This is a genomic window from Kribbella sp. NPDC050124, from assembly GCF_044460355.1.
GTDB lineage: Bacteria > Actinomycetota > Actinomycetes > Propionibacteriales > Kribbellaceae > Kribbella.
On sequence record NZ_JBITJU010000014.1, the window covers coordinates 55,603 to 219,956 of the forward strand.

At 68.7% G+C, this 164,354-nt stretch carries 157 protein-coding genes and 2 pseudogenes (1 of these 159 running past the window's edge); 94 read left to right on the forward strand and 65 right to left on the reverse strand.

Annotation, left to right across the window (positions count from 1 at the left end):
• A protein-coding gene (locus tag ACIBL3_RS28340) for a bifunctional metallophosphatase/5'-nucleotidase (protein ID WP_396356656.1) crosses the window boundary here: on the forward strand, nucleotides 1-54 show its final stretch. 1,746 nt of this gene lie to the left of the window's left edge; the window shows 54 of its 1,800 coding nt (coding positions 1,747-1,800); its start codon lies beyond the left edge, outside the window; it ends in the stop codon at nucleotides 52-54.
• 93 nt (nucleotides 55-147) lie between these two features.
• Here ACIBL3_RS28340 and ACIBL3_RS28345 read toward each other — a convergent pair whose 3' ends face one another.
• Both ACIBL3_RS28345 and ACIBL3_RS28350 read right to left on the reverse strand, forming a co-directional pair.
• Nucleotides 148-456, reverse strand: coding sequence for a hypothetical protein (locus ACIBL3_RS28345; protein ID WP_396356657.1), 309 nt, complete (start codon nucleotides 454-456; stop codon nucleotides 148-150).
• 100 nt (nucleotides 457-556) lie between these two features.
• On the reverse strand, nucleotides 557-796 hold the full coding sequence (locus ACIBL3_RS28350; RefSeq protein ID WP_396356658.1) for a MoaD/ThiS family protein: 240 nt from the start codon (nucleotides 794-796) through the stop codon (nucleotides 557-559).
• Nucleotides 797-958: 162 nt separating this feature from the next.
• Here ACIBL3_RS28350 and ACIBL3_RS28355 point away from each other — a divergent pair, with 162 nt between their 5' ends.
• Nucleotides 959-1,669 (forward strand): winged helix-turn-helix domain-containing protein, encoded by a 711-nt coding sequence (locus ACIBL3_RS28355; RefSeq protein WP_396356659.1) that lies wholly within the window; start codon nucleotides 959-961, stop codon nucleotides 1,667-1,669.
• A 129-nt stretch (nucleotides 1,670-1,798) separates the two neighbouring features.
• Nucleotides 1,799-3,175, forward strand: a complete 1,377-nt coding sequence (locus ACIBL3_RS28360; RefSeq protein WP_396356661.1) for a hypothetical protein — start codon at nucleotides 1,799-1,801, stop codon at nucleotides 3,173-3,175.
• Here ACIBL3_RS28360 and ACIBL3_RS28365 read toward each other — a convergent pair.
• From ACIBL3_RS28365 to ACIBL3_RS28375, 3 genes are read right to left on the reverse strand one after another with little or no spacing between them, the layout of a single operon-like run.
• Nucleotides 3,138-3,743, reverse strand: a complete 606-nt coding sequence (locus tag ACIBL3_RS28365) for a hypothetical protein (RefSeq protein WP_396356662.1) — start codon at nucleotides 3,741-3,743, stop codon at nucleotides 3,138-3,140. The two genes, ACIBL3_RS28360 and ACIBL3_RS28365, sit on opposite strands and share 38 nt — an antisense overlap.
• Nucleotides 3,740-4,309, reverse strand: a complete 570-nt coding sequence (locus ACIBL3_RS28370) for a hypothetical protein (protein WP_396356663.1) — start codon at nucleotides 4,307-4,309, stop codon at nucleotides 3,740-3,742. Before ACIBL3_RS28370 ends, ACIBL3_RS28365 begins: the two co-directional genes overlap by 4 nt.
• Nucleotides 4,306-4,938, reverse strand: coding sequence for a hypothetical protein (locus tag ACIBL3_RS28375; protein WP_396356664.1), 633 nt, complete (start codon nucleotides 4,936-4,938; stop codon nucleotides 4,306-4,308). The genes ACIBL3_RS28370 and ACIBL3_RS28375 overlap by 4 nt, the downstream gene beginning before the upstream one ends.
• Nucleotides 4,939-4,972: 34 nt before the next feature.
• On the opposite strand from ACIBL3_RS28375, the gene arfB reads away from it, so the two are divergent.
• The 7 genes from arfB to ACIBL3_RS28410 all read left to right on the forward strand — a co-directional run bounded on the left by arfB (nucleotide 4,973) and on the right by ACIBL3_RS28410 (nucleotide 10,347).
• Nucleotides 4,973-5,413 carry an alternative ribosome rescue aminoacyl-tRNA hydrolase ArfB gene (gene arfB / locus ACIBL3_RS28380; RefSeq protein WP_396356665.1) on the forward strand — a complete coding sequence of 147 codons (441 nt, stop codon included), beginning with the start codon at nucleotides 4,973-4,975 and terminating at the stop codon, nucleotides 5,411-5,413.
• A 44-nt stretch (nucleotides 5,414-5,457) separates the two neighbouring features.
• Nucleotides 5,458-5,916: a TlpA family protein disulfide reductase gene (locus ACIBL3_RS28385; RefSeq protein ID WP_396356667.1), complete on the forward strand. Its 459-nt coding sequence runs from the start codon at nucleotides 5,458-5,460 to the stop codon at nucleotides 5,914-5,916.
• A gap of 76 nt (nucleotides 5,917-5,992) precedes the next feature.
• Entirely contained in the window at nucleotides 5,993-6,940 is a 948-nt protein-coding gene (locus ACIBL3_RS28390) for an RDD family protein (protein ID WP_396356668.1), read from the forward strand.
• A 273-nt stretch (nucleotides 6,941-7,213) separates the two neighbouring features.
• A complete protein-coding gene (locus ACIBL3_RS28395) occupies nucleotides 7,214-7,657 on the forward strand; it encodes a DUF4395 domain-containing protein (RefSeq protein ID WP_396356669.1) in 444 nt (147 codons plus the stop codon).
• Between the two features lie 13 nt (nucleotides 7,658-7,670).
• Complete coding sequence (locus ACIBL3_RS28400) at nucleotides 7,671-8,519, forward strand: sulfurtransferase (protein WP_396356670.1); 849 nt, start codon at nucleotides 7,671-7,673, stop codon at nucleotides 8,517-8,519.
• Nucleotides 8,520-8,522: 3 nt separating this feature from the next.
• Nucleotides 8,523-8,819: a DUF1416 domain-containing protein gene (locus tag ACIBL3_RS28405; RefSeq protein WP_360516290.1), complete on the forward strand. Its 297-nt coding sequence runs from the start codon at nucleotides 8,523-8,525 to the stop codon at nucleotides 8,817-8,819.
• Nucleotides 8,820-9,120: 301 nt separating this feature from the next.
• Nucleotides 9,121-10,347, forward strand: coding sequence for a choice-of-anchor P family protein (locus tag ACIBL3_RS28410; RefSeq protein ID WP_396356671.1), 1,227 nt, complete (start codon nucleotides 9,121-9,123; stop codon nucleotides 10,345-10,347).
• A gap of 94 nt (nucleotides 10,348-10,441) precedes the next feature.
• Here ACIBL3_RS28410 and dtd read toward each other — a convergent pair whose 3' ends face one another.
• Nucleotides 10,442-10,867 carry a D-aminoacyl-tRNA deacylase gene (gene dtd, locus ACIBL3_RS28415; protein ID WP_396356672.1) on the reverse strand — a complete coding sequence of 142 codons (426 nt, stop codon included), beginning with the start codon at nucleotides 10,865-10,867 and terminating at the stop codon, nucleotides 10,442-10,444.
• 93 nt (nucleotides 10,868-10,960) lie between these two features.
• On the opposite strand from dtd, the gene ACIBL3_RS28420 reads away from it, so the two are divergent.
• Nucleotides 10,961-11,785, forward strand: a complete 825-nt coding sequence (locus ACIBL3_RS28420) for a 3-keto-5-aminohexanoate cleavage protein (protein WP_396356673.1) — start codon at nucleotides 10,961-10,963, stop codon at nucleotides 11,783-11,785.
• Here ACIBL3_RS28420 and ACIBL3_RS28425 read toward each other — a convergent pair.
• On the reverse strand, nucleotides 11,728-12,156 hold the full coding sequence (locus ACIBL3_RS28425; protein ID WP_396356674.1) for a hypothetical protein: 429 nt from the start codon (nucleotides 12,154-12,156) through the stop codon (nucleotides 11,728-11,730). The two genes, ACIBL3_RS28420 and ACIBL3_RS28425, sit on opposite strands and share 58 nt — an antisense overlap.
• A complete protein-coding gene (locus ACIBL3_RS28430; RefSeq protein ID WP_396356675.1) occupies nucleotides 12,153-13,283 on the reverse strand; it encodes a molybdopterin-dependent oxidoreductase in 1,131 nt (376 codons plus the stop codon). Before ACIBL3_RS28430 ends, ACIBL3_RS28425 begins: the two co-directional genes overlap by 4 nt.
• A gap of 172 nt (nucleotides 13,284-13,455) precedes the next feature.
• On the opposite strand from ACIBL3_RS28430, the gene ACIBL3_RS28435 reads away from it, so the two are divergent.
• A complete protein-coding gene (locus tag ACIBL3_RS28435) occupies nucleotides 13,456-14,013 on the forward strand; it encodes a hypothetical protein (RefSeq protein WP_396356676.1) in 558 nt (185 codons plus the stop codon).
• Entirely contained in the window at nucleotides 14,013-15,446 is a 1,434-nt protein-coding gene (locus ACIBL3_RS28440; RefSeq protein ID WP_396356677.1) for a hypothetical protein, read from the forward strand. The genes ACIBL3_RS28435 and ACIBL3_RS28440 overlap by 1 nt, the downstream gene beginning before the upstream one ends.
• 13 nt (nucleotides 15,447-15,459) lie before the next feature.
• On the opposite strand, the gene ACIBL3_RS28445 is transcribed toward ACIBL3_RS28440, so the two are convergent.
• Complete coding sequence (locus tag ACIBL3_RS28445) at nucleotides 15,460-15,822, reverse strand: DsrE family protein (protein ID WP_396356678.1); 363 nt, start codon at nucleotides 15,820-15,822, stop codon at nucleotides 15,460-15,462.
• A gap of 173 nt (nucleotides 15,823-15,995) precedes the next feature.
• Here ACIBL3_RS28445 and ACIBL3_RS28450 point away from each other — a divergent pair, with 173 nt between their 5' ends.
• Nucleotides 15,996-16,493 (forward strand): FABP family protein, encoded by a 498-nt coding sequence (locus ACIBL3_RS28450; protein ID WP_396356679.1) that lies wholly within the window; start codon nucleotides 15,996-15,998, stop codon nucleotides 16,491-16,493.
• Here the strand turns inward: ACIBL3_RS28450 and ACIBL3_RS28455 are convergent.
• Together ACIBL3_RS28455 and ACIBL3_RS28460 are read right to left on the reverse strand one after the other, a co-directional pair.
• Complete coding sequence (locus ACIBL3_RS28455; RefSeq protein WP_396356680.1) at nucleotides 16,490-17,167, reverse strand: response regulator; 678 nt, start codon at nucleotides 17,165-17,167, stop codon at nucleotides 16,490-16,492. The two genes, ACIBL3_RS28450 and ACIBL3_RS28455, sit on opposite strands and share 4 nt — an antisense overlap.
• Nucleotides 17,160-18,416, reverse strand: a complete 1,257-nt coding sequence (locus ACIBL3_RS28460; protein WP_396356681.1) for a sensor histidine kinase — start codon at nucleotides 18,414-18,416, stop codon at nucleotides 17,160-17,162. Before ACIBL3_RS28460 ends, ACIBL3_RS28455 begins: the two co-directional genes overlap by 8 nt.
• Nucleotides 18,417-18,571: 155 nt before the next feature.
• On the opposite strand from ACIBL3_RS28460, the gene ACIBL3_RS28465 reads away from it, so the two are divergent.
• Nucleotides 18,572-19,951: a cation:dicarboxylate symporter family transporter gene (locus ACIBL3_RS28465; protein WP_396356682.1), complete on the forward strand. Its 1,380-nt coding sequence runs from the start codon at nucleotides 18,572-18,574 to the stop codon at nucleotides 19,949-19,951.
• 62 nt (nucleotides 19,952-20,013) lie between these two features.
• On the opposite strand, the gene ACIBL3_RS28470 is transcribed toward ACIBL3_RS28465, so the two are convergent.
• A complete protein-coding gene (locus ACIBL3_RS28470) occupies nucleotides 20,014-20,835 on the reverse strand; it encodes an LLM class flavin-dependent oxidoreductase (protein WP_396356683.1) in 822 nt (273 codons plus the stop codon).
• Between the two features lie 111 nt (nucleotides 20,836-20,946).
• On the opposite strand from ACIBL3_RS28470, the gene ACIBL3_RS28475 reads away from it, so the two are divergent.
• The 5 genes from ACIBL3_RS28475 (at nucleotide 20,947) to ACIBL3_RS28495 (ending at nucleotide 24,527) form a co-directional block, all read left to right on the forward strand.
• Nucleotides 20,947-21,942, forward strand: coding sequence for a YgfZ/GcvT domain-containing protein (locus ACIBL3_RS28475; protein ID WP_396356684.1), 996 nt, complete (start codon nucleotides 20,947-20,949; stop codon nucleotides 21,940-21,942).
• A 46-nt stretch (nucleotides 21,943-21,988) separates the two neighbouring features.
• The gene (locus ACIBL3_RS28480) at nucleotides 21,989-22,948 is read left to right on the forward strand and encodes an asparaginase (RefSeq protein ID WP_396356685.1); all 960 of its coding nucleotides are present in this window, start codon (nucleotides 21,989-21,991) and stop codon (nucleotides 22,946-22,948) included.
• 77 nt (nucleotides 22,949-23,025) lie between these two features.
• A complete protein-coding gene (locus ACIBL3_RS28485; protein WP_396356686.1) occupies nucleotides 23,026-23,499 on the forward strand; it encodes a helix-turn-helix domain-containing protein in 474 nt (157 codons plus the stop codon).
• Nucleotides 23,500-23,538: 39 nt separating this feature from the next.
• Nucleotides 23,539-24,075 carry a hypothetical protein gene (locus tag ACIBL3_RS28490; RefSeq protein WP_396356687.1) on the forward strand — a complete coding sequence of 179 codons (537 nt, stop codon included), beginning with the start codon at nucleotides 23,539-23,541 and terminating at the stop codon, nucleotides 24,073-24,075.
• Nucleotides 24,076-24,176: 101 nt separating this feature from the next.
• Nucleotides 24,177-24,527, forward strand: coding sequence for a DUF2516 family protein (locus tag ACIBL3_RS28495; RefSeq protein ID WP_360516340.1), 351 nt, complete (start codon nucleotides 24,177-24,179; stop codon nucleotides 24,525-24,527).
• A gap of 4 nt (nucleotides 24,528-24,531) precedes the next feature.
• On the opposite strand, the gene ACIBL3_RS28500 is transcribed toward ACIBL3_RS28495, so the two are convergent.
• A complete protein-coding gene (locus ACIBL3_RS28500; RefSeq protein WP_396356688.1) occupies nucleotides 24,532-25,332 on the reverse strand; it encodes a L,D-transpeptidase family protein in 801 nt (266 codons plus the stop codon).
• A 93-nt stretch (nucleotides 25,333-25,425) separates the two neighbouring features.
• On the opposite strand from ACIBL3_RS28500, the gene ACIBL3_RS28505 reads away from it, so the two are divergent.
• Nucleotides 25,426-25,929, forward strand: a complete 504-nt coding sequence (locus ACIBL3_RS28505; protein ID WP_396356689.1) for an O-acetyl-ADP-ribose deacetylase — start codon at nucleotides 25,426-25,428, stop codon at nucleotides 25,927-25,929.
• Between the two features lie 25 nt (nucleotides 25,930-25,954).
• On the opposite strand, the gene ACIBL3_RS28510 is transcribed toward ACIBL3_RS28505, so the two are convergent.
• Nucleotides 25,955-26,518, reverse strand: coding sequence for a L,D-transpeptidase (locus ACIBL3_RS28510; protein ID WP_396356690.1), 564 nt, complete (start codon nucleotides 26,516-26,518; stop codon nucleotides 25,955-25,957).
• A gap of 236 nt (nucleotides 26,519-26,754) precedes the next feature.
• The gene (gene typA / locus ACIBL3_RS28515) at nucleotides 26,755-28,620 is read right to left on the reverse strand and encodes a translational GTPase TypA (protein ID WP_396356692.1); all 1,866 of its coding nucleotides are present in this window, start codon (nucleotides 28,618-28,620) and stop codon (nucleotides 26,755-26,757) included.
• Between the two features lie 274 nt (nucleotides 28,621-28,894).
• On the opposite strand from typA, the gene ACIBL3_RS28520 reads away from it, so the two are divergent.
• On the forward strand, nucleotides 28,895-29,530 hold the full coding sequence (locus ACIBL3_RS28520) for a TetR/AcrR family transcriptional regulator (protein WP_396356693.1): 636 nt from the start codon (nucleotides 28,895-28,897) through the stop codon (nucleotides 29,528-29,530).
• A gap of 81 nt (nucleotides 29,531-29,611) precedes the next feature.
• Entirely contained in the window at nucleotides 29,612-30,865 is a 1,254-nt protein-coding gene (locus ACIBL3_RS28525; RefSeq protein ID WP_396356694.1) for an erythromycin esterase family protein, read from the forward strand.
• Here ACIBL3_RS28525 and ACIBL3_RS28530 read toward each other — a convergent pair.
• Complete coding sequence (locus ACIBL3_RS28530) at nucleotides 30,859-31,608, reverse strand: SDR family NAD(P)-dependent oxidoreductase (RefSeq protein ID WP_396356695.1); 750 nt, start codon at nucleotides 31,606-31,608, stop codon at nucleotides 30,859-30,861. The genes ACIBL3_RS28525 and ACIBL3_RS28530 overlap by 7 nt on opposite strands.
• Before the next feature lie 95 nt (nucleotides 31,609-31,703).
• Between ACIBL3_RS28530 and ACIBL3_RS28535 the strand changes: the two genes are divergently transcribed.
• The 4 genes from ACIBL3_RS28535 (at nucleotide 31,704) to ACIBL3_RS28550 (ending at nucleotide 35,188) form a co-directional block, all read left to right on the forward strand.
• The gene (locus ACIBL3_RS28535) at nucleotides 31,704-32,630 is read left to right on the forward strand and encodes a hypothetical protein (RefSeq protein ID WP_396356696.1); all 927 of its coding nucleotides are present in this window, start codon (nucleotides 31,704-31,706) and stop codon (nucleotides 32,628-32,630) included.
• Nucleotides 32,631-32,695: 65 nt separating this feature from the next.
• Nucleotides 32,696-33,946, forward strand: coding sequence for a D-inositol-3-phosphate glycosyltransferase (gene mshA / locus ACIBL3_RS28540; RefSeq protein WP_396356839.1), 1,251 nt, complete (start codon nucleotides 32,696-32,698; stop codon nucleotides 33,944-33,946).
• Nucleotides 33,943-34,431, forward strand: coding sequence for a YbjN domain-containing protein (locus tag ACIBL3_RS28545; protein WP_396356697.1), 489 nt, complete (start codon nucleotides 33,943-33,945; stop codon nucleotides 34,429-34,431). The genes mshA and ACIBL3_RS28545 overlap by 4 nt, the downstream gene beginning before the upstream one ends.
• A 10-nt stretch (nucleotides 34,432-34,441) precedes the next feature.
• Entirely contained in the window at nucleotides 34,442-35,188 is a 747-nt protein-coding gene (locus ACIBL3_RS28550; protein WP_396356698.1) for a phosphoglyceromutase, read from the forward strand.
• A 1,049-nt stretch (nucleotides 35,189-36,237) separates the two neighbouring features.
• Here the strand turns inward: ACIBL3_RS28550 and ACIBL3_RS28555 are convergent.
• A complete protein-coding gene (locus ACIBL3_RS28555) occupies nucleotides 36,238-36,471 on the reverse strand; it encodes a hypothetical protein (RefSeq protein WP_396356699.1) in 234 nt (77 codons plus the stop codon).
• 100 nt (nucleotides 36,472-36,571) lie between these two features.
• Nucleotides 36,572-37,279 (reverse strand): phosphate signaling complex protein PhoU, encoded by a 708-nt coding sequence (phoU, locus tag ACIBL3_RS28560; protein ID WP_396356700.1) that lies wholly within the window; start codon nucleotides 37,277-37,279, stop codon nucleotides 36,572-36,574.
• A gap of 208 nt (nucleotides 37,280-37,487) precedes the next feature.
• Here phoU and ACIBL3_RS28565 point away from each other — a divergent pair, with 208 nt between their 5' ends.
• The 3 genes from ACIBL3_RS28565 to ACIBL3_RS28575 all read left to right on the forward strand — a co-directional run bounded on the left by ACIBL3_RS28565 (nucleotide 37,488) and on the right by ACIBL3_RS28575 (nucleotide 40,638).
• A complete protein-coding gene (locus ACIBL3_RS28565) occupies nucleotides 37,488-38,699 on the forward strand; it encodes a sensor histidine kinase (protein ID WP_396356701.1) in 1,212 nt (403 codons plus the stop codon).
• Entirely contained in the window at nucleotides 38,696-39,373 is a 678-nt protein-coding gene (locus ACIBL3_RS28570) for a winged helix-turn-helix domain-containing protein (RefSeq protein ID WP_396356703.1), read from the forward strand. Before ACIBL3_RS28565 ends, ACIBL3_RS28570 begins: the two co-directional genes overlap by 4 nt.
• Nucleotides 39,374-39,621: 248 nt before the next feature.
• Nucleotides 39,622-40,638 carry an iron-siderophore ABC transporter substrate-binding protein gene (locus tag ACIBL3_RS28575; protein WP_396356704.1) on the forward strand — a complete coding sequence of 339 codons (1,017 nt, stop codon included), beginning with the start codon at nucleotides 39,622-39,624 and terminating at the stop codon, nucleotides 40,636-40,638.
• 68 nt (nucleotides 40,639-40,706) lie between these two features.
• Here the strand turns inward: ACIBL3_RS28575 and ACIBL3_RS28580 are convergent, their stop codons facing one another.
• Nucleotides 40,707-41,318: a hypothetical protein gene (locus ACIBL3_RS28580; protein WP_396356705.1), complete on the reverse strand. Its 612-nt coding sequence runs from the start codon at nucleotides 41,316-41,318 to the stop codon at nucleotides 40,707-40,709.
• A 265-nt stretch (nucleotides 41,319-41,583) separates the two neighbouring features.
• On the opposite strand from ACIBL3_RS28580, the gene ACIBL3_RS28585 reads away from it, so the two are divergent.
• Genes ACIBL3_RS28585 through ispF form a run of 3 tightly spaced genes read left to right on the forward strand, consistent with a single transcriptional unit; the run spans nucleotide 41,584 to nucleotide 43,292 of the window.
• Nucleotides 41,584-42,069: a CarD family transcriptional regulator gene (locus tag ACIBL3_RS28585; protein ID WP_012918679.1), complete on the forward strand. Its 486-nt coding sequence runs from the start codon at nucleotides 41,584-41,586 to the stop codon at nucleotides 42,067-42,069.
• Between the two features lie 60 nt (nucleotides 42,070-42,129).
• Complete coding sequence (ispD, locus tag ACIBL3_RS28590; protein ID WP_396356707.1) at nucleotides 42,130-42,825, forward strand: 2-C-methyl-D-erythritol 4-phosphate cytidylyltransferase; 696 nt, start codon at nucleotides 42,130-42,132, stop codon at nucleotides 42,823-42,825.
• Nucleotides 42,822-43,292, forward strand: a complete 471-nt coding sequence (ispF, locus tag ACIBL3_RS28595; RefSeq protein WP_396356709.1) for a 2-C-methyl-D-erythritol 2,4-cyclodiphosphate synthase — start codon at nucleotides 42,822-42,824, stop codon at nucleotides 43,290-43,292. Before ispD ends, ispF begins: the two co-directional genes overlap by 4 nt.
• Here the strand turns inward: ispF and ACIBL3_RS28600 are convergent.
• Entirely contained in the window at nucleotides 43,286-44,263 is a 978-nt protein-coding gene (locus tag ACIBL3_RS28600) for a nitrilase family protein (protein WP_396356711.1), read from the reverse strand. The genes ispF and ACIBL3_RS28600 overlap by 7 nt on opposite strands.
• Before the next feature lie 70 nt (nucleotides 44,264-44,333).
• Here ACIBL3_RS28600 and ACIBL3_RS28605 point away from each other — a divergent pair, with 70 nt between their 5' ends.
• On the forward strand, nucleotides 44,334-45,197 hold the full coding sequence (locus ACIBL3_RS28605) for a LysR family transcriptional regulator (protein ID WP_396356712.1): 864 nt from the start codon (nucleotides 44,334-44,336) through the stop codon (nucleotides 45,195-45,197).
• On the opposite strand, the gene ACIBL3_RS28610 is transcribed toward ACIBL3_RS28605, so the two are convergent.
• The 3 genes from ACIBL3_RS28610 to ACIBL3_RS28620 form a co-directional block, all read right to left on the reverse strand.
• Nucleotides 45,166-46,464: a M1 family metallopeptidase gene (locus ACIBL3_RS28610; RefSeq protein WP_396356713.1), complete on the reverse strand. Its 1,299-nt coding sequence runs from the start codon at nucleotides 46,462-46,464 to the stop codon at nucleotides 45,166-45,168. The two genes, ACIBL3_RS28605 and ACIBL3_RS28610, sit on opposite strands and share 32 nt — an antisense overlap.
• Before the next feature lie 69 nt (nucleotides 46,465-46,533).
• A complete protein-coding gene (locus ACIBL3_RS28615; RefSeq protein WP_396356840.1) occupies nucleotides 46,534-50,457 on the reverse strand; it encodes a Pls/PosA family non-ribosomal peptide synthetase in 3,924 nt (1,307 codons plus the stop codon).
• Between the two features lie 118 nt (nucleotides 50,458-50,575).
• A complete protein-coding gene (locus ACIBL3_RS28620; protein ID WP_396356714.1) occupies nucleotides 50,576-51,661 on the reverse strand; it encodes a neutral zinc metallopeptidase in 1,086 nt (361 codons plus the stop codon).
• Nucleotides 51,662-51,782: 121 nt separating this feature from the next.
• Here ACIBL3_RS28620 and ACIBL3_RS28625 point away from each other — a divergent pair, with 121 nt between their 5' ends.
• The gene (locus ACIBL3_RS28625; protein WP_396356715.1) at nucleotides 51,783-53,483 is read left to right on the forward strand and encodes a DUF2207 domain-containing protein; all 1,701 of its coding nucleotides are present in this window, start codon (nucleotides 51,783-51,785) and stop codon (nucleotides 53,481-53,483) included.
• 62 nt (nucleotides 53,484-53,545) lie between these two features.
• On the opposite strand, the gene ACIBL3_RS28630 is transcribed toward ACIBL3_RS28625, so the two are convergent.
• The 3 genes from ACIBL3_RS28630 to ACIBL3_RS28640 all read right to left on the reverse strand — a co-directional run bounded on the left by ACIBL3_RS28630 (nucleotide 53,546) and on the right by ACIBL3_RS28640 (nucleotide 57,921).
• Nucleotides 53,546-54,541, reverse strand: coding sequence for a neutral zinc metallopeptidase (locus tag ACIBL3_RS28630; protein ID WP_396356716.1), 996 nt, complete (start codon nucleotides 54,539-54,541; stop codon nucleotides 53,546-53,548).
• Between the two features lie 1,130 nt (nucleotides 54,542-55,671).
• On the reverse strand, nucleotides 55,672-56,892 hold the full coding sequence (locus ACIBL3_RS28635; protein ID WP_396356718.1) for a neutral zinc metallopeptidase: 1,221 nt from the start codon (nucleotides 56,890-56,892) through the stop codon (nucleotides 55,672-55,674).
• A gap of 57 nt (nucleotides 56,893-56,949) precedes the next feature.
• Entirely contained in the window at nucleotides 56,950-57,921 is a 972-nt protein-coding gene (locus tag ACIBL3_RS28640; protein WP_396356720.1) for a neutral zinc metallopeptidase, read from the reverse strand.
• A gap of 308 nt (nucleotides 57,922-58,229) precedes the next feature.
• On the opposite strand from ACIBL3_RS28640, the gene ACIBL3_RS28645 reads away from it, so the two are divergent.
• On the forward strand, nucleotides 58,230-59,909 hold the full coding sequence (locus tag ACIBL3_RS28645; RefSeq protein ID WP_396356722.1) for a DUF2207 family protein: 1,680 nt from the start codon (nucleotides 58,230-58,232) through the stop codon (nucleotides 59,907-59,909).
• 56 nt (nucleotides 59,910-59,965) lie between these two features.
• On the opposite strand, the gene ACIBL3_RS28650 is transcribed toward ACIBL3_RS28645, so the two are convergent.
• The 3 genes from ACIBL3_RS28650 to ACIBL3_RS28660 form a co-directional block, all read right to left on the reverse strand.
• Complete coding sequence (locus ACIBL3_RS28650; RefSeq protein ID WP_396356724.1) at nucleotides 59,966-61,255, reverse strand: peptidase C39 family protein; 1,290 nt, start codon at nucleotides 61,253-61,255, stop codon at nucleotides 59,966-59,968.
• 80 nt (nucleotides 61,256-61,335) lie between these two features.
• Nucleotides 61,336-61,896 (reverse strand): GNAT family N-acetyltransferase, encoded by a 561-nt coding sequence (locus ACIBL3_RS28655; protein WP_396356725.1) that lies wholly within the window; start codon nucleotides 61,894-61,896, stop codon nucleotides 61,336-61,338.
• Between the two features lie 94 nt (nucleotides 61,897-61,990).
• Entirely contained in the window at nucleotides 61,991-62,821 is an 831-nt protein-coding gene (locus ACIBL3_RS28660) for a lysozyme (protein WP_396356726.1), read from the reverse strand.
• Between the two features lie 136 nt (nucleotides 62,822-62,957).
• Here ACIBL3_RS28660 and cysS point away from each other — a divergent pair, with 136 nt between their 5' ends.
• The 4 genes from cysS to ACIBL3_RS28680 are packed head-to-tail and all read left to right on the forward strand — an operon-like array spanning nucleotide 62,958 to nucleotide 66,082.
• Nucleotides 62,958-64,406, forward strand: coding sequence for a cysteine--tRNA ligase (cysS, locus tag ACIBL3_RS28665; protein ID WP_396356727.1), 1,449 nt, complete (start codon nucleotides 62,958-62,960; stop codon nucleotides 64,404-64,406).
• A 1-nt stretch (nucleotide 64,407) separates the two neighbouring features.
• Nucleotides 64,408-65,367, forward strand: a complete 960-nt coding sequence (rlmB, locus tag ACIBL3_RS28670) for a 23S rRNA (guanosine(2251)-2'-O)-methyltransferase RlmB (protein ID WP_396356728.1) — start codon at nucleotides 64,408-64,410, stop codon at nucleotides 65,365-65,367.
• A 32-nt stretch (nucleotides 65,368-65,399) separates the two neighbouring features.
• Entirely contained in the window at nucleotides 65,400-65,681 is a 282-nt protein-coding gene (locus ACIBL3_RS28675) for a type II toxin-antitoxin system Phd/YefM family antitoxin (RefSeq protein ID WP_396356730.1), read from the forward strand.
• A complete protein-coding gene (locus ACIBL3_RS28680; RefSeq protein ID WP_396356732.1) occupies nucleotides 65,678-66,082 on the forward strand; it encodes a type II toxin-antitoxin system VapC family toxin in 405 nt (134 codons plus the stop codon). The genes ACIBL3_RS28675 and ACIBL3_RS28680 overlap by 4 nt, the downstream gene beginning before the upstream one ends.
• Before the next feature lie 57 nt (nucleotides 66,083-66,139).
• Here ACIBL3_RS28680 and ACIBL3_RS28685 read toward each other — a convergent pair whose 3' ends face one another.
• From ACIBL3_RS28685 to ACIBL3_RS28700, 4 genes are all read right to left on the reverse strand, one after another.
• Nucleotides 66,140-67,024, reverse strand: a complete 885-nt coding sequence (locus tag ACIBL3_RS28685) for a S1 family peptidase (RefSeq protein ID WP_396356733.1) — start codon at nucleotides 67,022-67,024, stop codon at nucleotides 66,140-66,142.
• A 127-nt stretch (nucleotides 67,025-67,151) separates the two neighbouring features.
• Complete coding sequence (locus ACIBL3_RS28690) at nucleotides 67,152-68,033, reverse strand: S1 family peptidase (protein WP_396356734.1); 882 nt, start codon at nucleotides 68,031-68,033, stop codon at nucleotides 67,152-67,154.
• A 48-nt stretch (nucleotides 68,034-68,081) separates the two neighbouring features.
• Complete coding sequence (locus ACIBL3_RS28695) at nucleotides 68,082-69,752, reverse strand: alkaline phosphatase D family protein (protein WP_396356736.1); 1,671 nt, start codon at nucleotides 69,750-69,752, stop codon at nucleotides 68,082-68,084.
• A 17-nt stretch (nucleotides 69,753-69,769) separates the two neighbouring features.
• On the reverse strand, nucleotides 69,770-70,354 hold the full coding sequence (locus ACIBL3_RS28700; RefSeq protein WP_396356737.1) for a TetR/AcrR family transcriptional regulator: 585 nt from the start codon (nucleotides 70,352-70,354) through the stop codon (nucleotides 69,770-69,772).
• A gap of 85 nt (nucleotides 70,355-70,439) precedes the next feature.
• On the opposite strand from ACIBL3_RS28700, the gene ACIBL3_RS28705 reads away from it, so the two are divergent.
• Together ACIBL3_RS28705 and ACIBL3_RS28710 are read left to right on the forward strand one after the other, a co-directional pair.
• Nucleotides 70,440-71,591, forward strand: a complete 1,152-nt coding sequence (locus ACIBL3_RS28705; protein ID WP_396356739.1) for an acyl-CoA dehydrogenase family protein — start codon at nucleotides 70,440-70,442, stop codon at nucleotides 71,589-71,591.
• Nucleotides 71,588-72,355: a 3-hydroxyacyl-CoA dehydrogenase gene (locus ACIBL3_RS28710; protein ID WP_396356741.1), complete on the forward strand. Its 768-nt coding sequence runs from the start codon at nucleotides 71,588-71,590 to the stop codon at nucleotides 72,353-72,355. The genes ACIBL3_RS28705 and ACIBL3_RS28710 overlap by 4 nt, the downstream gene beginning before the upstream one ends.
• Here ACIBL3_RS28710 and ACIBL3_RS28715 read toward each other — a convergent pair.
• Complete coding sequence (locus ACIBL3_RS28715) at nucleotides 72,336-73,583, reverse strand: glycoside hydrolase family 27 protein (RefSeq protein ID WP_396356742.1); 1,248 nt, start codon at nucleotides 73,581-73,583, stop codon at nucleotides 72,336-72,338. The two genes, ACIBL3_RS28710 and ACIBL3_RS28715, sit on opposite strands and share 20 nt — an antisense overlap.
• A 20-nt stretch (nucleotides 73,584-73,603) precedes the next feature.
• Nucleotides 73,604-74,749, reverse strand: coding sequence for a galactonate dehydratase (dgoD, locus tag ACIBL3_RS28720; protein ID WP_396356743.1), 1,146 nt, complete (start codon nucleotides 74,747-74,749; stop codon nucleotides 73,604-73,606).
• Between the two features lie 119 nt (nucleotides 74,750-74,868).
• Between dgoD and ACIBL3_RS28725 the strand changes: the two genes are divergently transcribed.
• Nucleotides 74,869-76,050 (forward strand): RNA-guided endonuclease InsQ/TnpB family protein, encoded by a 1,182-nt coding sequence (locus tag ACIBL3_RS28725; RefSeq protein ID WP_396356745.1) that lies wholly within the window; start codon nucleotides 74,869-74,871, stop codon nucleotides 76,048-76,050.
• 38 nt (nucleotides 76,051-76,088) lie between these two features.
• Here the strand turns inward: ACIBL3_RS28725 and ACIBL3_RS28730 are convergent, their stop codons facing one another.
• Nucleotides 76,089-77,321, reverse strand: a complete 1,233-nt coding sequence (locus ACIBL3_RS28730; protein ID WP_396356746.1) for an ROK family protein — start codon at nucleotides 77,319-77,321, stop codon at nucleotides 76,089-76,091.
• A gap of 146 nt (nucleotides 77,322-77,467) precedes the next feature.
• On the opposite strand from ACIBL3_RS28730, the gene ACIBL3_RS28735 reads away from it, so the two are divergent.
• From ACIBL3_RS28735 to ACIBL3_RS28765, 7 genes are all read left to right on the forward strand, one after another.
• Nucleotides 77,468-78,253: an NAD-dependent epimerase/dehydratase family protein gene (locus ACIBL3_RS28735; RefSeq protein ID WP_396356748.1), complete on the forward strand. Its 786-nt coding sequence runs from the start codon at nucleotides 77,468-77,470 to the stop codon at nucleotides 78,251-78,253.
• A gap of 21 nt (nucleotides 78,254-78,274) precedes the next feature.
• Nucleotides 78,275-79,645, forward strand: coding sequence for an ABC transporter substrate-binding protein (locus tag ACIBL3_RS28740; RefSeq protein WP_396356750.1), 1,371 nt, complete (start codon nucleotides 78,275-78,277; stop codon nucleotides 79,643-79,645).
• Nucleotides 79,642-80,625, forward strand: a complete 984-nt coding sequence (locus ACIBL3_RS28745) for a carbohydrate ABC transporter permease (RefSeq protein WP_396356751.1) — start codon at nucleotides 79,642-79,644, stop codon at nucleotides 80,623-80,625. The genes ACIBL3_RS28740 and ACIBL3_RS28745 overlap by 4 nt, the downstream gene beginning before the upstream one ends.
• On the forward strand, nucleotides 80,622-81,443 hold the full coding sequence (locus ACIBL3_RS28750) for a carbohydrate ABC transporter permease (protein ID WP_396356753.1): 822 nt from the start codon (nucleotides 80,622-80,624) through the stop codon (nucleotides 81,441-81,443). Before ACIBL3_RS28745 ends, ACIBL3_RS28750 begins: the two co-directional genes overlap by 4 nt.
• Nucleotides 81,443-82,288 carry a family 16 glycosylhydrolase gene (locus ACIBL3_RS28755; protein ID WP_396356755.1) on the forward strand — a complete coding sequence of 282 codons (846 nt, stop codon included), beginning with the start codon at nucleotides 81,443-81,445 and terminating at the stop codon, nucleotides 82,286-82,288. Before ACIBL3_RS28750 ends, ACIBL3_RS28755 begins: the two co-directional genes overlap by 1 nt.
• Nucleotides 82,289-82,388: 100 nt before the next feature.
• Nucleotides 82,389-82,661, forward strand: coding sequence for a type II toxin-antitoxin system Phd/YefM family antitoxin (locus ACIBL3_RS28760; protein ID WP_396356756.1), 273 nt, complete (start codon nucleotides 82,389-82,391; stop codon nucleotides 82,659-82,661).
• Complete coding sequence (locus tag ACIBL3_RS28765; RefSeq protein WP_396356758.1) at nucleotides 82,661-83,062, forward strand: type II toxin-antitoxin system VapC family toxin; 402 nt, start codon at nucleotides 82,661-82,663, stop codon at nucleotides 83,060-83,062. The genes ACIBL3_RS28760 and ACIBL3_RS28765 overlap by 1 nt, the downstream gene beginning before the upstream one ends.
• A 27-nt stretch (nucleotides 83,063-83,089) precedes the next feature.
• Here ACIBL3_RS28765 and ACIBL3_RS28770 read toward each other — a convergent pair whose 3' ends face one another.
• Genes ACIBL3_RS28770 through ACIBL3_RS28780 form a run of 3 tightly spaced genes read right to left on the reverse strand, consistent with a single transcriptional unit; the run spans nucleotide 83,090 to nucleotide 85,931 of the window.
• Complete coding sequence (locus ACIBL3_RS28770) at nucleotides 83,090-84,136, reverse strand: hypothetical protein (RefSeq protein WP_396356759.1); 1,047 nt, start codon at nucleotides 84,134-84,136, stop codon at nucleotides 83,090-83,092.
• Nucleotides 84,136-84,633, reverse strand: a complete 498-nt coding sequence (locus ACIBL3_RS28775; protein ID WP_396356761.1) for a SigE family RNA polymerase sigma factor — start codon at nucleotides 84,631-84,633, stop codon at nucleotides 84,136-84,138. Before ACIBL3_RS28775 ends, ACIBL3_RS28770 begins: the two co-directional genes overlap by 1 nt.
• Before the next feature lie 50 nt (nucleotides 84,634-84,683).
• Nucleotides 84,684-85,931, reverse strand: coding sequence for a DUF4032 domain-containing protein (locus tag ACIBL3_RS28780; protein ID WP_396356841.1), 1,248 nt, complete (start codon nucleotides 85,929-85,931; stop codon nucleotides 84,684-84,686).
• Between the two features lie 67 nt (nucleotides 85,932-85,998).
• On the opposite strand from ACIBL3_RS28780, the gene ACIBL3_RS28785 reads away from it, so the two are divergent.
• From ACIBL3_RS28785 to ACIBL3_RS28805, 5 genes are all read left to right on the forward strand, one after another.
• The gene (locus tag ACIBL3_RS28785; protein ID WP_396356762.1) at nucleotides 85,999-86,991 is read left to right on the forward strand and encodes a LacI family DNA-binding transcriptional regulator; all 993 of its coding nucleotides are present in this window, start codon (nucleotides 85,999-86,001) and stop codon (nucleotides 86,989-86,991) included.
• A 172-nt stretch (nucleotides 86,992-87,163) separates the two neighbouring features.
• Nucleotides 87,164-88,537, forward strand: a complete 1,374-nt coding sequence (locus ACIBL3_RS28790) for an ABC transporter substrate-binding protein (protein WP_396356763.1) — start codon at nucleotides 87,164-87,166, stop codon at nucleotides 88,535-88,537.
• Nucleotides 88,538-89,488 (forward strand): carbohydrate ABC transporter permease, encoded by a 951-nt coding sequence (locus ACIBL3_RS28795; protein ID WP_396356765.1) that lies wholly within the window; start codon nucleotides 88,538-88,540, stop codon nucleotides 89,486-89,488.
• The gene (locus ACIBL3_RS28800; protein WP_396356767.1) at nucleotides 89,485-90,354 is read left to right on the forward strand and encodes a carbohydrate ABC transporter permease; all 870 of its coding nucleotides are present in this window, start codon (nucleotides 89,485-89,487) and stop codon (nucleotides 90,352-90,354) included. The genes ACIBL3_RS28795 and ACIBL3_RS28800 overlap by 4 nt, the downstream gene beginning before the upstream one ends.
• Nucleotides 90,355-90,363: 9 nt before the next feature.
• On the forward strand, nucleotides 90,364-91,905 hold the full coding sequence (locus tag ACIBL3_RS28805) for a glycoside hydrolase family 13 protein (RefSeq protein ID WP_396356768.1): 1,542 nt from the start codon (nucleotides 90,364-90,366) through the stop codon (nucleotides 91,903-91,905).
• A 200-nt stretch (nucleotides 91,906-92,105) separates the two neighbouring features.
• Here ACIBL3_RS28805 and ACIBL3_RS28810 read toward each other — a convergent pair.
• The 6 genes and pseudogenes from ACIBL3_RS28810 to ACIBL3_RS28835 form a co-directional block, all read right to left on the reverse strand.
• Nucleotides 92,106-93,290: pseudogene (locus tag ACIBL3_RS28810) on the reverse strand (HipA domain-containing protein).
• Nucleotides 93,265-93,582 (reverse strand): helix-turn-helix domain-containing protein, encoded by a 318-nt coding sequence (locus ACIBL3_RS28815; RefSeq protein ID WP_396356770.1) that lies wholly within the window; start codon nucleotides 93,580-93,582, stop codon nucleotides 93,265-93,267. Before ACIBL3_RS28815 ends, ACIBL3_RS28810 begins: the two are co-directional and overlap by 26 nt.
• 66 nt (nucleotides 93,583-93,648) lie before the next feature.
• On the reverse strand, nucleotides 93,649-95,889 hold the full coding sequence (locus ACIBL3_RS28820; RefSeq protein ID WP_396356772.1) for a heavy metal translocating P-type ATPase: 2,241 nt from the start codon (nucleotides 95,887-95,889) through the stop codon (nucleotides 93,649-93,651).
• An 18-nt stretch (nucleotides 95,890-95,907) separates the two neighbouring features.
• On the reverse strand, nucleotides 95,908-96,909 hold the full coding sequence (locus tag ACIBL3_RS28825; RefSeq protein ID WP_396356774.1) for a hypothetical protein: 1,002 nt from the start codon (nucleotides 96,907-96,909) through the stop codon (nucleotides 95,908-95,910).
• Nucleotides 96,906-97,124: a heavy-metal-associated domain-containing protein gene (locus tag ACIBL3_RS28830; protein ID WP_396356775.1), complete on the reverse strand. Its 219-nt coding sequence runs from the start codon at nucleotides 97,122-97,124 to the stop codon at nucleotides 96,906-96,908. Before ACIBL3_RS28830 ends, ACIBL3_RS28825 begins: the two co-directional genes overlap by 4 nt.
• A gap of 31 nt (nucleotides 97,125-97,155) precedes the next feature.
• Nucleotides 97,156-97,458 carry a metal-sensitive transcriptional regulator gene (locus ACIBL3_RS28835; RefSeq protein WP_396356777.1) on the reverse strand — a complete coding sequence of 101 codons (303 nt, stop codon included), beginning with the start codon at nucleotides 97,456-97,458 and terminating at the stop codon, nucleotides 97,156-97,158.
• 175 nt (nucleotides 97,459-97,633) lie between these two features.
• Here ACIBL3_RS28835 and ACIBL3_RS28840 point away from each other — a divergent pair, with 175 nt between their 5' ends.
• The gene (locus tag ACIBL3_RS28840) at nucleotides 97,634-98,554 is read left to right on the forward strand and encodes an ATP-binding cassette domain-containing protein (RefSeq protein ID WP_396356779.1); all 921 of its coding nucleotides are present in this window, start codon (nucleotides 97,634-97,636) and stop codon (nucleotides 98,552-98,554) included.
• Nucleotides 98,554-99,546: an ABC transporter permease gene (locus tag ACIBL3_RS28845; protein ID WP_396356781.1), complete on the forward strand. Its 993-nt coding sequence runs from the start codon at nucleotides 98,554-98,556 to the stop codon at nucleotides 99,544-99,546. Before ACIBL3_RS28840 ends, ACIBL3_RS28845 begins: the two co-directional genes overlap by 1 nt.
• Here ACIBL3_RS28845 and ACIBL3_RS28850 read toward each other — a convergent pair.
• On the reverse strand, nucleotides 99,536-102,016 hold the full coding sequence (locus tag ACIBL3_RS28850) for a YfhO family protein (protein WP_396356782.1): 2,481 nt from the start codon (nucleotides 102,014-102,016) through the stop codon (nucleotides 99,536-99,538). The genes ACIBL3_RS28845 and ACIBL3_RS28850 overlap by 11 nt on opposite strands.
• 111 nt (nucleotides 102,017-102,127) lie before the next feature.
• Between ACIBL3_RS28850 and ACIBL3_RS28855 the strand changes: the two genes are divergently transcribed.
• On the forward strand, nucleotides 102,128-103,099 hold the full coding sequence (locus ACIBL3_RS28855) for a glycosyltransferase family 2 protein (RefSeq protein ID WP_396356842.1): 972 nt from the start codon (nucleotides 102,128-102,130) through the stop codon (nucleotides 103,097-103,099).
• A 63-nt stretch (nucleotides 103,100-103,162) separates the two neighbouring features.
• On the opposite strand, the gene ACIBL3_RS28860 is transcribed toward ACIBL3_RS28855, so the two are convergent.
• Complete coding sequence (locus ACIBL3_RS28860; protein WP_396356783.1) at nucleotides 103,163-104,242, reverse strand: ABC transporter ATP-binding protein; 1,080 nt, start codon at nucleotides 104,240-104,242, stop codon at nucleotides 103,163-103,165.
• A 219-nt stretch (nucleotides 104,243-104,461) separates the two neighbouring features.
• Here ACIBL3_RS28860 and ACIBL3_RS28865 point away from each other — a divergent pair, with 219 nt between their 5' ends.
• On the forward strand, nucleotides 104,462-105,481 hold the full coding sequence (locus ACIBL3_RS28865; RefSeq protein ID WP_396356784.1) for a LacI family DNA-binding transcriptional regulator: 1,020 nt from the start codon (nucleotides 104,462-104,464) through the stop codon (nucleotides 105,479-105,481).
• On the opposite strand, the gene ACIBL3_RS28870 is transcribed toward ACIBL3_RS28865, so the two are convergent.
• The 3 genes from ACIBL3_RS28870 to soxR form a co-directional block, all read right to left on the reverse strand.
• Entirely contained in the window at nucleotides 105,478-105,993 is a 516-nt protein-coding gene (locus tag ACIBL3_RS28870; RefSeq protein ID WP_396356785.1) for a hypothetical protein, read from the reverse strand. The two genes, ACIBL3_RS28865 and ACIBL3_RS28870, sit on opposite strands and share 4 nt — an antisense overlap.
• A 94-nt stretch (nucleotides 105,994-106,087) precedes the next feature.
• Nucleotides 106,088-106,753, reverse strand: coding sequence for a snapalysin (gene snpA / locus ACIBL3_RS28875; RefSeq protein WP_396356786.1), 666 nt, complete (start codon nucleotides 106,751-106,753; stop codon nucleotides 106,088-106,090).
• A 235-nt stretch (nucleotides 106,754-106,988) separates the two neighbouring features.
• Nucleotides 106,989-107,462 carry a redox-sensitive transcriptional activator SoxR gene (gene soxR, locus ACIBL3_RS28880; protein ID WP_396356787.1) on the reverse strand — a complete coding sequence of 158 codons (474 nt, stop codon included), beginning with the start codon at nucleotides 107,460-107,462 and terminating at the stop codon, nucleotides 106,989-106,991.
• Nucleotides 107,463-107,811: 349 nt separating this feature from the next.
• On the opposite strand from soxR, the gene ACIBL3_RS28885 reads away from it, so the two are divergent.
• Nucleotides 107,812-109,755, forward strand: a complete 1,944-nt coding sequence (locus ACIBL3_RS28885) for a DEAD/DEAH box helicase (RefSeq protein WP_396356788.1) — start codon at nucleotides 107,812-107,814, stop codon at nucleotides 109,753-109,755.
• A gap of 1 nt (nucleotide 109,756) precedes the next feature.
• Here ACIBL3_RS28885 and ACIBL3_RS28890 read toward each other — a convergent pair whose 3' ends face one another.
• Nucleotides 109,757-110,848 carry an aminotransferase class V-fold PLP-dependent enzyme gene (locus ACIBL3_RS28890; protein ID WP_396356789.1) on the reverse strand — a complete coding sequence of 364 codons (1,092 nt, stop codon included), beginning with the start codon at nucleotides 110,846-110,848 and terminating at the stop codon, nucleotides 109,757-109,759.
• Nucleotides 110,849-110,997: 149 nt separating this feature from the next.
• On the opposite strand from ACIBL3_RS28890, the gene ACIBL3_RS28895 reads away from it, so the two are divergent.
• Genes ACIBL3_RS28895 through ACIBL3_RS28910 form a run of 4 tightly spaced genes read left to right on the forward strand, consistent with a single transcriptional unit; the run spans nucleotide 110,998 to nucleotide 117,372 of the window.
• Complete coding sequence (locus ACIBL3_RS28895; RefSeq protein ID WP_396356790.1) at nucleotides 110,998-114,156, forward strand: penicillin acylase family protein; 3,159 nt, start codon at nucleotides 110,998-111,000, stop codon at nucleotides 114,154-114,156.
• A gap of 42 nt (nucleotides 114,157-114,198) precedes the next feature.
• Nucleotides 114,199-114,789 carry a YbjQ family protein gene (locus ACIBL3_RS28900; RefSeq protein ID WP_396356791.1) on the forward strand — a complete coding sequence of 197 codons (591 nt, stop codon included), beginning with the start codon at nucleotides 114,199-114,201 and terminating at the stop codon, nucleotides 114,787-114,789.
• The gene (locus ACIBL3_RS28905) at nucleotides 114,779-116,131 is read left to right on the forward strand and encodes a GH1 family beta-glucosidase (protein ID WP_396356792.1); all 1,353 of its coding nucleotides are present in this window, start codon (nucleotides 114,779-114,781) and stop codon (nucleotides 116,129-116,131) included. Before ACIBL3_RS28900 ends, ACIBL3_RS28905 begins: the two co-directional genes overlap by 11 nt.
• Nucleotides 116,128-117,372 (forward strand): MFS transporter, encoded by a 1,245-nt coding sequence (locus ACIBL3_RS28910; protein WP_396356793.1) that lies wholly within the window; start codon nucleotides 116,128-116,130, stop codon nucleotides 117,370-117,372. The genes ACIBL3_RS28905 and ACIBL3_RS28910 overlap by 4 nt, the downstream gene beginning before the upstream one ends.
• Nucleotides 117,373-117,399: 27 nt before the next feature.
• Here the strand turns inward: ACIBL3_RS28910 and ACIBL3_RS28915 are convergent, their stop codons facing one another.
• Nucleotides 117,400-118,407 (reverse strand): LacI family DNA-binding transcriptional regulator, encoded by a 1,008-nt coding sequence (locus tag ACIBL3_RS28915; protein ID WP_396356794.1) that lies wholly within the window; start codon nucleotides 118,405-118,407, stop codon nucleotides 117,400-117,402.
• Between the two features lie 195 nt (nucleotides 118,408-118,602).
• On the opposite strand from ACIBL3_RS28915, the gene ACIBL3_RS28920 reads away from it, so the two are divergent.
• The 11 genes from ACIBL3_RS28920 to ACIBL3_RS28970 all read left to right on the forward strand — a co-directional run bounded on the left by ACIBL3_RS28920 (nucleotide 118,603) and on the right by ACIBL3_RS28970 (nucleotide 131,827).
• A complete protein-coding gene (locus tag ACIBL3_RS28920) occupies nucleotides 118,603-119,913 on the forward strand; it encodes an ABC transporter substrate-binding protein (protein WP_396356795.1) in 1,311 nt (436 codons plus the stop codon).
• Between the two features lie 8 nt (nucleotides 119,914-119,921).
• Entirely contained in the window at nucleotides 119,922-120,851 is a 930-nt protein-coding gene (locus ACIBL3_RS28925; RefSeq protein WP_396356796.1) for a carbohydrate ABC transporter permease, read from the forward strand.
• Nucleotides 120,844-121,680 (forward strand): carbohydrate ABC transporter permease, encoded by an 837-nt coding sequence (locus ACIBL3_RS28930; protein WP_396356797.1) that lies wholly within the window; start codon nucleotides 120,844-120,846, stop codon nucleotides 121,678-121,680. Before ACIBL3_RS28925 ends, ACIBL3_RS28930 begins: the two co-directional genes overlap by 8 nt.
• A gap of 21 nt (nucleotides 121,681-121,701) precedes the next feature.
• Nucleotides 121,702-123,063: a glycoside hydrolase family 172 protein gene (locus ACIBL3_RS28935; RefSeq protein WP_396356798.1), complete on the forward strand. Its 1,362-nt coding sequence runs from the start codon at nucleotides 121,702-121,704 to the stop codon at nucleotides 123,061-123,063.
• Nucleotides 123,060-124,331: a glycoside hydrolase family 32 protein gene (locus tag ACIBL3_RS28940; protein ID WP_396356799.1), complete on the forward strand. Its 1,272-nt coding sequence runs from the start codon at nucleotides 123,060-123,062 to the stop codon at nucleotides 124,329-124,331. The genes ACIBL3_RS28935 and ACIBL3_RS28940 overlap by 4 nt, the downstream gene beginning before the upstream one ends.
• A gap of 83 nt (nucleotides 124,332-124,414) precedes the next feature.
• Nucleotides 124,415-125,434 (forward strand): LacI family DNA-binding transcriptional regulator, encoded by a 1,020-nt coding sequence (locus ACIBL3_RS28945; protein WP_396356800.1) that lies wholly within the window; start codon nucleotides 124,415-124,417, stop codon nucleotides 125,432-125,434.
• Nucleotides 125,431-126,354, forward strand: coding sequence for an ABC transporter permease (locus ACIBL3_RS28950; RefSeq protein ID WP_396356801.1), 924 nt, complete (start codon nucleotides 125,431-125,433; stop codon nucleotides 126,352-126,354). The genes ACIBL3_RS28945 and ACIBL3_RS28950 overlap by 4 nt, the downstream gene beginning before the upstream one ends.
• 1 nt (nucleotide 126,355) lies before the next feature.
• The gene (locus ACIBL3_RS28955) at nucleotides 126,356-127,300 is read left to right on the forward strand and encodes a carbohydrate ABC transporter permease (RefSeq protein ID WP_396356802.1); all 945 of its coding nucleotides are present in this window, start codon (nucleotides 126,356-126,358) and stop codon (nucleotides 127,298-127,300) included.
• A gap of 65 nt (nucleotides 127,301-127,365) precedes the next feature.
• Nucleotides 127,366-128,961: an ABC transporter substrate-binding protein gene (locus ACIBL3_RS28960; RefSeq protein WP_396356803.1), complete on the forward strand. Its 1,596-nt coding sequence runs from the start codon at nucleotides 127,366-127,368 to the stop codon at nucleotides 128,959-128,961.
• On the forward strand, nucleotides 128,958-130,805 hold the full coding sequence (locus tag ACIBL3_RS28965; protein WP_396356804.1) for a LamG-like jellyroll fold domain-containing protein: 1,848 nt from the start codon (nucleotides 128,958-128,960) through the stop codon (nucleotides 130,803-130,805). Before ACIBL3_RS28960 ends, ACIBL3_RS28965 begins: the two co-directional genes overlap by 4 nt.
• A gap of 8 nt (nucleotides 130,806-130,813) precedes the next feature.
• Nucleotides 130,814-131,827, forward strand: coding sequence for a hypothetical protein (locus ACIBL3_RS28970; protein ID WP_396356805.1), 1,014 nt, complete (start codon nucleotides 130,814-130,816; stop codon nucleotides 131,825-131,827).
• Here the strand turns inward: ACIBL3_RS28970 and ACIBL3_RS28975 are convergent.
• On the reverse strand, nucleotides 131,784-133,136 hold the full coding sequence (locus ACIBL3_RS28975; RefSeq protein ID WP_396356806.1) for an MFS transporter: 1,353 nt from the start codon (nucleotides 133,134-133,136) through the stop codon (nucleotides 131,784-131,786). The genes ACIBL3_RS28970 and ACIBL3_RS28975 overlap by 44 nt on opposite strands.
• A 111-nt stretch (nucleotides 133,137-133,247) precedes the next feature.
• Here ACIBL3_RS28975 and ACIBL3_RS28980 point away from each other — a divergent pair, with 111 nt between their 5' ends.
• On the forward strand, nucleotides 133,248-134,465 hold the full coding sequence (locus tag ACIBL3_RS28980; protein ID WP_396356807.1) for a pyridoxal phosphate-dependent aminotransferase: 1,218 nt from the start codon (nucleotides 133,248-133,250) through the stop codon (nucleotides 134,463-134,465).
• On the opposite strand, the gene ACIBL3_RS28985 is transcribed toward ACIBL3_RS28980, so the two are convergent.
• Nucleotides 134,419-134,880, reverse strand: a complete 462-nt coding sequence (locus ACIBL3_RS28985) for an EVE domain-containing protein (protein WP_396356808.1) — start codon at nucleotides 134,878-134,880, stop codon at nucleotides 134,419-134,421. The two genes, ACIBL3_RS28980 and ACIBL3_RS28985, sit on opposite strands and share 47 nt — an antisense overlap.
• Before the next feature lie 67 nt (nucleotides 134,881-134,947).
• Here ACIBL3_RS28985 and ACIBL3_RS28990 point away from each other — a divergent pair, with 67 nt between their 5' ends.
• The 5 genes from ACIBL3_RS28990 (at nucleotide 134,948) to ACIBL3_RS29010 (ending at nucleotide 138,318) form a co-directional block, all read left to right on the forward strand.
• Nucleotides 134,948-135,469, forward strand: a complete 522-nt coding sequence (locus tag ACIBL3_RS28990; protein ID WP_396356809.1) for a gamma carbonic anhydrase family protein — start codon at nucleotides 134,948-134,950, stop codon at nucleotides 135,467-135,469.
• Between the two features lie 175 nt (nucleotides 135,470-135,644).
• A complete protein-coding gene (locus tag ACIBL3_RS28995; protein WP_396356810.1) occupies nucleotides 135,645-136,352 on the forward strand; it encodes an HD domain-containing protein in 708 nt (235 codons plus the stop codon).
• Between the two features lie 19 nt (nucleotides 136,353-136,371).
• Nucleotides 136,372-137,502, forward strand: coding sequence for an MFS transporter (locus tag ACIBL3_RS29000; RefSeq protein ID WP_396356811.1), 1,131 nt, complete (start codon nucleotides 136,372-136,374; stop codon nucleotides 137,500-137,502).
• A gap of 66 nt (nucleotides 137,503-137,568) precedes the next feature.
• Complete coding sequence (locus tag ACIBL3_RS29005; RefSeq protein ID WP_396356812.1) at nucleotides 137,569-137,931, forward strand: cupin domain-containing protein; 363 nt, start codon at nucleotides 137,569-137,571, stop codon at nucleotides 137,929-137,931.
• Nucleotides 137,932-138,318, forward strand: a complete 387-nt coding sequence (locus ACIBL3_RS29010; protein ID WP_396356813.1) for an Imm7 family immunity protein — start codon at nucleotides 137,932-137,934, stop codon at nucleotides 138,316-138,318. It begins immediately after the preceding gene.
• Between the two features lie 95 nt (nucleotides 138,319-138,413).
• Here the strand turns inward: ACIBL3_RS29010 and ACIBL3_RS29015 are convergent, their stop codons facing one another.
• Nucleotides 138,414-139,016 (reverse strand): TetR/AcrR family transcriptional regulator, encoded by a 603-nt coding sequence (locus ACIBL3_RS29015; protein ID WP_396356814.1) that lies wholly within the window; start codon nucleotides 139,014-139,016, stop codon nucleotides 138,414-138,416.
• Between the two features lie 96 nt (nucleotides 139,017-139,112).
• On the opposite strand from ACIBL3_RS29015, the gene ACIBL3_RS29020 reads away from it, so the two are divergent.
• Together ACIBL3_RS29020 and ACIBL3_RS29025 are read left to right on the forward strand one after the other, a co-directional pair.
• On the forward strand, nucleotides 139,113-140,507 hold the full coding sequence (locus ACIBL3_RS29020) for an MFS transporter (RefSeq protein WP_396356815.1): 1,395 nt from the start codon (nucleotides 139,113-139,115) through the stop codon (nucleotides 140,505-140,507).
• Nucleotides 140,497-140,964 (forward strand): GNAT family N-acetyltransferase, encoded by a 468-nt coding sequence (locus ACIBL3_RS29025; protein ID WP_396356816.1) that lies wholly within the window; start codon nucleotides 140,497-140,499, stop codon nucleotides 140,962-140,964. The genes ACIBL3_RS29020 and ACIBL3_RS29025 overlap by 11 nt, the downstream gene beginning before the upstream one ends.
• A gap of 80 nt (nucleotides 140,965-141,044) precedes the next feature.
• Here ACIBL3_RS29025 and ACIBL3_RS29030 read toward each other — a convergent pair whose 3' ends face one another.
• Nucleotides 141,045-141,407 carry a nuclear transport factor 2 family protein gene (locus ACIBL3_RS29030; RefSeq protein ID WP_396356817.1) on the reverse strand — a complete coding sequence of 121 codons (363 nt, stop codon included), beginning with the start codon at nucleotides 141,405-141,407 and terminating at the stop codon, nucleotides 141,045-141,047.
• Nucleotides 141,408-141,511: 104 nt separating this feature from the next.
• On the opposite strand from ACIBL3_RS29030, the gene ACIBL3_RS29035 reads away from it, so the two are divergent.
• On the forward strand, nucleotides 141,512-142,165 hold the full coding sequence (locus ACIBL3_RS29035) for a DUF998 domain-containing protein (protein ID WP_396356818.1): 654 nt from the start codon (nucleotides 141,512-141,514) through the stop codon (nucleotides 142,163-142,165).
• Nucleotides 142,166-142,301: 136 nt separating this feature from the next.
• Here the strand turns inward: ACIBL3_RS29035 and ACIBL3_RS29040 are convergent, their stop codons facing one another.
• Both ACIBL3_RS29040 and ACIBL3_RS29045 read right to left on the reverse strand, forming a co-directional pair.
• Nucleotides 142,302-143,588 (reverse strand): esterase-like activity of phytase family protein, encoded by a 1,287-nt coding sequence (locus ACIBL3_RS29040; RefSeq protein ID WP_396356819.1) that lies wholly within the window; start codon nucleotides 143,586-143,588, stop codon nucleotides 142,302-142,304.
• A gap of 114 nt (nucleotides 143,589-143,702) precedes the next feature.
• Entirely contained in the window at nucleotides 143,703-146,726 is a 3,024-nt protein-coding gene (locus ACIBL3_RS29045) for a PQQ-dependent sugar dehydrogenase (protein WP_396356820.1), read from the reverse strand.
• A 244-nt stretch (nucleotides 146,727-146,970) separates the two neighbouring features.
• Here ACIBL3_RS29045 and ACIBL3_RS29050 point away from each other — a divergent pair, with 244 nt between their 5' ends.
• The 5 genes from ACIBL3_RS29050 (at nucleotide 146,971) to ACIBL3_RS29070 (ending at nucleotide 153,130) form a co-directional block, all read left to right on the forward strand.
• The gene (locus ACIBL3_RS29050; protein ID WP_396356822.1) at nucleotides 146,971-148,881 is read left to right on the forward strand and encodes a glycoside hydrolase family 43 protein; all 1,911 of its coding nucleotides are present in this window, start codon (nucleotides 146,971-146,973) and stop codon (nucleotides 148,879-148,881) included.
• Between the two features lie 140 nt (nucleotides 148,882-149,021).
• Nucleotides 149,022-149,804 (forward strand): META domain-containing protein, encoded by a 783-nt coding sequence (locus ACIBL3_RS29055; protein ID WP_396356823.1) that lies wholly within the window; start codon nucleotides 149,022-149,024, stop codon nucleotides 149,802-149,804.
• A 10-nt stretch (nucleotides 149,805-149,814) separates the two neighbouring features.
• Entirely contained in the window at nucleotides 149,815-150,717 is a 903-nt protein-coding gene (locus tag ACIBL3_RS29060) for a GIY-YIG nuclease family protein (protein ID WP_396356824.1), read from the forward strand.
• 27 nt (nucleotides 150,718-150,744) lie between these two features.
• Complete coding sequence (locus ACIBL3_RS29065) at nucleotides 150,745-151,317, forward strand: SecDF P1 head subdomain-containing protein (protein ID WP_396356825.1); 573 nt, start codon at nucleotides 150,745-150,747, stop codon at nucleotides 151,315-151,317.
• 82 nt (nucleotides 151,318-151,399) lie between these two features.
• The gene (locus tag ACIBL3_RS29070) at nucleotides 151,400-153,130 is read left to right on the forward strand and encodes a lytic murein transglycosylase (RefSeq protein ID WP_396356826.1); all 1,731 of its coding nucleotides are present in this window, start codon (nucleotides 151,400-151,402) and stop codon (nucleotides 153,128-153,130) included.
• Nucleotides 153,131-153,670: 540 nt separating this feature from the next.
• Here ACIBL3_RS29070 and ACIBL3_RS29075 read toward each other — a convergent pair.
• Complete coding sequence (locus ACIBL3_RS29075; protein ID WP_396356827.1) at nucleotides 153,671-153,931, reverse strand: hypothetical protein; 261 nt, start codon at nucleotides 153,929-153,931, stop codon at nucleotides 153,671-153,673.
• A gap of 183 nt (nucleotides 153,932-154,114) precedes the next feature.
• On the opposite strand from ACIBL3_RS29075, the gene ACIBL3_RS29080 reads away from it, so the two are divergent.
• Nucleotides 154,115-155,032: a DUF4394 domain-containing protein gene (locus ACIBL3_RS29080; protein WP_396356828.1), complete on the forward strand. Its 918-nt coding sequence runs from the start codon at nucleotides 154,115-154,117 to the stop codon at nucleotides 155,030-155,032.
• Nucleotides 155,033-155,109: 77 nt separating this feature from the next.
• On the opposite strand, the gene ACIBL3_RS29085 is transcribed toward ACIBL3_RS29080, so the two are convergent.
• The 6 genes and pseudogenes from ACIBL3_RS29085 to ACIBL3_RS29110 form a co-directional block, all read right to left on the reverse strand.
• Nucleotides 155,110-155,358, reverse strand: coding sequence for a hypothetical protein (locus tag ACIBL3_RS29085; RefSeq protein ID WP_396356843.1), 249 nt, complete (start codon nucleotides 155,356-155,358; stop codon nucleotides 155,110-155,112).
• 59 nt (nucleotides 155,359-155,417) lie between these two features.
• Nucleotides 155,418-155,642 (reverse strand): annotated as a pseudogene (locus tag ACIBL3_RS29090) (response regulator transcription factor); the annotation flags it as partial.
• Nucleotides 155,643-155,768: 126 nt separating this feature from the next.
• A complete protein-coding gene (locus ACIBL3_RS29095; protein ID WP_396356829.1) occupies nucleotides 155,769-155,945 on the reverse strand; it encodes an RNA polymerase sigma factor in 177 nt (58 codons plus the stop codon).
• Nucleotides 155,946-155,980: 35 nt separating this feature from the next.
• Complete coding sequence (locus ACIBL3_RS29100) at nucleotides 155,981-156,115, reverse strand: hypothetical protein (RefSeq protein ID WP_396356830.1); 135 nt, start codon at nucleotides 156,113-156,115, stop codon at nucleotides 155,981-155,983.
• Between the two features lie 16 nt (nucleotides 156,116-156,131).
• Nucleotides 156,132-156,485, reverse strand: coding sequence for a hypothetical protein (locus ACIBL3_RS29105; RefSeq protein WP_396356832.1), 354 nt, complete (start codon nucleotides 156,483-156,485; stop codon nucleotides 156,132-156,134).
• A 250-nt stretch (nucleotides 156,486-156,735) separates the two neighbouring features.
• Nucleotides 156,736-157,101 (reverse strand): hypothetical protein, encoded by a 366-nt coding sequence (locus ACIBL3_RS29110; RefSeq protein WP_396356833.1) that lies wholly within the window; start codon nucleotides 157,099-157,101, stop codon nucleotides 156,736-156,738.
• 174 nt (nucleotides 157,102-157,275) lie between these two features.
• On the opposite strand from ACIBL3_RS29110, the gene ACIBL3_RS29115 reads away from it, so the two are divergent.
• From ACIBL3_RS29115 to ACIBL3_RS29130, 4 genes are all read left to right on the forward strand, one after another.
• A complete protein-coding gene (locus tag ACIBL3_RS29115) occupies nucleotides 157,276-160,401 on the forward strand; it encodes a BTAD domain-containing putative transcriptional regulator (RefSeq protein ID WP_396356834.1) in 3,126 nt (1,041 codons plus the stop codon).
• 1,274 nt (nucleotides 160,402-161,675) lie between these two features.
• Nucleotides 161,676-162,236: a hypothetical protein gene (locus ACIBL3_RS29120; RefSeq protein WP_396356835.1), complete on the forward strand. Its 561-nt coding sequence runs from the start codon at nucleotides 161,676-161,678 to the stop codon at nucleotides 162,234-162,236.
• 1,072 nt (nucleotides 162,237-163,308) lie between these two features.
• Nucleotides 163,309-163,836 carry a PASTA domain-containing protein gene (locus ACIBL3_RS29125; RefSeq protein WP_396356836.1) on the forward strand — a complete coding sequence of 176 codons (528 nt, stop codon included), beginning with the start codon at nucleotides 163,309-163,311 and terminating at the stop codon, nucleotides 163,834-163,836.
• Between the two features lie 78 nt (nucleotides 163,837-163,914).
• Complete coding sequence (locus tag ACIBL3_RS29130; protein WP_396356837.1) at nucleotides 163,915-164,241, forward strand: hypothetical protein; 327 nt, start codon at nucleotides 163,915-163,917, stop codon at nucleotides 164,239-164,241.
• Nucleotides 164,242-164,354 lie beyond the last annotated feature (113 nt).

Sequence of the window (164,354 nt, forward strand, 5' to 3'; positions counted from 1 at the left end):
GCTCACGACCCGTACACCCCGGTCGCCACGGACCGCATCGACACGGGCTCCTGACCGGACGGATTCGCCGGTACGTCGTCCACCCACGGCGTACCGGCGGTCCCGGGCGGGTGAGCGGTGGCCTGCGCAGGCCTGAAGAGGAACCCTTCAGAGAAAGAACTTGAGCAGGACGAAGGTGAGGGCGACGGCTGTGGACAACGCCGCCTTCCCGGAGCCGAGTCCTCGTTTCACCGCCGCACCGAAGACCGCGATGGTCAACGGCACCAGCATGACCAGCAACGTCACGCCGGCCGCGTGAACACCCACGTGTGATCGCCCGGTCAGCACCAGGCCGAGAATCATCGCGAACGTGAGCCCCAGCCACGTCGTGATCTGGATCGGCCCGTCCTCACTGCGATGCCCGCGATGCGACGCGCGGGTCGCACGGCGATGCGAAGTCGGAGCAACGTGCGCCATCGGTCACCTTCCGTGAAAGACCGAGTACGCAAGGTACCAGCATCCCGCCCAGAACAAAAAAGCTGCCCACTCAACCGCTCAGCCCGAGCGCGCCGCGGGGTCAGCCGCCGGCGAAGGGTGGGAGGGCGTCGACTTGGGCGCCCGCGTGGAGGGGAGTGGTGGGGGTGGCGCGTTCGCCGTCCAGGAGGAAGGTGCAGATGGTGAGGACCCGCGCGAGCTCGGGGCGGTCGACCGAAACGGTGGTGATCAGGTCGCTGATGGAGGTGGCTTCGGCAGTCGCGGAGGACTCGCCGGCCGCCGAGCGGGCGGCGGCGAAGTACCTGATGGTCACTTCCGGCATCTGGAGCAGGCCTCACTAGTCGGCTAAGTCTTCCGCTATTATGTCAGCTTGCTGTTGCTATCCAGTGTGACTCAGGCCCCCGGCAATGACGCCGTCGGGGCCTGACGTGCATAAGGACCGGATCGCTGACCGGGGATCCGCCGACCAGCACAAGGAGACAGCGTGAGTACGTTGCTTCTGCTGACGAACGCGCTACAGGCCTCCACCGAGGTGCTGCCCTCGCTCGCCCTGCTGCCGCACCAGATCCGGATCCTTCCCGCTGAGGTCGCCGCGTTGGTTGACGCTCCCGACGCGGACGCCGTCCTGCTCGACGCCCGCCGTGACCTGGTCGCGGTGCGTGGCGTGTCCCGCCTGATCCGGACCACCGGCATCGACGTGCCGCTGATCCTGGTCGTGACCGAGGGCGGTCTGACCGCGGTGAACGCCGACTGGGGCGCGGACGACGTACTGCTCGACACCGCTGGTCCCGCCGAGATCGAGGCCCGGCTGCGGCTGGTAATCGGCCGGCTGGCCGCGGCGCGGAACGAGGAGCCCGACAGCACGCTGATCCGCAGCGGTGACGTGGTGATCGACGAGGCGTCGTACACGGCGAAGCTGAACGGGCGGGCGCTCGACCTGACCTACAAGGAGTTCGAGCTGTTCAAGTTCCTCGCGCAGCACCCGGGACGGGTGTTCACCCGGGAGCAGTTGCTCCAGGAGGTGTGGGGGTACGACTACTTCGGTGGCACGCGGACCGTGGACGTGCACGTGCGGCGGCTGCGCGCGAAGCTCGGCCCGGAGCACGAGTCGCTGATCGGGACGGTCCGCAACGTCGGCTACCGCTTCGTCATCCCGCCCAGCACCACCCGGGAAACCGCAGACGCCACCGCCTGAAGCACCCTCAACCGCAAGCTGCAGACGCCAACGCGTGACCCAGCCTCAACCACTAGCCGCCGGAACTCGCTACCGGCGGCTTGTTGGTTGTTTGGGGAGGGTGACGCTTTCGGCGGGTAGATTGCGGGCGTGGCGGTGGAGACGGGGAGCCTGCTCACCACGGTGGGGCGGGCTGGGGGACTGTTCGCGAGGGCTTGGCCTCGGTTGCTGGCGGTGTTCCTGATCGCCCAGTTGGCGCATCGGGGGCTGCAGTGGGTGGCAGTGCAGGCGGGCGCGAAAGCTGAGGCGGCCGGCATCGCCGTGCTGGCGTTGCTCGTGCTGGTGTCGCTGGCGATGTACGTCGCGATGTTCCTGGTGCTCAGGGGCGAGCTGCCGTTCCACCAGCGGGCCGTTGCCGAGGGCATGCTGGCCCCCGACGGCGTGGAGCCGGGCAAAGAGAACCGGGCGCTCGACGCGCTCGCGGCGGCGCTGCTGCCGTTCCTGGCGTTCTACGCGGCGTACAAGTTCCTCCAGGCCGAGGCGCTCGATTACGAGTACCAGCTGGCCGTCCACAAGGTGAACGAGACGGTGGCAACCGTCCTGACCGGAGGTACGGCGCCACGGGAGTCGGAGGGCCTGCAGTCCCTCTCGACTTGGCTGTTCATCGGCCTGGGTGCCTCGGCGTACCTGCTCCGCCTGGGCTTCAAGAAGTGGAAGAAGGAAAACGAAGGCCCGGTCCGCAAGCTGTTCGTCACCTATCTCGAGGCGCTGTGGCTGTTCGTGGTCGCGTACCAGGCGTCCTCGTTCATCCCGTCGCCGAAGACCTGGCTGGAGGAGCGGCAGGTCTGGCTGTGGCTGAAGGACGGGTACGGCTGGGTGCTGGACCACGTGCTGGGCATCTCCCAGGTCCGCGAGATCTGGGACGGCGTCACCGGGTTCGTTGCCGCCGGCATCGGTGACCTGTGGAACGCGGCAGTGCTGCCGCTGATGTGGATCACGATGACGGCGGTGATCTACGGCCGGGTCGTGCACAAGCCGGACAGGGCGCAGCTGCGCTGGCGGTTCGACCGGATCACGCAGCGCTGGCAGCAGACGCCGCGGATCGTCCGGGCGGCCGGGAACTCGGTGGTGTCGGACTGGCGGGACCGGTGGACGCCGGTCGTGGACGCGTTTCGGCTGGTGGTGCGGTCCGGGCTGCGGCCGATGCTGGGCTACTTCCTGGCCTGGGCGGTCGTCACGTTCGCCGCGAGCGGAGTCTGGATCGCGCTGAAGCTGTGGGTGCTCGGACCACACTCGCTGCAGTTCTGGCAGGTCATCGACGAGCCGCTGGACCTGGTCACCGACGGCCTGAAGATCATGCTCCAGGTCAGCCTGCTGGCCGCCGCGTACGACCGGATGGTCGGCGGACTCGCCGGCTACCTCACCCCGCGGACGCGCGCCGTCCACGAGCAGCCCGAGGGAGACCAGGGCGTCACCGACCTGACCGCCGCTACCTCGGGAATGCCAAGTACTGAGGGAGCTTCGTAGCCCACGTGATCGTCGGCTGCACGCTGGACGCAACAGCGGAGGGTACGACGAACACGGCAACCGTCTCGAACGGCTTACCGGCCACCGGCTTCAAGTAGTACTGCGCCGAAGTCCCCCGCCAGCTCTGCACCGACGAGTCGTCCCCACCTGTGCACCCCGACGGCCGATCCTGGAAGTCGCCAGCCGTGAACGACTCGTTCCACAGCCGGCCGTCCGGCGCACGCATCTGCACGCGGCATCCGCCAAGCCCCTCGAGCGCTGCGAGGTCGTCGACCTGCAGCCGGAAGTACACGCGAACCCGAGTAGTTCCCGAAGGCGTCGGATCGGCTTCACGACCGGCCCGCGCCTGCGGGTCCTCCTCCACGCTCGCCGCGTACCAGGTGGCTCCGGCGTACGACGTCCCGCCCGCAGCGACCGCGATCGGGTCACGCGGATCGGCGTCGTACCAGGACTTGTAGTCGCTGCGGGTCGTCCACCAGCCGGCGAACGGTACGGCGACGACCAGAGCTGCCAGCGCGGCCGTGTTCTTGCGAAACCACCCCCGGTGGGCCCGACGCGCGCTGCTCATGACTCGCTCGCCTTGGTCATCGTCACCATGTCCTCGACGGCGGGTTCGGTGTCGACCCCGAGCGGGATCGTCGCCTGCGCCTCCAGGTCGTTGAAGATCGACTTCTCCATCACCTGCAAGGTTGCGCCAGGCAACTTGTCGGCGGGCAGTTCGATCACGAACGAACCGCGCACTGGGATGTCCGGGGCGAACTCGATCCCGGTCAGGTCCACCTGGTCGAGGCCATTGCGGTTGGCGCCGAGGTACGTCACTCCGTCCGCGGCCTGGATCCGCACCGAGGCGAGGTGGATCGGCTCGCGGGTGGCGGTCACGACGGCGTCCACGACGACGAAGCTCGACAAGGTGTCACGGGCCTTCGAGGCACCGGGGAGCCGCAGCGTGCGACCGACCCGCACGCCCTCGACGGTCAAGTCGAACCGTGGTGTCTGCACCGCGCGTCCGACGACACCGTTCACCGCGACCGGCTCCTGGATGTCCTTCTGCGTCGGCGTCAGCCGGTACAGCCCGACGATCCCGACCAGTACGGCGACCGTGAGCGCCACGTTGACCACCTTGCGGCCGTTCACTTGGTGTTGTCCTTGACCGTGACGGTGCTTTCGGCGGCGACCTCGCCGGGCAGCCACTTCTCGTGATGGTCGAGCAGCGACTGCTCCTGGTGCTCGTACCCGCGTACCGTGAGCTCGATCGACTTCGGCAACTCGGTGGCCTTGGGCAACTTCCACACATAGGCGACGTCCTCGGCGAAACCAGGCGTGAGGACCGGGTTCATCGTCGCGTCGCGCAGGTTCGTCGTGCCGAGGGGCGCGGCGGTGTCCTCGATTCCCGGTACGCCGACCAGCCGGATGAGATCACTGGACGGCGCCGTACCCAGGTCGTCGGTGACCTTCAGCTTGGTCACCACCGCGATCAGCGCGCCACCGTCGTCCGGTGTGAAGAGCGGCTTCAGGTCGGCGACCGTGACCACCCGCTGGATCGTCACCTCGTAACGTCCCGCATCGATCGCCGTGCCCGCATCGACCTGCGGTGTCTCGTCGGCTGCCTTCTTGAGGCCACCGAAGGCCGCTGAGACCGCCAGCACCAGCGCGCCCGCGCCGATCACCCACGTGCGGACCGATCGGCCGCGCACTCTGATGTCCTTCAGTTCCGGGAGTTCTTCTTCCTCCCGGCCCCCGTCCCCGCTCCCCGTTTCCTGCACGGGCAGAAGCGTAACCAGCCAGGGGTCCGGTTGAATGGTGTGTGTGGACAGTGGCCTGGAGGTGCGCGCCGGGGTGGTGATCCCGGAGACGGAGCTGGCGTGGCGCTTCTCACGGTCCAGCGGTCCGGGCGGGCAGTCGGTGAACACCACGGACAGCCGGGTCGAGCTGAGCTTCGACGTTTCCGGTACGACGGCGCTCTCCGACGTACTGCGGGATCGTGCGCTCGAGCGACTGCGGTCGCGGTTGGTGAACGGCGTACTGACTGTGGCCGCGTCCGAGCACAAGTCGCAGTGGCGCAACCGGGAGGCGGCGCGGACGCGGTTGGCGGCACTGCTCCGGGATGCGATCGCGGCTCCGCCACGGCAGCGGCGACCGACCAAGCCGAGCAAGGGCTCGGTCCGCCGGCGGTTGGACGACAAGAAGCGCCGGGGTGACACCAAGCGCCTCCGGTCGCGGCCGCCGTCCGAGGGGTGAACGGCCGTTCGAGCCCATAGACCAGCGACGTACTCTGGATTGTCATGAGCCTGGGGATGTGGGTGCTGGTCGGTGCAGTCGCCGCCGGCGTCGTCCTCAGTGTGCTCAAGGCCACTCTCGACGGACGCTTCCGAGGGACCCACGTGGTGCGAAAGGCGGACACCGATCAGGTGGACAGCATGGACCGGGTGTCCGCGGCGGACATCGGTGCCGAGCTCGGCGAGCGCGCGACGCTGCTGCAGTTCTCCTCCGCGTTCTGTGCGCCGTGCCGGGCGACCCGGCGGACGCTGGCCGAGGTCGAGGGCATGGTCGACGGTGTCCGGCACATCGAGCTGGACGCGGAGAAGCACCTGGAGCTGGTCCGGCGCCTCGACATCCTGCGCACTCCGACGACGCTCGTGCTCGATCGCACCGGCGCGATCGTCAAGCGCGCGAGTGGTGCGCCGCGCAAACCCGACGTGATCGCCGCCCTGGCGACCGCGATCGAGCACGCGCCGCGCTGAGTCATTTGACCGCCAGTCGCGTCCGTTACCTGCCACTGGTTGGCGAAGAGACCGCCAATTGGGTGATGCTTTGCCGGTGAGCTTTCCAGCCGGTTGGTACGACGACCCCGAAGACCAGGCCCAGGAGCGGTACTGGGACGGCAGCACGTGGACGGACAACCGCCGTCCACGGCAGGGCCCACCGCCGTACCAGGGCCAGTTCGGCCAGCCCGCCCAGCACGGTCAGGTGTACGGCAGCGCCCAGCCGACGCCGACGCAGTACGCCCAGCCCCAGCAGTACGGTCAGCCCCAGCAGTACGGTCAGCCGCAGCAATATGGCCAGCCGCAGCAATATGGCCAGCCGCAGCAATATGGCCAGCCGCAGCAATATGGCCAGCCGCAGCAATATGGCCAGCCGCAGTACGGGCAGCCGCAGCAGCACGGCCAACAGCCCTACGCGCCGCAGCATTACGGCCAGGGCTACGGCTACCCCGGCCAGCGGGTCGCCACCACCCCCGACGGCCAGCCGCTGTCCGGCTGGTGGCGCCGGGTATTCGCCCGCATCATCGACGGGATCATCGTCGGCATCGTCGGGCTGCCGCTCACCGGCTACTTCTACTGGCAGTACTTCCAGGTCATCTGGGACTACATGGAAGACACCATGGACGCCGCCGCGGCAGGCACGCCGCAGTCGTCGTTCGCGCTGCCCAGTGAGGCCTACCAGTGGATGATCCCGGCGGTGTTGATCGGGATCGCCGTCTCGTTCGCGTACGAGTACTTCTTCCTCACCCGCAGCGGCGCCACGCCCGGCAAGAAGGCGGTCGGCATCGCGGTCCGGTTGCGCGACGTGCCCGGTCCGCCACCGGGTTCGGCGGTGGCGAAGCGGTTCAGCGTCTACACCGGTCTCAGCCTGCTGAGCGCGATCCCGGTGATCGGCACCCTGTTCAGCTTCCTCAGCCTGATCAACTACTTGTGGCCGCTGTGGGACGACAAGAAGCAGGCCCTGCACGACAAGGTGGCGCACACCAACGTCGTCCGGACCTGATTGTCCGCAATCTGATCAGTTGTCTCAATTTATGGGACCACGGGTGGCGGGCCCGCCCGCTTTCCGTACTCTCGATCCGTGGCTTACACGACATGGCTGACCAAGCGCCGGGCGGTGGACAACTGCCGGGTGCGCTCGTCGCTGTGTCGTCGCCGCTGACCAGGCGGCGTCCCGAGCGCTGCGGAACCGGTAGCTGAGCACGGTTTCGCGTACGCCGCCTCCCGCGTACCCGGGCGGGTCCGGCTCGATCCACCTCCTGCTTCGGGAGTGTGCATGTCCGAAACGACAGTCAAGGTCGATCCGCGGGGACTCCGGTTCGCCGCGGGAATCACCACTGTGCTGCTCGCGCTGACGCTGATCCTGAACAGCGCCTGGCCGCTCGCGGTCCAGGCCGTGGTGTTCGCGATCTCCGTCGCGTTCGGCGTCCAGGCGTCGCCGTACGGGCAGCTCTTCAAGCGGCTGATCCGCCCCCGGCTGGGTCCGCCCAAGGAGCTGGAGGACGCGGCGCCGCCGCGGTTCGCCCAGCTGGTCGGCCTCGTCTTCGCGGTCGCCGGTCTGATCGGGTACCTGACCGGCGTCACCGTGCTGGGCGTGGTCGCCACCGGATTCGCCCTGGTCGCCGCGTTCGTGAACGCGGCCGTCGGGCTCTGCCTCGGTTGCGAGGCCTATCTGCTGATCCACCGCATTCGTACGCCAACAACCGCTACCAACCACTGAGAGGCAGCACACCATGAGCAGGGAATCCGCGCTCGTCTCGGCCGACTGGGTCGAGGAACACAAGTTCGACGCCGGTGTCGTCCTGATCGAGGTCGACGAAGACGTCTCGGCGTACGACGCCGGCCACATCGCCGGCGCGCTCAAGCTCGACTGGAAGGACGACCTGCAGGACCCGGTCCGGCGGGACTTCGTCAACAAGGAGCAGTTCGAGGCGCTGCTGTCCGACCGCGGCGTCAAGAGCGACGACACGGTCGTGCTGTACGGCGGCAACAACAACTGGTTCGCGGCGTACGCGTACTGGTACTTCAAGCTGTACGGCCACGGTGACGTCCGGCTGCTCGACGGCGGCCGCAAGCGCTGGGAGCTGGACAGCCGCGAGCTGACCGACGAGGTCGTCAAGCGGGACGCAACCGAGTACCAGGCCCAGGACCCGGACCTGAACATCCGCGCCTTCCGCGACGAGGTCCTCGAGGCGATCGACGTGAAGAACCTGGTCGACGTCCGCAGCCCCGACGAGTACGCCGGCCGGCTGCTGGCCCCGGCCCACCTGCCGCAGGAGCAGGCGCAGCGGGCGGGTCACATCCCGACCGCCGCGAACATTCCCTGGAGCAAGGCCGCCAACGACGACGGCACCTTCCGGTCCGACGACGAGCTGCAGGCGCTGTACGCCGACGCCGGAGTCGACTTCGGGAAGGACACCATCGCCTACTGCCGCATCGGCGAGCGGTCGGCGCACACCTGGTTCGTGCTGCACGAGATCCTCGAGCAGCCGAACGTCAAGAACTACGACGGTTCCTGGACCGAGTGGGGTTCGCTGGTCGGCGTACCCGTTGCCCTCGGCGACGAACCCGGAAAGGCCTGACACATGTGCGGAGCAAAGCAAGGCGGTCTCGACCTCAAGGGCGTGGACGTCGACAAGGAAGCGGTGATCCAGGGCCAGGTGCTGCGGGGCGAGGAGCCGGTCGGCGGCGCCTACGTGCGGCTGCTGGACGCCTCTGGTGAGTTCACCGCCGAGGTGCCGACGTCGGCGACCGGGCACTTCCGGTTCTTCGCGGCGCCGGGCAGCTGGACGCTGCGCACGCTGGCCCCGAAGGCCGAGCCGGTCGACCGTCAGGTGGTTGCCCAGTACGGCGAGGTCGCCGAGGTGGCCGTAGCCGTCTGAGCAGTCGTTCGTTACTCATGGTGCCGCCCCCGACCGAGGGCGGCCCACCCTGATGTAAGCCCCGAAGGGTCCGGACCTTGCGCGTCCGGACCCTTCGGCATGTCCGGGATCCAGTTGTCCACAGGGGTTTCGGGCATCGTCGCGGGGTTACGGGTCCGGTCCGGACATCTCGCGGACCGGGCGGTGGTGTAACGGTTTGGTCTCGGAGCGGAACGTTCTCGTCACCTACCGCAACCGGCTGAGTTGTGTCTGTGTCCTGGCCCGCCATCCGGGTCACGTCATCACTCAGGGAGGAGGGGTCATGAGACCCCGCATCGGATACAAGAAGCTCGCTGCCGTCGGTGTTGCGGCGGTTGTCGGCGTGGCTTCTACGATCGCGCTGACCTCGGGCTCGGCGTCCGCGTCGCCCGTCTTCGGGTACAGCGGCTACTCGTTCGGCACCGACGTCCAGTCGGGCCTGGCGAACAGCGGCCCGCAGGTGGTCAGCCAGATCGCCTGCACCACGGACTCGAACCGGTCCGACAAGAACGACCTCGCCGCCGCGAACGTGAACAACCAGGCGATCGCCCGCTCTGTGCGGACCGACACCCACTCGTTCAACGACAAGAGCGGCAACGGTGTCACCAGCAACGCCTCGGCGGTCGACATCAAGCTCGGCAACCTGCTGACTCTGACGGGTGTGAAGACCACCACCACGTCGGTCTACAAGGACGGCAAGCTGTCCTACACCGGCAGCACCACGTTCGCCGGCGTCAAGATCGGCGCCGTCTCGGTGCCGTCGCTGCTCAACCCGGAGCCGAACACCAAGGTCGCGATCCCGGGTCTCGGCTACATGGTGCTGAACCGCGTCGGTGGCGTGAAGACGAACACCGGCATCTACTCGTACGCGCAGGCCGTCGTGCTGCACGCGAACGTGAAGAACCAGTACATCCCCGAGGGTGTCGACGTCGCGGTGCTGAAGACCCGCGCCGAGATCACCAAGCCGGCCACCGCGATGGTGATCGGTGACGCCTACGGCACCAATTCGAACGCGGACAAGCTGGTCGTCTCCGGACCGACGTCGTACCAGTCCACCTGCCAGGGCACTGAGGGCAAGACGATCCGGACCGCGGTCGGCGAGCTGAACATCCCGAAGGTCGCCTCCGTGGGCGCGGTCTACACCACGAAGAACGGCTTCATGAGCCTGGACAAGTCCGCGGTCAAGTTCACCTCGCACGTCGCGGGCGTGAAGGTCGGCACCCTGTCGATCGGCGCGATCGAGTCCTCGGCCGCCGCCTGGAAGACCAAGGACGGCAAGGTCGGCCTGGACCACTCCTCGAGCATCGCCTCGATCCGCGTGGGCAACAAGGTCTACCCGGTCAAGACCGGTGTGAACCAGACGCTGGACATCCCGGGTGTCGCCAAGCTGACCTTCAACCAGGTCGTCAAGCAGCAGCGGTACGTCGCGGTGAACGCCCTGGTGATCGACGTCTACAGCCTGAACACCAAGGTCGTCGTCGGCCACTCGGCGGCCGGCGTCATCGGCTGACAGCACCCTTCTGAGTCGAACCTCACCGACCCAGAACGCACCACACCGGCCCCCGGCCGGGATCCTCGGATCCCGCCGGGGGCCGGTTGTCGGGTCAGGCGTCGAGGATCAGGGTGACCGGCCCGTCGTTGACCAGGGCAACATCCATGTGGGCGCCGAAGCGGCCGCGTTCCACCTTGGCTCCGAGTGCCCCGAGAGCCGTGCAGAAGGCGTCGTACAGCGGTTCGGAGACCGGGCCCGGGGCGGCGGCGTTCCAGGACGGGCGGCGGCCCTTGCGGGTGTCGGCGTACAGGGTGAACTGGCTGATCGCGAGGATCGGCGCCTGTTCGTCGGAGCAGGAGCGCTCGTCGCGCAGGATGCGCAGCGTCCAGATCTTCGCCGCGAGCGCCTTCGCCTTCTGCTCGGTGTCGTCGTGGGTGACGCCGAGCAGGACCAGCAGTCCGGGCTCGTCGATCGCCCCGACCACCTCGCCCTCGACGGTGACCGATGCCTGGCTGACTCGCTGTACGACGGCTCTCATGCAACCATCCTGCCCTGCGGGAGATCGTCCGGTAATCAGGCCGTTCGGCAGGCAAATGTCTCGTGATCTGCCCGGATCTGGCAAGATCTCTTCATGGCCTCGACTCTGATCACCGTTGCACCCACCGGCGCCGAGACCGCCAAGGCGGACTGTCCGGCACTGCCGACCACACTCGAGGAGCTGGTCGAGACGGCCAAGCGGTGCGAGGCCGCCGGCGCCGCGATGATCCACCTGCACATCCGCGACGGCGAGCACCGGCCGACGCTGGACCTCGGTCGGCTGATCGAGTCGGTCGCCGCGGTCCGGCAGAACACGGCGCTGATCGTGCAGCTGTCCACCGGCGGCGCGGTCACCGATCCGCTCGACCACCGGCTCCGGGTGCTGGACGCCGTACCGGACTCCTGCTCGCTGACGATGGGCACGGTCAACTTCGGCGACGACGTCTTCATGAACCCGTGGCCGTTCGTCACCGAGCTCTACCAACTGTCCCAGGAGCGTGAGGTGGTGCCGGAGTTCGAGCTGTTCGACCTCGGGCACGTGGCAGCGCTGCACCGGCTGCTGGACAAGTACGGCCTCCCGTACGGCGGTCGCGTGCACTGCGACCTGGTCATGGGCGTCCCGGGCGGCATGCCTGGTACGACGGACGCCTTGGTTGCCGCGGTCAACGCCCTACCGGACGCCGTCACCTCCTGGTCCGCAACGGGAATCGGGCGTACGGCGCTCCCGGTCGCGCTGACCGCATTGTCGAAGGGCGGGCATCTCCGGGTCGGCATGGAGGACACGCTGACCCTCGCGAAGGGGCAGCCGGTCACCCACAACGCCGAGTTGGTCGAGCGCGCGGCCGCTCTCGCGACGATGGCTCAACGGCCGCCCATGTCCCCGGACGAGGCCCGAGACCTCCTCAACGTGAAGCGCTGAGCGGCGAACACGATCAGGCCGACCGTGATGAGCGCTGCCTCGAGCAGTAGCCAATCGCGAAGGTAGTTCCGCGGCAACACGGTCGGGTTGACGCCGGTGCCTTGCCGGAGCAGCAGCGGAGTCGCGATCAGCGTGGTCAGGCCGACGAACGTCAGCGTGGTCCGGATGGTTCCCAGTCCGGACCGCCGCGTCAACAGCCAGCCGACCGCAAGCGTCAGCGGGACAAGGACGAAGTCGTCGGCGAGTACGGCGCCGCCGAGCCAGAGCGGGAGGCGGAGGAGTGCCGGCGGTTCCAGCGCATCCAGCAACAGCCACAGCCCCCAGAGCCCGAGGCCGACGCCTGTCGCGGCCAGCGCGATCCGGATCTTCACGTCAGAACCTCCAGCCGGTGCACCCACTTGGTCTGCAGTACGCCAGGGCGGTTCGGGGCGATGATCCGCGCCGGGTAGCCGTGGTCGAGCGCGAGCTCGCTGCCGTTGAGGCGCAAGGCGAGCAAGGTGAGCGGGTCGGTGGCGAACTCCGGCGGCAGCTCGCTCGTCGCGTAGAACCCGCCCTGCTCCATCGACACGACCCGAACCCGCGACCCTTCGGGCGCACCGCACAGCTGGATCAGGTCGCGGATCCGGATGCCCTCCCACCGCGCGCCCTGGCTCCACCCCTCGACGCAGGCGATCGGGAGGTCGGAGCGGTTCTGCGGGAGCCGACGCAGGTCCTCCATCGTGTACGACAGTGGGTGCGGACCGTCGACCGTGAACCGCCAGTCCGCGCCGATCGCGCTGACGCCGGCGTCCTTCGCCGTACGGTTGACCGGCAGGCCCTGTGGGCCGATGCCCGGCCTCCGCGGCGCCAGGACGGCGACCGGGGCGAGAGCAGGGACGGACTGACCGACCGAGGTGATGCCGACCAGCGCGCCGGCGCCGGCCACGGTCCGGAAGAGCGTGCGGCGCGTCATCCCGGTGGTTGCGGCTGGCAACGGTTCGGGGATGCGACGCCAGTGTGCGGTGATCAGCGGGAGCTTCACCGCGATGTGCACGAGCAGGGCGCCGACGATGATCCAGGCGAGGGCGTAATGGGTCTGCCGGAAGGGGAACGGCCACGGGTACCACTGCAGGGTGTTCACGAATCCGATGAACAGCTCGAGGGCCAGCGCGGAGACCAGGACCAGGATCGAGAGGCGTTCCACGGCGGTAGCGAGCGCCTGACGGTTCGGTGGCCAGGGGAGCTTGGCGAACAGCTTGGGGTAGACCGTCCACAACTTTGCCAGCAGCAACGGAACCGCGACGATGCCGCTCAGCACGTGCAGTCCCTGCGTGACCCGGTACAGCGACGCCGGCCGGCTCGGGATGACGAGCCAGCCGGGTGTCGTCTGCTGCAGATGGCTGAACAGGCCGGTGAGGAAGCAGACCGCGACTGCGATGGCGAGCCAGCGGCCGATCACGACCGCCACCCGCGGATGGTGCAGCGTGGACCGGAACGACCGCTCCGTCGGGATCTTCATGGTTCCACTAGAACCCAGTTCGGTCCGGGCGTACGGCGTTCCGCGGTTACCGCTCGCGAACAGGCGGATTCCGGCTGCTCGGATCCGGGCGGCGCAGCCGTGCGTCTGTCGGGAGGTGATGGCACCGGTGGGGGCATACGCTTGGCGGGTTGTCGATGAGAGGAGTCGGCGGGTGAAGACGCAGCTGCGGTCGTCCGACGATGACGAGCGCGCCATGGCCGACCTGGCCGAGGTCTCCGACTGGCGATCGCTCTGGGGACCCCCGGGGACCGGCCTGGACGCGATCCGGGCGCTGGTGTCCCGGGTCACCGCGGCCACCGGCTGGCGTCCCTGGGCTCCCGGCAACATCGATCCCGACCGCTACACCTGGGGCCTGGTCACCCCGCGCGAGACCGTGATGCTGGTGCTGCCGGACGCCGTACTGCCGGAGAGCCCGCGCAGTGGCTGGTCGGCGTACGAGATCGGGCCGACCGAGGTGGCCGACGCCGAGGAGGGTCTGGACACGCACTGGCCGGCGCAGCTCGCGCTGGGCCGGAAGCACTGGGGCGATCCGGTGTTCGTCGGCCCGGGGTCGGACCTGCGAGTTCCCCCTGAGTGGCGCGACCGCCGCCGTCACCTGGCGGTGTGGCTGCGGCCGGGCGCCGAGATCCACCTGTACGCGACACAGCCCGGGCCGAACGACACGCAGGCCGGCTTCGGGTACTCCGTCTATGCGAGTGAGGTGGCGTGATGGCCGACGAAGCGGAAGAGATCTTCCAGCAGACCCTGAACGAGGTCCGGCGGCTGATCAACAACCTCAAACTGATCAAGGAGGCGCTCAGCCGGCGCCAGCGGGCGCGCGCGGCGCTGGAGTTCATGCGCAACGCCCGGCAGCAGAACCCGGTCCTCGACCGGCACCTGAACGACAATCCCGACCGGGCCGACCAGTGGAACGAGCACGAGTGGCAGGTCCGGCAGCTGGAGGAGGAGAACGCCCAGCTGGCCGCGCAGAACGCCGAGCGGCGGGCCGAGCTCGACCGGTTGCAGGAGCAGGCCGACCAGCAGGCGGAGCTCAACGGCGACCGTGACCGCGACCTGGTGCCGGACGAGATCGAGGATCGGCACGAGGCGGTCGACGACGCCGAGCAGCGCGAGGAAGACACCGAGGCCGATCGGCAGCGCGGGGACGGGAACGACAACGGGATCGACGACCGGGTCGAGGACGAGCAGCAGACGGCGGACCAGCAGGCTCGCGACGACGAGACCGACCGGCAGCGCGAGGCTCGCGAGCAGCGGGAGCGTGAGGAGGAGCAGCGGCGCCGGGAGCAGGACGGGCAGGCTGTCGATGCGACGGGCCCGGTAGCGGCGGCTGTGGTTGCGGACGAACTCAACGACCGCGAGGAACAGCAGCAGGCGCAGGCCGACCGGGAGCCGGAGCTTGACCAGCAGGCGGAGCAGGTCCGTGACGACCGCGAGCCGGAGCTTGACCAGCAGGCGGAGCAGGTCCGTGACGACCGCGAGCCGGAGCTCGACCAGCAGGCGGAGCAGGCACGAGATGACCGCGAGCCCGAGCTTGACCAGCAGGCGCGGGACGGCCGGGAGCCGGAGCTCGACCAGCAGGCGGAGCAGGTCCGTGACGACCGGGAACCGGAGCTTGACCCGCAGGCGCGCGATGGGCGGGAGCCCGGGCTGGACCAGGAGGCGCGGGATGGGCAAGGGCCGGAGCTTGCTGAGCAGGGGCGGACGGCTGAGCCAGGGGAGCGGCCGCAGCACGAGCAAGGGCAGGATTATCGGGACGTCATGCAGGAGGACGGCTCGATCGACAACGCGACGTTCACCGTGGATGGGCCCGACCAGGAGCAAGGCGGGGCGAGCACCGGCAGCGGCGAGGTGTGGATCGACGGGCAGCAGTACCACCCGGTCGAGCAGAACCTCGAAGGACAGCGGGCCGAGCGGGCCGCTCAGCAGGGTGAGCGCGGACCTGGTCGCGACGTCCCGGACGATGAGCGGCAGCGCAACCAGGCGGTCTCCTTCAGCGGCCGTGCCCCGGCCGACGGCGCGGCGACGCGGCCCGACCCGGCCACGCTCCAAGGTGGCCGTGGCGGCCAGACGGCAGCCCAGGTCCACGCGGGTGCCAGCCGCGGTCCGGGCGGCCGCACCGATGGACCGGGCCAGGAACGGTGACGGCCCAGACGGCTCAGTAGACGATCGCCTGGGCGTTGTCGGCGAGGATCTCCTCGGTGAAGGCAGGCGCTCCGGCGATCCGGGTGCCGGGCAGCAGGTCGGACTCGACCAGCTCCCGGCGCTTCGCGCACTGCGTGCAGACAGTCAGCTGCCCGCCTTCGAGCACAGCGGTCACCAGGTCCGCCAGCGGTGCGGCGTGCGGCAGGTCGAACGCCTCCGCCCGCCCCGGTACGGCGAACCAGACGGCCTCCCCGGTCAGCCACAAGGACACCGTGGCACCGGCCGCGACCGCCGTGGCCGCGACGGTGAAGGCCTGGTTGGCGCGCTCGGCTTCCTCGGCGCCTGCGGTCAGCTTGATCACCAGCGTGCGGGACATCACGCCACGGTAGCCCAGGGACCCCGGTGGTCATCCTCTAGACTGGCCGACGTGCTGCACGTCATCTTCACCACGCTCCTGGTCCTGGTCTGTGTGTTCATGGCCTGGTTCTCGGCGTTCGTCGTCTACCGGCTGTACCGCGGCCGTAGCGCGAGCTGAGAGCCCCCGCTGAGATGGCGTTCGAGATCCCGCAGGACCTGCACCCCGACCTGATGCCGCTGGCCTGGCTGCTCGGTCGCTGGGAGGGCCGCGGTCACGGGGACTACCCGACGATCGAGAAGTTCGAGTTCGGCCAGCAGATCGACTTCAGCCACAACGGCAAGCCGTACCTGCACTACGTCAGCCAGACCTACGTGGTCGGCGCGGACGGCACGAAGGAGCGCCCGCTCGCGGTCGAGACCGGGTTCTGGCGGCCGCAGCCGGGCAACAAGCTCGAGGTGGTCCTCGCGCACCCGACCGGCTTCGCCGAGATCTGGTACGGCGAGATCGAGGGCGCGAAGATCGAGCTCCGCACCGATGTCGTCGCCCGCACCGAGACGGCCAAGGAGGTCAGCGCCGGCCACCGGTTGTACGGCCTGGTCAAGGGCGAGCTGATGTGGGCCTACGACATGGCCGCCGAGGGTCACCCGCTGCAGCCCCACCTCTGGGCCACCCTGGTCCGGTCGAGCTAACTCTCCGCCACCCAGGAGTACTCGACTTTCGGTCGCCCGCTGCGACCGTCGTATCGCTGCGTGCGGAGCGCCTGGCCTTGGTCGGCGAGGTGTTCGAGGTAGCGCCGCGCGGTGATTCGGGACGTCCCGAGCGACGCAGCCACTTCTTCGGCCGTCCAGCCCTCGCGGTCGCCGAGCAGTTGGACGACGCGATCCAGCACGGATCCGGCCAGCCCCTTGGGCACCGAGGAGACGGTTGCTGGGTGCAACAACCGGTCCACCTCGTCCTGATCCGCCACCACCTGGCCGGACTCGGCCGCCTTGCGTTGCCGCGCGTAAGCCGTCAGCCGGTCCCGCAAAGTCTCGTAGGCAAAGGGTTTCAGCACGTACTGCACCACGCCGATCCGGGCCGCCGCCTGCACCGCGGCAACCTCGCGGGCCGACGTCACCGCGACCACGTCGGTTTGATTGCCCAGGGCCCGCATTCGGCGGACCACGTCGAGTCCGTGCCCGTCCGGCAGGTTCATGTCCAGGAGCACCAGGTCCACATCTCCCCGGGCGAGCACCTGCAGCGCGCGGGCCGCCGTACCGGCGACTCCGAGACACGCGAACCCGGGCAGCCGGTCGACGTACGTGCGGTGGGCCTCGGCGGCGACCGGGTCGTCCTCGACGACGAGCACGCGCAGCTCAGGCACTGACGTCCACCGCCCGCGGCAGCCGGACCCGCACGGTCAGCGCCGGTACGTCGTCCAGCTCGGAATCGGGGTCGACCATGAGTGAACCCTGCCAGCGTTCGACCGTGCTGCGCACCAGCACGAGCCCAAGTCCGTGTCCCGGCTCGGCCTTCGTCGTCCAGCCGCGGTCGAACATGTGCGCCAGCTCGGCCGATCCCAGCTCGGCGCCGGTGTTCGTGACGGCCAGGTCGATCGCGTCCGGCGTCGTACTCGCTCTCAGCTCGACGCGGCGGGGTGCGGATCCACCGCGGGCGGCCTCGATCGCGTTGTCGAGCAGGTTGCCGACCACGGTGACCACGTCTTGCGCCGGCAGCCGGGTGTTGAGCGCCTTCTGACCGAGCTCGAGCGTGAGGGCGACTCCTCGTTCCTGGGCCTGGGAGAGCTTGGCCAGCAGGAGCGACGCGAGCACCGGGTCGCCGACCGTGCCGACGACGCGGTCGGTCATCGCCTGCGCGAACTGCAGCTCGGAGACCGCGAACTCACGTGCCTTCTCCGGCTTCCCGATCTCGATCAGGCTGACCACCGTGTGCAGGCGGTTCGAGGCCTCATGGTTCTGTGCCTGCAGGGATTCGGCGAGACTGCGGACCGCGTCCAGCTCGCCGAGCAATCGCTGCAGCTGCGTGTGATCCCGCAGCGTCACGATCCGCCCGGAGCGGGCCGGCTGCTGGTTCACGACCACGACACCCTCGGCGCCGAGGTGGAGTTCGTCGTACGCCGTCCGGCCCGCCGTCAGCAACTCCGACAGGGTGGCCCCGAGGTGGAGCTCTCCGATCGGAGTGCCGGGGAGAACCGTGTGCAGGCCGAGCAACCGACGAGCCTCGTCGTTGACGAGCTGGACCCGGCCGTCCGCGTCGAGCAGGACCAGACCCTCGCGGGCCGCGCGCAGGACGCCTTCGTAGAAGTCGAGCATCCGGGCCAGCGCCTGAGTGCCGATGCCTCGGGTGGCTCGTCGTACCCGCCAGGAGACCAGGGCGTTGCCGGCGATCGCGAAGCCGAGCATCAGGCTCGCGACACCGAGCATCGAGCGGATGTCGAGCCGGACCAGCTCCCACCAACCGGGCGGCGCGACCCCGGCGGCCGCGGCGTCGCGGTCGGCCTGGGTACGGGACTGGGCGATCATCGTTCCCCAGACGACCGCGATCAACACCAGCGCCGTGACGGTCTGCAGCCAGAGCACCTGGCGACGCAGCTCCCACGGACGGCCCTTCATGCGGACAGTGTGCACAGGATGAGCCGGATTTGTGCATTCCAGCGGCGGCACTGGTCCGGTCTTGCGAACGATATGAACGAAATGCGCAGTTCCCCTGTGCGTCACGTCACAGTTACTCAGGTACAGCCCGCCCGGCCGATACAGGAGTGTCCCCCATGTCGAGCCCGTCAGAATCGCGACCGACCCCGGTCCGCAACGATCGCACGCACTTCCTCTACATCGCCGTCATCGTCGCCGTGCTGCTCGGCATCGGTGTCGGTTTCCTGTTCCCGAACTTCGCGGTCGAGCTGAACCCGCTCGGCACCGGGTTCGTGAACCTGATCAAGATGATGATCAGCCCGATCATCTTCTGCACGCTGGTGCTCGGCATCGGCTCGGTCCGCAAGGCCGCCAGTGTCGGCAAGGTCGGCGGTCTGGCGCTCGTCTACTTCCTGGTGATGTCGACGGCCGCGCTCGCCATCGGCCTGGTGGTCGGCAACCTGGTCCAGCCCGGTTCCGGCCTGGACCTGACCGACAAGCTGCGTGAGGCCGGCCAGAAGCAGGCCGCCGGGGCGCACGAGACCACGACGGACTTCATCCTCGGCATCATCCCGAAGACTGTGGTGTCCGCGCTGACCGAAGGCGAGGTGCTGCAGACCGTCCTGGTGGCGCTGCTGATCGGCTTCGCGCTGCAGGGGATGGGCGCCTCCGGACAGCCGATCCTGAACGGCATCGGACACCTGCAGCGGCTGGTGTTCAAGGTGCTGTCGATGATCATGTGGGCCGCCCCGGTCGGTGCCTTCGGCGCCATCGCCGCGGTGGTCGGTGCGGCCGGCTCGACCGCGCTGGTCAGCCTGCTGAAGATCATGCTCGCGTTCTACGTGACCTGCCTGCTGTTCGTGGTGGTCGTGCTCGGGACTCTGCTCCGCGTCGTCACCGGGTTGTCGATCTTCCAGCTGCTGCGCTACCTAGGCCGCGAGTTCCTGCTGATCGTGTCGACGTCGTCCTCGGAGACCGCGCTGCCGCGGCTGATCGGGAAGATGGAGCACCTCGGCGTCGACAAGTCCGTGGTCGGCATCACCGTCCCGACCGGCTACTCGTTCAACCTGGACGGCACCGCGATCTACCTGACCATGGCGTCGCTGTTCATCGCCGAGGCGATGGACGAGCCGTTCTCGGTCGGCCAGCAGATCTCGCTGCTGGTGTTCATGATCGTCGCCTCGAAGGGCGCCGCCGGTGTCACCGGCGCCGGCCTTGCCACCCTGGCCGGCGGCCTGCAGTCGCACCGGCCGGAGCTGGTCGACGGCGTCGGCCTGATCGTCGGCATCGACCGGTTCATGTCCGAGGCCCGGGCGCTGACGAACTTCGCCGGAAACGCGGTTGCCACCGTCCTGGTCGGCCACTGGGTCGGCGAGTTCGACAAGGCGCAGGCCAAACAGGTCTTCGCCGGTGAGGATCCGTTCGACGAGGCCGCCTTCGCAGCCGGTGACACGCACGCCGGCGACGTACCGCTCGAGGACGCTCGCGCTGTCGACACCGGTCCGTCCCACCACTGAGCCACCTCTCCACCCCTCCGGCACTGCCCGTCAGCTCCCTGCGGCTGACGGGCAGTGCTACGTCAGCTACCGGCCAACTTCTCCACGACCGGAGCCAGGTCCTCGACGTACGTCGCGCTGACGGTGATGTACGTCGTACCGAACACGTCCCGTCGGCGCTCGAGCTCGTCGACCATTTGCTGCGGTGTGCCACGGAGCATCATCAGCGAGTCGCTCGCCTCGAGCTCCTCCGGTGCCACGCCCGCGGCTTGCCGGGTCCATGGCGGCAGCTCGCGGGTCCCGGCCGCGAACAGGTTCATCGCCAGCTCGATCCGGTCCGCCCGAGGCCCGGCCAGCTCACGCAGGTCCCGTACCAGCTGCTGAATCTCCGCCCGCGGCGTCATCGCGTCCTTGGCGATCGACACGATGTCCGCCCGCGCCGCGGCCAGCGCCAGCGCCCGCGGTCCACCGGCCGCCAGCATGATCGGGGTACGGCGGTCGCCGTCGAGTCGCTCCAGGATGTCGAGGGTCTCCCGCACCTGGTCGCGGCGTTCCTTGCCCGAGCCGAACGGCAGCCCGAGCTCGGCCGCCTGCTGGTCGGTGCCCGGCCGTCCGGTGCCGATGCCGAAGTCGAACCGCCCGTCCGTCAGCACAGTCAGCGTGTGCGCGTCCCAGGCCGCCTGGCGCGGCGTCCGCAGCGGCGCCGCGGCCACGAAGGTCCCGACCCGGATGTCCGCGAGGGTCGCTGCCATCGCGAGGGAGGCGAACGGCGACGGCAGTTGCAGTCCGTCGGGCATCAGCACGCTCGAGTAGCCGAGGCCGGCCGCCCGCCGTACGGTCGTGGTCCACTGCTCCGCGGTCGCCGGGCTGCCCACCACGCCGAACCGGAATCGCCGGTCGCTCATCGCCTTGCTCCCTTCGAGAAGTTGGTACCTCCAGGCTGTCCGGGACCGGGTGTTGTCCACATCCCACGGTGGGAGGCGATCGCCGTACGCCGCTCGACGTACTCTGGTGACATGTCACTGAAGCGCAGCCCCCTGCTGGACCGGCCCGGCGCGGTCGAGGCCGACGGACTCGATGCCGGGGTCGCGGCCCATTACGGGTCCGACCTGCGGGAGCAGCGGACGCTCGCGGCGGGGGACGGGTTCGTCGACCTGTCGCACCGCGAGGTCGTCAAGATCACCGGTCCCGACCGGCTGACCTGGTTGCACGCGCTCACCTCGCAGTACTTCGAGGGCCTTAAACCGGGAACCTCGACCACCGCGCTGCTGTTGTCGCCGACCGGGCACGTCGAGCACGTGATGTACGGCGTCGACGACGGCGAGACGTTCTGGCTGCACACCGAGCCGGGCGCGGCGGCTGCGCTGGTCGACTGGCTGCAGAAGATGGTGTTCATGTCCCGCGTCGAGATCACCGAGGTGACCGACGACTACGCGATCATCTGGCGCCCGGGGCCAGCCGCTGAGGGTGAGTTCCTGACCCGCAGTGGTGACGACTCGCTCGGTGGGCACGAGGTCTTCCTGCCGCGGGCCGAGCTGGCCGGGCTCGAGGGTCCGGCGGCGGGGATCTGGGCCTACGAGGCGCTCCGGATCGAGGCGGGTGCGCCGCGGCTCGGCCTGGACACCGACGAGCGCGCGATCCCCAACGAGCTGGGCTGGCTCGGTGTCGGCGTCCATCTGAACAAGGGCTGCTACCGCGGTCAGGAGACGGTCGCTCGCGTGCACAACCTCGGTCGTCCGCCGCGGCGGCTGGTGCGACTGCACCTGGACGGCTCGGTCGACCACCTGCCCGCCCACGGGTACGCCGTACGCGTCGGAGAGAAGCAGGTCGGATTCATCGGGTCGGCGGCGCGGCACCACGAGTTCGGGCCGATCGCGCTCGCGCTGGTGAAGCGGAACGTGGATCCGGCGGCCGTGGTCGAGGTGGTCGCCGAGGATCAGCCGACGGTGACCGCGACCCAGGAGCTGCTGGTCGACCCCGAGGTGGGGTTGCACGTCCGCGCCCGGCTGTGAACCGATTCATTCGCAACATGGCATTTTGCACCTGTACAGTTCTGCCGTGACCGAACCTGTGATCCTGGCCGACGTCGTCCGCAGCGGCTTCGTCGAGGGCCACCACCGTGGCTCCGTCGTGGTGACGAACCCCGACGGCGCGGTCGAGTGGTCCGTCGGCGTGGTGGACCAGCCGATGTTCCCGCGCTCGTCGAACAAGCCGATGCAGGCTCTCGGCATGCTCCGCAACGGGCTGCCGCTGGACGGCAAGCTGCTCTCGCTCGCGGGTGCGTCCCACTCCGGCGAGCAGATCCACCTGGACGGCGTACGCGAGATCCTCGCGCTCGGCGGGCTGGACGAGTCGGCGCTGCGGACGCCGCCGGCGTACCCGCTCGAGGACGCCGGTCGGGACGCGTGGGTGCGCGCGGGCCACGGCCAGGAGCGGATCGTCATGAACTGCTCGGGCAAGCACGCTGCGATGCTCCTCACCTGTGTGATCAACGGCTGGCCGCTCGACGACTACCGCGCACCGGATCACCCGCTGCAGCAGGTCATCCGGACCGCGGTCGAGGACACCGCCGCCGAGAAGGTTTCGTACGTCGCCGTGGACGGCTGCGGCGCCCCGATTCTCGCGATCAGCCTGGCCGGTCTGGCCCGGTCGTTCGGCCTGTTCGCCGCCGCGGAGCCCGGCACACTCGAGGCCCAGGTGAAGGACGCGTTCCGGGCGTACCCGGAGTACGCCAGCGGGAGTACGCGTGACGAGGCCGCCCTGATGCGGGCCATCCCGGGCCTGTTCTGCAAGGTCGGCGCGGAGGCTGTGTACGCCGTGGGTCTCGAGGACGGACATGGGATCGCGGTGAAGATCGAGGACGGTACCCCGCGAGCGCGGGCCGTGGTGATGGCCGCCGTACTCCAAATGCTCGGCCTGGACCACGAGGTCCTCCACCACCAGTCCCGCTTCCCCCTGTACGGCGGCGGCGCAGAGGTCGGCGCTGTCCAGCCGGCTAGCGGCTTGTTTCACCGCTAGCGCGTTGTAACCCGCCAGTGAGCGGGCTCACGGTCGACCTGCTTGCAATTGCAAGCACCTGCTAGCACACTGGGGGTATGGCCAGGTTGAGTGATCGTGCGGCTGGGGCGGTGGGCTCCCTCGGGGAGTACCTCGCCGAGCAGCGGCGGCATGCGCAGTTGTCGTTGCGGCAGCTGTCCGACCTGGCCGGTGTGTCGAACCCGTACCTCAGCCAGATCGAGCGCGGCCTGCGGAAACCGTCGGCCGATGTGCTGCAGCAGCTCGCGAAGGCGTTGCGGATCTCTGCGGAGACCCTGTACGTGCGGGCCGGCATCCTCGACCCGGACGACAGCTCGGACGGCCGACGGGCCTCCGGCGTGGTCGACGCCGTACTGCTCGACGCCGCGCTGAACGAGCGGCAGAAGCGTGTCCTGCTGGACGTCTACGCGTCCTTCGTCCGTGAGAACACACCCGACGACGACGCCGCGGTGGAGCCGGAGCCGGAGCCCGTCAAGCCGGCTGCCGCCAAGAAGCCTGCGGCCAAGAAGACCGCTGCGAACAAGCCCAAGTAACACCCTTTCCTGCTGAAGATCATCCCGAGGAGAAGCCTGATGGCTACCCGTACGCCCGTCACCCCGCTGTACGCGATCGCCGGCGCCGGCGACCTGGCCGTGGAGAAGTTCCGCGCGGTCAGCGACGACGTCACCGCCCGGTTCGCCAAGCTGGAGCTCGCCAAGCTGGACCAGAAGGCCCTGCAGACCGAGCTCACCAAGGCGCAGAGCGAGCTCGCCAAGCGGTTCGAGGCGATCGTCGCCGACGCGAAGACCGCCCCGGCCAAGCTCCGTAAGCTGCCGAAGACCGCGCAGGCCGGGTTCACCACCGTCCTGGGCCAGGCCGAGGAGACCTACGAGGACCTGGCCGGCCGCGGCAAGGACCTGGTCGACCGGATCCGCAGCCAGCAGGCCACCGAGGACCTGGCCACCCAGGCCAAGACCACGGTGAGCAAGGCCAAGGCCACCCGGACCACCGCGAAGAAGACCGCCGACAGCGCGACCCGCAACGTCAAGGCGACCGCCACCAGCGCCCGCAAGACCGCGAAGACCGCCTCCAAGGCCGCCGCGGACGCCGCCTCCAAGGTTGGCGACTGAGAGTAACAACACCCACCAGTTGGGTGAATCCTGAGGCCGGGCAGCCCACAATCTGCGCTCAGCAGAGGTAGGCTGCCCGGTCTTTCGGTAGGCTCGTACGCATGGTCCCACTCGCCACGTTCCCGAACCTGTTCCCAGGTTTCGCCGGTCCGCTCGAGATCATCTGGTGGGTGCTGCTCGGGATCAAGCTGGTGGCGCTGCTGGACGCGGCCTTCCGGCCGCGGGCGGTGTTCACCGCGGCGGACAAGCTGACCAAGCCCGGCTGGGTGCTGATCCTGGTCGTGTTCACGCTGAGTCAGATCTTCCAGGGCTGGCTGAGCTTCTTCGGCCTGATCGGCATCGTCGCCTCGGCGGTCTACCTGGTCGACGCCCGTCCGGCTCTGCGCGCCGCCACCGGTCGCGGCCGGGGTGGCTGGGGGATCCGCCGCCGGCGCGGGCCACGCCCCCTGTAAGCAACTACGAGCGGTACACGATCACCTTGTCGCCGACCTTGATCTGGTCGAAAAGGACCTTGATCTTGCCCAGGTCGCGGACGTTCACGCAGCCGTGCGAGGCCCCGTTGTACCCGCGGGCGGCGAAGTCCGAGGAGTAGTGCACCGCCTGGCCGCCGCTGAAGAACATCGCGAACGGCATCGGTGAGTCGTACAGCTTCGACACGTGGTTGCGGCTCTTCCAGCCGACCGTGAAGCTGCCTTCCCGGGTCGCCGTCTTGACCGCGCCGAACCGCACGTCCAACTGCATCTTCACCACACCGTCCACGACGTACCGCAGCTTGCGGGTGGACTTGTCGATGCAGAGTACGACGCCGGTCGCGCAGCGGGCGTCCAGCTTCTTGCCGTTCACCACCGGAGCCGGCGGGTACAGCTCGGTCTGGGTCGGCTCGTGAGTGACCGCGGCCAGCTTGTTCCAGGTGTTCTGGTCGACGTACCCGAGCTCGGGAACGCCCTTGGACTTCTGGAACTTCTTCACCGCGGACCGGGTCATGGTGCCGAACTCGTTGTCCAGATAGCGCTTCTCGAGCAGCTTGAGCTGGACCAGCCGGGCCTCGACCTTGCGGACGTTGGTGCCGGTGGAGCCGTTCTTCCACAGCGCCTTCGGGTAGATCGGCAGCTCGCCGCTGACCTCGAACGGCACCGTCTTCAGGTCGGTGGTGGCGGTCGGGCGCGCGGTGGCGAGACTTCCGGAACTCAGGAGGGCGGCAATGGCGGTCCCGGCGACCAGCCCGGTCACCAGCTTCCGAATGATCAGTCCGCGCATCGGACACCCCTTTGTGTAGACCCCGTCCTACAACAAATAGGACGTCCTCACCGGTCTTTTGGTTGGCGCCTCAGCGTACCGGAGGATGTTCGTATGGACATTGTTCTCAGCACCGCGGACATCACCACGGTCCCCGCGGACGCGATCGTCAACGCGGCCAACGCGGCCCTGCGGGGTGGCGGTGGCGTCGACGGCGCGATCCACCGTGCCGGTGGGCCGGACATCCTCGCGGAGCTGATCGAACGCTACCCACGGGGTGCCTCGACCGGCGATGCCGTGTGGACCACAGCCGGCGCGCTCCCGGCGTCGTACGTGATCCATGTGGTGGGGCCGGTCTACACCGGTGGATCGAAGGAGCCGGCGCTGCTCGAGTCCTGCTATCGCAACGCATTGCGGGTTGCGGACGAGCTCGGTGCCAGGACGCTCTCGCTTCCGGCGGTGTCGGCCGGGATCTACGGTTGGCCGGCGCAGTCTGCGGCGGACATCGCCGTACAGACGCTTCGTCGTACCGCGACGGACGTCAGGACGGCAACTTTCTGCTTGGTGGATCCCAAGCTCTACAAGGCGTTCCAGAACGCGACAGCGGCCGGGGAGTGACTCCCCGGCCGCTGTGTGCAGTGCGTCAGGCGCTGTAGACGACGACCTTGTCGCCGATCTTCACCCGGGCGAAGATCCAGGCGATCTTCTTCTTGTCCCGGATGTTCGCGCAGCCGTGCGAGGCGCCGTTGTACCCGCGGGCCTTGAAGTCCGACGAGTAGTGCACCGCCTGGCCGCCGCTGAAGAACATCGCGTACGGCATCGGCGACTTGTAGATGCTGGACACGTGGTTCTTCGACTTGCGGTAGACCTTGAACACGCCGTTGCGGGTCGGGGTCTTGCGGCCCCCGAACCGTGCGTCGGCGATCTGGATCGGCTTGCCGTTCACCAGGTACACGAGTTTGCGGGTTTTCTTGTTGAGGCACAGCACCCGGCCTCGCGTCATACAGCGCTTGTCGATCCGCAGCTTCCCCGGCACGACCGCGGTCGAGCCGGCCGCCGCCGTCGCGACCTGCGGCGCGACCACGACCTGGGGCGCAACCTTCGGCGCCACCGTGGCCGCCTCGGCCGTCGTGGTGGCGGTCAGAGCGCCCACTCCCACGAACGCGGCAGCCGTGACGGTGGCGCCGAGCTTACGCAGAATGCCCATGTTTTCTTGTCCTTCCCCCAACTGAAGTCTTGCTTGCACATGACAGACGCCGGTACCGCACGTCTGGTTGGTAACGATCCGGAACACTTCCCCCGCACCCCGACCGACCAATGGTGTATCACACCGCTGTAGTTCGTTTCCCCCCACCCAGTCGACCGTTTCCACTTCGTGCTGTTGGTGATCCGGGCAGGCCAACCTCGCGCTCCGGAGGAGCGCACGCGAAGGATGTGTGGGAGTTAGTTCTTGTTCTTGCGGCCGAGTTTTGCGCGGTCTACCTGGTTGAGGGCTACCTTGCGCATGCGGATGGCGTCGGGGGTGACCTCCACGCACTCATCCTCGCGGCAGAACTCCAGGGACTGCTCGAGGGACAGCTTGCGGGCCGGCACCAACTTCTCGAACTCGTCGGCCGTCGACGACCGGACGTTGGTCATCTTCTTTTCCTTGGTGATGTTCACGTCCATGTCGTCACTGCGCGAGTTCTCGCCGACGATCATGCCCTCGTACACCTCGGTGGTCGGCTCGACGAACAGCGTGCCGCGCTCCTGCAGGTTGATCATCGCGTACGACGTCGCCGCGCCGGCCCGGTCCGCCACCAGCGACCCGCTCGGCCGGGTCCGCAGCTCGCCGAACCACGGCTCGTACCCCTCGAAGACGTGGTGCGCGATCCCGGTCCCGCGGGTGTCGGTCAGGAACTCGGTGCGGAACCCGATCAGCCCGCGCGCCGGCACCAGGAACTCCATCCGGACCCAGCCGGTGCCGTGGTTGGTCATCTGCTCCATCCGGCCTTTGCGGACCGCGAGCAGCTGCGTGACCGTGCCGAGGTACTCCTCCGGGCAGTCGATCGTCAGCCGCTCGACCGGCTCGTGCCGCTTGCCGTCGATCTCGCGGGTGACCACCTGCGGCTTGCCAACGGTCAGCTCGTAGCCCTCGCGGCGCATCTGCTCGACCAGGATGGCCAGCGCCAGCTCACCACGGCCCTGCACCTCCCAGGCGTCCGGCCGCTCGGTCGGCAGCACCCGGATCGACACGTTGCCGACGAGTTCCTTGTCCAGCCGGTCCTTGACCAGCCGGGCGGTGACCTTGGTGCCCTTCACCCGGCCGGCCAGCGGCGAGGTGTTCGTGCCGATCGTCATCGAGATGGCCGGCTCATCCACGGTGATCAGCGGCAGCGGCTTCGGATTCTCGGAGTCGGCGAGGGTGTCGCCGATCATGATCTCCGGGATGCCCGCGATCGCGACGATGTCGCCGGGACCGGCCGAGTCACCGGGCACCCGCTCGAGCGCCTCGGTGACCAGCAGTTCGGTGATCTTGACCCGCTCGACGCTGCCGTCGTGCTTGCACCACGCGACCTGCGCGCCCTTCTTCAGGGTGCCCTCGTGGACCCGGACCAGCGCGAGCCGGCCGAGGAACGGCGAGGCGTCCAGGTTGGTGACGTGGGCCTGCAGCGGCGCGTCCTCGACGTACGTCGGAGCCGGCACGTTGGCCAGGATCGTCTCGAACAGCGGCTCGAGGTCCTCGGAGTCCGGCAGGCCGCCGTCGGCAGGCTGGGTCATCGAGGCGCGGCCGGCCCGGGCGGACGCGTACACGACCGGGAAGTCGAGCGCGCTCTGGTCCGCGTCGTGGTCGAGCAGGTCCAGGAACAGCTCGTAGGTCTCGTCGACGACCTCCGAGATCCGGGCGTCCGGACGGTCCACCTTGTTGACCACCAGGATCACCGGCATCTTTCGCGCCAGCGCCTTGCGGAGCACGAACCGGGTCTGCGGCAGCGGGCCCTCGGAGGCGTCCACCAGCAGCACGATCGCGTCCACCATCGACAGGCCGCGCTCGACCTCGCCGCCGAAGTCGGCGTGCCCGGGGGTGTCGATGATGTTGATCGTCACCTGCTCGCCGCTGGCCATCTTGTGCCGTACGGCGGTGTTCTTGGCCAGGATCGTGATGCCCTTCTCACGTTCCAGGTCGCCGGAGTCCATCGCCCGCTCGTCCACGTGCTGGTGAGCTCCGAAGGCGCCGGACTGCCACAGCATCGCGTCCACCAGGGTGGTCTTTCCGTGGTCGACGTGGGCCACGATCGCCACGTTGCGCAGGTCGTTACGGACAGGCATGGGGAAGCGCTCCAAGTAGTCAGAGGGTTTTCAGGCGGTGGCTACGGCTGTTTCACGTGCCACTCGACACAGGGCGCAGCCCGTTCATCCTACCGGTGACGGACTGTGTTCACGAATCGGGCAACCCTTTGACATTGGTTGACTGGACGTCCAGTCTATAGATGGGACGCCTGGGGAGGGGTCCGCAACCACGGGGGTCAGGCCCCGGAGGGCCGAGCATGGTGGGGGGGTTGCTCGGACCTCCAGGGCCCAGACCAGCAACGGGGAAGGAACCGTGCCGCGCTCGGCCGCCGTGAACCAGGAGATGCGGGAACGCTCGCGCGAACGCATCCTCGCCGCCGCGCTGGAAGTGTTCGCCGAGCGCGGCTACGAGGCCGCCTCCATCTCCGAGATCACCGCGCGGGCGGGTGTCTCGCGGGGGCTCGTCGCCTACTACTTCGCATCCAAGCACCAACTCGCCGCTGAGCTGCTGGACCGCTGGCTGGACGGCATCACCGCGATCACGGCCATCGAGGGCACCCCCGACGTACGCCTGGCCGCCATCATCGACGGCGCCCTGATGGCTGCCGCCACCACGCTGCCGATCCAGCGCCTGGCCATCACCTTGATGATGCAGCCCACCACGCACGGCGTCTTCGCCCAGGTGGAGGCCGAGAAGAACGCCCGCCTGTGCCAGGTGGAGGACGCGATCCGGTCGATCTTCGTGGCCCGCGGCGCCGCCGACCCGGCGGTCGAAGAAATGTTGCTCCGGGCAACCTTGGAGGGCGTCACCGTCAAACTCGCGATCTACCCGGACACCTTCCCGCTCGAAGATGTCCGCCGTCGCCTCTACGCCGGCTACGCCCTCCCCGAGCCGGCCGCCCCACTCCCGATCCCGTCACCTCCGGTCCACCGCCTGCGCGCCAAGTAGTACGTCGTACGGCGTACGAGCAGAGCCGCCCGGTGAGGGATGTTCGGCGCAGCCCTCGTCGCCAGGGTGTGAGGTATGGAAATGACTGGGGTTTCCCGAAGAACGTTGTTGGCCGGCTCGCTGGCTGGGGCGGCCGTCGCGGGTGGCGTGACGTCGCCTGCGTACGCCGGCCGGGTGGACGAATCCGTGGCGGAGTGGATCCGGCGGAACGCCGCACCGCTGGGCGATCTGCGGCAGTCCATCGGCGGCGCACAGCTCGTCGGGCTCGGCGAGGCGGTGCACAGTACGGCGGAGATTACCCGGCTGAAGCACCGCGTACTGCGGTATCTCGTCGAGCGGATGGGCTTCCGGGCCATCGCGTTCGAGGAGGACTGGTCGTTGTGCACCCAGGTGAACGAGTACGTACGGACCGGTCGCGGTGATCTCAAGGCGTTGATCGGCCAGATGAGCCAGGCCTGGCGCTCGCAGGAGTTGGCCGACGTGCTCGAGTACGTGCGTACCTACAACGCGAGGCATCGCGACAAGGTCTACTTCGCCGGCGTCGAGTACTACGCGACCCGGCAACTCGCGTACGACGCGATCGACGAGTACGTCGCCCGTCACGCACCCGATCGCCTGGCCGAACTGCGTCGCAGCCTCAAGCCGATCCGCCCGAACACCACGGACATGGGCGCGTACGTCCGGTGGTACTGGAAGGAGGTCGCCGACAAAGCGCCGTACATCAGCAAGGCAAGGGCGGTCTACGAGCTGGTCCGCGATCTGCCGGATCAGGAGATCGTCCATCATGCGCGCCAGATCGTCTCGTTCTACGAGGCGTTCAGCCTGCCCGAGAACGAGATCCCGGCCTATCGCGATGCCCGTGCGGCGGAGAACGTCCGGTGGGTGCGCCGCCACACCGGCGACAAGGTCGTCTACTGGGCGGCGAGCGCGCACACCGCGAACGCACCCGGTCTGCGCGTCACTGCGCCGCCGTACCCGGACACCGTCTTCCCGAGCGCCGGCTCCTACCTGAAGCGTTGGTACGGCGAGCGCTACCGCATCCTCGGCTTCACCTTCGAGAGCGGTACGACGCTAGGCCCGATGGGACCGATCGACATGCCACCGGCGTCGCCGGACTGGTTCGAGTACCAGCTCCGGGCGGGCGGGACCGATGTGTTCAGTCTGGACCTGCGGAGGCCGGCGCATGGCGTCGTACGGGACTGGCTGGAGGCGACGGCGAAGACGCGCGGCTACCCGGAGGTCGGAGCGGCGTCGTGGATGACCGGCGGCAGCATCTCCGAGTGGTACGACGTACTGGTCCACTGCCGCCGGGTCACTGCAGTGCGTGCCTACTGAACTCGGTGCACCTTGTGCTGCGCGGCCTGCGCGCGGGGACGGACGGTGAGCCGGTCGATGTTCACGTGCGGCGGCCGGGTCGCGATCCACGCGACGATGTCGGCGATGTCGTCGGAGGTGAGCGGCTCGGCCACCCCGGCGTACACGGCGTCGGCCTTGTCCTGGTCGCCGCCGAAGCGGGTCAGCGCGAAGCCCTCGCTGCGCACCATGCCCGGCGCGATCTCGCAGACCCGGACCGGCTGGTCGTACAGCTCCAGCCGGAGCGTGTCGACGATCGCCTTGGCCGCGTGCTTGGCGGCGACGTACCCACCGCCGCCCTCGTAGGCGACCTGGCCGGCCGTCGAACCCATCACGACGATCGTGCCGCGGCCGGCAACGAGGGCCGGGAGCAACGACTTCGTGACGGCCGCGACGCCGATCACGTTCACCTCGTACATCTGCCGCCAGGCCTCCAGGTCCGCCTCCGCGACCGGCTCGAAGCCGAACGCGCCGCCGGCGTTGTTCACCAGCAGTTCGAGCCGGTCACCGACCGCGTCCGCGAGGGCGGCGACCTCCTCGGCCGAGGTCACGTCGCACTGGACCGCGCGGCCGTCGATCTCCTTGGCCAGCGCCTCGATCCGGTCCAGCCGGCGGGCCGCGCAGATCACCTCGAACCCCGCGCGGGCCAGGTGCCGGGCCGAAGCGGCGCCGATCCCGCTGCTCGCTCCGGTGACGACGGCTAGAGGACGCGTATTCGAAGTCATGCCTCCGAGTCTCCCAGCCCGGTTGCCATCGGCGGGAACCAGTCCGCACAGTAGAACGTCGGCACTTTGGGGAGCGGACCACAGGGGGCGAGCGCATGGCGACCGAGCCGGACGACGAGACGGCGCGTGGTCCGGTGCTCTTCGCCCCTGACGTACCGACCGCGACCCGGTCCTTGCTGAGCGAGTATCCGGATGTGCTGCTGCCGGCCAGTGCGCCGAAGCAGGACGCCGTCGGTCGCCAGGGGGCCGGCGAGACGATCGGCGGTCTGGTGCTGTTCGCCGGGATCGAGGTCGGCCTGTGGTTCGCCCTGCGCTGGCTGGTCTACGCGATCTTCCCCGACGGCCTCGCCTTCTGGCTGAGCCTCGGCGCCGGAGTGTTCGGCCTACTGCTGCTGGTCGCCGGAGTCGCCGCGATGACAGGTGAGGGCCGAGCCCGGGTCGCTGCCCGCAAGCACCAAGGCAAGTACCTGCTCGCCGAGGACTGGGACGCCGACGCCAGCGCACTGATGGAGCGGGCCCGGCGAGCGGTCGAAACCATCCAGGACTCCGAAGTGAACAAGCAGGGTCTGCTCGACGCAGCCAAGAACGATGTGATCCTGCCCGAGCAGCTGTGGGACATTGGCCGCGTCCTCCAGCAGCTGTCCTCGCTGCGGTCGCGGCAGGCCGACATCGAGGACCAACTGCAGTCCGCCCGCCTGGAAGCCGTCCTCCGCCCGCAACGCGAGGCCCTCGACCTGTCCGCGACCGCGATGGAGACGAAGGTCGCCAAGCTCGAGCGGTACGCCGACCAGGTCCGCGAGGCCGACGCCGTACTCAAGGTCGAGACCTTGCTGGAGGGCGCCCTGCAGGACCGCGACCGGTACGTCGAGCTGCTGTCCAGCACCGAGGTCGCCGGCCACAGCGGCCTGATCGAGGAGCTCAGCCAGGAGACCGCCGACCTGAACGCGACCCTGTCCCGCCGGATCGCGGCAGCCCTCGAAACCGGCCAGACGCTCGCGCTGCCGACCCGGAAGCCGGACTGACCGCGCAGGGTTACGCTGACCGGGTGAGCCTTCCCTCCGCCGACCGGCCTCTCCGGCGGGTCGCGATGATCAGCCTGCACACGTCGCCGCTGGACCTGCCGGGGACCGGTGACGCCGGTGGGATGAACGTGTACGTGGTGGAGCTGTCGAAGCGGCTCGCGGACCTGGGGATCGAGGTCGACGTCTTCACTCGTGCGACCGCCTCGGCGCTGCCCGCCCGGGTCGAGCTGATGCCCGGCGTGATGGTCCGCAACGTCGCCGCCGGTCCCTACGAGGGCCTGACCAAGAACGAGTTGCCCGCCCAGCTGTGCACGTTCGCCCGTGCCGTCCTGCGGGCCGAGGCGATCCACGAGCCGGGCCACTACGACGTGATCCACTCGCACTACTGGTTGTCCGGCCAGGTCGGCCTGCTCGCCCGCGACCGCTGGGCCGTCCCGCTCGTCCACACCATGCACACGATGGCCAAGGTGAAGAACGCCAGCCTCGCGGACGACGACGTACCCGAGCCGCCCGCCCGGCTGCTCGGCGAGGAACAGGTCGTCGAGGCCGCCGACCGGCTGCTCGCCAACACCAAGGACGAGGCGAACGAGCTGATCACCCTGTACGACGCGCAGCCGTCGAAGGTTGGCGTGGTCAACCCAGGCGTGGATCTGGACATGTTCAGTCCCGGCGACCAGGCCGCGGCCCGGCGTGCGATCGGGTTGCCCGAGGATGCCGTCGTACTGGCGTTCGTCGGGCGGATCCAGCCGTTGAAGGCACCCGACCTGCTGATCCAGGCGGCCGCGCGGATGCTCGAGCGGGACCCGTCGCTGCGGGACCGGCTGGTGGTGGCGATCATCGGCGGGCCGTCGGGCAACGGCATGGAACACCCCGAGTCGCACGCCGAGCTGGCCCGGGCGCTCGGGGTCGACGACGTGACCCGGTTCGTCAAGCCGATGGAGCGATCGGGGTTGGCCGACTGGTACCGATCCGCGTCGGTCGTCTGTGTTCCGTCGTACTCGGAATCCTTCGGGCTGGTCGCTCTGGAGGCGCAGGCCTGCGGTACGCCGGTGGTCGCGGCGGCTGTCGGTGGGCTGACCACCGCGGTCGTGGACGGGCAGACCGGGCTGCTGGTGCCCGGGCACGGGGTGGACGACTTCGCCGACGCGCTGACACGGATCGCGACGAATCCACGCACCCGCGAGAGCATGGGCCGGGCGGCGGTCAAGCACGCGCAGGGCTTCGGCTGGGAGCTGACCGCGCAGAAGACAGTGGCCGCGTACCGGGTCGCAACCGAGACGATGGCGGCAGAGTTGGCCGCGGAGGTAGCCGGATGAGGGTGTCGGCGGCGGACGTGATCCGCCAGGTCCTGAAGGAGAACGGGCTCGACTTCACCGAGAGCGAGCCCGGCGCCTTCACCGCGGACCTGCCGGGGGAGCGGAAGCTGAAGACGACGGTCACGCTGACGGTCGGGCCGCAGGCGGTGCACGTGCACGCGTTCGTCGCCCGCCGCCCGGACGAGAACCACGAGGCCGTCTACCGCTGGCTGCTGGAGCGGAACCTGAAGATGTACGGCGTCGCGTTCGCCGTCGACCACCTCGGCGACATCCACCTGGACGGCCGGGTGCCGCTGCACGCGATCACCCCAACCGAGGTGGACCGGCTGCTCGGCGCGGTGCTCGAGTACGCCGACTCGTCGTTCAACACGATCCTGGAGCTCGGGTTCGCCTCCTCGATCCGCAAGGAGTACGAGTGGCGGGTCTCCCGGGGCGAGTCCACCCGGAATCTGGACGCTTTCAAGGGCTGGCTGGAGCCCCAGTAGTCTGGGCGCCATGACCTACCGTCTGATCCTGCTCCGCCACGGCCACAGCGACTGGAACGCCAAGAACCTCTTCACCGGCTGGGTCGACGTCGACCTGAACGCCCAGGGCGTCGAGGAGGCCCAGCGTGGTGGTGAGCTGCTGCGCGACCGCGGGCTGCTCCCCGACGTGCTGCACACCTCGGTGCTGCGCCGGGCGATCCGCACCGCGAACATCGCCCTCGAGGTGGCCGACCGCCAGTGGATCGACGTACGGCGCTCCTGGCGGCTGAACGAGCGGCACTACGGCGGGCTGCAGGGCAAGGACAAGAAGCAGACCCTGGAGGAGCTCGGCGAGGAGCAGTTCATGCTGTTCCGGCGCTCCTACGACACCCCGCCGCCGCCGATCGAGCGCGGCTCGGAGTACGACCAGGCCGGCGACCCGCGCTACGCCGCGCTGCCCTCGGAGCTGCTCCCAGCCACTGAGTGCCTGAAGGACGTCGTCGAGCGGATGCTCCCCTACTGGTACGACGCGATCGTCCCGGACCTGCGCGACAACAAGACCGTCCTGGTGACCGCACATGGCAACTCGCTGCGCGCCCTGGTCAAGCACCTCGACAACCTCGACGAGGCGACCATCGTCGGCCTCAACATCCCCACCGGCATCCCCCTCTATTACGAACTCGACGACGACTTCCACCCGCTGACCCCCGGCGGCGAGTACCTGGACCCCCAAGCAGCCAAAGACGCCATCGAAGCCGTCAAAAACCAGGGCCGCTGACCCCACCCAAAGCACACACCTCCGGCGCGGCTGACTTTGTTTCGGCTGCGCCGGGGCGCGCGGGCCGTGGTCGCACGCAGGCGGGTTCGGCTGGGAGCAACCACGCTGGCGCGGCGGAAGATCACCCCTTCGGCGGTAAGCATCCTGAGGTCGGGGAGTTGGAGATACCCCGCCGGGCTGGGGGATCGGTCGGCGGAACTGTGTCGGCCGACGGGCCGCTATCGCCGGTCCGGCCGGCGCTTGGGTCCGCCCGGCCTGCGGCTGGAGCGGCGCTCGGCTACCGGCCTCCCGTCGACCCAGCAATTCGAGGGGATGTCCCTTCCCGTTGTGGGTTCTCCCCTCGTATGCGAGTAGATAACCCACAACATGAGGGGATATCCGGCGCTTCTGCTGTCTGTGTGGGTGGCGGAGCCTGGAGCCCGCGGCGCGGCGGGACGTGTTGTGGTGGGCGGGGACATGCGATGTCAGGTCCTACCCAACCAGTTCCTGTCCCAGGACACCGAGCAGGACACTGAGGTGGAGCCGCGCAGAGCCACCCCGGCCGGGCACCGGGCGGTGCGGGCACCGGCTAGCGCCGGCCTCGGTGCCGGGTACTCGGCGACCGTCCGGTCGGCTCCCTACACCGATCGAGCGAGGTGCGGTTCGACAGGTAGTGCACCAATGTACGCCGTAGGCGACCGACCGATTCGCGCTCAAGTGCACTAGCCATTCGTCGGACACCTCCTGTCCAAACGCACCCCTGCCCGACAACGTCATCCGGCCGAGCGCCTACCCAAACACCCCCACACGCGAGTCCACCACCGCCACCCCGCCCGCCACGCCACCCCTCGAACACGCCAATCACCCACACATCGAGCAGAAGAGCGGGATATCCCCTCGTACGGCGAGGGAGTGGCGGCGGCCGGCCAGTCCCAACCGCGCCGGCCGGCCCACGCCCTGGCCCCGGCGCGCTCGGCGGCAAGCTTCGTGGGCTAGGGGCGGCGTCCGAGCAAGTGCTCGGAGCCGTCACGAAGCTTGGCCGCTGGGTTTGGCTGTGCCGGGGTGAGCGTTCAACCAGCGGTTCCGGTGACGTCGTTCAGGTCGACGGTGCGCAGGTGGTCTAGGCGCGCCTGCAGGTCGGGGCGGTCGGTGAGGAGGTCGGCGCTGCCTTCCAGGAGGTCGAGCTCGGTCTTCAGGAGCTCCTTCATCCGGCGCTCGACCGAGTCGAGATGGTCCAGCATCTCCTCTCCGGACAAGCCGGCCACATCGGTGCTGATCAACCGCTCGGTCTCTGAATCGTCCATGCCGGGGAAGGTATCCCGCCGCACCCTCCGCACGCGCTCCGGGCACGCGAAGGCGCCCCCGGCAACGGAAGCCGGGGGCGCCTGTCTGACTGGCTGTGGGTCAGTTGCCGTTGGGGTTGGGGGTGGAGGCGCCGGCGCCGGAGCCGGCTGCGGTGCCGCCTACGGCTACGGGGAGTTCGCCGGTGACCAGGTAGACGACGCGCCGGGCCATCGAGACGGCGTGGTCCGAGATGCGCTCGTAGTAGCGGCCGAGGAGTGCGATGTCTACGGCGACCTCGACGCCGTGCGGCCAGGAGTCGTCCATCATCAGGCGGAACTGGTTGCTGCGGAGCTTGTCCATCTGGTCGTCGGTGGCTTCCAGCCGGCCGGCGGCCTCGACGTCGCGGGTCTTGATCACGTCGCCGGCCGCGTCGACCATCTTGCCGGCCACCGAGCCCATCTCCGCGATGACGCTGTGCAGCTCGTCCGGGATCGCCGGGGCCGGGTAGCGCATCCGGGCGATCTTCGACACGTGCGCGGCCAGGTCGCCCATCCGCTCCAGGTCGGCGACCATCCGCAGCGCGGCGACCAGCATCCGCAGCTCGTTGGCGACCGGGGACTGGCGGGCCATCAGCTCGAAGACCTTGTCCTCGACGCCCTCGCCGGCCGCGTCCAGCTGGATGTCGGCCGCGATGACCTCCTCCGCCCGCCGGATGTCGGCTTCGAGCAGTGCCGCGGTCGACCGTCGTACGGCGGTGGACACCGTCCGGGTCATCCGCTCCAGCTCGGCGAGAATGTCGTCGAGCTGCTCGTGGTAGGTGTCACGCATTGTGTTCGTTTCCGATCTGTGGTGTCCGGTGCCGCGGTCCGCGGAGCGGCGGGCACCCTAGCGGGTACCCGGTCCATCGTGACCGTATGCCGTCGAGGTTGCCGGACGGCGACGAGTGGTGAACGCCTGATGAACAGTTAGGTCGTCCCCCGGTCATCCGGTGATCATTCGGTCTTTCCCTGGTGGTTGCCCGCGTAGCATCGTTGCCGTGGACCCCACGCTGGCTGCGGTGCTGGGCGGCGTCATCGGCGCGGCCCTGGCGCTGCTTTCGCTCGGTGCGATGATGCTCAGCGAACGGTCCCAGCACAAGATCCCGGAGTCCCCGGATCCGATCGTCCCGGCTGGCGTCGCCACCGTCCTGTCCGTGCTCCGGTCGTCCGCGGTGGTGATGGGGCCCGAGGACCAGGTGCTCCAGGCCAGCGCCCCGGCGCACGTGCTCGGGATCGTCCGGGGCGAGCGGCTGGTGGTCGACGACCTGCTGACCATGGTCCGGGCGGTACGGCGAGACGGCGAGATCCGCCAGCAGGACCTGGAGATCGTGCGCGGTCGGCTCGGTGCCACGCAGTACGTGAGCGCCCGGGTAGCTCCGCTCGGCAGCCAGTTGGTGCTGGTCCTGGTCGAGGACCGGACCCGGGAGCGCCGGTTGGACGCGATCCGGCGGGACTTCACCGTCAACGTCAGCCACGAGCTGAAGACCCCGGTCGGCGCGCTGATCCTGCTCGCCGACGCGGTCTCGGAGGCTTCCGACGACCCGGAGGCGGTGCAGCGCTTCTCCGACCGGATGCGGGTGGAGGCGTCCCGGCTGAGCCGGCTGGTGAAGGAGATCATCGAGCTGTCCCGGCTGCAGGGTGACGACCCGCTGGAGAACCCCGGACCGGTCGACATCAACGCGGTGATCGAGAGCGCGGTGGACCGCTGCCAGATCGACGCCGAGGACCGCGACATCAAGATCATCGTCAAGACCGAGCCAGAGCTCGAGGTGATGGGCAGCGAGGACCAGCTGGCGATGGCGATCGGCAACCTGGTCGAGAACGCGGTCAACTACAGCCCCGACGGCACCCGCGTCGCGGTCGCCGCGCACCCGATCGGCGACCTGGTCGAGGTGACCGTCAGCGACCAGGGTGTCGGCATCCCGAGCAGCGACCTGGAACGCATCTTCGAACGGTTCTACCGGGTCGACCGGGCCCGCAGCCGTGAGACCGGTGGGACCGGCCTCGGCCTCTCGATCGTCAAGCACATCGCCTCCATCCACGGAGGCGATGTGCGGGTCTGGAGCGTCGAGGGCCAGGGCTCCACCTTCACCGTGAGACTCCCGTTGCGGCTCGAACCCGCGCCGGGCCAGACCGGTTCCCCCAGCCAGGAGGAGCCGGCCCTCCCCCTGACACCGTCAGGTCAGATCGCAAAGGAGACAGCTTCGTGACCCGAGTGCTGGTCGTCGAAGACGAAGAGAGCTACAGCGACGCGTTGTCGTACGTGCTGCGCAAGGAAGGGTTCGAGGTCGCCGTCGCGGAGACCGGGCCGGACGCGCTGGAGGAGTACGACCGGGCCGGTGCGGACATCGTCCTGCTCGACCTGATGCTGCCGGGTCTGTCCGGCACAGAGGTCTGCCGGGCGCTGCGCAGCCGGGGCAACGTCCCGGTGATCATCGTGAGCGCCAAGGACACCGAGGTGGACAAGGTGGTCGGTCTCGAGCTGGGAGCCGACGACTACGTCACCAAGCCGTACAGCCCGCGTGAGCTGCTGGCCCGGGTCCGCGCCGTACTGCGGCGTGGCCAGGACGTCGAGCTGTTGCCGGACACGCTGGAGGCCGGACCGGTCCGGATGGACGTGGAGCGGCACGTGGTGACGGTGTCCGGGACCGAGATCCGGCTTCCGCTGAAGGAGTTCGAGCTGCTCGAGATGCTGCTGCGCAACACCGGCCGGGTGCTGACCCGCGGGCAGCTGATCGACCGGATCTGGGGCGCCGACTACGTGGGCGACACCAAGACCCTGGACGTGCACGTGAAGCGGCTGCGCTCCAAGCTGGAGAAGGACCCGTCGAACCCGCAGCACCTGGTCACCGTGCGTGGCCTGGGCTACAAGTTCGAGTCTTGAGCATGTCTGACAGCTCCCCGCCTACTGCGCGGCACTCGGCACGGCACCTCGCCGCACTGGCCCGAAGGCCACGATGCTCCGCATCGAGACCTTCGCTCCAGCACGCCGATGCACCGCACCGAGCACCTGCTCGCGACGGCGCGGAGCTGCCAGACATGCTCTGAGTCACATCCCCACAGGTCGCGACGGCTCGTGGGGTTAGCTTAGGCTCTCCTTAGTTGAGGCACGTCATCACTAAGGAGAGTCCCATGTCCTGGTCCCGTACCCGGGCCGTCACCGCGCTCGCGACCGCACTGGTCGCGACCACCTCGCTGACCGCCTGTGGGAGCGACGCCGACAAGCAGGCCGACAGCTCGGCCGGTACGGCGGCCGCCGGGTTCCCGGTCACGCTGAAGAACACCTTCGGCGAGACCACCATCACCAAGAAGCCGGAGCGGATCGTCACGCTCGGCTGGAACGCCCAGGACGTGGTCTACGCGCTAGGCGAGACACCGGTCGGGATGCCGAAGGTGACCTACGGCCCGACCCCGGCGGGGGTGACCGCGTGGGACGCCGACAAGTTCGACGCGTCGAAGACGGAGTTGCTGGACACCAGCGACAAGTTCCCGTTCGAGAAGATCGCGGCGCTGAAGCCGGACGTGATCCTGGCGCCGTACGAGGGCTTCGACGCGGCGACGTACAAGACGCTGTCGGACATCGCGCCGACCGTCGCCTACCCGGGCGCGCCGTGGCAGACCACCTGGCAGGACCAGACCCTGCTGGTCGGTGAGGCGCTGGGCAAGAAGGCCGAGGCCGAGAAGCTGATCGCCGGCATCGACGACCGGATCAAGCAGGTCGCGAGCGAGCACCCCGAGTTCAAGGGCAAGACCCTCACGGTCGGCTCGTTCGGCGCGGACAACTACGTCTACATGCCGACCGATCCGCGGGTGCAGATCCTGAACGAGATGGGCTTCGTGAACGCGCCCGGCGTGGAGAAGCTGCAGGCCGGCAACACCAAGAAGGAGTTCGCGCTCACCATCAGCAAGGAGAAGGTGACCGACGTCGACGCCGACGTGGTGGTCGCGTACGTCGACGGGCTGGGCGCCCAGAAGTTCCAGGCCGACCCGGTCTACTCGTCGCTGGCCGCGGTCAAGGGCGGCAGTGCCTACGTGATGGAAGACCAGCAGGTCATCTCCGGGATGAGCGCGGTCAGCGTGCTGAGCGTCCCGTGGGTGCTGGACAAGATCCTGCCGAGCCTGTCCAAGGCCGCTCAAGCCGCGGGCTGACCCGCGACCAAGCCCGGTACGGCGACCGATCCGTCGTACCGGGCTCTTTCCTGTCCGGGTACGGCGGCTCAGCCGTGGCCGGAGCCCTCGTCGGCGCGCGGCGTCGGCGAGTAGTGGTCCTCGGTCAGCACCGGGACGTAGGCGGTGATCGGCGCGGCCTTGCCGAAGGTGATCGTCATGTTGACCATCTGGCCGGGCTTCGCGCCGGTGACGGTGATCGCACCGTCGGTGGGCGCGGGGGTCTCGGTGCTTCCCGGGGTCGGGGTCGCGGTCGGCTCGGCCTCCTCGCCCTCGGCCGGCGGCAGCAGCGTCGAGGTCCCGGCCTTCAGGTCCAGGGGCTTGACGTTGCCGAACGTGACCTCGGCGGGCTGGTCGCCACCGGCCTGGCCGTCCTGGGTCCCGGCCGGCGCCTGGGCGATCCCGACCAGGCTGTCGTCGGTGGAGCCGTTGTTGACGATGACTGCGTGCAACTCGCCCTTGCCGTCCTCGGAGGCGATCACCAGGGCGTTGCGGACCGCGATCGAGCCGGAGTCGGCGTTGGTGCCCTCGGCGGCCTGGTACGGCTGCAGCGTCTGGGCGTTGAAGCTCGCGCCGCAGGCCGTCAGCGCGATACTCAGGGTGGCGGCGGCGCCCGCCAGCGCGGCGCGCCGGACGGACCGCGAGGACAACGTGATCGGCACTGGGATCCCTCTCCTGCAAAGCTGTTCGACGCCCTGAGGCAGCAGCCTCCGGCGCGTCAAAGCGTAGCTCTCGCGTCGTCCGGACCCGACGGCGGGATGGCTGTCACGGTCGGTGGCAACGGTGTCCCGGGCAACCTTTCACGCGCGCACGAGGCACGGCTGAGAGCGTTTGTCAAGGCGGGAAGTGGCCTCTGACCAGCGCAAACGTCCCGGCCGGACCATTTGCCACGTGGTAGGATAGAGCTTGGAAAGGGGCACGTGACATATGACTTTCACAGTCGGCGAGACGGTTGTTTACCCCAATCACGGTGCGGCCGTCATCGAGGACATCGAGACCCGTCAGATCAAAGGTGAGGACAAGACCTATCTGGTCTTGAGGATCGTCGCTCAGAACGACCTGGTCGTCCGGGTCCCCGCGTGCAACCTCGATCTTGTCGGCGTGCGTGACGTCGTGGATCAGGCTGGCCTGGAGCGCGTCTTCGACGTGCTGCGCGCACCGCACACGGAGGAGCCGACCAACTGGTCGCGACGGTACAAGGCGAACCTCGAGAAGTTGCACTCGGGCGACGTGATGAAGGTGGCAGAGGTCGTCCGCGACCTGTGGCGCCGTGAACGTGACCGCGGTCTCTCCGCCGGTGAGAAGCGGATGCTGGCGAAGGCTCGCCAGATCCTCGTCTCCGAGCTGGCCCTGGCCGAGCACACCAACGAGGACAAGGCGGAAGCCATCCTCGACGAGGTTCTCGCTTCCTGATCCACCCGATCAGACCGAGACGGAACACGTGTACCTGCCGTCCTGCGCGGACTGCTCCCGATGAGCACCGCGGCCATCATCCCGGCGGCCGGTCTCGGGCTCCGGCTCGGTGGTGAGACCCCGAAAGCATTGCGAGAGGTCGGTGGCGAATCGCTGCTGGTCCACGCCGTTCGTGGACTGCGGGCAGCGACCGCCGCCGACCTCACGTGTTTTGTGGTCGCCGTTCCACCGGGCACCGAGGACGCGGTCCGCAAGGAGCTCGAGCCGTACGCCGGTGACGCCCGGCTGCTCGTGGTCCCGGGCGGCGCCGAGCGGGCCGACTCGGTCCGGGCGGCCCTGGACCTGGTCCCGGTCGACGGGATCGACTGCATCCTGGTCCACGACGCGGCCCGGGCCTTCGTTCCGGCGGCGGTCGTCGAGCGGGTCGTCGAGGCGGTGCGTGGCGGGGCCGCAGCCGTCGTACCGGCGGTGCCGGTGACCGACACGATCAAGCAGGTCTCCGGGGCCGGCGAGGTCGTGGATACTCCGGACCGGTCGACGCTGGTCGCCGTACAGACTCCTCAGGGGTTCGACCCCGCCGTACTGCGTCGTGCGCATGCGGCCGGTGGCGCCGGGGCGACGGATGACGCGATGCTGTGTGAGCGGCTCGGTGTGACCGTGCTGACGGTCGAGGGCTCCGAGGACGCGTTCAAGGTGACGCGACCACGGGACCTGCTGCTGGCCGAGGCGCTGCTGGCGGACAGGAGGCTGACGTGAAGGTTCCCAGGGTCGGGACCGGCGTCGACGTCCACCCGCTGGAGGAGGGCCGGCCGATGTGGCTGGCCGGGTTGCTGTGGCCGGAGGAGACGTCCGGACCGTCGGGCCACTCGGACGGCGACGTCGCGGCCCACGCCGTCTGCGACGCGCTGCTCAGCGCGGCCCGGCTCGGCGACCTGGGCTCCAACTTCGGTACGTCGCAACCCGAGTGGGCCGGTGCTTCCGGGGCCGCCTTGCTGGCCGAGGCTGCCCGTCGGGTGCGCGCCGCGGGGTTCGAGATCGGGAACGTGTCGGTGCAGGTCATCTGCAACCGGCCGCGGTTCGCCGGCCGCCGCGAGGAGGCCGAGAAGGCGTTGAGTGCCGCGTGCGACACGGAGGTCTCGGTCAGCGCGACGACGACCGACGGGCTCGGCCTGACCGGCCGGGGCGAGGGCATCGCGGCCATCGCCACCGCTCTCGTCTACTGATCGGTCGGCGTTCGCAGCTTTACCGGGTCGGGTGAGAACCGGGCTGCCCGTGGGTCCAGCTCGTCCCCGGTCGGTTGCGTCAGTACGCCGTACAGCTCAGGGCGCCGGCCGCGGAGCCAGCGGCGACCCGTTGCCAGCGGCACCAAATCTAGGTCGAGATCCGCGATCACCACGGACTCGGCCGGCACCGGGGTCTCGGCCACGATCCGGCCGTACGGGTCCAGGATCATGGCGTTGCCGGTGCGGAGCTCGTCGTCGTCCCGGCCGACGCCGTTGCTGAACAGCACGAACAGGCCGTTGTCGTGGGCTCGCGCCGGCAGCCAGCGCATCAGCCAGCCGCGGCCGTTCGGCCCGTTGAAGGCGGCCTCGATCTCGGCCCGGTCCCCGCGTTCCCAGACCTCCAGCGGAATCGGCTTCATCCCGTGCGGACTGCGGGAGTTGGTACCGCCGGTCTGGTGCGGCGCCAGCAGGACGGTTGCTCCGAGCAACGCGGTGATCCGGACGTTCTCGACCAGGTTGTTGTCCCAGCAGATCAGCACCCCGGCCCGGAACCCCCAGGGCGTGTCGAAGACCGTGTACGACGATCCGCTGGCGATCGCCTCGTGCTCGAACGCATGCAGCTTGCGGTGCACGTGGACGTCCCCGGTCGGCAGGCAGACGGCGTACGAGTTGAAGAGCTTGCCGTCGGCATCCTCCAGGAACCCGACGCCGATGCCGGCGTCCAGCTCCTTGGCCAGGGCGCGGACCCGGTCGACGAGCGGCCCGTCCGCGCGGGACGCCAGCTCGCGCAGTCGCTCGGCGGTGTGCCGGCGGAGGTGCCAGTAGCCGAGCAGGCACATCTCCGGGAACACGATCAGGCGGGCTCCGTCGGCGACTGCCTGGCGGGCCAGCCGCTCGACGGTGGCGAGGTTGGCGGCCGGCTGGTCCGGCACCGCCTCGAACTGGACGACGGCGCTGCGAAAGAGGTTCATACCCCTATCGAAACGCCGACCGTTCCATGACGTCCAATAGTTGTTTGGTCAGATTCCATATCGTGGAGTTATGGATCTCCGACTGCTCCGGGCGTTCGTCACGGTCGCCCGGCTGCGCAACTTCGGGGCCGCGGCCGAGGAGCTGTCGACCAGCCAGCCCGCTCTCACCAAGCAGATCCAGGTGCTCGAGCGGCGGGTCGGCTCGGTGCTGTTCAGCCGCGGCCGCCACGGTGCCCGGCTGACCCCGGCCGGGGAGCTGTTGCTTCCTGACGCTCTGGAGTTGCTCGACCGTGCCGAGGCGTTCGACCGCCGGGCTGCGCTGGTCGCCGCGGGTAGCGAGGGGTCGTTGGCGATCGGGTTCGGGCTGTCCGGGATCGACCTCGCGCCGCGGGCTGTCGCGCTGTTCCGTAGCCGCTGGCCTGGTGTCGCAGTGTCACTGGACGACATGTCGTCGGCGGTCCAGTGCGAACGGCTGCTCGCGGGCAGTCTGCAGATCGGGTTCGTCCGGCTGCCGATCCCGGCCGGCCTTGAACACCTGCGGTTACGACGCGACCGGCTGGCTCTCGCGGTCGCTGACGGTGTCGACGTACCGCGTGATGTCGGCGCTTGGCTCGACGGTCGGCCGCTCGTTCGGCTCATCCCGGCGCGAGGTCCGGGCCTGACCGCGCAGATCCAGGGCCTGTACGGCGAGCTCGGGTGTCATCCCGGTGTCCTTCAGGATGCGGCCGACCTGCAGACCGTGCTGGCGCTGGTTGCGGCTGGCGCCGGGCCGGCCGTCGTACCGCTGTCTGCCGAGCGCATCGCGCCGCCGGAGCTCCGCCTCGTGCCACTGAGCGGCCGGGCCGCGACGTGGTGGATCGGTGCGGCCTGGGCGACTCGCACCCCGCTCACCGAGCGCTTCGTCAAGGCCGCAGCCGAGGTCGCCCGCTCTTGAGGGCGGGCAGGTCCGTTGCATCCAGCCACTGGGCGAACAGCTCGCGCACGGAGTCCTCGTCCGAGCTGTAGGACACGGCCAGCGTGATGAAGTCGTCCGTGGTCACCGAGCCGTGCCGATGGGCCCTGGTCCAGGCCCTGAGCAGCTCGAAGAACGCATCGTCGCCGAGGTGCTGGCGCAAGACGTGCAAGGTGATCGCGCCGCGTTTGTAGAGCCGGTCGTCGAACATCAGCTCCGGTCCGGGATCCGAGAGCAGCAGGTCCTGCGGCAGGCTCTTCAACCGCGTGTGCGCCTTCGAGACCTGCTGCGTCGCGGTCAGGCCACCGGATGCCTCGGACCACAGCCACTCGGCGTAGCAGGCGAATCCTTCGTTCAGCCAAATGTGCTGCCAGCTCGCCGGCGTCAGGCTGTTGCCGAACCACTGGTGTGCGAGCTCGTGCGCGACCAGCCGCTCGGATCCGCGGCGGCCGTCGAGGTGGTTGCTGCCGAAAACCGAGATGCCCTGCGCCTCCAGCGGAATCTCCAACGGGTCGTCCGTCACCACGACCGTGTAGGCGCCGAACGGGTACGGCCCGAACAGCCGGCAGAACAACTTCATCATGTCCTGCTGCCGGCCGAGGTCCACGCGCGCGTTGCGTAGCAGGGAGGTCGGCAGCACGGCCCGGGTCGTCACCGGTGACTCGGCCAGCTCGATCGCGTCGTACCGGCCGATCTGCACGGTCGCCAGGTACGTCGCCATCGGCGCGGCCTGGTCGTAGACCCAGGTGGTCCGGCTGGCCTTCACCCGGCGGGACACCAGCCGCCCGTTCGCGATGACGTGGTACGGCGAGTCGGTGGTGACCGTGATCCGGTAGTGCGCCTTGTCGCCGGGGTGGTCGTTGCACGGGAACCAGGTCGCCGCGCCACTCGGCTGACTGGCGACGATCACACCCTCGGTGAGCTCCTCCCAGCCCAGCTCACCCCACGGACTGTCCTCCGGCTTGGGGTTGCCGCCGTACTGGACCTCGACGACGAACTCGGCGCCGTCCATGATGTTCGCCGAGATGTGCAGCTTGCCGGCCCGGTGGGTGTAGCGCTGCGGGCGGCGGCCGTTCACGGACACCTTCGACACCCGCAGGCCGGCCAGGTCGAAGCTGATCCGGGACAGCGCCTGGTTGGCCACCGCGGTGATCGTCGCCCTGCCGGTCAGCCGGTTGCTGTTCACCCGGTAGTCGAGGTCGAGCTCGTACGACTCGACGTGGTAGCCGCCGTTGCCGTGCGAGGGCACATACGGGTCGCCTGCGCTCGACGCACCCGGCTGCCCGACTCTCTGCTGCCTATTGAATGGGGGCAACCATCAGCCCTGCCAGGGTGCGATCGGGTTTCCGGCCCAGCGCGTCCCGGCAGGCACACCTTCACCACGCATCACGAGAGACACCGGCCCGATGGTAGCTGCTGCTCCCACACTCGCGGCCGGCAGGACGATGCCATGGGGCCCGAGGGTCGCTCCCGGCCCGAAGGTGACTGTGCTCATGGAGAGAACTCGATCATGAAACAGGTGCGTCTGCAGCACGCAACCGCGATTCACCGTGGCGCCGTCGCCGAGGGTGACCAGATCGGCCTCCGGCAACCAGTACGTCTCGCACCAGACGCCCTTGCCGATCTTGGCCCCGAGGGACCGCAGCCAGACGGCGAGGATCGGCGTACCGGCGGCGGCGTTGGCGAACCAGGGCGCGGCGACCAGCTCGACGAAGCTGTCCACCACCTCGTTGCGCCAGACGAACGAGCTCCACAGGGGGTACTCGACTGCTTTCGTCCGGCCTACGATGGCCCACTTGGCGACCGTCGCCATCCCGCCCGCGACCGCGCCGGCGACCAGGATCACCGCACCGGACAGCAGCACCGTCAGCCATGGCCCGAGCCACATGTCGAGTGCCTGCAACGCGAACAGCACACCGAGCGCGATCACCACCGTGCACATCATCGGCACGAACCGGCACAGCTCGACCAGGGCCCGCGCGACCTTCAGCTTGAACGGCGGGTTGAACGTCCGGCTCTGGTCGCCCTCGATCGCCTGGCGGCGTAGCTTCACCGGCGGTGCTCCGAGCCACGACGTACCTGCCTTGGACTTCTTCGGAGCCGCGCTCAGGACCGCGACCAGGCCGTTCTTCGGCACGCTGCGGCCCGGTGCCGTCATGCCGGAGTTGCCGAGGAACGCGCGTTTGCCGACCTTCGCGCCGGCCACGTGCAGCCAGCCGCCACCCAGCTCGTACGACGCGATCATCGTGTCGTCGGCCAGGAACGCGCCCTCACCGACCGTGGTCATCTTCGGCAGCAACAGCACCGTCGACGCCTCGACGTCGCGGCCGACCTTCGCCCCGAGCGCTCGCAGCCACCACGGCGTCAGCAGGCTCGCGTACAGCGGGAAGAGCAACGTGCGGGCCGAGTCCAGCAGGCGCTCGGTCGCCCACACCTGCCATCCGATCCGGCTCCGCACCGGGTAATGGCCGGGCCTGATGCCGATACCGAGCAGCCGTACGCCGACCAGAGTCAGCAGGGCCAGGGTCGCGAAGCCGACCAGCGTCATCAGCGGTACGGCTTTGAGTGCTTCGAGAGCTGCAGCCTGCAGTGTGGTCGTGCCTTCCAGCGCATTGCCCAGTACGACGAGGGCCGCCGCGGCTGCGGCCACCGGGATCAGTGACATGAGGGCGGACTGAGCGCCGTACGCGAGAACCCACCATGGTGCTCTGGCCGGGCGGTGGTCCGGCCAGGGGTGGCGGGCGCGGCCGACGCGGGTCGCCGGGGAACCGGACCAGCGCTCGCTCGCGGGCACCTTGCCGGACACGGCCGAGCCGGCGGCGATCTCGGCCTTCCGGCCGATCTCCGTGCCGGGCAGCAGCGTGGTGCGCGAGCCGACGACCGCCTCGGCGCCGACGGTCACCGGACCGACGTGCAACTGGTCGCCGTCGATCCAGTAGCCGGCCAGGTCGACCTCGGGCTCGACCGACGCTCCGCGGCCCATGGTCAGCATCCCGGTCACCGGTGGGAGCGTGTGCAGATCGACCCCGCGGCCGATCTTCGCGCCGAGAGCTCTTGCGTAGTAAGCGATCCAGGGCGCGCCGGCGAGGTTGGCCGCGCCGGCGGCGTCCGCGAGGTTCTCGGCCGCCCACAGCCGGACGTGGACGCTGCCGCCTCGCGGGTACACGCCCGGTTTCAGGTTGCGGAGCAGGATCCGGGCGCCGACGACGGCGATCCCCATCCGCCCGGCCGGCGTGATCAGGATCAGCCAGCCGGCCAGGATCCACCACCAGGACACGGTCCGCAGCCAGGGCAGCGGGCCGGCGAACTCGGCGAGCAGGTTGTTCAGAGTGAACAGGTAGACGAGCCAGCGGACGCCGACGACGGTCTGCAGGATGAGCGTCAGTGCGGTCTGCAGCAGCTGCGTCGCCCTGGGCGTCGGCCGGATCTCGCGGATCTCGACGGGCTCGGCGGTCGTCGTGGTCGCCTCGTCGAGCCGGTCCGCGAGCGCCCCGAGTCTCGGGTACTCGTAGATGTCCGCGACCGTGACATCTGGGTAGCTCTCGCGCAGCGCGGACACGAGTTGTGCGGCGGCCAGGCTGCCGCCGCCGTGCAGGAAGAAGTCGTTGTCCGCGCCGGTGACCTTCGCGCCGAGCACTTTCGTCCAGCGCTCCGCCAGCCATCCCGCCGTACCGTCGAGGTCGGCAGCCGGACCGTCGGTGTCCAGGTTCTCCAGCGGCCAGGGGAGTGCGTTGCGGTCGACCTTGCCGGACGTCCTGGTCGGCAGGGTGTCGACGATGGCGATCAGTGGAACGAGCGCGGCGGGCAGCGCCTTGCGGAGCTGCTCGGTCGCCGCTTGCTGGTCGAACTGCGTGGGGTCTTCGGGTACGACGTACCCGACGAGCAACTGGTTACCCGCGGCGCTCGCACGGACCGCGGCGGCCGCACCGGACACGCTGGGCAATGCCTGGAGGGCAGCGTCGACCTCACCGAGCTCGATCCGGCGACCGCCGAGCTTGATCTGCTCGTCCGCGCGGCCCTGGAAGACCAGTCCCTCGGGCTCGTAGCGGACCAGGTCGCCGCTGCGGTACGCCCGTTCCCAGCCCAGCGTCGGCATCGGGGCGAACTTCTCCGCGTCCTTCGCCGGGTCGAGGTAGCGGGCCAGCCCGACCCCGCCGATGATCAGCTCACCGATCTCTCCCTCGGCAACCTCGTTGCCTTCGGCATCGACTACGGCGAGGTCCCAGCCGTCGAGCGGGAGGCCGATCCGGACCGGTCCCTCCCCGGTCAGCCGAGCACCGCAGGCCACCACGGTCGCCTCGGTGGGACCGTACGTGTTCCAGACCTCCCGGCCGTCCGTCGCCAGTCGCTCGGCCAGCTCGGGCGGACACGCTTCGCCGCCGAAGATCAGCAGCCGCACCTGGTCCAGCGCGTCCGGCGGCCACAGCGCGGCGAGAGTCGGAACGGTCGACACGACGGTGATGCCCTGCGCGACCAGCCACGGGCCGAGGTCCATCCCGCTGCGCACGAGCGACCGCGGCGCCGGTACGAGACAGGCGCCGTACCGCCAGGCCAGCCACATCTCCTCACAGGACGCGTCGAACGCGACCGAGAGGCCGGCGAGGACCCGGTCGTCCGGCCCGATCGGCTCCTTCTGCAGGAACATCCGCGCTTCCGCGTCCACGAAAGCCGCGGCGGATCGATGTGTGACGGCGACACCCTTCGGCACGCCGGTCGAGCCTGAGGTGAAGATGATCCAGGCGTCGTCACTCGGCTCGGGACCGTCGGCTCGGGGTGGTGTGGTCTGCGGGGAGTCCATCCGGGCCGAGTACGGGTAGTCGTAGTACCCGTCGGCGTTGTCGTTGTCCGGCAACGGCCCCGGCTGCGGACGCGTGAAGGTGAGCTCCAGGTCGTCGGTGACGACGGCAGCCACAGAAGCCTCGCCGAACACCAGCTCCGCCCGCTCGTCCGGATCGTCGGCATCCACCGGCACGTACGCCGCCCCGGCCTGCAACGTGCCCAGGATCGCGACGTACAGATCGTTGTGCCCCGACGAGATCCGCACCCCGACCCGGTCGCCCGGCCCGATCCCACCCTCGGTCAACCGCGCCGCGAACTTCCCCGTCTGCTCCAGCAGCTCCCGGTAACTCAGACTCACGCTGCCGTCGTCCAGCGCCGGCTCGTCCGCAAACTTGGCAGCCGTCTCCTGCAACACATCCACCAGCGTCCGCGCGGCCGCCGCCCAATCCCCACGCCGCAACATCACGCCCGGATAATACGCCCCCCAGTTGACCGCCAGGCACCATCGCCGACTCGTGGATTTCTGTCCATCCACAACACTCCCAACGACCGAAACCCACAACTGAGCGCCGGCTCAGCGTCTACTGGACCAGGTCGGAGCGGGCGGCGTAGGTGTTGCAGGCTTTGGTTTCGGTGATGTTGAAGCCGTTTTGGATCCAGAAGCCCTGGCTGGTGGCCAGGCCGTGGGTGCGTTCGTCCGCGGGGGTGCTGGGGGATTCGCCGAAGCTGTTGCTGGACTGCTCGCGGAACTCGGACATCCGGTCGCTCAGCGGGTAGGAGGACGCGACGGCCTTGCTGAAGACGCCGGCGAAGCACGAGGCCTGGAGCTCGTTGCGGCGGGAGTACTCGAGCTTCTTGTCGGGGTGGTCCTGCAGGTACGCCGCTCGCGCGTAGAACAACCCGGTGACGCCCTGGACGTGGTGGCCGTACTCGTGCGCGATCGTCATCAGGTAGGCGAGATCCTGTTGCGGTCCGAACGCCTTGTTCATCTGCTGTACGTCGGTGTACATCACCGAGTTGCCGTAGCAGTAGAACGCGAGCACCCGCCCGGACAGCGGTGCGAAGTTGCCGCACGGGGTGACGACCGGCTTGTCGAACACGACCAGCCCGGGGTCCTCCTTGTCCTCACCGAGTCCCTTGAAGATCGGCCGCCAGGCGTCGTTGAGGCAGCTGAACAGCTTCTCGTAGTACACCTTCTGCGCGGCGAGGTTGCCGTTGCCGAGGCTGGCGGCCTTGCAGTTCTGTTCCGGGAGGGCGCCCGAGCGATAGATCTGGGCGTTGAGCAGGTAGTCCTCGGCCGAGCCCTTCTGCGGGTTGCTGGTCGGTGTCGGCACGATCGACGGGCCGGTCACCTCGGGCTGCGCGGTGGTGTCGCTGTCGCCGCCGGTCAGGATCACGCTGATCGCGGCCAGCGCGCCGCCGACGATGACGAGCATCGCGAAGCCGAACAGGATCAGCCGGGTCGCGCCACCGCGGCGCTTCGGCGGCTGGAACCCGTTGAACTGCCCCGGACCGCCGTAGTACGGCTGCGCCCACTGACCCGGGTACGGCGGCTGTCCCTGCGGCGGACCTGGTTGAAACTGCCCGGGCCGGCCCTGGAACTGGCCAGGTTGCCCCGGCCACGGCGCGGCCTGCGGGGGCGGGAGGACGCCGGGCGGTGGACCCACGGGCCGATCCTGTGGCCGGCCCCCGTAGCCGTATGGGCTGCTCACCGGTGTTGCCCTCCTGCCGCTGGACTGTCCTGACACGAGTTCGCTGGACGAACCGGCACGAGACTACTCTCGACCCATGTCACTGAAGCGCCGCCTGCTGCCGGCTGCCCTGCTGATGTCCCTGACCGCCCCGTTTGTTGCCCTCGGCATGTTGCCGGCCCAGGCCGCTCAGACCCGGACCACCGACGACCGGATCACGGCGTACTCCGCCCAGGCGACGCTGACCAAGGACGGCGCCCTGCAGGTCAAGGAGACAGTGGACCTGTCCGCGGGCAGTACGACGTTCAGTCGCACGCTGGCCACCCGGGTCCGGGCCGACGCCGAGCGGGACCGCACGTACGACGTCCGCGACGTATCGGCGACCGTGAACGGCCAACCGGCCCAGGGGTTCCAGGACGAGGGCATCGACGACGGCCGGCGGCTCACGCTGAACGTGTCGGGCCAGTCGAAGATCGTTTACAGCTACACCGTGGACAACGTGGTGGCCGAGTCCACCGAAGGCCGCGAGGTGAGCTGGCCGATCGTGCAGGGCTTCGGTACGGCGATCCCGACGGCCGCCGTGACCGTCGACGTCCCGTTCGCGACCTGGGTGACCTGCATCGCCGGCCGGGTCGGCTCGAGCATGCCGTGTACGTCGTCCCAGCTGGCCGAGTCGGCGTCGCTGCAGATCGACCAGAACGGCGTACCAGCAGGCGGCCGGCTGACCTTCCTGACTGGGCTGAGTGACCAGGCGACCGTGCAGCCGAACGCGGAGTTCAGCACCCGCTGGAGCCTCGGCCGGGCGTTCACCGTCGACTCCGGCACGCTCGGCCTCGCCGCGCTCGTGCTCGGCCTCGGACTGCTCGGTGCCGCGGCGCTGTGGTTCTTCCGCGGCCGGGACGCGGACAAGGTCGGTGGCGGTGCGCCGGAGCGGCCCGTGCTGGACGGCTCGGACGGACCACAGTTCGCCGCGCCGGACGGCATCCGCCCGGGTCAGGTCGGCACTGTGGTCGACGAGACGGCCGACGTCGTGGACATCACGGCGACGCTGCTGGACCTCGCCGTACGCAACTACCTGACCATCGTGGAGCTGCCGCGGCAGAGCCAGTTCGGCAAGCTGGACTGGGAGCTGCACCGGCTCAACCAGGGCGGTCCTGAGCTGCTGCCGTACGAGAAGGCGCTGCTGGACGCGGTGTTCGCGGACGGCGACTCCGTGGTCGTCTCCACGCTGGGCCCGTCGCTGCGGCCGCGGCTCAACCTGGTGCGGGAGCAGCTGTACGCCGACGTCGTCACGCAAGGGTGGTTCACCACCCGGCCGGACGCAGTGCGGAACCGTTGGACCACTGCGGGCGTGGTGCTGCTCGGTGCGGGCGTCGTACTCACGATCGTGCTTGCCATCGTCAGCAAGTACGCATTGGTCGGCCTCGCGGTGATGCTGGCCGGACTGGTGCTCGCGCTCGTCGGTCAGGTCGCACCGGCCCGCACTGCACGTGGTGCGGCCGTGCTGGGACGCGTGGCCGGCCTGCAGCAGTACCTGCTCGACGAGACGTCAGCTGACCTGCCGCACAGCCACCGGCTCGAGTTTGCCTCCCGCTGCCTGCCGTACGCCGCTGTGCTCGGGCTGACCGAGAAGTGGGCACTGGAGATCGCGGCAACCGATGACGACGACGACCCGGACGCCGGCATCGGCTGGTACTCCGGACCGGAGAACTGGCACCTGTCCGACATCGGCGAGTCGCTCAGCAACTTCGTCACCTCGTTCGGCGGCTCGCTCGCCACGGCCCGCCGCCTGTTCTGAGCCAGACACAAAGAAGCCCCGGATCCGCAGCGCGTCGGATCCGGGGCTTCGCTGTCGACTGGCTAGGCCACGCGGGCCTCGTCGGCGGTGAAGGTGTTGCAGGAGTTGGGCTGCTTGCTGTTGTACCCGGCGATCGACCACTGGTAGTTGCTGACCCGGTTGCCGTGGTCGTGGACCCGCGGCCGGGCGTAGTCGTCACCGCTGTGCGCGATCAGGAACCGCCAGTTGGCCAGCAGCGGGTTGCGCATCGGGATGAACGCCGCGTTGGCGCCCAGGTAGGCGGCGCCGAGGCAGGTGGCCTGCAGCTCACGGCGACGGCTCTCCAGCAGCTTCTGGTTCGGCGTCAGCGACTGCTGCCGGGTCACCGAGGCCATCAGGATGCCGGACAGGTTCTGCACGTGGTGCCCGTACTCGTGCGCGAACGTGTTCAGCATGATCGCCCGCGCGTAGACCGGGTTGGACCGGTAGTACCGGTTGTCGATCGTGAAGGGGATGTAGATGGTCGCGTTGGCGGCGCAGTACGACGACCGGACACTGCGCTGCATACCACACGGGGACGACAGCTTGCCGATGTACACGACGGCCTTCGGCGAGCGGAAGCCGACGCCGACCGACTTCAGCGCCATCGACCAGGTGCGGTCGAGGCACGGGAGGAGGCGGGCGTAGTAGGCCCGGGCGGTGGTGATGTTGACCGGCGCGAACGTCGGCTCGGCGCACTTCGAGGCCGCGATCGGGCCGACCGTGTACAGCTTGTTCGCGGTCAGGATCTCGTCCTCGGCCGGTGCGGGGGCCTCGGTCGGGGTCGGGCTCGCGGACGGCGACTCGGACTGGCTCTGCGACGGCGACGGGCTGTTGGTCGTCTGCGGGGTGTCGCCGCCGAGGTTGCGGACCAGGAGCGTGACGCCGGACCCCACGACCAGGACCGCGAGTACGACGAGGCCGATCAGGAGACCGCGGGCACGGGTCTTCTGCTTGCGCCGGCGGCCGGGGCCGGGTGGCTGGGGGATCGGGATGGGTGGGTACTGCCAGGTCGGCGCCTGCTGGACCGGCTGACCCATCGGACCAATCTGCTGCTGGCGTGGGGCCGCGTGGCGGGGGCCGTTCTGCTGCCTGTTCGGCGGCAGGGCGTTGCTCCACGGGGACTGTTGCTGCTGCTGTGGGGCCGGCGACGGGGCCCACAGGTACGAGCCCTCCGAGTGCGGGCCTGTCGTCCCGCCACTCTGCGGTGGTCCGGCCTGCCACCCCGCCAGCCCACCACCGGACTGGTTCGGACCAGGCTGGTTGGGGCCGGACTGGCCGGGACCGGGTTGGCTGGGGCCGGACTGACCGGGGCCTGCTTGTGGGCCGGGCCGGTTCGAGCCGGGCTGCCCCGGGGCAGGTCGGTTGGGCGTAGGGCCGGACTGGCCGGGACCCGACCAGCTTGGACCGGGCTGTGGACCGCCCTGGCCAGGGCCCGGCTGCGGAGGACCGGACCAGCTCGGACCCGGCGGCGGAGCCGGCCGGGTAGGACCCGGTTGCGGACCAGGCTGGCTCGGCCCCGGCTGCGAGCCGGTCGGGCCGGGCCGCGACTGCGCAGGGCCGGACTGCGCAGGGCCGGACTGCGCAGGGCCGGACTGGGTGGGGCCGGGCTGCGTGGGGCTGGGCTGGGCAGGGCGGGACTGGTCGGGGCGGGTTTGCCAGGTGGGGCCGGCCGCGTCGTGTTCCGGTGGGCGGCCTCTGCCTTCGCCGAACCAGTTGTTCGCGGGGCGCTCGTCCTGGCCCGCGTTGGGGTCCTGGAACTCGCGCTTGGCGTCCGTGTCCTCGCTCCACCACCTGCGCGACTGGCCATCCCCGTCAGGCTGCTCCGGCGGACCGGCCGGCTGGTCGCCGTCAGCCGGTTCGCGCTCCGGGGGTGGATTCCAGTTGTCCGACATCGATACTCCTCACGACCTTGCTGGGTGTAGCCGTCACGGTGGTGCATCCGGCGCTGTTCGGGGTGCCGACGCCGCGCCCGGTCGTTAGATCCCCCCGGACAGATGCAGGTCCCCGGACATACTTTGCGTGATCCGGGGCGCACCAGGCTAGCCAGCCCGGCAGGTCGCCGTCTGCAGGCCAGTCCCTGGTGACCGAGACCACTATGACGTTGTGAGGTGCCACACCAGTTCCAGACGTACGGCGCCGGCCCTGAGCCCACCGCCGTACCAGAGGCCTACTGCACCTTGGCGGAGCCCACCGCGAAGGTGTTGCAGACGCTCGGGTTGCGGCTGTTGAACCCCCGGGTCGCCCAGTAGCGGTGGTTCACCCCGTCGCCGTGGTCGTTGTTGTGGTCGGTCCAGTGCAGGATCAGCCACTTCCACTGGAACAGCGCCTCCCCGGTGATCGGGTAGCTGCGCTTGTTCGACCCGATGAATATGTCGCCGAAGCAGGACGCCTGCAGCTCCAGCCGCCGGCTGCCCTCGAGCTCCAGCGCCTGGGTCGGGGCCTCGTACCGGATCCGGTGGTTGGCCGCGAGGATGCCGGTGAGGTTCTGCACATGGTGGCCGTACTCGTGCGCGAACTGGTGCAGCATCCACATCCGCGCCCACACCTTCTGGTACGCCTGCGGGTAGCGGTTGTAGTTGCCGATGTCCTCGCTGAGGTTCATGTAGATGGTCTCGTTGCTGCCGCAGTAGAACGGTGGACCGGAGTCGTTGCCCATCCCGCACGGCGTGCTGACGGTCCCGCTGAACGGCTGCACAGTCGGTGGGCGGAACCGGGCGCCGGACTTGGCGACCAGCGCCGGCCAGGACCGGTTCAGGCACTTCAGCAGGTTGGCGTAGTTGGCCCGCGCGCCCGACACGTTCGACGGGCGGGACCTGGACTCCTTGCAGTTCACCGCCTTCATCGCCCCGGCCTTGTACAGCTTGTTGCGCAGCACCAGGTCGGTGTCGGTCGGCCCGTTCGGCTTCGGGGTGGACGTCGTCCGCGGCGCCGTCGGCTTGGACGCGGTCGGCCGGGTCGTGGTCCTGGTCGGCGCGCTGGTCTGTGTCGGTGACACCGACGGGCTGTTCGACGGACCGTACGTCGGGGTGTAGCTGGACGTGCCGTACGTCGGGCTGGTGTACGGGTCACCGTCGCCCTTCAGCGCGTTCGAGACACCGAAGAGGCCGACCGCTCCGAGCACCACGACACCGAGCACGACGAGGGCAGCCTTGCCCCCGCCACCACCCTTCTTTCGAGGCGGCGGCCCACCAGGTCCACCAGGCGGAGCACCCCAGCCGAACTGCGGCTGACCGTACGGCGGACGCTGCGGAGGCATGCCCTGGTACGGCGCGGCCGGCGGCGGACCGCCGTACTGCGGAGCCTGCTGCCACGGCTGCCCACCGTGGGGAGCACCGTAGGGAGGCTGCTGCTGCGGCCCGGGCGGCGGGCCCCACTGGTTGCCTGACACGGGGCAGACGCTATCCGAGCCCCGGGCCACCAACCGTTGCCCTGCTCAACAGATGAGCTAGCTGACCTTGGCCGGGCTGGCTGTGAACGTGTTGCACTTCCCGAGGTTGCGGCTGGCGTAGGCGGCGCGGCTCCAGGCTCCGTGGCTGGCTTTGCTGCCGTGGTCGCGCGGCAGGTATGACACGTCCCCGCTCTGCGTCACCACCCACAGCCACTGCCGGTACAGCTCGCCCTTGATCGGGTAGCTGTTCCGGTTGGCGCCCAGGAACGCGTTGCCCAGGCAGGATGCCTGGAGCTCCATCCGCCGGTTCACCAGCAGCTTCGCCGCCTGGCTCGGAGCGTCGTAGCGGACCCGGTAGAACGCGGGCAGGATGCCCGTCATCTGCTGGACCGCGTGCGCGTACTCGTGAGCCACCGTGTGAGTGGCCAGGGCCCGGGTGAACGGCTGGTTCTGCCTCCAGTACTTCACGTCGTCCGCCACGTCCATGTAGATCGTGTGGTTCGACGGGCAGTAGAACGACAGGCTCCGGTCGGAGTTGCCGCAGGGCGAGTTCGCCGTGCCAACCCAGGAGACCAGGCCTGGTGACCGGAAGGTTCGGCCCGACGCCGCCACCTGGCGCGGCCAAGCGCGGTCCAGGCAGGCCTTGATCGCCTTGTAGTACGCGTGCGCCTTGGACCCGGTGGCGAGGCCGCCTCGCGACTCCTTGCAGTTCACCGGCCGCATCACACCGGTCTTGTAGAGCCGGTGCGTGGCCACGACCTGGAGTGGATCGACCTCGACCGGCTTGGGCGGAGTCGTCCGGGTCGTCGTGGCCCGGGTCGGCGGCGGTATCGACGGCCGCGAGGTGGTTGCCACCGGCACCGAAGGTGTCGAGTACGTCGGAGCGCTCGTCGCCACCGGCTGCGCCACCGACGGCTCGTCGCCACCCTGTGTGGCCTTCATGGCGATGAACACCCCGGCCGCTCCCAGTACGGCGAGCAGCCCGAAGACCAGCGCGATCTTGCCGCCGGCCGACTTCTTCGGGGGCATGCCAGGCGGCTGACCGCCGGGCAACGGGCCCCATCCGTACTGCGGGCCACCTTGCGGCGGTCCGTAGTATTGGGGCTGTTGCGGCGGTCCGTAGTAAGCGGGCGGAGGTCCGTATTGCCCCTGCTGCTGCGGCGACGGTCCGTACTGCCCAGGGCCCGGTGGTGGGCCAGTTGGTGGTCCCCACTGGTTGCCTGACACCCGCCAGACGCTAGCCGAGCCGAGGATCACCTCGCCCGAAGCGGCACGGGTTCGTTCTCGCGATATGGTGCCCGAGTCAACTGACCCTCTCTATACGGTGTGATTGGGCGATGCGTCTACGTCTGCTCGGGCTAACCCTGTGTGCCCTCGGTCTCTCCGCCTTGACCGGCGTCCCGGCCGGTGCGACCGGTTCCCACGGTGCCGCCGACCCGGTCGTGACCAATTTCGACAGCCAGATCCGGGTCGAACGCGACGGCCAGCTCAAGGTCTCCGAGACCTGGAAGCTCAGCAACGTGACCGGGACGTTCACCCGCTTCGTGGTGACTCGCGACCAGTTGCCCGACGACGTCGACCATGTGCAGCAGATCTCGGACCTGAAGGTCACGGCCGGCGGCCAGGACAAGCAGACCGAGCTGAGCACGACCGGCAACGTCACGTCGATCGCGGTCGCGGACGTCAGCGGCAACACCCAACTGGACTTCAGCTACACCGTCAAGGGCGCGGTCGCCGAGACGCTGAACGGCACCGAGGTGCGGTTCGCCCCGCTGACCGGGATCAACCTGACTGTCCAGCAGGCGAACATCGTCTTCAGCACGCCGGAGGTCACCCACGTCTCCTGCTTCGCCGGCGCGGTCGACAGCAACACTCCGTGCACGCTGGCGCAGATCGGCGAGACGGCCGGGCCGACGTTCCAGCAGCAGGGTCTGCCGCCGGGCAACACGGTCCGGATGACGGTCGGCTTCCCCGCCGGCGAGGTGGCCGCGAACTCGATCGTCGAGTACCGCAAGAGCCTCAAGCGCGCCTTCTCCACCGACACCGCGCAGCTGCTGACCGCGCTCGGCCTGCTGCTGCTCGGCGCGATCCTGCTACTGGCGCTCTACCGGGCCCGCGGCAAGGACCGCGTCGACCCGCGGCGCGTCGTACCGGCGTCGCTGTTCAGCCTCGGCGCCGACACCCGGATCGACTTCACCCCGCCGGCGAACCTGCGGCCCGGTGAGGTCGGCACCCTGATCGACGAGCGGATCGACCCGGTCGACGTCACCGCGACCATCATCGACCTGGCCGTCCGCGGGCACCTGACGATCATCGAGCAGGAGCACGACTCCGAGTACGCGCGGCCGGACTGGGAGCTGCGCCGGGTCGCAAACGCTCCGTCGGAGGAGCTGCAGCGGTACGAGAACGTTCTGATCCGGGCGATCTTCGGCGACTCCGACTCGGTGCTGGTCTCCGAGCTCGGCCGCCAGGTCCGGGCGAACCTCGGCCAGGTCCAGGACGCCCTGTACGACGGTGTCGTCAAGCGCGGCTGGTTCACCGAGCGGCCGGACCGGACCCGCTCGCTGTGGGCCACGATCGGGATCGGCGTGACCGTGCTGGGTGTCGCGCTGACCGTCGTCCTCGCGCTGCTGTCGACCTGGGGCCTGTTCGGTCTCGCGGTCACCGTCGTCGGCGTCGGCCTGATCGTGGTCGGCCGCTACATGCCGGCCAAGGCTCCGGCCGCCGGCCGGGTGCTCGGCCAGGTCGCCGCGATCCGCGGTGAGCTGCTCGAGATGGACGTCAGCGAGCTGCCGACCGACCAGCACGCGGAGCTGTGCTCGCGCGCTCTTCCGTACGCCGTCGTGCTCGGCGGCTCGGAGCGCTGGATCGACGCGCTGGTCGCGACCGACGACGACGTCGACGAGGACGAGGGCTTCCCCTGGTACCGCGGTCCGCGCGGCTGGCACCTGCAGTACCTGCCGGACTCGCTCCGCAACCTCACCACGAACCTCACGGGCGCGCTCTTCGCCCGCTGAGCAGTACAAGAACGGCGCCCGCCACACCGCCCCGGTGTCGCGGGCGCCGTCGTCTGTCACCAGTTGGCCTGCGGCCCCGCCGGTGGTAGCGGCATCCCCTCTGGGTGGATGACGTACACGAGCCCGCCGGAGTGCGGCACCCAGGCGTTCTCGAAGGCGGCCCGGTCGTACGTCGTCCGCACCTCGTCGTTGCTCGGGATCAGGTGCGACGCCGGGTCGTTCACCACCACGTTGCCGGCGGCGTCGAACCCGACGATCACCATCAGGTGCCCGTTCGTCCCGTAGCCGGCTCCGGGCAGGTCACCCTTCTTGAACGACAGTGACGCGATCAGCGGGATCCCGGCCTTGATGAACTGCTCCGCCTCGGTCAGCGACCGCAGCCGGGTGACGAACCCGTCGATCCCGCGGGTCCCGGCGTACGCCGTGTTGAACGGCCAGTTCCCGGCGCCGTCGTAGGCGTAGTCGAAGACCGAGCGGGCCGAGTGGTCGACCTGTGGATCGGCGTCGCCCGGATCGACCCAGGCCGTCTCGTCGTCGGTCGGCCCGGCGCCGAAGTGGTCGAGCACCATGGCCGTCGACGTCGCCGAGCACCAGGCCTCGCCACCGCCGTCCCACTGCGGGTAGTGCCCGATGTGCGTCTCCTGCGAGTACGTCGGCACGTCGAGAACGACTCCCTCCGCACCGCCAAGGGGGCTCACGGCAACCTTCTTCGCATCCGGCAGCCGGGACGCCACCGCCCCGACGGACCGGACGATCGGGGACTGCGTCGTACCGGCCAACCGGTACAGCGACACCTTCAGCTGCCAGCGATCCAGCGACCGGTCGTTGGCCGCGACAAAGGTGTCGACGGCAACCGATCCGTTCGTGTCGCCCTGGGACGGCACCGATGTCCGGTGGATGTCGCCGGCCGCGGTGTCGTCGCCGCTCGACCACCGGCCGAGCACGTACCACTTGGTGGACGTACCGAGGTCGGTGCGGCCGGACATCGCCACTTCGACCCAGGTCCCGGGCGGGGTGGTCGCGTTCCAGGACGCGATCAGCTCGGTCAACCCGAAGCCGGGCGTGACGACCGGCGAGGTCCAGCTGGTCCGGTCGTAGCTCTTGGCGGTGCCGTCACCGAACGGGTCGACGTACGACGTGCTGCCGTCCGGTGACCCGAAGGTGAGGGCGCCGTCGGCGACGGTGGTGCCGGAATGGGCACCGGCGAGGAAGTCATCGGTCGACGTCCACGTGTGGTAGGCGATGTCGCGCAGTTGCGGCACCTTCGTGGCCTCGCCGGGCAAGGTGCCGGAGGTCAGCACGACCACGCCTGCAAGCAGGGCGGTGAGACTCTGGGCGGCGGTCATGATTCGACCGTAGACCCGGTGCTGCACGCTGTCGCGGTGAACGCGTGCCGCGGGTGTGGTCTTGTCCGGTCAAATACTTACTAGCGCTTGCTCCACTCCTCCGCGAGCATCGCGTAGACGGCTTCGTCGGTCCACTCGCCCTTCAGGAACTCGTTCTTCACGAAGGTCCCCTCGTGGCGCATCCCCAGCCGCTTCAGCAGATTCGCCGATCCGGTGTTGCGCGCGTCCAGCCGGCCGATGATCCGGTGCATCCCGAACTCCTCGAAGCCGAGCCGCAGCACCTCAACCGATGCCTCCGCGGCGTACCCGTGCCCGTGGAACTCCGGGTGGAAGACGAATCCGATCTCGCCGCCCTGCTGCGCCGCGTTGTGGACGAACAGCGACACCTCACCGACGTGCTGCCCGGTCTCCCGCAGGATCGCGGCCAGCGTGATCGCCTGCCTGTCCGCGTCCATCGGCGGAAAGGCGGCCAGCCGACCGGGCAGGGACTTGTTGCGGACCCGCTCCGGCGTCTGGTTGTCGTACAGCAGGAAGCGCGTCACGGCGTCGTTGGACTGCAGTTTCAGGAGGTCTTCGTAGTCGTTCTCGAGGTATTGGCGCAGCGTCAGGCGGTCGGTCTCGATCGGCAAAGAATAGGTCACTCGACGAGCCTATGAGACGTCCGCAACCCAATAAAACAAGGGCGGCCAGGCCCTCCCGTCACGACGGCGGGAGGGCCGGCCTCCTCTCCCCGGCTCAGCCGTTGGCGAGGGCCACCAGGCGGGTCATGTCGCCGTTGAAGCGGTTCTGGTCGAGCGGAGTCGAGGTCCACTGCCAGAAGGTGTAGAAGGGCCAGCCGCCCGGCAGGGTGCCCGGCGACGAGGCGTACCGGGCCACCCAGAGCGGGTTGGTCGTGTTGAAGGCGGTGGTGTTACCGGTGCAGCGGGTCCACCAGTCGAGGTTGCTGTAGATGACGGCGTCGCGTCCGGTGCGGGACTTGTAGGTGTTCAGGAAGTCCCGGATCCAGCTGACCATCGCGGACTGACTCAGTCCGTAGCAGGTGGCGCCGTACGGGTTGTACTCGATGTCGAGCGCGCCCGGCAGCGTCTTGCCGTCCCCGGACCAGCCGCCGCCGTTGGTGGCGAAGTAGTTGGCCTGGGTCGCGCCGCTGGAGCTGTTCGGCAGCGCGAAGTGGTAGGCGCCGCGGATCATGCCGACGTTGTAGGAACCGTTGTACTGCTGGGCGAAGTACGGGTTCTTGTACGACGTGCCTTCGGTCGCCTTCACGTAGGCGAACCGCTTGCCGTTGTTCCACTGCGTGGTCCAGTTGACGTTGCCTTGGTGGCTGGACACGTCGATGCCTTCGACGGTCGCGGCCGGGGCCATGACGGCCGGCGCGGTCGCGGTGGTCGTGTTCTGCAGCCAGCCCATGTAGGCCTCGCCGGCCTCGCTGATGCCGTGCTGGCGGGCCTGGGCGGTGGGCTGGGGTGCTGCGGTTGGATCGGGCGTGCTGGCTTGGGCGGAGCCGATCGAGGCCAGGAGCAGGCCAAGAGTGACGGCGGCACCCGTGAAAAGGGCGGACTTCACGGTGAACCTCCAACAGAGCGATGAGGGGCGGAACAGAGCGCTCGGCGGAGGTTTTACCCGGCTTCGGTAAGAATCAACCCTCGATCTTCGGTGATATGTGAGTATTTACCGGATGCGATCCCGCTACCCTTGATCGGTGACACTTCGCTTGTACGACACCGCGACAGCAGCAGTGAGGGATTTCGAGCCGGTCCATCCGGGCAAGGTCGGGATCTACCACTGTGGGTTGACGGTGCAGGGTGCCCCGCACGTCGGGCACATCTACAAGGAGGTCGTCTTCGACGTCCTGCGGCGCTGGCTCGAGCGCTCCGGGTACGACGTCACCGTGATCGCGAACGTGACCGACATCGAGGACAAGATCCTGGCGAAGTCCGCCGACCGGGGCGTCCCGTGGTGGGCGCACGCCTACGAGTTCGAGCGCGAGCTGCACTGGGCGTACGACGTGCTCGGCTGCCGCCCGCCGACGTACGAGCCGCGCGCCACCGGGCACATCCCGGAGATGCTGGAGATGATCGACCAGCTGATCGAGCGCGGGCACGCGTACATCGCCCCGGACGGGTCCGGCGACGTCTACTTCGACGTGCGCTCCTGGCCGTCGTACGGCGAGCTGTCGAACCAGAGGATCGAGGACATGGAGGCCGCCGAGGACGCGGACCCGCGCGGCAAGCGGGACCCGCGGGACTTCGCGCTGTGGAAGGGCCACACCGAGGGCACCCCGCGGACGGCGTCCTGGCCGACCCCCTGGGGTCGCGGCCGGCCCGGCTGGCACCTGGAGTGCTCGGCGATGGCCGGCAAGTACCTCGGCGCGGAGTTCGACATCCACGGCGGCGGGCTGGACCTGCGGTTCCCGCACCACGAGAACGAGCTGGCCCAGTCGACCGCGGTCGGGCAGAAGTTCGCCCGGTTCTGGATGCACAACGCGCTCGTCACCACGGCCGGCGAGAAGATGTCGAAGTCGATGGGCAACAGCGCCGTGGTGCGCAACGTGGTCGAGCGGGTCCGCCCGATCGAGCTGCGCTGGTACCTGGTGCAGTCGCACTACCGGTCGGTGGTGGAGTTCTCCTTCGAGGCGCTGGACGAGGCCGCGAAGAGCTTCCAGCGGGTCGAGGGCTTCGTCACCCGCGCCACCGAGGTGACCGGTGGGGTCGAGCCGAGCGCCGAGCTGCCCTCGGACTTCGTCGCCGCGATGGACGATGACTTGGGGACGCCGGCTGCGATCGCCGTACTGCACAACACCGTGCGGGACGGGAACAAGCTGGTCGCGGACGGGGACTCGCCAGCGCTGCGGGAGAGTCTGGCCGCGGTGCGCGGGATGCTCGGCGTGCTCGGACTGGACCCGCTGGCCGAGCCGTGGGCCTCGCGGACCGGTGCCACCGAAGAGCTCAGCGAGGTGGTGGACGGGCTGGTCAAGGCGCTGCTGGAGCAGCGGCAGGCCGCCCGGGAGCGTAAGGACTATGCCGCGTCGGACGAGATCCGCGACCGGCTGAAGGCGCTCGGTGTGATCGTCGAGGACACCCCACAGGGGCCTCGCTGGTCGATCGCTCTGTCAGATTCCGGGTCGACAACCAACAACGAAGGAAGCTGACGTGCCAGGCAGTAGCCAGCGCAAGGGAGCAATCCGCAGGAAGCCGAAGGGGAACCCGACCGCCGGATCCGGTGGCCGGGTTCGCCGTGGGTTGGAGGGCAAGGGCCCGACGCCGAAGGCGGTCGACCGGGTCAAGCACCCCGCGCACAAGCGGGCGAAGGCGAAGGAGCGCGCTCAGGAACGCGAGCGCACCCGTCGCCCGGCCCGGCGCGACACCGACTCGTCCGTCGAGTGGGTGTACGGGCGCAACCCGGTGGTCGAGGCGTTGCGGGCCGGAGTCCCGGTCGCGGCGCTGCATGTTGCCGAAGGCACCGAACGGGACGCCCGGCTGCGGGAGGCCCTGCAGGTCGCGGTCGAGCACGGCATCTCGGTCCTCGAGGTGCCGCGGACCGAGCTCGACCGGGTCACCGCCGGTGGCGCCCACCAGGGTGTCGCGGTGCAGATCCCGCCGTACGAGTACGCGCATCCGGACGACCTGCTCAGCCGGGCGTACGACGCGCACGAGGTGCCGCTCGTGGTCGCGCTCGACGGGGTGACCGACCCGCGCAACCTGGGCGCGATCACCCGGTCCGCGGCCGCCTTCGGCGCTCACGGCGTCGTCGTGCCGGAGCGCCGTACGGCGTCCATGTCAGCGTCGGCGTGGAAGACGTCGGCCGGTGCCGCGGCCCGGATCCCGGTCGCCCGCGCGACCAACCTGAACCGGGCGCTCAAGGCCTACAAGGACGCCGGTCTGCTGGTCGTCGGCCTCGACATGGGCGGCGCTGTCGAGCTTCCCGAGCTCGAGGCGGCCACCGAGCCGCTCGTCCTGGTCGTCGGCTCCGAAGGCAAGGGCCTGGCCCGCCTGGTCCGCGAGAACTGCGACCTCATCGTCTCGATCCCGATGACCAGCGCCACCGAGTCCCTCAACGCCGGCATCGCCACCGGCGTAGCCCTCTACGAAATCTCCCGCCGCCGCGGTTGATGTAACTACATGAAGTAGGTACATTGATGAGTATGGAGACCATCGGGCTGCGCGAGTTGAATCAGAACCCGTCCAAGGCGGTTGCTCGCGTGCGCGCCGGCGAGACGATCGTGGTGACCGACCGCGGCCGGCCGGTCCTTCGGCTCGTGCCGGAGGACGAGCGGCCGGGGACTCTCCAGCGGTTGATCGACTCCGGTGAGGTCACGCCACCCGCGGAGCTGGGGATGCCGGATCTGATGCTCGAGCTTGCGCCGGATGTGGAGAGTCTGTCGGACGTGCTGATCGAGGATCGGGACAAGGAGCGGCGCAGGTGATCTACCTCGATGCCTGTGCGCTGTTGAAGTTCATCAAACCCGAACTCGAGTCGGCCGCCTTGCGCCAGTGGCGAGAGTCGCTGGCGGAGGACGTGGAGTTGATCACCAGTGAGCTGGCCAGGCTCGAGATCACTCGTACTCTGCTGCGGGTGGGTGTGGACCACCACCAAGTACCGTTCTGCGCGGCGCAGGCCATTCGTGGGATCTACCTGGTCGACCTGACCTCGACTGTGTTGAGCCGCGCGATGGCGTACCGGACAACCCGGCTCGGATCGCTCGACGCCATCCATCTGGCCAGCGCCGAGCCGTTTCGCGCGGACCTGTCCGAGTTCGTCACCTATGACAAAGAGTTGGCGGGTGCCGCCGAGGACCTCGGCTTCCCGGTGACCGCGCCGGCCTAGCTGTGACAAGGCGGCGCCCCGAACCCGTTGCGGGTCCGGGGCGCCGTTGCGTTGGTGTCAGTAGACGCTGACGCCGTAGCGGGAGAGGACCTCGGTGACGGGCTGGAAGTAGGTCGTGCCGCCGGACGAGCAGTTGCCGGAGCCGCCGGAGGTCAGGCCCAGGGCGACGGTGCCGGCGAACAGCGAACCGCCGGAGTCACCACCCTCGGCGCAGACGTTGGTGCGGATCAGGCCGGTGACGGTTCCCTCGGCGTAGTTCACCGTCGCGTTCAGGCCGGTGACCGAACCGCTGCGCAGACCGGTCGTGCTGCCACTGCGCTTGACCGCCTGGCCCACGAAGGCGTTCCCCGCCGACGTGATGTCCTGGGTCGAGCCGTTGTACAGGTTCACCGAGCCGGGGTGGTTCGTGTACGACGTGCTGTACCGGACGATTCCGTAGTCGTTACCCGGGAAGCTCGTCCCGTAACGGGTGCCCAGCAGGGTGGTCTTGGCGGAGTTCGCGTACCAGTTGGACGCGATGTTGGTGCAGTGGCCGGCGGTCAGGAAGTAGTACGTGCTGCCGCTGCGGACGTTGAAGCCGAGCGAGCAGCGGTACTGCCCACCGTAGATGGCGTCACCGCCGCGGATGTACTTCGACAGCTTGCCGGACATCTTCTCCAGCGTGACCCGGTTGCCGAACTGCTTCGTGACGTTGGTGAGCGCCGTCAGCTTCCCACCGGTGACCGTTTCGTCGTACGAGACGATGATCCGGCCGTCCGGAGCCGTCTCCCAGGCGGTGCCCGGGATGGTTGCGTCCCTGGACAGGGTCGCGGTGATGGCGGATGCCGACAGCGCCGCCGGGTCGACCGGGGCCGCAGATGCCTGCGTTCCCAGCAACCCGGCGGCAGCGAGCCCGGCCGCGGCCAGGATCGCAGTGGTACGGCGGATGGTGGAAATGTTCACGGTTTCAGCCTCCTCACGATGAGGACGCGCTCGGGGCGGGTGCGTCCTTGACTTAAACCGTGACTGTTCCTACCCGCTATCTCCCTGAGTATTCAGGCGAGTTCGGACGGTGAGGGAAATCCTGCACTCAGTAGACGGTGACCCCGTACGCGTTGAGGGCTTCCACCACCGGCTGGAAGTAGGTGACGCCACCGGAGCTGCAGTCACCGGAGCCGCCCGAGGTCAGGCCGAAGGCCCAGTGCCGGTAGAACAGCGGGCCGCCGGAGTCACCGGGCTCGGCGCAGACGCTGGTCCGGATCAGGCCCGCGACCCGGCCGTCGCCGTAGTTCACCGTGGCGTTCAGGCCGGTCACCCGGCCACTGTGCAGGCCGGTGGTGATGCCGGAGCGGTACACCAGCTGGCCGATGCCCGGGTTCATCGCCGTGGTGATGTCCTGCGAGCGGCCGTTGTACAGGTACACGGCGCCGCCCGGCGGACGGATGACGGTCGGGTAGATGACCAAGGCGTAGTCGTTCCACGGGTAGCTGGAGTGGTGCAGCTTGCCGAGGTAGAGGTCGTGGTCGGCGTCCTGGTACCAGGTCGTCGCCTCGTTGCCGCAGTGTCCGGCGGTCAGCAGGTAGTACTTGCCCTTCCGCTGGACGTTGAAGCCGGCCGAGCATTTCACCTCGCCACCCCACATGCCAGTGCCGCCGGTGACGTACTTGGTCAGCTTGCCGGGCAGTTTCTCGACGACGACGTTCTCGCCGAGCTTCTTGGTGACGCTGGTCAGCGCGGTCAGCTTCGCGCCGGTGACGGTGGAGTCGTAGGAGACGACGACCTTGCCGTCCGGCCGGGTCATCCAGGCCGTGCCGGGGGTGTGCACCTCCTCGTTGAGGGTGGACGTGATCTTGGCCGCGGACAGCCGGGGCGGCTTGACCGGGTCGGCCTGCGCCAGCGGCAGCGCGGCAGCCAAAGACAAAGCAGTAGCGGCGACGACTGCCGCCGTACGTCTGAGGGTGGAAGATCGCATGTCATAAGCCTTCCGTGACAAGCCGCGGGCGAACCGGCCGTGGCAGCTTCAGGACATCAAACGATTGGAAGGCGAGTCTAAGCGTCGGTAGGTCAACGTCCGGTCGAGCAGTTGGCGCTCATCGCGCAGTACGGCGTGGTCGACAGCCACGGTCCAGTCCTCACCGGACAGTGACACCGTCATCGCACCGTTGTCGAACCACGGCCCCTGCGCGATCCGCCATTCCGCCGCCACATCGCGAACCCGGGCCGACCGGGCGAGCTTGTGCAGCAGCGTGGTCATCCACCGCTTGTCGAGCAGGTGGTTCGCCCAGGCGATGTGCTTCGGCACCGGGTTCCGGAACGGCGACATGGTGAGCTGGCGGATCGCCGTACCGGGGTGGTCGATGGCGAGCAGCTGGGCCTCGGCGAGGTAGCTGCAGTGCACGTCGCCGGACAGCATCAGGATCGACGCCGGCGGATCCTCGCTGCCGGCTATCGCGGCCAGCAGGTCGGTCACGTCGTCGAACGACTTCCGGAACGACGCCCAGTGCTCAAGGTCCATGCCCTGCCGGATCCGCTCGCCGATCCGCGCGGCCCGCGGTCCCCAGGCGCCGGACGAGACCGCCTCGTCCCAGCCCTCCAGGTGATGCAGCCCTGGCGCGAGCAGGAACGGCAACGTCGATGCGAGCAGCAGGTGGTGGATCGGCCGGGACGCCTCGACCGTGTGGTGCCGCACCCACTCCCACTCGTGCGCGTCGACCATCGCCCGATCGTCGGGCTCGAGGTGACGCGAGCAGCGTGAGTCGACGGCGACCAGCCGGACCCCGCGGGACGCGTCGCCGAAGTCGCGGACGAAACTCCACCGGGTCGAGGCCGGGTCCTCGTCCGCCGCCCACGCGAAGCTGTCCAGGTACGCCGTCCGCTCGTCGTCGTCCTCGATCGAGAGCATCGCCCGGTACGTCGAATCCTGGTCGAGCTGCTCGGGTGAGAGGTTGCCGAGGTGCTGGTAGACCCAGTACGACGCGTAGGCGCCGACGACCCGGTCGTGCCACCAGGGCTGCGCGGTCACCCACCGACGCCAGCTCAGCGAGGTGTTCCAGTCGTCGCGCAGGTCGTGGTCGTCAAGCAGCATGCACAGTGGGACCGTGGAGAACAGCCAGCGCACGGCCGGCGTCAGCCACGAGTCGTCGTACAGCCAGGTGTACTCCTCGAAGTTGCCGATCTCGTCGGCCACCTCGGACCCCTGCCGCCCACCGTGCGCCGCCCGCAACTTCTCGAGTACGGCGTCCGACGGATCGTCGGCGTACACCTGGTCGCCGAGCAGCAGGATCGCGTCAGGTGGCTCGTCGCCGCCCGCGGCCATCCGCTCGGCGAGCGCCACCAGGGCGTCCGGGCCGAACTCCTTGAACCCCTTCGCGTCGAACGGCGCCGACCGCCGGCAGGACCCGAACGTCAGCCGGAAGGTCCCGTCCGCGCGCGGGGTCCGGATAACGCTGGCGCCGTACGGCTGGTCCTCAGGCGGCCACACTTTCGAGCTGTCCAGCCGGACCTCGTACGGCGTCTCGCTGGCCGGCGTCAGGCCGTCGATCCGGACCAGCGCGTAGTGGTGCCCGTGCACCGACCAGGTGCGGGCGCGATGGCCGAGCACCTCGACCTCGCAGGGCTCGCTCGTCTCGACCCAGACGGTGGCCTGGGTGTCGTCGACGTACCGCAGCAGCGGCCCCAACCTCAGTTCCATCCGGAAAAACTAGCTGCTCAGTCCAATCGGAGGGAATGCAGGACGAACGAGGCGAGCTCGCGGTAGGCCTCGGCGTCGTTGAGGCCGGTCCGGCGGGCGATGTCGCCGCGCTGGATGGCCTGCATGGTGTGCGCGATCATCTCGGCGGCGAACGCGATGTCGACCGGCCGGAACGCCTTGTGGTTGATCCCGTCCTCGATCAGCGTCCGGACCCGGTCGGCGGCGATCCGGGTGTTCCGCTCGTACACCGAACGGGCCGGCGCGAACCGGGCCACGTCGTCCAGGAAGGTCCGGCTGGCCGGCCGGAGCGCATCCGCGACCGCGTTCAGGTACGCCGCGATCCGCCGGTCGTGCCGGGTCTGCCGGGCCACCGCGGACTCCACCTCGGCGGTGGCATTCTTGAAGTAGTGCTTCACCACCTCGACGGCGAGCTGTTCCTTGCTCGGCGCGAGTGCGTAGAGGGTCGTCTTGCTGCAGCGCAGCTCGGCGGCCAGGTCGTCCAGGGTGAACCGGCTGAAGCCCTGCGTGAGAAACAGGGACAGGAGCCGGTCGAGCAGCTCGGACTGCCTGCGGGTACGCCGCCCCGGAACGACTGTTGTCATATCGAGACAGCATAGAACGATACGGAACTTTGGGCTTCAGTATCGTTACGAGTATCATTTCGTCAGCCGTTGAGAGGGGTGCCTGATGGCTGTCGATCGGCTGTTGCCGACTGAGGAATCCGTTGACCTGCTCGCCCTGGTCCGCGACCTGTGCGAGCACGAGCTGGCGCCGTACGCCGCGAAGGCCGAGGAGAGCGAGACCTTCCCGCGGGACGCGTTCCGCACGCTCGGCAAGGCCGGCCTGCTCGGCCTGCCCTACCCGGAGCAGTACGGCGGCGCCGAGCAGCCGTACGAGGTGTACCTCCAGATGCTGGAGGAGGTCGCCGCCGCCTGGATGTCGGTCGGCGTGGGGGTGTCGGTGCACACCATGACCAGCTACGCCGTCGCCACCTTCGGCACGGAGGAGCAGCGGGCCGGGTTGCTGCCCGACATGATCGGCGGTGAGCAACTGGGCGCCTACGCGCTGTCCGAGCCGCAGGCGGGGTCCGACATCAGTTCGATGACCACGAAGGCGGTCCGCGACGGTGACGACTACGTCCTGACCGGCACCAAGGCCTGGATCAGCCACGGCTCGCACGCCGACTTCTACACCACCTTCGCCCGGACGTCGGACGACCCGAAGCGCGGCATCTCCGCCTTCCATGTGCCGGCCGCGTCCAAGGGGCTCAGCTTCGGCGCGCCCGAGCGCAAGATGGGTATGACCGGCTCGACCACGACGCTGGTCAACTACGACCAGGTCCGGGTGCCGGCCGCGAACCTGATCGGCGCCGAGGGCGACGGCATGCGGATCGCCCTGTCCGCCCTGGACTCCGGGCGGCTCGGTATCGCCGCTGCGGCGATCGGCCTCGCGCAGGCTGCGCTCGACGTGGCTGCGTCGTACGCGCTGGAGCGGCAGCAGTTCGGGCACGCGATCGCGGACTTCCAGGGCATCCAGTTCCTGCTCGCCGACATGGCGGCCGCGGTCGAGTCGGGCCGGGCGACGTACCTGCAGGCTGCGCGCCGGCGCGACCTCGGCCGGCCGTTCACCCAGCAGGCGGCGATCGCCAAGCTGGTCTGCACCGACGCCGCGATGAAGGTCACCACGGACGCGGTCCAGGTGCTCGGTGGGTACGGTTACACCCGCGAGTTCCCGGCCGAGCGCTACATGCGCGAGGCCAAGGTCACCCAGATCTTCGAAGGCACCAACCAGATCCAGCGGCTGGTGATCAGCCGCGACCTGCTCAGGAGCGTCAAATGAAGCTTGCCCCGTCCGACGTCGCACTGGTCACCGGTGGCGGTTCCGGCCTCGGTGAGGCGACCGTACGGCGACTTGCCGCCGACGGACTGGGGGTCGTCATCGTCGACCTGCCGTCGTCACCCGGCAAGGCGATCGCGGACGAGCTGGGCGACCGGGTCGTGTTCGCCCCGGCCGACGTCACCGACGAGGCCGCGGTGACCGCGGCCCTGGAAACGGCAGCCGAGCTGGGAGAGCTCCGCGTGGTCGTCACCTGCGCGGGGATCGCCACCCCGGGCCGGGTCGTCGGCCGCAAGGGCCCGTTGCCGCTGGCAACCTTCCGGCAGGTCGTCGAGGTCAACCTGATCGGCACCTTCAACGTGCTCCGGCTGGCCGCCGAGCGGATGATCGCGCAACCGGCCGGCGAGGACGGCGACCGCGGCGTCGTCGTGATGACCGCGTCCATCGCGGCGTACGACGGCCAGGTCGGGCAGGCGGCGTACGCGGCCAGCAAGGGCGGCATCGTCGGCCTCACCCTGACCGCCGCGCGCGACCTTGCGGACAAGGGGATCCGGGTTGTCACGATCGCGCCGGGCACGATGGAGACGCCGATGCTGGCGGGCCTCCCGGAGGAGACCCGCACGATCCTCGAGCAGCAGGTCCCGCACCCGTCCCGGCTCGGCCGCCCGTCGGAGTACGCCGCCCTGGTCGGTCACATCATCGACAACCAACTGCTCAACGGCGAGGTCATCCGCCTCGACGGCGCCCTCAGGATGCCGCCGCGCTGAGTTTCAGCCAGCGGACGCCGTGCGCGGGCACGTCGCACTCGAGCTCTCCTGACACGGACTGGGATGTCCCGTCCCACAGGTCGTGCGACTCGCCGGATGCTGCTGCCAGGGACTTGAGGGGGACGGATACCTTCCGCGCGGAGTCCCCGGTCCAGAAGATCGCCACGTAGGCGGCCTCCTGCGACCGGGCCGTCCACACGATCAGCTCGCCGTCGTCGATCGGCTCGCGGATCACCTCGCGACCGTCGTACGACGTGGTCAGCAGCTCCGACAACGCGGGATTGGCCAGCAGGGCAAGGGTTTCGTCGTCGGTCGTCGGCAGATCGCCGCCCATCATCAGCGGCGACCGGCCCATCACCCACAACGTGAGCAGCGTCCGCTGCTCGTCCCAGGTGAGCCGGCTGGCCCGATCCTCGCCGCGTTCGGCCCGGATCCCGATGCGGCCGAGCGGAAGCATGTCGGCGTCCGCCCACCCGCCGGCCTGCTGGAACGGCGCCCAGCGCGCCAGTCGCGCGAACTGCGCGTGCACGTCCTCCCAGCGGTCCCACAGGTCGTCCGAGATCCGCCACAGCTGCGCATTCGCCCGCAGGTGGTCGAGATGATGCGTCGACAGGTGCGTGCCCGGTGACAGCGACAGCACGATGTCCCGGCCACTGCGCTCGATCGCCTGCGCGAACGCCGCGATCTCGCGATCGTGGTACGGCGCCAGCATGTCGTCGGCCTTGATGAAGTCGACACCCCACTCGGCGAACTGCGCCACCTGGGCGTCGTAGTACGCCTGGGCGCCGGGGTGGTCGTGGTTCAGGCCGAGGTTGTCCGGGTTCCACGCGCAGACGTGCTCCGGATCGGCGATCTCCCGGGCGGTCCACTGAGTGCCGAACACGGGCAGGTCGAGCTCGACCGCGCGGCGGGGGATGCCGCGCATGATGTGCAGCCCGAACTTCAGCCCGAGGTCGTGCACCGCGGTCGCCAGCGGCCGGAAGCCGGCGCCGTCGACCGCCGAGGGGAAGCGGTTCGGCGCCGGCAACTGGCGGCCGTGGTCGTCCAGGACGATCGGCGCGTCGGTGTTGTACCCGTGCGAGCGAGCGGTCGGGTCGTACCAGGCGATGTCGACGACCACGGTGTTCCAGCCGGCGGCCAGCAGCTTGTCGTGCATCACCTGCGCGTTCGCGAGCACCTCGGCCTCGGTGACCGTGGTCCCGAAGCAGTCCCAGCTGTTCCACCCCATCGGCGGGGTGTGGGCGCGGGTCACCATTCCGCGAATGAGCCGTCGGAGTGCCGCAGCACCGGTGAACGCCAGGCGTGGCCCTCGGCTGCGGCTGCGCGGACGGCGTCCTCGTTCACCTCGATGCCGAGACCCGCACCGGCGGGCCGCTCGATGTGGCCGTCCACGAAGCTGAACACTTGTGGATCGATCAAGTACTCGAGCCCGGCGCTGCCGCCGCCGTACTCGATGCCGAGGCTCTGCTCCTGGATCAGGAAGTTCGGCGTCGCCAGGTCGAGCTGCAGGCTCGCGGCCAGTGTGATCGGGCCCAGCGGGCAGTGCGGCGCGACGGCCACGTCGTACGCCTCGGCCATCGCGGCGATCCGGCGCACCTCGGAGATGCCGCCGGCGTGCGAGATGTCCGGCTGGGCGACGGCGATGCCGGCCGGGAGGACGTCGCGGAAGTCCCAGCGTGAGTAGAGGCGTTCGCCGATCGCGATCGGGATGCTGGTCGACTCGGTGACCCGGCGCAGGTCCCGGGCGAACTCCGGCAGCACCGGCTCCTCGACGAACATCGGCAGCAGCGGCTCGAGCAGCGGCAGGATCTGCCGGGTGGCCGCCGTACTGAACCGGCCGTGGAAGTCGAGCGCGATGTCGATCCCGTCGCCAAGCGCCTCGCGCAGGGCGGCGACCCGGCTCACCATCGCATGGATCTGCGCGGCGGACGGGATCGGCGGCAGCGCCTCGGCGAGGTTGAGCTTGATCGCGGAGAACCCCTTGGCCACCTTGGCCTGCGCGTCGTCGACGATCTGCGCGTTGTCGCGGCCGTGCACCCAGGTGTAGATGCGGACCCGCTCGCGGACCGGACCACCGAGCAGCTCGTGCACCGGCGTCTCGTGGTAGCGGCCCTTGATGTCCCACAGCGCCTGGTCGATTCCGGCCAGCGCACTGGAGAGCACCGGGCCGCCGCGGTAGAACCCGCCCTTGGCCAGGGTCTGCCAGTGGTCCTCGATGCGCAGCGGATCCGTGCCGACCAGGTACTCCATCAGTGCGGTGACCGCGCCCTGCACCGCCTCGGCGCGGCCTTCGACGATCGGCTCACCCCACCCGCTGATGCCCTCGTCGGTATCGATCCGCAGGAACTGCCACCGCGGCGCCACCAGAAAGCTCTCATACCCGACGATCTTCACCTGAGTCGTCGCGGGGCGTCCCCATCGTCCAGGGAGAGGAGGAACCGCGACTGCCTCCCTTCGGGGATTGGGGACTGTCGGTCCCGGCTGATTGGGTAGATGGTGTGTCTCGGTTCCGCATGTACCCGACTCCGGCGCAGCAGGCTGCGCTGTTGGATCAATGCGGGCATGCCCGATACGTGTGGAACCTGGCCCTTGAGCAGTGGTCCATGTGGACCCGCGACCGGGGACCGACACCGGGCTTTGCCGAGCAGTGCCGGCAATTGACCGAGGCGAGAGCGACGTTCGCCTGGCTGCGGGCCGGGTCGCAAACCGTGCAGCAGCAGGCGCTGCGGGATTTCGCCCATGGCATCAAGAACTACTACGGAGGTACGCACCGGCGTCCGACCTGGCGCAAGGCCGGACTGAACGAGGGGTTCCGCATCGTCGGTTCCCAGGCTTCCCGGATCGTGAAGCTGAGCAGGAGATGGGCCGAGGTCAATGTGCCCAAGGTTGGCTGGGTGCGGTTTCGGCTGTCCCGCGCCGTGGCCGACGCGAAGTCCTACCGGGTCACCCGCGACCGGGCCGGCCGCTGGCACCTCGCGTTCGCCGCGGTCCCGCCGCCCATCCCGGCACCGGGGACGGGCGAGGTGGTCGGTGTGGACCGCGGCGTCGCCGTTTCCGCCGCCCTGTCCACCGGTGAACTCCTGACCTGTCCCAGGTTGTCGGACACCGAGCAGGTGAGACTGAAGCAACTGCAGCGTCGGCTGGCCCGGTGCCGTCGTGGCTCCAACCGCCATCGGCGGGTAAAGGCTGCGATCGCCGAGCTGCACGCCCGGGCGGGCGACCGCCGCAAGGACTGGGTCGAGAAGACCAGCACCGACCTCGCCCGGCGCTTCGATCTCATCCGCGTCGAAGACCTGCACATCGCCCAGATGACCAAGCGCCCCAAGCCCAAACCCGGCCCCGACCGAGCGGGTACCTACCTGCCGAACCGGCGCCGTGCCAAGGCCGGGCTCAACCGGGGCATCCTGGCCAACGGCTGGGGACTGCTTGTCCAGCGCCTGAAACACAAGGCCGCTGGGCGGATTGAGAAGATCCATCCTGCGTACACGTCGCAGACCTGTAGCGTCTGCGGGCACTGCGCGCCGGAGAACCGTGAGAGTCAAGCGGTGTTCCGGTGCGTGGCCTGCGGACACCGGGCCAACGCGGACGTGAATGCGGCGGTCAACATCGCGGCCGGACGGGCCGTCAGTGCACGCCGAGGGACGCCCGTACGGGTCTCGCCGAAGCGTGAACCTCAACACGCTACCTCCGCGTAGTTGGTTGGAATCCCCGCCCGTCAGCGGTGGGGAGGACGTCAAACGGCCTCATTCGTTCGGAGTTCGGCGCCGGCCAGCAGGGCGGCGACGAGTTGGTCGGTCTGGCGCAGGACGAGGGCGGCGGCGCCGGATGCGCCGGCCCGGACGCCGAGGTCGAGCTCCGCGGCGACCACCTCGGCGTCGCGGGTGAGGGCCATCGCGGACCGGCGCAGGGTGGCGCGGATCGGTTCCAGGATCAGGTCGCCGGTCCGGGCCAGCTCTCCGCCGATGATGATGACGCCCGGGTTGATCAGGTTGCAGATGTTCGCCAGCACCCGCCCGGTCACCTCGCCCGCCTCCCGCAGCACCCGCACCGTGTCCGGGTCGCCGGCGCCGGCCGAGGCGAGCAGCTCGTCGATGTCCTTCAGCTGCAGGGCTTTCAGTACGGCGTTCAGCGATGCGTACTGCACCAGGCAGCCGCGGTTCCCGCACGGGCACTGCGCGCCGGCCGGATCCGCGGAGATGTGCCCGGCCTCGCCGCCGCCACCGCGGGCGCCACCGTGATGAAGGTTGCCGTCGACAAGCAATCCGGCGCCGATCCCGGTGGACAGCCCGAGGAACAGCACGTCGCGGACGCCCCGGCCCGCGCCCCAGGTGAACTCGGCCACCGCCTCGAGCCGGGTGTTGTTGTCCACCAGCAGCGGTACGTCGAGGTGCCGGCCGAACTCGGCGGAGACGTTCACCCCGGCCCACGCCTGACCGGGCAGGGACGGGCCGACCACTCCGGTCTGCAGGTCGATCGGCCCGGGGACGCCGATCGCGACACCGACCAGGGCATCGCGATGGAGACCGGCCTCGGCGAGCAGGTCGTCGAGCAGGGCGACACCGGCGGTCAGTCGCTCCTGCCACGGGGTGTCCCGCGGTGTGGTGACGCCCGCGCTGGCGAGTGTCCGACCGGACAGGTCGGTGACGTGGCCCCAGACCCGTTCGAGGGTGAAGTCCAGGCCGGCCGCGGCGCCCGCTCCCGGGTTCGCCCGCAGGAAGCCACGGGCGCGCCCGTCCACCTCCGAGGCGTCGATCCCGGCTTGGGCAACTTGGTCGCCGACGACCTCGATCACGACTCCGCCGGTGATCAGGTCCGCGACGATCGTCGACACGGTGGTCCGGGACAGGCCGCAGATGCGAGCCAACTCGGCCCGGTGCAACGCCCCGTGCTCCATCAGGGCGGACAGCATCCGTTCGGAGTTGGTACGCCGTAGCGCTCGCAGTGATCCGGTGTCCTTGGCAGCCACGTCGTCGAGTATCGACGCCCGGTCCCGTCGACGTCAATAAAACTGACATGGTGTGTTCACACTCTTGACACAGACCCGGAACTGCTCGAACAATTCCGGACACAGATCGGGTATCGGTCCCGGCCGGGCGACATGGATGGCACGACATGAGCGCTGTGCGGAACGACCGTGAACCGCTGGTGGTGATCACCGGCGGACTGGGCCGGGTGGCCGGGGTGGTGCTGCCTCAACTGCGCAAGCACTACCGGCTCCGGCTCGTCGACCGGTCCGCGCCGGCTGCGTCCGGCGAGGAGGTCCTGCAGGCGGACATCGGCGATCCCGATGCGGCGTACCGGGCCTTCGAGGGCGCTGACGCGGTGCTGCACCTGGCCGCGAACAGCAGCCCCTGGCAGACCTGGGACAGCGTGTACGCCGCCAACGTCCGGCCGACCCAGACCGTGCTGGAGGCGGCTGCGGCCCACGCCGTACCGAAGATCGTGCTGGCCAGCTCGCTGCACGTGGTCGGTGAGTACAACCGGCCGCAGTACTGGCCTGTCGATCCACGGGTCGATCCGCGTCCTTGCTGTCCGTACGGCCTCGGCAAGGTCGTGCTGGAAGCGCTAGCGCGGACCCACGCGGCGCGGACCGGTGCATCGGTCACGTGTCTGCGACTCGGCCTGACCGGCTGGCCGTTGACCGAGCGGCGCTACCTGGGCCAGTGGCTGTCCGACGGCGACGCCGGACGGCTGGTGCTCGCCGCGCTGAACGCTCGGGAGCACTACGGCGTGCACTTCGGGGTCTCCGCCAACACCCGCAACCACTGGGACACCACCTCGGCTCGGCACGAGCTCGGCTACCGGCCCGAGGACGACAGCGAGCTCCTGGCAGACCGGACCGGCCCCTCCTCCGGTCCGGTCTGCCGGCTCTTCGACGACTCACAGCTTTCGGAATGACTTCGGAATGAGAGGTTCGACATGACCACCACGAATCCAGGGCTCTCCCGCCGCCGGTTCCTCGCCCTCTCGGGGACCGCCGTCGGCGGCGCGCTCGCGGCCGGCTGCTCGCCCGCGTCCTCGACGAACACGCCGGCCGCGGGCTCGGGCACGGGCTCGGGTTCGGCCGCCAAGGGGACCGTCACCGTGATGTCGCAGTCGGGTGAGTTCGGCCCGAAGGAGGCCAAGGCGGCCTCGCAGGCGCTCGGCATCACGGTCAAGACGGTCGAGTACGACCTGACCAAGCTGACCGCGATGCTGGCCAGCGGCAACCCGCCGGATGTCGTCCGCGGGATGGGTGCGACCGAGACGCCGTACCTGGTGGCCCGGCAGGTGGCCGAGAACCTCGATCCGTACTTCGAGAAGAGCACGCTGATCAAGGCCGACGACATCGACCCGGTCAACGACGTCTGGCGGTACGACGGCCAGAAGCAGGGCAGCGGACCACGGTACGGGTTCGCGAAGGACTACTCGCAGGACTGCACGATCTGGTACAACGGCGGCCTGTTCGACGCGGCCAAGGTGGCCCGGCCGAGCGCGACCACGCCGCTGCTGCTCGACGACCTGCTCGAAGAGGGCCGGAAGCTGACCAAGCGGCAGGGCGCCAAGGTCAGTGTCTACGGCCTCAACCCGAACGGGCTCGGCCTGTTCACCCAGCTCTCCTGGCTGACCGATTTGGCCGGCGGCAAGCTGACCGCCGACGACCTCGCGTCCGTCGACTTCAGCAGCCCGGAGGCGCAGCGGGCCCTGACCTGGTATCTGGAGTACGCCAAGGCCGGTATCGGCCCGACCGTCCTCAACCCCGACCCGAACGGCTGGGACGGCCCGACGTTCCAAGCCGGCCGGATGGCGGCCACGCTCAGCGGCTATTGGCTGGGCGGGCTGTTCTCCGGCGACGCGAAGTCCGCGAAGGTCGCGGGGTTCGCGCCGGCGCCGCAGTTCGACACCGGCCGCCGGGTCAGCCCCTGCTTCGGCGCGACCGGGCTGTGGATCCCGAAGGCCAGCAAGAACAAGGACGCTGCCTTCGCGGTCATGGAGTGGTTCCTCGCCGGCGACCCGGCCAAGGCGCGGGCGGCCAGTGGCTGGGGCATCCCGCCGCTGAAGTCGCTGCAGAAGCTGATGCCGCAGAAGTTGCCGTACCAGAAGCAGGCCTACGACGTGCAGATGGCCGAGAAGGAGCACTTCTCGGTGATGTCGTTCACGCCGTACGTGCGGCTGGACGCGATCAACACCGTGATCGGCCGTGAGTTGCCCAAGGCAATCAAGGGGACGACGACCGCCGGCCAGTTGGGTGACACCTTGAACTCGCAGCTCAACGCGCAACTCGAGGACGGAAAGAAGCGGCTCCGGTGAGTTCCGCGCTGACCGACGTACGGCGTCCCACCGCCGCGCCGGCCGCGGCGCCACGGACGGAGGGGAAGAAGAAGCCGCCGAGCCTGCGGCGGGCGCGGACCTTCTACCTGTTCGTCGCGCCGTGGATCATCGGGTTCGTCGCGCTGACCGTGTTCCCGCTGGGGTACGCGTTCTGGCTCAGCCTGACCGACTCCGACGGCCTGTCGCCGAAGACGCATTTCGTCGGCTTCGCGAACTACGTCGAGATCTTCCAGGACCCGTTGACGCTCAGCTCGCTGGCCAAGACGGGCGTGTTCACCCTGGTCACGGTGCCGTTGTCGATCCTGGCCGGGCTGCTGCTCGCGGTGATGCTGAACCAGCCGATCCGGGCCCGCGGGCTGTTCCGGGCGCTGATCTACCTGCCGGCGGTGGTCCCGCCGGTGGGTGCGGCGCTGACGTTCCGGCTGATCTTCGACCGGGACGCGGGTGCGGCGAACGGCGTCCTGAGCACCTTCGGTCTGGATCCGATCACGTGGCTGGTCGATCCGAACGCGCGCTACGTGTTGTACGGCCTGGTGATGTGGGGCTGTGGCGGCGCGATGATCATCTCACTGGCAGGACTGCAGGACATCCCGAAGGAGTTGCAGGAGGCGGCTCAGGTGGACGGGGCGTCGTACTGGCAGTCCTTCACCAGGATCACCATCCCGCTGCTGTCGCCGGTGATCCTGTTCCAGGTGATCACCGGGGTGATCGGCTCGCTGCAGTCGTTCGCACCGCTGCTGCTGTCGTCCGGTTCGCTCAGTGGGGCGGGGACGGTGCCGCAGGGCAACTACATGTACATGATCCACGTGTTCGCGCAGTACTTCTCCGCGTCCCGCTTCGGCTACGCCTCGGCGATGCTGTGGATGCTGTTCGCGGTCATCCTGCTCGTCACGCTGGTCATCATCAAGGTCAGTGCCCGGACCGTCTTCTACACCGTCGAGCCCGAGGGGAAGCGATGACCCGGTCCTACCGCTACGCGCTCTACATCGTGCTGCTGAGCGTCGTACTGGTGATGCTCAGCCCGATCTACTGGCTGGTGCAGACCTCACTGAAGTCGCCTGCCGAGATGGCGTCGTTCCCGCCGACCTGGTTCCCGTCCGCGCCGCGGCTCGCGAACTACACCGAGGCCGTCACCAGCGTGAACTTCGTCGGCGCACTGCAGAACTCGCTGACCATCGCGTTCATCACGACCACGCTGACCACGCTCAGCTCGGCGTGGGTCGGTTTCGGGTTCGCCCGGCTGACCGCGCCGGGGAAGAAGCAGCTGTTCGTCATCCTGCTGTCCACGATGATGCTGCCGGGGATCGTGACGCTGGTGCCGACGTACCTGATCTTCGCGAAGCTGCACATGGTCAACACGTACTGGCCGTGGGTGGCCTGGGGGCTCGGCGGCAGCGCGTTCCTGATCTTCCTGTTCCGGCAGTTCTTCGCCGGGATCCCGCGGGAGATGGAAGAGGCCGCGATCATCGACGGCTGCGGGTACGTCGGGATCTTCTGGCGGATCTTCCTGCCGCAGTCCTGGCCGGTGATCGCGGCCAGCGTGATCCTGTCCTTCACCGGCGCCTGGGGCGACTTCGTCGGGCCGGCCATGTTCCTCAGCCAGGACAGCACCACGCTGGCGGTCGCGATGGCGACCGGCTACGTCAACGACAAAGGGCTCCCGCTCAACAACCTGGTCGCCGCCGGCGCGGTGATGTACGTGCTGCCGGTCCTTGTCCTGTTCATGTTCATGCAACGCCGCTTCGTCAGCGGCTTCTCGACGTCAGGAATCAAGTGATGAGACTACGAACCTGGTCGATCGCGGTGGCCGGCCTGCTCGTTGCCGCCTGCCTCACGAGCACTGCTCAAGCCGAACCTGTTGTCGACGAAGCATCCGGGCCGACCTGTGCGGAGCAGACGTCGGCGCCTGCTCGTGGTCTGCCGCTGGCTTGGCATGACGAGTTCAGTGGTCGAGCGCTCGACACCAGCCGGTGGAGCACGGTGATGGACTTTCCGGGCCGGGCGGGCGGTCACTACCACAACACGTCGTACGGGAGTTATGCCGTCGACGAGAACGTCGTACTCTCGGGTGGCCGGCTGCGGCTCGTCACCGACAACAAGCCGGTGGTCGGCACTGATCCGGCGGGGACCTACCAGTACACCGAGGGCTTCATCTCCTCGCACGACAAGTTCTTCCAGGCCTACGGCTACTGGGAGATCTGCGCGAAGTTCCCGGCCGGCAAGGGGTTGTGGCCGGCGTTCTGGCTGATCCCGCAGGATCGGAGCTGGCCGCCGGAGATCGACGTCGCGGAGTGGTTCGGCAGCATCGAGAGCATGCACAGCGGCCTCGCCTCCGGCAACTGGCCGGACGTCCGCTGGGACAGCCACTGGTCCACGAGCCTGACCCCGACGACCGGCTGGCACAAGTACGGCGTCCTCTGGTCCCCCGGCCGCATCACCTTCTACACCGACGGCACCCCGACGTCCACCATCACCGGCGCCCAGGTCCCGGTCAAAGCCATGTACGTCGTCCTCAACAGCGGCACCTGGGCCAACCCCGACCGAGGCGGCCCACCCGACGCCACCACCCCGTTCCCCAACTCCTTCGACATCGACTACCTCCGCGTGTACCGCTCGAAATAGCCCTGTGGACAACGTCTGACCCGGGTCGGAACACCCATATCTTCCCTGGCGACCGACGAGGAAAGGTTGGTGTCAGACAAATATGTACTATGATGCGGTCATGGCTGAGGTTCCGATTCGGATGTTGAACCAGGAAACGGCTCGAGTGCTGGCCCGGGTCAAGCACGGCGAGGAGATCGAGATCACCGAGCGCGGCGTGGTCGTGGCTCGCCTCATCCCAGCCGTGCCGTCGCCGACGGCACGGCTGCTCGCCACCGGAAGCTTCCGTCCGGCCCGGCTGACCAGGCGGTTCTCGCGCCCGAGAGGAGAGGTGCGGACCGACTACGAGTCGGGTGCGCTGTTGGAGGAGATGCGGAACGAGGAGCGCTACTGATGATCTACCTGGACTCTGCGGCGGTGGTAAAGCTCATCCGCCGGGAGACGGCGTCGGACGCGCTCGTCGACTGGCTGAACGAGCAGGTCGACCGGATCTTCGTCTCGTCGTCTTTGGTCGAGGTGGAGCTTCCGCGGGCCCTCCGCCGCCATGAGCCGGCTCTGCTCACGGCGGCGCCCTCCGTCCTGGCGCAGATCTCTATGTACGACATCGACGAGACTGTGCGCAGCACGGCGGCCGCCTACCAGGATCCGATGATTCGGTCGCTCGACGCGATTCACCTGGCCACGGCGGACGCCGTGCTGGGCGACGACCTCACGGCCTTTGTCAGCTACGACCGCCGGCTGCTGGCGATCGCAGAAGCCATCGGTCTTCCCATCGAGAGCCCTGGTATGAACTGAACAATCGCTTGCCTGAGGCAACGAAGGTCAGCGGGGTGAGGGAGTCAGGGGCCCGGCGGGGTCGAAGAGGTCGCTGGGTTGGTCGGGTTTGTGGGCGTTTTGGCGGATGAGGTCGAGGGTGGTTGAGTCGGTGTGGCGTTCGGTGATGCCGTCTGTGGTGGGGAACTGGAAGGTGCCGGAGACGTAGCAGAGGGCGTAGGTGACGCGGACGGGGTAGGACTGGGTGCTGCCATGCAGGGTGACGACGAACGTGCGTTGGTCGGTGTCGTGGCAGCCTTCGGCCCAGCCGCCGGGGGGTGGTCCCTCCGGGGCGGTGGCGAGGCGTTGGGCGAGTGTGCTGGCTTGGCGGCCGGTGAGGGTTGAGGCGGCGACCAGGGTGTTGTTCCAGTACTCGCAGATGCCGGCCGAGCTGATGCGGTCCGTGGCATCGAGGCCGGTGCCGCGGCGACCGGAGTCGATCGGGGAGCAGCCGTAGTAGTCGGTGCCGGTGATCGGGCGGGCCGAGTCGAGGATGCGTCGGCGAAGGGCGTCGTCCTTGGTCAGCACGCTGATCTTCACGCCGGCGACCAGTCGCGTCTCCTCGGTCCAACCGGCGTCGTACTGCTTGATGCCCGGTGCCTGGACGTCGTTGAACCACACGTAGGGCAGTCGTCGCTCGACCGGCAGTACGGCGTCCTCGCAGGTGTAGCCGTACTTGCCGAGCCAATCGTTGCTACGGCCGATGATCGGCCTGCTCGGCACCTGGAAGCCGTGACACGGCGCCGGGCCGGAGACGTGTTGCGTCCAGTCCGCCGGCACCTGGACCTGCACGGTCTTGTACGACTCCCACCGCCAGCCCGAATCCGGTGCACCAGGCCGGGCGACCTGAGGATCCGTGCGTACGTCGGTGATCGAATGCGTCGCAGTGATCGCGGTCGCGACGGCTGCGCACGCCAGTACGGCGGCGCCGATCGTGCGACCGGTGCGGCGACGGCGGAGCCGGTAGTGGACGGCGGACAGCAGGTCCCCGTCCGACGGGGCCTCCGTCGCGTGCTTTGACAAGCTCGTCACGATCAGCTTCTCGTGGGCGTCCATCAGCGGTTGACCTCCTCGGAAGTGGTCAGAGTGGTGCGCAGGCTCGCCAGCGCACGGTGGATCTGCGACCGCACGGTCGCCGGGCTGCACTCGAGAATCTCGGCGATCTCGGCGTCGGGCAGGTCTTCGTAGTACCGCAGTACGACGGCCGCCCGCTGCTTGGCCGGCAACGTCGCACACAACGCCCAGACCGCGTCCTGCTCGGCCTGAGCGACCGCGTGGTCCGGGCTCGGCGAGTCCACACGTGGATCCGCCGTCGGGCTCTCCCGGCGGAAGAATCGGCGCCACCGGGAGATGTCGGCGTTGACGATCGAGCGTCGTACGTAGGACTCGGGGTCACCGTCGCGGCAGATCCGCGACCACCGCGAGTACGCCGCCACCAGCGCGTCCTGCACGGCTTCCTCGGCCCGGCTGTGGTCGCGGGTGATCAGGTACGCGAACCGCAACAACGCGGCGCCACGCTGCCCCACCCACGCATCGAACTCCGGTCGCTCCATCGCCACCTCCCACCTCTAACCACGCGGTGGGGAAGCGGAATGTTGCAGCGTCAGTCCGCCTCAGGGATGGCGGGGGTGGGGAGGGCCAGCTTCTCGTCGGGCTTGGCCCGGAGTACGTCGTCGACGTACGAGCGAGCCGCCTCCATCGTGTCGACCTCGTGGCCTGCCTCCTCGGACAGGAACCAGCGGTGCTCGAGGACCTCGTGGAAGACCTCGGCGGGCTCCAGCTTGCGCTTCAGGTCGCGCGGCACCGAGCGGACCACCGGCTCGAACACGTCGGTCAGCCACTGGTGCGCGACGATCTCCTCGTCCTCGTTCTGCTGGTCGGTGGCGGCGGCGAACGAGTCGAGGTCGTTCAGCAGCCGGCGGGCCTGGTTCTCCTCGACGTCCAGCCCGGTCAGCCGGAGCAGCCGGCGGGAGTGGTGGCCGGCGTCCACGACCTTCGGCTGGATCCGGACCTGGCTGCCGTCCCAGTCGGTGATGATGTCGATCTCGGCGACGTCGAACCCGAGCTCGTTGAGCCGCCGGATTCGCGAGTCCAGCCGGTGCATCTCGTCGGTGGCGAACTCCTCCGGCGCGGTCAGCTCGGCCCAGAGCGCCTCGTACCGGTCGTTGATCGACTGCACCGTCTCCTGCGGGTCGATATCCGGGTCGAGCAGCCCGCCTTCCTGCAGGTCGAGCAGCTCGCCGAACAGGTTGATCTCCGCGGTGTAGAGGTCGTGCGCACGCTGACCGTCGGAGATCTCCTGGTGCAGCTCACCGGTCTCGGCGTCCACCAGGTACGCCGCGAACGCGCCGGCGTCGCGCCGGAACAAGGTGTTGGACAGTGAGCAGTCGCCCCAGAAGAAGCCGAGCAGGTGCAGCCGGACGATCAGCGCGACCAGCGCGTCGATCAGCCGGTTGACCGTGTCCGGGCGCAACGTGCTGGAGAACAGGGCGCGGTACGGCAGCGAGAACTGCAGGTGCCGGGTGATCAGGATCGAGTCGATCGGCTCGCCGTTGCGGTCGAGTCGGTCGGTGATCACGCCGACGGGCTCGACCGAGGGCGCCTCCAACCGTTCCAGGTCGCGCAGCAGCCGGTACTCGTGCAGCGCGAGATGCTCGAGGACCTCCTTGATCGCGTAGACGCTGCCGTTGACCCGGACGAACCGGACCACGTGCCGCGAGATACCGCGCGGCAGTGCGACCAGCTGGTCCTCGGGCCAGTCCTCGAGCGGGACATCCCACGGAAGCGACAGCAGACCGGTGTCCGGGCGGGTGGCGACGAATCGGGGCACGGCCCCCAGTCTGTCAGGAATCCTGAGGCTTCAGCGAGGTACGCAAGTGGTTGCAAAGTCTTGCGTGATCTGGCGTAGAGTTTGCGTCATGACACGACGACTTGCAGAGGTGGCCAAGAAGGTCGGCGTCAGCGAAGCCACCGTGAGCCGGGTCCTGAACGGGAAGCCGGGAGTGTCCGAAGCGACCCGGGAGGCCGTGCTGACCGCGCTGGACGTGCTCGGGTACGAGCGTCCCACTCAGCTGCGCGGTGATCGCGCACGGCTTGTCGGCCTCGTGCTGCCGGAGTTGCAGAACCCGATCTTCCCGGCGTTCGCCGAGGTGGTCGGGGGAGCGCTGGCACAGCAAGGTTTCACCTCCTTGCTCTGCACCCGGACGGTCGGCGGCGTGTCCGAGGCGGACTACGTCGACCTGCTCCTGCAGCAGCAGGTGTCCGGCGTTGTGTTCGCCGGCGGTTTCTACGCGCAGGCAGACGCGCCGCACCAGCACTACGAGCTGATCCAGGAGCGCAAGCTGCCGACCGTGCTGGTCAACGCAGCCGTCGACCACCTCGGTTTCCCGCAGGTGTCGTCGGACGACTACGTGGCCGCCGAGATGGCGATCGGGCACCTGCGAGCGCTCGGGCACCGGCGGATCGGCATGGTTCTCGGCCCGCGCGACCACATCCCGTCGCGGCGCAAACTGGAGGCCTTCAACGCGTCGGCGGAGGCCGATCCGGACCTCGTCGAGCACACGATGTTCTCCCTCGAGGGCGGGCACGCGGCCGCCACCCGGCTGGTCAACAACGGCGTCACCGGCATCGTCTGCGCCAGCGACATCCTTGCCCTGGGCGCCATTCGCGCGGTCCGCCGGGCCGGCCTCACGGTCCCCGGTGACGTCTCGGTGATCGGGTACGACGACTCCGCGATGATGAACTGCACCGACCCGCCACTGACCACCGTGCGGCAGCCGATCGACGCGATGGGCCGGGCCGCCGTGGACATGCTGGTCGCTTTGATCGAGCGCGCCGCGGTCCCCGCCGACGAGCTGCTCTTCGAACCCGAGTTGGTGGTCCGGGCCTCCACGACTCGCGCCCGCGGCTGAGCTTCTCGCCGTACCCGCAAACCCACAGCCGTCGACGCTGGCCGGTCGGCGGCTGTTTGCGTTGGGCCCGTCTTCCTGGCGGTAGTCACGATTTTGCATTCTCAAGTCGAGGTATTGCGCGCTCGCGTCGGGTTGCCTACGGTGTGCTCACGATCGAGGGAGAGGGTGGAAGATGACGACTACGCGCCGCGGGCTCGGCCTGTTGCTGGTGGTGGGACTGGGCCTGGGGGCCGTGTCCTGTGGATCGGGGGACGACACACCGGACGCTCAGAGCTCAGCCGGAGCCGACGGGCCGGTCACGATCACGGTCGGCTGCCAGCCGCCGAAGAGCAATCCGAAGGAACGCGCGGCCTGGGACGCGGACGTGGCCGAGTTCCAGAAGCTGCACCCGAACATCACCATCCAGAGCAAGGACGCGTTCCCCTGCATCAACCCGGACACCTTCCAGGCGAAGCTGGCCGGCGGCACCCAGGAGGACGTCTTCTACGTCTACTACACCGACGTGCAGAAGATCATCAAAGCCCGGCAGGCCGCCGACATCAGCGAGTACGTCGGCACCGTGAAGGCGACCGCCGACCTGCGCGACGACGTCCTGGGCGTGTTCAAGGACGGCGACAAGACCTACGGCCTGCCGCGCAACAACTACAACATGGGCCTGGTCTACAACCGCAAGCTGTTCACCCAGGCCGGTCTCGACCCGGAGGCGCCGCCGACGACGTGGTCCGAGGTGCAGGCGGCGGCCAAGAAGATCGCCGGTCTCGGCGCCGGGTACGTCGGCTTCGGTGAGTACTCCGCGGGCAACACCGGCGGCTGGCACTTCGCCGCGAGCCTGTACGCGCGGGGCGGCTCGATGGTCAGCGACGACGGCAAGACCGCCGCGTTCAACAGCGCCGAGGGCAAGGCGGTGCTGGAGAACCTCAAGCAGATGCGCTGGAACGACAACTCGATGGGCAGCAAGCAGCTCCTCCAGTGGGAGGACCTGATGCGGATGATGGGCTCCGGCAAGCTCGGCATGATGATCGGCGCGCCGGACGTGGTGCAGTCGGTGAACAACGACTTCCAGGGCAAGTTCGAGGACTACGGCGTCACCGCCGTACCGGAGTCCGAGGGCAAGGCGTCGCTGAGCGGTGGCGACGGCTACATGTTCAACCCGAAGGCGACGCCGGAGAAGATCAAGGCCGGCCTGCTGTGGCTGGAGTTCCACGAGCTCACGCCGGGCAAGGGGCAGTTCAACTACCAGCGGTCGAAGGAGCAGGGCCGTCCGGTCGGGCTGCCGATCCCGGACCTGTACGGCGACTCCGCGCCGGGCCAGGAGATCGTTGCCCTCCGCAAGCAGTACGCCACCGTGCCGGTCGACCACTTCGCGCCGTACGTCGCCGCCCAGTCGACGATCACGAACAAGCTCGAACCCCCGAAGGCGCAGGAGCTGTACGCCGTCCTCGACGTCGCGATGTCCGCCGTCCTCACCCGCCAGGACGCCGATATCGACAAGCTGCTGTCCGATGCGGAGTCGAAGGCCAACAAGATCCTCGCGAAGAACACCTAGATGACTGTTACCGAGCAGCAGGTCCGTCGTTCGCACCCGGTGCGGACGACGGACCCGCAGTCACCGGACGACCACGGCGCTCTCCGGCGGGCGGTGGGGCGCAACCTGACCGCCTACGGGTTCTTGTGCGGGGCGCTGATCTGTTTCGCCTTGTTTTCCTGGTATCCGATGGTGCGGGAGGTGCTGCTGTCCTTCCAGGAGAACAACTTCGTCGACCCGCCGAAGTGGGTGGGGTTCGACAACTTCCGGACCGTGATCGAGGACCCGGCGTTCCGGTCGGCGTGGATCAACACGGCGGCGTTCAGCGGGCTGGCGCTCGTCATCGGGTACGCGGTCCCGTTCGTACTGGCCGTCGTACTCAACGAACTCAAGCACGCGAAGGCGTACCTGCGGTTCGTCGTCTACCTCCCGGTGATGCTGCCGCCGGCGGTCGCCGTATTGCTGTTCAAGTGGTTCTACGACCCGGGATCCGGCCTGTTCAACCAAGTGCTCGACGTGTTCGGGATCCCGCCGCTGAGCTGGCTCGACTCGACCAGTACGGCGCTCGTCAGCCTGGTGATCGTCTCGACCTGGATGAACCTCGGCACCGGCACGCTGATCTACCTGGCCGCGCTGCAGAGCATCCCGGGTGACCTGTACGAGTCGGCCGAGCTCGACGGCGCCGGTCTGTTCCGGCGGGTCTGGCACGTGACGATCCCGCAGACCAAGCTGATCCTGCTGGTGATGTTGCTGCTGCAGGTCGTCGCGACCATGCAGGTGTTCATCGAGCCGTACCTGCTGACCGGCGGCGGACCGGAGAACGCGACCGTCACGGTCGCCTACCTGATGTACCAGTACGCCTTCAACTTCGGCGACTTCGGCGGCGGCGGGGCGCTCGGCCTGATGTTGATGGTCGTGCTGATGGTGTTCTCCGCGATCTACCTGCGCGTGTCCCGGGAGGCCGAACGATGAGAACTCTCGTCTCACCACTGGCGCTGCGCACCCCGCACGGCCGGATCATCTACTGGGCGACGCTGTGCCTGACCGTGATCGGATTCACCGGCGCCTTCGTCTTTCCCCTGTACTGGATGGTGACTGGCGCGCTGAAGTCGCCGGATGAGTTGGCGCAGATCCCGCCGAGCTTCTTCCCCAAGGACTACGACTTCGGGGTCTACCGGGAGGCGTGGGAGCAGTTGCAGCTCGGTGTGTTCCTGAAGAACACGGTGCTGTACGCCGGTGGCGCTTGGCTGTTCACGCTGGCCGTCGACGTGACGGCGGCGTACGCGTTGTCGAAGTTGCGGCCGGTGTTCGGCAAGGTGGTGCTCGGCGCGATGCTCGCGACCTTGATGATCCCGCCGATGGTCTTGCTGCTGCCGACGTACCTGACCGCGAAGGACCTGCCGATCCTGCACCTCGACCTGCTGAACACGCCGTGGGCGATTTGGTTGCCGGCGGCAGCGAACGGGTTCTTCGTGTTCCTGCTGAAGCGGTTCTTCGACTCGATTCCGCGGGAGTTGCTGGAGGCGGCGGAGATCGACGGGGCGTCGCCGGCCAGGATCCTGTGGTCGATCGTGCTGCCGGTGTCGCGGCCGATCCTCGGGGTGGTGTCGATCCTGTCGGTGGTGACGGTGTGGAAGGACTTCGTCTGGCCGCTGCTGGTGCTGCCGGAGACGGACAAGATGTCGATCAGCGTCGGCATCGCGTCCCTGTCCGCGCAGATGCCGCAGAACGTCCTGATCGCGGCCCTCGTGATCGCCAGCCTGCCCACCATCCTGGTGTTCTTCGTCTTCCAACGCAGCATCATGGCCGGCCTGACCGCCGGAAGCCTCAAAGGATAAGGAGATTTCATGGCGGACGAGTGGTGGCGCGGGGCTGCGATCTACCAGGTTTACTTGAGGAGTTTTGCCGACGGCAACGGTGACGGGATAGGTGACCTGGCTGGTCTCCGGCAAAAGCTGCCGTATCTGGCTGAGCTTGGGGTGGACGCTATTTGGCTGAATCCCTGGTATCCGTCGCCGATGGCTGACGGTGGGTACGACGTGGCCGACTACCGGGCGATCGATCCGGCGTTCGGGACCCTGCAGGAGGCCGAGGTGTACATCGCGGAGGCGCACGCGCTGAGCATCCGCACCATCATCGACATCGTCCCGAACCACGGCTCCGACCAGCAGGACTGGTTCGTGCAGGCCCTGCAGGCGGGCCCGGGATCGCCCGAGCGCGAACGGTTCATCTTTCGCACAGGCAACGGCGACCAACCGCCCAACGACTGGCAGTCGATCTTCAACGGGCCGGCCTGGACGAGGGTCGAGGACGGGGAGTGGTACCTGCACCTGTTCGCGCCCGAGCAGCCCGACTTCAACTGGCGCAACCCGGAGGTGGTCGAGGAGTTCCACGACATCCTCCGGTTCTGGCTGGACCGTGGCGTCGACGGGATCCGGATCGACAGCGCCGCCGTACTGTTCAAGGACCTGGACAGCGTCGAGGACTCCTACACCGACCACGACGAGGTGCACGAGGTGTACCGTGGCTGGCGCCGGATCACCGACGAGTACGGCGACCGGTTCCTGGTCGGTGAGATGTGGATGCCGGACCAGGAGCGGTTCGCGCTGTACCTGCGCCCGGACGAGATGCAGACCGCGTTCAACTTCGACTTCCTGTCCCGGCCATGGCAGGCCGAAGAGCTCAAGGCCTCGATCGACCTGACGCTGTCCACCCACGTCCCGATCGGCGCCCCGCCGACCTGGGTGCTGTCCAACCACGACGTCACCCGGCCGGTCACGAAGTACGGCCGCCCGGACACGTCGTTCTCGCACCAGGACCGCAAGCACGGCATGCGGACCGACCTGGTCCTCGGCGAACGCCGGGCCCGCGCCGCCGCTCTGCTCGCGATGGCGCTTCCGGGCGGACTGTACGTCTACCAGGGCGAGGAGCTCGGCCTGCCGGAAGTCGAGGACCTGCCCGACCACCTGCTGCAGGACCCGATCTTCACCCGCTCCAACGGCGCCGACCGCGGCCGCGATGGGTGCCGAGTGCCCCTGCCCTGGTCCGGCAAGGAGCCGCCGTTCGGCTTCGGCGCCGGTACGCCGTGGCTCCCGCAGCCCGCCGACTGGAAGAACCTCACCGCCGAGTCCCAGCACGACGACCAGAACTCGATGCTCACCCTCTACCGCACCGGCCTGAAACTCCGCCGCACCCACCTCGGCGACGGCACCCTCCGCTGGCTCGACACCCCACCCGGCGTCCTCGCCTTCACCCGCGAAACCCTCATCTCGATTACCAACCTGACCCCAGACCCGATCGAGCTTCCGCCGTACGACGAAATGCTGCTGGCCAGCAGCCCACTGGACAACGGACTACTGACCAGCGACAGCACGGCGTGGATCAGGTGAGGAGCAGACCGTGTCGGGCTTTCGATGGTCGAGTCGGACTCCTGTGATGGGTCAGCCCACCAGGGGGTGGGTTGCCCGCCCAGACTCGGGTGGGGAAACCCTCACTCTGGTGGGCTGACCCACCACAGGAGGGCCGGGAGGTCGGCACGCGCGGCTGCCCGGGACGGCGTGGTACGACCCCAACGTTCTTTGCCGCGGCACTAACGCCCGGCTGGTCGGCTCGGCATGTCGATCCGTCCCCACGGATCGCGACGGTCCTCGACATGGGCCGTGATCAGGTCCGCGATCCACTGGGCGCGGTCACGGATCGCCTCGGGGATGGCGGTCTCGGCTGCGGCCTGGGCAAACGCAGAGGGAATCCGGGACCGTAGGGCGCGCGCTCGGCCGACCGCATCATCCGCGTCCAGGCCGAGCCGCTTCCCGACTGCGGCCCAGTCCGCCTCTGTGACGGCCGACATTCGCCAGGTGTGGCCGATCTTCATGGCTGATTGGAGCTGCGACTCCGGGTCGTACGGCAGCATCGAGGCCACGTCGTACAGCGGAGCCAGCCGGATGTCGCGAGCGCCGAGCAGGACCGAGAAGTTCTTCGCGTGGGCATCCGTCGCCCCGATCGCAGCGTTGTAGACCAGATAGTCGAACATCTGCTGCAGGTTGCCCTGGCGGGTCGACGGCAGTCAGCTGGCCGCAAGTAGCTGTCCGATCTCGCGCACTCCCGGACCGCCGTCGCTCTGGTACTTCTTGCTCGGTGGAACGGACAGGGCCTGACACAGATCTTCTTGGTGCAGCCGCCGCCAACGGCCGTCGCGGCCGAAGACACGGTCGTACCGACGCGAGATCAGTACCTCGTAGCGATCGCTGGTCAGCAGCTCGGTATCCGCCGCGGGCAGGCCGCACAGCTGCGCGGCCCGTAGGCAGAGATGCTCGTTGAGGTGGTGTCCCTGGTAGTTCGGCATCGAAGGCTTGAGGATGTGGGTCGTCGGCGTCGAGTCTCGCGGTACTCCCCACCGCCCGTCGGGCGATCGGAAGAGTGCGATCTTGCTCTGCGCTCCGGCGAGACTCCATCGGCCGCCGTTTCGGCCCGGATCCCAGGTGTCCGGGCTCCGCGCCAGCTCTGCGAGGACCAGATCGACCGCATCGTCGGTGAGCCAGTCGATGTCTCCCTGACGGGTGGCAGCGTCGTCGCAGCCCGCGGACTCCGGTAAGACCTGAACGGCGCCCGCGGCATCTCGGCCGATGTGGCGCGGCACGCTCGACGGCTTGCCCCGGTAGGCATCGTCGTACTCGAACGACAGGCGTCCCTGCGCGTTCTGATGAAGGTCGCCCACCCGGATCCCGTCGAGGTAGACGGCCAGTTGCTCCTCAGCCATCCTCGGACGACTTTCCATCCGCCGGCTGGTTTCCACCGAGTGAGCCGAAGACCTCGTTCCAGGCGACTTCGGTTTCGTCCTGGAGTTCCGCGTCCCGGTCTTCGGTGAGCAGCGTCAACCCGACCGCAGCGACGGTGTCGAGCACGAGTCGAAGCTCGAGCCGGGGGTGTCCGTGCTCGAGGCGCACGAGCCAGTCGCGGGAAACCCCTGCCTGCTGGGCAAGCTGTGATTGAGTCAACCCTCGCTTAGCCCGTGCATGACGGACAGCGGCACCAAGATCCCGGGTCGTATGGATCTCCACGGCACTCACCCTGACATCCGCAGATGTGGTCGTACGACGACTTCAGCAAATGTCGTCGTACGACCACATTTCTGCTCAGCGTGTGCTGAGTGCGCGGAATCTGCGTAGGCGGAGGCTGTTGGAGACTACGAAGACTGAGCTGAAGGCCATCGCGGCTCCGGCCAGCATCGGGTTGAGGAGGCCGGCGGCGGCCAGGGGGATGGCGGCCACGTTGTAGGCGAAGGCCCAGAACAGGTTGCCCTTGATGGTGCGCAGCGTGCTGCGGGACAGGCGGATGGCGTCCGCCGCCGCGCGCAGGTCGCCGCGAACCAGGGTCAGGTCGCTGGCCTCGATCGCCACGTCGGTACCGGTGCCCATGCTCAGGCCGAGGTCGGCCTGGGCCAGGGCAGCCGCGTCGTTGACGCCGTCGCCGACCATCGCGACCACGCGGCCTTCACCTTGCAGCTTCTTGACCGCGTCGACCTTGTCGGCGGGAAGCACCTCGGCGATCACCTCGTCGATGCCGACCTCGGCCGCCACCTTCGACGCCACCGCTTCGTTGTCGCCGGTCAGCAGCACCGGCCGCAGCCCGAGCTCACGAAGCTGCTTGATCGCCTGCGCCGACGTCTCCTTCACCGTGTCCGCGACGACCAGCACCGCCCGGGCCTGACCGTCCCAGCCGACGGCGACCGCAGTACTGCCCTCGGCCTCGGCATGCTCCTTCGCGTGCGCCAGGTCGTCCGGCAGGTACTGACTCCACTCCTCAAGCAGGCGGGTCCGGCCGACCAGTACGGCGTGCCCGTCGACGATGCCCTGGACACCGAGACCCTCGACGTTCCCGAAGTCCTCGACCTCGGGCAGCTTGCCGACCTCGGAAGCAGCACCCCGCGCGATGGCGGCAGCGATCGGGTGCTCGCTGGAGTGCTCCAGCGCCCCGGCCAGCCGCAGCACCTCGGCCCGGTCCTCAGAAGGAGCCAGCAGTACGTCGACCAGCTCCATCCGGCCCGTGGTCACAGTGCCCGTCTTGTCCAGCACGACGGTGTCGATCCGGCGCGTGGACTCGAGCACCTCCGGGCCCTTGATCAGGATGCCCAGCTGCGCGCCTCGGCCGGTCCCGACCATCAACGCGGTCGGCGTGGCCAGCCCGAGTGCACAGGGGCAGGCGATGATCAGTACGGCGACCGCCGCGGTGAAGGCGACCTCCACCGGCGAACCGTTGCCGAGCCAGAACCCGAGCGTCGCCAGCGCCAGCCCGATCACGATCGGCACGAAGATCGCGGACACCTTGTCGGCCAGCCGCTGGACCGCGGCCTTCCCGTTCTGCGCGTCCTCGACCAGCCGGGCCATCTGCGCCAGCTGGGTGTCCGCCCCGACCCGGGTCGCCCGGACCACGAGCCGGCCACCGGCGTTCACGGTGGCGCCGACGACCGCGTCGCCCTCGCCGACCTCGACCGGCACCGACTCACCGGTCAGCATCGACGCGTCCACCGCGCTGCTGCCGGCCACGATCACGCCATCGGTGGCGACCTTCTCACCCGGCCGTACGACGAACTGGTCGCCCACGACCAGCTGATCGGCCGGAATCCGGACCTCGGACCCGTCCCGCAGGACGGCGACGTCCTTCGCGCCCAGCTCGAGCAGCGCCCGCAGGGCCGCACCGGACCGGCGCTTGGCGCGGGCCTCGAAGTACCGGCCGGCCAGGATGAACGTGGTGACACCGGCCGCGACCTCGAGGTAGATCTCTTCCGCTCCGCCGCCCCGGGACGGGATCAGCGTGAACGGCATCTTCATCCCCGGCTCGCCCGCGCCGCCGATGAACAGCGCGTACAGCGACCACAGGAACGCGCTCACCACGCCCAGCGAGATCAGCGTGTCCATCGTGGCCGCGCCGTGCCGCAGGTTGGTCCAGGCGGCCTTGTGGAACGGCCAGGCCGCCCACGTCACCACCGGGAAGGCCAGCGTCAGCGACGCCCACTGCCAGAAGTCGAACTGCAGCGCGGGGATCATGCCCAGCGCGATCACCGGGACGGCCAGCGCGATGCTGGCGAACAGGCGCTGCCGCAACGGCTTCAGCTCGTCGGGCTCCTCGGCGTCGGGAGCGTCGACCGCCGGCGTCGGAAGGGCGGCGGTGTAGCCGGTCTTCTCGACGGTGGCGACCAGGTCGTCGGTGGTGATGCCGTCCGCGAACGTCACCTTCGCCTTCTCGGTGGCGTAGTTGACGGTCGCGGTGACACCGTCCATCCGGTTCAGCTTCTTCTCGACCCGGGCGGCGCACGAGGCGCACGTCATGCCACCGATGATGAGCTCGACGGACTGACCGGATTCTGTGGTGGTCATTGCAGTGTGCCTCCTCTCTCAGTGGCCGTGCGGGGTCTCTTCGTGCCCCGGGGTCGCCGGAGCCTGGGACGCCGGGAGCTCCTTGGGCGGGACGATCTCGGTCTTGCCATCGGTGCCCACCTTGACGGTGAACTCGGCGGTGTGGACCTTGCCCGCGTGCTGGAAGTCCAGGAACAGGCTGTACGTGCCCGCAGTCGGGAAGGTCGTGCCGAACTTGATCTGCGGTCCGCCCTTCATCCCTGCCGTCGCTTCCTGCGCGGGATGCGTGTGCAGGTAGGCGAGGTCGCCGCTGCGCAGCGACACCAGGTGCCCGAAGGCGCCCAGGTACGGCTGCAGGTCGGTGACGGGCTTGCCGCCCCGGTTGACCGTGAACGTCAGCTCAGACTCCTTGCCCGCGACCGGGTTGCCTGCCAGCGTCACGTCGTACCCGTCGAAGCTGTAGACACTCGCCGGCTCGCTGAGCGGGACCGGGATGTAGAGGCCGGAGACGTTGACGTCCGTGCCGAGGGTCAGCGTCCGGTCGAGACCGGCCGGCTGGAAGTCGGCGAACAGCCGCCACGTGCCACCGGCGGTGAACGTGAACGGAATGCTCCAGGTCCCACTCGCGTCCCGGGTCGGGTGCACGTGGCGGAAGCCGGACAGGTCCCGCCGGACCACGATCAGGTGCAGATCCTTCTCGTGCGTCTCGGTGTACTGCGTGACCGGCTTGCCGTCCGGGCCCTGGATGGTGAAGCGCAGCTCGGTCTTGGCACCGGGCTGGTAGAACGTCGTCGCGGGGGTGAGGGTGTAGCCGGCCTCAGAGACCGAGAGCCCGGGCAGTTGCCCGCCCGACTCGCTGTGTCCTGCCCCGTGTCCTGCTGATGGTTCCTCCATACCGCCCATCTCCTCGTTGTGCGCCGGGGCGGTGTTGTCGGCCGCCGCGACCGGGTCCACCGCGGAGCCGACCGCGAACGCCGCCCCGAAGGCGAGCGCGAGCGCACCGGCGAACGCGCCGAGCCGGAGCGCGGCGGCCCGGCTCACGACGCCGCCAGTTCGTAGCCCGCCTCGTCGACGGCCTCGCGGACGGCGGCCTCGTCGAGAGCGGACTCACTCGTCACGTGCACCGCGGAGGTGCCACCCGCGACGAGGTCGATGCTGACTTCCTGGACCCCGACGAGCTTGCTGAGCTCCTCGGTGACCGAAGCGGTGCAGTGGCCACAGGTCATGCCGGTGACGGAGTAGGTCGTGGTGGTCATAGCGGTTCTCCTCTGACTCGGAATGTCGGTTTCAGCTGCGGACCAGGCGGGCGATCGCGTCGGAGGCCTCGCGAACCTTCTCCTCGGCCTCGGCGCCGCCCTTCTGCGCGGCCTCGACCACGCAGTGCGCCAGGTGCTCGTCCAGCAGTTCCAGCGAGAAGGACTGCAGCGCCTTCGTGGCCGCCGACACCTGGGTGAGGATGTCGATGCAGTACTTGTCCTCCTCGACCATCCGCTGCAGGCCGCGGATCTGGCCCTCGATCCGCCGCAGCCGCTTCAGGTGGCTGGTCTTCTCGGCGGTGTATCCGTGCACGTGCTCGGCGTCGTGGGTCATCTCCGGCTCCTTCAGCTTCCTTACTGCTACCCCTTGGGGGTATGTCGACAGGCATGAAGTTACCCCCTTGGGGTATCAGATGCAAGTCCTGCGGGCATACCTCTAGAGGGTATTTTCGAGCGCCCCCCGAACAAACCTGCCAAGCTGTGCGTCGGAACGGCGACAAGGGGGTCAGATGCCGGAGCTGGCGATCAGCACACGCGGTCTGCGCAAGACCTACCGGACCCGGCGCGGCCGGAAGGTGGTGGCGGTCCAGGGTCTCGACCTGGACGTGCCGCTCGGCGGGGTGCACGGGTTCCTGGGGCCGAACGGGTCCGGCAAGACCACCTCGATCCGGATGCTGCTCGGGCTGATCCGGGCCGACGCGGGGACGATGGCGGTGTTCGGCCGGCCGGTGCCCGCCGAGCTGCCGGACGTGGTCGGCCGGGTCGGCGCGATCGTCGAGTCGCCCAAGTTCTTCCCGGCGTTCAGCGGCCGGAAGAACCTCGAGCTGCTCGCCGAGGCGATCGGCGCACCCCGGCAGCGGGTCGGCGAGGTGCTCGAGCAGACCTCGCTCGGCGAGCGCGGCAAGGACCGGTTCCGGGCATACTCGCTGGGCATGAAGCAGCGGCTGGCGATCGCGGCCACGCTGCTCAAGGAACCCGACCTGCTGATCTTCGACGAGCCGACCAACGGCCTCGACCCGGCCGGGATCCGGGAGATCCGCGAGACCATGCGCAGTCTCGGCGACCAGGGCAAGACGGTGCTGGTCAGCTCACACATCCTGGCCGAGGTCGAGCAAGTGGCCGACACTGTCTCGATCATCGGCCACGGCCGGCTGCTCGCCTCCGGCTCGGTCGCCGAGGTGATCGGCGGCGGTACGGCGGGAACCGTGAAGGTTGCTGTGGACAACCACGAGGCGGCGACCCGGATCCTGACCGCGGCCGGCCTGACCGTGCGCGCCGACGGCGGATACCTGCTCGTCGACGGCGCGGAGCACCCCGCCGACGTCACCCGCCGGCTGGCGCAGCACGAGCTGTACGTCTCCGAGCTGGTCCCGGTCCGTGCCGACCTGGAATCGGTGTTCCTGGAGCTCACCGAAGGCGAGGGGTTGTGATGCTTCGCCTGACCGGAGTCGAGCTCCGCCGGCTGACCGCCCGCCGCCTGACTGTCATCGGCGTACTCGGGGTGCTGGCGATCACGGTCCTGCTGATGGTCGTCGTCTGGAACGACGCCCGGCCGATGTCCGCCGAGGAGCAGCGGTCGTCCCAGGCGCAGTTCGAGGCCGCGCACGAGTACTGGGTGCAGAACGGGGAGGCGGATCGCCAACGCTGCGAGGCGGACTGGGAGAACCAGCCGGACCCGAAGCCGGCGAAGGAGGAGTTCTGCAACTTCGGGGAGCCGACCATCGACGACTTCGGCAAGCCGCGGGTGGTGTTCGCGGAACTGATGCCGGAGCTGCTGCTCGGGTCGTCGTACCTGCTGGTCTTCGCCGCGTTCCTGATCGGGGCAAGCTTCGTCGGGGCGGAGTTCAGCACCGGTGCCATCGGCAACTGGCTGACGTTCGAACCGCGGCGGTTGCGGGTGTACGGGAGCAAGTTGCTGGCCGCTGCGATCGGGTTCGTCCCGGTGGCCGTCGGAGTGCTGGCGATCCTCATGGTCGGGACGTACCTGATCGTCGACCAGCTAGGTGACACCTCGAGTACGACGGGCAAGGTCTGGGGTGACCTCACTGCGACGGCCGGCCGGGCTGTCCTGGTGGTCGCCATCGGCGCCGCGCTCGGTGGGGTGGTCGGACTGCTGCTCCGGCACACCGCGGCCGCGATCGGGGTGGCGATGGGGTACCTGGTCCTGATCGAGGGTGTCTTCGCCAGCTTCCTGAACAAGGCCCAGCCGTGGCTGGTGAAGCTCAACTTCGACGCCTTCGTCCGGCACGACGCGACGTACTACGTGAACCAGTGCTCGACCGGATCCGACGGCGGCTACATGTGCAGCAGCATCGAGAAGACGCTGTCGTTCGAGCACGGCGCCTGGTACCTCGGCATCCTGGCCGTCGTCCTGGTCCTCCTCGGCGGGGCGGTGTTCTACCGCCGCGACATCACCTCCTAGATCGGCGGAGGCGGCCGAACAGCACGAGCCCGAGGGTGATGGCAGCGGCGGCGGCAGCCACTGCGAGACCACGGCGGAGACCGGGCGGCGTGTAGGTGCAGTCGATCCGGTCCGCGTTGTCGGTCAGCGGTACGGCGACCAGACCGCCGTAGTCACGGGGTGTCTGAGCCTTGCCGCCGCCGGCCGAGCACTCCCAACCGGGGAGCTTCGGTACGGCGATCACGGCGTACCCCTGGCTGCCCGCAGGCAGCGTCGCGCTGATCGAGTGGCCGCCGACCTCGACGTGCGTCGCCCCGCTCAACCGCAACATCCGGACCGCCTTCGCCAGGCGTTGCTCGTCGAGGCAGCCGAGCGCGCCAGTCGCGGTGATCCCGGACGCGGAGCCGGTGAACTTGATCTCGGCCGACACGACCCCGGACGGCGGGACGGTGCCAAGGCGGACCATCGCACTGTTCGTGTTGATGCCCGGCCGACGGCTCGCGGTCAACTCATGCCACTGCTCCCCGTCGGTCAGCCGCGCCGCCCCGGAAACCCGGGGCTGGTGCAGGTACGCCGTCGTACCAGGCGTGCAGCGCCCGACCAGCTTCACGTCGCCGCCGGTGATCGACTTGCTGCCGCGGTACTCCGGCACCTCGTACACCTGGGTCCCGAGCAGCCGCTCCTGCGCGACGAACGCGTTCGAGGCCCCGGTCGCCCCGAGCCGCCGCCGGACGGTCACCAGCGGCGGTACGACGGACCGCGAGATGGATTCCTTACCGCCTGACTCGAGATGCAGGCGTGCCCCGACCGAGAAGATCGCGTCGATCACCGGATGCTGGAGATCGTCGGACGCCCGCCCGTACCCGGACCAGCCGAAGCCGAGTCCGGTAAGCGTCTTGTTCACCGAGTAGGGGAGCAGGCTGCTGTAGAGCCCGGCGCCTTGCCCGCCGAGCAACATCGGGTCGTTCGGCGTCACCGACGTCCCCGGGTTGGCCCGGTACTGCGGCCAGGCGTTGGCGCCCATGATCGCGTCGGACCGCTCGGTCTGCTGCTGGTTCCACGCCGGGACCATGGTGCTGAGGATCTTCGACCGTTGCTCGTCCGTCACCACTGCGGTCCACGTGGTCTCGACGGCGACCACGGCCATCACCACCGCGAACGCGGCCGCGATCGGCCACTTGACCCGTGGCCCTGCGGCAAAGCGCCGTACGACCCAGATGGTGCCCAGTGCAACGATCGTGACAGCGCCCGAGGCGATCAGCACTGTCATCGCGTGGTCGGTCAGCATCGGACTGCCGTCGGACAGTACGGCGATGACCGCGACCAGCGCCGCGCCACCCAGCAGCGCCAGGGGACCAGGCAGCCGAGCGGCGACCGAGACCCAGGCCAGGACCACGATCACGCCGCACAGCACGAAGGCCTCGCGGTACTGGCTGCCGTTCGGGGTGTCGAAGCCGTGCCACATCTCCTGGGTCGGCGTCCATCGGAACGACAGCGCGATCGCCGCGGTCGTCACGATCCAGACCAGCTTGGTCCGGATCGGCACCGACCGGTTGAACGGCAGTGTCAGCGCGAGCAGGAGGGCGGCGGTGCCGACGTACAGACTGGCCGTGCGGCCGACGCCCTCGGACAGCGGCAGCAGGCGGGACAGGAAGACGTCGACCGGAGACGGCGTGAAGATGCCCGACGGTGACGGGGTCGCGTCGTCGTTGGCCGCGAAGATCGGCAGCAGGATGGGCGCGGCCAGTGCGATCCCGAGCACGAACGCGATGACGTGCCGGAGAACGCCGCGCAGCCGCAGCCCCCAGGCCAGGTCGCTGGTCAGCACCCGCGCGATCAGGTACAGGCCGGCCGCGATCGTCGCCATGTAGGCGGTGTAGAAGTTGGACACCCAGAACACCGCGACCACGAGCACGCTGAGCAGTCGGTTGGTCCGGCGCAGTGACCACTCGGCGACCAGGAAGAACATCGGCAGCGCGATCAGGCCGTCCAGCCACATCGGCACGTACGCCCCGTCGTCGATCGCCCAGCCGCAGACGCCGTACGACGCTCCGAGAATGGCTGCAACCCAACGGGGTCCTGGCGACATCTTGAGTAGTAGGACCGCCATCGCGGCGGCCGCCAGGCTGAGCTTGAGGACGGTGATGACGTAGACGGCCAGATCGATCTGGTCGCGTGGGAAGAGACCCACCAGCAGGGACAATGGGCTGCCGAGGTCGACGCCGTAGTCGGCCAGGAACCCGACTCCGTACGCGCTCTGCCAGTTGAAGAGCAGGTCACCTTGGGCGCGACCGTGCAGGACGTCCCACAGGTGGGCGAAGAAGGGGATGTACTGGGTACCGAGATCGTTGGTACTGCGGGACAGTGAACCGAAGGGAAAGGTACCGCGGATGACTCCGGAGGCGGCGAACACCGCCGCCACCAGCACACCGGCCACGAGCGCAGGCAGGAGAGCCGAGCGCTTCGGGTCCGGTCCCGCTCCGTCCTGCACTGGCCGCCCCTTAGCTCAGACCCCGTGTCCGCCCGCTCGATCGAGCGCCAAAGTAGCGCGTAGTTCCGGTCTGGACAAGAATCGGTACCGGTCCGGGAGGTGGGGCGCGTGATGCGGCTGAGTCTGGTGGTGCCGTGTTTCAACGAGGTCGACGTGGTCGACCGGTTCCATGAAGCCGTCAGCCGGGAGCTCGGCGAGCTCGGCCGGCCGTACGAGATCGTGTACGTCGACGACGGCAGCAGCGACGGGACCCTCGACGCCCTGGTGCAGCTCGCGGACGCCGACCCGGCGGTCCGGTACCTGTCCTTCAGCCGGAACTTCGGCAAGGAAGCCGCGATGCTAGCCGGGCTGCGGTACGCCTCCGGCGACGCGGTGGTGATCATGGACGCCGACCTGCAGCACCCGCCGGAGCTGATCGGCCGGATGCTGGAGCTGTACGAGCGCGGCTTCGACCAGGTGATCGCGCGGCGGAACCGGGTCGGCGACCCGGCCAGCCGGACGCTGTTCGCCCGCGCCTACTACTGGCTGATCAACAAGTGGGCCGACGTCGAGCTGGTCGACGGGGTGGGCGACTTCCGGCTGCTGTCCCGCCGGGCCGTCAACGGCCTGCTGGAGCTGGGCGAGTACAACCGGTTCTCCAAGGGGCTGTTCGCCTGGATCGGGTTCGAGTCGATCCTGTTCGAGTACGAGAACGTCAAGCAGCCGGCGCAGCGGAAGAGCCGGTGGACCTTCCGCCGGCTGCTCGAGTACGGGCTGGACGGGCTGCTGTCGTTCAACAACCGGCCGCTGCGGCTGGCGATCTACGTCGGCCTGCTGCTCACCGCGGTCGCCGCCGGGTACGCCGTCTGGGTGATCGCGGTCGCCGTCCTGCACGGGGTGGAGATGCCCGGGTACGTCACGCTGATCGCGGCGATCACCGGGCTCGGCGGGCTGCAGATGGTGATGCTCGGGGTGATTGGCGAGTACATCGGCCGGATCTACTACGAGACCAAGAAGCGCCCGCACTACCTGCTGAAGCAGACCAACCTGAACCCGGCCGACCACCCGGCCACCCAGGACGAACGCCGGCGCAAGGTCACCTAGACGCACCACGGCCCCGGATGGTCGAGCCATCCGGGGCCGCTGCACGTTACGTCGTACCGCTGATCAGGCGGTCAGCCGCTCCTCGGTGGAGGCGGAGAACAGGTGCAGCTTGTCCGGCACCGCCGCGAGGTGAATGGTCGAGCCCTTCTCGACCGGCATCCGGGCGTCGATCCGGGCGACGATCTGCTGGTGCTCGTTGTTGTGCTCCGCGGTCCCGTACAGGTACGCGTCGGCGCCGAGCTCCTCGACCACCGCGACGTGGACCGGCAGGCCCTGGTCGGCGACCTTGAAGGCCTCCGGCCGGACACCCACGGTCAGCGTCTTGTCGCTGCCGGCCTTGGCGAGCAGGCTGCGCTCGAGCGGGATGACGTAGTCGCCCAGCTTCGCGCCGCCCTCGGTGATGTCGGCGTTCAGCAGGTTCATCGCCGGCGAACCGATGAAGCCCGCGACGAACTTGTTCTTCGGGTGGTCGTACAGGTTCAGCGGGGTGTCGACCTGCTGCAGCAGGCCGTCCTTCAGTACGGCGACCCGGTCGCCCATCGTCATGGCCTCGACCTGGTCGTGGGTGACGTAGACGGTCGTGACACCGAGACGCTGCTGGAGCTCGGCGATCTGCGTACGGGTCTGGACCCGCAGCTTGGCGTCGAGGTTCGACAGCGGCTCGTCCATCAGGAAGACCTGCGGGTTACGCACGATCGCGCGACCCATGGCGACACGCTGACGCTGACCACCGGACAGAGCCTTCGGCTTGCGCTCCAGGTACTCCTCCAGGCCGAGCAGCTTGGCGGCCTCCATCACACGCTTGGCGCGGTCCTCCTTGGAGACACCCTGCATCTTCAGGGCGAAGCCCATGTTGTCGGCGACCGACATGTGCGGGTAGAGAGCGTAGTTCTGGAACACCATCGCGATGTCCCGCTCCTTCGGCGGACGGTGCGTGACGTCGCGGTCGCCGATGTAGATGGAGCCCTCGTTGACCTCTTCGAGGCCGGCGAGCATCCGGAGCGAGGTGGACTTGCCGCAACCCGACGGGCCGACGAGCACCATGAACTCGCCGTCCTCGATCTCGAGGTTGAGCTTGTCGACGGCGGGGGTGTCACCACCGGGGTAGATCCGGGTGGCTGCCTTGAAAGACACAGTGGCCATGACGATGTACTTCCCTTCACCGGCAGGAACGTGCCGGACGATCCGAGTAAAGGCCCCCGGGCGGGGGTGCGCTTATCCTCACCCGCCCGGCTCGTCCTGACAAGGTGTACGGCGTGTGATGTGTCCGTACTGTTCACGTTGTGGACAACTCCACGCATCCTGCAAGAACTTGCAGGATCTTGCTGCAAGATCAGCGATCGGCTGGGTACAGTGCCGGGCGTGAGCAGCAGAGCGCGGCTGGCGGACATCGCGGCCAAGGCGGGGGTGAGCGAGGCCACGGTCTCGCGGGTGCTGAACGGCAAGCCGGGGGTGGCGGAGGACACGAAGCAGTCGGTCCTGACCGCGCTCGACGTACTCGGGTTCGAACGGCCGACCCGGTTGCGGCGCCGGTCGGCGGGGCTGATCGGGCTGGTGATGCCGGAGCTGATCAACCCGATCTTCCCGGCGTTCGCTCAGGTGATCGAGTCGGCGTTGTCGCAGCGCGGGTTCACCCCGGTGCTGTGCACGCAGTCTCCGTCCGGCGCCACCGAGGAGGAGTACGTCGAGATGCTGCTGGAGCGCGGCGTCTCCGGGATCATCTTCGTCTCCGGCCTGCACGCCGACACCGGAGCCGACCACGAGCGCTACCAGGCGCTGGTGGACCGGCGGCTGCCGGTGGTGTTCGTGAACGGCTGGCTGCCCGCGGTGCAGGCGCCGTTCGTGTCGTCGGACGAGTACGCCGCGATGGAGCTGGCGGTGTCCCATGTGGTTGCCCTCGGCCACCGCCGGATCGGGTTCGCGTCCGGGCCGGAGCGGTTCATCGTCGTCCAGCGCAAACTGGCCGGCTACCGCACCTCGATGAAGGCGCAACTCGGCCTGACCGACCCTGAGCTCGACGAGCTGGTCGCCTTGAGCATGTTCGGAGTCGAGGGCGGCGCCGCAGCCGCGCAGCAGCTGCTCGACGCCGGGGTCAGTGCGGTCATGTGCGGCTCCGACATGATGGCGCTCGGCGTCATCCGCGCGGCGCGCCAACGCGGGCTCTCCGTCCCCGGCGACATCTCGGTCGTCGGCTACGACGACGCCCCGATGATGGAGTTCACCGACCCGCCGCTCACCACGATCCGCCAACCCGTCCAGGCCATGGGCCTGGCCGCGGTCCAGTCCCTCCTGGAAGAAGTCCGCGGCCACACGACCCCGCACACCGAGTTCCTGTTCCGCCCCGAACTGGTAGTCCGCGGCTCCACCGGCCCGGCGCGCTAGAACCACACGTCACAGGCCTTGGCCCGGAACTCCGCCACGGACCAGATCTCGTTGGTCTCCGATTCGGGCTCGCTGGGCGGCACAATCAGCTTGCCGGGCTGCACGGCTTGGAGATCCCGCTCACTGAACTCCGGCCCATCCGCAGACCAGCTGTTGTCATGTGTCCACGCGTAGATCCGGTAGCGCGCCTCCGGGTCCCTTGGTCGGACTGTGCCGGACACCCGCCACCCGTTGCCGCCGGTCTCTGCGCTGAACTGCGCGAACCCGGTGAGCGCCGGACTGACCTCCCACGTGCCCATGTCCTGGTCCTGTGGCGGTGCCCGGTCGGGGTCCGGATCCGGTAGGTACAAGGACGCGCCATCGACGTGCCCTTCGCACATCTGGACGACGAACACCGGCTTACCGGCAGCGTCGACCGAGACCCCGACGACCCCGCCCGGCGGAACCGTGCAGCCGGCCAGCATCAGCACGCTGCCAGCTGCCGCGACCGCAATCCCCACCCACCTCGGCACGGGATCAGAGTATGTGGCGGGCGGGGCGTCGTACGCAGAGCTCCGGCCCGGGACCGTCCCCTGCCGGGCGGTTCCGGGCCGGAGGGCCTGGGGGCTACTTGGTGAAGGCGGCGGCTGCTGCGGAGGCGATGCCGTTGGCCCAGAGCTGGTCCACTCGGGCGCGCTCGTTGGCGTCCGGGTAGGCGTTGGTGCACGACGGGCCAGGGCCGCCGCCGGACATCAGTTCGGAGCACGGGCCGGAGTAGTGGTCCGGCAGGCCGAGTACGTGTCCGGTCTCGTGGGCGGTGATCCGGGTCGGGTCGTACTGCTGCGACTGGGCGTAGTCCAGGAAGATGTAGCCCCGGCCGTGGCCGTCGGTGGACGCGTACGAGCCACGCGGGTCGTTGCCCTCGGTGTAGTAGAAGTCGTAGTTGCTGCCCTCGACCAGGGTGACGTTGCCGACTGAGGAGTTCCAGATCGACGTGCTGGAGTTGATCTGGCCGCGGAAGGTCGGCGCGTCGACGGCGTACGTGACCGTGACGGCGGCAGCCTTGTTGCCGGACTTGGCCTGCTTGGCGCGCGCGGACTTGATCACGGCGTCGTAGAAGGCCTTGGTGGCGGCTTGGTCCTGCGGCGAGCCCGTGTACGCGGCGCGGGTCTGCGCGGTGGACACGGACGAGGTGGCCGGGGCCGGCGCGGGGGACGCTGCGGCGAAGGTGGGGACGGCCAGCGCGGCGGCGGCGAGCCCCGCGAGCGAAGTCAGGATACGGCGATGCGACATGGAGGGCCTCACTCCGGATCTGTGGCGGAAAGCGACCGGCAGATTACTGATCGCTACACCCCGGATGCTGCCAAACGCTCCGCGAGTTCCGCACCAGATCACCAAAAACTCGGGGGTTAACCCGCGAACCCCCGCCGCCGTTCTATGCCCCTCATAGCCCGCGACTTATGTCACTGAGTTGTGGATCTCGGTTCTCGTTCGGCGGTTTCGGGAGCCCAAATCGACGACTCGGCGGTCACTCGCCGGGGATGCCGACGTTGAGGATTCGGGCGCCGGGGCCGCGTTCGGCGAGGCGGTCGGCTTTGTTGTAGAGGTTGCAGCGTTGGAGGGAGAGGCAGCCGCAGCCGATGCAGCCGTCGAGGTCGTCGCGGAGGCGCTCGAGCTCGGAGATCCGCTCGTCGAGCCGGCTGCGCCACGTCTTGGACAACCGGCTCCAGTCCGCGCGGGTCGGCGTCCGGTCGTCCGGCAGGGAGTCGAGCGCGCCCTTGATCTCGGCCAGCGCCAGCCCGACCCGCTGGGCCGCCTGCACGAACGCGATCCGCCGCAAGGTGCTGCGCTGGTACTGGCGCTGGTTGCCGGCTGTCCGTCGCGAGCTGATCAGCCCCTGGTCCTCGTAGAACCGCAAGGCCGACGCGGCGACTCCGGACCGATGAGCGATCTCCCCGATGGACAGCCAGTGCTCTTTGCTCGGAACGTTCTCCTCCGCCATACCGCCACCCTAGGACCGCCGCCCAAAAACTCAACCTCACTTGAAGTGAGTCGCGTCGTACCAGTGTCGCCGGTGGTCTGGCGGGGTCGGCGCGGTCAGGAGCGGCCGCCGCGTCGGGTATACTTCTCGTGTCGGTGCGTATGTCGCGTCACCAGAGATTTTCCCCAGGCGCTCCGACCCGTCGGTTTCAGCATCCCGCTGAAGATCCCCGGCGACATGGGTGCAACGCGATAGCACCCGCAGGTCGATGCCTATCTCCTGCTTGTTCGTCCAGTCCGGCCAGTTTTCACTGGCCGGCCTTTGCGTGCGGCTCCGTGGGCTTCGTCCGTGACGTTGAGAGAGAGTTTGCGTGACCCAGCACCACCCGGAGAGCAACCAGCCCGACGGCCGGGCCAAGAAGCCCCGGCACAAGAAGTTCCAGAACCAGTCGTACGGCGAGCGGATGGGCAACCCCCCGGCCGCTCGGGACGAGGACCGTCGGGACGAGCGTCGCGACAACCGTCCGGTCAAGGGCTACCGCGCCGACCGCAGCACCCAGCCCCGCAAGTACGACGACGAGCGCCCGCGCTACCGCCGCGACGACCGCCCGCAGTACGAGCGGTCCGACCGCCCGCAGTACAACCGCGACGAGCGCCCGCGCTACAACCGCGACGACCGTCCGCAGTACAACCGCGACGACCGTCCGCAGTACAACCGCGACGACCGGCCACAGTACAAGCGGGACGAGCGCCCGCAGTACAACCGCGACGACCGTCCGCAGTACCGGAGCGAGCGGTCGCAGCAGTACGGCGACAAGCCGCGGTACGAGCGTTCGTCGTACCAGGACAAGCCCCGGTTCGAGCGCCGCGACGACCGTTCGTCGTACGAGCGCCGCGACGACCGTTCGTCCTACCAGAAGCCGCGCTACGAGCGGCGGGACGAGCGGCCGGTGGTGCAGGAGAAGCGGCGCGAGGAGCCGGTGGACCTGGGCACCGTTGCCCCGGACAACCAGTTCGCCGCGCTCGGGCTGGCGCCGCGGCTGGTGCAGCGGCTGGCCCGCGACGGCATCACCACGCCGTTCCCGATCCAGGCCGCGACCATCCCGGACGCGCTGGCCGGCAAGGATGTGCTCGGCCGCGGCCAGACCGGCTCCGGCAAGACGCTCGGCTTCGGCCTGCCGACGCTGATGCGGCTGGCCGGCGGTCACACCGAGTCCCGCCGCCCGCGCGGTGTGGTGCTGGTGCCGACGCGTGAGCTGGCGATGCAGGTGCACGACGCGCTCGAGCCGCTCGCGCACGTGATGAACGTGTCGCTGAAGCTGATCGCGGGCGGCCTGCCGTACCCGAAGCAGATCGAGTCGCTCCGCCGTGGCGTCGACCTTCTGATCGCGACCCCCGGCCGGTTGATCGACCTGTGCGAGCAGGGCGCTGCCGACCTCGGCGCGGTGGAGATCGCCGTCCTCGACGAGGCCGACCACATGTGCGACATGGGCTTCATGCCGGCGGTCACCACGCTGCTCGACATGACCCCGGCCGACGGCCAGCGGCTGCTGTTCTCGGCGACGCTGGACAACGACGTCGACACCATCGTGAAGACGTACCTGAAGGACCCGGTCACGCACTCGACCGAGTCCGGCCAGGCGACCGTGACCACGATGGAGCACCACCTGCTGGTGATCGAGCCGGGGCACAAGCAGTCGCTGACGGCCGAGCTGGCCAGCCGCGACGGCCGCACGATCGTGTTCGTCCGCACCAAGCTGGGCGCCGACCGTGTCGCCACTCAGCTGCGGGACCGCGGTGTGATGGCGGCGGCGCTGCACGGCGGCCTGACCCAGGGCGCGCGGAACCGGACGCTGGACCAGTTCAAGGACGGTTCGGTTCCGGTGCTGGTGGCAACGGACGTCGCGGCCCGCGGCATCCACGTCGACGACGTCGGGCTGGTCGTCCAGGCCGACCCGGCTGCGGATCACAAGGACTACCTGCACCGGGCCGGTCGTACGGCGCGTGCCGGTGGCAAGGGCGCGGTCGTCACCTTGGTCCTGCCGCACCAGCGGCGCGGGATGATCCGGCTGGCCGAGTCCGCCGGGGTCGACGCTTCACCAGTGCGGGCGCGTCCGGGCGACGAGCTCGTCACCGGGCTGACCGGCGGCAACACGCCGTCCGGCTACCCGGTGAAGCTGCCGGCGCCGAAGCCGCAGCGCTTCGGCAAGGGCGGCGGCAAGCGGTTCAGCAACAACCGCCCGGGTCGCGGGGGCAACGGTCCCCGTCGCCCCAACGGCCCCCGCCGTACCGAGAACAAGTCCTACCAGCACTGAACTACTGCGTGAGAATGGCCCAGAGCCGGGCGAGGATGGCGGCGATCTCGGTGTCGTCGAGCGGAATGAGCTCGAGCATCAGTTCGTCGTCGTCCGCCCGGTCGGTCATCACATAGATCGGCGGTGAGCCCGCCTCCAGCTCGGTCGCGATGCGCTTCGCGTCGGCGACCCTCAGCAGGACGCGGGACACCTGCAGGCCGGTCGGGTCCGGCTCGACTTCGGCCGACACTCCCGGGATCTCCTCGGCCGCCCGGGCGAACGAGACCACCTTCGCCAGCTGGTCCGCCTCCCACTTGACCCGGTCGAAGGCCTGCCACTCCTCGAGCGCGGCCAGCACGCCGACGACGGCTTCCTTGGTCGGCTTCATCACCCGGCCGATGCCTTTGTCCTGCGCACGGATCGACTGCACGAGGGCCCAGCTGCCCGCGACCAGCCCGGCGGTGGGCGAGCCGAGGTACTTCTGCCCGCTGACCAGGACCAGGTCCGCACCGGTCGACAGCAGGTCCGCGATCCGCGGGAACTGAGCGGCGCCGTCGATGATCGCCGGTACGCCGCGACGGTGCGCGGCCCGTACGGCGGCCACCAGGTCGATCGGCTCGCCTTGGGTCAGCCGGGACGAGACGAGGAACAGGCAGGCGATGTCCGGACCGTCGAGCTCCTGCTCCAGATCGCCAACGCTGCAACGGATTTCGTCACCGGCGAGATCGACCCGCGCACCCGCCAGCCGGATGCCCTGCAGGTTCGAGTGGCCGTAGTTGACCACGTGGCCGGCCGGCATCACCACCCGGTTGTGCATGTCCGTTGTGTCCGGCAACGACGCGATCCGGCGCGGGTCGCCGCCGGTCATGGCAGCCGCCACGGCGAGCGTGATGCCCGCGGCGGTGCAGTGGACGACGGCGCCGGCCTGCGCGCCGGTCACCTGGGCGATGGCCTCGCTGGCCCGGTCGCCGAGCTCGTCCATCACGAAGAACTCAGGCAGTGCCTGTGCGACGGCCTCCGCCACCCCGTGGGAACTCCTGGACACCCCGAGCGGGGTGTACGTCCCCTTGGCATTGATCACCACACTGAGCCGATAGCGATCGTGAATGCTCATGGTGCTGCACACAGTAGTGGTGACTGACTGTGGTTGGCGAGACTCAATCGGGTTCGGACCCGGCAGCATCTTGACCCGAAGCTACTGGTGAGTCATTCTCAGTTTTCGTAACTCCCCTGCCGCCGGCCCGCGTCCCGAGGGAGGAATCCGTGTCGCCTCGCACCGCCCCGCGAACATCCCGCCGCTCATTCCGTACGACGTTCGCCGCCGCAGCCGCGGTCGCCGTACTGGCTGCTCTGCCCGCACCCACCCAAGCCGCACCACAAGCCGTCGCCGCAGTCCCCGCCGACTACTGCGTCGGACAGTGCGACGACATCGTCACACCCGGGCAGAACGGCAACGCGACCTTCACGGATCTCCTTCTTTTCAAGGCGTTCGGGACCCGGCCGGCGCACTTCAGCGACTCGCTGAAGCCGTACGAGAATCTGGTCTGGAACTCCCAAGGCAGCACCGACGACGGCCTGGACGCGTACTTCGACGACGCGTCCTTCGGGGTGAAAGCGGGTGACGTCGCGAGCACGGTCCAGCCGCGCCCGGACGTCACGATCGTGCGGGACAAGTCGCGCGGTATTCCGCACATCACCGGCACGACACGGGCGGGCGTGATGTTCGGCGCCGGGTACGCCGGGGCGCAGGACCGGCTGTTCGTGATGGACGTGGTCCGGCACCTCGGTCGCGGCCAGCTGACGCCGTTCGCGGGTGGCGCGCCGGCCAATCGAGCGTTCGAGCAAGAGTTCTGGCGGACGGCGCCGTACACCGAAGCCGATCTGCAGAAGCAGTACGACGACGCCGACGAGCGGTACGGCGCCGACGGCGTGAAGATGCAGCAGGACATCAAGGCCTGGGTCGACGGGGTCAACCACTACATCAACACGGTCGGCATCGCGTACCCCGGTGAGTACGTCGCCCTCGGCCTGGCCTGGCCGACACCGCAGTGGAAGGTGACCGACGTCGTCGCCACGGCGGCTGTTGTCGCCGGCATCTTCGGCACCGGCGGCGGCCACGAGGTGACCTCGGCGTTGGCGCTGCTCGAGGCGCAGGCGAAGTACGGCGTTGCCCAAGGCACCAAGGTGTGGGAGTCGTTCCGGTCGCAGAACGACCCGGAGGCCAACACCACCGTGCACAACGGCGCGACCTTCCCGTACGGCGTGACGGAACCGAAGCCGGCCGGTCGCGCCCTGCCGGATCGCGGCTCGGTCACGCCGGAGCCGCAGGTCATCGACCAGACCGCCGGGACGGCGAGCAAGCCGGTGCCGAAGGGCTCGGAGTCGCTGCGCGGCATCTTCGACGCGGGCCTCTTCCCCAAGGGCTTCGGCGACAAGGGCATGTCGAACGCACTGCTCGTCTCCGGCGCCCACACCGAGAGCGGCAACCCGGTCGCCGTCTACGGTCCACAAACCGGCTACTTCGCACCGCAACTGCTGCTCCGGCAGGAGCTCCAAGGCCCGGGCGTCAGCTCCCGCGGCATCGCCTTCGCCGGGCTGAACTTCTACACGCTGATCGGCCGTGGACCGGACTACTCGTGGAGCGCTACGTCGGCCGGACAGGACATCACCGACACGTTCGCCGTACCGCTGTGTGAGCCCGGCGGCGGGACGCCGACAAAGAACTCGCAGTACTACGAGTACCGCGGCCAGTGCGTGCCGATCGAGCGGCTCGAGCGGCACAACGAGTGGTACTCCAGCTTGGGATCGTCCGAGCCGGCCGGCTCCTACACACTGGTTGCCCTGCGCACCAAGTACGGCATCGTCACGCACCGCGGCACGGTCGGTGGCCGGCCGGTGCTGTTCACCAAGAACCGCTCGACGTACGGCAACGAGGCCGGGTCCGCGCTCGGGTTCATGCAGCTCAACGACCCGGACAAGATCCACAACGCCGCCGACTTCAAGGCCGCGGCGCACAACATCGGCTACACGTTCAACTGGTTCTACACCGACAAGACCTCGATCGCGTACTTCAACTCCGGTGACAATCCGGTCCGCGCGGCGGGCGGCGACCCGAACCTGCCGACCTGGAGCTCGTACGAGTGGCAGGGCTGGAACCCGGACACCAACCGTGCGACGTACACCCCCGCCGCGCAGCACCCGCAGGTGGTGAACCAGGACTACCTGATCAGCTGGAACAACAAGCAGGCGCCCGGGTTCTCCGCGTCCGACGGGCAGTTCGGCTACAACTCGGTCTACCGCAGCCAGCCACTGGACGACCGGATCGAGGCCGTCATCGACAGCGGACAGAAGTTCACCCGCGGCAAGCTGGTCGAGGCGATGGAGGACGCGGCGACCGTCGATCTCCGGGGTGATCAGGTCCTTCCGTATCTGCTGCGGGTCCTGAAGTCGGCGCCGGTCACCGACCCGGCAGTCGCTGACGCGATCGCCAAGCTGACTGCATGGCAAGCGGCGGGCAGTCACCGCAAGACGCCGAGCGCGTCCTCGAAGGTCTACGACCACAGCGAGGCGATCCGGATTCTCGACGCCTGGTGGCCGTTGCTCGTCCCGGCCCAGTTCAAGGATCTCGGCCCTGATCTGTACGGCGCCCTCGTCGCGAACCTGAAAATCGACGAGCGGCCGAGTGCGCAGGGGTCCGCGTTCCAGAGCGGATGGTGGGGTTTCGTTCAGCGCGACCTGCGCAAGGTGCTCGGCGATCCCGTGCAGGCGCCGCAACCGGTCACGTACTGCGGCGGCGGAGCGTTGGCCGCCTGCCGGACGGTCCTGGCAGACACCTTGCTCGCGGCAACCAAGGTCCCGGCGGCGACGACGTACCCGGCGACCGCGGACTGCGCGGCGGGCGACCAGTTCTGCGCGGACCAGATCGCGCACAACCCGATGGGCGGGATCACCCAGGACCGGATCGCCTGGGTCAATCGGCCGACGTACCAGCAGGTGATCGAGTTCCCGGCGCGCCGGGGTGACGACGTGAGCAACCTGGCTGTTGGCAAGACGGCTTCCGCGAGCAGCTACGAGAAGGGCTGGTACAACTCGCCGCCGGCGTTGGCGGTCGACGGGAAGCCGGCGACCCGGTGGGCGAGCGACTGGTCGGATCCCCAGTGGCTGAAGGTTGACCTCGGCAACGAGCAGACGATCGGGCGGGTGGTGCTGCAGTGGGAGGCGGCGTACGGGAAGTCGTACCGGGTGGAGGTGTCGTCGGACGGATCCTCGTGGCGGCAGGTCTACGCGACGACGACCGGGAACGGTGGGGAGGACGTGGTCCGGTTCGGCGCGGTGCCTGCCCGGTACGTCCGGGTCACCGGGACGCAGCGGGCGACGTCGTACGGGTACTCGATCTATGAGCTTCAGGCCTACCGTCAATGACACTGTCGTCAATGAGTCACCCTGGCCTGTCAGGATGAGGGCATGAACCAGAATTTCCCCCCGAACCCGAACCAGCCGTACCCGCCGCAGCAGGGATACCAGCAGGGCCCGCCGCCCGGTTACGCGCCGCCGCCGCAGCAGCAGGGCGGCTACCAGCAGGGGCCGCCGCAGCCGGGCTACGGGCAGCCCGGGTACGGCCAGGCGCCGGGGAACTACCAGCCGGCCCAGCAGCCGGCGCCGCACGTCGCGCCGCAAGGTTCGCCGTACCCGGTGCTGGTCTCGACCATGAACGACCTGCCCGGGTACACCGCGGAGAAGGTGTTCGGCGAGGTCTTCGGGCTGACCGTGCGCAGCCGCGACTTCGGGTCGAACTTCACCGCCGGATTCCGGTCGCTGGCCGGCGGCGAGGTGCCGGAGTACACCCAGATGCTGGCCGAGTCGCGGCACGTCGCGGTGATGCGGATGTGCCAGATGGCGCAGCAGATGGGCGCGAACGCGATCCTCGCGATGCGGTTCGACTGCACCGAGATCGCCAACACGATGAGCGAGGTGGCCGCCTACGGTACGGCGGTCATCGTCCGCAAGACCGAGCCGAAGCCTATCCCTGACGAGGACGATGCGAATGACAGCTGAGGCACTTAACTTCGGCCCCGGATTCCGGTGGGGGGTGTCGACGTCGGCGTACCAGATCGAGGGGGCCGTGACCGAGGGCGGCCGCGGCCCGTCGACCTGGGACACGTTCTGCGCCGAGCCGGGCCGGATCCTGAACGGCGACACCGGCGTGGTGGCCTGCGACCACTACCACCGGTACGCCGAGGACGTCGCGCTGATGCGGGACCTCGGGGTCGACAGCTACCGGTTCTCGTTCGCCTGGCCGCGGATCCAGCCGTCCGGCAAAGGTCCCGGGAACGCGGCCGGGCTGGACTTCTACGACCGGCTGATCGACACGCTGCTCGGCGCCGGGATCCAGCCGGTGCCGACGCTGTTCCACTGGGACACCCCGCAGCCGCTGGAGGACGAGGGCGGGTGGCAGAACCGGGACATCTGCGGCTGGTTTGCTGACTATGCAGGCATTCTGGCCGCGCGGTTCGCGGACCGGGTGCCGCTGTGGATCACGATCAACGAGCCGATGGTGCTCACGTTGATGGGGTACTCACTGGGCGCGCACGCACCCGGCCGGGAGCTGCTGTTCGACGCGCTCCCGGTCGCGCACCACCAGTTGCTGGCGCACGGCCGCGCGGTGCAGGCGCTGCGGGCAGCCGGCGCGACCAACGTGGGGATCGCCAGCAACCACGCGCCGACCTGGCCGGCCAGCGACAGCGTCGAGGACAAGGAAGCTGCCGGCCTCTACGACAACCTGATCAACTGGCTGTTCGCCGATCCGGTGCTGCTCGGGACCTATCCGTCCGGCTTCGAGGCGGCGATGCCGGGGCCGGTCGAGGACGACCTCGCGGTGATCTCGAGCCCTCTGGACTTCTTCGGCATCAACCACTACGCGCCGGTGTCCGTCGGCGCCGCGACCGGTCAGGCTGACACCGCCGCGACCGATGGGATCCTGCTGCCGCCGGGCCTGCCGTTCGAGCCGCGCGCTCTCGAGGGCTACCCGCAGACGGACTTCGGGTGGCCGATCGTGCCGTCGGCGTTCGGCGAGATCCTGCGCATCTTCAAGGACCGGTACGGCGACCGGCTGCCACCGATCTTCATCACCGAGAACGGGTGCTCGTTCGCCGAACCGGTGGACGACCAACGGCGGATCGAGTACCTCGACGGGTACCTGCGGTCGCTGAAGCAGGCGATCGACGACGGGATCGACGTCCGCGGGTACTTCCAGTGGTCGCTGCTGGACAACTTCGAGTGGGCGGCGGGGTTCTCGCAGCGGTTCGGGCTGGTGCATGTCGACTTCGACAGCCAGGTGCGGACGCCGAAAGCGTCGTACCACTGGTTCCGTGACGTGATCGCGCAGAGTCGAGGATGATCCCCGAGCCGGGCGTCGTACCGACGGCGTTCGCGGAGCCGGTCGACCGGGTGCGGGCCCGGTGGACGGCGGCCGTCGTACTGGCGAACGTCGGGGTGTTCGCGGCGTGGCTGGGGCCGATCCAGGTGATTCTGGCGAAGCAGTCCGAGGCGGTTGCTCCGGGCAACAAGGAGTTCGTGTTCGGGCTGGTCACCGGGGTTGGTGCGGCCGTCTCGGTGGTCGCGAACCCGGTTGCCGGCGCGATCTCCGACCGTACGACGTCGCGCTTCGGGCGGCGGGTGCCTTGGGTGCTGGCGGGCTCGGTCGGTGGTGCGGTCGGTCTGCTCGTGCTGGGCGGGGTCGCGTCGGTCGCGTGGATGCTGGTCGGTTGGTGCCTGGTGCAACTGTTCGGCAACGCGCTGCTGGCGGCCATCACGGCGGCGGTGCCGGATCGCGTGCCGACGCTGCAGCGGGGGTCCGTCGGGGGATGGGTTGCGTTGTCGCAAGTCCTTGGCGCATTGGTCGGCACGGGGCTTGCGACGTACTTCGGTGGTATTGGCGCCGGGTACGTCGCGTGCGCGGTGTTTCTGCTGTTGTCGGTGCTGCCGTATTTGATTGGCAGTGGTGACGAGCGGCTGACGTCGCGACCGCCGTTGGTCGTGCGCTCGTTCCTGCGTGGGTTCTGGATCAGCCCGCGACGCTACCCGGACTTCGGGTGGGGGTGGCTGACGCGGTTCCTGTTCAACGTGGGGAATGCGCTCGGGACGCTGTACCTGTTCTATTACTTACAGGACAAGGTGCGCGTCGACGAGCCGGACACCGCCGTACTGATCCTGACCGCGATCTACAGCGTCTGCGTCCTTGTCACCTCGGTCGTCTTCGGCACCTGGTCCGACCGCATCGCCCGCCGCAAGATCTTCGTCACCTGGTCCGGCGTGGTGATGGCGCTCGCCGGCGTCGTCCTCGCCTTCTGGCCCACCTGGCCCGGCGCCGTCCTCGGTGCGATCATCCTCGGCGCCGGCTTCGGCGTCTACCTGTCCGTCGACTTCGCCCTGCTCACCCAGATCCTGCCCAACGCCCGCGACCGCGCCAAAGACCTGGGCGTCATCAACATCGCCAACTCCCTCCCTCAGGTCTTCGCCCCCGCCCTGGCCGCCCCCATAGTCAAACACCTAGGCGGCTACCCCCTCCTCTACCTCCTAGCCGCCAGCGTCACCCTCCTAGCCGGCCTCCTGGTCCGCAACATCCGCTCCGTCGCCTAGTCCTGCCGACCGTGGGGACAGCACCAGTCAGGACGTGGGGCAGCCGCAGGATTCTCGGTAGGTGATCTGGGCGGGCAAGCGGATGGTTTTGGGGTGGGCGGTGCCGCGGCCGGACAGGCGGTCGAGGAGGAGTTGCATGGTGGTGGCGCCGATGTCGAAGGCCGGTTGGGTGACGCTGGTGATGCGGGGCCGGAACAGGTCGGCATGCGGAAAACCGTCGAAGGTGGCGAAGGCGAAGTCGCGTGGCGGTTCCAGGCCGCGGTCCTGCGCCGCCTCCAGAACGCCGACGGCGCTCTCGGTGCTGGCAGCGACGAACGCCGTCGGTGGAGTTCGTTCCTCGAAGAGGGCCCGGGCCAGGGTGCGGGTGTCCTCGGACAAGCCAGATCCGGTGAGGATGTAGCGTTCGTCGACTCCGATGCGGGCCTCTTCGAGTGCGGCGAGGTAACCCTGGCGCCGCTCGGCGATGGTGGCAACGGTCAGATCGCCGGCCGCCAGCGCGATCCGCCGGTGGCCGTGGCCGACCAGATGTGCGACCAGGTCATGCATCGGCCCGGCGTTCTCCACGCCGACCTGGTCGGTGCCGGCCCGGCCGAGCCGGTCCATGACGACCACCGGCGTACCACCGGCGGCGAGGGCGTCCAGGGCGGAACGGTCGGAGCCACCGGTCGGCGCAACGATCAGGCCGTCGACCTTGCGGGCGGTCAGGACCTGCAACGAACGGCGCTCGACCTCCGCGTCCTCGTTGGAGTTGGCCAGCAGCAGGGTCAGGCCGGCCGCGGTCGCCTCGTGCGCGACCCCGCGGACCATCTCGGCGAACACGGGCTGCGCGACGTCCGAGACCACCAGGCCGATCGAGTCGGTCCGGGCCCGCCGGAGGGCGCGGGCAACACTGTCCTGCTGGTATCCGGTCTTCTCGATCGCGGCCATCACCTTGCGCCGGGTCGCGGCGCTGACCGGGCGAGTGGCGTTGACGACATGCGAGACGGTCGAGGTGGACACGCCCGCAAGTCGCGCGACGTCGACGATGGTCGCCACAGCCGGTGCCTCTTCCTCATCGAAACGATTCGCTAGCTGACTCGATTGTGGCAGTTCGCATCCAGAGCGTCAACGACGACGAGCCCTTGACATGAGTGGGATCAGCGCGGCACCGTCCTTATCGAAACGTTTGCGCGCCAAACGCCAAGGCGGCGACGGTCCGCCTGCCCGACTTCACAACCGAGGTGTTCTGTCATGACCCGATTCACCCGACGTGCCGTGTCCGGGGCGCTGGCGCTCAGCCTGGCGGTCGCCGCCGGCTGCGGCGGCGCCGGCAGCGGCGCCACGCCAGGCCGAGGCGACGGCCCCTACGCTGCTCCGGCCAAGGACACCACCGCGACGCTGACCATCTCGAACTGGGGCGACCCGGTCGACAAGGCGGTGTACGACGAGGTGGCCGACCGCTTCAAGGCGAAGTACCCGAACGTCACGATCCGCAACAACTTCACCCCGATCACCACCTGGTCGGAGTACGTGAACAAGCTGACCACCCAGGTGGCGGCAGGCGACGCACCGGACGTGGTCAACATGGGCCTCGAAGGTGTGCAACTGGGCCTGTCGAAGCGGCTGTTCGCCTCGCTCGACGGCTATCTGAAGCGCGATGCGGCGGCCAAGGACCTGATGGCCGACGTCGACCAGCGACTGGTCGCAGGCTTCCAGAAGGACGGCCAGACCTACCTGGTGCCGAGCACCTGGAACACGATGCTGATCTACTACAACACGAAGATGTTCAAGGAGGCGGGTATTGCCCGGCCCAGCGACGACTGGACCTGGGACGACTTCTTGGCCGTCGCCCGCAAGCTGACCAAAGGCAGCGGCGGCAGCAAGGTCTACGGTTTCGCCCTGCCGTACTTCAACTTCGGACTGACGCCGTGGTTCTACTCCAACGGTGCCTCGGAGATGAGCGCTGATCTCAGTGAGGCGACGCTGGACGATCCGGCGATGGTGGAGAGCGCGAGCTGGGTCCGGGACCTGGTGACGAAGGAGGGGGTCGCACCGCAGCCGAAGGGTGCAGATCCGTACCAGCTCTTCCCGGCCGGCAAGGTGGCGATGACAGGGGCCGGTCACTGGACCGTCCCGATGTTCGAGCAGGCCGGTTTCAGCGACTACGATGTCCTGCCGTGGCCGCGCAACAAGACCAAGGCGACCGTGTACGGCGGCGCTGGGTTCGGGCTCTACCCGGGGTCGAAGAACCCTGATCTGGCCTGGGAGTTCATCAAGGAACTGACGAACGCCACTACGCAGCAGAAGTGGGCGACCATCGGGTCGGCCACGCCGGCGACGAAGAAGGCCGCGGCGTTACCCGCCTTCACTGCCAAGCCCGCGCACTCCTCGCTGTACTACGGCGCGATCGAGTACGCCAAGCCGGTCGCCGCGCCCGTTGTCTACAACACCTTGGAACCGGCCCTGATGCGGGCGATGGACTCGATCATGGCCGGTGCTGATCCCAAGACGGAGCTTGCCAAGGCGAACGACGAGGTCAAGACCGCCCTGGGGAACCAGTGACGCTGACGATGCATCGACCGTCGGTCCGGGCGGAGGGAACGCCCGCCCGGACCGACGGCACTTCGCGCCGGCGGGAAGCCGTCACCGGCTACCTGTTCATCGCTCCCTCGGTGCTGGGCTTTCTGCTGTTCGTGCTCGGTCCGCTGGTCGCCGCGGCTGCGCTGAGCCTGACTCGGTACGACGTCCTGACGCCGCCGCGGTTCGTCGGCCTGGACAACTATCGCCGGCTGTTCGAGGATCCGCGGCTGGCTGTTGTCTACGGCAACACCGTGGTCTACGTCGTCGCAGCCGTCGTACTGATCAACGGGCTCGCGCTCGGTCTCGCCGTACTGATCAACCGGCGGTTGCCGAAGGGCCTGACGACCGCCTTCCGATCGGCGTACTTCTTCCCGTCGCTGGTGGCCCTGGTCTATGTGTCCGTCATCTGGCAGGCGATGTTCCAGAAGGACACCGGGATCGTCAACTACTACCTGACCGAGCTCGGCGGTCCGCGGATCGACTGGCTGAACAGCGGCGGCTGGTCGAAGGTGACCGTGATCGTGGTGGACACCTGGCGCAACGTCGGGTTCGCGATGCTGATCTACGTCGCAGCCCTGCACGAGGTGCCGAAGGACTACTACGAGGCAGCCAGTATCGACGGCGCCGGGCCGTGGGCAGTGTTTCGGCGGATCACCGTGCCGCTCATCAGCCAGGCGACGTTCTTCAACATCACCACCACCGTGATCGGCGCCTTCCAGATCTACGAGTCGATCATCGTGCTCACCCGCGGCGGCCCGGGCGACGCAAGCCGCAGCGTGGTGATGTACATCGCCGAGAAGGCCTTCAACGACTTCCAACTGGGATACGCCTGTGCGATCGCGATGACGTTGTTCGCCGTCGTCCTGCTGGTCACGCTGCTTCAGTTCAGGTTGCGCAGATCGTGGGTGCAGTATGAGTAGCCGCCGTGTCAGTGCCGGTCAGATCGTCTCGCTGGCCGTGCTCGTCCTCGGTGCTCTGGGCATGGTGGCGCCGTTCCTGTGGATGTTCAGCACCTCGCTGCGCGCGCCGACAAGCGCGTACGACCTCCCACCGCACTGGCTGCCCACACAGTTCCGGATCGGGAACTACGGCGACGCGGTCACCGGGCCGGTACCGATCCTGGGGAACATGGTGAACAGTGCGGTGATTGCGATCGCCGTGAGCTTGGGCATGATCCTCACCGCGCCGATCGCCGGCTACGCCTTCGCCCGGCTGCGGTTCCCCGGTCGCAACCTGCTGTTCGTGTCTCTGCTGGCGTCGCTGATGGTGCCGATCCAGGTGACGATCATCCCGTTGTTCCTGATCATGCGGAGCTTCGGGCTGATCAACAATCCGCTCAGCCTGATCCTGCCGGGGCTTACCGGGGCGCTGGGAGTCTTTCTGATGCGGCAGTTCTTCCTGGGCCTGCCCGAGGAGATGCTGGAGGCCGCCAAACTCGACGGCGCCACTCCGTTCCAGGCGTACCGTCTCGTCGCGCTGCCGTTGGCCCGAAACGGTGTCAGCACGCTCGGCGTGATCACGTTCCTGGCCAGCTGGAACTCGTACTTCGCGCCGTCGATCTTCCTCAACACCGTGGAGACCGCGACGCTGCCGCTCGGCCTGGTGCTCATGCTCGGTCCGTACGGCGCGGGCAACCTGGCTGCCGTGATGGCTGCCACCACCATCGCGATCGCACCCGCCCTGCTGGTGTTCCTGTTCGCCCAGCGATGGCTGATCGACAGTCTCACCCAGTCCGGCGTCAAGGGCTGACCAAACCCCGAAAGGATTCCTATGACCACCAGCGGACCCAGGATGGGCCTGCTTGCCGACCTCACCCGTACTCGCGACGGCCGTACCGCCCGTGCCTCGAGCTGGGACCAGACCGGCCGTAACCGCGACAACTGGCTCGTCATGCCCGGGGAGGAGCGGGTGCTGGCCGACCTCGAGGGCCCCGGCTGCATCACCCACATCTGGATGACGCAGTCGTGCCGGCGGCATCCCGGTCCGGGCCAGATCCCGGCCGATGTGGTCGGTGTACCGATGCTCGAGATCCACAACGCGCTCGGAGTCAGCTGGGAGGTGGTGGATCCGGACTACTACCGCAAGATCGTGCTGAAGATCTACTGGGACGATCAGGACACACCTTCGGTGATCGCGCCGCTGGGGGACTTCTTCGGGTTGCTCAACTCGTTGTCCGGCTCGTACGAGTCGCTGCCACTGTCGGTCTCGGCCAAAGAGCCGGAGGAACACACCTTCGGTGGGAGCGCCGCCTTCAACAGCTACTTCCAGATGCCGTTCGGCCACCGGGCCAGGGTCGTGGTCGAGAACCAGAACGACATCCCCTACCTGCAGTACTTCTACATCGACTACGAGCTCTACTCCGAGCCGCTCGCCGCGGACGTCGCGTACTTTCACGCCCACTACCGGCAGGCCAGGCCGACCAACGGCTGGGGACCGGATCTGCAGACCAACAGCATCGAGGTGGCGATCCCCAATCTCGACGGAGTGGACAACTACGTCGCGCTCGAGGCCGAAGGCAACGGGCACTATGTCGGCTGCAACCTCGCGGTCCGCCACTTCCAGGGATCGTGGTGGGGCGAGGGCGACGACATGATCTTCATCGACGACGACACCTGGCCGCCGAGTCTGCACGGCACCGGAATGGAGGACTACTTCGGGCATGCCTGGGGGATGCAGCGAAACGCCTATCTGATGAACGGCACCATCGTTCACGAGGAGGAGGTACCCGGCTTCCACCACAGCTACCGGTTCCACCTCGTCGACCCGATCCGGTTCCGCCGGAGGGTCAAGGTGACCTTCGAGCACGGACATGCGAACCACTTGGCGGACGACTGGTCCTCCACGGCGTACTGGTACCAGACGCTCCCGACAGCGCCGCTGACGATTCCGCCGGTCGAGGAGCGGCTCCCGTTGCGTCCCAAGGACAGCGTGGTCAGGACCAGCCTGCCGCCGCTGATTCCCGCACAGCAGGCGGCGCGGGACGAGGCGGCGGACCGAATGCGACGGTTTGTCGAGTTGCGCGATCGGGTGCGTGCGGAACGTGCTGCGGAGATCGACGCCTGGGAGTCCGGGAACGCCGTCCAAGCGCGGGAGATCCGAGCCCGCTACCTGTCATCGGGCGGTGCCTCGTGAGGCCGCGACTACACCTGACCGCGCTGGAGGGCTGGATCAACGACCCGCTCGGTCTCACGTTTCACAACGGGCAGTACCACCTGTTCTTCCAGCACGTCCCCGGCCAGACCGAATGGGGTCCCAAGTGTCGTTGGGGACACGCCACAAGCAAGGATCTGCTGCACTGGACCCAGGGCCCGGCAGTCTTGGCTCCCGGTGAGGGTGACGACGGCTGCTGGTCGGGCAGTGTGGTCGCCGATCCGCCGACGCTGTTCTACACGACCGTCGACAGCGACGATGTCCGGATCGGCCGCGTCAGGATCGCCCGGCCCACCAGTGACGACTGGACGACGTGGGCCAAGGCAGAGGTGGTCGCCGTACTGCCTGAGGGGATCGAGGCGATCGCGTACCGCGACCCGTTCGTCTTCCACGACGGCGATCGGTGGCGGATGCTGATGGGCGGCGGTTTGGCGGATGGGACGGCGACCGCCCTGATCTACACCTCTGACGACCTGCAGCAATGGGCGTACGACGGGGACCTCGCCAGCCGGCACTCGTCCGAAGACCAGCCTCTGTGGACCGGCGCCGTCTGGGAATGTCCACAGCTGTTCCCGCTCGGTGACAGCTGGGTCCTGACCGTCTCGGTCTGGGAGCCGTTCGTCCCGCACTACCAGGCCTATGCCGTGGGGACCTACCGGGACGGACGCTTCGTTGCCGAGCACTGGGCACGGCTGTCCTATGGACCGTCGTACTACGCCGGCTCGACGTTCACCGACGCCCACGGTCGCCGTGGGATGATCTACTGGTTGCGCGGTGTCGACGACCACAGGCAAGGATGGGCCGGTGCCAACAGCATTCCGCACCTGTTGTCCCTGCACGACGACACCATGGTTGCCGAACCCCATCCGAACGTCACCGCCCTGCGGTCAGCAGGGACAGTTGTGAAATCCGGCGAGGAGTCGGTGAACCTGCCGTCGGTCGCGGACATCGAGTGGTCCCTCGACGCATCCACCGGGAGCGCCGGCCTGACCCTGGCCGATGCCGATGGCAACATTGTCCTGAGCCTGCGCACCCAGGACGGTGTGCTGGACGCGATCACGCGAGACGGCAACTGGTCCATGCCTGTCGGCGGCAACGAGATCCGTCTGGTCGTGGACGGTCCGATCGCCGAGCTTTTCAGTGCGACGGGAACCATGGCGTTGCCGCTGTCGCAGGTGGGCGGTGTTGCCCTTGATGTCACCGGCTCGGGCACGGCGACGGCATATCCGTTGGAAAGTTCCGGCGATTGACGTCTTGACGGGCACACTCGGTGCTCGTAGCTTCTTCGTCAGGTCAGTGATACGTATAACTTCGTTCAGCGGAAGGTGTTCCGATGGCGCGACGGGCTGGGCCGACCATGCATGACGTTGCCCGGGTGGCCGGTGTCAGTCAGGCCACGGTCAGCATGGTGCTGAACGATGTCGAGGGGTCTCGGGTGTCGGGGGAGACTCGGGCTCGGGTGATGGATGCGGTGGCCGAGCTCGGGTACCGGGTGAACTCGGCGGCCAAGTCGTTGCGCGAGGGGACGTCGCGGCTGATCGGGTTCGTAGGCGACATTGTCGCGAGTACGCCGTTCGCCGGGGAGATCATCGAGGGAGCGCAGGACCGGGCCTGGGTGGACGGGCACTTGATGCTGATCGTCAACACGGGTGGGGATCGTGTGCTCGAGGAGCGGGCGATCGACTCGTTGCTGTCGCGGCAGGTCGACGGGATCGTGTACGCGGCGATGTACCACCGGCGGCTCAAGGTGCCGGCGGCGCTGCGGGAGGTGCCGACCGTGGTGCTCAACGCCGAGACCGAGGACGGGTCGCTGCCGTCGGTGGTGCCGGACGAGTACGGCGGTGGCCGCGCAGCAACCCAGTACCTGGTGGACCACGGTCATGAGCGGGTCGCGTTCATCAACATCAACACGCTCGCCTCCCGTTTACCGGCCGCGGTCGACCGGGAGCGGGGCTTCGTTGACGTGCTGACGGACGCGGGGCTGAGCGTCGACAAGACCTTGATCAAACATGGTGACGGTGACGCGGAGTCGGCGTACAAGCATGCGGCCCGGTTGCTGGACCGCAAGCGCCCGCCGACGGCCATCTTCTGCGGCAACGACCGGACCGCCTGGGGCGCCTACCAGGCCGCGGCCGACCTCGGGCTGCGGATCCCGGACGATGTCTCGATCATCGGGTTCGACAACCAGACGCTGATCGCGTCGCACCTGCGGCCCGGGCTGACCACGATGGCGTTGCCGTTCGCGGAGATGGGCCGGATCGGGGTCGGGCGGCTGCTGTCGGGAGACGTGACGCCGGCCGTCGACGCGGTGGAGTGCCCGCTGGTCGAGCGCTCATCGGTGGTACGGCGATGACAACCCCAGTGACCGCGCCGGGTCTGGTGCGCCGGATGGGCAGGTTGTGGCAGTTGTACCTGCTGGTGCTCCCGGCGCTGATCTACCTGGTCGTCTTCAAGTTCTGGCCGATGTACGGCGTCCAGATCGCGTTCCGCAACTTCAACCCCGTCGACGGGTTCAGCGGCAGCCCGTTCGCCGGCTGGCAGCACTTCGAGCGGTTCTTCGCCTCGCCGCAGTTCGAGCGGGTGCTCGAGAACACGTTGACGCTCGCGGTCGTCAACCTGCTCGTCGCCTTCCCGGTGCCGATCCTGCTCGCGCTGATGGTCAACAACCTGCGCGACGGCCGGCTGCAGTCGTTCGTCCGGGCCGTGCTGTATTCGCCGACCTTCATCTCGACGGTTGTCGTCGTGGGCATGCTGTACGTGCTGCTGTCGCCGCGCTCAGGCCTGGTCAACCAGGCGATCGCCGTGTTCGGTGGCGATCAGGTGCTGTTCATGGGATCGCCGGAGTGGTTCCGGCCGATCTTCGTCGGCTCGACGGTGTGGCAGGAGTCGGGCTTCCAGATGGTGATCTATCTGGCCGCGCTGGCCGGGATCGACCCGGCGCTGCACGACGCCGCCCGGGTCGACGGCGCGAACACCTGGCAGCGGATCCGGCACATCGACGTCCCCGGCATCCTGCCGACCATCGTCGTCTTGTTCATGCTTGCCGTCGGCAACCTGATGAACGTCAGCTTCGAGAAGGCGCTGCTGATGCAGACTCCGCTGAACCGGGAGACCTCCCAGGTGATCCAGACCTACGTGTACCAGGCGGGTCTGCAACAGGCGCAGTTCAGCTACAGCGCCGCGATCGGGCTGTTCAACTCGGTCGTCAACCTCGCCCTGCTGGTGACCTTCCATGTGGTGGTACGGCGAGCCCGCCGGAACTGGGGAGTGTGAGATGACCGGTACGACGCTCAGTCTGGCCGGCGCGGACCGGATCCGGCGGCGGAAGGCCACCGGCCGTGATCGCGGCGATCGCATCTACACGGTCGTGGTCGCGGCGTTGCTCGGCGGCGCCGTGCTGGCGATCGTCTACCCGCTCTACTTCATCGTGATCGCGTCGGTGAGCGAGCCGGACGCCGTGAACAACGGGCGTGTCTGGGTGCTGCCGGAGGGTTTCACCGTCGACGGCTACCGTCGTCTACTGGCCGACCCTCGGGTCTGGCACGGCGTCCTGAACTCGCTGGTCTACACCTCGCTGGCGACGATGCTGAGTCTCGCTCTGATCCTGTCCGCGGGCTATGCGTTGTCGCGCAAGGACCTGCCGTGGCGGAACACCATCACGGCACTGTTCCTGGTCACGCTGTTCTTCGACGGCGGCATGATCCCGCGGTACCTGGTGGTCAAGGAACTGGGCATGCTCAACACCGTCTGGGCGATGATCCTGCCGAACGCCGTCGCGGTCTGGAACCTGCTGATCGCGCGCACCTACTTCGCTTCCGCGATCCCGGGAGAGGTCCGCGAGGCCGCCCAGCTGGACGGTGCGAGCGAGCTGCGGTTCTTCCTGCGGGTCGTGCTGCCGCTGGCCAAACCGCTGATCGCGGTGATGACCCTGATCCATCTGGTGTGGAACTGGAACGCGTTCTTCGACGCGCTCATCTTCCTCACCGACGAGTCGAAGTTCCCACTCCAGCTGGTGCTGCGCAACATCCTCGTGCAGTCGGAGGTGTCCGCCACCGGCAATCTGAGCAGCGACCTCTCGTCGTACGCCGAACAACAACGGCTCGGCGAACTGGTCAAGTACGGCATGATCGTCGTCTCCACGGTGCCGCTGCTCCTGGTGTCTCCCTTCGCCCAGCGGTACTTGAGCCGCGGCGGCGTCGAGGGCGCCCTGAAGGGCTGACCGACCTTGTGTGGACCGGTCCGCCGAATTGATCTGCTGATACGTATAACTTTGGAGGCTGGGCAATGAAGAAGCGAATGGCGGCCACTGCGCTGCTGGTGTCGGTCGGCCTGCTGTCCGCCTGTAGCGGTGGCTCGGGTGAGTCCGACGACACTGCGGCCGAGACTGCCGGGTTCCGGAGCGACGGGCTGCCGATCGTCGATCAGCCGCTCACGCTGAAGTTCTCCGGCGTGAAGGCGCCGCTGGCACCGGACTACAACAGCATGACGCTGGTGAAACAGTGGCAGCGCGACACCAACCTGACGATCCAGTGGCAGAACCTGCCGGACGCGGTCTACAAGGAGAAGAAGAACCTGCTGCTCGCCAGCGGTGACCTGCCGGACGCCTTCTACAACACGGGTTTCACCGATGCCGACATCGCGACGTACGGCGCGAACGGGACGCTGATCCCGTTGGAGAACCTGATCGGCAAGTACGCGCCGAACCTGAAGAAGATCTTCGAGAAGCGCCCGGAGATCAAGGCCGCGGTGACGGCCTCGGACGGGCACATCTACACGCTGCCGGCGTCGGAGGAGCTCGGCATCGGCGCGGTGCCGTTCTTCTGGTCGGTCAACAAGAGCTGGCTGGCCAAGCTCGGGCTGGCGATGCCGACCACGATCGACGAGTACCACCAGGTTTTGCAGGCCTTCAAGACCAAGGACCCGAACGGCAACGGCAAGGCCGACGAGATTCCGCTCAGCTTCATCGGCGGCTGGTGGTGCGCAGATGTCGGTGACCTGTTCGCCGCGCTCAGCGGGATGCCGGACAACCCTGATCACCGGATCGTGCGCGAGGACAAGGTGATCCACACGGCGTCGCAACCGCAGTACCGGGATGCGATCGCGAAGTTGCACCAGTGGTACACCGAGGGGCTGATCGATCCGGAGGCGTTCACCCAGACCGACACGCAGTACCTTGCCAAGGGCAAGAGCAAGGACCCGGTGCTCGGCTCGTTCGTCTGGTGGGAGACCGAAGAGGTCGTCGGCGCTGCCCGGACCCGCGACTACACGTTGATGGGCCCGTTGGAAGGACCGTCCGGACGTCTGGTCGGGCGGGCCAACGGTGGTGACTACGCCCGGGATGCGTTCGCGATCACGCGCGTGAACAAGCACCCCGAAGCCACCATGCGCTGGGTCGATCGGCTCTACGACCCGCTCATGTCGGCGCAGGTCGCGTGGGGTCCGATCGGCGAGGGGCTGCAGAAGAACTCGGCCGGGGTGCTGGTCAGCCTGCCGGACAAGGCCGGCGAGAGTGCCGGGGAGCGCAAGCAGCGGATCGCGCCGGGCGGCCCGCGGGTGATTCTCAAGGAGGACTTCCAGAAGGTCGTCGCCCCGGAGCCGCGGGCGGCCCAGCGGCAGCAGGACCTCGAGCGCAGCTACCTTCCGTACGCCGAGAAGCAGTCCTATCCACTGGTGTTCTTCACCCAGGAGGAGCTGCAGCGGATCGGTGAGATCGACACCGAGCTGAAGGCGCTGGTGGACGAGCGCCGGGCGGGCTGGATCGTGCGTGGTGGCGTCGAGAAGGACTGGGACGGCTATGTGCAGCAGTTGAAGAGCGCCGGGCTCGACGAGTACGTCGACCTCTACCAGAAGGCGTACGACCGCTACCGGGGGACGAAGTGACCCGACCGACGTACGTCGAAGCGGTCTTCGCTCCGCTGTCGCTCACCTCACTGACCGGCCGGTCTTCCGGCCTGGTCAGCTGGGGTGACGACCCGGACGAGCAACTGACCCTCGGCTACGACCAGCACGGACGTCCAGGCGTCGAGGTCGCGACGGCGGGCACGCGGATCGCCTTGTTCGCCGCGCAACCACTGGTCCTCGGCCGTTGGGTGCGCCTGACCGCAGTGGCCGACGAATCCGGGCTCCGGCTCTACGTCGACGGCCGCGATGCCACGTCGATCTCTTGGCAGGCAGGGTTTCCTGCCGTTCCCGACCTCGGCTGGATCGTCGGCCGGCGTTCGGGCGGGTACGACGACCCGGCCTGCGGACCGATCCGCGATGTTCGGGTGCTGACGGTTGCCGAAATTCCGGCGGGCGCGCCTGGCCTGGCGGATCTCGATGTGGTCGAGGTCCTGACGTCGTACCGGCGACCGGATCCGAACCGGCCCGAGTACCACTTCATGCCGCCGGCGCACTGGATGAATGAGCCGCACAGCGCGATCCAGGTCGGTGACGTCCACCACGTCTTCTACCAGGCGAACAGACGGGGACCGTTCTGGGGCGGGATCGAGTGGGGGCATGCCACCAGCACTGACCTGGTGCACTGGACGCATCTGCCACCGGCGTTGCGGCCGGACCAGGTGGACGTGGCGCCGAGTGGTATCTGGAGTGGGAGCAGCGTTCTCGACGACAACGGCGATCCGCTGCTGTTCTTCACCGCCGGGGACTTCAGCCGGTCGCCGGATCAGGCGGTGGCGGTCGCGCGTCCGGTGGACGGCTCGTGGGTTGCTGACGAGAAGGTGCTGCTCGAGATGCCGGACCACGTCGGCGGCCACGAGCTCTTGCCGGGACAGTTTCGCGATCCGTTCGTGTGGCGGGAGGAGGCCGGCTGGTTCATGCTGGTCGGCGCCGGCGTGAACGGTCGGGGCGGGACAGCCGTGCTGTACCGGTCGGTCGACGGCGTCATCTGGGGCGATCCGGTGGATCTGCTGTTGATCGGCGATTCCGAGTACGGCGAGATGTGGGAACTGCCGGTGTTGCTGCCGATCAAGGACGACGCCGGCGAGCAGCGGCATGTCTTGCTGGTGTGCCCGTGGTGGCACGAAGTGCCGGCCGGGCGGGTGGTCGAGGTCGTCTACTGGGTCGGGCGTTGGGACGCCGGCGTCTTCACCCCCGACCACGACGAGCCGCGGCGCTTCGACTACGGGCGGCACTTCACCGGGCCGAGCGGCAACGTGCTCGCGGACGGTCGGACGATCCTCTGGTCGATCGCGCAGGATGGCAGGGCGCCCGACGTACAACGGCTTGGCGGGTGGGCGCACAATGCGGGGCTTCCGCTGGAGCTGTCGCTCGCCGCGGACGGTGAGCTGGCGATCCGGCCGGTGCGTGAACTCGAGCTGCTTCGGAAAGAGCTCGTTGCCGAGTCGCCACAGCCGGTCAGCGGTACGGCGCTCGAGCTCGAGCTGGATGCCGTCCTGCCGGGAGACCTGCGGGTCAGAGTGGTGGACCCTGAGGGCACGTTGCTGGCCGAGATCCGGGTCGACGGGCACACGTTGGGGGTGACAAGACCAGGGGCGGCGTCGTACGACGTCTGGAGTCCCGACGAGGACGCGTCGGGTCCGCTTGTGGTCGACGGGCCGTGCCGGCTGCGGGTGTTCGTGGACCACTCGATGGTCGAGGCCTACCTGAACGAGTCGCACAGTCTGACCACCCGGATCGACGTGTCCGCCGGTCCGCCGGTGCTGGAACCCGTCACCGGACCTCACCTCACGTCGTACCGCGTGTGGCGACTCTCGACAGATTAGGACTCACCGTGCTTGTGCTCGATGATCAATGGACCTGGGACTTCTGGTTCGCCTTTGACGGGCCGGACATCCATCTCTTCTTCCTCAAGGCCCCGAGGTCACTCGGCGATTCCGACCTCCGGCATCGCAACGCCCGGATCGGGCACGCGGTGTCGCAGGACCTGCGGACCTGGACTGTGCTGCCGGACGCGATCGCTCCCGGCGCGCCCGGCGCCTGGGACGATCTGGCCACCTGGACCGGATCGGTGATCCGGGTCGACGACGGCTGGTGGATGTTCTACACCGGCATCTGTCACGGTGACGACGGTCTGCGGCAACGGATCGGCCGGGCGTTCAGCACCGATCTGACCACCTGGACCAAGGACGCCGGCTTCGTGCTCGAGGCCGATCCGGAACACTTCGAGCAACTCGACATCAGCGTCTGGCCGGACCTCGCGTGGCGTGATCCCTGCGTCTTGGCAGACTCTGACGAAGGCGGCTACGCGATGCTCGCCACCGCCCGAGTGCCGGAAGGACCGGCCGACGGCCGGGGTGTCGTGGCCCTGTTGCGTTCCCCGGACCTGCGGACCTGGACCGTTGTCGGCCCGGTCACCGAGCCGGGCGACTTCGGCCACCTGGAGGTTCCCCAGGTGGTCGCGATCGAGGATCGCTACTACCTGGTCTTCTGCGCGTACGACTTCGCGAACAGCGCCGAGCGGATCGCCCGGGTCGGCCGAACGACCGGCACCCACCTGTACGTCGGTGACACGGCCACCGGACCGTTCAAACCGGTGTCGGACGAGCTGTTCGCCGCCGACGAGATCGGGTCGCTGTACGCCGGGAAGCTCGTGCGCGATCCGATTGCCAACAACTGGGCCTTCCTCGGCTTCCTCCAGCACGACGCCGACGGCCACTTCATCGGCGTCCTCAGCGACCCGATCCCGGTGCTGATCGGGCCGGACGGCCATCCGGCTCTCACCGTTCCGGTTGCCGAAGCGGTCAGGCGGCTGCCAGTTCGGGCTCAGGGGTGGGGAACGGGGTGACGTCGGCGGTGGGGGTGGCGGCGGTGGCGTACTCGGTGGTGAGGGTGCGGTAGGTCTTGGTGAGGAAGGCCGCGAGGACGACGACCAGCATGATGGCGCTGCCGGTGACGAAGGTTAGGGCTAGGCCGCGGGCTTGGCCGGGGCCTAGGAGCCAGCCGAAGGTGGTGTGGCCGGGGGTGGAGTTCATGTAGGGGACCAGGAGGAACTGGGCTACCGGGCCGATGACGAAGGCGGCGACGGGGGTGGAGGCGGTCTCGATGCTCTGGGCGAAGCCGAAGATGCGGCCCTGGGTCTCGAACGGGACGACGCGCTGCAGGATGGTCTGCTCGGCCGCCTCGGCGATCGGGATGACCAGCATGAAGCCGAACATCCCCAGCACCAGCAGCGACTGCCACTCGCGGATCGAGATCGTCATCCCGACGACGGCGATCGCGACGTTCGCCAGCAGCAGGATGCGCAGCGGCGAGCGGCCCAGGCCGAAGCGGGCCACGATTGCGCCGCCGGCGATGAAGCCGACGCTGGTGACGCCGAGCACGATGCCCCAGGCCTCGACGGAGAACAGTTCCAGGCCGTACGGGTCCATCAGCGTCATGAACACACCCAGGATCAGGTTGTTGAAGGTGCTGAACAGGACCAGCGGAACCAGACCCGGTACGGCGCGCATCGTCTGCCACGAGCCACGCAGGTCCAGGTGCTTGCGGTTGTGCCGGGCCGGCGGCGCCTCGTCGATCCGGATCGCCAGCAGCAGGTGGCCCAGTACGACGGCGGTCAGTACGACGGCGATCACGACCGTACCGCCCATCCCGAGGAAGCCGACCGACAGACCGCTGAGGATGCTGGTCACCAGGTGGGAGACACCGGTGATCGTGCCGACCATGCCGTTGGCCTTGTCCCGCCGGTCCTCGGGGACCAGCAGCGTCACCGTGGTGGACAGTGCGATGCTCCGCAGGCCGCCCGCCAGGCTGCCGATCAGCACGAACCCGGCGAAGACCCAGAACCAGGGCTTCGACCAGTCGGTGACCGGGACGGCCAGGTAGACCAGGCCGGCTGCGGCGAACGCGCCGCCGGTGATGGAGCTGGAGAGCACCATGACGCTCTTCTTGCGGTGCGCGTCGACGATGGCGCCGAAGATCGTCCCGAAGATCGCGCCGGCCAGCATCGAGCTGCCGGAGACGATCGACGCGACCAGCACCGACTCGGTCACCAGGTAGACCCAGAACGCCAGCGCGAAGGACAGGAAAGTGGTCGTGACGTTGGCGATCAGGGTGTTCGCCAGCAGCCGCCTGAAGGTGCTGTGGTGCTCACTCATGGTGACTCCCAGGTCGTGATCCGGTGTGCTCTCACCACTACGTCGTACTGACAGCGCGAGATTTGACACAGTCGGCGGAAAGAATTCCGGCGCGCGGCTAAGGTGCGGTCCATGCCGCCGGTGATCCAGTCCTCCAAGCTCGCGAACGTCTGCTACGAGATCCGCGGACCAGTGCTGGAGGAGGCTCAGCGGCTGGAGGCGGCCGGGCACCGGATCCTCAAGCTGAACACCGGCAACCCGGCGCCGTTCGGGTTCGAGTGCCCGCCGGAGATCCTCGAGGACATCGTGCGCAGCCTCGCCGACGCGCACGGTTACGGCGATGCGAAGGGCCTGCCGGCCGCCCGCCGGGCAGTCGTGCAGCACTACCAGCCGTGGGGGATCCACCTCGACATCGACGACGTGTACATCGGCAACGGCGTCTCAGAGCTGATCCAGATGGCCGTGCAGGCGCTGCTCGAGGACGGCGACGAGGTCCTCATCCCGGCTCCGGACTACCCGCTGTGGACCGCGGCGGTCGCGCTTGCCGGGGGTACGCCGGTGCACTACCGCTGCGACGAGCAGTCCGACTGGATGCCCGACCCCGCCGACATCGAGCAGAAGATCACCGACCGCACCAAGGCACTGGTGATCATCAACCCGAACAACCCGACCGGCGCCGTCTACGACCGCGAGCTCCTGGTCCAGCTCACCGACATCGCCCGCCGGCACGGCCTGCTGGTCTACGCCGACGAGATCTACGACAAGATCCTGTACGACGACGTCGTACACACCCCGGTGGCTTCGCTGGCTCCCGACGTACTGACGCTGACCTTCAACGGACTGTCCAAGGCCTACCGCGTGGCCGGCTACCGGTGTGGGTGGATGGCGGTGAGCGGGCCCAAGCACCAGGCGGCCAGCTACCTCGAGGGCCTGACGATCCTGTCGAACATGCGGCTGTGCGCCAACATGCCGGCACAGCACGCGGTCGCCACCGCGCTCGGCGGCAAGCAGTCGATCAAGGATCTGGTGCTGCCCGGCGGACGGCTGCTGGCTCAGCGCGACACGGCGTACGAGCTGTTGACCCAGATTCCCGGGGTGACCTGCGTGAAGCCGAAGGGGGCGCTGTACGTGTTCCCGCGGCTGGATCCGAAGGTGTTCGGGATCAGCGACGACCGGCAGTTCGTGCTCGACCTGCTGCGCGCCGAGAAGATCATGATCGTGCAGGGCACCGGCTTCAACTGGCCCGAGCCCGATCACGTGCGGATCGTGACGCTGCCGCACAAGGACCAGCTCGCGGACGCGGTCACCCGGATCGCGACGTTCCTCGAGAGCTATCGGCAACGGTCATGACGGCTTTCAGCTGCTCGAAGTCGTCGATCGGCAGCTCGACCAGGCCGCGGCGGAGCTGGTAGCCCCAGTTGGGTTGCCGGGTGAGCTCGAGATCCAGCTCGCTCAGCGGCGCCGGCTCGACTGGCAGGAAGTCGATTTGGCGTCGCCACGGGCGGATGGTGCCGCGGTCGCCCATCGACATCGGCTCGGCCAGGTAGGGCTCGGCGTCCGCGACGACGCCGAGCGCGGTGAACGCGCGCAGCGGTGTGCGGTCGCCGAGGCGCTCGGTCGGGGAGTAGATGACGAAGCCGTCGCCTTTGCGCAGCCGGGCGACGTTCGGGCGCTTCCCGTGGTTCAGCTGGATGAAGCCGTGCCGTACGGCGATCTGAGCATGCTCATCGGACACGACACCAAGCCAGGCTCGTTCAGGTCTCATGCCGCCAGTCTCGGCCCGAATATCTGACACGAACTGTCTTATATCCGAGTGGCTTAGGGTGCCGGTTATGCCCTTGTTCTCGTTTGAAGGTAAGCAGCCGGTGGTGCACCCGGATGCGTGGATCGCGCCGACGGCGACGCTGGTCGGTGACGTGGTGGTCGAGGAAGGGGTGTCGATCTGGTACGGCGCGGTGGTGCGCGCCGACCTGGGTCGGATCACGATCCGGGCTGGGGCGAACATCCAGGACAACACCGTGATCCACGTCGGCAGCAACGGGTGCGAGATCGGGCGGAACGCGACCGTCGGGCACCAGTGTCTCGTGCACGACTGTGTGATCGGCGAGCAGGCGCTGGTGGGGAACGGCGCGATTGTGCTGGACGGTGCGGTCGTCGGCGAACGCAGTCTGATCGCGGCTGGGTCGACGGTCACGCCGGCTGCGGTGATCCCGCCGGAGTCGGTGGCGATGGGCAGCCCGGCGAAGAAGATCGTGCCGCTGGAAGGGGTTGCGAAGTTGTTCGTCGACCACAATGCGGCCGTCTACCACGAGCTGGCCCGCCGGCACGCGGCCACGGTCGAGCCGGTGGAGTGAGCGGTACCCCGGGGCGGGACTCAGGTGGACTCCCGCCACGGGGTTCCGCTGTGCGGGCTGGCTGCTTAACCCGACATGCCTCCGGTACCCAGGTCGGCGCACGGAATTCTTGTCGGCCGCACCACATCGCTGCTAACTTGCCCATCTTGTAATGATTGCAAGAAAGGTGCGCCGGATGGCGAGTGGTGAGCTCGACCGAGCCGCCAAGGTGCGGTTCGCGCGCGAGGCGGTGATCGCGCAGGTGCGTGGCCTGCCCAACCAGCTCCGCGCCCGGCTGACGGACGGTCCGCGTACGCCGGTCCTGCTGCCGGACCCACCCGACACTGCATTGACCCGCGATGTGCTCGAGCTCGCGCGATCGTCGTACCAGGAACCGTTGCTCGGGCACTGCATCCGCACCTGGTTCTGGGGGCAGTTGCTCGGCTCCCGCGACGGGATCAAGCCCGACGAGGAGCTCCTCTACCTCGTGTGTCTCCTGCACGACATCGGCCTCACCGACAACCACCGCCCACCCGAGTCGGCCGCATGCTTCGCCGTACACGGTGCCGAAGTCGCCCGGACGACGCTGGCGGGCCTCGGATCGCCGTACGCCGACGAGGTCGCCGAGGCGATCGCCCTGCACATGAACGTCAACGTCCCCCAAGGACCTGAAGCCCACCTCCTGCACGCCGGCGCCCACCTCGACGTCGCCGGAACCCGAGCCGGCGACCTCCCCCGGCACGCCATCCGCGAGGTCGTCGCCAAGCACCCCCGCGACGGCTTCCCCACCTGCTTCGCCACCCTCATGCGCCGCGAAGCCGCCGAGCGCCCCAACTCCCGCGCCGCCCTCCTCTGGCACCTCGGCATGCGCCTACCGCTGAACCACAACCCCGTGGACCGATGAGCTGATTAGGGTTGAGCGGGTGTTCAGGGCTTTGGTGGGATTTGGTGCGTTCGGGTTGTTCTGGGGTGCGTGGGGCGCGATCCTGCCGGCGGTGCGGAGCGAGTCGGGGGTCGGCGACGGTGAGCTCGGCATCGCCTTGCTCATGGTGGGGTTGGGCGCGCTCGCCTCGATGCGGTTCACCGGATATCTGATCGATCGGTACGGCGGTGCCGTGCTGCCGGTCGTGGTCGTGCTGTTCGGGGCGTGCGGCGTGCTCCCGGCGCTGGCCGACTCGGCGGTGACGTTGAGCGGCGCGCTCCTCCTGCTCGGCGCGACCTCCGGCGCCACCGACGTCGCGATCAACGCGACCGGATCCCACGCCGAGGCGGTCACCGGCAAACCACTGATGAACCTTGCCCACGGCATCTTTTCCGTCGCGGTCGTGGTCGCCAGCTTCGGTACGGCGGCCCTGCGCACCGCCGGCGCGGACGCGTTGCCGGTGCTCGGCGGAGTCGGCGTGATCGTCGCCGTCGTCGGACTCACGCTCGGCGCTGGGCTCCGAGACGACCTCCACACCTCAACGGAGCCGACCCCGAGGCGCCGACTCGAGCCCGTGCTCCTGGTCTTCGGCGGACTCTGTGCGCTCGCGTACGTCGTCGAAAACGCCTGGCAGAGCTGGAGCGCCGTACACCTAGACACCTCATTCAACGCCGCGCCCGGTCTCGCGTCCAGCGCTCCGGCGGTGTTCGCCGCGGCGGCCGCGACCGGGCGGATCGCGGGCAACGCGCTGCTCCGACGGCTGCGGCCGGTGCAGTTGCTGGTGGCCGGTGGTGTCCTCGCGGCGGTCGGATCAGTTGTGGCCGCCACGGCTGGTACCGCGTGGTTGGCGTTGATCGGGATCGGTGTCGCGGGCCTGGGTACGTCGGTGTGTGCGCCGACGATCATCGGCATCGCCGGCGCGTGGGCCGGTCCGGTGCGGCGAGCCGGTGCGATCTCGACGGTCACCACGCTGGCCTACCTCGGCTTCCTGCTCGGTCCGGCGGCGGTCGGCGTCGTGTCGTCGGCCTTGTCGTTGCCCGTCGCGCTCGGCGGGGTCGCCGTACTCGCGCTGCTCGTCGCCGCGCTCGGACCGGTCGCCGCCCGGCAGTCCGAGCGCACCTTTCAGTCCTGATCAATGCGGTCGCGACCGACCCGATCGCGAACTACGGTGGGCAGGAACCGAGGGGAGACATCTGTCATGACCGAGATCGCGAACACCGGCGCAGCGGTGATCGACCGCGCCGACGGGCGGGACGACGGCGAGGACTGGACCGAGAACTACGAGTTGCTCCCGGGTGGGGCCGGCATCTCGATCATCCTCGAGTCGACCACGCAGGAGGGTGTCGGGCCGCGGCTGCACAAGCACCCGTACGCCGAGACGTTCATCATCCGGCGTGGTTCGGCGACCTTCACCGTCGGCACCGAGCAGGTCGTCGGCCGGGCCGGCCAGATCCTCGTCGTTCCCGCGGACACCCCGCACAAGTTCGCCACCGGCCCCGGCGGCTACGAAGCCGTCCACATCCACGCCAACCCCACCTTCGAAACCACCTGGCTGGAGTAGTTGTACGAGTGGCACGGCTGGGCCACGATCGTGGCGAGCCCCGGCACCGAGGACGACGAGGCGGCGGACGCCCGCCAACGCGCAGCCGAGGCTGAGGTAGGCGACCTCGTCGCGGCCGCCGGTGCAGTGAACGAGACCGTCGACCTGCGGCGGGCGAACGGCAGTCTGCACCTCTGGCTTGCAGGTGCGCACAACCATCGCGACGACGGTGTCGTCGAGCTGTTCGCCAAGGTCGCACAGCTCGCGCCTGGGTCGTACGGCGTGCTCTACGCGTTGGAGCATGGAGTCGATCCTGGGTGGCACCGATGGGTGATGCGGCGCGGCAAAGTCACAGGTGAGGCCGACAGCAGCCTCTCGCCGCATGTCGGGTCAGTCGAGGACCGCTGAGCGCAGGCGCTCGCGGGATCTCGAACGCGTAGCCGAGGTCGCTGCGATCGATCGCGTCGTGCAGCACCCGCGTGGTCATCGCGGTACCCAGAAGGTCAGGTCGGGACGCGTTCGCCTGGCGCGGTGAAGGCGGCCAGGACCGTCGCGGTGATGTACTCGGCGGCCTTGTCGGGAGTGATCCGGCCGGTGTTGATCTCCTCGGCCGCGCCGTGCATGACGCTGTGCATGGCGCCGACCAGCCAGGTGGTCGGCAGGTCGGTCCGGAAGACGCCCTCCTTGCGCCCGCGCTCGATCAGCCGCTCCACCCGCACCATCGGGTCGGCGTGCAGCTCACGGACCCGACCCGGGGGGAGCGCGTCCTGCGCGGCGATCAGGAGTGAGCGGAACCGGTCGACCAGGTGCCAGCTGGACTCGATCAGCCGGGCCAGCGCCTCGCGCGGGTCGCCGGACAGATCCACTTGGCCGAGCGCGGCCTCGCCGCCTTCGATCGCGTGCACGAACACCGCGTCGACCAGGTCGGTCCGGGACGGGAAGTGGCCGTAGAGGGTGACCCGGCCGACCCCGGCAGCCTTGGCGATCTCGCTGGTGCTCGCGGACGGATCACGGCTCAGGCAGACGGTCGCGGCCTCGACGATCGCCGCGATGTTGCGCTGTGCGTCGGCCCGCTTGGTCGTCGTACTCGCTGCTTTCGCCGGCATCCGGCCTCCTCTTGTCGAACACCACTGTTCGAGTTATGGTAGCGCAAATAAGTCGAACAGCACTGTTCGAGATACGCGCAGAGACAGGGAATGACGATGAAAGAACCCGAGGTCACCGCGGTGGACCCGCGGCGGTGGCGGATGCTGGGACTGCTCGCGATAGCGCAGTTCATGCTGATCCTGGACGTGACCGTGGTGGCGATCGCGCTGCCGCACATCGGCGCCGATCTGGGACTGGAGCGCGACACCCTGACCTGGGTGGTCAGCGCGTACACGCTGATGTTCGGCGGCCTGATGCTGCTCGGCGGCCGGGCGGCCGACCTGTTCGGCTCCCGCCCGGTCGTGCTGACCGGGCTGGCGGTGTTCACCGCGGCCTCGCTGGCGACCGGCCTGGCGAACAGCGCCGAGCTGCTGATCGGCGGCCGGATCGCGCAGGGGATCGGCGCCGCGATGCTGTCGCCGGCTGCGCTGTCGACGGTGACCAAGACCTTCGACGGCGACGAGCGGAACAAGGCGCTCGGTATCTGGTCCGCCATCGGTGGCGGCGGCTCCGCGATCGGCGTGCTGCTCGGTGGCGTGCTGACCGCCGGGCCGGGCTGGCAGTGGGTGTTCTACGTGAACGTGCCGATCGGCGTGATCGTGTTCGCGACCCTGCTGAAGATGCTGCCCGCCGACCGTCCGGCCGAGCGCCGTGGCCGGCTCGACGTACCGGGCGCGATCCTGGTCACGGCGGGGACGGGTACGGCGATCTACGCGCTGATCAACGCCGGTGACCGCGGCTGGCTGTCGGCCGCGACGCTCGGCACGCTGGCGGGCGCGGTCGTGCTGTACGCGGTGTTCGCCTGGCTGCAGACGGTCGTCCGCTCGCCGCTGATGGACCTGAAGATCCTGACCCGCCGCCCGGTCGCCGCCGGCACGCTGCTGATCCTGGTCGCGACCGCCCTCATGATCGCGGTCTTCTTCCTCGGATCGTTCTACCTGCAGCACTACGAGGGGTACGGCGCTCTGCGCACCGGACTGCTGTTCCTGCCGATCGCAGTCCTGACCATCATCGGGGCGCAGGTGGCCGGCCAGGTCATCGGCAAGCTCGGCGCCCGTCCGGTCGCGGCCATCGCGCTCGCGATCGCCGCAATCGGCATCGCTGTTCCCGCCATCTGGGAGGGTGCTGCCATGGTCGTGATCGGGACGAGCTTCGGCGCCGGCGGTATCGGTGCGGCGTTCGTCGCCGCCTCGACCACCACGTTCTCGCAGATCCACTACACCGAGGCCGGGCTGGCGTCCGGGATCCTGAGCACCTTCCACGAGTTCGGTGCGGCGCTCGGTGTCGCGATCGTGTCGAGTATTGCGGCAGCCAGCCTGGCCGGGACGGTGACGACCGGGTTCAGCCGTGGATTCACGTTCGCCGCGATCACTGCGGCCGTAGCAGCCGTTCTCGCGCTGGTCGTCGTACCGGTCGCCAAGCCTTCGACAGGAGCAGCTCATGTCCACTGAGACCCGCCGTGCAGTGCCTGCGGACGCCGAGCTCGTTCAGACCATGCTGGTCGAGCTCGCCAGTTACCAGGACCAGGCCAAGGACGTCACCGCCACCGTCGACGACTGGGAGGGCTTCCTGGGGCGCGACGACGTGATCGTCCTGATCGCAGAGGTCGACGGGGCGCCAGCCGGATATGTGTCGTCCTTGCGCCGCCCGTACCTGTGGGTCGGCGGGGACATGCTGGCCCTGGATGACCTCTACGTCCGGGAGCAGTTCCGCGACGCCGGCGTCGGCCGCCAGCTGATGCTCGCACTGGCCAGGCATGCGCTGCCCGACCGGATGCCGATCAGCTGGGGCCTACGCCTGGAGAACGAAGCCGGCTACCGCTTCTACGACCGCCTTGGTGCGAACCTCCGCACCAAGACCGCCGCCGGCTGGTCACCCACGGCCTACGAGAAGCTCCTCCAGGAATGAACCGCTTGCCGAGTTGTGGGTTCTGGTCGAGATCGCCCGGTTTCTCGAGCCAAAATCCACGACTCGACGCGGTGTTGGCGTCAGGGTGTCTTCTGGGTGAAAGCGCAACGCCAGCGGCCGTTGTGGCGGACGTAGAGGTCGGTGATCCATTCCTCGGTGGTGTACGGGGTTCCGTCCCAGCTGCCCGAACTGGCTTTCCGGGCGGTGTACACGAAGGTGTCGCCCACCCGGACCAACCGCTCGTCGCCGACGACGGTCATCGTGTGATGCGCCAGCCGACCGGAGGCGATCCAGTCGACGAGGTCGGACTTGGGGACGATGCCGTCCGGGCCGACGTACGCCCAGTCGTCGGTCAGGTGGTTGCCGACCTGCTCGGCGTCGTTGCCGACCAGCACCTCGTCGAACGCCGCGGCGACGGCGCGGACCTCGTCCTCGTCAGTCATCCGCCCAGCATGCCGAACTTCTTCGCCAACGGTGTCGATTTTGGCTGGGGTCGGTCGACGCAGGGGTGAAGGACGGACACTGACCACCTGGAAGGACCCCTGCGATGACCACCAACGAGTTGACTGTTTCTGACACCAGTCGGGTTTCCACCCGTGCGCTGCTGACCGGCGGGATCGTGGCGGGACCGCTGTACGTCGCCGTCTGGTTGGTCCAGGCGTTCACGCGGGAGGCCTTCGATGTGACCCGGCACCCGGCCAGTCTGTTGGCCAACGGCGGTCCGGGCTGGATCCAGACGGTGAACTTCGTCGTCAGCGGACTGCTGTCGATCGGTGCCGCGATCGGGCTTCGCCGTACGCTCACTGGCCGCGGGAGCACGTGGGCGCCCCGGCTGCTCGGCGCGTACGGCGTCGGCCTGCTGCTGGCCGCGATCTTCCCGGCCGACCCCGGGGCCGGCTTTCCGGCGGGTACGCCGGCCGACTACGCCGAGATCAGCACCCGCGGCATGGGCCACTTCGTCGCCGGCACCGTCGGGTTCACCGGCCTGATCGCCGCCTGCCTGGTGGTCGCCGCCCACTATCGCAGCATCGGCCGCAAGGCCTTCAGCCGCTACTCCACCGCCACCGGCATCCTCTTCTTCGGCGCCTTCGCCGGCCTCTCCGCCGGCGCCGGCTCCCGCCCCACCATCATCGCCTTCGGCCTCGCCGTCATCCTCGGCTGGACCTGGATCGCCGCCGTCTGCGCCGACCAGCGCCGCTAACCCGAACCCGGCGCCCGCCCCTCCTCCACTTTGTGCACCGTCCCCGTAAGGTGAAGCGCTTCAAGATGCTCGAACCGTGCACAAAGTGAGCCTTGAGCGGGGCGGGGCGGGGCGGGGCGGGGGCGGGGGGTGCGGGTCAGTGGTTGAGGTGGAGGGTTACCAGCCTGGTTTCGACGCCGCTGTCGACGAGGTTGCCGGCGGCGTCGAAGGCGGCTGGACCGTCGGTCATGCCGAAGTCGTTGTCGTTGATCACTGCCAGCGTGTGGGAGTTGACCAGCGCGACGCCCTCGATCTTCTTGGGGACGCCGGGGATCGTGGTGAGGTCGAGGAACAGCTTCTTCGGGAGCACCGGCGGGTTCGTCGAGGCTTCCAGCGAAGGCGTTGTGGCCGGGTCGTCCCAGCGAGTGCCGAGGATGTTGTAGCGGGACGCGAGTACGACGGTCTGCAGCCGGGCAGCGTTGTCGGTCCGCTCCTGGACCAGCAGCGTTTCGGGGCCGGTGGCAACCACCGAGGAGATCTTCAGCTCGGTGGTGTCGTCCTCACCGGGGTCGACCACGCCGACCGGGTCGAACTGGAACGCGTACTCCGCCGTGACCTTCCCGCGCCGCGGCGAGAAGCGCAGCAGGCGCGTGGTCCGGGACGCCTCGCCGACCGCCTTGGTCGGGTTCAGCAGCGGGCTCTGCAGCGCGAGCACCAGGTCGCCGCCGGGCAGCAGCGCGAGACCTTCGAAGCCGCGATTCCCCTTGCGGGTAAGGAAGATCGACGGCAGCGCCTCGATCACCGGGTAGTCGGCGCCGATCAGCGACAACCCCTTCGGCACGTACCGCGCGAGCACCTTGCCGCGCGCCGACACGTGCACGAGCGACGGGCTGTACTCGTCGACCAGCCAGAACGTCCCGTCGTGCGCCCGGACGATGCCCTCGGTGTCCAGCCCGTTCGGGTTCAGGTTCAGTCGGGTGGAAGCGTCGTACGTGTAGGGGATCTCGTCGCGACTCGCCTGGTTGGACAGGCCGGTCACAGGCGCTCCACTGCGGGTGGTGATCGGGATGGCGGTCAGGATCCGCAGCTCACTCCCGGAGACCTTCACCTTGACGATCGCCGGGTCGAAGCCGGGCACCGGGAAGGTACGGCGGTTGACGCCGTCGACCTTGATCTGCCCGTTCGGACCGCGGTCGGTCACGGTCCAGAACTCACCCGGCCGCCCGGCGGGGAACAGGTCGCTGCCGATTCCGCCGAGGTCGACGCCACGGTCGTTCGTGACACTGCCCGGCAGCAACGCGTTGGAGAACGCCGCGAGCGGGATGTCCGGCAGGGTCGCCTTGCCGGCAACACGAGCTTCCGGGCTCGCTGCCTGGGCGCCACCAGCCACCAACGCCGTCGCGACCATCGCCGCCGCGCCCACCACAACCAACCGTCGCATCATGGGTTCCCTCCCTGGAACGTCATCGCGACATTCCTCGCCGGAGGTGAACACCTGCTGGCGCCGGACCGAACCCTGGCCCAACGGAGCGCGTCTCCCGGTGAACGGAAGACCGTTCTAAGGCAGCACCCATTTCTGGTTGAGGGAGGACTGGCAGGTGTAGAGGATCAGACGCGTGCCGTTGGCGCTGGAGCCGCCGGTCGCGTCGAGGCACTGGGCGGCGCGGACGTTGATCAGCGTGCCGTTCGGGCGCGGCAACCACTTTTGGCCTGCACTGCCGTCGCACGTCCACAGGACGGCGGGCGTGCGGAGCGCCGTACTGCGGGCGTCCAGGCACTTGCCGAGCGCCCTGATGGTGCCGTCCTCGAACTGCGTCCACTGCTGGTTCGCGTTGCTGTGGCAGGTGTACAGAGTGGTCGGCGTCCCGTCGGCGGAGCTGGCCTGGTAGATGTCGACGCACTTGCCGCCGATCCCGGTGATCTGGCCGGTGTCCTGGAACACGCCGAACTCCCACAACGAGTAGTAGCTCCCCGCGACACCCCGCGCCGTCGCGTTGATCCGCACGTACCTCGCGTAGTTGGGGGTGAATGTGAGGCTGTCGGTGCCGCCGTCCCCGACCGTGGTCGAGTAGACGGTCTTCCACGTCCGTCCACTCCCAGAGACCTGGATCTGGTACGACTTCGCCCACGCCGACCCCAGCCAGCTGAGCAGGACGCGGTCCACCAACTTCACCGAGCCCAGGTCGACCCGCAGCCATTGCGGATCGCTGCGCGCACTCGACCACGCCGTCGTCATCGACCCGTCGACGGCCTTCGGACCTTCACGTCCCGCGGTGTAGACGCTCGAGACGGCCACCGGCCGGTTCAGCGCCAGGTTCCGCTTCGCGATGTACGTCGCGGTGTACGTCGTCGGCGTGGCCGGTGCGGTGAAGTTGTGGCTCCGCGCGCCGCCGTCGGACCATGAGGCGAAGCGGTAGAGCTTGCCGGCGGACGGCTGCAGCAGGTCGGCGGACAGCGATCCGTTCGACCCGACGATCGCCGTACTGGTCGTCGGCGTGCCGACCGTCTTCGAGAAGTAGGTGACCTTCAGTCCCGCGGGCTGGGTCGCGAAGGTGAGGCCGACGGTCTGCGGATCGAGCCGCACACTCTTCACGCTGGTCAGCCCGCCGGCGTCCCGGGCAGTCAGCCTGAGCTCCAGGTACGACGGATACTCGTGATCGGGTGCCGTGAACGAGCCGCTGGCACCGGTCATCGTGGTGATCTGGTGCGCGTGGCAGTCACTCGGGCAGTGGTTCATGATCAGCGCCCAGCTGAGGGCCGATCCGGGCAACGTGCCCTGGTCCGGGTCGGTCGCCGTACCGGCGAAGTTGATGGTGTCGCCGACCTTCCACTTCGTCGACGGGGTGGGCGCGGTGATGATCGCTGTGGGCGGGCCGTTGGCCACGTCGATCTCGATCGACGCAGTGCCGACGCCGCCGTGGCTGTCGGTCACGCGGAGTCTCGCGGTGGCCGTCTGGCTGCCCGAGTAGGTGTACTGCACGGTCGCCGCGGTCGAGTCGTCGTACTGGCCGTCGCCGTCCAGGTCCCACGCGTAGGTGAGCGCGTCGCCGTCGGCGTCGTTCGAGGCGGTGCCGTCGAAGGTGACTGTGAGCGGACTCGGGCCGGACGTCGGGTCCGCGTTGATGATCGCGGTCGGCGGGTTGTTGGTGCCGTTGTAGACGTAGCGCATGATCCGGCCGTTGTCGTAGTCGACGGCGAAGATGTCACCGCCCGGCCCGGTCTGCAGCCTGGTGGTGCCGTAGCCCGAGGCGAAGGTGACGGTCTCCGCCGGCGCGGGCAGACCGTTGGCGCCGGGAAGCATCGCCCAGACACACTTGCGGCTGTAGTCGGCGAAGAAGAGCGCGCCGTCGTACTCCGGCGGGTAGTTGCCCTCCTCGTAGAAGGACATCCCGGTGATCGACGAGCTGCCGGTGCCGCAGCTCTCACCCGCCACGACCTTCTCCGAGTGGTGGTAGGCGAAGTACGGCGCTGCCACCGCCGACGGACCGGCGGCGTACAAGTTCTCGCAGATGCTCAGGTCGTTCGCGTCGTACCCACTCTGCTTGGCGGCGCCCTCGTAGCAGGGCCAGCCGAAGTTGGCCACACCGGCGGTCGGGCTGACGATCCGGTTGATCTCCTCCCACTCGCGCCAGCCGACGTCGCCGACCCAGAGCTCGTTGGTGCCGGGGCGGAAGTCGAACCGCATCGGGTTGCGCAGACCGTGCGCGACGATCCGGCGCGCGTTGAGGTCCGGGCTGCTCAGCATCGGGTTGCCGGGCGCGGCCAGTCCGGTGTCGGGGTTGATCCGGATGATCGATCCGTCGAGGGTCGCCGGGTCCCCGCTGGTGCGGACGTCCTGGGCGCGCAACGCGCCACCTTCGGCCGTCGGCGGAGCCAATGCGGTTCCGGTGGGTGACGGCGGGTCGCCGCAGGGGTTGTCGGGGGTGATGTCCGAGGACGGGAAGGCGTCCTGGCCGTAGTCGGCGTAGTTGAAGTTGGCGCCCTCACCGCCGCCCGCGTAGAGCATGCCGTCCGGACCGAACTCGATCGAGCCGATCGAGTGGCTCGGGAACACCTGGCACCAGTCCTCGACCAGCACCTGCTCAGCCACGGCCGTGCCGTTCGGCGTCAGGACGGACAACCGTGCACTCGCCTGGCAGCCGTCACTCGTCGGGCCGGGCGGTGACGGGCACGGGTCGTTGGTGCCGCCAACAGTTCCCCACTTCGGGGCGGTGCCGCCGATCAGAGCGTCGTACGTGTAGAGGACGTAGACGCGGGGGTCGGCGGGGAAGTCGGGGTGCAGGGCGAGGCCGAGCAGGCCGCGATCCCAGTAGTTGTAGACCTTGGTGCGGAGATCGGCGAACACGCTGGGGGTGCTGTCGTCGAGCGAGTCGAAGACCTTCACCAGTCCGCTCTTCTCGGCGACGAACACCCGGCCGTCGGCGGAGAACGCGACGTTGGTCGGGTTCGTCAGCCCGCTGAACACGACTTGCTCACTGAAACCGCCCGGCACAACTGCAGCGCGTGCCGGCTCGGTGGCCGTCAACGGTGCCAGCAGCAGTACGCACAACGCAGCCAGCAGTCTTCTGGCGGAAAACACCATGTCGCAGCCCCCCAGGCCAAGATAGTCCCCACTCACCTGGCGCTCATCCCCCACAGGTAAGTCCCCAGGCTGGCCGTCAGCATGCGGCACGACTCGGCCCCGGTGCAAGAGGCCGTTTCAAACGGTTACCGGGACGAGTTCTGAGCCGGATCGACTGTGTTCGACTGTGTACGGACCGTTGAAGTCACAAGGCCTGCGCAGCAGATTGAGGCGCACGTTTTCGCCTGGTGAGGAGACAGTCACGATGTTCCGAACAGCCGTTGCAGCATTGGCGATCCTGCTGGTCCCGGTCGCCGGTGTCACGCCCGCCGCAGCGTCCGAGAAGTACGAGTCCTTCCGCCCGGGGCAGCCGTGGCAGGACACCAACGGCCAGGTGATCCAGGCCCACGGCGGCCAGGTCGTGCCGGCCACCGACAACAGCGGGCAACGGATCTACTACTGGTACGGCGAGGACCGCAGCAAGGGGTACTTCGACAGCCCCGGTGTGCACGTGTACTCGTCGTACGACCTCTACAACTGGAAGGACGAAGGACTCGCGCTACGGGCGATGAGCTCGGTCGACCAGTTCGAGAACGACAAGTACTTCGCCAAGCTCTACAAGGGCTACACGGCCGCGCAGAAGGAGATCGTGTGGCGTGACCTGTCGACCAACAGCGTCCGCGAGGACGGCTGGGCGCGGCCGTCGATCCTCGAGCGGCCGAAGGTGATCTACAACCAGGCCACCCGCAAGTGGGTGATGTGGGTGCACTCCGACGGACCGTCGTCGCCGACGAGCACCTCGACGTACGCCCGGGCCGAGGCCGGTGTCGCGATCGCGGACTCGCCGTTCGGCCCGTTCCGGTGGATCGACTCCTACCGGCTGAACCGGGTGCCGAGCGACTCGGTGCCGTGGTGCGGTACGTCGTCCGCGTTCGACCCGGCCGGCGGGATGGCGCGGGACATGAACCTGTTCGTGGACGACGACGGCACGGGCTACATCATCTACTCGTCCGAGGAGAACCGGACGATGTACGTGTCCAAGCTGAACAAGTCCTACGCGTACCTGTCCGCGGCGCCGGAGAACGCCGTACAGGGGAAGGACTTCGTCCGGACGCTGCCGTGCAACCAGCGTGAGGCGCCGGCGATGTTCAAGTCCGAGGGCACCTACTACCTGGTGACGTCGGGCGCGACCGGCTGGGACCCGAACCCGGCGCGGTACGCGACGTCGCAGAACATCCTCGGCCAGTTCACCGACCGCGGGAACCCGGTGCCGGGCGCCGGGGCGGCGAACACGTACCGGTCGCAGAGCACCAACGTGATCCCGGTCGATCGCAAGCACAACAAGTTCGTCTTCATGGGCGACCGGTGGACACCGAGTGATCTCGCGAACGCGCCGTACGTCTGGATGCCGATGAGCTTCGGCGAGGGCGGCAGCCTCACCATCGGGCCGGACCAGGAGTGGACGCTCAAGGACCTGAAGCCCTACACGCGCTGGACCGTCACGTCCGCCGTCCCGGACCATGTGTGGCTCAACGACACCAGCACGCTGCCTTCTTTGGTGACTGTCGCGACCGCCCGCGGCTCCTCGCAGGTCGGCGTCACGTGGGACGCCGCGAGCGTTTCGAATCCAGGACCCGCGCAGCTCAAGGGGACTCTCGCGGACGGGCGAACCTTCACCCGTTCCGTGATTGTCGTCCCGCAAGGTCTCCGGTACGCCGTCAACGCCGGCGGCACCGCCACGCCGGACTGGACCCGCTTGGCGGAGGTCGCCTCGCCGTTGTTGAACTCTGCTCCTGAACAACCGCTGGGGACGGACCCAGTGACCGGGACTACTTGGGGATACACGGGTTCGAGCGCGCCTTCCGGCACCGGTGATCTCTACACGACCCTGCGTTACGCCAAGAATCATGAGCCGCTCGTCTACACCTTCGGCGGTCTGGAACCCGGTGCCTACACGGTCCACGCCGGCTACTACGACCCTTGGCCGTGGGCGAACCGCGCGGCCTCGGTCTCGGTGAACGGCTCGGTCGTCGACGCCGAGCGCCTGTTCACGGCGACCCCGACGGCGGCGGCGTACACCGGCGAAGTGGGCGCGGACGGGAAGCTCACCGTCACCATCGCCCCGACTCGCGCCCCCGACATCCAGGTCAGCTGGCTGATGGTCGCGAAGAAGTGAATGGTGGGTTCCCCGGGACGCTCCCCGAGCGGGCGACCTGCGCCTGGACGGTAACCCGACGACCCGGGGAACCCAGCCACTGATCCCATCACATCGACGGGTCATGCAACGAACGGGGGTCCGAATCGCATCCTCGGGACATGAGGAAAATCCTGGGGCTGTTCGTTGCGGGGGTGGCGTTGACCGCTTGCGGTAACGAGGTGGTGGCGGCCGGTGACACCGGCGGCTTACCGGTCGGTACGTCGTACCTCTCGGTGCAGGTCACCGAGGACGGCAAGGACAAGCAACTGGCTCCCGGAACGCGACTACGGCTGGACTTCACGAAAGAAGGCAGTCTGGGCTTCGACGCCGGCTGCAACCAGATGGGTGGTGACGCCTCGCTGAACGGCGGGACATTGACGATGGCGTCGTACGGCGGGACCGAGATGAGCTGCGGTCCGGCAGTGGACGCCCAGGAGAAGTGGCTGGGTGAACTGCTGGCGGGCGGCCCCACCTGGAAGCTCGAGGGCGACCGGCTGACCATCACCCGGGGGAGTACGACGATCGTGCTCCGGGACCGGAAGGTCGTCGAACCCGATCTTCCGCTCGCCGGGACGATCTGGAACGTCGACGGACTGGTGACGAAGGAAGTCGTCGACCACTATCACAGCGTGCCGCCGGCGACGCTCACCATCGTCGGCGATCGGGTCAGCGGCTCGACCGGCTGCAACCAGTTCCACGGCACGGTCACGCAGACCGGGAGCACGTTGACGTTCGGGTCGTTGATCGTCACGGACAAGGGGTGTTCGGGCGATGCTCTCCGGCTGCAGGACGGCGTACTGGCCAGGTTGAAGGGCAATCTGACGTACACGATCGACCACGACCGGCTGCAACTTCGGCGGTCCGACGGCACGGTCGGGCTCGATCTGGTCGCCGGCAAGTGAGAATGACGGGGTGAGCTCGGCACGGACTGCGGCGCGAAGTCTTCCGGTGGGGCCGGGTGTCTACCGGTTCCGCGATGCTTTGGGGAAGGTGCTGTACGTCGGCCGCGCGGTCAACCTGCGCCGACGTGTGCAGTCGTACTGGACGAACCTCGGCGACCGGCCGCGGTTGCGCCGGATGGTGGAGCGGATCGACCGGGTCGAAGGGGTGTGGTGCGACTCCGCGCACGAGGCTGCCTGGCTGGAGCGCAACCTGCTCGAGCACTCCAAACCACGCTGGAACCGGACCAAAGGCGGTCAGGAAGTCGTCGGCTACATCCGGTACGACGAGGGCCCGCTGCGATCCGATTTGCGGTTCGCTCATCTGGCCACTGGACCGGCCCGACACTTCGGTCCCTACCTCGGCGGAGTGCAAATCCGGCTGGCGCTCTCCGCGCTCCATCGAGTGTTGCCGCTGGCCTACGCGGGGGCGACGAATGGTTCCGCGCGCGAGTTCGCCGACCTGCTCGGGGTCGGCTCGGCCGATCGGGAGACCCTTGCCCGCACGGCGATCGCCGTACTCGACCGCGATCCTGGGGCAGTGGCTGCGTTGCGAGGCGAGTTGGAACGGCGGCGGGATCGCGCGGCGGGGGAGCTGCGGTTCGAGTTCGCGGCGAAGCTGCAGGACGAGATCGCGGCGATCGACTGGATCGTCGCGGAGCAAAAGGTCTCTTCGCTGGCGGTCTTGGACCTCGAGGTGGCGGGGTGGGCGGACGGGGTCCTCGTGCAGTTCCAGATCCGGGGCGGCCGGATGTGCACCTGGACGCAACGTGGTGTTGCAGCGCCGCCGGACCTTGTCGCCGCGACACCGGCGCTGTGGCAGCCCTTCGTCCAGCGCAACGCCGAGCTCGCCGCTCGCTTGCTTCACAGTCAGTGACATCTTGGCCACATAGCATCTGCTGTCATGGCTTCTTATGGCGTCCCGCCGCAGCGTAGCCGTGGTCCCATCGTGCTGGTCGGCGTACTCGTGCTGGTGCTGATCGTCGTGCTGGCGGTCGGGGCGGTGGTCCTCGTACGGCGGGCCAACGAGCCTGACCCGCCGGCGATCGCCTCCAAGCCGGCTTCGGCTGATGCTTTGCAGTTCCGGCGCGTGCTCAAGGCATCGCCAGGTGGTTGCGACAGCGCATCGCCGGCTGCGTCTCCGAGCGTGTGTGGTTTGGACGGCTACACCTACGTGCTCGGCAAGGTCGAGCTCGACGGCAGCCACGTGAGCGAAGTGAAGGCGGCGCAGGCACCGGAGACCACCGGCTGGCTGGTGAACCTGACACTTGACGACTCGGGGGCCCAGCTCTTCGCCAAGCTCACCGGCGACCTCGCGACCCAGCAGATGCCGCTCAACCAGCTCGCGATCGTCGTACGCAACCAGGTCGTCGCCGCACCGGCCGTCCAATCCGCCATCCCTGGCGGCAAACTCCAGATCACCGGCAACTACAGCCAGAAGGACGCCGAGAAGCTCGCCGGCCAGATCACCGGCTGAACCTCCTCCGATCCGCTCCGCCGCCCGCCCCGAACACCCAAGGGAAGCAGGACAGCACCTGCAGCGGCGGAGGGATCGGATCATGCGCGTGCCTGTAGTGCGACGACACCCTGGTCGGCATCGCCGGGTGTCGACGGACCAGAGTCGCTGGAAGCTGGCGGGTGCGGTTGCCGCGGTGGTCACCCTTGGAGGGCTGGCGTTTGCGCCGCTGTCCGACCCTTCGGCGACCGTTCGGTTCACCACGGTCGACCCGTTCATCGAGGACGAGGTGCTGGCCGAGTACGTCGAACCCGAGCAGCTGGAGGCGGTCCCTGCCGGGCCCGGTCGGGTCGCGAAACCAGTGCAGATGGTGCTCGCCGGCGCCCCGGTGATCAAGACTCTCGGCGAGAGCGGAATCCCCGACGTTGCGCTGCGGGCCTACAAGCAGGCCGAGGCACGGCTAGCGGTCAGCGACCCCGACTGCGGGGTGCCATGGACCCTGCTAGCCGCGATCGGCCGAGTCGAGTCCAACCACGGCCGCTTCGGCGGCGCCCAGCTACGCGCCGACGGCTCAGCAACCCGCCGAATCCGCGGCATCCCCCTCGACGGCCGCCCGAACGTAGCCCTCATCCGCGACACCGACAACGGCGCCCTCGACGGCGACACGACGTACGACCGCGCGGTAGGCCCGATGCAGTTCATCCCATCCACCTGGCGCTCCGTGAACGCCGACGCCAACCGCGACGGCTTCGCCGACCCCAACAATCTCTTCGACGCCGCTCAAGGCGCCGCCCAATACCTCTGCACCGGCACCTCGAACCTGACCGATCCAGCCCGAGCCGCCAAGGCCGTACGCCGCTACAACAACGCCGACTCCTACGTCCGCGTAGTACTGGAACTGGCCCGCATGTACCAGTCCGGCCGGATCGCCGCCCTCCCGTCAACCGGCGATCTCCTCCCAGACGAGCCCACCGATCAGCGGGCGGCGAACCCCTGGCCGGCGCGAGGCTGGCCCACCAACCCGCAGCCCGAAGCCCCGTGGGACGCCGCGGCCCAACCGACCGAACCCACAGCACCACCACAAGCCGCAATCCGTCCACGACCAACGGCCCCGCCGCCGACGAGCCCAGTCGCCCAGCGTCCCGCCGCTCCCGAACCCAGCACAGCCATCCCCTCCAAGCCGCCGTCCGCCCAACCGACACCCCCGAAGCCGCCGCAAACTCAGCCACCCAACCCGACCCGGCCCTCAGAACCCAACCCGACAACACCCCCGAGCCCGTCCGCCCCCAACACGACGCGCCCGTCCGCGCCGAAGCCGTCCGACCCGAGCACGACGCGCCCGTCCGACCCGAAGCCGTCCGAGCCGACCACGACGCGCCCGTCCACGCCGACCCCGTCCGAGTCGAGCACGACGACGCGCCCATCGGAGCCCAAGCCGTCCGTGCCGAAGCCCTCTGAGCAGAAGCCATCCGCGCCGAAGGCGACCGAGCCCGAGCCATCCGACTCCGAGCCCGCCGGCTCGCCCACGCCGGAGCCGTCCGCTGACAAGGGCTCCGCCGACACGAGCCCCGCGCCATCCGCCGACTCAACGCCGGCGCAGCGACCGACCACGGCCGCAGTCGGCTGGGCCCCGGCAATGCGCCAAGTAGTCGGCCAAGTACTCACCCGCCCCGCGTGCCCCACACCCAAACCAGAGCGGCCCTCCAACCCCTGCCCCGACGACACCGGAAAGCCGCCCTCACCACAAGACCCCAAGAACCGAAAACCATGCACGCCACAGAACGCGTGCAAGCCCCCGAGTTCCCCACGCCCATCGACGGAAACCGACCGCTGAGCACCCAAGCCCCGCAGTGACACCGACGCAACGACCGTCTGCGTCGGTGCCACCGTGCGGCCCACCGCACCAAAGTTGCTAACAGCAACTAGCGCGCCCCTGGAAACCCCGCCGCCTCCAACCGCCCCGTCACCGCCTCCCGCCGCCCGGTCGCCGTCTGCCAACGCCGGGTCGCCGTCACCGGCTGCCTCCCGCCCGGTCGCCGTCACCCAACGCCCCTCGCCGTCACCGGCCGCCCCTCGCCGTCTCCCACCGCCCGGCCGCCGCCCGGTCGGCGTCTCCCAACGCCCGTCGCCGTCACCGGCCACCGCCCGCCCCTCGCGGCTGCAGCCAACCTCGCCGCCACTCACACCGTCCGAGCCCGAATGCCCGGGGCCGATTCATGGGAGACCCCCGTCAGTTGCTCCCTTCTCCCACCACACTCCGGGGGAAACGGACCATTTCATGGGAGAACTCCGGAGGTGGTCACAAGCGCAGGTCGTGGCTGGGAGCGCCCGACCCCGACTCACCACCCCGCTTGAGCAGGCGCCAGCGGATGGATCAGTGGCGTTTGCGGCGGTCTGCCTTCGACTGGGCGCGGCGGCGTTTGCGTTCGCGGCGGGCCCGGTCCTCCTCAGCATGGCTCGGGGCGGCGTGGTTCGAGGCGCTGTGATGTGGAGCGCTGTGGTTCGGGGCGGCGTGGCCGGCGCCAGTGTTACCTGGTGACGCGGTGTTTTCGCGGGCGTGCGCGCGGGCGTTGCGGATCAGGACCACGACCACGCAGAGGATCGCCAGCGCGGAGAACATGACCACGTACCACATGCTGCCTCCTCCCGGTTGCTGTCGATTCTCGACGCGATCAGCACGGCAGACCTCATCCACGGCGGGTGACGTCGGCGGCTATCGGACACCACAGCGGCCGGGCACATCCGATCGGCTGGCAGTCCCGAAGAGGTGGTTGAGGCGCCGGGTGGATCGGCGCCGTGATCGAGAGGGTGAATCAGCATGCATCAACCACGACGACGCGTCCGGATCATCGCCGCGACGCTGGCCGCGATGGCGTTACCCGCGACGGCCCTCGTCCTCAGCAACGCGACGCAGGCAACAGCCGGCGCCAGGACCGACTCCGCACCGGTTCAGACCAGGAACGTCCAGAGCTCCGACGCGATCGGCCTGACCGACAAGGGCTGGCTGGTGACGTTCCGCGTCGGGTCCGCCGACAAGATCCGCCGTACGGCGAAGGTCCAAGGACTGAAGGACGACCAGCGCCTGATCGGCATCGACTACCGCGTACAGGACGGGAAGCTGTACGGCGTCGGCGACCGCGGTGGCATCTACACGATCAACACCGGCCGCAACTTCGGCCAGGCCACCAAGGTCTCGCAGCTCACCGTCGCCCTGGCCGGCCAGAACTTCGGCGTCGACTTCAACCCGGCCGCGAACCGGCTGCGCGTGATCAGCGACACCGGCCAGAACCTGCGCCACAACATCGACGACCCCGCCGGTACGCCGGCCGCCGGCACGACCGCCACCGACGGCACCCTCGCCTACCCGGGCGTCCCGCCTGCTCCGCCGACCACGGCGACCCAGGTGACTGCGGCGGCGTACACCAACAACGACCTCGACCCGAACACCGCGACCACGCTGTTCGACATCGACACGATGCTCGACCAGGTCGTGATCCAGTCACCGGCGAACGCCGGACTGCTCGCACCCACAGGCAAGCTGACCGTCGACGCCGGCCAGTGGGCCGGGTTCGACATCTCCACGCGCCGCGACGGCAACCGCGGTTTCGCCGTACTGGACGTAGGCGGCCGCATGCGCCTGTACGACATCGGCCTGACCACCGGCAAGGCAACCCGCCTCGGCACCTTCCCCACCAACACCCGCGTCACCGACCTCGCCGTACCGCTGGCCCGCTGACCCATGCGCCCAGGCTCCGGCCGCCCCACCGGAGCCTGGCAACGGCTGACTTGCTTGCATGAAAGCTTGCTCGACGCTCAGCGGTTGTCGATGGCATTGCGTAGGTTGATCTTCTCGGCGATGAGCGACTGCACCTCGACGATCTCCTTGGTCGACAGCCCGGTCCGTACGGCGATGTCGGCGATCGACAGGTCGTCGGCGAGATAGCGCAGTACCGTCTTCTCCAACGGGGTGAACAGGTGCACGCTGGTGCTCGTGTCCCGCCGGGTGGTCGCCGCCATGATCGCCGCGGCGATCGGGAACCCGCCGCGAATCGCCTCGTGCAAGTGGCCTGCAGTTCGTCCATGCTGAACGGCTTGGTGAGAAAGCCGACCGCGCCGGCCTCCAGCCCCCGAAGCAGAGCCGCACGATCGCTCTTCGCGGTCACCATGACGACGCGGGACGACGGGTGCACCCGGGCGATGATCTCGGTGGCGGTGCAGCCGTCCATGCCGGGCAGGCCGATGTCCATCGACACGACGTTGGGTGGGTTCTCGCGAACCCTTCGGACCGCGTCCTCGCCGCTGCCGGCGATCCCCACGACTTCGAAACCGACGCTCCGGAGGGTCATCGCGAGTGCCTCGGCGAGCGCGCTGTCGTCTTCGACGATCAGTACGGTCGGTGGCCCGGAACTCGGACGGACGCGGCAGGCCGGTCGAGGATCTCCGCGATCTCCGCCGGCGTGAAGCCGTCGATGCTAGGCCCGCGGGTTGTCGATCGTCTCCCAGTGCGGGAACGCCTTGGCGCACGCCTCCTGCGCCAGGTCGAACGACTCCTGCCAGCTCGCACCGATCCGGCGCGCGAACAGCAGCAGGTCCGGGAACTCACGGCGGTACCAGTCCTCGAACCCGCAGGGTTCCGGCGGCAGTGACATCACGTTCCTCTCGGCGACGATCGGGTACGGCGCGATCAGCCCGCGACCGGTTCACGACCGGACCCGATCTCGGCCCGTACGCCGGTCACGTCGTCGTCGACGTACACACTGCCCTGCGGCAGCGCCGGCACGATCCGGAGAATCCGCTGCTGCCGGTGCCACTCGTGCACCCGCTAACACGCGCCATCACAGCCAGAACGTCTGGTTGTTTGCCGTGGGTGTGAAGGTTCGGTTGGTGGCGTAGACGTACATGCCGCGCCGGGTTCGCGTGGCGCTGCAGTAGAGGTTCGCGTTGAGGGTGTTGCTCTGACCCAAGTGGACCTTTGGGGTGATGACGGCATCTCCCTTGTCCCAGTTCGTCTTCCACAGCCCGCGTTCGACGCCTGGATGGCGGTGACCTTGCCGCCGTTCGGGCAGTTCCAGTTCCCGTAGACAACGGAAACCCTGCCGGTTGTCACAGTTTGCGCCGCCGGCGCGTCCGTAGTGGCAATGCCGTACACCACTGCGAGCGCAGACAGCGCGGCCGACACTTTCCTGCACATGTCGAATCCTCCCCCCGACCCGTGTTACGAGTCACTTGCTTGGAGGCTAAGGATCAGGACCGGTCCACCGCGTCCGGGGAATCACTGTCATTTCGTGGGCCGGGCACAGTGGTTTGCACTGTGCCCGGCGTCGGTGCGACTGATGGGGTCAGGGTTGTGAGCGCGGCCGTGCTCAGTGTCGACGTACAGGCTTGTAGGTATCCGGACCGGCGGCTGCCCGGTGACCGCCGGTCCGCGTCATCGCAGGATCACTGAACACAGAACGGGACGGTGACCGTGTTGGGGATGCGCAAGTCGTTGCGGCGTGCCCAGCCGGCGGTTCCATCGTCGAGGTCGCGGACGAAGAACCAGACCTGCCAGTTCGTGTGTTCGCTGTACACGACGCAGTGGACGTCGATACCTTCGCTCGCGTAGCCGATGCCCAAGGCAGTACAGCCCTCATGCGGACCTGTGCGGATGTAGGTGCCGTTCTCCTGGAAGTAGATTCCGCCGCCGCTGTACAGGTCCGGGTGGGTGTCGTGGCCGCACGCCGCACTGGCCGGAGCGGCGAGCACCACCTGGGTTGCTGCCGCGAGGGTCAGTCCTGCCGCAATGGCGAGTAGTCGAGATCGCATCCGAAATCCTTCCCCTAGGGCTGGATCCGCACCGCGGTGTGCGGCGCGGCATCGCTCAGGCTGCCCTGGTCGCCTGGTCAGAACCTGGCTGAAAGCTGGTCGCCCGGCTCGCCACCACTGGCCGGACGGGCGCCGATGGACGAAGATGACTACCCAGAGCGCCTGGGGGGTGCCATGGAGTTCCTGGTTCTGGGTCCACTCGAAGCCCGTGAGCGGGGCCGGCAACTGGTGATCGGCCCGCCGCGCATCCGGACGGTGCTGGCGCTGCTGCTCTGCTCGCCGAACACCCTGGTCAGTGTCGACAGGCTGGTGGACGAGCTGTGGCCCGAGCAGCCGCCGGCCGAGCCGCGAGACCTGGTCCATGGGTACGTCTCCCGCCTACGCCGGGCACTGCGTGCCGCGTCGGCTGCCGACCGGCTGGTCACCCGCCGGCCGGGATACCTGCTGAGGGTGGACGAGCAGGAACTGGACCGCTGGCGGTTCGAGCGACTGCTCACCGCCGCACGGTCGGCGGCACGGACCGGCTCGCTGGACGACAGCCTGGCTACGTACCGCCAGGCCGACCGGTTGTGGCGGGGCGAGCCGTTCGCCGACTCGTCACCCACTGCCAGCACGGCCGCGACCGCAGCGGCGCTCACCGAGCTGCGGCTCGCCGGCCAGGAAGAGCAGTACGACGTGGCACTCCGGCTGGGGGAGGGACCAAGACTGGTCGCTGAGCTGACCGAGATGGTCGCCGCACACCCGCTCCGGGAGCGCCTGGTCGGCCTCCTGATGGAGGCACTGGGCCGGACTGGCCGGACCGCCGACGCGATCGAACTGTTCGAGCAGACCCGCAAGATGCTGGTCGCACAGCTCGGCATCGAACCAGGGCCACAGCTCCGGACGGTGCACCGGTCACTGCTGCGCGGCGATAGCCGGCCGGACGCCGTGGGGCCGGCTGCTCCGCCGGCCCAACTGCCGGCCGACCTGCCCACGTTCACCGGTCGTGCGGCGGAGCTGACCGCGCTGCTCACGGGATCTCGCGACGGTGGCCTGCCCGCGGTGATCGTGATCGATGGCATGGCCGGAGTAGGCAAGACGGTCCTGGCGGTCCGGGCCGGCCACCGGCTCGCCCGCGAGTTTCCTGACGGGCAGCTCTTCGTCGACCTGCATGGCGGCTCTGACGGCGGCAGGCCAGTCGATCCGGAGGAGGCACTCGACCGGATGCTCCGGGCCCTCGGCTGTGCCGGCAGCCAAATCCCGCACTCGTTGCCGGAGCGGTCGGCGCTGTACCGCAGCGAACTCGCGCGGCGGAGGGTTCTGATCGTCCTGGACAACGCCGTCACCGAGGAGCAGGTGCGGCCGTTGCTGCCCGGCGCAGGCCGGTGCCTCGTGCTGGCAACCAGCCGACGGCGGCTCACCGGCTTGGACGGTGCTCGGCTGCTGTCGCTGGACGTTCTCGGATCGGTGGAGGCCATCGGCCTGTTCAACCGGATCGCCGGTGAGGCTGCCCCGGGTGATCCGGTCGAACAGATCGTCGATATGTGCGGCAGGCTGCCGTTGGCGGTCCGGATTGCGGCCGCACGGTTCCGCGCCCGCCCTGCGTGGACAATGGCCCACCTGGCCGACCGGCTCCGCGACCAGCGGACCCGGCTCGGTGAGCTGGTGGCCGGGCGGAGCAGTGTGGCCGCCGCATTCGGTCTGTCGTACGGCAAGCTCGCCGCCGACCAACGACGGGTGTTCCGGTTGCTCGGTCTGCACCCGGGTCCGGACCTGGACTGTCATGCCGCCGCCGCGTTGGCCGACACGCCGCTGCCGGAGACGAGCAGGCTGCTGGAGGAACTGGTCGACGTACATCTGCTGGAGAGTCCGCGGCCGGACCGGTACCGGTTGCACGACCTGATCCGCGCCTACGCCGCGGCCGCCGCCGCCGAGGACGAGAGCGAGTCCTCCCGCCGGGCCGCCCTGACCAGGCTGTTCGACCACTACGCCGGCTCCGCCCAGGCCGCGACCGCAGCCTGCCACCCGTCGGCAGGCCGGCTGCCGACCAGGCTCTACCAGGCAAGCAGCGTTCCTGGCCTGGACCATCCGGCGACCGCCGCCGAATGGCTCGGCCGGGAACGGACGAACCTGCTGGCGGCGGCGGCCCGGGCGACCGACGGCTGGCCGACGCATGCCGTCGACCTGTCCCGCATCCTGTTCCGGCACCTCGACAGCCAGGGGCTGTTCGCCGACGCGGAGCGCCTGCACGGGCACGCCCAGGCGGCGGCCCGCCGGTGTGGCGACGACCATGGGCAGGCGGACGCGCTGCGCTATCTCGCCAGCGTCCATGCCCGGTGGGGCCTGATCGAGTCGGCCAGGGAACTGCTTCGGCAGGCTCTCGTGCTGTACGACCGGATCGACGACCCAGCCGGCGAGGCGCACGTGCTGTACAGCCTCGGTCTGGTCAGCCTGGCCGCCGATCAGTATCACGAGTCGCTCGACCTCTGCCGGCGGGCCCTGTCCCGGTACAGCCAGCTCGGCGACTCGCTGAACCTGGCTCGCTCCCGCCATGCACTCGGCGGCATTCAGACTCGGCTGGGAGAGTACGACGAGGCGCTCGGGCATCTTGCGCACGCACTGGTGCTGCACCGCCGACTGGGCAATCGGGACGGTCAGGCCCGAGCGGTCCAGCGACTCGGTGAGGTCTGCCGACTGCTCGGCCGGGACGAGGCGGCGCTCGCGCTGCTCCAGCAGGCGGCGGCGGTCCATCGGCAGACCGGTAACCGTGACTGCCTGGCCGCCACCCTGGACAGCCTCGGCTGCCTCTACCGGCAGCGACATGAGCTGGACCTTGCGCTCGACAACCTGCACCAGGCCCTCGACCTGCGGCGCCGGCACGGTCTGCGTCCCGGGGAGGCGGAGACCCTGAACAACCTTGGACACACCGCCCAGATGGCCGGCCGGCCGGACGAGGCGTCCATGCACCACCAGCAGGCGCTGGTGATCGCCTGTGATGTCGGTGCCCGGTACCAGCAGGCCCGGGCGCACGACGGCCTGGCGCATGCGTACCAAAGACGCTCGGCCGACAAGGCCCGCCACCATTGGCGGGTCGCGCTCGGCATCTACACCGAGCTCGACGTACCCGAGACAACCAAGGTCCGCGCCCTTCTCGACGCGGTCGAGGGCGTTCCCACCACCAAGTCGCCCCGAGCGCGAGCCGACAGACCTGCAAGGAGCGACGACGAACCAGAGCACGACGACGATCACGAACACGCCGCCGGCGCCGACCATCGCCACCCGCGTATAGCGCGACCACCACTAGCCGACCAGGACACGTAACGACCACGGGGCCGCCCGCGACACCAACCCCGGGCTGCCCCAGGACCACCAAACAAAAACCGGACCCCAGATAAGGGTCCGGTCTGTCCGGGATCACATGAGAGCCGGTGAGGGGACTCGAACCCCTAACCACCGCTTTATCGGGCGACGTGATGCGTCGGCTCGCGACTTTTCTCGAAGTCGCTTGTCACCTGCGCATATGCCGACTGAGGCATGTTGATGTCTGTCATCTTTGTGCACCGTTTGCCATCCAATCCGGTGAGCTATTCGGTGAGCACACGCGCGAGTGAATTCGTCGAGTTGGAAGTTGTACAGTTCCGCAGACCGATCATCCGGCGCATGAATACCGTCGAGTGCCTGCAGAGCCGGACGGGTGACCGGGGGATACCGCTGACCTCCGCGAGCGTGCGTCAAGACCAGCTACCTTGACGCGATCCGGGACCGCCCGCCACGGCCGCGATGACCGATCGTGAGGTCCGGATGTGTGGGAGCCGGGTGCTCTCCGTCGTCAGAGACCGCTCTCGTGCTCGGCCGGCAACGCCTCGAGACTGGCCGAGAGGCGCACGAAGTTTCGTCGTCGGCGGCGATCTGGTCAGCCAGGACGTACACGTCGTCGAGCGGCCAGTGACCTTGAGGAACCCATGCCGGATCAGCTCGCCGGCCAAATCCGCGCCGACGTGCGGCTCGATCTGCGTCAACGCGCGGGAGACGGCGGAGTCCACCAGACCAAGAGCCGGGATCACAGCAGTGGCAACCTCGGCCTAGTGATTGATGCCGCGGCGGTGGGGAGCGGGTCCTCGGCTTATGACCGCCAGTGCAACACTTCGCCTGACCCTGCGCGTCCACCAAGTATGAGGCCAATTGGTCGCGGCGCAAGGTCCCCTGCTTACCTGATTCCTGCCGTCGTACTTCTGGCTTTCGCACTATCGGCGTGCGGAGACGAGGCAGCACCAACCGCTGGTGCAAGTAGTCCAACGCCCGTCGCCGAATCGACATCGCCCCGTGGCGCCGATGCCAAGCAGATTCCGTCAGCTCCAGCGCCGCCAGCATTTCTCGACCGGGCGCACGCCGTCGCACATGCCGTTCGGGCGGCCGGGATCCCGAAGGCTCCGGAAGGGATCTTCCTGTACTCGTCCCGGACGCCGGACCTTGGTTTCGACACCATCGAGCAGAAGGCTGCGTGGGGCGCTGGACACGTCATCATCGCGCCGGGCGTACAACTCAAGTCAGGTGGGATCACCCGCATTGACTTCGAGGATGGATCGAATCTTTCGGTGAGCATCCTCGATGCCCAGTCCGCTCTCGATGAAGGCATCGGAATCAGGTACGACAACTGCGGAAACCTGGGCATACCGAAATCGAAGTGCCAACTCACGATCACTGGAGCTTCGTTGACAACGGCCGAGGTGGCCACGAGCAACGGTCTCGCAACCGTCCCCGCGTGGACGTTCACCGCGAAAGGTCTCTCGAGGCCAATCGTGGCCGTCGCAGTCTCCCAAGCCAGACTGAAGCCTCTGGTCGAACCCACCCCACCACCCGGCCTCGCCGAACCGGAACGCGGCCTCCTCACAGTCGGAAGACTTATCCGGATCGACGGCCCCACCCTGACCTTCAACCTCCACCACGGAAAGTGTGACCCCAACCTTGGAGCCCACTTCCTCGAATTCGACGACCTGGTCGTCATCGGCGGAACCCACAGCCCAGTACAGGGCGGCTGCGTGGACGTAGGCCTCAGCACCCCAGCGACCATCACCCTGTCCAAGCCCCTCGGAGACCGAGCCATCATCAGCGCCACCACAGGCGCCAGACTCACCTTCTACCCCAACCTGAAATAGACCCAAAGCCCTCCGCAGGTAGGGCGAATCACGGAGCCTGGTGGTCGGCTGTCGCCGGCACCACGCAGCGGGTCGCGCGAAAATCAACGAGTGAGATCAGCGGGCCAGAACGCCTTCCACCACGGTGTCGCCAACCACCTTTCGTAGTAGGCCTCCCGCTCCGCGACGCTGCCAACCCTTGTTCGCTGGTACGTACGCCAGCACGAAGGCATGACGCCGAAACCCAAGAAGTGTTCGTCGGCTGAGGACGTCGACGACGTCGGAGATCGCCCACCTGCCGCCCCGCATGTTCACCTCGACCCTCGCGCTCGCACAGCACAACCTGTAACCCAGCCGATCGGTTTGCCGCCAAAGGTCGCCGAATGCCGTCCACAGCCCCTCTCCGACCCCGTCCAGCTCGCACCCTCCGGACCCGTAAGCACCAGAGTCCACTGGTACCGCTGACCCAAGCGCTGCTCCAACGACCACACATCCTCAATTCCGCCGATTGATACGGCGACCGCCTCCACGGCGCGATACTCGACCTGCTCGCTCATCCGCCGAACACCACCAACACGCAAACTGGAGAAGCCACGGTCAGAAGCCCAAACGAGCAGAAGTGACGATGTGGAGTAGCTGCAAGAGTTCGCGGCGCTTCGGCCGCGCGATGACGTCCACGCCCCGGAGCTGGTCAACCGGGAGCGGAGTGTCGGCCTGGTAGAGCCGGGCGAGAGCTGGAGGTGGACGAACGTCGGGCCACCCCCGCTCGAAGCAATCCGCGCAGGCGCTGCGCGCCGCCGTCGTCGTCGCGCAGCGGCACTCTCGGCCGTCGGCGTTGCAGCCGCGGTACTGGCGGTGGGCGGGACGATGCTGCTCGCGGGCGGCCCGATTGTAAGGAACCCCGGCTCCGCCGGCCGCCTCGACACCTCCGGTGCCTGCCACGACGCGATGGTGGGCATCGGGCACGCCGCCATCGCCGTGCCCGTGCAGCCACGAACCAACTCGGCTGTGGAACGCCGCTGAAGGACACGGTCATCATCGACGCAGCCCCCGGGACCTCTGTCAGACGCCCTTTCCCTTCGGCGTCGACGGCGTGGCGCTCGCCAGTCGCACGCGAATCGACTTCCAGGCCGACGAGACCTTCCAGGTCGACGGCGTGCGAGCCGAGCGTCAGCGGACAACTTGCACCGTCGACACGCTCAACCGCGTCACGGTCTGTTCAGGCACGGTGTTCATTCCGTCTCTCAACGTAGCGTTCCGAGCGGAGTCCAGTAGTACCTCCTCGGGTGAGGTCGACCGCATCCTCGAGCGGATCATGATCGTTCCAGACAAGGTCAACGCCGGTCGAACCTTGACCCAGTTCAGCGAATCGAACCCAGCCGCCCGTCCCGGCGAGCAATACGCGGAGTGGCTCACCGAACTGGGCCTGAAACCCAATATCCAGACCAAGAAGTCCCCAGGTCACATACCCGGTGACGTCCTCGCCGCCTCCCCATCGGCAGGCACGATGCTGAGGCCTGGCGCCGAGGACGGACAACTGGCTCGCATCACCAAGAACCCGGATGGCCCGTTCACCGGTGATCCGGGTTCACCGGTGATCCAGGGGCGCACTCGAGGTTGACCGGGGTGTCTGGCGGGTATCAGGTCGCGGCACGGCGCGGCCGGCAGCTGCTTTGACAGCACTGGCCGGCTCACGGCGATGAAAGACCGGGCAGGAACGGGCCTGACGTTCGGCTACACCGGGACGCTGCTCACGTCGGTCACTGACGCTGCTGGCCGCGTCGTCACACTCGCCTACGACTCCGGCTCGTCGCTGCTGACGTCGTTGACGCTGCTGGGCGGGCGCAGCGTGTCCTTCGCCTACACCGCAGGCCGGTTGACCGCCGTCACCGACACTGGCGGCGGCGTCAGCAGCGACGGCTACGACACCGGCGGGTGGCTGACCACGGTCACCGACGCCCGCCGAGCACGTGATCACCCAGGACACCTACGGCCCGGCCACCGGCAGGATCACCCAGCAGACTGACGCCAAAGGCAAAGACCACTCCGTCGACGTCTTCGACTACGACCGCCTCTACAACAACTTCGGCTCCGTCATCCCCGTGGACGCCAAACTCGTCGTACGCCGCTCCGCCGACC

Excerpts from the sequence above, each read along its gene's own strand:
- ACIBL3_RS28345 (WP_396356657.1), bottom strand. The coding sequence starts at position 456 with ATGGCGCACGTTGCTCCGACTTCGCATCGCCGTGCGACCCGCGCGTCG.
- ACIBL3_RS28350 (WP_396356658.1), bottom strand. The coding sequence starts at position 796 with ATGCCGGAAGTGACCATCAGGTACTTCGCCGCCGCCCGCTCGGCGGCC.
- ACIBL3_RS28365 (WP_396356662.1), bottom strand. The coding sequence starts at position 3,743 with ATGAGCAGCGCGCGTCGGGCCCACCGGGGGTGGTTTCGCAAGAACACG.
- arfB (WP_396356665.1), top strand. The coding sequence starts at position 4,973 with ATGGTGTGTGTGGACAGTGGCCTGGAGGTGCGCGCCGGGGTGGTGATC.
- ACIBL3_RS28385 (WP_396356667.1), top strand. The coding sequence starts at position 5,458 with ATGAGCCTGGGGATGTGGGTGCTGGTCGGTGCAGTCGCCGCCGGCGTC.
- ACIBL3_RS28395 (WP_396356669.1), top strand. The coding sequence starts at position 7,214 with ATGTCCGAAACGACAGTCAAGGTCGATCCGCGGGGACTCCGGTTCGCC.
- ACIBL3_RS28400 (WP_396356670.1), top strand. The coding sequence starts at position 7,671 with ATGAGCAGGGAATCCGCGCTCGTCTCGGCCGACTGGGTCGAGGAACAC.
- ACIBL3_RS28405 (WP_360516290.1), top strand. The coding sequence starts at position 8,523 with ATGTGCGGAGCAAAGCAAGGCGGTCTCGACCTCAAGGGCGTGGACGTC.
- ACIBL3_RS28410 (WP_396356671.1), top strand. The coding sequence starts at position 9,121 with ATGAGACCCCGCATCGGATACAAGAAGCTCGCTGCCGTCGGTGTTGCG.
- dtd (WP_396356672.1), bottom strand. The coding sequence starts at position 10,867 with ATGAGAGCCGTCGTACAGCGAGTCAGCCAGGCATCGGTCACCGTCGAG.
- ACIBL3_RS28420 (WP_396356673.1), top strand. The coding sequence starts at position 10,961 with ATGGCCTCGACTCTGATCACCGTTGCACCCACCGGCGCCGAGACCGCC.
- ACIBL3_RS28430 (WP_396356675.1), bottom strand. The coding sequence starts at position 13,283 with ATGAAGATCCCGACGGAGCGGTCGTTCCGGTCCACGCTGCACCATCCG.
- ACIBL3_RS28440 (WP_396356677.1), top strand. The coding sequence starts at position 14,013 with ATGGCCGACGAAGCGGAAGAGATCTTCCAGCAGACCCTGAACGAGGTC.
- ACIBL3_RS28445 (WP_396356678.1), bottom strand. The coding sequence starts at position 15,822 with ATGTCCCGCACGCTGGTGATCAAGCTGACCGCAGGCGCCGAGGAAGCC.
- ACIBL3_RS28450 (WP_396356679.1), top strand. The coding sequence starts at position 15,996 with ATGGCGTTCGAGATCCCGCAGGACCTGCACCCCGACCTGATGCCGCTG.
- ACIBL3_RS28460 (WP_396356681.1), bottom strand. The coding sequence starts at position 18,416 with ATGAAGGGCCGTCCGTGGGAGCTGCGTCGCCAGGTGCTCTGGCTGCAG.
- ACIBL3_RS28465 (WP_396356682.1), top strand. The coding sequence starts at position 18,572 with ATGTCGAGCCCGTCAGAATCGCGACCGACCCCGGTCCGCAACGATCGC.
- ACIBL3_RS28470 (WP_396356683.1), bottom strand. The coding sequence starts at position 20,835 with ATGAGCGACCGGCGATTCCGGTTCGGCGTGGTGGGCAGCCCGGCGACC.
- ACIBL3_RS28475 (WP_396356684.1), top strand. The coding sequence starts at position 20,947 with ATGTCACTGAAGCGCAGCCCCCTGCTGGACCGGCCCGGCGCGGTCGAG.
- ACIBL3_RS28485 (WP_396356686.1), top strand. The coding sequence starts at position 23,026 with ATGGCCAGGTTGAGTGATCGTGCGGCTGGGGCGGTGGGCTCCCTCGGG.
- ACIBL3_RS28490 (WP_396356687.1), top strand. The coding sequence starts at position 23,539 with ATGGCTACCCGTACGCCCGTCACCCCGCTGTACGCGATCGCCGGCGCC.
- ACIBL3_RS28495 (WP_360516340.1), top strand. The coding sequence starts at position 24,177 with ATGGTCCCACTCGCCACGTTCCCGAACCTGTTCCCAGGTTTCGCCGGT.
- ACIBL3_RS28500 (WP_396356688.1), bottom strand. The coding sequence starts at position 25,332 with ATGCGCGGACTGATCATTCGGAAGCTGGTGACCGGGCTGGTCGCCGGG.
- ACIBL3_RS28505 (WP_396356689.1), top strand. The coding sequence starts at position 25,426 with ATGGACATTGTTCTCAGCACCGCGGACATCACCACGGTCCCCGCGGAC.
- ACIBL3_RS28510 (WP_396356690.1), bottom strand. The coding sequence starts at position 26,518 with ATGGGCATTCTGCGTAAGCTCGGCGCCACCGTCACGGCTGCCGCGTTC.
- typA (WP_396356692.1), bottom strand. The coding sequence starts at position 28,620 with ATGCCTGTCCGTAACGACCTGCGCAACGTGGCGATCGTGGCCCACGTC.
- ACIBL3_RS28525 (WP_396356694.1), top strand. The coding sequence starts at position 29,612 with ATGACTGGGGTTTCCCGAAGAACGTTGTTGGCCGGCTCGCTGGCTGGG.
- ACIBL3_RS28530 (WP_396356695.1), bottom strand. The coding sequence starts at position 31,608 with ATGACTTCGAATACGCGTCCTCTAGCCGTCGTCACCGGAGCGAGCAGC.
- ACIBL3_RS28535 (WP_396356696.1), top strand. The coding sequence starts at position 31,704 with ATGGCGACCGAGCCGGACGACGAGACGGCGCGTGGTCCGGTGCTCTTC.
- mshA (WP_396356839.1), top strand. The coding sequence starts at position 32,696 with ATGATCAGCCTGCACACGTCGCCGCTGGACCTGCCGGGGACCGGTGAC.
- ACIBL3_RS28545 (WP_396356697.1), top strand. The coding sequence starts at position 33,943 with ATGAGGGTGTCGGCGGCGGACGTGATCCGCCAGGTCCTGAAGGAGAAC.
- ACIBL3_RS28550 (WP_396356698.1), top strand. The coding sequence starts at position 34,442 with ATGACCTACCGTCTGATCCTGCTCCGCCACGGCCACAGCGACTGGAAC.
- ACIBL3_RS28555 (WP_396356699.1), bottom strand. The coding sequence starts at position 36,471 with ATGGACGATTCAGAGACCGAGCGGTTGATCAGCACCGATGTGGCCGGC.
- phoU (WP_396356700.1), bottom strand. The coding sequence starts at position 37,279 with ATGCGTGACACCTACCACGAGCAGCTCGACGACATTCTCGCCGAGCTG.
- ACIBL3_RS28575 (WP_396356704.1), top strand. The coding sequence starts at position 39,622 with ATGTCCTGGTCCCGTACCCGGGCCGTCACCGCGCTCGCGACCGCACTG.
- ACIBL3_RS28585 (WP_012918679.1), top strand. The coding sequence starts at position 41,584 with ATGACTTTCACAGTCGGCGAGACGGTTGTTTACCCCAATCACGGTGCG.
- ispD (WP_396356707.1), top strand. The coding sequence starts at position 42,130 with ATGAGCACCGCGGCCATCATCCCGGCGGCCGGTCTCGGGCTCCGGCTC.
- ACIBL3_RS28600 (WP_396356711.1), bottom strand. The coding sequence starts at position 44,263 with ATGAACCTCTTTCGCAGCGCCGTCGTCCAGTTCGAGGCGGTGCCGGAC.
- ACIBL3_RS28605 (WP_396356712.1), top strand. The coding sequence starts at position 44,334 with ATGGATCTCCGACTGCTCCGGGCGTTCGTCACGGTCGCCCGGCTGCGC.
- ACIBL3_RS28615 (WP_396356840.1), bottom strand. The coding sequence starts at position 50,457 with ATGTTGCGGCGTGGGGATTGGGCGGCGGCCGCGCGGACGCTGGTGGAT.
- ACIBL3_RS28625 (WP_396356715.1), top strand. The coding sequence starts at position 51,783 with ATGTCACTGAAGCGCCGCCTGCTGCCGGCTGCCCTGCTGATGTCCCTG.
- ACIBL3_RS28630 (WP_396356716.1), bottom strand. The coding sequence starts at position 54,541 with ATGGGTCAGCCGGTCCAGCAGGCGCCGACCTGGCAGTACCCACCCATC.
- ACIBL3_RS28640 (WP_396356720.1), bottom strand. The coding sequence starts at position 57,921 with ATGCCCCCGAAGAAGTCGGCCGGCGGCAAGATCGCGCTGGTCTTCGGG.
- ACIBL3_RS28645 (WP_396356722.1), top strand. The coding sequence starts at position 58,230 with ATGCGTCTACGTCTGCTCGGGCTAACCCTGTGTGCCCTCGGTCTCTCC.
- ACIBL3_RS28650 (WP_396356724.1), bottom strand. The coding sequence starts at position 61,255 with ATGACCGCCGCCCAGAGTCTCACCGCCCTGCTTGCAGGCGTGGTCGTG.
- ACIBL3_RS28675 (WP_396356730.1), top strand. The coding sequence starts at position 65,400 with ATGGAGACCATCGGGCTGCGCGAGTTGAATCAGAACCCGTCCAAGGCG.
- ACIBL3_RS28690 (WP_396356734.1), bottom strand. The coding sequence starts at position 68,033 with ATGCGATCTTCCACCCTCAGACGTACGGCGGCAGTCGTCGCCGCTACT.
- ACIBL3_RS28695 (WP_396356736.1), bottom strand. The coding sequence starts at position 69,752 with ATGGAACTGAGGTTGGGGCCGCTGCTGCGGTACGTCGACGACACCCAG.
- ACIBL3_RS28700 (WP_396356737.1), bottom strand. The coding sequence starts at position 70,354 with ATGACAACAGTCGTTCCGGGGCGGCGTACCCGCAGGCAGTCCGAGCTG.
- ACIBL3_RS28705 (WP_396356739.1), top strand. The coding sequence starts at position 70,440 with ATGGCTGTCGATCGGCTGTTGCCGACTGAGGAATCCGTTGACCTGCTC.
- ACIBL3_RS28710 (WP_396356741.1), top strand. The coding sequence starts at position 71,588 with ATGAAGCTTGCCCCGTCCGACGTCGCACTGGTCACCGGTGGCGGTTCC.
- ACIBL3_RS28715 (WP_396356742.1), bottom strand. The coding sequence starts at position 73,583 with ATGGGGTGGAACAGCTGGGACTGCTTCGGGACCACGGTCACCGAGGCC.
- ACIBL3_RS28725 (WP_396356745.1), top strand. The coding sequence starts at position 74,869 with ATGTACCCGACTCCGGCGCAGCAGGCTGCGCTGTTGGATCAATGCGGG.
- ACIBL3_RS28735 (WP_396356748.1), top strand. The coding sequence starts at position 77,468 with ATGAGCGCTGTGCGGAACGACCGTGAACCGCTGGTGGTGATCACCGGC.
- ACIBL3_RS28740 (WP_396356750.1), top strand. The coding sequence starts at position 78,275 with ATGACCACCACGAATCCAGGGCTCTCCCGCCGCCGGTTCCTCGCCCTC.
- ACIBL3_RS28750 (WP_396356753.1), top strand. The coding sequence starts at position 80,622 with ATGACCCGGTCCTACCGCTACGCGCTCTACATCGTGCTGCTGAGCGTC.
- ACIBL3_RS28755 (WP_396356755.1), top strand. The coding sequence starts at position 81,443 with ATGAGACTACGAACCTGGTCGATCGCGGTGGCCGGCCTGCTCGTTGCC.
- ACIBL3_RS28760 (WP_396356756.1), top strand. The coding sequence starts at position 82,389 with ATGGCTGAGGTTCCGATTCGGATGTTGAACCAGGAAACGGCTCGAGTG.
- ACIBL3_RS28765 (WP_396356758.1), top strand. The coding sequence starts at position 82,661 with ATGATCTACCTGGACTCTGCGGCGGTGGTAAAGCTCATCCGCCGGGAG.
- ACIBL3_RS28770 (WP_396356759.1), bottom strand. The coding sequence starts at position 84,136 with ATGGACGCCCACGAGAAGCTGATCGTGACGAGCTTGTCAAAGCACGCG.
- ACIBL3_RS28775 (WP_396356761.1), bottom strand. The coding sequence starts at position 84,633 with ATGGAGCGACCGGAGTTCGATGCGTGGGTGGGGCAGCGTGGCGCCGCG.
- ACIBL3_RS28785 (WP_396356762.1), top strand. The coding sequence starts at position 85,999 with ATGACACGACGACTTGCAGAGGTGGCCAAGAAGGTCGGCGTCAGCGAA.
- ACIBL3_RS28790 (WP_396356763.1), top strand. The coding sequence starts at position 87,164 with ATGACGACTACGCGCCGCGGGCTCGGCCTGTTGCTGGTGGTGGGACTG.
- ACIBL3_RS28795 (WP_396356765.1), top strand. The coding sequence starts at position 88,538 with ATGACTGTTACCGAGCAGCAGGTCCGTCGTTCGCACCCGGTGCGGACG.
- ACIBL3_RS28800 (WP_396356767.1), top strand. The coding sequence starts at position 89,485 with ATGAGAACTCTCGTCTCACCACTGGCGCTGCGCACCCCGCACGGCCGG.
- ACIBL3_RS28805 (WP_396356768.1), top strand. The coding sequence starts at position 90,364 with ATGGCGGACGAGTGGTGGCGCGGGGCTGCGATCTACCAGGTTTACTTG.
- ACIBL3_RS28820 (WP_396356772.1), bottom strand. The coding sequence starts at position 95,889 with ATGACCACCACAGAATCCGGTCAGTCCGTCGAGCTCATCATCGGTGGC.
- ACIBL3_RS28830 (WP_396356775.1), bottom strand. The coding sequence starts at position 97,124 with ATGACCACCACGACCTACTCCGTCACCGGCATGACCTGTGGCCACTGC.
- ACIBL3_RS28835 (WP_396356777.1), bottom strand. The coding sequence starts at position 97,458 with ATGACCCACGACGCCGAGCACGTGCACGGATACACCGCCGAGAAGACC.
- ACIBL3_RS28840 (WP_396356779.1), top strand. The coding sequence starts at position 97,634 with ATGCCGGAGCTGGCGATCAGCACACGCGGTCTGCGCAAGACCTACCGG.
- ACIBL3_RS28845 (WP_396356781.1), top strand. The coding sequence starts at position 98,554 with ATGCTTCGCCTGACCGGAGTCGAGCTCCGCCGGCTGACCGCCCGCCGC.
- ACIBL3_RS28855 (WP_396356842.1), top strand. The coding sequence starts at position 102,128 with ATGCGGCTGAGTCTGGTGGTGCCGTGTTTCAACGAGGTCGACGTGGTC.
- ACIBL3_RS28860 (WP_396356783.1), bottom strand. The coding sequence starts at position 104,242 with ATGGCCACTGTGTCTTTCAAGGCAGCCACCCGGATCTACCCCGGTGGT.
- snpA (WP_396356786.1), bottom strand. The coding sequence starts at position 106,753 with ATGTCGCATCGCCGTATCCTGACTTCGCTCGCGGGGCTCGCCGCCGCC.
- soxR (WP_396356787.1), bottom strand. The coding sequence starts at position 107,462 with ATGGCGGAGGAGAACGTTCCGAGCAAAGAGCACTGGCTGTCCATCGGG.
- ACIBL3_RS28890 (WP_396356789.1), bottom strand. The coding sequence starts at position 110,848 with ATGAGCATTCACGATCGCTATCGGCTCAGTGTGGTGATCAATGCCAAG.
- ACIBL3_RS28900 (WP_396356791.1), top strand. The coding sequence starts at position 114,199 with ATGAACCAGAATTTCCCCCCGAACCCGAACCAGCCGTACCCGCCGCAG.
- ACIBL3_RS28905 (WP_396356792.1), top strand. The coding sequence starts at position 114,779 with ATGACAGCTGAGGCACTTAACTTCGGCCCCGGATTCCGGTGGGGGGTG.
- ACIBL3_RS28910 (WP_396356793.1), top strand. The coding sequence starts at position 116,128 with ATGATCCCCGAGCCGGGCGTCGTACCGACGGCGTTCGCGGAGCCGGTC.
- ACIBL3_RS28920 (WP_396356795.1), top strand. The coding sequence starts at position 118,603 with ATGACCCGATTCACCCGACGTGCCGTGTCCGGGGCGCTGGCGCTCAGC.
- ACIBL3_RS28925 (WP_396356796.1), top strand. The coding sequence starts at position 119,922 with ATGCATCGACCGTCGGTCCGGGCGGAGGGAACGCCCGCCCGGACCGAC.
- ACIBL3_RS28930 (WP_396356797.1), top strand. The coding sequence starts at position 120,844 with ATGAGTAGCCGCCGTGTCAGTGCCGGTCAGATCGTCTCGCTGGCCGTG.
- ACIBL3_RS28935 (WP_396356798.1), top strand. The coding sequence starts at position 121,702 with ATGACCACCAGCGGACCCAGGATGGGCCTGCTTGCCGACCTCACCCGT.
- ACIBL3_RS28945 (WP_396356800.1), top strand. The coding sequence starts at position 124,415 with ATGGCGCGACGGGCTGGGCCGACCATGCATGACGTTGCCCGGGTGGCC.
- ACIBL3_RS28950 (WP_396356801.1), top strand. The coding sequence starts at position 125,431 with ATGACAACCCCAGTGACCGCGCCGGGTCTGGTGCGCCGGATGGGCAGG.
- ACIBL3_RS28955 (WP_396356802.1), top strand. The coding sequence starts at position 126,356 with ATGACCGGTACGACGCTCAGTCTGGCCGGCGCGGACCGGATCCGGCGG.
- ACIBL3_RS28960 (WP_396356803.1), top strand. The coding sequence starts at position 127,366 with ATGAAGAAGCGAATGGCGGCCACTGCGCTGCTGGTGTCGGTCGGCCTG.
- ACIBL3_RS28975 (WP_396356806.1), bottom strand. The coding sequence starts at position 133,136 with ATGAGTGAGCACCACAGCACCTTCAGGCGGCTGCTGGCGAACACCCTG.
- ACIBL3_RS28980 (WP_396356807.1), top strand. The coding sequence starts at position 133,248 with ATGCCGCCGGTGATCCAGTCCTCCAAGCTCGCGAACGTCTGCTACGAG.
- ACIBL3_RS28985 (WP_396356808.1), bottom strand. The coding sequence starts at position 134,880 with ATGAGACCTGAACGAGCCTGGCTTGGTGTCGTGTCCGATGAGCATGCT.
- ACIBL3_RS28990 (WP_396356809.1), top strand. The coding sequence starts at position 134,948 with ATGCCCTTGTTCTCGTTTGAAGGTAAGCAGCCGGTGGTGCACCCGGAT.
- ACIBL3_RS28995 (WP_396356810.1), top strand. The coding sequence starts at position 135,645 with ATGGCGAGTGGTGAGCTCGACCGAGCCGCCAAGGTGCGGTTCGCGCGC.
- ACIBL3_RS29005 (WP_396356812.1), top strand. The coding sequence starts at position 137,569 with ATGACCGAGATCGCGAACACCGGCGCAGCGGTGATCGACCGCGCCGAC.
- ACIBL3_RS29015 (WP_396356814.1), bottom strand. The coding sequence starts at position 139,016 with ATGCCGGCGAAAGCAGCGAGTACGACGACCAAGCGGGCCGACGCACAG.
- ACIBL3_RS29020 (WP_396356815.1), top strand. The coding sequence starts at position 139,113 with ATGAAAGAACCCGAGGTCACCGCGGTGGACCCGCGGCGGTGGCGGATG.
- ACIBL3_RS29025 (WP_396356816.1), top strand. The coding sequence starts at position 140,497 with ATGTCCACTGAGACCCGCCGTGCAGTGCCTGCGGACGCCGAGCTCGTT.
- ACIBL3_RS29030 (WP_396356817.1), bottom strand. The coding sequence starts at position 141,407 with ATGACTGACGAGGACGAGGTCCGCGCCGTCGCCGCGGCGTTCGACGAG.
- ACIBL3_RS29035 (WP_396356818.1), top strand. The coding sequence starts at position 141,512 with ATGACCACCAACGAGTTGACTGTTTCTGACACCAGTCGGGTTTCCACC.
- ACIBL3_RS29040 (WP_396356819.1), bottom strand. The coding sequence starts at position 143,588 with ATGATGCGACGGTTGGTTGTGGTGGGCGCGGCGGCGATGGTCGCGACG.
- ACIBL3_RS29045 (WP_396356820.1), bottom strand. The coding sequence starts at position 146,726 with ATGGTGTTTTCCGCCAGAAGACTGCTGGCTGCGTTGTGCGTACTGCTG.
- ACIBL3_RS29050 (WP_396356822.1), top strand. The coding sequence starts at position 146,971 with ATGTTCCGAACAGCCGTTGCAGCATTGGCGATCCTGCTGGTCCCGGTC.
- ACIBL3_RS29055 (WP_396356823.1), top strand. The coding sequence starts at position 149,022 with ATGAGGAAAATCCTGGGGCTGTTCGTTGCGGGGGTGGCGTTGACCGCT.
- ACIBL3_RS29065 (WP_396356825.1), top strand. The coding sequence starts at position 150,745 with ATGGCTTCTTATGGCGTCCCGCCGCAGCGTAGCCGTGGTCCCATCGTG.
- ACIBL3_RS29070 (WP_396356826.1), top strand. The coding sequence starts at position 151,400 with ATGCGCGTGCCTGTAGTGCGACGACACCCTGGTCGGCATCGCCGGGTG.
- ACIBL3_RS29075 (WP_396356827.1), bottom strand. The coding sequence starts at position 153,931 with ATGTGGTACGTGGTCATGTTCTCCGCGCTGGCGATCCTCTGCGTGGTC.
- ACIBL3_RS29080 (WP_396356828.1), top strand. The coding sequence starts at position 154,115 with ATGCATCAACCACGACGACGCGTCCGGATCATCGCCGCGACGCTGGCC.
- ACIBL3_RS29095 (WP_396356829.1), bottom strand. The coding sequence starts at position 155,945 with ATGTCACTGCCGCCGGAACCCTGCGGGTTCGAGGACTGGTACCGCCGT.
- ACIBL3_RS29110 (WP_396356833.1), bottom strand. The coding sequence starts at position 157,101 with ATGCGATCTCGACTACTCGCCATTGCGGCAGGACTGACCCTCGCGGCA.
- ACIBL3_RS29115 (WP_396356834.1), top strand. The coding sequence starts at position 157,276 with ATGGAGTTCCTGGTTCTGGGTCCACTCGAAGCCCGTGAGCGGGGCCGG.
- ACIBL3_RS29130 (WP_396356837.1), top strand. The coding sequence starts at position 163,915 with ATGAAAGACCGGGCAGGAACGGGCCTGACGTTCGGCTACACCGGGACG.